We start from the raw sequence: 230686 nt of genomic DNA on the forward strand, positions 1-230686 counted from the left end.
GTTCGGTGAAGCCGGGCGTCGTCGCAGCGACCGGACGCTCGAGCCGGGAAGGCGAGAAACGAGGAGGGCGCAGGAATGTCGCTGACGTCAGACGTCGAAGACCGAGACGACAAGACGGCACAACAGCCGGAGAGCCTCGCGTACTGGTTTCCGCTCGCGCCGCATCCGGTCGCCATCGAGCAAGCGCATCAGCTGTCGGAGATCGCGCTCTCCGCCTGGAACATGCGGGAAAGGCTCGGCGAGGTGCAACGTATCGCCGCCGAACTCGTCAGGAACGCGCTGGAGGTCGGCGACGCCGTCGACCTGACCCTGTCGCGTCAGGATGGTGCCGTGCTGATCGAGGTGTGGGACACCAGCGAGACGCCACCGACCGTACCGGCGGACGGGCGGATCCCCCTTTTCAAGACGGGCTCGAACGACTGGGGCTGGAGGCTGCACGACGATGGCGGCAGGACGGTGTGGGCCATCGCCTCCGGCCCACCACCCTGTACTCTTAGTGTTCAATTAAACGCATAGAGTAAGTAAACTTCCATCGTCCAGGAGAGCGGATGAAGCGAGCGATCCAGTGCGTGGCCGTGGCCCTCACCGTCGTCCTCGGGTCGGCCGGCGCGGTGCCCGCCCTGGCGGCGACGGGCGCCGCCGACAGGAAGGACTGCGGCCATTCCGTTCCCGAGCAGCTGACCCAGAGGTGGCAGCAGCACCGCGCCGCGTTCGGCTGCCCGACCGGTGACGCGTCCATCTACGGCAACGGGATGTACCAGTGGTTCGAGAACGGAGCGATCGCCTGGTCGCCGAGCCAGGGCAACAACATGGTGGTCTCCGCTTACCGGACCTTGGGCAGCATCGTCCACTTCGACTGGGGCAGCAGCGATCCGTTCCATTACGTGGACTGGCTGGTCAACATCCGCCGGGACGGCCAGGACATCAACGGCGACCAGGAGTGCGGCGGTGCCGTGGGCACCCTGCAGATGTGCCCCGAGCAGAGCGGGTCGGTCTTCTGGACCGGCCTTCGCCCCGGCCAGTACCGCATCGTCGTCGAAGGCTGCGACCTGAATGCCGGATCGCACCAATGCCGCCAGGGCTGGACCCTCCCCGTCTACATCTCCCTGTAAGGGATCAGGGCGGGGCGGCGGCCACGGCGGCGCCCCGCCTTGGTGCTACTCGTCGATGACCAGGCCCTTCGCCTCGAGGACGGCGGCGAGGCCGCTGACCTCGATGACGCTCTTCCCGGCGCGATAGGCGGCGATGTATTCGGCCTCGGCGTCGACGCGTTCCTGGGATCTGCGAACGGCCTCGCCGAGGTCTTCGCGCCGCACCACCACGACGCCGTCGGCGTCACCGCGCACCACGTCGCCCGGCCGTACGATCTCGCCGCCGATCATCACGGGCTCCGCCATCGGGCCGACGGTCTCCTTGACCGTGCCCTTGATGGAGACGCTGAGGGAGAACACCGGGAACCCGAGTTCGCGCAGTTCCCTTGTGTCGCGGACGCCGGTGTCGGTGACCAGCCCGCCGAGGCCCTTGGCCACGCAGGCGTTGGCCAGCACGTCGCCGAAGGAACCGGCTTCGGCGTACTCGCCGGCGGACACCACGATGACGTCGCCCGGCTTGGCGTACGCGATGGCGACCTGGAGCATGATGTTGTCCCGGGGCGCGCAGCGCACGGTGAACGCGGGCCCGCACAGCGACATCGTGTCGTCGACCGGCTTGATCTTCGAGCTCAGTGCGCCGAGCCGGCCCTGTGCCTCATGGACGGTGGCGGACGAGTACGCGCTCAGCCGCTCGACCAGTGCCGGGTCGGGGCGGTCGAACTTCGTGTTGACGTGCAGCATCGGTTTGTCTCCGAAAGATCAGGAAAGGTCGGCGCAGGCGCGGGCGATGCGCTCGCAGCTCTCGGTCAGGACGGCGCTCGACGTCGCGAAAGAGATCCGGAAGTAGCCGGGTGCTCCGTAGGCCGCTCCGTGGATCACCGCCACCTGCTGCGACTCCAGCAGGTAGCGGGCGAAGTCCTCGTCGGTGCGGATCTCCTCGCCCGCCGGGGTGCGCCGGCCGAGCAGCCCGGAGCAGCCCACGAGCACGTAGAAGCCGCCGCTCGGCGTGGTGCACGTCAGGCCGGGGACGTCGGTCAGCATCTTCACTGTCTCGTCCCGCCGGGCCCGGTAGACGGCGACGGTGTCGCGGATGAAGCCCTGGTCGCCGGTGAGCGCGGCGGTGGCGGCCGCCTGGCTGATCGACGAGGGGCACGAGGAGATCTGCGACTGCAGTTTGTTGACCGCCCCGACCAGGTCCGCCGGGCCCGCGCCGTAGCCGATCCGCCAGCCGGTCATGGCGTACGTCTTGGACACCCCGTTCGTGAGGAAGACCCGGTCGGCCAGCCGCGGTTCGACCGCGACGATGGTGCGGGGGAGTTCCGGCCCGTACCAGATCTCGTCGTAGATCTCGTCGGTCAGCACCCGGACGTGGGGGTGGGCGAGCAGGACGTCGGCGAGGGCGCGGAGGTCGTCCGTGGTGTAGGCGGCGCCCGTGGGGTTGTTCGGGGCGTTGAGGATGACCCAGCGCGTCGCGTCGGTGATCGCGGATTCGAGCCGCTGGGCCGTCAGCTTGAATCCGTCGGCCTCCGAGCACGGCACGACGACGGGTATGCCGTCGTTGGCCAGCACCATGTCCGGATAGGAGACCCAGTACGGCGCGGGGACGATGACCGCGTCGCCCGGGTTCAGCGTGGCCGTCAGCGCGAGGAAGATGATCTGCTTCGCCCCGCCGCCCACGGTGATCTGCTCGGTGGGGTAGCGCAGGCCGTGCCGCCGGGCGAGCTTGTCGGCGATGGCCGCCCTGAGCTGCGGGGTTCCGTTGACGGGCGTGTACTTGGTCTCGCCCCGCCCGATCGCCTCGATCGCGGCGGCCTTGACGTGGTCGGGGGTGTCGAAGTCGGGCTCGCCCACCGTGAGGTCGAGGATCTGCTGACCCTGCGCCTTGAGCTCGCGTACGCGCTGAGCGGCGGCCGTGCTCGGCGACGGTTTGATGCGGTCGACCCGCTGTGCCAGTGCCATGTCAGTCGGTCCGCCTCTCGAAGTTGAGGCCACCCGGCACCTGGAAGGTCGGCATGATCTCCAGGTGCCCGATGTTCACGTGGCGTGGCGCGGCGATGGCGAAGTCGATCGCGTCGGCGATGTCCTCCGGCTTGAGCGATTCGTACCCGTCGTAGTACTGGCGCTGGGCCTCTTCCATGTCGCCGAGCAGCCGGCCGAAGATCTCCGTCTCCACCCGGCCGGGGCAGATCTCGGTGACGCGGATCCGGTGACCGTACCCGTCGACGCGAAGCTGCCGGGAGAGGGTGTGCACGGCCGCCTTGGTGGCGTGGTAGATGGTGTTGCCGCCGAAGTTGTAGACGGCGGCGATCGAGCTGACGTTGACGATGTGCCCGAGGTCGCGTTCCACCATTCCCGGCATGACCAGGCGTACGAGATGCAGCACCGCTTGGATGTTGACCGCGACCTGCTCGTCGACGGCGAACTCGTCGGCGGTGAGGATGTTCCCCGAGCGGGAGACTCCCGCGTTGTTGACGAGCACGTCGACCTCGATGCCCCGGACGACCTCCGCCAGCGCGGCGGTGTCGGTGATGTCGACGGCGTGCGGCGTGCATCCCGTACGCCGGGCCAGGTCGCCGAGCCGCTCGGCGTCGCGGGCCACGGCGTGGACCTCGAGCCCCTGCTTGGCCAGGCGCTCGACGACCACCGCTCCGATCCCGGTGGAGGCACCGGTCACCAGGGCGGTCTTGTAGTCGGAGAAGGACATGTGAATTGCTCCCAGAAGAAGACGGTGGACGGGTGAGACGGCCGGTCGTTACGCGTCGCGCAGCGGCTGGTGTGCCCTGTCCTTCACCCGGGATACGGCGATGAGCGTGCCGAGCGCGGTGAGGACCGCGTAGAAGGCGGGCACGTTGACGCTGCCGGTCTTGGCGATGAGGTACGTCATCAGGAGCGGCGCGGTGCCGCCGAAGAGAGCCGAGGAGATGTTGTATCCGAGCCCGTAGGCGGAGTAACGCAGCCGGGTCGGGAAGAGCTCGACGAGCAGGATGTGGATGACGCCCGTGTGGCCCGCGAAGATGACCGCCATGACGCACGCGCCGAGAATGGCGAGCGGGACGCTGCCGGTGCCGATGAGCAGGTAGCAGGGGATGCCGGCGATCGCCATGGCGATCGCCGCGCCCGCGATGACCTTCTTGCGCCCGACCCGGTCGGACAGCCGGCCCATGTAGGGGATGGCGATGGAGATGGCCACCAGGCTGGTCGCGGTGACGAGCAGGCCCTGCACCTTGCTGAAGTGGAGGTTGCCGCTCATGAAGGTCGGCATGAAGGTGAACAGCACGTAGTAGCCGGAGCCGTTCATCAGCGGGATGAACAGGGCGAGCAGCATCGCGCGGCGGTGCTCGGCGGAGGTGAAGGCCTCTTTCAGCGGGTTCCTCGCCACCCCGCCGCCCTCCCGCAGGCGCAGGAAGTTCGGTGTGTCGCTGATGCGCTTGCGGATGTAGATGCCGGTGATCCCCAGGGGGATGGCCAGCAGGAAGGGGATGCGCCAGCCGTACGACTCCATGTGCTTCGCACCGAGGCCCTGGGTGAGGGCGGCGGCGAGCAGCGTTCCGGTGAGCAGGGAGAGGAAGGAGGCGATCTGGGCGTAGCTGGTGTAGAGGCCACGTTTGCCCTCGGGGGCGTGTTCGGCGAGGAAGCTCATCGCCCCGGATGCCTCGCCGCCCACGGAGAAGCCCTGCAGCACGCGCAGGAGTATCAGCAGGGCGGGTGCGGCGATGCCGATGCTCGCGTACGTGGGCAGGATGCCGATCGCCGCGGTCGCGGCGCTGATCAGCAGGATGACGAAGACGAGCATGCGCTGCCGCCCGATGCGGTCACCGAGGTGACCGCAGATGACGGCGCCGAGCGGCCGGAAGAAGAAGGACACCGCGTAGCCCAGGAAGACGAGCTGGACGGCGTTCTTCGAATCGGAGGCGAAGAAGACGGTGCCCAGCGTCCCCGCCATGAAGCCGAAGATGCCGTTGTCGTAGAGCTCGGCGAAGATCCCGACACAGCCGGCGAGGGTGATCTTTCGCGCCGTTCTCGAATCGACCGTGTTGGGGATGGATTGTGCTGCCACGGTGGCCATGGGGGCTGCCTCCTTAGTGACTGACGGTAACGGGAATACGGAGTGCGTTGAACACCGTGCGTACGCGGATCCGCAGGGCGTCGATGTCGGCGCGCTGGGACCGGTACGCGGCCACGGCCTCGGCGATCGTTCGTCGCCGGAAGCGGACGGACTGGCCGGGGCGGGCCTGCCCCAGCGCGGACAGGCCGGTCGACGTGACGACCGCGAGGACGGGATAGCCGGCGGTGACGCCGCGGCCTCGGTGCAGGACGAGCAGCTCGTCGCCGGCGGGCACCTCGACCGCTCCGACGGGCACTCCCCGGGAGAGCACCTCGCCGGTCGCCGTCCGGCGCGGCACGTCGCCGCGCATCCGCAGGCCGATGTGGTCGCTCTGCGGCGTGACGGTGAACGCCGACCGGAACAGCCGGTCCGCCGAATCACCGAACTCCGCCACGTCGGGACCGTCGGTGGCGTCGATCGTCCACGCCTCGCCGAAGCGCGGTACGGACGCGCGCATCCGGAACAGCGGGACGCCGAAGACCGGATGGTCGACCGGTGGGAAGGGAGTACGTACGGCGAGCTCGTCGCCGTCGCGCAGCGTGCGCCCGAATCCGAGGATCGTGTCGGGAGCACAGCTGCCCAGCAGGAACGGCGACTCCACCGACCCGTGCACGGCGAGGTAGACGCGGACACCGAGCCTGATGCCCGTGATCCGGATCGTCTCGCCCGCCCGGGCCACGACGGGCTCCCACCGCGGGCGCGGGACGCCATCGACGGTGAGGTCGGCGGGGGCGCCGGTCACGGCGACGAGCACGTCGGCCGAGGGCGTGCAGGCGAAGTCGAACGCCGTGATCTCCAGCAGCGGAGCACCTTCGTCGTTGCCGGCCAGAACGTTGGCGACGCGGGCGGAGTACTGGTCGAGCGCGCCGTTGACCGGCAGGCCGTAGCGGGAGTGGCCCAGCCGCCCGAGGTCCTGCACGGCCGAGAGACCGGCGCGGTCGACGGTGAGGGTGTCAGCCACGGGCCACCGCCTCGGCCGTCAGCATCGCGCCGTCGTGGTCGTGCCATTCCTCGGCGGTGATCGGCACGAACCGGAAGGTGTCACCGGGCCGGTACGGGGCCGGCGGCTCGGCGTCGAGGTCGAGGACGCGCAGCGGGGTACGGCCCAGCAGCGGCCACCCGCCCGGAGAGCGCATCGGGCAGATGACGGCCTGCCCGGCCCGCCACCGCGACCGACCCGGGAGGGACGCTGGTACGCGGCGAGGCCAGCCTCGGGACCGGCTTCGGGAACGCGGGGCCGTCCATCATCGGGGCGCCCACCGGCGCGCCGAGACAGCGCACCGTCAGGTCCCGGGCGGTGTGAACCTCGACGACCTCCCGCTCGGTCAGCCCCAGTTGCCGGGCCACCACGGGCAGGTCGGGGCCGTACTCACCGCCGTAGACCACCGGGACCGTGAACCGTCTGGGGGAGGAGGCCGGTTTCGCGGCGAGCCGCCCGGCCGCGCCGCGCACGGCGCGCTGCACCGTGCCGTGGTCCGTGGCGGAGCAGTCGAACTCGACGAGCAGCGAGTCGTACGTGGGGACGATGCCGTACACGCCATCGGGCCGGGCCGCCTCGATCGCGTCGGCCAGGGCGTGCACGACCCGCCAGGCGTGGTCATCGTCGCCGGTGGCCTTGACCACGACGGCCGAGTCGCCGCAGTCCGCGATGAGGATGCCGTGGTCCATCTCAGCCGCCGTTTCCTGAAATGTGGGACTTGGCGTCGAGGACGTCGGCAGCGGCGTCGAGCGCGCCCACAACGCCGGACCCGGCGTCGAGCACGTCGGCCAGTGGGGCGATCGTCACGCCCGCCGCGAGCAGTTCCTTGCGGATGAGGTGGGCGAGCGCGAGGGCGCCGGGGGTGTCGCCGTGCAGCAGGACGGTGTCGCACTCGACGGGGATGTCGCGGCCGCTGGTGCTGCGGATCAGCCCTTCGGTCACCATCCGGACCGTCCGCTCACTGATCTCCCGCTCGTCGTGGATGACGGCGCCGGGTTCGCTCCTGGGCACGAGGGTCCCGTCGTCGCGGTAGGCCCGGTCGGCGATCCCGACGATGCCGACCCGCAGGCCACGGGCCCGGGCGGCGTCGGCGAGCTCCCCGTCCTGCGCCAGGACGATCAGCGACCGGTCGAGAGAGACGACCGCGTCGGCCACGGCGGCCGCGTAGTCCCGCCTCGTCGCGACCAGGTTGCCGAGGCGGCCGTGCGGCGCCACGTGCCGTACGCGGGTGCCGTGCGCGGCGGCGAACGCCTGCAGGGCTCCCACCTGGTAGAGGACGTCGGTGCGGACCTCGTCCGGCGACAGGTCCATCGCACGGCGGCCGAACCCGACGAGGTCGGGGAAGCTGGGGTGCGCGCCGACGGCGACACCGCGCTCGACGCAGTGGCGGACGGTGGCGTCCATGATCCGTGGATCGCCCGCGTGGAAGCCGCAGGCGATGTTGGCCGAGGTGAGGACGTCCAGCAGCGCTTCGTCGTCGCCCATGGTGTAGGCGCCGAACCCCTCGCCGAGGTCGGCCACGAGATCGATCACGTGTGTCATGTCATCCTCCGCTCGAAAAAAGGAGAGACGCGGCTTCTCGGAAAGCGGCCGGTAATATAATTTGCGCGGCCGTCATGATTCTTTCGGGAGTTCGCAGTGGGGCCGGAATTTGCGTTTCGATGACGGTAATGCCGTGCCATCGGCGCATCAAATACGCGTTGCGTGTGACGTGATAAGCCCTCGCTATGACAGCGCACCGCGCCGGGACGACACGGTCCGTGTCCGACCTCGTACGATGAGCCCTCCGACCAGGCAGGAGGTCGCCGATGGACACCAGGCGTCTGTACTCATTCGTCAAGATCGTCGACGCCGGGAGCATCACGCGCGCCGCCGACATCCTGCACATCGCGCAGCCGGCGCTGAGTCACCAGGTCTCCATGCTCGAGACCGAGTTCAAGCAGCAGCTGCTGATCCGGAGCAAGCGCGGGGTGGCGCCCACCGAGGCCGGGCGCGCCCTCTACCAGCACGCCCAGCTGATCCTGCGCCAGCTCGAACACGCCCAGGCGGCGGTCGACGTGTGCGGACGGGCCCCCGCCGGGAGCGTCTCGGTCGGTCTGGCCCCGTACAGCACGGGCGCGGCACTGGCACTGCCGCTGTTGCAGGCCGTGCGGGAGCGCTACCCCGACATCCTGCTGCACATCAACGAGAACTTCGGCGGCGTCATCAGCGAGGCGATCATGACCGGCCGCATGGACATGGCGTTCATCTACGACGCCGGCCCCATCCGCGGCGTCCAGTTCGAGCCGATGCGCACCGAGGACCTGTGCCTGGTCGCCGCGCCGGGCACCCGGCCGGCGTCCGAAGGAGACGACGTCTGCATCACGGAGCTGGCGGGCGTGGGTCTGCTGCTGCCGAGCCGCATCCACACCATCCGCCAGGTCGTGGACGCCGCCTTCCGCCGTGCCTCACTCGAGCCGAAGGTCGTCGGCGAGATCGAGTCGGTCCTGACTCTCGTGAGCGCCATCGGAGCTGGTCTCGGCGCCACCGTGCTGCCCTGGTCGGCGGCCCACGCCATCCTCGACGTGCGGAATCTGGTGGTGCGGCGGATCGTCGACCCCGCGATCGAGGTCAAGCTCTCGCTGTGCACGTCCGACCACCAGCCGCTGTCGGAGCCCGCCCTCGCCGTACACGATCTCTTTCACGAGCTGATCCTCGAATTCGACAGGAATAACGGCGCCCGATGACGTCACACGAATCAGATATTGGTCAGGCGGACTGAGCGCTGACTAACGTTTCCACCTCTCGGCAGCAAAAGGCATCATGGGAGCGGTGGATGAAAAGGCGTGTGCTCAGTACTCGTGACACTCTCCCTGGCGGCGGACTGGCCCGCCTGACGTCCCGGACGGACACGGACGTCGTCTCCTGGGCGGGCACGAGCAGGCCGGAGCCGGCCGAACTGGCCGGGCTCGCCGAGCGCACGGGCGGTGTCAGCGCCATCCTGGCCCTCGGCAACGACCGCATCGACGCCGGACTGCTGGACGCGGCCGGCCCGGAGCTGCGGGTGGTCAGCCTGGCCAGCATGGGGTTCGACGGCGTGGACCGGCGGGCAGCCGCCGAACGCGGGGTCGTGGTCACCCACACGCCCGGCGTGCTGGCCGAGACCACCGCCGACCTGACGTTCGCGCTGATCCTGGCCGCCCGCCGCCGGATCGGCGCCGCCCGCGACTCGCTGCACGCCGGAGCGTGGGACGTGTTCCGGATGGGGGACTACCTCGGCCTGGACGTCCACGGCGCGACCCTGGGCCTCGTCGGCTACGGGCAGATCGGCCGGGCGGTGGCCCGGCGCGCCACCGGATTCGGCATGCGGGTGCTGCACCACGATCCGTTCGGGCCGGCCGCCGATGGATCGTCCACCCCGGTCGGGCTGCCACAACTGCTCGCCGAGGCCGACATCGTCTCGCTCCACGTCCCGCTCACGGACGCCACCCGTCACCTGATCGGCCCGGCGGAGCTCCGCGCCATGAGACCGACCGCGACGCTGATCAACACCTCCCGGGGCGGGGTCGTGGACGAGGCCGCGCTGCTGCGCGCCCTCGACGACGGCACCATCCACTCGGCAGGGCTGGACGTGTACGAACACGAACCGCGCGGCGCGGACGTCGCCGACCTGATCGCCCGGCCCGGCCTGTTCGCCCTGCCGCACATCGGCTCGGCCACCGAGACCACCCGCGCCGCGATGGTCGACCTCGCCGTGGACAACGTGCTCGACGTCCTCGGCGGGCACCCCGCCCGTACGCCCCTGCCCGGCACGACGGCGGTGCCGGCATGACGGGCAGCCCGCTGTTCGACATCGAGGGGCGCGTCGCGCTGATCACCGGATCCAGCCGGGGCATCGGCCGTGCGCTGGCCCAAGGGCTGCTGGAAGCCGGGTGCACGGTGGTCCTCAACGGCCGTGACGAGGCGGTCCTCGCGCGGACGCACGCCGAGTTGGCCGGGCTCGCGGGTGGCAGGGTGTTCGCCCGGGCCTTCGACGTGACTGACTCGGCGGCCGTGGCCACGAACGTCGCCGCGATCGAGGACGAGGCGGGGCCGATCGACATCCTGGTCAACAACGCCGGGATGCAGCGCCGCGCGCCGCTGGTGGACTTCACCGACGACGACTGGCACCGGCTGATCGAAACCAACCTCACCAGCGCCTTCGTGATGGGCCGGGAGGTCGCCCGCCGGATGACGCCTCGTGGCCACGGAAAGATCATCAACATCTGCTCGGTGCAGAGCGAGACGGTACGGCCCGGCATCGCCCCCTACTCGGCCACCAAGGGCGGGCTGAAGCTGCTGACCAAGGGCATGTGCGCGGACCTCGGCCCATCGGGCATCCAGGTCAACGGCCTGGGACCGGGCTATTTCGCGACCGAGCTCACCGAGGCGCTCGTCGCGGACGAAGACTTCAGCGCGTGGGTGCGGGGACGCACGCCGGCCGGGCGATGGGGCAGGGTCTCCGACCTGATCGGCGCCCTGATCTTCCTGGCGTCACCGGCGTCCGACTTCGTCAACGGGCAGATCCTGTACGTCGACGGCGGCATGCTGTCCGTCCTCTGAAGGAGCATCACATGTTCGCGTGCGTCGTCCACAAGGCGGGCGATCTGCGGGTCGAGGAGCTGGACGCGGTCGCTCCGGCCCCCGGGGAGGTCCTCGTGGCCGTGACCCTCGGCGGCATCTGCGGCTCGGACCTGCACTACTACCACCGCGGGTCGGTGGGCGACTTCCAGGTCCGCGAGCCCCTGGTGCTCGGCCACGAGGTCGTCGGCCGGGTCGCCGCGCTCGGCGCCGGTACGGACGGCCCGGCGGTCGGCACACCGGTGGCGATCCACCCGGCCACCCCGTGCGGCGTGTGCCCGGAGTGCGAACGCGGTCGGCGGAACGTCTGCGGTCACGCACGCTACCTCGGCAGCGCCGCACGGATGCCGCACGTACAAGGCGGTTTCGCGCAGAGGGTGGCCGTACCCGCCGACCAGGTACGCGCGCTGCCGCCCGGTCTCGACCCGCACCGTGCCGTGCTCGCCGAGCCGCTGTCCGTCGCCCTGCACGCGGTACGCCGAGCCGGGGACGTGGCCGGGAAACGGGTGCTGGTCACCGGCGCCGGTCCCATCGGTGCCCTGGTGATCGCCGCACTGCGCCACGCCGGAGCCGCCGAGGTGACCGTGAGCGATCTGCTGGACGCCCCTCTGGGCGTCGCCAGGAGCGTCGGCGCCACGGCGACCGTCCGGGCGGACCGCCCCGACGACCCGGCGTGGCCGGAGGACGTCGACGTCGCCATTGAGGCGTCCGGCTCCGGCGCGGGCCTCGGCACCTGCGTACGGCGGGTACGCCGCGGCGGTACGGTCGTCCTCCTCGGACTGCTCCCGCCCGGCGAGACCGGGTTCCTCGGCAACGTGGTGGTCACGCGAGAGATCACCATGCTGGGCGCCTTCCGCTTCGACCACGAATTCGACGACGCGCTGTCGCTGCTGGCCGCGGGGCTGGACGTCGATGCGGTCGTCAGCCACACGTTCCCGCTGGCCCGTGCGGTCGAAGCGTTCGACCTGGCCGGCGATCGCGCCATGGCGTCGAAGGTCCTGCTGGACCTGGGCGGCGAATGACCGAAGCGCCGAGCGCGGCCGCGTCTCCGCGCCCGCGCTGAGCGTCGAGCGCCGCCGCGTCTCCGCGCCCGCGCTGAGCGCAGCCGCGCCGGCGGAGCCGGCTCGCCCGGGTCGCCGGTGGCCTCGGTATCTGGGGAAGCCGACCGTGCGCGGCCGAAGCTGGAGGTAGAGCCGGTCAGAGGCGGCGGCCGTGGGCGATGGCCTCCTCCTCCAGACGCCGCCGGGCGTCGTCGGTCAGCGGCTCGTACCGCAGTTCTCGGCCGGGCCGCCACCAGACCTCGCCGCCGCGCCAGCCCGCCCGGCGCAGCGGCCCCTTGTCGACCTTGTTGGTGGCGGTGAGCGGCATGGCGGGCACGATCCGTACGAACCTCGGCGCCCACTTGGTGCCCAGGTCCGCCCGGCCCGCCAGGAACTCCGCGAACGCGTCCGGCGCGAACGGGCCGTCCAGTTCCAGGGTGGCCATCACCTGGTCGCCCGTACGTGGGTCGGGCACCGGATACACCGCGCACATCACCACGGGCGGCCAGCGGGACAGGATGCGCTCGACTGGCGCGGCCGCGAAGTTCTCGCCGTCCACGCGGAGCCGGTCGCCGCCCCGGCCCGCGAAGTAGAAGAAGCCGTCGGGGTCGCGGTAGCCGAGGTCGCCGCTCCAGTACACGCCGTCGCGCAGCCGCTCGGCGTCGGCGGTGGGGTTCCGGTAGTAGCCCTCGAAGGTGACGCCACGGGCGACGATCTCCCCGATGGCCTCGTCCCCGTTGAGCAGTTCGCCGTCCGGGCCGAAGCGCGCCGGGGGGCACTCGTCGCCGGTCGCGGGGTCGGCGACGGCGACGTCGGTGCCGGGCAGGCCGAGCGCGTCCGGCGGGCTGTCCGGCGTCTTGCGGATGGAGATCGCGCCCTCGCTCGACCCGTACGACTCGATCAGCCGGCAGCCGAACCGCCCCGCGAAGTCCGCCATGTCCCGGGCGGACGCCTCCGTCCCGAACGCCACCTCGAGAGGGTTGTCGGCGTCGTCGTCGCGGCGAGGCGTGGCGAGGATGTACGCGAGCGCGCGGCCGACGTAGTTGAAGTAGGTGACGCCGTAGCGCCGGACGTCGGGCAGGAAACCGGACGCGGAGAATCTGCGGCGCAGGGCGACAGCCGCTCCGGCACCGGTCGCCATCGCGAGGTTCGCCATGACCGCGTTGCCGTGGAACAGCGGCATCGCGGCGTACGTGACCGAGTCCGCGGTGATGCCGAACGCCGGGGCCTGCCGGGCGATCGCGGCGAGGCGGCCCTGACCGCAGACGACCGCCTTGGGCGCGCCGGTCGATCCGGACGTGAACAGCAGAAGCAGGGGATCGCGGGGCTGCGGCTCGGCCGTCGGGTCGCGGGGCTGCGCCTCGGTCGTCGGGGCGCGGAGCTGCGGTTCGGTCGTCGGGTCGCGGGGCTGCGGCTCGGTCGTCGGGTCGCTGAAGTGCGCCTCGGCCGCCGGGACCGGCTCCGCCGAGGCGAGCAGGCCGGCGTGGCCGGGGTCGTCGACGCGCAGCACACGTCCGAGCGGGACGCCGGTGTCGAGCCCGTCGAGCAGCGCGGCGTGCGCGGTGTCGGTGACGATGACCTGGCAGTCGGTGTGCCGGATGTCGTGGGCCAGCTCCCGGCCCCGGCGCGTCGGGTTGATGCCCACGATCACCGAGCCGGACAGCGCCGCTCCGCCGATCCAGAACACGTAGTCGGGGACGTTGTCCAGCAGCACGCCGATGTGCGGAGGCCGCCCTGCGGTCAGGAGACGCCGGGCGAGCGCGGCGCGGCGCCGGGACTCCCGTACGACGTCCGCCCACGTGTGCCGCTCGTCCTCGAACAGCAGGCCGGTCCCGCCGTCGCCGGCGCGGTCCAGCAGCACACGCGCGAACGTCTCCATCGAGACGTGTCTACCAAGCGATTGCTTGGAGTGGCAAGAGTGACCTTCGTCGCGTCCGCAACCGGTCGTTCCCCGGAATATCGCAGGTCGGACCGGCATTGAACTGGTAGATCGTCAACTTGACGATATCCCACTGAAATGGGCAGGATTAAAGACATGGACAGCTACCTCGTGACGCGCAGGCACATCGACCTGCTCCGTGTCACGTCCATGAGCTGTCGGCCGTGCTCCGGCCGCCCCGTCATGCCCTGACGGGGCGCTTTTACGGGTCTGAACACATCTTGAGATGACCGTCGGCGTCCCACGACGCCGACGTCTTTTCGCCGCGCCATGCCGTCGCCATCGGCGCGGGCACTCACACGCTTAACCCTGGAGGAGAACTCCCATGCGTCCGTTGCGAGCCCTCGCGGCCACCGCCGTCACCGTCATCGCCGCCAGTGCCATGACGGCGTGCGGCGGAAGCGGCCCGAAGGCGTCCGCCGACAACCCGTACAAGCTGCTCCAGCCGGGTGTGCTCCGCACGGCCACCCTGACCGACGCGCCGCCGAACGTCTTCCTGAAGAACGGGAAGTTCACCGGCTTCGACAACGACCTGCTGACCGCGGTCGCGGCCAAGGTCGGCCTGAAGGTGCAGTTCGCGGGCACCGACTTCTCGGCGCTGCTGTCGCAGGTGGCGAACCACAAGTACGACACCGGCAGCTCGTCGATCACCATCACCGACGCCCGGAAGAAGACCGTGGCCTTCACCAACGGCTACGACTTCGGCTACTTCGGCCTCGACGTGCCGGCCGGTCGCAGATCAAGGGCTTCGACCAGCTCAAGGGCAAGCGCGTCGTCGTCGTCCAGGGAACGGTCCAAGACGACTACGCCACCAAGCAGGGCCTCAACCCCGTCCGCGTGCCCGACTACAACGGCGCGCTCAACCAGCTGAAGTCCAAGACCGCCGACGCCTGGGTCGCCCCCGCCGAGATCGGCGAGAAGACCGCCAAGGACAGCGGCGGCAAGGTCGTGGTCGCCGCGAAGCAGCTCAGCTCCGAGCCCACCGCGTTCGCCGTCGCCAAGGACAACCCCAAGCTGATCGAGGCGCTGAACAAGGGCCTCGACGAGGTCATCAAGGACGGCACCTGGACCAAGCTGCAGGAGCAGTACTACCCCGGCCGTCCGGTGCCGAAGGAGTTCAAGCCCGGCAGCGGCGCGGTGACCTTCCCGCCGGTCCAGGTCTCGGGAGCGCCGGCCGCGTCCCCGTCGGCCTGACCGGTCGATGAGGACGGACGCGCGCGGGCTGATGGGAGAAGGTAGATGGACCAGCTGACGACCTTGTGGGACACCTTCTTCAACTGGCAGTCGATGCGGCAGGCCCTGCCCGACATGCTCAAGACGGGCCTGCCGAACACCCTGATCCTGTCGATCATCTCCGCGTTGATCGGCACGGTGCTCGGGATGCTGCTGGCGATGGCCGGCATCTCCCGGCACCGCTGGCTGCGCTGGCCCGCGCGCGTCTACACCGACATCTTCCGCGGCCTGCCGGCCGTGGTCACGATCCTGCTGATCGGCGTCGGCCTGTCGCAGATCGGGATGAAGGTGTGGGGACCCAACCCGTACCCGCTCGGCATCCTCGCCCTGTCGCTCATCGCGACCGCCTACATCGGGGAGATCTTCCGGTCGGGCATCCAGAGCGTCGACCCGGGGCAGCTCGAGGGGTCCCGGGCGCTCGGGTTCTCCTACTCGGCCGCGATGCTGCTGGTGATCATCCCGCAGGGCGTACGGCGAGTGCTGCCCGCCTGGGTGAACCAGCTGATCGCCCTGATCAAGGACTCCAGCCTCGTGTACTTCCTCGGCCTGGCGGCCGGCCAGCGCGAGCTGTTCCGGATCGGCCAGGACGCCGCCGCGAACACCGGCAACGAGTCGGCGCTGCTGCTGGCCGGCCTTTCTACCTGATCCTCACCGTGCCGCTGACCCACTTCGTGAACTTCGTCGACCACCGGCTGCGCCAGGGCCGCCGTACGAGGACCGGGCCGCCGGACGAGACGGTGACGGTGGCCGGCGCGACGCCGCTTCCCGCGACCAATGAGGGCACGAAATGACCGAAGAGCAGCGTGAGACCGTGACGGACGAGACTTCCTCCGCCGTGGCGGGGGAGACCTTCTCCGGCGTGGAGGAGGAGACGTTCTCCTCGGTCAGCCTGGCCACCCGCGACATCCACCTGGCGTTCGGGCACAACCGGGTGCTGCGTGGCGTCGACCTCGACGTCGGCAAGGGTCAGACGGCGTGCGTCATCGGCCCGTCCGGCTCGGGCAAGTCGACGTTCCTGCGGACCATCAACCGGCTGATCGAACCCGACAAGGGCGACATCCTCCTAGACGGCGAGAGCGTCCTAGAAAGCGACCCCGACCGGCTGCGGCAGCAGGTCGGCATGGTGTTCCAGCAGTTCAACCTGTTCCCGCACATGAACGTCCTGCGCAACCTCATGCTGCCGCTGCGCCGGATCCGCAAGCTGTCCGCCGACGAGGCCGAGCAGGCCGCCCGCCACCACCTGGAACTCGTCGGGCTGGCCGACAAGGCCGGCTCCGGCCCGGCCACCTGTCCGGCGGCCAGCAGCAGCGCGTGGCCATCGCCCGCGCCCTCGCCATGCGGCCGCAGGTCATGCTGTTCGACGAGGCCACCTCCGCCCTCGACCCCGAACTCGTCAAGGGCGTCCTGAGCCTCATGGCCGACCTGTCCAAGCAGGGCATGACCATGGTCGTCGTCACACACGAGATGGGCTTCGCCCGCGAGGCCTCCGACACCGTGGTCTTCCTCGACCAGGGCGTCGCCGTCGAGTCCGGCCCACCCGAGAAGCTCTTCGACACCCCGGACAGCCCCCGCCTCCGCCAATTCCTCAGCGACGTCCTCTGACGGCCCGACGCCGTGCGGCCTTGGCGACCGAGCCCAGGACGTGCCGCCTCAGGTCGCTCAGGCGGGGATGCGGAGGGTTCGGCGGGAGAGGCGGGTCACGAGGGCGTGGTCGACGTCGTGGCCGAGTCCTGGCTGGGTGAGCGGTACGGCGACGACGCCGCCGTTGGCGCGGACGGGCGGGGATACGACGGCGGTCTGGGACGGGGTCTCGCTGACGTCGCTGGGCAGGTCGCAGCCGGGCAGTCCGGCCAGGGCGACGGCCGCCGCCTGGCCGATCCCGAAGCCCGCCGCGCCGCCGCACCAGCTGTCCCAGCTGGAGGCGAGGGCGCGGTCGTGTGCGCTGCGCGCGGCCGTGAGGCCGCCCAAGCGGGCGATCCGCAGGCCGAGCATCCGGCCCGCGCCCATCGCGATCGCCGTGTCGACCGTGTCGAGGTCGGCGGGGTCCAGGCACACGGCGGTCTCGATCGCGCGCTGCAGGCGGGCGTGGGCGTCCAGCTCGTCGCCCGCGAACGGCCGCTCGATCGCGATCAACCCGTACGCGTCGAGCGCCTCGAGGGCGGCCAGGTGCGCGGGCTCCTCCGTATAGGACTCGGCCCCGTCGGCCTGAAGGGCCAGTGCGGGGAACGCCTGGCGCACGGCGCGTACGGGCTCGACGTCCAAGCCGGGCCGTACGGCCAGTGTGATGCGGGCGTACCCGGCGCTGACGAGGCGGTTCACGCGGGTGAGGAGCACGTCCAGCATCGGCTCCGTGTCCAGCCGCGCGCCGGCCACGATCGAGGTGCGGGTGCCGCCGAGGGCGTGGGACAGGGGCGTGCCCTGCTTGCGGGACCACAGGTCCCAGCAGGCGATGTCGATGGCGGAGGCGGCCGCGTGGCCGCCGAGCCCGCCGACGCCGACGACCTCCTCCGGCAGCTCCCAGTCGAGGCCGAGCAGCGCCGGGCCGACGCGCTCCTCGATGTCGGCCCAGCAGGCGTCGGAGCCGGCGACCTCGCCCCAGCCGGTCGCGCCGTCCTGATCGCAGACGCGGACGAGGATGCTCTCCGGCCGCCGGCCGTGGGGCATCGTCATGCGGTAGGCCTCGAACCCCTCGATGCGGGGCATGTCACCGTCCTTGTCTCGACATCACCTCTATGATCCACCCATCCCGGGCGTACGCGGGCGCCGCGGTCGACGCTTCCGGTCGCCTCGGCCCCGCTGAAGCCGCGGGTCGTTCACGCCGCCCGCGGCTCCACGGAGCCATCGGCGGCCCGTCGACGCCACGAATCGCTCACGCCGCCCGCCGCCCGCCGAAGCCGTGGGTCACCAGCTGGCGTGCAGTGGCTTACCTTCCGCGTAGCCCGATGGGCTCTGTACCCCGACGACGGCGAACTCGTGCAGTTCCTCCAATGTTCGCGCGCCCGCGTACGTGCAGGCGCTGCGCAGGCCCGCGATGATCGAGTCGACCAGGTCCTCGACGCCGGGGGACTGGGGATCGATGTACATCCGCGACGCGGAGATGCCCTCCTCGAACAGCGCCTTGCGGGCGCGCTCGAAGGGGGAGTCGTCGGCGGTGCGGAGCCGGACCGCGCGGGCCGAGGCCATGCCGAAGCTCTCCTTGTACAGCCGGCCGTCGGCGGCGCGCTGGACGTCGCCCGGCGACTCGTACGTCCCGGCGAACCAGGAGCCGATCATGACGTTGGCGGCCCCGGCGGCGAGGGCCAGCGCGACGTCGCGGGGGTGGCGTACGCCGCCGTCGGCCCAGATGTGCCTGCCGAGCCGGCGGGCCTCGGCGGCGCACTCCAGCACCGCGGAGAACTGTGGGCGGCCCACGCCGGTCATCATCCGCGTCGTGCACATCGCGCCCGGGCCGACGCCGACCTTGACGATGTCGGCGCCCGCCTCGACGAGGTCGCGTACGCCCTCGGCGGTCACGACGTTGCCCGCCACCAGCGGCACGCCGGGGTTCAGGGCCCGCACCCGCTTGAGCGCGCCGAGCATCTTCTCCTGGTGCCCGTGCGCCGTGTCGAGGACGAGCAGGTCGGCGCCCGCGTCCAGCAGCGCCCTGGCCTTCTCCTCGACGTCGCCGTTGACGCCGATGGCGACGGCGATGCGCAGCCGGCCGTCCGCGTCGAGGGCGGGCTGGTAGAGCGTGGCGCGCAGCGCGCCCGTACGGGTCAGCACGCCGACGAGCCGGCCGTCCCCGTCGACGACCGGGGCGAGCCGGTGCCCGCGGGCGTGCAGCGTGTCGAACGCCTTCTGCGGGTCGACGTCGTCCGGGAGCGTGAGGACGTCGCGCGACATGACCTCCCGGAGCTGGGTGAACCGGTCGACGCCCATGCAGTCGGCCTCGGTGACGACACCGGTCGGGCGGTCGTCCTCGACGACGATCACCGCACCGTGCGCCCGCTTGTGCAGCAGGCCGAGAGCGGCGCCGATCGTGTCGGTCGGGCCGAGTTTGATCGCCGTGTCGACGATCAGGTGGCGTGTCTTCACCCAGCGGACGACGTCGGCGACGACGTCGACGGGGATGTCCTGGGGGATGACCGCGAGACCGCCGCGCCGCGCGATCGTCTCGGCCATGCGGCGGCCGGAGACGGCCGTCATGTTGGCGACGACGATGGGGATCGTGGTGCCGCTGCCGTCCGCGGTCGACAGGTCGACGTCGAGGCGGGACCCGACGTCGGAGCGGCGGGGCACCATGAAGACGTCGTTGTAGGTCAGGTCGTGAGCCGGTTGCTCACCGTTCAGCAGGCGCACGTTCGTCTACACCGTCCGGAGTCATGGGGTGATCGGCACGAGGAAGGCCGCCTTCCATTGTCGGGGATACCCGGATGTGCCCGGTTCAATGAGCTGAGCGGCGTTCGGACGGGTTTGATGGCGCGATCTCTTCAGGGGCGCGGTCGCCCGGATGCGGACCGACGATCGATCCGCCCGCCACGTCGGCCGGCGCCGTCGCCCTGAGTCGCGGCGGCCGGGCATCGTCGCCTCCACCCCTCGACGTTCGGCCGGTGGCCGGGACGAGCAGGACCACGAGAGATCCCGGTCTCATCCGCCGAGTCTGGCGTGTCGGTCCCGGTTCCACGACGATCCCGGCAGGAAAGTTTCCTGCCAGGGTCATTGACCTTCCGTGATTTCCCCATGGAACACTTGACGTCTGAGCTGTCCCACCGCACTTTGCGGATCCGGTGCCTCGCCGCACCGGTGGCCGGGTGCGCGGGTCCGCACCCCCTCGCTGAGAGGCATTCATGCAGTTCAGAGCCTTCCCCCCGATGATGCCGCCGGATGTCCACCGTTCCGCGGGCGTCTGCGCGCTCCGCGCGGCCGGGCGGAAAAGAACGGCCCCGCACGCTCCTCGCGGGACTGCATGTGACGAGCGTCGCCAAATACTCGCCGAACTGGTACGCGAGTACTGACGTGGAGATCTCGGACGTTGAGATGCCGATGGATAGTGTTCCGCGTCGATTTCGGCAGCGACGTCGCGCTTCACCGACACATTCGTGGTCGTTCAGCGAAGAAACACGAACAACGCTCCGTTTTCGCGGCGAACACACCACTAATGAAATGATCATGCAAACAAGTGCAGGACCATACATCCCGAGGAGGAACCCCGTGCTGGATGCGGTCGACGCCGTGCTCGTACGCGAGCTGCAGCGGGATGGGAGGGCCACCTTCCAGGCGCTCGCCGACCGTGTAGGGCTGTCCCGCACGGCCGTGCGCACGCGCGTACAGCACCTCCTCGATTCGGGGATCGTGCGTGTGGTGGGAATCGTGCACGCGTCGGTGGTGGGGACCGGAGCGATCGGTCACCTGGCGATCGACGTCGACGGGCCGGCGCGGCAGGTCGCCGACGCCGTCGCGCGCAGGGCCGCCGCCTGGTTCGCGGCGCTGTCGGCCGGTGCGCACCCCGTCGTCGCGGAGCTGCGCGTACGCGACGACGCGGCCCTTGTCGAAGAAGTGGACGCGGTCCGCTCGCTGCCCGGAGTGCGCGGCATCGAGGTGTTCCGCGTGACGACCGTCGTCAAGGACGCGCACTCGGTCGTCACCGAGCTGCCCGACGTGTCCCTGGACGAGATCGACTGGCGGCTGCTCCGCGAGCTCACCCGTGACGGCCGGACCCCGTACACGAGGCTGGCCGAGGTCGTGGGGCTCTCCCAGGCGGCGACGCGGGCGCGCGCCGTGCGCCTGATGCGCTCCGGGATCATTCACGTGACCGGCATCGTCGACTCGCAGGCCCTCGGCTCCGGCGAGCTCGCCGGGCTGGGAGTGCGGGTGTCCTCCGACATCGCCACGGCCGCGTCCCGGATCGCGGCGCTGCCCGGCGTCAACTATGTGGTGACCGGCTTCGGCCGTCACGACCTGCTCACCGGGATCGACGCGACGTCCCGTGACGTCCTCCTGAGCACTCTGGAGGCGGTACGGGCGGTTCCCGGGGTGTGGGTCGGGGAGAGCTGGCAGCATCTCGACGTCGTCAAGCGCGTCTACGGCGCGGAGCTGCCGTGACCGAGGTGAGAATGGCCGGCTGCGGCCCTTCCCGACCAACCCACCCCGGCCGACCTCCCGGTCTTTTAGTGATCATCTGACAGCCGGGAGAAAACATCGGCAACCCAGGATGTCCAGGCCAATTCCGGCTATGTCAACGACCAATCCAGTGGGTTGTCATACCGTCGTGGCATGAATCTGCGGCAGCTGCGCTATGTCGTCGCGACCGCCGACCACGGGACGATGACCGCGGCGGCGCAGGCACTCTTCGTCGCGCAGCCCGCGCTGTCGCGGGCGATCCGGGAGCTCGAGCGAGAGCTGGGCGTCGAGCTGTTCGCCCGCGCCGGCCGCGGCGTCGCGCTCACCGATATGGGTGAGGAGATCGTGCGGTACGCCCGCGACGCGCTGCGCGCGGTCGACGCCATCACGGCGGTCTCCGCCAAGCCGCCCGGCGGCCGGCCGGGCGGGAGGGCGGGGGAGCTGCGGGTCGCCTCCACGCTCACCCTGGAGCCGGAGCTGACCGCGCGCCTCCTGCCCGCGTTCGCCCGCGACCAGCAGGCCGTACGCGTCCGGGTGCTGCGCTGCGACGGCCGCGACGCCGTCGGCGCGGTCGTTCGCGACGGCCGGGCCGACCTCGCCCTGACCGACCTGCCGGTGCCCGGCGACCTCGCCGCGCATCCGCTCGAACAGCGGGAGATCGTGCTGATCTCCCCGCCCGCCCTGCACGTCCGGGAGCCGGTCCCGGTCTCCGCGCTCGACGGCATGCGCCTGATCATGCCGTCCCGCGGCGGGCCGCGCCGGGCCGAGCTCGACGCGATGCTGGCCCGCCTCGGCGTCCGCCCGGTCGCCGCGGTCGAGTCCGACGACCGCGCGTCGTGGCTCCCCTCGGTCCGCGCGGGCCGTGGCTCCCTCCTCTGGTACCGCAACCAGGTGGAGGCCGCCGAGGGCGTCGTCGTGCGGTCGCTCATGCCGCCGATCACCGCGACGATCGGTCTGGTCCACGCCCGCCGCCCGCTCACCCCCGTCGCTCGGGACTTCCTGGCCTTCGCCAAGTCCCGCTGAGATCGACGTATTCGCACAAAAACGCGCAGACCTTGACATAGGTCACACGGGACACGACACTCACGGCAGCCACGACAACGTTGTCATCGGTCTTTTCGCCCCAGACCACCTGCGGCCCTGGAGGGTTGCATGCCCCGCCCCTCACGCCTTCTCGGCGCGACACCCATGGCCATCGCCATGGGGACCATCCTCATCCTCGGCACCGGAAGCGCGGCCCATGCGGTCCGCGGTCCCGTCCGTGCCCCCGCCGCCTCTCCCACGACCTCTTCCCCCCAGTCCGCTCCCCGGTCGTACGGCCCCGCCGACGCCCTGCACGTCACGGTCGCCGGCGACGCGTCGAGCGGATACCGCGCCGAGATCCACGACGGCACCCGGCTCATCACGACCCGCGGGATGACCGGCAAGTACGACCTGACCGCCGTTCCCGGAACCAGCCTCAACCAGCCGACCGGCGACGACCTGCTCGGCCACCCGGCCGGCGACCTCGACTGGGGCGGCCCCGGCTCCAGCGGCGGCGCGGTCACGAAGGCCACCGCGCCGGAAGGCGAATCGGCCGTCCACTGGACGCTGCCGGGAGCGGAGAACAACACCTGGATCGAGGTCCCGATCGCCGACGCCAAGGTCGGCACCACCTACCGGGGGACGGTGACCCTGCAGGGCACCGGCACCGTGTACCTCAACGTCTACGACGGCGCCCGCGACGTCGGGGGGACGCCGGTGACGCTGACGTCGCAGCCGCAGACGCTCACCCTGGACGTGCCGATCCCCGAGCACTCGCGGACGCCGCAGTTCCAGATCCGCACCTCCGCCGCCGGCGACGTCGACCTGCTCGCCTGGAAGACCTCGGTGCGCGCGGTCGCCCGGCAGCCCGTCACCGACGCCAACCGCCTCGCCAACCGGTACACCTCGGTGGGCTACGACCCGGCGACGGCGACGCTGACCCTCTCCGGCGCCACGGACGCGATCGGCTCGACCACCGTGACCCGCTCGGAGACCTACCGGTTCGTCGCCCCCAACGTGATCGACGCGCAGGTCCACACCGCTGCGAGCGGCGGTCCGGCCGTCTACTGGTACACGCCGTACACCGACTTCAAGGTCGGCAAGCCGCTGTGGACCGGCGGGGAGACGACCTCGTACGAGAGCCCGAACCCGTCCAACGCCCTGCTGGACTCGCCGGTGCCCGCGCTGGGCGTGTCCGACGGGACGTACACCTACGGCGTCGCCGGCGCCGCGACATGGGACGAGCCGCTGCCCGGCTACTCCGCCCCGCACCTCGTCATCGACGGCTCCCGGCTGGCCGCCCCGCAGATCGGCACGGAGGCAGACCCGGTCGTGCTCGGCGACGGGCAGGCGCGGTCGTTCCACAGCGTGTTCTACCGGTCGGCCGCCGGGCCGTACGGGCTCGCGCTCGGCGCCCAGCTCGCGACCGCCGAGACGCTCGGGCTGAGCACCCCGGACCGGTCCATGCCCGCCTGGGGCAAGGCGGCCTCCACCGCGACGCTCCGCCGCGCCGCCGCCGACGAGTTCGCCTCCATCGCCAAGACCACCGCCTACTGGGCCCGGATGACGACCGCGAGCGGCGTCAAGGCCCTCGCCCCGAACCAGAAGTACGCCCACTTCGGGGCGACGACCTACATGCGCGACAGCTTCTGGACGACGCTCGGCCTCGACGGCACCCCGTACGCGAAGGACACCGAGAAGGAACTGCTCGCGCAGTTCACCCGGGCGATCCCGCGCTCGGGCGGCGAGGCCGGGCACGTGCCCGTGACCGGCGGCGGGCCGTTCTTCGGCGACGAGAGCGGCCTGTACTACCTGATCCGGATGTACCACGACGCCACGACGTGGGGTCTGCCGGTCAAGGACCCCGCCACGGCGAACCTCGTCCTGGCCTACATCCGCGCCCATCAGGTGAGCGGCGGGGCGTTCGTGACCGCCGGGCCGGTCGACAACGCCGGATTCCAGATCACCCCGGACTCCTGGCTGGACGGCTACCTGTTCCCGACGGGTGCGGTCAACGCGTACAACCAGGGGCTGTACGTCGTGGCGCTGCGTGCCGCCAAGAGCCTCGGCGCCGACGTCGGCGACGCGGAGATCGACGCGGCGACCGGCGTGTACCGCAGGCTCTACGACGACCACCTGGGATACGTGCGGTGGCTGTCGACCAAGGACTTCAAGTCCCCGGACGTCCTGGTCGGGGACGCACTGTCGCTCTACCTGTTCGGCAGGCCGCTGCTGACCGACACGATGGTGCGGCGGACGTTCGCGGCGCAGGCGCGCACGCCGTACGGCATGAAGGTCCTCGCGAGGCAGGACGGCTCGGCCGTGCCACCGAGCGAGTTCCTCACGCTGACCAACGACCCGAAGACCGGCCAGGTGATCGGGCTCGGCGAGCCGGCTGGTACCAGAACGGCGCGAGCTGGCTGCTGTGGGAGTACCTCGCGGAGTACTCGGCGGCGCGGCACGGCGTGTCGGCCGCGCGGGGCGCGATGCGCGACTCGATCGCGGCGGAGGTCGCCGTCACCCCGCTCTCCAAGGAGTTCAAGGTCACGCAGCAGAACGCCGACATCGCGGGCGCGGACCCCGCCTGGCCCTACCCCCTCGGCTCCAGCGGCCTCGACCGTCAGGGCTTCGGCTGGAACGCCGCCGTCGCGGCCTTCTCAAGGTGATGATCATGTTGAAACACCGGAGCGGTGTCCTCCTCGCCCTGCTGGCACTCCTCATCTCCGTCACCTCCGTCGTGGCGCCGGCCGCCTCGGCACGGGCCGCCGGCACGACCGTCACCGTCGACGGGACGAAAGGCGGCCGCACGTTCGACGGGATCGGCGCGATCAGCGGCGGTGGCGGCAACTCGCGGCTCCTGATGGACTACCCCGAACCGCAGCGCAGCCGGATCCTCGACTACCTGTTCAAGCCCGGCTACGGCGCCTCCCTGCAGATCCTGAAGGTCGAGATCGGCGGGGACATGAACTCCACCGACGGCGCCGAGCCCAGCCACATGCACTCGCCCGACGACCTGAACTGCGGCCGAGGCTATGAGTGGTGGCTGATGGAGCAGGCCAAGAAGCGCAACCCCGACATCAAGCTGGCCGCCCTGTCCTGGGGCGCGCCCGGCTGGATCGGCAAGGGCAGCTTCTGGACGCAGGACATGGTCGACTACCTGATGAAGTGGCTCGGCTGCGCGAAGACGCACCACCTGCCGATCGACTACCTCGGTGGCTGGAACGAGAACGGCTTCGACAAGGCCTGGTACGAGAACCTGCACGCCGCCCTGCGGGCGAACGGCTACCCGACGAAGGTCGTCGCCGCCGACTCCGGGTGGGACGTCGCCGACGCGATCAACGCCGACCCGAAGTTCGGCGCGGCCGTCGACATCGTCGGCGCGCACTACCCGTGCGAGGGCGGCGACGGCGGCAGCGCGAACACCTGCGACACCCCCGACGCCGCCAAGAACGTCGGCAAACCGATCTGGGCCAGTGAGAACGGCTCACAGGACTACGACAACGGCGCGCCGGCGATGGCGCGGGCGATCAACCTCGGCTACGTCGACGGCCGGATGACCTCGTTCATCAACTGGCCGCTCGTCGCCGCGCTGCCGCCCGGCCTGCCGTTCCAGACCACCGCGCTGGCCGTGGACGACCAGCCGTGGTCGGGCAGCTTCGCGATCGGCAAGCAGGCGTGGGTAACCGCCCACACCACGCAGTTCACCCGGCCCGGCTGGACGTACGTCGACAGCGCGAGCGGCCTGCTCGGCGGCGACCGCGCCAACGGGAGCTACGTGACGCTGAAGTCGCCGAAGGGCGGCGACTACAGCACCGTGATCGAGACGACCCGCGCCACCGCCGACCAGACCGTCACCTTCACCGTCACGGGCGGGCTGTCCACCGGCGCGGTGCACGTCTGGTCCACCGACCTGGCGTCGAAGAACCCGGCGGACGACTTCGCCCACGCCGCCGACGTCACCCCAGCGAGCGGGACGTACACGGTGACGCTGAAGCCCGGGCGCGTCTACACGCTGACCACCACGACCGGCCAGGGGAAGGGCACCGCGACGTCGGGGCCGTCGGCCGGGTTCGGGCTGCCGTACTCCGACACGTTCGACGGCTCGCGTACGGGCGCGATCCCCGACTACCTCGCTCCGCAGCACGGCTCGTTCGAGATCGTCCCCTGCGGCGCCGGGCGGTCCGGCAAGTGCGCCCGCCAGATGTCATCGGTCAAGCCGATCGTCTGGCACGACAACGCGGCGACGCCGTACAGCCTGATCGGCGACGGCACGTGGACGAACTACACGGTCAGCGCCGACGTCATGCTCGAGCAGACCGGCTCCGTGGAGCTGCTCGGCCGGTACGGCGGGCGCGACTACTGGGAGGTCGGCCACATCGACGCCTACTACCTGCGGGTCACCGACGCGGGTGACTGGTCGATCGTGCGCGGCGACACCGGCGGCGGGCTGACGACGCTCGTCTCCGGAAAGGTCGCGGCCCTCGGGCCCGTCGGCTGGCACCGCCTGGCGCTCACCTTCCAAGGCGACGCGATCACGGCCGCGATCGACGGGAAGCAGCTCGGCACCGCGCACGACTCCGCCTACGCGGCCGGACCGGCCGGCCTGGCGGTCGGCGTCGGCGACGGCGGGAACATCGGCGGCAACCTCATCACCGACCCGACCGGCGACCTGGACTGGAACGGCCCGTACTCCCTCGACGGCGACGTGAGCGGCACGGTCGAGAAGGCGACCACGCCGGACGGCAAGAGCGCCGTCCACTGGAAGATGGACGACGCCAAGCAGAACACCTGGATCCAGTACACGCCGAGCGGGCTCGCCCAGGGCACCTCCTACAAGGCGAGCGTCACCCTGCGCGGCAAGGGCAACGTCTACCTCAACTTCTACAACGGCCAGAGCGACGTGGGCGGCCAGGCCGTCCAGCTGAGCGACACGCCGCAGACGGTCGAGGTCAAGACGACGATCCCCGGCGGTGACATCCGGCCGCTGCAGTTCCAGGTGCGCACGGCCGGCGACGGTCCGGTCGACCTGCTGGCCTCCGACGCGGCGATCTACAAGCAGATCCCGGGCGCGGGCTGGCTGAACGCCCAGTTCGACGACCTCAAGGTCACCCCGGGTCAGAACGCCACCGCCGGCACCGCCTACAAGCTGGTGAACGCCGGCAGCGGCAAGGCCCTGTCCGTCGCCGCCGACGGTACGAAGATCGTGCAGGCGGCCGACACCGGGGCCGCCGCCCAGCAGTGGCGGCTGGAGGGCCACGGCACCGGATACCTGGAGGTCGTGGGAGCCGGCGGCAAGGTCCTCGCCGCGCCGTCCGGGGCGGCCGGCGCCCAGCTGGAACAGCGCGCCGACACGCGCGCGGACCGCGAGCAGTGGCGCTTCGTCCCGACCGGCGACGGCCACTACACGATCACGAACCGGGACAGCGGCAAGACCGCCGACGTCCGGTCCAAGGACGACGCGGTCGTGCAGAACCCCGGATCGGGGGCGGCGAGCCAGCGCTGGGAACTGGTGCCCGTGCCCACGGCGGGCGCGACGTACAAGCTGCAGAACGTCGGCAGCGGCCTGGTCATGGACGTCGCCGGGCAGTCGCGCGACGACGGCGGCAAGGTCGTGCAGTGGACCGACAACGGCGGTTCCAACCAGCAGTGGCGGCTCAAGCCGGCCGGATCCCGCTACGTCCTCGTCAACGTCAACAGCGGCAAGGTGCTCGACGCCCCCGGGGCGTCCACCGACCCGGCGACCGACCTGGACCAGTGGACCGACAACGGCGGCTCGAACCAGCAGTGGCAGCTCACCCCGGCCCCGGGCGGCGCCTACACGCTGACCAACGGCCACAGCGGGCTCGCCGTCGACATCTGGCAGCAGCGCAAGGATCCGGGCGCGGGCGTCCAGCAGAACACCCCGAGCGGCGGGCCCAGCCAGCAGTGGCGGCTGATCCCGGCGTCCTGAGGATGACGAGGGGGTCGTGCCTCACCGATGAGGCACGGCCCCCTCACCGGGCCCGGACATGAGAAGCCGGGTGCCGTCTTGTGAGAAAGCCCAAGACATCAGCCTGAGGCTCGTTGAGCGCGGGAGTAACGATCCGCTGCGGCCGGGCGTGTAATTCCGCCCAATCGACCGCAGGGAGCTCATCCATGAAGTACAGGCTGCTCGGATCGCTGGCGGCACTCCTGATGGCGGGCGGAGCGTTCACCGCCGTCCAGGGTGGGCGGGCCGCCGCGGCTCCGGCCGCGTGCGACGCCTCCGACGCCGCGATCTACACCCCGCCGACCTCCGTGTCCGCGGCTCCGGGAACCCTCCTCGCCTGCGAGGCGGTGACGCTGTCCCAGGTGCCGGGGAACGTCCCGATGAAGGCGTGGAAGGTGCAGTACGCCTCCACCGACGTCCACGGCACTCCGATCGCCGTCTCCGGCACGGTCGCGGTGCCGACCGCCGCCTGGACTCGTGGCGGCTCCCGGCCCGTGATCGCCTTCAACCCCGGCACGCTGGGCCTCGGCTCGCAGTGCGCCTTCTCCAAGCAGCTCGCGGGGGCCTATCAGGACGAGTACGAGGGCGACCAGATCGCGGCGGTCCTCAAGGCCGGATACGCGGTCGCCGCCACCGACGGCGTCGGCTACCTGACCGGCCGGACCCACACCTACGTCGTGGGGCAGAACGCCGGGCACGCCCTGCTCGACGCCGCGCGGACCGCCTTCCAGGTGCCCGGCGGCGCCCTCGGCGCGGACGCGAAGGTCGGTATCTGGGGCTACTCCGAGGGCGGACAGGCATCCCTGTGGGCGGCCCAGCTCGCCTCCTCGTACGCCCCGGACCTTCATGTCGTCGGCGACGCGGCGGGCGGCATCCCCGGCGATCTGAAGGTGACGGCGGCGAGCCTGAACGCGGGGCCCTTCGCCGGCTTCCTGCTCGACGCGGTGATCGGCCTGCACACCGCCTACCCCGACATGCCGTTCGACTCCCTGCTCAACACCGCGGGGCAGAGCGCGGTCCAGCAGGCCGAGACCAAGTGCCTGGTGGGCACGATCACCGGATGGCCGCTCGCGGACATCAAGAACTACACGAAGAACGCCCTGACCCTCGACCAGATCTACGCCCTGAGCGGCCCGGAGGGCACCTGGGGACAGATCATCGACACCCAGCGGCTCGGGACCGACGTCGGGCCCACGTGGTCCGGCGCGAAGTACCGGATCGGCTTCCCGGTCCTGCAGTACCGCGGTCTCGCCGACGAGGTCATCCCGGCGGCAACGGAGGACGGCACCCACCAGGCGTACTGCTCCGCCCATGTCACCACCCAGTGGAACACCTACGCCGGGGACCACATGACCGCCGACAACCAGGCGATCAATGACGTGATGAGCTTCTTCGCCGACCGGATCGCCGGATGGCCGACCCTCGGCAACTGCTGAAGGGCGCCCGGTGGATCTCCGCCCGCGAGATCCACCGGACACCCTTCTAGGCCGGTTCCCGGGCGGTTCCGGGGTCCAGCGTCGGGGCGCCGACGCCGCAGTTGAAAGGGCACTCCGGCTGGGCGGTGGCCTGTTCGGGGCGGAGGGCGTCGTCGCGGACGGTGAGGAACGTCAGCACCGCGCCGACGGCCAGCAGGGACCCCGCGAACAGCATGGCGGTGTGGAAGCCGTCGTTGAAGACGTGCGGGTTCGTGTAGGCGTCCCCGGTGAGGCCGACGGCGGGCGGGACGCCCGCGACCGCGAGGAGACTCGCGGCGCGGGCGACCGCGTTGTTGACGCCGCTCGCGACGCCGGCGTGCCGGACGTCGGCGGTGGCCAGCACGGTCGCGGTGAGCGGCGCGACGGTCGCCGACAGCCCCAGCCCGAAGACCACGGTGGCGGGCAGCACGTCCCGGACGTACGACGCGTGGGGGCCGATGCGGAGGGTCAGCAGCATCCCGGCGGTGGCGAGGACCAGTCCGACGGCCATGGGCAGGCGGGGGCCGACGCGCTGGGCCAGGGCGCCCGCGCGAGCGGACAGCAGCAGCATCAGCACGGTCGTCGGGAGGAGGCCCGTGCCCGCGAGGATCGGGGAGTAGCCCGCCACGACCTGCAGTTGGACGACGAGGAGGAAGAACTGCACGCCCATCCCGCCGTACACGAGGAACGTCACCACGTTCACGGCCGTGAACTGGCCGGACCGGAAGATCCCGACCGGCAGCATGGCGCTCGGGCCGTGCCCGTTGGACCTGCGCCGCTCGACCACGACGAACGCCACGCCCGCCGCGATGCCGAGCACGGCCGTGACGACGACGACCGCCGTCGACGTGCCCTTCTCGGGTGCCTCGGTGAGGGCGTACGTGATCCCGGCGAGCGCGAGGGCGGCGAGCACCGCGCCCAGCACGTCGAAGCCCCGGTGTTCGCCCTCGTCGCGGCTCTCTGGGACGTGTCGGGCGGCGACGAGGATGACGACGGCGGCGAGCGGGAGGTTCAGCAGGAACGCCCAGCGCCACCCGGCCGCCGCGATGACCCAGCCGCCGAGGAACGGCCCGATCGCGCCCGCGACGCCGCCGAGCCCGGACCAAGCGCCGACGGCACGCGGCCGGTCGTCCGGCGCGAACGACGCCTGGATGATGGCCAGCGACCCGGGTGTCAGCAGCGCGCCGCCCACGCCCTGCAGGGCCCGGGCGATCACCAGGATCCCGATGTTCGGGGCGAGCCCGCACAGGGCGGACGCGATCGCGAACCACGCGACGCCGATCGTGAACACCTTCCGGCGGCCGAACCGGTCGCCGAGCGAGCCGCCGAGCAGGATCAGCCCGGCCAGCGTGAGGGTGTAGGCGTTGATGGTCCACTGCAGGCCGGCGAGGGAGGCGCCGAATTCCTTGCCGATGCGCGGCAGCGCCACGTTGACGATCGTGGCGTCGAGCATCGCCAGGCTGGAGCCGAGGACGGTGCCGGCCAGCACCCAGCGCCCACGGGCCTCGGACAGTCGGAGGTTCAAACGATCACTTCATCGGCATAGCACCAGCGCCAGTCCTCACCGGGCTCGAAGGACCGCACGATCGGATGAGAGGTCTCGTGGTGGTGCGCCGTCGCGTGCTTGTTCGGCGAGGAGTCGCAACAGCCGATGTGACCGCAGGTCAGGCAAAGCCGCAGATGGACCCACCGGCCGCCCATGCGCAGGCAGTCCTCACACCCCTCCGGAGTGCGCGCCTCGGGCGTGGGCGCCGGCAGCGTCGAAACGTGCTCACAGGTGATTGTCGTCATACACGGCATAGTCGCATGCGGGGGTCTGCCGCGCTGTCACCAGTGGTCGAAACTCAGCGGTTCGTCCTCCGGCCGGTCCGAGCGCGACAGCAGCGCCAGGTCGGACTCCACCATCCCCGCGACCAGTTCCTCGAACGACACGGTGGGCTCCCAGCCGAGCTGGTCCCGGGCCTTCTTCGGGTCTCCGCACAGCAGGTCGACCTCGGCGGGGCGGGTGAGCTCCGGGTCGGCGATCACGTGGTCCCGCCAGTCCAGACCGGCGCTGCTGAAGGCGAGTTCGACGAGGTCGCGCACCGACTGGGTGCGGCCGGTGCCGATGACGTAGTCCTCCGGGGTCTCCTGCGCGAGCATCAGCCGCATCGCCCGGACGTAGTCGCCGGCGTGGCCCCAGTCGCGCCGAGCCTCCAGGTTCCCGAGCCGGAGCTCCGTGGCCAGGCCGAGCTTGATGCGCGCGACGCCAAGGGAGATCTTGCGGGTGACGAACTCCGCTCCCCGGCGCGGTGACTCGTGGTTGAACAGGATGCCGCTGACGGCGAACATCCCGTACGACTCCCGGTAGTTCTGGGTGATGAAGTGCCCGTAGGTCTTGGCGACGCCGTACGGGCTGCGCGGGTGGAAAGGCGTCCGCTCGTTCTGCGGCGTCTCACGCACCTGGCCGAACATCTCCGACGACGACGCCTGGTAGAAGCGGATCTGACCGCCACCGGGCGTGCGGGAGCCGCTGATCCCGCTGACCACCCGGATCGCCTCCAGCATTCGTAGCACGCCCATCCCGGTGACCTCGGCGGTGATCTCCGCCTGCTGCCAGGACATGGGCACGAAGGAGATGGCGCCGAGGTTGTACACCTCGTCGGGCCGCACCTTCTCCACGGCGGAGATGAGACTGCCCTGATCCAGGAGGTCGCCGTAGACCAGCCGCACGTCGCCGATGTGCTTGCGCAGCCTCGACACGTGCGGGTTCGCCTGGCCGCGGACCAGGCCCCACACCTCGTACCCCTGCTCGAGCAGATGCTCGGCGAGGTACGAGCCGTCCTGCCCGGTGATCCCGGTGATGAGCGCTCGCGTGGTCAGCGGAACCTCCATGCTTACGGGGCTTTGCCCGCTTCGTGTGATCCCAGAGGTTAGCCGTCCCCGCCGGGCGATGGCGATAGCGGCCCACTGTGACCCGAATCAGATTCGTGTCGAGGGCCGGCACTAAGATGTCGTGGTGCGTGACGGGGGAGCTGAGCCGGGCCTGGAGGCGGCCGATGATCGCGTCGGCGCGGGGCCGGGCCGAGGCTCCGCTCGGCTGCGGCTCGGCGGGCGGGCGATCGACGATTTCGCGGTCATGGCCGTGGTCAACCGGACTCCCGACTCCTTCTTCGACAAGGGCGCGACGTACGCCTTCGACGCGGCGCTCGCGGCCGTCGACGCGGCGGTGGAGGCCGGCGCCGACCTCGTCGACATCGGCGGCGTCAAGGCCGGGCCGGGCGAGGAGGTCGGGGTCGCCGAGGAGCTCCGGCGGGTCGTCGACCTGGTCTCGGCGGTGCGCGAACGCCATCCGGGCGTGATCGTCAGCGTCGACACCTGGCGTGCGGAGGTCGGCGAGGCGGTCGCGGAGGCCGGGGCCGACCTGCTCAACGACACGTGGGGCGGTCCGGACCCGCGGCTGGCCGAGGTCGCGGCGGCGTACGACATCGGCCTGGTCTGCTCGCACGCCGGCGGCCTGCGCCCGAGGACCCGGCCGCACCGGGTGGCCTACGACGACGTGGTGGCCGACGTCGTCCGGCACGTGACCGCCGAGGCCGAGCGCGCCGTGTCGCTGGGGGTGCGCCGGGACGCGATCCTCATCGATCCGGCGCACGACTTCGGCAAGAACACCCGTCACTCGCTGGAGATCACGCGTCGCCTCGACGAGCTGACCCGCACCGGGTGGCCCGTCCTCGTGGCCGTGTCGAACAAGGACTTCATCGGGGAGACCCTCGGCCGGCCGGTGGACAAGCGCGGAGTGGGGACGATGGCGGTGCTGGGGGTCTCGGCCTGGCTGGGCGCCCGGGTCTTCCGGGTGCACGACGTCGCGGGCGCCCGGCGGGCGCTGGACGCCGTCGCCGCCCTGCGGCGCGACCCCGCCGCGCCGACCGCCCCGGCCTGGCAAGCCGGTCAGCGCGTCGCCGACTCGCGCTGACGGGCGCGGTAGGCGGCGACGTGCATGCGGTTGCCGCACGTGCGGCTGTCGCAGTAGCGCCGGCACCGGTTGCGGGACAGGTCGACGAGCACCCGTGAGCAGTCGGGGGCCTCGCAGACGCGGAGCCGGTCCAGCTCGTCGGCGGCGATGACGTAGGCGAGGGCGATGCCGCCTTCGGCCGCGAGGTGCTCGGCCAGCCGCGAGCCCGGCGCGAAGAAGTGCACGTGCCAGTCGTACTCGTCGTGGTCGGTCAGGTGCGGCGAGGTGCGCGCCTCGGCGATGACCGCGTTGACCCGGCGTACGGCGGTCTCCTTGTCCTCGGCCGCGCGGAAGACCTCGTGGAGCCGGTCGCGCAGGCCGCGGGTGGAGGTGAGGTCGCCGGCGTCGAGGTCGTGCGCGTCGCTCAGCTGGTTGCGGTCGACGAACTCCTGCAGGGCGGCCAGGTCGGGGAGGTGCTCGGTCTCGGTGGCAGGTGGCCCGGTGTTGACCAGATCGACGATGATCTGGAGGGCGTGCTCGGTGTCATGGCTGAAAAGCACTTCGACTCCCGTCGGCCGACACATCGTAACGTAATCAGCGTATGCCCATACGCTACTTACGTCGAACTGCGGACCTCTCGGTTTACCTGAGTCTCCGAAGGGTGCCCCGTCCTTCAGGTCGGGGAGAAATTCGGACTCCGTCAGGAGCGGCCCGGCGTAGCCGAGACGGCCTCAGAACGAACTCTGCCGACATTCGGCCATTCGCCTTACACCTCAGCATGACGACTGTAAGGTTCTAGTCATGCGTACGGCGTACAAGTGCCGGGCCTACCCGGACCCCGAGCAAGCGGCGGTGTTCAGCCGCACGTTCGGGTGTGTGCGCGTGGTGTGGAACAAGACTCTCACCGAACGCCACGCGGCGTACCACCAGCGAGGTGCCAAGACCTCCTACCGGCAGACCGATGCGGCGTTGACCGGATGGAAGAAGACCGAGGACCTGGCGTTCCTGGCGGAGGTGTCGTCGGTTCCGCTGCAGCAGACGTTGCGGCATCAGCACGCGGCGTTCGCGAACTTCTTCGCCGGACGCGCGAAGTATCCGCGGTTCAAGAACCGCGGCTCCCGGCAGTCCGCGCACTACACCCGCTCGGCGTTCCGGATGAACAACGGCGAGTTGTCCATGGCCAAGACCCGGGCACCACTGCGATTCGTGTGGTCTTTTGAGGGTGTGGACCTGGCCGCGCTGAACCCGACCATGGTCGTCATCTCCCGCGATCCGGACGGCCGCTGGTACGTGACCTTCGCCATCGACACCGACGCGCCCGACCCCATGGAGGAGGCCGGGCACGCCATCGGTATCGATCTGGGGATCAAGGACTTCGCGGTCACCTCGGACGGGGAGCGCATCGCCAACCCTCGCCACCTTGAGCGCAAGGCCCGCAACCTCGCCCGCTACCAGCGGCGCATGGCCCGTCGCGAGCGCGGCAGCATGAACCGGCGTAAGGCCAAGGCGAAGGTCGCCCGCGCCCACCGCAAGGTCCGCAACGCGCGCGCCGACTTCCTGCACCGCACCAGCACTAACCTGATCCGCAGAGCCGACACCATCGTCATCGAAGACCTCGCGGTCACCAACATGGTGAAGAACCGCAGGCTTGCGAGGGCGATCAGCGATGCGGGATGGGGGGAGTTCCGGCGGCAGTTGGAGTACAAGGCCGAACGCGCCGGACGCACTCTCGTGGTCATCGATCGCTGGTATCCCTCTTCCAAGACCTGCTCGGTCTGCGGGCACTTGCTCGCGGAGTTGAGTCTTTCGACCCGGCGCTGGACGTGTCCGGGCTGCCGTACCCGGCATGACCGGGACATCAACGCGGCCAAGAACATCCTTGCGGCTGGTCGAGCCGTAGCCGGGGAGCCCCCTGGTGATGCCTGTGGAGCTGGTGTCAGACGGCAAGGGTCCTCCCTTCCGCAGTCGGCGCTGAAACAGGAAACCCGCACCGCGAGGCGCCCGGCCTAAAGGCCGGACCGGCCGCAAGGCCGACGGGACTCCTCCTTCTTCTTCTTCTTCTTCAGAAGGAGGAGGAGGAAGTCAAATTGTGACCTGCCCCACGACTCGACCCGCTGGTGCGAGGCGCGGGTGATTTGGGGAAGAGTGGGCGTCATGAGTCCGATGTCGCTTTTGGTGATCGGACTGGTCTTCGCCGTCGTGGTGTTGCTGTCCCGCACGATGGCCGACCGGTTCGGCGTCCCGGAGGCGACCCTGCTCGTCGTGCTGGCCGCGGCGATGGGCTTCATTCCCGGCATCCCCGAGGTACACCTTCCGCCCGACGCAGTCCTGATCGGCTTCCTGCCACCGCTGGTGTACCACGCGGCCTTCTTCACGGCGCCCCGGGAGGCCAAGGCCGACGCCGTCCCGATCATCGCGCTCGCGGTCGGGCTGACCCTTGTGACGACGTTCCTGGTGGCGTCCGCCGCCCACGCCGTCGTGACCGGTCTCGGCTGGGCGGCGGCGATCGCGTTCGGCGCGGCGGTCGCGCCCACCGACGCCGTGTCGGCGGCCTCGATCCTGCAGCGCCTCGGCGCGCCGCCGCGGATCGTGACGATCCTCGAGGGCGAGAGCCTCATCAACGACGGGGTGGCCCTCACCGCCTTCAGCCTGGCGGTCGAGGCGCTCTCGCACTCCTACACCTACGAGCACGGGCTGGCGCGGCTCGGCGAGGTGGTCGCGGGCGGTGTCGCCTACGGCCTCGTCGTCGGTTTCGTCATCGCGCGGCTGCGGCGCCGGATCCGAGATCCGAGCAGCCAGATCGTCGTCTCGCTGCTGGTCCCGTACCTCGCCTTCGTGCCCGCCGACGAGCTCGGATTCTCCGGGATCCTCGCCACCGTCACGACCGGCTTCTTCCTCGGCACGCGCGGCGAGGGGATGCTGCAGCCCGCCTCGCGCCTGGTCGGGCAGCTGTTCTGGCGGGTCCTCGTCTTCCTGCTGGAGTCGGCGCTGTTCGTGCTGCTGGGCCTGCAGATGCGGCCGGTGATGCGGGAGGTCATCGGTCATTCCTGGACACGGCTGCTCGTCGGCGCCCTCGTCGTGACGGTCATCCTGATCGCCGTGCGCATGGCGTGGTCGCTGTGGGTCTTCCCCCTCGGCCGCCACCTGCCGGGTCGGCACCTCGAGGTCGACCACCTGCACCGGGCGGAGCGGCTCGCGATCGGATGGAGCGGCATGCGCGGGGCCATCTCCCTGGCGATCGCGCTGTCCGTGCCGGTCGCGATCCAGGGCTCCCGGCTGCCGGGCCGGGGGGAGATCGTGTTCCTGGCCGCCATGGTCGTGTTCGTCACCCTCGTCGGCCAGGCGATGACGCTGCCGGTCCTGCTGCGGCGGCTCGGCCTGGCCGAGTCCGACCGGCAGCGGATCGAGCAGATGTACGCCCGCCGGGCGGTGCTGGAGGCCGCCCTGGCCCGGCTGGACGCGCTCGTCGAGAACGACGAGGTGGACGAGCGCATCGCGGGGAGCTACCGCCAGTTGTACGAGGACCGCCTCCAGCGGGTCCGCGCCGAACTCGACGACGAGACGGAGGAGCCGAGACCCGCGGACGCGGGCCGGCTCCGGCAGGAGCTGATCCAGGCGCAGCGGGAGAAGCTGGATCGGCTGTACCGCAAGGGGAAGATCGGCGCGGACGCGTTGCGGGCGGTGCGCCGGCGGCTCGACCTGGACGACCCGGAACTGCGTCGCGACGTCGGCTTATCGGGGAAGGCTCACCGGGCGTAGAACGGGTCGGCGACCACGGGATAGAGGGCGTCGGCCTCCCGGTGCCCGACGGTCATCACGAGGACCGAGCCGTCGAGGTCGTACGCCGCGGTGATCGGGCGGTAGAGCGCGTCGCACGCCCACGGCCGGTGGAACCGGCCCACGGTCGCGCCGTACCGGTCGTGGACGACGTCGTACCCTCCGGACGGCGCCGCGTCGAGGGAGAGGCCTTCGGCGAGTTCCAGGGCGAAGCGGAACTCCGCGGGCGCGTCCGGCCCGTGCAGCACCGTGATGAGGCGCACGCCCGTGGTGGTGGTCTGGGCGATCAGGTCGGTGTCGGTGTCGACGCCGGGGAAGACCCGGAGGGTCGGGCGGACGGCGGTGACCGCGCGGTCGTCGTCGGGGCCGGGCAGCCCGATCTGGAGGCGCTGCCCGTTCCGGGTCGGCACGGAGACGCCGTCGAGCGCCCGCGGGCCCCAGGTGACGTCCGGATTGGCCGCCTCGGGCGGCTCCGACCGGCCGCGGAGCAGGAGAACCTGGTTCGCGGTATCGGTCACCGTTACCGCGTCATCGCGCGCGTGTCTCATCCGAGTCCTCTTCTTTCGGGCTATTCGTGGTACGTCATAAGACGCCTATCTTCCCGGTCCGGTGGCCTTCTCTTTTGGCGAAGTTCGGATTCCATCGGGCGTGCAGGCCAACGTACTAGTCGATTTATGTGGTCATAGGGCGGTTTGAGATGAATGCCGATGGCGCAGATCGGACATCCTCCGCAGGAGAATATCCAGGTGGTGGCGTGGTGGGATGCATGGACCCCCGGTGCCGGCTTAATTGATCTTCTGGTATCCGGCTTTCTGGATGATTCGCTCTATTGCCCATAAAGTCGGCGGGCGGGGCGGCGATCACGGCGGACGCGAGACACTGTCCGTAAACTGCGATACGGCGGATCAGGTGCGAGCCGAAGGAGTCACATGTCCGAGCAAGCGGAGATGTCGCAGGATCGGGCCACGACGGATGACCCTCAGAAGATCGGCAGAGCCGACCCGGCCGAGCGTCCGATGACGAATGGACCGGCGCCGGGCCGCCCGCAGGGGCCGGGCGCCACCGTCCGCATCGTCGACCTGCCGGAGTCGGACCAGAAGTCATTGCGCAACGCCCTGCGTCACGACACGCCACTGCACGACCTGCTCGGCCTGGAGATGGTCGAGATGGGCGAGGATCACGCGGTGCTGTCCATGCCGATCCGGCCGCAGGCGTTCAACAGCACCGGCAACCTGCACGGCGGCGCCATCGCCACGCTCATCGATGTGGCGGCCGGCACGGCCGCGGCCCGGGGGAGCGGGTTCGAGCCGGGCCGGCAGAGCCTCGTCACCGCCGACCTGCACGTCCGCTACCTCGGCCGCCCGCACGGCGACGTGGTCTACGCGCGGGCCCAGGTGCTGAAGGCCGGCCGCCAGCTCATCGTCGTGGAGTGCCGGGTCACCGACGTGGAGGACCGCGTCATCGCCGCGGCCGACTTCAGCATGATGATCGTGCCGCTGCGCAAGCCGCTGCGGCCGGTCGCGTCCGCCAAGGACACCGACCCCGACCTGTGACCGCCGACGACCCGGCGCGCAGCATGGCGCGCCGGGCCGGGCCGTGCGTTCGGGTCAGCCCGGGTTGGCCGCCAGCGTGTTGAAGAACGCCGGCAGGTTCGGGCTGCCCAGACCCGTCGACAGGTCGAAGCCGGCCGTCGCCGGGTAGTACAGGTTGTTGCCCGCGACCACGTCGGTGTACGGCTTGTTGGCACCCCCGGCGCTCAGCGCGTGGTAGAAGGTGTCCGGGCCGTAGCAGAAGATGTGGGACTTCGCCAGCAGACCCTGGTTCACCAGCGCCATTCCGGCCGCCCAGATGGGCGCCGCCGCGCTCGTGCCGCCGGACGACACCCAGTTGCCTCGGAAGTAGATCGGCAGGTTGATCGCGGCTGCGGAGATGTCCGGCACCTGCCGGCCGCCATTGGCGGCGTACCGGTTGTCCGCGCCCGGCGCCTGCTGGTACGGCGGCCGCTGGAACACCTTGCTCACGCCGCCGCCGCTGCCCCACTGGTTCTCGCACTTGGACAGGTTCGCCCGGTCGGACCACACGACCTCCCCGGTACGAGCCCCGTTCGGCGCCAGGTCGAGCCGGGTGCCGCCAACCGAGACGGCGTTCGGCGAGCTCGCGGGGAAGGACACGTCGAGCGACCCGTACTGCCGGTCGGCGTACGCGCCGCAGTCACCGCTCGAGATGAACACCGTCATCTGCTCGGTGGCGGTGAGGATTCGGAGGCTCTGGTCGATCGCCTGCATGATGGGTTGCGACAGGTAGCCCTCCGGGCCGCCCATGCTGATGCTGACGATGCTGCCCGGCCGCTTCTTGTCGGCGTTGTCGTCGATGATCCGCTGCAGCGCGTTGTTGAGCGCGGCCCAGGAGTCGGAGCCGTTGCCGCTGTTCAGCAGTTCGGGGTCCTCCTGGTAGTCCACGATGCGCAGGTTCGGGGCCAGGCCCGCCAGCATCTGGATGTCGAGGGTGGCCTCCGCGCCGACCGCGGGCTCGGTCGCCCCGAGGTTCACGTTGCCGAGCTGGATGTGGGCGCCGGTGCACGCGACGTAGTTGGCGACGTCGTTCCGGTCGTACCCGTCCATCTCGACGAGGTTGACCGTCATGTTCTCCCCGCGCCAGCCCTGCCCCCACAGCTGGTTGAACCCGTACGCTGCGGCGACCCGCTGACTCGACGCGAACTTCTGGGGGAACCGCCGGATGCAGCGCCCCGCGCGGGTCGGGAGCGCGCGTCCGGGCGCCGCGGCCCCCAGCGCACGGGCCTTCGGAGCGAGGCTGTAGCTCTCCAGGCCCGTGACGGCCAGGATGTACGGCTTGATCTGCTCGGGGATCTGCGGCGGGTGGTTCGGGTCGGGCGTGAAGTAGGTGCGGCCGTTCAGCTTGTGCGTGACGAAGGAGGTGCGCAGCAGCTTGGCGGCCTGGCCGGCCTTGACGTCGAAGGTCACGCTGGTGCGCGTCTTGCTGGTCTTGGCCTGGATGTGGGCCTGGTTGAGGTAGGCCTGGACCTTCTGGAGCTGCTCGTCGGTGATGCCGAGGTCCTTGCCGACGTCCCCGGCTCGCTGGGCCGGGCTCTTGCCGTGCCCGAACTTCTTCCAGGCCTGGTCGCTGACCTTCAGCGTGACGCCGACGTGCAGCGTCTTGGTGTCCGGGACCTTGCCGGTGACCGGTGCCTTGAGCACCTTGTCCGGGATCCCGAGATCAAGGGTCGTGAACTTCCACGATACGGCGGCGGTCGGCGTGGCCGACGGCTTGCTGGAGTGCCCCGAACTCCCGCAGCCGCTCAGCACAGTCAGTGCGAGCAGCATGCTGAGACATGCGGTCCGGCGCTTGCGCACGGATCTACCCCGTTTCGTCGTCTATGAATTTCTCGATCACGCACGGGCGGACCGTGCGTGAGCGCTCAGACGAGCGCGACGAAGCGCCGGTTCCACTCGTTCGGTTGGGTTTCCGGCTTCCTGCTCGAATGAGGAGCGACTGGGACTGATGTGACATCAGTAGCCGGATGACCACTCTTGGTACGTGTGCTCGCATACGATGGCAGAACAGGGCAGCTCGGAGCAAGAGAACGGCCGCGCACCCACAGGGTGCGCGGCCGGTTCCGGACAGGCTTTAAATCAGGGGTGAAGCGCCGGGGGGTGCAGGGCGGCGTGCGCCTGCCGGATCTGCGGCCACGACTTCGGCTGAGCCGTCGCGGCGACCGGCTGCGGCGGCGTGGCCGGACGTCCCGGGGTGAACAGCCAGGTCTGGAACAGGTCCCCGAGCTGCTGACCGGACACCTGCTCGGCGTACGCGACGAACTCCGGGATCGTCGCGTTGCCGTACCGCTTCCGCGCCGCCCACGTGCGCAGGATCGTGAAGAAGGCCCGGTCGCCGACCTTCGCCCGCAGCGCCTGCAGGGCCATCCCGCCGCGGTCGTAGACGGCGTCGGCGAACTGGTTCTCACCCGGGCCCGGGTCGCCCGGCTTCACCTGCCAGAACGCGTCGTCCGCCGGGTAGGAGTCGTAGGTCTTCTTGGCGAGCTCGGCGGCCGTGCCCTCGCCATGCTGCTCCGACCACAGCCACTCGGCGTACGTCGCGAACCCCTCGTTCAGCCAGATGTCGCTCCACCGGGCGAGCGAGACGCTGTCACCGAACCACTGATGGGCGTTCTCGTGCACGACGAGATACGGCCTGGGCCCGTTGCGGAAGCCGTACGGGCTGTAGAACGGCCGGGTCTGGGTCTCCAGCGCGAAGTGGGAGGTCACGTTCGGCACGTACCCGCCGAGCGAGGTGAACGGGTAGGGGCCGAAGATCTTGCTCTCCCAGTCGACGACCTCGGCGGTCTTCTCGACGCTCGCCTTGGCCGCCGCCGCGCGGTCGGCGGGCAGGTCGGGGCTGTAGGCGGTGATGACCGGGAGGCCGCTCTTCGTCCGGGAGCGATGGACGTCGAACTTGCCGATCGCGAGCGTCGCGAGGTACGTCGCCTGTGGGCGGGTCTCGCGCCAGCCGTACCGCGTCCAGCCGCCCGCGGTGCGCGCGCCGGTCGGCTCGCCGTTGCTGATCGTCTGCAGGCCCTCCGGCACGGCGACCTGGATGTCGTACGTCGCCTTGTCGAGCGGATGGTCGTTGCTGGGGAACCACCACCAGGCACTCTCCGGCTCCTGCGCGGCGACCGCGCCGTCCGGGGTCCGGGCCCAGCCGACGTAGTCGTTGTACTTCTTCGTCGACGGGACGCCGGAGTAGCGGACGACGACGGTGAGCGGCCGGCCCCTGTGGAGGACGGCCGTCGGGGTGATCACCAGCTCGTGGGCGCCGGACGTCGTGAACCGTGCCGGCCGCCCGTTCACCGTCACCGAGGAGACGTCGAGCAGGAAGTCCAGGTCGAAGCGGGTGAGGTCCTGAGTGGCCCGGGCGGTGATGGTCGCCGTGCCGTCGAGACGGTCGTCGGACGGCCGGTACCTCAGGTCGAGGCCGTAGTGGCCGACGTCGTAACCGCCGTTGCCGTAGTCGGGATAGTACGGGTCGCCGATCCCCGGCGCGCCCGGCCCGGCGTCGGCGTGGGCGGCGGTGGCCGCCAGGAGGACTCCGGCGGCGGCCGCCACCGCGGCGGTCAGTCGTCTGCTGCGCATTTACTCTCCCGCTTTCTCAGATTGACCCGCTGGGATAATAGGGAGTTCGTGGTGCGTCAGGTCAATGGGTGACGGGCTCCAGCGTCGCGTTGAAATGACGGAGGATGGGAGGGACGGTGACGAGGCGGTAGCCGGGGACGCTCTCGGCCCGCTTGGCCACGGCGGCGACCACCTCGGCGACGTACTCCAGGTGGCTCTGCGTGTAGACCCGGCGCGGAAGGGCGAGGCGGAGCAGTTCGTACGGGGCCGGCGCCTGGAGCCGCCCGTCCGCGTCGACCTCGCCGAGGAAGAGCGAGCCCAGCTCCACCGAGCGGATGCCGCCCTCGAGGTACAGCGCGCACGCCAGTGCGTGGCCCGGGAATCGCTCCGGCGGAATGTGCGGCAGCAGGCGCCCGGCGTTCAGGTAGACCCCGTGGACTCCCGGCGGCCGTACCGTGCCGACGCCGGCCGTGTTGACGAGGTCGGCGAGGTGCGCGGTCGCGTCGGCCCGGGCGCGCAGGTAGTGCGGATCCGTGACCTCGACCAGCCCCTGGGCGAGCATCTCCAGATCCCGGCCGGCCAGGCCGCCGTACGTCCGGAATCCCTCCGTGGCGGTCAGGATGAGCTCGCAGCGCCCGGCCAGGTCGTCGTCGCGGAGCGCGAGCAGGCCCCCGATGTTGGCGATCCCGTCCTTCTTCAGGCTCGCCAGGCAGCCGTCGGCCAGCCGGAACGCCGCTTTCGCCACCTCGCGGGGAGAGGAGTTCTCATACCCGGGCTCGCGCTGGGTCACCAGCCACGCGTTCTCGGCGAACCGCCCGGCGTCCAGGAAGAACGGCACGGCGTGCCGGCGGCAGAGCCGCGACGCGGCCTCGAGGTTGGCCATGGAGACCGGCTGCCCGCCGCCTCCGTTGTTGGTGATCGTCATGATCACGATGCCGACGCGGTCGGCGTCCGGGCCGGTCAGAGCGGCTTCCAGCGCGGCCAGATCGATGTTCCCCTTGAACGGCTCGTCGCTGTCGAGGTCCTTCATCTCGGCGCAGGGCAGATCGCGCGCCTCACAACCGGCCAGCTCGGAGTTGGCGCGCGTGGTGTCGAAGTGCGTGTTGCTGATGGTGATCTGGCCCGGCCCGAGCAGCGCGGAGAACAGGATGCGTTCCGCGGCCCGCCCCTGGTGGACGGGGAAGATGTGCGGATAAGACGTCAGCTCGTCGACGACCTCACGGAAGCGATGGAACGACCGTGCGCCCGCGTAGCTCTCGTCGCCGACCGCGGCGGCCGCCTGCTGGGCGGCGGACAGAGCCCCGGTGCCGGAGTCGGTGAGCAGATCGATCGTGACCTCGTCCGCGCTCAGGTTGAACAGGTTGTGTCCCGCACGTTCCAGTGCCTTCTCGCGGACCGCACGGGTGGTCACCGGAATCGGTTCGACGACCTTGATGCGGTACGGCTCCATGAGGGGCATGCCTAAGCTCCTTGCCGACCCGACCTAATTTCGGGCAACCAGTAATGAGGGTTAGGAGCCTATCGGTCATCTAGCCCGTTTCTCGGACTTTTTCACTCGCACGTAACTGGATTGACCTCATTTCGTCAGTGCGCGTCCTCAGGTCAATGGGGAAGCGTGATGTGTTCGTGGGTCACCGCCTCGATGTCGGAGGCGGCGAGGTCGAGCAGCCGGTGCGCCAGGTCGGACAGCGCCCGCGACGCCGCGAGCTCCGCGCCGATCTCCGGAACGTCCCAGTCGGCCGGGTTGCACCGCGCCCTTCCACGGCCGCGCGCCTTCTCGGTGTCCCGGGCGAGGAGCCGCGCCTCGGCGTGCGTCTGACCCTCCTGCTCGTCGAGGTAGATCTCGACGGACCAGCGATCCTGCATTCTCATCTCCACCCTCCTTGAACGCCGGGCCTCCTACTACGAGGCTTCCGCCGGCGGGCAGGCGAAGGCAGGGGCGAAGGTCCCTCATCGCGGTGCGCCTGCGCGTACCGGACGAATGCCGCGAAGCGGCCTATGTAATGGCGATCTTCGCGTACCGTTGGCCGGGTCTTCCTGAAGTCCATCGATCGGGAGTCGCCCGGCACATGGAGTCCCCCCACCGGTTCGAGATTCCCCGCCTGACCGCTCTTCTCCTGCACGCGCTGCCCCGGGTCGTCGAAGGCATGATCGCCCCCGTGGTGGTGTTCTACGCGGGACTCATCCTGCTCGGGCTGAACGGCGCGCTGGTGACCGCCGTCGCCTGGGTCTACGGCGGGATCCTCGTCCGCGTCGTACGGCGCCGCCCCGTGCCCGGCACCCTCCTGCTCGCGGCGCTCGGCGTGACCGCCCGCGCCGCCCTCGCCGCGGTCACGGGAAGCGCCGTCGTCTACTTCCTCCAGCCCACCCTGGGCACGATGCTGGTCGCCCTGTCGTTCCTCGCCTCGGTGCCGCTCGGCCGCCCTCTCGCCGCCAAGGTCGCCACCGACCTGGTGCCGCTGCCGGAGGCGTTCCTCGCGCACCACCGCGTCCGCCGGTTCTTCCTGCGGATCTCGCTGCTGTGGTCCCTCACCTTCACGCTCAACACCGCCCTCAGCCTCTGGCTGCTGTTCCACCAGTCGATCGGCACGTACCTGTGGGTCCGGACCACGGCGGTCGGGCTCCTGGGAGCGGCCGCGGTGCTGATCTCAGTCTGGGGGTTCAAGCGCTGCGTGAACCGCGTCACGGCGGTCCCCGCGCTGCCCGGTCCGGCTCCGTCCGCGGAGGTCCCCGCGCTGCCCGGATCGGCCCGGTCCGCCGACCTGGCCCTGCGGTGACGGCGACCTGACCTGCCCATCGCGGCGAACCAACACGCCGTAGGTGACATCTCTCCTTATGAGGGCATCTGGCCCCAGACGCCTGATCGCCATCGCATGTCGAGGGAGAGAGATTCGCGTGAAGCGCCGAACGATGCTCACGGTTACCGGAGCGACGACGCTGCTGCTGTCCACGGGATGCGGTCTGGCCGGCTCGTCGTCCAAGCCGGCCACGGTCACCATCACTCCGGCGAACGGCGCGGCCGACAGCCGCCCGGACCAGCCGATCGTCATCAAAGCGGCCAAGGGAAAGCTGGGCGACGTCACCGTACGATCCGACGGCGGGCAGGTCGCCGGCACGTTCGACAAGGGCCACGCCCGGTGGACGTCGAGCGGGTTGCTCAAGCCCGCGACGAAGTACACGGTCACGGCGACGGCGAAGAACTCCGGCGGTAAGACCACCACGGCGAACAGTGCGTTCCAGACGCTCACTCCGAAACGGACGTTCGGCATCGCGGACATCACGCCGATGCCCGGAGAGACGGTCGGCGTCGGGATGCCGCTCATCGTCAAGTTCAGCGACCCGGTCTATAACAAGGAGAACGTCGAGCGGGCCCTGCGGGTCACGTCGTCCAAGCCGGCCGAGGGCGCCTGGCGGTGGTACGGGAACCAGGAGGCCGTCTACCGCACCAAGGACTACTGGCAGCCGCATCAGACCGTGACGCTCACCGCCCACCTGACCGGCGTCCGCGGTGCCCAGGACACCTACGGGACCAAGGACTACAGCCGGACCATCTCGATCGGCGCCTCCCACGTCAGCACCGTCGACGTGAAGGAGCATCAGATGACGGTCACGGTCGACGGCCAGACGGCCAAGACCGCCCCGATCAGCGCCGGCAAGGGCGGAGCGGAGAAGTACACCACCACGAACGGCGTCCACGCCGTCATGGGCAAGCAGAGCCCTGTCACGATGACGTCCGGCTGGATGGGCGTCACCGACCAGAGCGACCCGAACTACTACAGCCTCACCGTCTACCAGGCCGTGCAGATCTCCTCCAGCGGCGAGTACGTCCACTCCGCCCCCTGGTCCGTCGGCTCGCAGGGCAAGGAGAACGTCAGCCACGGCTGCGTCAACGCGTCCCCGTCCTTCGCCAAGTGGTTCTACGACCTGTCCAACCGCGGAGACATCGTCAAGGTCACCGGCACCGACCGTGAGCTCGAGCCGGACAACGGCTACGGCTACTGGCAGCTGTCGTGGTCCGACTGGAAGAAGGGCAGCGCCCTCCACTGACCTCGGGCCGGATCCCGGCGCGGGCCGACCGGCTGCTCACCCAGAACTGAGGGGTGACCTGCGGCTCCGGCCCGCGTCTGACGCGCGCGACGGACGCGGGCCTGGCAGGATGGCCCCGTGCTGGACGTCGTGGGATGGGTTCACGTGTCGGAGGGGCGGTTGCTGGCCGTACGCGCGCGGGCGCGTGACCGGCTCTACCTGCCCGGCGGCAAGCGCGAGCCGGGGGAGGACGACTGGACCGCGCTGGCCCGCGAGGTGCGCGAGGAGCTCGGGGTCCGGCTCGACCGGAGCACCTTCCGGGCGATCGGTGTCGTCGAGGCTCCGGCGCACGACCAGCCGCCGGGCACCCGGGTGCGGATGGCCTGCTACACCGCCGACTACGAGGGAGAGCTGTCGGCGACCGGTGAGGTCGACGAGTGGCTCTTCGTCGACCCCGCCGACCACCACCTGCTCGCCCCCGCGGTACGGGCCGCGCTGGAGCTGAGACGGTGAAGGTCAGCGTGGTCGTGCCGGTGTTCAACACCGGCGAGCACCTGACCAAGTGCGTCGAGTCCGTCCTCGGCCAGACCCTCGACGACTATGAGGTGATCTTCGCCGACGACGGCTCGGACGACGGCACCGAGAAGCTCCTCGACGCGCTGGCCGCCGAGCACGACCGCGTCCGGGTCGTCCACCTGCCGCCCAGCGGTGGCCCCGGCGGGCCGCGCAACACCGGGATCGACGAGGCCCACGGCGACTACGTCTACTTCCTCGACGACGACGACTGGCTCGGACCCGAGGCGCTCGAGCGCATGCACGCGATGGCGGTGCGCAACGACGCCGACATCGTGATCGGCAAGATGGTCGGGCACGGCCGTGCGGTGCCCCGCGCCATGTTCCGGAAGTCCCGCGACCGCGCCGACGTGCTGAAGGACGCGCTGTTCGGCATCCTCACGCCGCACAAGCTCTTCCGCCGGTCCTTCCTCGACGAGCACCGGATCCGGTTCCCCGAAGGGCCGGTGCGGCTGGAGGACCACCGCTTCGTCCTCAAGGCGTACTTCCGAGCCCGCACCATCTCGGTGCTCGCCGACTACCCGTGCTGCCACTGGGTGCGGCGCCCCGGCAGCTACTCCCGGAGCCGGCCGGACCCCGCGCACTACTACGGCGCGCTGCGGGAGGTCCTCGACATCGTCGACGAGCACGTCGCGCCCGGTCCCGACCGCGACCGCTACTACGCGCACTGGTACCGCGGGAAGATCCTCAAACGGCTGGGGGAGAAGAGCTTCCTGGAGGCCCCGCCGGAGTACCGCCGTGCCGTGTACGACGAGGCCCGCCGGGTGGTGGTCGAGCGGTTCGGCGAGAGCGTCGACCGGCGGCTGCCGTTCCGGATGCGCGTGCGTGCCGCTCTTCTGCGCGCCGACGCGTACGACGAGCTGTTCCGGCTCGTCGAGGCCGAAGGCGGCGTGGCGATCGAGACGGCGCTGGACGGGATGCGCTGGGACGACGCCCGGCTCGTGGTGCGGTTCACCGCGCGTCTCGTCGACGCGGACGGCTCGCCCTTCGTCGTCCGGGACGGCCGGTGGGAGCCGCCCGTGCCTCTCCCGATCCCCGACGGATTGCTCGACGCGACGGGTGAGCGCCGCCGGCTCGATCTGTACATCCGGCGCCGGGAGGACGCGGCCGACCATCTCCTGCCGGTGACGGTCATCTCGTCCGAGGTGTTCGTCATGTCCGGCGAGGCCGTGCTCGACCCGGTCGCCGATCCGGCGCTGACGCCCGGCGTCTGGGACTTCGTCGCCCGGCTGGACACCGGCGGCTGGATCTGCGAGCGCCGGCTGGAGGGCGGCGAGAGGATCGCGCGCCGGGGCCGCCTGATGCCGTACCGCACCGAGAACGGCAGGCTCAGCGTCCGCGTCCTCGCCTCCGAGGACGAGCGGGCCCGGGCGGAGGGACCGCTGCTGCGGCGGGCGCTCAAGAAGCTCCCCGGCGCCCGCCGTGCCGTACGCCGACTGCGCGCGTGATCTGCTGCGATTCCGACGCACGGCACGCCGCGCTGTTGTATCGTCTCCGGGCCGGAGGTGATCATGACGAGATCGGTGCGTTTGTTCGGAGCGGCCGGGGCGATGGCCGCCCTGCTGCTGAGCGGTGCCTGCAGTGGCGGCAAGTCCAAGGCCGCCGCGGCCGAATCGGGGAAGGTCGTCACGACGCAGGTCGTCGTGCTGAAGACGTACGACGCCGCGTCGGGCGCCCTGCAGTACCAGGGCACCAAGAAGGTCCAGGAGCCCGATGACGCCATCGAGCCGACCGGGCCCGTGCAGAACGCCACCGTCGCAAAGGACGCCACCGTGCTCAGCGCGGTGAACATCTGCTCCGGCGAGGACGCGACCGTCGACGAGAAGACCGGTGTCGGGACGAAGTCCTGCACGCTGCAGCAGCTCGAGGCCGCGGTCAAGGGCGGCGACCAGGTCGACGCCTACCTGACCATGAAGGGCCGCACCGTCACCAAGGTCGCCGAGGTCTACCACCCCTAGGGGCTGTCTCGAGGTCACCGCGCGGTAGGACAGCGGCGCTTCGCGACAGGCCCTAGGCGACGCCCGCCGCCGCTCGACCGGCAGCGGGCGTCGCCTCAGGACGTCGTCCGGTCAGACGGTGACGGGCTGCAGCTTCAGGCCGAGAGAGGCGAACTGCTCGGCCGGGCGGTGGTAGCCCCGCTCGATGTGGTGCACGCCGCGCAGCGTCGACGGCCCGTCCGCCACCGACGCGGCCAGGACCGCCGAGAACCCCGCCCGTACGTCGGGCATGGTGACGTCGGCGCCGGTCAGCTTCGAGACGCCGCGGACCACCGCCGAGTGCACCGAGTTGCTGTCGTGGAAGCGGCAGGCCGGACCGCCGAGGCACGCGCTGAACACTTCGATCTCGCAGCCCATCTTCTTCAGGGCCGGGACGTACACCAGGCGGTTCTCGAACACCGTCTCGTGCAGCACCGACATGCCCTCGGCCTGGGTGAACAGCACCATGAGCGGCTGCTGCCAGTCGGTCATGTAGCCCGGATGCGTGTCGGTGTGCACCGCGGCGGGACGCAGCCCGTCCGGCGCCGACGCGGTGATCCATTCGTCCGTGATCTCGAAGCGGGCGCCCATCCGGGCCAGCGTCGTGATCGCGGTGACGAGGCGGTCCTGCGTGCAGCCGTGCACGCGCACCTCGCCGCGGGTGATGAGCCCGGCGACGAGGTAGGAGAAGGCCTCGAGACGGTCCCCGGAGAGCTGCGTCGACGCGCCCTTCAGCCGGTCGACGCCCTCGATGACGATGCGGCGGTCGGGGCTGAGCTCGATGTGCGCGCCCATCCGCTGCAGGAACAGCGCGAGCTCGACCACCTCGGGCTCCATGGCGGCGCCGCGCAGCACCGTCTTGCCCTCGGCGAGCACCGCCGTCATCAGCACCGTCTCGGTGGCGCCGACGCTCGGGTAGGGCAGGTCGATGCGGGCGCCGTACAGACGGCTCGCCTTGGCGGAGATGCCGGTGTCGCCGACCTCCACCTCCGCGCCCATGGCGCGCAGCGCGTCGACGTGGAAGTCGACGGGGCGGCGGCCGATGGGGTCACCGCCCACGAGGGGGACGAACGCCTCCCCGGCGAGGTGGAGCAGCGGGCCGACCATGAGGATCGGAATGCGGTTCAGCCCGGTGAACGCCCTGGGGACGCGGGGCTCCGTCACCGCCCCCGGGGAGACCGTGATGTCGGGCCCGTTGCGTTCGACGGTGTGCCCGAGGGCCTCCAGCATCGCCCCGGTGATCTCCACGTCGCCCACCTCGGGGGCGTTGCGGATCGTGCTCTCACCCTGGCCGAGCATGGCCGCGACCATATGCTTCGTGACGCCGTTCTTCGACCCGCGTACGTGGATGTCACCACGGAGCGGACCGGACGGTTCTACCTTCCATACCTCTTCAGCCACGCGGACCACTGTACGGGTGGATCGCGCCACCATCGACGGCGCGCGCCGTGGCCCGGCGAGGTGACCTCTCCCACCGGGACCCAGGTCGGGGGCCCGATCCGGGCCACGACGTGTCACAGCCAGCCGCGGCGCACGGCCTGCGCGCCCGCCTGGAAGCGGTTGTCCGCGCCGAGCAGGTGGAGGAGGTTCTTCATCCGGCGGCGCATGGTCCGGGTGCTGAGCCCGAGCTGGCGGGCGATCGCGTCGTCCTTCATCCCGGCGAGGAGCAGGTCGAGGAGCCGGCGATCGTCCTCCGTCAGTGGCGACGTCCGCGTCGTCGCGGCGAGGGGCGCGGCCGCCGCCCAGATGAACTCGAACAACTGGACCAGGGCGTCCAGCAGCGCGGACGGGTGGACGAGCGCGGCCTCGGTGGTCGCCTGCTCCAGCTGCACGGACACCAGGGCGGCGTCGGCGTCGGCGATGGCCAGCTTGACCGGGATGCCGCTCGCCACCCGCGCCTGCTCGCCCTGCGCGACGAGTGCGTGGATCTCATCGAGCGCTCCGGGCTTTTCGAGCGCCTCTGGGGCGTACACGGCTCGCCAGCGCACGCCGCGCTGCAGCGCGCCCGGCTCGACGGGATTGGTCGCGGCGAGAGCGTACGGCGGCCGGTCGAGCATGCGCATGTCCCGCCGGACGGTGTGCTGCAACCGCAGGAAGCGGCGGGCCACCTCGTCCCGCCCGGTCACGAGCTCGACGGCTCCGGCCTGCCCGACGCGCTCGCGGCGGTACAGCACGGCCATCTCGGCCGCCGCGGTACGAAGCCGGGCCAGGTCCTGCTCGCGTTCGCGGATAAGGGCGTCGAGCGCGATGTCCGGCTCGGCCGCGGCGTAGCGGCGTGGATGGCCGGACAACCGGCTGACGAGGCCGCGGGCCCGTAGCCGGTCGAGCGCGCGGACCAGCCGGTCGGGCCCGCAGCCGAGGCGTTCGGCCAGTTCCCGGGCTGTCGCCTCGGAACCGGCGAGTAGCTCCCGGTAGACGGTCTCGTCGAAGGCGGCCACGTCGAGCGGCGCGAGGATCCGGCCGTCCTGAATCATGCGCGAATCGTGGCCAGGATGTGCCAACGTCCGCAATGAGCCAAGTGAAAACGTTGTCGACTCTTGTCCGGAAACGTCACATTGAGCCGGTGATCAAGATTCGAGGGTGGCGATCGGCCACGGCCGCGGCGATGCTGGCCGCGCTCCTTCCCGCACTCGGCGGGACCGCCCATGCCGCGAAGCGGTCCGACCAGCGGGTCATCGTCGAACTCACCGCCGCACCCGGCGCACGCGCCGACGGCTCGGACGTACGGGCGCGGGCCGCCGCCGCCGGGGTCACGCTGCGGACGTCGCGACGTTTCTCCCGGCTCGTCGACGCGGTGGCCGCGAGCGTTCCCGCCGACCAGGTCGGCCGCCTGCGCACTCTGCCCGGCGTACGGGCCGTGTACCCCGACCTGCCGGTGAAGGCCGCGACCGACGAGAACATCGCGCTCATCGGCGCTCCCGAGGTATGGCGGCGAAAGGACCGGCAGGGCCGCAAGATCACCGGCGCGGGCGTCACCGTGGCCGTCGTCGACAGCGGTGTCGACGCGGGCCACGCCGACCTGGCCGGCCGCGTCGTCGGCGGACACGACTTCGTCAACAACGACGACGACCCGGCGGACGACAACGCGCACGGCACGCACGTCGCCGGCATCATCGCCCGGACCGCCCCGGGCGCCTCCATCATGGCGTACAAGGTGCTGAACGCCGACGGCAACGGCTACGAGTCCGACGTCCTCGCGGGCCTGGAGGCCGCCGTCGACCCGGCCAACCCGCACCGCGCCGACGTCGTCAACCTGAGCCTCGGGGCCTCCGGCGACGGCACCGACCCGCTCGGCCAGGCCGCGACCCGCGCCGCCCGATCCGGCGTGGTCGTGGTCGCCGCGGCCGGCAACGCCGGGCCGGGCGCGATGACGGTCGGCACCCCGGCCGCCGCCGACGGCGTGATCGCGGTCGGCGCCTCCTTCAGCGGCGTCAAGACGCCCGTCGCCCGGCTCACCCGCACCGGCGAGGAACTGCAGGCGACCCGTGCCGTCTACTCGGCGAACCCGCCCGCGAAGCCGCTCACCGGCACGCTCGTCGACGTCGGTGAGGGGCAACCGGCCGACTTCGACAAGGCCGGCGACGTGCGCGGCAGGATCGTCGCCTACGACGGCTCCGCCGACCATCCCCTCTGGGCCGATGTCCAGCGGGCGCGGGAGGCCGAGAGACGAGGCGCGATCGGCGCCCTGCTGTACACGACCGGCTCGGGCGGTGTGTCGTTCACCGGCCGGGCCGGCGTCCAGCCGGCCCTCCCCTCGACTCTCGCCTCCGGTGATGACTTCCGCATGGACCGGATCGTCGTGCTGGGCGTCGACCAGACCCAGTGGGCGGCACTCGGCCAGGAGGCCGCTCGCGGCAAGGTACGGATCACCGTCACGGGCAAGGACGTCACCGACCAGATCGCCGGCTTCAGCTCACGCGGCCCGACCGCCCGGTACACCCTCAAGCCGGACATCGTGGCACCGGGCGTCGAGATCCGGTCGAGCGTGCCGAAGAGCCTCTGGGAGCCGGGTGAGTACCGCATGTCCGGCACGAGCATGGCGTCGCCGCACGTGGCCGGGGCGGCCGCGCTGCTGCGCCAACTCGGCACCGCGGACGTCGCCGGGACGCTCGTCGGCACGGCCCGGGGCCTGGCCGGCACCGGTCCGCTGACGCAGGGCGCGGGCCGGCTCGACGTGTCGGCGGCGGCGGACGCGACCGTCACCGCACAGCCGCCCACGGTCTCCTTCGGCCTGGCCGACCTGCGCGACCGGACCACGACGGCGACGACCACGGTCCGGCTGACCAACCACGGGCGCACCGCGTTCAGCGCGCGGCTCGGCGTCATCGCCGCGGCCGGCAGCCCCGGCGGGGTCCGGGTCAGCCCGAGCCGCATCACCGTGCGGGCCGGCCGCACGGCGACCGTCACCCTCACCGCGACGGCCGGCCGCCGCGCGCCGACGCCGACGTCAGCGGCTGGCTGACGGTCGGCGGCCGGCTGCGGGTGCCGTACCTGCTCGCCCTGCGCCCGCTGCTGGTGCACACGACCCCGGACCCGGGCGACGGGCACGCCCAGGTCTTCGTGTACGCCCCGGCCGCCACGTCCGGTCCGCCGGTCGTCACGGTGACCGCCCCCGGCGGTCGGCGCACCGACGTGACCACGACGCTCGACCACGATCGCTGGTACCGCGCGTCCGTGACCGGGAGCGCGGCCGGGGTCTACCAGGTGGAGGCACGCGCCGCCACGAGCGACGGGCGGGCGCTGTGGGGCGCCGGCACCTTCGAGGTCGTCCCGCCCGCGGCGGCCGGCGGGGGCTGGCAGGCGGCCGGGCCGAACGCCGAGGCAGGCCTGCTGGCGACGTCACCTGCCGCGCCGGACCAGATGGTGATGACCCAGGACGGCAAGGCGGGCATCTGGCTCACCACCGACCGCGGCCGACAGTGGCGTCAGCTCGGCCGGCTCCCCGTCGCGGGCGGCACAGGCACCGTCATCGTCGACTCACACGACGCCCGCCGGATGTGGTACGGCCTGAACGGCCGGCCCTACGCCTCCTCACCGGTCGCGTTCGACCCGACGTACGAAGGCAAGGTGCTGGCCAGCGACGACGCCGGGCTGACCTGGCGGACGCTGCCGTTCCCCGACGTCCACCTGAACGCGTTCGTCGGCGACGGCGACGCCCTGGTCGCGGTCACCGACGGCGGGATCGTGACCAGTGACGACGGCGGACGGCACTGGACGACTCATCCGGCGACCGTTCCCGCGGGCGTGAACGGCGCCGCCCTCGCCGGGGGCGACCTGTACCTGAGCGCCTACGACGGCATATGGGTGGTCCGCGACGTGACCGGCGACGACCTCGCTCCCGCCACGAGGGTGCTCCAGCCGGACGGCGGAGACGGCCCGGTCGGGGTCGCGGCAGACCCGAAGCTGCTGGTCACCGTTACCAGGAGGGGCGTCGTCCACGGGTCGGGCGACGGCGGACGCACCTGGCGGGAGCTCTACCGCATGCCGAGCGGCTACGGGGTCTCCGTGCGGATCGCCGACGGCACCGTGTACGTGGGCGGCACCGGGCAGGACTTCGCCGGTCGCGATCACGGCGCCGCGTGGACCGTGCTGCCCAAACCGGCCCGCGGGCCGGTCGACGTTGACTTCGGCAGGCTCGGGGACGCCACGGTGGTGTCGGCGCCCGGTGGCGGCCTGTACTCGACCAGGGACGCCGGCGCGCACTACGACCGGATCGGCGTGCAGGGCACCTCCGTGTACGCGCTGGGGGTGAGCCGGCGGGCCGACGGCAGCACCGCACTCGTCGCGGGCACGGACGCCGAGACGCGGCTGACCGCGCTGCCGACCGGAAACGACCCGGCGCCGGAGTGGGGCGCCAACGGCTCGGAGGGGGCCGTCGGGGCGGTGGTCGGCGGCCTCGCGGTCTCGCCGACGGACCCGCGGGTGGTCTGGAAGACGCGCGCCGACGCGTTCGGCGGGCTCCACCTGTCGCGCTCCGCCGACGGCGGCGTCACCTGGTCGGAGGTCGCGCACGAGTCGGAGACGCCCACCGCGCTGGTGGCCCACCCTGCCGATCGCCGGACCCTCGTCCTCGGGTTCACCTCGCTCGGCGGCAGCGGGCTGTACGTCACGCGAGACGAGGGCCGGACCTGGCGCCGGTACCCCGTGAGCGGGCGGGTCGACGCGCTGGCCGGCGACCCGCGTGACCCGGACCGCGTCTGGATCGGCACGCCGGATGGCCTCTACCGTTCCGACGACGGCGGGGCGCACCTCACCAAGGTCGCCGACGGCGCGGTGTCGGCGATCACGATCGACCCCCGCCGGCCCCGGAGGATCGTCATCGGCGGTGCGACGCTGCGCGTCAGCACCGACGGCGGCCGTACGTTCCGCCCGGGTGCCGCCGGACCGCTGGCCATGCGGGTCTCCGCCCTCGTGACGTCGCCGCGCGACCCCGACGTGCTCTACGCCGGAACGTCCGCGCACTGGGCCGACGGCCTGCGGCTCGGCGGCCGGGGCGTGCTCCGCTCGGCCGACGGCGGACGGACCTGGACCAGCATCTCGGCCGGCCTGCAGAACACCTCCGTGCTCAGCCTGGCCATCGGCCCGGACGGCGGGTGGCTTTTCGCCGGCACCGAACAGGGCGGGGTCCATCGCCTGCGACTGTGAGAGGGCGGCGGCCGGGTCTGCTTCGATGACCGTATGGACTTCAGCGTCGTCATTGGAAACTGGCCCGACCGCCCGCCGGAGGAGGCCCTGCACACCGCGGCGATCGCCGACCGGCTGCGCTTCCGGGAGTTGTGGATCGGCGAGACCGACACGTGGGACGCCTTCGCCCTGGCGTCGGCGATCGGCCTGGCCACCGACCAGATCGCGATGACGGTCGGCCCGCTGCCCGTCGCCGTCCGCGACCCGGTCATGATCGCGATGGGGGCCTCCTCGGTCGCCGCGCTCACCCGCAGGCGGATCGGGGTGGCGCTCGGTACGTCGAGCCCCCGCGTGGTCGAGCAGTGGCACGGCCGGTCGCGGGAGCGGTCCGCCACCGTCCTCGACGAGAGCGCCCGGGCGGTCCGCCGGCTGCTGGCGGGCGAGCGGGTCGACCTGGACGGCAAGGCCGTGCACACGAACGGCTTCCGGCTCAGGCTGGCGCCGCCCGAGGGGCCGCTCAGCGTGGCGGCCTTCGGCGACCGGGCCGTACGGACGGCCGCGGAGCACGCGGACCGGATGCTGATCGACATGGTCGCGCCGCCCGTCGCCGGCGACCTGCGGGCGAAACTGGACGCGGCGGCCGAGAGGGCCGGCCGCCCGGCGCCCCGGCTGGTGGCGTGGCTGCCCGCCGCCGTGGATCCGACGCCTGAGTCGTACGCGCAGCTGATGTGGAGCATCGTCCCCTATCTCCGGCTGCCCGGTTACGCCGAGGCGTTCGAGGCCGCCGGCCTCGGCGACGCGGTCGCCAAGGCACGAGGCGGGGCCGAGCCGAAGGAACTGCTGACCGCGCTGCCGTTCGACGTCGCGGGCCGGGTAGGCCTGGTCGGCGGTGCCGACGAGGTGCGGTCGCGGCTGCGGGAGTACGCCGACGCGGGCGTGGACGAGGTGGCGGTGGTGCCCGCGACGGGCGGCGACCCCGGGGGCGAGCGCACGCTCACGGCGATCCGGGATCTCGTCGGGTAACGGCCGAACCGTCGGCCGGACGACACGGGCCGCTCGGGATCGACGTGGATCGCGATGCCGGCGGCCTCGGACGGGGGGCCACCGCGATCGCCGGTGGCGCGGCCGTCGGCGTGGCCGACCTGGCATCGGGCGCCGCGGCCGGCGTCAGGGGCTCCGGCCGCCGATCGGGGTCAGGGGGCTCTGGCCGGCGTTAGGGGGCTCCGGCCGCCGATGCCCGGCGCCGGCCATTGTCGCGGGCCGCGTCCCGTGGGATATTCCGAAAAAAGCGTTGCCTACGGTGCGACGGTTGATTCATCCTATTCCCGATTTCGGGGAAGAAAGGAGGAGACGGTGCTAGACCCGATCGAGCCGGCGGGCGAGACGCCGAGCGACGCGCCGGCCGCGCTCACGCCGCCGGAGTGGCGCTCACGTGTGTCCACCCAGGTGCAGGCCTGCGGTGACCCGGTGGAGTACGGTCCGGCCGAACACCGGGGGCGCGATCGAATAGCGGACGGAGACCGCCGCCAGGGCGAATGACGCCCTGGTTAGCCTTCGGCCGCCTCCGGATTCCGGGAGCGGCCTTTTTGTTCGAAAGGGGATTTCGGTGAGCGTACTCGTTCTGAACGCGTCCTACGAGCCCCTCCAGAACGTCGACGTGCGGCACGCGGTCCGGATGCTCGTGCGCGGCGTCGCGGTGGTGGAGGAGGCCGTTGAAGGCCGGCGGATCGGGCACTTCCCGTTACCGCGGGTGCTGCGGTTGGTCCGTTACGTCGCCATGCGGTGGCGTCACGGGCACCTTCCGGCGTGGGGCAAACGGGGGCTCCGGCGCCGCGACCGCGGGCTGTGCGCCTACTGCGGTGGGCGGGGGAACACGGTCGACCACATCCTGCCGCAGTCCCGCGGCGGCGGGTCGACGTGGGAGAACACCGTCCTGGCGTGCGGTCCCTGCAACAACCGCAAACGGGACCGCACGCCCGACGAGGCGGGGATGCGGCTGCTGGTCGAGCCGCGTATCCCGCACTGGAACGAACTGGTGCCGTGACCTCAGACGCGTTCGAGGACGACCACGGGGATCTCCCGTGAGGTCTTCTTCTGATAGTCGTCATAGGCGGGCCAGGTGGCGGCCATCCGCCGCCACAGGTCCGGCTTCTCCTCCGGGGTGGCCGTGCGGGCGCGCGCGGTGAACTTGTCACCGTGCACCTGCACGCCCACCTCCGGATGGGCCTCGAGGTTGAGGAACCACAGCGGCGGCTCGTCCGCCCCACCCTTCGACGCGACGACGAGGTAGTCGTCGCCGTTCTTCTGGTAGATCAGCGGCGTGGTGTGCTGCTTGCCGGTCTTGCGGCCGGTGGTGGTCAGCAGCAGGGTCACGGTGCCCTGCCAGTCATGACCCTCCGCGCCGTCGGTCTCGACGTAGCGCCGGACGTGTTCTTCGCCGAAGAGCATCTTGAATCACACCTTCAGATCGTGTGCCTCTTCGAGCAGAACGACTCACCGGCGCGGATATTCCGGGCCGGGCGTACGGGGGCGTGCGGGCGGGCCGTCGATGAGACACATCCTGCCGCGCCGTCGGGAGGGACGGCGACGCAGTGCCTCGCCGTCCCTCCCCGGCGCGCCGCGGCCACGAAGCCGGATCGCAAGGGGATCACTGGAAGGACACCGGCCGTGCGACCGAGGGCAGAGTGAACGTAGCGCCCACGGAACCGGCCGGAAAGGGCGTTCGTCCTGACAGTAAATTGCAACCCGCGTCAGCGTCCTCCGGTGACCGATTGACCGCGGGCGCGTCGCTCGGATCGATCAATGGCCGTCCTCGGGGCTCAGCCGTTCTCGGTGTCGACGACGTCCAGCAGTTTTAGAACTAGCGGTCGCCGTCGAGGGCGACCACGGCGCTGATGGCGAGCAGCGCCGATCCGGCGAGGCCGTCGAGGAGGCGGCGGGCCCGGCCGCCGCGCAGCACCCGTGAGATCGGTCCGATCGCGAGCGAGAAGGTCCGCCACCACACCACCGCGACGCAGAGGAAGATGGCCGCGAGGACGACGGTCGTGCGCAGGCGCGGCTCGTCGTGCGCCACGAACTGCGGCAGCAGGGTGATGAACAGCAGCGCGATCTTCGGGTTGAGCAGGTTGGTGATCAGTCCCTGCCGGAACACCGCCGCGCCGGTGTGTGACACGACCCTCGTGTCGACCGTCGGCGCGGCCGGGCCCTCCCCGTCGCCGCGCGTCACGGCCGTGGCCACCGGAATCGACGGTGTCCCGGATCCGGCGTCGGCGTCCTCTTCGCCGTCGACGGACATGAGGGCCGAGATGAGCATGCGGATGCCCAGGTACGCGAGGTACGCCGCGCCGGCCAGCTTCACCACCGTGTACGCGGTCGCGGACGCCGCGAGGATCGCCGACAGGCCGAGCACCGCGGCCGTGGCGTGGATCGAGATGCCCAGGCAGCAGCCGAGGCCGGTCAGCCAGGCCGCGCGACTGCCGGCGCTCAGGCCGTTGCGGACGACCAGGAGCATGTCCGGGCCGGGAGTAACGGTGAGGAGCGCGACGACCCCCAGGAAGGGGAACAACAGTTCGGGCACTGGCTCATCGTAGGTGGCCGGGTCATGCTCAGTTCGGCACTTTCCCCATCTTCGTGGTGAAGGTGACGAACACCGCATGACCCGGCCACCGGGAAGCGTCAGCGCTTGGAGCGGTGCACGACCTGGATCTCGGTGAAGCCGGTGAGGCCCCAGGTGCCGTTCTCGACCCCGATGCCGCTCCACTTGAACCCGCCGAACGGCTGGTGCGGCGCGAGCGCGAGGTGGGTGTTCACCCACGCGGTGCCGCACTCCAGTCGCTCGGCGACCTCGGCGGCGCGGTCGGCGTCTGTCCCCCAGACGGAGCCGGACAGGCCGAAGTTCGTGGCGTTCGCGCGGGCGACCGCGTCGTCGACGTCGGTGTAGCGGAGCACGGGGAGCGCCGGTCCGAACTGCTCCTCGTCGACGATCCGGACGCCCTCGGCGACGTCCGTCAGGATCGTCGGCGCGAAGAAGTAGCCGGGGCCGTCGATCGGGCCGCCGCCGGCGGCGGCCTTCGCCCCCTGGGCGAGCGCGTCGGCGACCAGCGCGCGGACCCGCTCGTACTGCGGCCGGTTGTTGATCGGGCCGTACTGCACGCCCTCCTCGAGGCCGTTGCCGACCTTGACCGACCGCGCCTTGGCGGCGAGCGCCTCGACGACGTCGTCGTACAGCCGGTCCGGGACGTACACCCGCTTGATGGCCGAGCAGACCTGGCCGTTGTTGGCGAAGGCCTGGTCGAAGACCTTCTCGGCGACCGTCGCGGGGTCGGCGTCGTCCAGCACGATGGCCGGGTCGTTGCCGCCGAGTTCGAGGGTGGTCCGCTTGAGATCGGGGGCCGCCGCGGCGGCGACCTTCTTGCCCGTCTCGATCGACCCGGTGAAGCTGATCTTGCGCGGTACGGGGTGGGAGGTCATCCACGCGCCGAGGTCGTCGCCGCCGCTGACGACGTTCAGCACGCCCGGCGGCAGGACGTCGCGGAGCAGCTCGCCGACCTTGAGCGTGGCCAGCGGCGTGTACGGGGACGGCTTGAGGACGAGCGTGTTCCCGGCCAGGAGCGCCGGGGCGATCTTCCAGGCGGCGAGGACGAGCGGGAAGTTCCAGGGGGTGATCGCCGCGACGACGCCGAGCGGGCGGCGTACGACCTCCACCTTGGCCCGGTGGTCATCCTGGATGACCTCGCGCGGGATCTCCAGGTCGGCGAAGTACTGGAGCCAGACGGCGGCGCCCATGAGCTCGATCCGGGCGTCCTGGAGGGGCTTGCCCTGTTCGGCCGTCAGGGTCGCGGCGAGGTCGCCGCCGGACGCGGCCATCAGGACGTCGGCCGCGGCCTTCAGCGCCGTGCGCCGGGCGGCCTCATCGGACCGCCACGCCGGGTACGCCGACGCCGCCGCGTCGAACGCCGCGTCGAGCTGGGCCCGCGAGCAGTCCGGCGCGGCGGCGTGCGGCGATCCGGTCGCCGGATCGATCACGTCGAACGCGGCCGTGGTCTCCACGGCCGCGCCGCCGATGGTCATCGTGAAGTCGGGCACGGTACCTCCTGGGAACGCCAAACCGAACAGCGTTCAGTCTGGCCCCAGGAGGTCCGTCTTGGCCAGAACCTACCTGCGCCCGACGACCTCGACGCGGAACGACGTCGTCGGCCCCGGAATGGTCAGCGAGCCCGCCGTCGCCCGCGACCAGGCGGCCAGCCGCACGGGCCCCGGCCGGCCCTGCGCGACCAACGGCACGAGGATGGCGGCGCTCCGTCCCGGCGCCAGCGACCCGAGGTCGCACCCGATGTACTCGCTGTGACGCGCGCAGCCCCGTCCCTCGCGGACACCCCACCCGTCCGGTATCGAGGCGACCAGCATCACGTGGTCCAGCGGCCGGTTGCCGGTGTTGGTGAGGGTCCAGCGCACGGTCTCCAGCTGACCCGGCGAGACCTCCCAGTGCTCGGCCTGACCCGTCATGTGCATCGCGTACGACGGGCGTTCCGACGGCTGCGGCTGCGGCTGCGGGTCGCCCGGCCGGCCGTGGACGGGGTTCTGAGGACGGGCGGGCTGCGCGTGCACCGGCCGGACGTGGACGAGGTGCTGAGCGGCGGGCTGGCCGGCCTGCGGGTCCTCGGCCTGGACGTGGACGATGTTCCGCACGGCCGGTTTGCCGGTCTGCGAGTCCACCGCCCGCGAGTTGACGGCGTTCTGGGCGGTCGACCGGATCGGCTGCGCTTCGGCGGGCCGAGAGTTCACGGCGTTCTGGGCGGTCGACCGGATCGGCGGTTCGCCCGGCCGTACGTCGGCGACGTTCCGGGCCGGTTGCGGCTGCGGATCCCCCGGCCGGGCGTGAGACGCGGCCTGGGCCTGCGGCGCGAGGCAGAGCAGGCCGGTTCCGAAGAGTGCGGTGATCGCGAAAGATCGCATGACGTCCCCCCTGATGGTGATCGGCGTCAGACGCTAGCCGTACGCTCCGGGGCCCGCCCGTGGCCGCGCGCGACTTGGGCCAGTCATGGCGCGGTCACGATGGTCGGTTGACACGGGCGATGGCGACCGGCCGCGGCGGTCGGACGGCGGCGGACCGGCCGCGGTGCCCGTCCCATGAGAGGATCGCGATGGACCGGCCGCGGAGCGTGTCGGAGCGACTTCTCCCGACCAACCGGCCCCGACCGACCTCCCGGGTGGACCGCGGTGGAGACGTCTGGGACGGCGGCGCGGCGCACCCGGTGGCCACGAGAGGTCAGAGAAGCGTCAACCGGCGCGTGGAGGATGTTCCTCGGCGCTCCGGATCGTCAGAATCCGCTCATGCGATCACGACTACTCGCCACCGCGGTCGGCGCCGCCGCCGTGGCCGCCCTCGGCGGCCCGGCCGCCGCCGGCACGCCCCCGCCCTCCTCCGCCGCCGCACCTCCCGCCGGGGCGGCGACCGCCTCGGCCGTGGCCGCCCGGCCGAGGCTCACCGATCCGCACCCGTGCAAGGACCAGCCCGGATTCACGTGTTCCACCCTCCGGGTGCCGCTCGACCATCGCGGCAGGGTGCCCGGCACGCTCGACCTTCAGGTCGCCACCGCCGACAACGCCACGGCGCCCAAGGGCGTCCTCCTGTTCCTCACCGGCGGCCCCGGCCAGCCCGGCGTGCCGTTCATCACGCGGATCGCCACGCAACGCCTGCCCGAGCTCGCCAAGGACTACCGGTTCGTCATGCTGGACCAGCGGGGCACGGGGGAGTTCGGCGCGATCAACTGCCCGCAGCTCCAGGCCCAGGTCGGCAGCTCCGACATCGCGGCGCCCACGCCCGCCGCGATCAAGGAGTGCTCCGACATCCTCGGTGACCGGCGTGGCCTCTACAGCACCGAGCAGACCGTCGCGGACTATGAGGCGCTGCGGCGGGCGCTCGGTGTCGGCAAGATGGTCGTCGACGGAGTCTCGTACGGGTCGTTCACCGCCGCGCGCTACGCCGCAGTCCACCCGTCGCACGTCGGCAAGGTCGTCCTCGACTCGGTCCTGCCGCACGTCGACCCGCAGGCCGACGACGGTCTGTACTTAGTGGGTCTGCACGCGCAGGCGCGCGTGCTGCGCGACGCCTGCGCGACCGCGCCCGCCTGCCCGTCGGACCCGGCCGAGGACCTGGCGTGGGTGGTCCGGCACCGCACGGCCGCGGACGGCGTGAAGATCTTCGACGCCATCGTGTCGTACGAGTTCCTGGACCCGACCTACCGCGACCCGAACCCACCGGGCCTGCCCGCGGGCCACGGCGACCTGGTCGGCGCGCTGCGGGCGGCCCGGCAGGGCGACCCGGCCCGGCTCGACACGATCATCACCGACATGGCGCCCGGCGGGGACCCGGTGGCCTCGTACAGTTCGGGGCTGCACATCGACACGTTCTGCTCCGACAGTGTCTTCCCGTGGGGCCGGTCCGACGCGTCCCTGGCCACCCGGCAGACCGCGCTCGACCGGTTCCTGCGGCACACCGACCCGCGGAGCGTCTGGCCGTACACGCGGGCGACCTCGGCCGGGAGCGGCTTCACCCAGGAGTGCCTGCGCTGGCGGTCGCGCCCGGCCGCGGAGCCGCCGGCCCGGCTGCCCGACGTGCCGGTGCTGCTGGTGAACGGCGACCACGACCTGTCCACCCCGCTGGAGTGGGCGTACGAGGAGGCGACGCACGCGCCGAACGGCAGGGTCGTCGTCGTCAAGGGCGCCTCGCACTCGATCCAGAACCGTGAGCGCGGGCACGCCGGACGGGACGCGGTGATCGCGTTCCTCGGCGGCTGACCGTCCGCGACGCCGTAAGGGGCCGGATCGTTCGTTCGACCGGTCCCTTCGGCACCCCTCGGCGAGGATGGTGAACGTGGAACGCCGGACGCGGCCGAGAGAGGTCGTGACGCCTGAAAAAGGTTAGTGAAAGGTTTATGAAGCTTAGGGCAAGGTTGATGAAGCAGATCTTGTCGTGAACAGCGCCCGAAATCGGGATGAAGCAGGAGCCGATGCTCTGATGTGCGACTTAACCTCGGCCTGCTCAGTTGGACGGGTTCTTCGGGGGACTACATGGGACTAATGGGCTGGCCGCTTATCGTCGCGGCCGTCCTGCTCGCCATCGGGGGGCCGGTGGCCTGTCTGTACCTGTGGAACCGTGTGAAGGGACGCCTCGCCGTCGTCGCCCGGCTCTTCATGATCGTCATGTGCCAGACGTTCGCACTGCTCGTCGGCGGCGTCAGCGTCAACCATTACTTCGAGTTCTACGCCTCCTGGAGCGACCTGTTCGGCGGCGGCAAGGGCGGGGACACGCCGATCGAGGCGCTCGGCCCCGGCGCGATCGGCAGCGGCGCGGTGCGCTTCGAGCGCACTCCCAAGCTCGATCCGGACGTCTACATGGCGACGGTGACCGGCGAACGCTCCCATCTCCGCTCCCGCATCCTGGTCTGGGTGCCGCCGGGCTACAACTCGCCCGCGAACGCCCACCAGACCTACCCCGTGGTGGAGCTTCTGCCCGGTTATCCCGGCACCCCCTCGACCTGGTTCCACGCCGTCCACGGCGCGAGCGCCCTCAAGCAGGAGGTGGCGGCGGGACGCGCCCATCCGTTCATCCTCGTCGCGCCGGTGACGACGGTCATCCATGGCCGCGACACCGAGTGCGTCGACTTCCCCAAAGGGCCGCGCGTCGAGACCTGGCTCACCGACGACGTTCGCCAGGCGGTCACGAAGGCGTTCCGCGCCCAGCCGGACCGCGGCGCCTGGGGTCTCATGGGGTTCTCCACCGGCGGTTACTGCGCGGCGAAGATGGCGGTCCGCCTGCCCGACCTGTTCGGCGCGGCCGTCACCATGCAGGGGGACGCCGTTCCCCAGACGCCGGCGGTCCAGCACGACCACGCCCTGAACGCGCAGAACTCCGTGCTCGACCTGCTCCGCACACACCGCCCGCCGATCAGCCTCCTGCTGGCGGGCACCCGGCAGGACCGCCATTCCGACGAGGCGATCGACCAGATCATGCCGCTCATCCGCCCGCCGACGACGGCCTTCCTGTACGTCCTGCCCAAGGGCGGCCACAACGCCTCGGTCTGGAACTCGATGCTGCCGAAGGCGTACGCCTGGCTGAGCAGCCGCCTTTCCGCGCCGCGCCCGTCCTGATCGAGCGCGCGCCCGGGGCGCTCCGCGTCCTGGGGGGATGACGAGGCGGCGGGCATCAGAGACGCCCGCCGCCGTACGGTCCCGGTCTCAGAGTTTGACGAGACGCTGCAGGAGATCTCCGTAGGCCCGCAGCGCGACGCGCAGGCGTTCGGTGTCGGCGTCGTCGCCGTTCCATCGCCGTTCGAGGCTCCGGCGCTGCTCGTCGAGGGCGGCGGTCAGCGCGCGCACGGCCTCTTCGCACAGGGAGCTGGCCTGCCGTACCGAGTCGCGGGGATCGTCGACGAAGCCGGCCTTGACCTCGTGCCAGCGGCTGTCGAACCGGTCCGCGTCGCCTCGGCCGAGCAGCCGCTCGCCGGCCGCCCGGGCCTCGCCCGGACCGCCCATGCCTGGCCCGTCAGTGCGGGTCGCGTTCGGACCTTCCATGCCAGGCCCGGCCGTGCGGGCCTCGCCCGGACCGCCCGCGCCGGGCAGGTCCGTGCGGGTCACGCTCGCCCCGGACCGGCCGCCCGGAGATCCGCCTTCGTCGCGGTCAGGGGAGGCACCCGTGTCCGGAGCCATCGTCGGTGCGGACCGTCCCCCGTGAGCGTACGACCGGACGGTGGCCGTGGGACCGGCCGTACGCTCGCCCAGCGGATCGGCCGCACTGCCCGGCTCGATCATCCCGTCCGATCCCGTCCCGGCGGAGCGGTCCGTGTCCGCCGTGCCGGGCGCGTCCGGCCGTACGCCGCGTGAGCCCTCCGACCGGGTGCGCTCGTCGCGCTCGCGGTCGGTTCCGCCGGTGCGGCCGGGCAGCGGACCGCTGGTGTCCGTCACCGGGCCGGGCTGCCGTGGGACGGTGGCCCCCGCCGCCGATCCTGCCGTGGCGTCGTCGGGCCGGCCGGTCCGTTCTCCGGAGGAGCCGACGACGCGGCCCTCGACGGCGTCGTCGGAGGGCATCCCGGCCACGGGGCGGTCGCCGGGGAGAGCGTGGCGCCCCTCGGGGCGATCCTGGCGTTCGCTCATCGTGTCCGTCCCTCCGTGACCTCGGTGTCACGCCGGGACGCCGCGTGGCCGTCAGCCGGCGTCGACACACGCCGCTCCTCGGCCGCCGTACGGGCGGGGTCATCGCGGTCTTCGGGGTCCCCGCGGTCGTGCCGCGCGTCGCCGGACGCGGGCACCCGGCCGTCCTCGGCGGACGCTCGGCCGACATGGCTCTCGCCGTCGCCGAGCAGATCCGCGAACAGGGCGCGGTAGTGGACCATGGCCTGGCGCAGATCCTCGGTGGTCGCCTGACCGGCGTCGGCGCGGCCCCGGATCTCATGCGCCGTCCGGTACCGGCCGATCGTGCCGCCGTGCTCGACGGACAGGTCCGCGACCTGCTGCTCGTAGTCCTCGGTCGGGTAGCCGCGGTCCTTCATGACGCGGATGAGAAGGTTGTCGGCGTCGGCGACGGCACTCTGGGGGGAGTCCACGAAGCGCTCCTGCACCCGCTGCCAGTCGGTGTGGTACCGGTCGCGTACGGCCGGGTCGAGGGGGTGGATCTGGAGCTCGCGGTGACGCTGCTCGCGGGCGCGGAGCTCCTGCTCGGCCTCGCGGGTGCTGCTATGACGCTCGACGGCACGGTCGTATTCCGGCCCGAATCTCTCGCGCAGGCGGCGTCGCTGCTGCTGCCGCGAGGCGAGGAGACCCAGGGCCGCGATGACCAGAACCGCGACGATCACGATGACGGCCACTGCGGCGGTCGACATGATTGCCTCCGGTGGTGGGCTGCGATAGACGCCACGTGCCCGTATAAAGCAGGTCAAAACTCCTTGGGATTAACGGCGAAAGCCCGGACCCGGCCGCCGGGAGAGGCGGCCAGGGCCGGGCTTTCGTGGTGTTCGCTCCGGCACCACCGGGCGAAAGGTCGGCCAGGCGGTCAGACGGCCGGCGCGGGCTGCGACTCCGTGTCCCGGATCTCCGCGAGGGCGCGGGTGAAGTCCCGGGAGGACAGCCAGAGCTTGTACATGATCGCGAACTCGAAGACGAGCAGGAGGGCGGCCGCGCCGATGGTGACCGGGACGATCTGGTTCACCAGCGGCCCGACGATGAAGACCGCCATCTGGAACTCGATGCCGCTGATCAGGTGCGTACGGACGCGGTGGTCGCGCAGCCAGTCGCGGACGCGGATGTACCACGCGAAGCGGGAGCGGAACTCCTGCTGCAGGTCGATGACCTCGACGGTGCGCGCCTTGATCTCGTCCGGGTCGAGTTCGGGGTCCTCACGCAGGAGGTCCTCGGCGAAGACCGGCGCCGGGGAGGCGGTCTCCTCGATCGCCTTGGTGAGCTCGCTCCGCATCTGGCGGCGGACCTTCGCCACCTGGAGGGCGTCGACGTAGCGGAGCATGTCGAGGAAGACGACCGCGACGCCGAGGAGAAGGTAGAGCTCCTTGTCGGTCGCGCGGTACTGCCCCCACATCAAGGCGAGGGTGCAGGTCAGCACGCGGACGCGGTCGAAGACGTAGTCGAGCCAGCCGCCGAGGACGGTGCCGTTGCCCTTGAGCCGGGCGATCTTACCGTCCATGCAGTCCAGCACGAAGCTCAGGTGGTAGAGCAGGGCGCCCAGTACCAGCCACTTCCAGTCCGCCATCAGGAAGCAGCCCGCCGAGCCGAGGCCGAGGAAGAGCGCGCCCCAGGTGATCTGGTTCGGCGTGATCTTGGTCCTGTTCGCGGTTCCGACGACGAGGGGGCCGGCCAGGGGGTCCACGAGGAACACGGTCCACCAGGCATCCCGGGCCTTGAAAGTCCGGGACTTCACCTCTTCCAGCGTGAACTTCATGCGATTTGGTCCCCTTGGTCACAGTAAGGAACGGCCCGAAATCCCCGAGCCGTCGTGTTCTGATCGGTATTGGGTGAGACGCTCCCTGTGGTTGCGAGGTTTACGGCAGGTTTACGAAAACTTGGCCTTCCGGTCACCTTCGAACCCCGTAACGGGACGAGCCTCGCCGGGCCCACCTGCGAGAGGTCGCGTGCGCAGGGGCGGGTAACGTGCGCAGTGGGAGGCGATCAGCATGGAGAACAGGCTGTACATCGGCGGAGTGTGGGAGACCGCGAAGGCGACCTTCGACGTGACCGACCCGTCCACCGGCGAGGTCTTCGCGTCGGTGGCGGACGCCGACGCGGACGCCGCCGTACGCGCGCTCGACGCCGCGGCGGCCGCTCAGGCGTCCTGGGCCGCGACGGCTCCCCGGGAGCGGTCGGACATCCTCCGCCGGGCGTACGAGCTGATGCACGAGCGCGCCGACGAGCTCGCGCGGATCACGACGCTGGAGATGGGGCGGCCCCTCGCCGAGTCCAAGGGTGAGGTCGTCTACGCGGCGGAGTTCCTGCGGTGGTTCTCCGAGGAGGCGGTGCGCGTCGCCGGCGAGTACCGGATCGCCCCGGGCGGCGACTATCGCATCGTCACCACTCGGCAGCCGATCGGGCCGGCCTACCTCGTCACCCCGTGGAACTTCCCGCTGTCCATGGTCACCCGGAAGGTCGGCGCGGCCATCGCCGCGGGCTGCACGATGATCATCAAGCCGGCGGAGGCGACGCCCCTGTCCGCGCTGGCCCTCGGCCGGCTGCTGACCGACGCCGGCGTGCCCGACGGCGTCCTGAGCGTGCTGCCGACGAACCACGCCCCCGAGGTGACCGACGCGCTCATCTCGGACGGCCGGCTGCGCGTGCTCTCGTTCACCGGCTCGACGCCGGTCGGCCGGAAGCTGATGGAGCAGGCGGCGAGCAAGGTGATCAGGACGACGATGGAGCTGGGCGGCAACGCGCCCTTCCTCGTCTTCGACGACGCCGACCTGGACGCCGCGCTCGACGGCGCGGTGCTGGCCAAGATGCGCAACACCGGCGAGTCGTGCGTGGCCGCCAACCGGTTCATCGTCCATGAGGCGGTGGCCGAGGAGTTCGCGGCCGGGCTCGCCGAGCGGCTCAGCGCGCTACGGCTCGGCCCTGGGCTCGATCCCGACACCCAGGTCGGCCCGCTGGTCGACGAACGGGCGCGGGACCGCGTCGCCGGCCTCGTGTCCGACGCCCTCGAGCGCGGGGCGACCCTCCGTACGGGCGGGAAGGTGCCGGAGGGGGCGGGCTGGTTCTACCCGCCGACCGTGCTGAGCGACGTGCCGGCGGACGCCCGCGTGATGCGGGAGGAGATCTTCGCCCCGGTCGCGCCGATCGCCGCCTTCCCGGACGAAGAGTCCATGATCGCCGCGGCGAACGACACCGAGGCGGGCCTGGTCGCCTACGCCTACACGCGGGACCTGAAGCGGGCGCTGCGGGTCGGGGAGGCCCTGGAGAGCGGCATGGTCGGGATCAACCGTGGGCTCGTGTCCAACCCGGCGGCGCCGTTCGGCGGGGTGAAGGAGTCCGGCATCGGCCGCGAGGGCGGTTTCGAGGGCATCGACGACTACGTCGAGCTGAAGTACCTCGCCGTCGACCTGTGACGAAAAGCCGTACGGCCCCGGAACGCGGTTCCGGGGCCGTACGGGCGGTCGTCACTGCTTGGGCGCCTTGGACACGTACTCGGTCGTGTAGGTCTTGGACAGGTCGATGTCGTTCTTCTTGCCCTTGACGTTCGGCGAGAACTGCGCGAGGACGTTCAGCACGTTCTTCGCGCCGTCGGCGGCCATGACGCCGTCCGGGGTGAACATCCCGATGCTGTCGGTGATCGCCTTCTCGTACAGCTTCGGGTCGCCGCCGGCGTAGTCCGCCGGCATCTTCGCGGCGATCTCCGCCGGCTTGTGCGCCTTGATCCAGCCGAGCGTCTTGACGAACGCGTTGGCCAGCTTCTGCACGGTCGCCGCGTTGTTCTTGACGTAGTCGCAGTTCATGTAGAGGGAGCTGGACGGGTACAGGCCGCCGAGCGCCGCCTTGGTGCCCGCCTCGTTCCGCATGTCGACCAGGACCTTGCCCTGGCCGGTGCTGGTGAGCTTGGCGACGGTCGGGTCGGTCGTCATACCCGCGTCGATGCCGCCGTTCTTCAGCGTGGCGATGAAGGTCTGGCCCGCGCCCGCCTTCACGGTGGTGTACCCGGAGGTCGGCACGCCGTTCTTGGTGGCCAGGTACTGCGTGAGGAAGTCGGTCGAGGAGCCGGGGCTGGTGACGCCGAGCTTCTTGCCCTTGAAGTCCGCCGGGGACTTGATCTGCCCGGCCTTGTTCGCGGCGACGACCTCGACCTCGCCCGGCACGTCGGCGAGCTGGACGACGCTCTCGACGCACTTGCCCTTGGTCTGCAGGTCGATCGAGTGGTCGTAGAAGCCGACGACGCCCTGGACGTCGCCCGAGATCATGACGTTCTCCGCCTGGGCGCCCGCGGGCTCGGTCAGCAGCTGGACGTTCAGGCCCTGCTCCTTGAAGTAGCCGAGCTGCTCGGTGAGCTTGGCGGGCAGGTAGATCACCTTGTCGATGCCGCCGACCATGATCTTGACGGTGCCGTCCTGCTTGCCCCCGCCGCCTCCGGAGGAGGAGGTGCGCGAGTCGCGGCAGGCGGCCAGGGACAGGGCGGTCGTGGCGGCGAGCGCCGCCGCGGCGATACGGGTGGTGGTGCGCATGTGAGCTCTCCTAGGGGTACGTGAAGACGCCGATCCGGGGCGGGCCGGGAAGGCGGGGTGGTTCAGATCTGCGCGTCGTGGCCGGTGGACGGCGGGCGCCAGCGCAGCAGGCGGCGTTCGAGGAGGGTGAGGAGCCACTCGGCGAGCAGTGCGATCACCGTGATGATGATCATTCCGGCGTAGATGCCGGCCGAGTCGAACGTGCCCTGGGCGTGGTTGATGAGCAGGCCGAGGCCCTTGTCCGCGCCGCTGTACTCGCCGACGATCGCGCCGATGATGGCGAACCCGAACGCCGAGTGGAGCGAGGCGAGGATCCAGGAGGTGGCGCTGGGCACGACGATCGTCCGCAGGACGGCGGTACGGCTCGCGCCCAGGATCCGCGCGTTGTTCACCAGGTTGCGGTCGACCTCGCGGGCGCCCTGGAAGGCGTTGAAGAAGACCGCGAAGAACACCAGGATGAACGCGGTGGCGACCTTCGAGGACATGCCCAGGCCGAACCAGATGACGAACAGCGACGCCAGGATGATCCGGGGGATGGCGTTGGCGGCCTTGATGAACGGCGCGCACACGTCGGACAGGAACCGGCTGCGGCCCAGGATGATGCCGAGGATCACGCCGCCGACGCTGCCGAGCGCGAACCCGATCACGGCCTCTTCCAGGGTGTAGGCGATCTGCGTCCAGATCGAGCCCTGCGAGGTGCCGGTGGTGAACCAGTCGACGAGGCGGTTCCAGATCGCGCTCGGCTTCGAGTAGTAGAAGGGGTCGATCCAGTACGTCGCGGCCAGCTCCCACGAGCCGAGAACGGCGACGACGAGCAGGATCCGCACGGCGTTGACGGTGTAGGACCGGCGGCGGCCCGCGGCACGGGCCTGAGCGACGGCCGTCGCCTGGTCGTCCAGCTCAAGCAGCATTGCCGGTACCCCTCTCGCGGGTGATCTGGACCTCTTCGCGGAGCGACTCCCACACCTCGCGGTAGATCTCGAGGAACTCGGGGGTGAGCCGGATCTCCTCGGCGTCGCGCGGGCGCTTCAGCGGCACCTCGAAAGAGGCCTTGACGGTGGCGGGGCTCGCGGTCATGACGGCGACCCGGTCCGCGAGCACGATCGCCTCTTCCAGGTCGTGCGTGACGAACACGACGGCGGCGCCGCCGCCCTGCCCGGTGGCCTCGTCACCGGTCCACAGGCGCAGCAGCTCGTCCTGCATCAGGCCGCGGGTCTGCACGTCGAGCGCGGAGAACGGCTCGTCCATCAGCAGGATCGAGGGCTCGTTGACGAGCGTCTGGGCGAGGGCGACGCGCTTGCGCATGCCGCCGGACAGCTGGTGCGGGTAGTAGGACTCGAACCCGCCCAGGCCGACCCGGCGCACCCAGTCGCGGGCCTGCTCCCGGGCGCTCTGCTTGCCGGCGCCGCGGTACCGGGGGCCGGTGGCGACGTTGTCGAGCACGGTGCGCCAGGGCAGCACGGCGTCGTTCTGGAACATGTACCCGACCCCGTCGGGGATGCCGGCGACGGGGCTGCCGTGCACCAGGACCTCGCCCGCCGAGGGGGGCTCGAGACCGGAGACGAGGGACAGGGTGGTGGACTTGCCGCATCCGGTGGGGCCGACCACGGCGACGAACTCACCGGCGCGTACGGTCAGGTCGAGGTTGCGGACGGCGGTGTGCACGCCACCCGACGATGAGCGGAAACGCTTGGTCGCGTCGCGGAGCTCGATCGCGGGGCCGTCAGGCTCTGCTTGCGTTGGCATGCACGGAGGTTACGAGTGCGTTTCCGCGCCGTTAAGCCTTGCCCGCGATGTAATCGCAAGCCGTGTTTCCGGAGCTTATCGGCCTTAGCGGCGTTCTGCGCGTTCTGCTCACGCGGGAGCGAGGCACCGGAGCGGTTTCGGCTACCGTGCACGTCATGTCGCCCCGGATCCGGATCCGCTTCGCGCACCAGGTGCTGATTTTGCAGATCAGCGTGGTCGTGCTCGTCGCGCTGGTCGGGTACGGACTGGCCGCGTGGATGCAGCGGGACGAGCTGCGCAACCAGTACGCCTCGCGGGCGCTCACGCTCGCGCGGTCGGTGGCCGCCGATCCGGTGATCGGCGACACCGCCGCGACCGGAAGCGACCCGAACGGCGTCGTCGAGGATCGGGCCGAACGCGTGCGGCTCGCCACCGGCGCGCTGTTCGTCGTGGTGACCGACCGGAACGGCATCCGCCTCGCCCACCCCACCCGCTCGCAGATCGGCAAACGGGTCAGCACGGACCCCTCGGCCGCGCTGTCCGGCCGGGAGGTGAAGGTCATCGAGCGCGGCACTCTCGGGTTGTCCGCCCGCGGGAAGGTCCCGCTGCGCGACCACACCGGAGCCCTGGTCGGTGAGGTCAGCGTCGGGTTCGACGCGGACGAGATCGACCGGCGGGTGCACCGCACGATGGAGGTCGCCGCCCTGGTCGCCGCGGCCGCCGTCGCGCTCGGCGTGGTCGCGTCGGTCGCGATCGGGCGGCGGCTCAAACGCCAGACGCTCGGCCTCGAACCGTACGAGCTGGCCGAGATGGTCCAGGAGCGCGCGGCGGTGCTGCACGGCATCAACGAGGGCGTGCTCGCGGTCGACGCCGCGAACCGGGTGACGGCCTGCAACGCCGAGGCGGCCCGCCTGCTCGGCGTCACCCCCGACCGCGGCGAACCCGTCGCCGAACTGCCCGTACGCGGACGGCTCAGGTCGGTGCTCGACGGCGAGGAGGACGCCCGCAACCTCTTCGTCCTCGCCGGTGAGCGCGTCCTCGTCGTCAACCGGCGGGAGGTCCGGCACGACGGGCGCCTGCTCGGCACGGTGCTCACGCTGCGGGACCGTACGGACGTCGAGTCCCTGGCCCGGGAGCTCGACGCGGTGCGCGCCCTGTTCGACGCGCTGCGCGCGCAACGGCACGAGTACGCCAACCGCATGCACACCCTGTCCGGCCTGCTCCAACTCGGCCACTACGAGGAGGCGGCCGGCTGACATCCGGACGCTCGCCGAGGTTCCGGACACGCGGGAGGCGCCTCCGGACTCCGTCCCCGATCCGTACCTCCAGGCGTTCCTCGCCGCCAAGGCGGCCGTCGCGGCCGAGAAGGGCGTCTCCCTGGAGATCGCCGAGACGAGCTGGGTGCCGGGGCGGGTCGTCGACCCGCTCGACGTGACCACCGTCCTCGGCAATCTGGTCGAGAACGCCATCGAGGCGGCACGGCTCGGCGACCGCCCGGGGCGAGTGGAGGTCGAGCTGCTCGGCGACGGGCCCGACCTGCACGTCACCGTCACGGACTCGGGGGAGGGCGTGCCCAAGGAGCTCAGAGAGGCCGTCTTCCGCGACGGTGTGTCCACCCGCGAGCCCGAGCCCGGCCGGCCGCGCGGCATGGGCCTGGCCCTCGCCCGCCAGGCCGCGCGGGGGCGCGGGGGCGACGTCACCATCGCCGACCCCGGCCCCGACGGCGCCGGCGCCGTGTTCGTCGCGAGCCTCCCGGAGGTGCTGCAGTGATCGATGTGCTGGTGGTCGACGACGACTTCCGGGTGGCGCAGATCCACGCCGGATTCGTCGAGCTGGTCCCTGGGTTCCGCGTGGCCGGGCGGGCGCGCACCGCCGCCGAGGCCCGGGCCGGCGCGGCAGGGGTCGACCTGGTGCTGCTCGACGTCTACCTGCCGGACGAGTCCGGGCTCGCGCTGCTGCCCGAACTGGACGCCGACGTCATCATGGCCACCGCCGCGACCGACCCCGAGTCGGTCCGCACCGCGTTCTCCCGGGGAGCGCTGCACTACCTGATCAAGCCGTTCACCGCCCAGGAGCTGCGCCACCGGCTGCAGGCCTACGCCCGCTATCGCGAACACCTCACGACGACCGAGGAGCTCACCCAGACCGACGTGGACCGCGCGATCCGCGCCCTGCACGCCGTACCGCGCGCCGAGCCGCGGCCCGCCAAGGGACAGTCGTCGGTCACCGCCCGGCTGGTCGCCGACGCCCTGCAACGGGCCGGGGAGCCGAGGTCGGCCGCCGAGATCTCCGACGAGGTCGGCATCTCCCGGGCGACCGCCCAGCGGTACCTCGCCTCGCTCGCCCAGGCGGGACGGGTGCACGTCACCCTGCGGTACGGCACCACGGGCCGCCCCGAGCACCAGTACGACTGGCGCACCCGCTGACCGCGCGCCTAGCTCGATGGTACGAACACCACGTCGACCCAGTAGTTGGTGAGCTGGTAGGTCCCCGTGGGGAACGCGTTCGTGGCACCGTAGGCGTACACGCCGTTCCCGCCAGAATCGGCGCTGGCCGGCGCGGTCAAAGGACCGTTGGTGTACGCACTGGTGAAATACGGCCGCGTCACAGAATAAAAACCCGAGGATGTGAAATAAGAAGCGATATACGTAGTGTTCGCCGTCACCGCCACCGGTGCCGTGAAGTTCACTTGCTGCCAGCCCGATGCCGACTCGCCGGTGAAGGTCGCATTCGCCAGCAGCGTCCCGCTCGCACTCCACAAACTTCCCACGTGAGTGCCCGTGTTCAGCGAACCCTTGTAGAACCGGATACCCGTCACGGTCCCACTCGTCGACGCCGTGAACTTGACGCCCAGCGTGACCGCCAATGCGTCGTTGTGAGCCGCGACACTCGGAACATCGGTACTCGTCCACAAACTGGTGGACACGGTTTCGTTGAGGGTGGGTGAGGTGCTGGGGGCCCAGTGGATGGGTTGTTCTCCGTCGAAGGTGGTTCCGCCGAGGTAGACGGCGGTGAGGTTGTGTTGGCCGGCGGTCAGGGTGCTGGTGGTGAGGGTGGCGGGTTGGGTGGTGCTGCGGAAGAAGGCGGTGCCGATGACGGTGTTGCCGTCTTTGAAGGCGACGTTTCCTTGGGGGGTGAGGGTTCCGCTGTTTTGCTGGACGGTCGCGGTGAGGGTGACCGGTTCTCCGGTTCTGGCGGGGTTGTTGTTGGAGGTGAGTGTGGTGGTGGTGGGGCGGTCGTCGGGGAGTTGGATGAGGGTGGGGGGTTGGCTGGTGGCGCCAGTGATGGTGATGGCGTTGTTGAGGGTGAACAGGTGGCCGATGGGGTTGGCTCGGCTGTTGACGTTGATGGCGTTGTTGGCGATGAGGTTGCCGCGGAAGGTGGTGAAGGTGTTGAGGGTGGCGGAGTCGCTGATGGCCCAGTAGAGGTTGTTGGCCTGGGCGCCTCCGGTGAGGGTGATGGTGCTGGACATGGCGGTGGTGAGGGTGGTGGCTTTGAAGACGAAGATGGCGTCGGGGTTGGCTTGGGCGTCCAGGGTGAGGGTTCCGTTGATCTGGAAGTCGCCGGTGGTGGAGTCGTAGACGCCGGGGGTTCTGGTGGTGTTGCCCAGTTCTGCGGGCAAGGTGGCGTTCGGTGTCATCGCGGTGAGGTTGTTGTAGGCGGTGACGACGTCGGCTTTGGCGTTGGCCGCGGTGGAGTCGCCGGCGTGGATGGTTCCGTTGATGGTGCCGGGCGGGAAGCCGGTGACGCTGGAGCCGGGACTCGTCCCGAGGTCTCCGATGACCCGGGTGAGGTTGGTGTTGGTGACGTTTGATCCGGCCAGGACCGCGAACGGTGCTGCATTACCGATACTCACCGACTGTGCTTGAGCACTTCCTGGTGTCATGACGATGGCACCCATCAGAAGCAGGGCTGTCAGCGCGGCGGACAGCCAGGAACGAGCGATGCTTCGTGAGCTACGCGGGCGTTCTGCATCGTTCACGGCCGCGCGCTTCCTCCAGGGGCGTACGCTGCTGCGGTTCGCTGCCGGCTCCGGAGTTCCTGGACGCTGCTGAGCATTCACCCCGCGCTCCGGCGCGGTCGAACCGACCGCGTCATTGGATGCGTTGCGACGGAACATCGACATGTGACACAACTCCTCAAATCCTCGTGCCGGAACTCGCACAGCCACGATCAGGGCGTGAAATATCGCGCGAATGTCAGCACTTGCCTGTGAGCCGTCATGACATGCGACGATGTGTGCGCTTAGAGCGGTAGCAAATGTGCGTCTTATTCGATCAACGAAGACTCCGGTTGATGGGTTTTTAGTGCGGACCTTAGCTCGCCATGTCCATGCGTGTTACTTGCTTGGAGGCCTTAACTCGATATCTTGATCGGAGCGTGTCGGTGGCGGCTCTGCTCGGCGTGTCGAGCCGGAATAAGGGGAATGTCGTGGCATTTGCTGATTTTTGCGCACTGCTTGCATTGAAAGCGCGTGTCTCGTTGGCGGCGCCTCTGGCGGCCCTTCTCGTCACGAACGTGGCCGGCGGAACACAGAGCCACGTCTTCAAGGCGCGTATTGGTGCTGCGGCGCCGTTCGCGGTCCTGGCCGGATCAAGCGTCACCAACACCAACCTCACCCGGGTCATCGGAGACCTCGGGACGAGCCCGGGCTCTACGGTCACCGGCTTCCCGCCCGGCACCATCAACGGAACCATCCACGCCGGCGACTCCACCGCGGCCAACGCCAAAGCCGACGTCGTCACCGCCTACAACAACCTCACCGCGATGACACCGAACGCCACCTTGCCCGCAGAACTGGGCAACACCACCAGAACCCCCGGCGTCTACGACTCCACCACCGGCGACTTCCAGATCAACGGAACCCTCACCCTGGACGCCCAAGCCAACCCCGACGCCATCTTCGTCTTCAAAGCCACCACCCTCACCACCGCCATGTCCAGCACCATCACCCTCACCGGAGGCGCCCAGGCCAACAACCTCTACTGGGCCATCAGCGACTCCGCCACCCTCAACACCTTCACCACCTTCCGCGGCAACCTCATCGCCAACAACGCCATCAACGTCAACAGCCGAGCCAACCCCATCGGCCACCTGTTCACCCTCAACAACGCCATCACCATCACCGGCGCCACCAGCCAACCCCCCACCCTCATCCTCCTTCCCGACGATCGCCCGACGACCACCACGGTCACCTCGAACAACAACCCCGCCAGAACCGGAGAACCGGTCACCTTCACCGCGACCGTCCAGCAAAACAGCGGAACCTTCACCCCTCAAGGGAACGTCGCCTTCAAAGACGGCAACACCGTCATCGGCACCGCCTTCTTCTACAGCACCGCACAACCCGCCGCCTTCACCACCTCCGCCCTCTCCGCGGGCCAACATCGCATCACCGCGGTCTACCTCGGCGGAACCACCTTCGACGGGGAACAACCCATCCACTGGGCCCCAAGCACCTCACCCACAATCAATCAAACCGTATCTACTGGGACTGTCTGAAATGGGCTGAAGTCCGCCGCTACGTGGGCCTGGAATTCCTCGCCGAAGCGCGTCTCCGCGTGATCAGCGGCGACCCGCCGTACGAGAACACCACCCAACAAGCAATCACCGCTTAACCTGCAACAACGGATCACGCGGAGGTCGACGCATACACCACTCCGCTAACGTGACCAAGGACTAATGAATTGAGCAGACCGAAGGTGCGAGACGGTGCGAACAGGCAAGGGCTGTGGCGCGGGCGGCGCCTGAGGCCCTGGATCGCACGCGGGAACAGTCTGGTTGTCCTGATCTGTTTGCTCCAGGGCGTTTCGAGTCCTTCGCATGCGTCCGCACACAAGCCTGCTGAGCACGTCCCTCAGGTCGCGCGTGGTTCGCAGACACCACCGGCAGCGTCGTCGAAAGACGTACCCGCCCCTATATCGGCCGACATACGCTCAGCCCTTCCCGCATCGTCCTTGAGAAGCCGCCGAATTGCCAAGAGCGGGGTCCGCGCTCGTAGAGCCGGGTGCCCGCCGACGTCAATCATTTGCATCGAGAACAGCCTTCCTGGCAACCCGCCCAGCCAATGGGATATCACCGGAGCGGGTTCCCCCAATATCCAGGGATATGCCACTCAAATTAGTGTCGCCCACGGGGAGACCATACAATTCAAGGTGCTGACTCCCGCGACCGCCTATCACCTGGACATCTATCGCATGGGCTACTACAGCGGCCTGGGAGCGCGCCTGATCGCTACGGTTCAGCCGTCCGCCGCCCTGCCGCAGACGCAGCCGGCTTGTCTGACCGACAGCACGACCGGCCTGATCGACTGTGGCAACTGGGCGGTATCGGCCTCATGGGATGTGCCGGCGAGCGCGGTCTCCGGCGTCTACATCGCGAAACTGGTGCGTGATGACGTGGCCGGTGAGGCCAGCCAGATGATCTTCGTCGTCAGGGACGACACACGTCACTCGGATCTTCTGGTGCAGACATCTGACGCCACGTGGCAGGCGTACAACTCCTACGGCGGCAACAGCCTCTATACAGGTGCCCCGGCGGGGCGGGCGTTCAAGGTGAGCTACAACCGTCCGTTCAACACTCGGGAGAGCTCTGTTTACAGCTGGTTCTTCGATTCCGAATATCCAATGGTCAGATGGCTCGAGGCGAACGCATACGACGTGAGCTACACCACCGACGTGGACACCGCCATGCGGCCGGCGCAGATTCTCGGGCACAAGGTCTTCATGTCCTCCGGCCATGACGAATACTGGTCCAACGAGATGCGGACCAACGTGCAGAACGCTCGCGACAATGGCGTGAACCTCACCTTCTTCTCCGGAAACGAGATATTCTGGAAGACCAGGTGGGAGAACAGCATCGCGGACGGCACCTCGTTCAGGACGCTCGTCTGCTACAAGGAGACGCTTGCGAACGGCACGAGGCTCGATCCGACTTCGACGTGGACGGGGACGTGGCGAGATCCGCGTTACTCCCCGCCGGCGGACGGAGGGCGACCGGAGAACGCGCTGACAGGCACGCTGTACATGGTCAACCAGGTCGTCAACGATTCGATACGGGTCCCCGCTGCGTTCAGCGACATGCGGTTGTGGCGCAACACGTCGATCGCCAGTCTTTCTCCCGGCCAGACGGCGACCTTTCCCGCAGGAACGCTGGGGTATGAGTTCGACGAGGCGCCCGACGACGCAACCGCACCGCCCGGACTGGTCAGGTTCTCGAGCACGACCGTGACCACGGCCACCCAATACCTGCTCGACTACGGGAGCCAGTACGGCGCTGGGACCGCCACACACAGCCTGGTGCTCTACCGGGCTCCGAGCGGAGCGCTCGTCTTCGGAGCGGGGACCACCCAGTGGGCGTGGGGGCTCGACGCAGTTCACGATCGGGCCGGAACCCCCACGGACATCAATATGCAGCAGGCGACGGTCAATCTCTTCGCTGACATGGGCAGTCAGCCGGCCAGCCTCCAGCCCGGCCTGGTGCCGGCGACCCAGTCGACGGACACGTCTCCACCGACGTCAACGATCACCAATCCGTCGAGCGGTGCCGGTGTGGCCACGGGAAGGGTGGTCACGATTCAGGGAACGGCCAGCGATACCGGGGGCGGCGTCGTCGGGGGTGTGGAAGTTTCGTTCGACGGCACACGATGGTTCAAGGCGACCGGCCGAAGCGCCTGGCAGTACCAATGGACGCCCACCGGCAACGGACCCGTGACGATCAGCGTTCGCGCAGTCGATGATATCGGCAACATCCAGACGAATCCGACCACAGTGAATGTGACCGTAGGCGGGACATGTTGCACGCTTTGGTCGTCGACGACTGTCCCGGACGTGGACGCGAGCAGCGATACCCAGTCCGTAGAAGTAGGGGTGAAGTTCACGGCCACCACCTCTGGCCAAATCACCGGAATAAGGTTCTACAAGGGCGCGGCCAACACGGGGACGCACGTCGGCCATCTATGGAGTTCTACCGGGACGCTACTCGCGGAAGCAACGTTTACCAATGAAACAGCAAGCGGCTGGCAGCAGGTTAATTTCTCCACCCCGGTGACAATTAGTGTGAACACCACGTATGTCGCGTCTTATCATACGCCAGGCCACTATGCCGTGTCGCGGCCGTACTTCACAAATCCATATAATAACTATCCTTTGACCGCGCCGGCGAGCGCTGATTCCGGTGGGAACGGTGTGTACGCCTACGGAGCCACGAGCGCGTTCCCCACAGGGACCTACCAGTCCACCAACTACTGGGTCGACGTGGTGTTCGCGCCAAGGTTCAGCCTGTGGGACGACACGGCTGTTCCCGCCGTCCAGTCGAATCCCGATACTCAGCCGATCACCCTCGGGGTGAAGTTCACGGCGTCCGCGAACGGTTTCATCAGTGGTATCCGGTTCTACAAGGGCTCGTCGAACACGGGGACTCACGTGGGAAGTTTGTGGAGTTCGAGCGGGACGTTGCTGGCGAGTGCGACCTTCACCAACGAAACAGCAAGCGGCTGGCAGCAGGTGAACTTCTCCAGCCCGGTGGGGGTGACGGCGAATACTACGTATGTCGCATCTTATTTCACGCCGTCGGGTTTTTATTCTGTGACGCGGCCGTATTTCACCACTGCGTACACCAATGCTCCTTTGACCGCGCCGGCGAGCGCTGATTCCGGTGGGAACGGCGTGTACGCCTACGGCGCCACGAACACATTCCCCACAGGGACCTACCAGTCCACCAACTACTGGGTCGACGTGGTGTTCACGCCAACGTCCAGCTTGTGGGACGACACGGCTGTTCCCGCCGTCCAGTCGAATCCCGATACTCAGCCGGTTACCCTCGGGGTGAAGTTCACGGCGTCCGTGAACGGTTTCATCAGTGGTATCCGGTTCTACAAGGGCTCGTTGAACACGGGGACTCACGTGGGAAGTTTGTGGAGTTCGAGCGGGACGTTGCTGGCGAGTGCGACCTTCACCAACGAAACAGCAAGCGGCTGGCAGCAGGTGAACTTCTCCACCCCGGTGCCGGTGACGGCGAATACTACGTATATCGCGTCTTATTTCACGTCTTCGGGTTATTATTCTGTGACGCGGCCGTATTTCACCAGTGCGTACGTCAACGCTCCTTTGACCGCGCCGGCGAGCGCTGATTCCGGTGGGAACGGCGTGTACGCCTACGGCGCCACGAACACATTCCCCACAGGGACCTACCAGACCACCAACTACTGGGTCGACGTGCTGTTCGTAGCATCGAGCTAACGTTTAGTCAGTCCGGGATCAAGGTCTTGGGTTCCTGGCGATCCGTGATGAGCGAGGCGACGAGTTCGGCCATCGTCATCGCCCTCACCTTTGGCGCGACGAGCACGAGCACGGGAACCCGCGCCGGCGGCGCGGCGGGAGCGGCCGTCACGTAACCGTGGTACCGGAACGTGTGCAGCACGTCGGGCCGGGTGCGGCGCAACCGGCCGACGAAGCCGCACGAGCGCCGCCGCGTTGGCCGCAGGCATCAGCCGGCCTGCCGAGCGGGCCGGAAACCGAGGTGAACGACCGGCACGCCCGCGGCCCGGAGGGCATCCTCATGCGGACCGCCCTCGAACATCACCATTGCCGGCCGATGGGCCGCGTCGGCGATTTTATGAACACTTCTGCCCGCCATCGCGCGATGGTACGAGCTGGTTTCCAGCTGCGGGTTGGTGCCCGCCTGTTGCCTAGTCGCCTGTGTCGCCCCTCATAGGGCGTCGGTCGGCTCAAAAAGCTTTGTCAGGTACAATACATTAATTGACGCGAGCGCGCGTCGATCGCTCGGCATGGATTCATAGAATTGAGTATCAGAGGGATTTGTCGGAGAGCTCTGTCTTTTGTCTTAATTAAGGGATCTTTTGTCGATCGCGCGAATTCGGAGGCATCCATGAGTTGGCACGATGTTGCCTTGGCGCCAGGCGTGGTAGCTGCGCCGTCTCCGTGCGAATCGTCCCGGTTCGGCATCAAGGTCGACCGTGTCTCCGTCTCCGCGACCTCGGCGGCCACGCTTGACGACGTGCTGGACGCGCTCCATGCCTCAACGGCGGACGTCGTGATCCTGCGTTATCCGGCCGACCGAATGAGGTGGTTCGCGGCCCTGACCGAACTCGATCGGACCGCCATCATCGCCGACAATCTCGTCGGGTGGAGACTCGTCACGGGCAAGGGACGGCGCCCTCCGCCGCCGCGCGGCCTTGAGATCGTCGATACCGTGACCGCCGCGGCTATGGATGCCATGGTCGCCGACGCCTTCCGTGGTTACAGCAACCACTATCTCGCCAATCCACTCTTCGATTCCGAACTGGCGCTCGCGGGTTACCAGGAATGGGCTCGCAGGGAGATCAGGAGCGGTGTCGTCGCTCTCCGGAACACCGGTTACCACGAAGATGGGCCCACGATGCTCGGTTTCCTTACCTATGGGGATGCGAGCGGCGTCGCCGAGTTCGCGCTCGGCGGCATGGTCTCCGGCGCCCAGGGGGCCGGACTCTACGCCCACCTGCTCGGCGGAATGGAGGGTCGGGCGGAGGCGCGCGGGCTCGGAGGCGTGGTCTGCACGACCCAGAGCAGCAATGTCCGAGTGCAGCGTCGCTGGGCCGACTACGGCTTCGAGCCTGTGCTCAGTGTTTTCACCGTCCACCTTCTCCGTCGCGGATTGCTGGGAACGGGGAAAGAAGAGGACGAATGACTCTGTCCGAAAGCTCGGCTATGCCGACCAATCGCACCTATGTAGCGGCGCCCTGGAGATGAGTGCTCTCCTCTCAGGCCACCTTCCACTACCAGCCGTTGCACGGAACCCCCGCGGGACTCCGGTACGGACGCGTGGCGCCGGGCGGATGCGACGTCACCGGGGACGTCGCGGACCGGCTCGTCCGGCTACCGCTCTTCGCCGCGATGAACGAGGCGGAGTTGGACTGCGTCGTCGAGACCGTCGTCTCGTACTCTAGGTCGCGACGGAATCGCCGTCTGGTCGGTTGCAGTCGTGATCGCAGTGAACAACGCGGTCGCCGGCCCCCGCCACGCTCTCGCTCCTTGGCCGCAAATCGCCCAGGCTTTGCCTCGTGCATGTGCCCTTCGATCTGTTGTCGGGAACTGGACCGCGTCGTGGAGAGCACGCGTCTCGTACTACGGGCCGTGATGGCGCGATGGCGGGTGCTGGCTAGGAGAGGACGTCGGATCGCAGGTCTACCGTCTCCTCAGCGGCCGCCCGGTCGATCTCGCTGCGGATGACGTATGTGGGGCGGCCCATGCCACACGCGTGTACACGGCCCAGATACTCGCCGAGCACCCCGATTCCGAGTATCTGGGCGCTCGAGAAGAGTGCGATCATCGAGGCCACGCTGGTGAATCCCGCGACAGTGATCGCGCCGGTGAGGTAGCTCCACAACACGATGCCGACGAGGAGCAGCCCGAACGCCCCGACTACCAGGCCGAGGCCGCTGACGAATCGCAGTGGTGCCGTACTGTAACCGACGAGCAGGTTGACCGCATGACGCATCAGGCTTGACAGGGTGTAGCCGGACCGTCCGGACATGCGGTGGTCCATGCGCACGTCGACGCATCCGATACGGGTGGTGCCCCAGGACAGGGCCACATCGATCGACGCATGCGGGCCGGTAAGGCCGTCGAAGCCGTCGCGAAGGAACATGCGGAACGCCCGGAAGGCGCTGATGGACCTGGCGTCCGGGACCCCGAGCGGGCCGGACAGCGTCATTTTCACCAGCTGGGACGCGAGACTGCGGGCCAGCCCGTGCTCCTCCTCCCGTGGGCATGCGTAGACGAGATCGATGTCATCCGTGAGCGCGGCGAGCAGGCGCGGTACTTCCTCCGGCAGGTGCTGAAGATCGTCGTCCATCGTCACGATGATGTCGTGACGGGCGGCGCGCACGCCGGCGATCAGGGCGTTGTGCTGGCCGTAGTTGCGTGCCAGCTGAATCGCTCGAACCTCCCGGTGGCTGCGCGCCAGGTCGGCGGCGACGTCCCATGTGTCGTCTGGGCTGCCGTCGACGACCAGAACGATTTCGTGTTCGATGGCCGCGCCTGGAAGGACGGCGGCGAGCCGGGCGACGAGCTCTGGCAGCGTCTGTGCCGACCGGTAGCATGGGACGACGACGGAAACGAACATGAGCACCTCACGGAGCTGGTTAGAGCCGGCTCGATCTCAGTGCAGCATTTCCGGTTCTGGCCGGGATCTACTGTCGCCGGATGGGAATTGATCAATTAATTCCGCGTGCTGACCTCCTCCTTTACTTCCAAAGCTTAAATGGCGGATATCTGGCACTGGCTACACAAAGAGGTAAGGTGACCGGTTTGTTCGCAAGCCAGGTTTGAATATCCGGTCTACCGCACGGTCGTTCTTCCAGGCGACCGAATCGTGGCCGACGGGATTGATCCGGTTTTGTGTCGCCCGCTGGCAGCTCTCCTTATTTCGGTGGCATGCCTAATACTTCTGGTCGAAGTTCTCGCTGTCCCGGTGTTAGTGGCGCAGATAATCACCATTATCTGGACGCCGCCGCCCGCGCCTATGTAACACTGATCGATATCTGCGGCGACATGCTCCAGGTCGCCCGCGACCGGGAGCTTCGCTCATCGTGACCGGCCGGACGAACACTTCCGGGGACGTCCCATCAACCGCCTCCGAGATCGCACTCGAAAGCAGCCTGGCCCGCGTCCGGCTAAAGATCAATTACACGAACAACGATCTTGGACGCGGCACAACTAGGGCCACGCGGTGGTCAGAGGCGTTCGACGTTGTCCGAGATCGGCAGCACACCGCGGGTGTCCAACAGCAGGCGGGCCTTGGCCGTGATCAGGTCCAGGTCGAAGGCCCGGTGCGGCTGCAGGAGGATGGCGAGGTCGGTGCCCTCCAGCGCGGTGTCCAAGTCCGCGCAGCGCGTCACCTCCACCCCGTCGACCGACCACTCGTCCACGAGCGGGTCGACGTAACGGATTCTCGCTCCGGAGGCGTGCAGCCGGCGGGCCAGCGGGCGGGCCGCGACTCGCGGTCGTCGGCGATGTCCGGCTTGTAGGTCACGCCGAGCAGCGCGATGCCCGCTTCGCTGACACAGCGTCCGTGCCGGTGCAGCAGCCGCGCGGCGCGCTCGGCGACGTAACCGGGCATCCGGTCGTTGATCTGCTGGGCGAGCTCGGCGAACTGGAACTGGTAGCCGAGCCGCCGCACGCGATGCGACAGGTAGCTCGGGTCGATCGGGATACAGTGCCCCCCGACACCCGGACCGGGCCGGAACGCCTCGTAGCCGAACGGCTTGGTGGCCGCCGCCGCGATGGTCTCCCAGACGTCGATCCCGAGTTCGTCGCAGAACATCGCGATCTCGTTGACCAGGCCGATGTTGACCTGGCGATAGGTGTTCTCCAGTAGCTTGGCCATCTCGGCCTCGCGGGTGCTGCGGACCGGCACGATCTGCTCCACGAACTTGCCGTAGAAGGACACCGCCCGGTCCAGGCAGGCGGGCGTGAGCCCGCCGACGATCTTCGGTGTGTTGCGCAGGCCGAAGACGGGATTGCCCGGGTCGATGCGCTCCGGCGAGTAGGCCAGGTGGAAGTCGGTGCCCGCGGTGAGCCCGCCCTTCTCCAGCAGCGGCTGGACGACCTCCTCCGTCGTGCCCGGCCAGGTGGTCGATTCCAGGACGACGAGAGTGCCCGGCCGCAGTCGCCAGGCGATCATCTCTGCGGCTCCGACCACGGCGCTCAGGTCGGGACGCCGGTCGCGGTCGAGGGGCGTGGGAACGCAGATGAGCACGGTGCCGGCCCCGGCCAGCACCTCGTGATCGGTCGTCGCGTGGAACCCCTGGGCGACCAGCCCCGCGACCTCCTCATCGGAGAGGTCGTCGACATGGGAGACACCCGAGTTCAGGCGGCCGACCAGGCGCTCGTCGACGTCGACCCCGACGACGCGCATCCCGCTCCGCGACACCTCACGGACGATCGGCATCCCGACGTAGCCGAGCCCGATCACGGCGAGGTCCCATTCGACCGCTCGATCGTCCCGTGGCTGGTTCATCGCGCCTCACTGGAGCATTACTTACGGTCAGCGTCTGCATGCTAATCGTGATGGTCTGTGGGGTCGGTGATCGACACGCCTCTCACCCGACCAGCGGATCCGGGTGGCCGCTCCGGCCGTCATCCGGGCCGCGGTGATCTCGGCCGGGAGCATGATGGGACCATGTCAACGCGCGATCTCGTCGTTCTCGGTACCGCCAGCGCCGTGCCCACCCGGGCCCGCAACCACAACGGCTACCTGCTGCGCTGGGATGGTCACGGCATCATGTTCGATCCCGGCGAGGGCACGCAGCGGCAGATGCTGAACGCGGGCGTGAGCGCGCACGACATCCGGTGGATCTGCCTGACGCACTTCCACGGCGACCACTGTCTCGGCGTGCCCGGGGTGATCCAGCGGATCGCCCGCGACGGGGTCGAACATCCCGTACGCGCGGTGTTCCCGGCGAGCGGCGAGGTCTATTGGCGGCGGCTTCGGCACGCGGCGGTGTTCGCCGACACGGACGTCGTCGGCGAACAGCCGATCGCCGGTGACGAGGCGTGGATCGACACCGCGGACGCGCCGTTCGCCCTGACCGCGCGCCGGCTCTCGCACCCTGTCGAATCCTACGGTTACCGCCTCGTGGAGCCGGACGGCTTCACCATGCTGCCCGAGAAGCTCATCGAGTACGGGCTCGGTGGCCCACTGGTCGGGGAGCTGCAACGCGTTGGACGCGTGACCGCTCCGGACGGCCGTACGGTCACGCGGGCCGAATGCAGTGTGCCCCGCCCCGGGCAGAAGGCCGCCTTCGTCATGGACACCCGGCTCTGCGACGCCATCATGCGGCTCGCTGACGGCGTCGACCTTCTGATCATCGAATCCACCTTCCTGGGGGCGGATGCCCGGCTGGCGGCCGAATATGGGCATCTCACCGCCGCGCAGGCAGGCGAGATCGCCGCGGAATGCGGAGTGCGGCGCCTGGTCCTCACTCACTTCTCCGAGCGGTACCCCGCCGAGGATCAGCTGCGGTTCGCCGCCGAGGCGGCGGCCGCGTTCGGCGGCGACATCGTGCTCGCGCGCGACCTCGACCGGGTGCCCGTGCCGCCACGCCGCCGGCTCGAGCCGACATCCGGCCCCGAGACCACCTCGGTCTGACCGCCGAACGCTCTCCACACCACGGGGCCGCTGTGCCGCCACGGCAGGCACAGCGCCCGGCCACCGCGCTGCGCGGGTACGACGCCGGCGGTCAGGGCATCGCGGGGTCCCGTGGGGAGGCCGTCCGGTCGCGGAACCACGCGATCGTCCGCTCGAGCCCGGTATCCAGCGGGACCGCTCCGACGCGGGGAAAGAGACGGCGCAGCCGCGCGTCGGCGGCCTGTGAGTCGCGTACGTCTCCGGTGCGTGGCGGGACGTGCACCAGTTCCACCGGCCGGCCCAGCAGGGCGGACAGCCGCTCCGTGAGTTCGAGGATCGACACCCGGGTACCGAACGCGAGGTTCACCGGCCGTGCGCTGGTCACCCGGCGAAGCACCGCGTCGGCGAGCATCGCCACGACCGTGCCGACGTACGTGAAGTCGCGCGTCTGCAGGCCGTCCCCGTGGACGACCAGCGGTTCGCCCCGTAATGCGGCGTCGATGAACCTCGGTATCACGGCCGAGTAGGCATGCCCGGCCGACTGCAGAGGGCCGTAGACGTTGAAGAAACGCAGAGGCAGGACGGGCAGCCCGAAGCTGGCACCGTACGCCAGGACGTATGCCTCGGCGGCGAGCTTGCTCGCACCGTAGGGGTTGAGCGGACGCGTGGGCAGATCCTCGTGCTTCGGCAGATCCGGCGTCGCCCCGTAGACCGAGGACGAGGAGGCGGCGACCACGTGCACCGAGTTGCGGCGGCACGCCTCCAGGAGGAGCAGCGTGCCGGTGGCGTTGGCGTGGTGGCTCGCCACCGGCGCCGCCAGCGAACGCGGGATCGACGGGCGGGCGGCGAGGTGCACGACCGCGTCCGCGTCGGCCACGACATCGGCCAGCAGCCCTTGGTCCAGGATGCTGCCCTTGATGAGCTCCGCCCCGGAGCCCTCGAGGTTCTCGATCCGGCCGGTGCTGAGGTCGTCGAGGGCGATGACCTCGTCGACGCCCGGCCGCGCCGTGAGCTCCCGGCACAGATTGCCCCCGATGAAGCCGGCACCGCCGGTGACCACGACCCTCACCGGACCACCTCTTCCGCGTGGGCGGGCCACCAGCCCCGCGCCTCGGCGATCGACGCGTAGATCTCCCCGATGTCGGACACCAGCCTTTGCGGGCCGAATCGTCGCGTCGTCCACGCGCGCGCCTCGTCCCCCATCTTGCGGCGCAGCGGTTCGTCCCGGAGCAGCCGCACGATGTGACAGGTGAGCTCGTGTGTGTCGCAGCGCGCGAGCAGCCCGGTCTCCTCGTGCCGTACCACTTCGGCGACACTTCCCACGTGGGTCGCGACGCAGGGCAACCCCGCCAGCCCGGCCTCGATGAGCGAGACCGGCATGCCCTCGTTGTCGGACGTGAGGATCACCAGGTCGGCGGCGGCGTAGACCGTCTCGACATCGGCACGCCAGCCCAGCAGCGTGAACCTGCCCCGGGAGGTCTTGGCGGCGGCCTCGACCTCCGGCATGGCGTCACCGCCCCCGCAGACGATGAACCGGGCCTCGGGCTGTAGGCGGCGCACCTGGCGGGCCACGCCCACCAGCCGGTCCGGCCGCTTGATCCGCGTCAGTCGGCCCACGTACGCGACGACCGGGCCGTCGCCGCGGATTCCCAGCGCCATCCGGGCCGCGGCGCGGCTGGGAAGCGGGCCGAGTGCGGCGCCCGGCGGCACCACGACATACTGCTCCGGGCGGCCGACCCCGGCGGCGAGCAGCTCGTCGCGGACCCGAGCGCCGACGGCGACGAGCCGGTCCGTCATCGCGGCCGAGGCCCGCTCGGCGGACACCACCAGTCGTGTCTTGGCGGGGGAGAAGTAGCCGTGCAGCAGGTGCCCGTGGTGCGTGTGCACGCGCGCGGGCACGCGGGTCAGCACGGCGGCGGCCCGGCCCAGCAGACCGGCCTTGGCGGTATGGGTGTGGACGATGTGCGGCCGGAACCGGCGCATCTCGGTGACGAGCGCCGCGATGGCGCGGGCGTCGTCTCCCGGCCGGATCGAACGCCCGAGTGCGGGATTCCGGAACGGAGTGACGTCGGGGGCGCGAAGGTCCAGGTAGTCGGCCTCGCCCGGTTCGACCGCCCCCGTGTAGAGACGCTGATCGAAGAGCCCGGTGTCAAGACCCCGCATGAGCTCCACCGCCTGAAGCGCCGGACCACCGACGTTCATCCGGGTGATGACCCGCATCACTCTGATCCGATTGTCAGCCACCATGCGCCCCCCACACCGCGAATCGATCACGGAGAGTACCTAGCCGCAACTCACCGTGTGCACAATCTGGCGTTGCTAAAGAAAAGGAAATGGGAATCACGACCATCGGAGGACTGTCGATGCCGGGATCGCGGCCGGCGTTCCATCACGGTCATGGCGGTCCGGACAGGATGCGCCGGAGTGGCAGGTCGAGTGCCACCTGGATCGTCGTCGCGCAGGCACGGTAATCCTCGGCCGGGCCCTGATACGGATCGGCGATGTCCTCGTCCGGCGGACCCGGCGGAGACATGCCCCGCATGCGTGCCGCCTCCCGGACGAGCGACCGCGCGCGGGCCGCGATGTCCTCGCCGGCGAGCCGATCCGGGCTGATCCGGCGGATGAGCCGGGCGAACTCCAGGATCGTGAACATTCTGGCGTGCGCCGAGGGGTGGAGGGCCGCGACGGCCGCGCGGTGCCCGCGCTCCGCGGTGAGGACGAGATCGGCCGAGGACAGCAGCGGCACGGTGACGGTTCGCGCGGAGAAGCCGGCCGTCTCGCCGCCGAGGGAGCGGAGCACGGCGGCGGCGTCCGGATCCATGTCGGCTCCATCGTGCCCATGGGTCCCGGCGCTGCTCACGAGGATGTCCCCGGACCGCGCCGCGGCCCCGAGCCTGAGCCGAGCGAGCTCCGCGGCCATGGGAGACCGGCAGATGTTGGCCGTGCAGACGAACAGGACGTGGAATCGCTCGGGCCTCATGTGGCGTCCTCGGCGATCACGGCAGCCGGAGTTCCGCGAACACGGCGCGGTGGTCGCTGCCGGGCAGGCCGTACACCGTCACTCGCCGCACCCCGCACCGCGCGTCGGCGAGCACGTGATCGAGGGTGATCGGCGGCACCCACCACTGCCGGAAGGTCGGGATCAACCCTTTTCCGGTCTCGTTCGCGGCGTCGACGTACCCCTCGCCGATCAGCCGCCGCAGGGACGTGTGGTCGAGCGTGGCGTTGAAATCACCGGCCAGGATCCGTACGGGGCCCTGATGCTGTCCCGTGGGGAGGATGACGAAGGCGCGATTCCACTGCCCGAGTCCGGTCGGGTTCGTCGGGTGCGCGAGGTGCACTGCCATCACCTCCACGCGATGTCCTCCGGGAACGTCCAGCTCCGCATGGGGTATCGCGAGGCCGACGAGGTGTACCTGGAACATCGGGCGCGGGTGGAGCGGCCAGCGTGCGTACAGGGCCGATCCCAGCGCGCTCCCGAGCGGTGTGGTGATCTTGTAGGGCAGAAGGTGTCCCAGCCCCGCCCGGACGAAGGCGGCGCCGGCCTGCGGCGTGAACTCCTGCATGCTCAGTAGGTCTGCGTGCGTGCGGCGCACGAGACCGACGAGGGCGTGGGGGTTCGCCTGACCGAGACGGAGATTGGCCGTGAGAATCCGCAGCACCGGGCCTCCGGCCACGGGCGCGGCATTACCGACGGCGCGGGGAAGCACGGCGGCGGCGAACGCCGCCGACACCGCCAGGGCGACACCGAAGGCCTTCCAGCGACGGAACGCCAGAGTGAGGACGACGAGGACGACCGAGACGACGGCGGCATACGGCGTGAAGGTCAGGATCGGGACGAGCAGTCCGGCCAGAAGCGGCACCCTGTCGACGCCGACGAGACGGGCGACCGCCCAGCCCGCACAGATGACGAGGACCCATGTCATCGGCCGGTGGAGAATGTCGCGCGCACGCGAGCGCACCGTCGTATCGCGCGAGTCCGCAGTCATCGTGTTCATGGGAGACCCCGTCTCTCCTGGGTCGATCGGAAACGGTCGATGTGACGCTCCGCAATGATCCATTGCTCAGAGTAACATCGATCCCTTGCTTCGACTGAGTGGCCTCGGTGGGTCGCCATGAACATGAGCGGCCGGCGTCAGCCCGCGCGGCCGCTCACGCTTGCCTTTCGAAGGTAACCACGACCTGTGACCGGTCCAACGGCCACGAGATCGTCCGGGAATGCCCTCGCTAGCCGCGGAAGTCCATCACGTTCCAGTGCGTACCCGCGTTCTGGTTGCACATCTGAGCCACGTAGCGAGGTGTGAAGCCGTACTGGTTCGCGTACGCGTTGATGCCGTCAACGGACTGGCAGATGCTCGCGGCCTGAAGCCGGCCGCCGGTCTCGGCGGCCGCGTCGGTCGACGAGGTGAGCGTAGCGGTCGCCGTGAGCGCGAGTCCCACGGCTATGCCTTGTATCTTTGTGACATTCATGATGAAAGTCCCCCCGAAATGTACATGACCTAGATCATGCTAGCCAGAGAATGATCACAATTTGGATGGCTGACCGGTCAAAGAGTTTCCGCAACGGGCAAATATTGACCAGGCCCTCGACGTCAGGTCGAACGCTGGTTCGGCTTCCTGAGTTACCAGAAGATCCGCCGGGGTCCACAAGAGCGTGCAAGCTCTCGGGGTCGACATTCGCGACTGGATCGCCGACTGGAATACCAATCTCCGGCCGTTCGTGTGGACCAAGACGGCCGAGAAGATCCTCGAATCCCTAGCACGATTTTGCCGACGAATTTCAGGTGTTGGACACTGATAGTTGATCGGATATTCGGTGCCGGCCATGAGGCGTGATCGGCCGCGGCGCACCCGCACGTTGTACTCGGCCTGCGACAGCAGCCGCGAAGGGATGATCCGGTCAACCATCTATGGTCCGCTGACACGGACGTCGTCGCGCTGTTCGACCGGAGTGGACGGCTGGAAGAGAACCGCTGCGCAGGCGACCATGGCCGCGACGGCCAGGATTCCAGGGACCAGGAACCTCATCGGCATACGAGTGTACCGCAGCGGGTTCTCCACCAGGTGGTATGAGGCGGTCGCGATGATGGCCGTGGCGATCGCGGCCACGGTGAGGCGGCCGGAGGCGGGCCACCGGGTGACGGCGGCGGAGACGAAGACCCAGATCGGCCAGTGCCAGAGGTAGAGCGAATAGCTGACCTTGCCGATGGCGACCAGCGGCCGAGAGCCGACGATTCTCGCAGGAAGACCGTCCGCGGTGAGCACGAGCGAGCCGATGAGTGCGGCCGCCGCGATCCCCGCGAGGGCCAGCTGCCAGCTGTACAGGCCGCGGTCGTCCAGGTGTGCGTTGCACCAGAGCCAGGCGAGGCACGCTCCGGCGAGGACGGCCACCGGAGTGGTCGCGCGGGCGGGCAGGCCGCGGTCGACGACCGCCGGCGAGACGGTGAGGACGGCGAGCAGCGCGCCGAGCGCCAGCCCCCCGGCGCGGCAGTCGGTGCCCAGGTAGGCGCGGTCGGGCGCTCCGGGTACGAACAGCAGGTGCATCGCGGTGTAGGCGCACACCGCGCAGAGCAGGGCGGCACACGCCAGTATCCGGCGCGAGCCGACCATGCCCATCAGCACGACGAAGACCAGCGGCCAGACCAGGTAGTACTGCTCCTCGACCGCCAGCGACCACAGGTGGTTGAGCGGCGCCCGGTCGACGGGCATCCCCCAGTATCCGACCTCGGCGAAGATCGAATACCAGTTTGAGCCGTATACCAGCGCGGCGAGTGTCTGGGAGTTGACGGTGTTGCGCATCGTCGCCCCGGCACACAGGTGCATCCATGCCTGGACGGCGATCAGCACGGCCAGCACCGCCGGGAACAGGCGGCGGGCCCGGCGGGCCCAGAACGCCGCGAGCCGGGTCGTTCCGGTATGGGCCCGTTCCGCGAGCAGCAGACGGGTGATCACATAGCCCGAGATCACGAAGAACAGGTCGACGCCGAGGAACCCGCCGTGCAGCGGCAGGCCGAAGTGGTAGGCGATCACGGCGAGGACGGCCAGCGCGCGCAGCCCGTCCACCGCTGGGATGTGGGACACGCTCCGGCGCTGTCCCCGCCGACCGGCGGAGACGACCGGTGCCGTGGTCATATGGGGACCGCCCGCGCCGCGTGGAGGACCCGGTGGGTGAGCCGGTCGCGAATGGGGAAGGCCCGGTGCCGGGTCCGGCTGACGCGGGTCACTGTCGGGACGCATGGGCGTGGAGATCGGCGTAGATGGAGTTGAGGATCCATGCGGCCAGCCGGTCGCGTGCGACGGGGGTAGGGTGCGTTGTCTCGTCGTAGACGGGAATGCCGGAGATCACCGCTGGGCAGTCCTTGTCGTCGGTGCACATCTGGCCGTGCATGTCGAGCAGCCGAGCGGCCCGATTGCGCTCGGCGGCGGCATGCAGCGCGGCGTTCATCGCGACCGACCAGCTCCCGTTGACGAGGTTCCAGTAAGGCTTCGGAAGGTCGCTGAGGGTCGTCAGGAACACCCGGGCCCCGCCGGCGCCCAGCACGCGGATGGCCCGGTCGATCTGTGTGTCGAACTGTGCCCGGAACACTGGATCGGTGATAGTCGTCGCGTGGTCCTGACCGGGTAGCTGCTGCGGGTTGTGGGTGTCGAAGATTCCGGATTCCAGCAGCACCGCCTGCGGATGGAACCTGGCCACCAGGCCCCGCCAGTACTCCGGCCAGTCGTTGCAGCCCGGATTGGTGATGAACTGCCCCATGAACAGGATCAGAATCCTGGTGGGCTGCATGATGCCGCAGCCGGCCCGGGCCGCTTTGATCACGAGATTGTGCCGGGCCGCGGAGAGGTTGGCCATCTTTTCCATCCCGATGCCGAGGAGCGTGCCCCAGGAGTCCCCGACCACCAGAACGCTCAGGTCTCGGACCTCGGGTCGTACGGCCGCGTCGCCCAGCGGGGGGACCTGCGGGCTCGCCGTGAGCCTGGTGGACGGCCGTACGGAATCCGGTGGTCGGGTCGCCGCTCGGCCAGCGCCGGCCACCAACAGGTCCACCGCGCAGCAGCCGACCGCCATCGTGCGCGACATCGCCCGGCTCGTGACACCGAACACCGGCACTCTCCTCCTCGCAGAGATGAACATGGGTCATCCGGTCGCGCGGCCGACGGTCCCCCATACGGTGTTGAGGATCCAGTTGCCGAGCCGGTCGTGGGCCGGAGCGGTCGGGTGGGCGGTCTCGTCGTAGACGTCGATGCCGGCGATACGGGCGGGGCAGTCGTCGTGCACGCACAGCTGATGCCGTACGTCCAGCAGATGGACGTTGCGGCCGGTGTTGCGCCGGACCGCCGCCTCCACCTCGCGGTTCATGAGGTGAGCCGTACGACTCTGGTCGCTCTTACCGATCATCGCGGTGCCCACGAACACCGCGGCACCGTGCGCGCCCAGCAGCCCGATGGCCCGGTCCATGTTGGCCTGGTACCGCTGCCGGAATACCGGGTCGCCGAGGTCGCGCGGCAGGCCGCCGTCGATTACCTGTGGCGTCTGGTCCCAGTACGCGGTGTACAGCACCACCGCCTGTGGCCGGTACCGCTCGACCAGCCGGGGCCACTGCTCAGGCCAGCTCCTGCAGGCCGGCCGGGTCGGCACCACCCGGCCGCCTGTCGCGTCCTTGGTCGGCAGCATGATGCCGCAACCGCCCTGGGCCGCGTTCACCACGGTGTTCCCACCGGCCTTGCCCACGTTCGCCATGCCGACGCCGAGGTTGCGCGCCCAGGAGTCGCCCACCACCAGGACGGTCAGCCCCTTGACCTCCGGGGAGAGCTTCGCCGTGCCCAGCGGTGCCGCGTTCTTGAGGTCTGGGGCGCTCCGCGTAGCGTGGCCGCAGCCCGCGACCGCTCCGAGTACCGCAGCAAGCGCACCCACCTTCACCGACCTGATGATCCGCACCTTCGCCCCCCGCGCCGGCCGTCCATTCGCAAGATCAATTGGTCACGGTATCACTGACAGTGACCAACCATGATCTGTCGGTGGTTGACCTTCCGGCAAAGCTCAGACCTGTAAAGCGCAATGGGCGCGGTTGGAATCGAACCTGGAAGGGCTGGTGGACGAGCCGCGGCCGGGTGCCCCACGCAAGATCACCGATGAGCAGATCGAGCAGGTCATGGTGGCCACGCTGGAGCGCACTCCGGCCGGTGCCGCGCACTGGTCGCGGGCCTCGATGGCGGCCGAGAGCGGGCTGTCGGCGTCGACGGTGGGCCGGATCTGGAAGGCGTTCCGTCTCAAGCCGCACCAGGTCGACACCTTCAAGCTGTCCAATGACCCGCAGTTCATCGACAAGGTCCGTGACGTCGTCGGCCTGAGTCCGTGCCCTAGGTCGGCGTCGCCTCACTGCGGAATTCGCTCACGCAGCACCGAGTAGAGAACCTGATCGTGCCAATCGCCGTTCCGCCATTGGGAGCGTCGCAAGATTCCCTCGCGTTCGAACCCGATCTTCTCCACGGCGCGCTGCTCGCTCCGATTCGCGACGTCGGTAAAGCATTGGATGCGCTCCGCCCGGGTGTGGGCGAAAAGATAGTCCACGAGCTGGCGCTGGGCCTCGGTTCCAATGCCTTTGTAACGGAAGTCGGAAAAGACGCAGATGCCGATCGTCCAGCACCAGCATGTGGAATCCGGCCCCCAAGCCATCTTCGACCACATTACCCATCCGGCGGTGTCTCCATCGGCGTCGATGGCGAGGCGGCCGGAGTCAGCGCCAAGAAGACCGTTCTCGGCGAAGTCCTGACGCAGCCTTCGATATGAGTGGTGTCCGTACCACTGGAATTCGCCCCTGAGCTCCGGCGTAGCCCGTTCCGCCTCGAAGACGTCCAGATCGTCCTCGCGGAACGGCCTCAGTCTGATCTCCATGACCTTCCTTTCGTGCGGCGTGGGCCGCCACATGGTGAAGCGTGGACGGCATCTCTTCTACCTCAACCACCCGTCCGACGGGGCCTTTTTTACCGGTCCCATGCCGCCTCACGGTGATCACATTGATGGACGATCGCCTGGACGACGAGTATGAGACTCGAACATTAAGCGATTGGCGCCCGATTTCGGATCGATCAAAAAGGCGATCAGTCGGACTTCTGTCGTGGCCGATCGAATCGAGGTGAACGATGCGGATTGGCTTTCTCAAGATACTGCAAATTCGGCCGTGCGCTCTCGAGTACCGGACCTGCATTCGTCAGACTGACGCCGTGACCACCGTATCCGTCGTGATCCCTGCGTGGAGCGCCGGATGCCCCAGACGCAGCGCGGCGTTCGAGCAAGCCGAAAGGGTGCGGCGCATGAAACGGATCGCCATAGTCCAGTCGAACTATATTCCATGGAAAGGATATTTCGACCTGATCACTCACGTCGACGAGTTCATGCTGTTCGACGACGTGCAATATACCGATAGGGATTGGCGTAATCGCAACCGTATAAAGATGGCAACGGGCCTCAAATGGCTCTCCGTTCCAGTCAAGCGCGGCCCTCGGAGTCAGCTGATCAACGAAGTGGAAATAAGTGACCCGGAGTGGCACATCGCACACTGGCGAATACTTGCACAGGCATACAGGAAGGCCCCCTGCTTTGATGAAATGGCGCCAATCGTGGAGGAACTCTATCGGAAGTGTAAAAGCGATAAACTGTCCGCAGTGAACAGGCATTTCCTCAAAGGAATCTGTTTCATCCTCGGTATCCGGACAAATTTGACCAGGTCCGAGGACTATGGCGCGGAGGGATCCAAAACCGAGCGCCTGGTCGATCTATGCCAGAAGGCCGGCGCCGACCAATATGTGACAGGTCCGGCCGCGCGGTCCTACCTTGATGAAAGCCTCTTCCGGCAAGCGGGGATCGAGGTTCGATGGTTCGACTACTCCGGCTACTCCGAATATCCGCAACTCCACCCACCGTTCGACCACCAGGTGACCGTCCTCGATCTGATCCTCAACACGGGTCAGGCTGCCGCCGGATACCTCAAAGGTGTCGTCCGGGCGACGACAGCAGATCCGGAGTGACCGCGGCATGTTCGAACTGAAAAGCCGTAGCGCCCAGGGGGCCCCCGTCGCACGGCGAGCGTTGATCTCGACTCTCCTCGGAGAGCGCATCACATATCTGCTGGCAGGCGCCGTGACGGCTGGGATATATTACGCTCTTCTTGGTCTGGGATTACTGGCCGCCAAGAATGCCGTGCCCTATCTTTTCCTGGTGGTGGTCAGCCATTTCGCCACCGTGGTGATCGTCTATCCGGTGTACCGCATGGTCGTCTTCAAGGTCTCCGGTGAAGGCTGGGTGTCCGGCTACCTGCGCTTCTACGCCGTCGGCCTGAGCTTTCTGGGCGCGTCCGTCATTGGCCTGCCTCTTCTGGTGGAGTTCGCCGGAATTCCCCTTATGATGGCGCAGGCGCTGATAATCCTGCTGAGCCCGCCGCTGAGTTACGCGATACATCGGACCTGGACGTTCCGGAGACGGGACAACGCCTGACCATGGCAGCATGTGCGACGCCGTCCGGGCAAAACGGTGGGCGCTGTGTCCTCAATCAACGAGGCGCCCGGAATCCCCGACCGACCGGGGTCTCGCCTCGAACGGGTGACACGCGCAACTGGGCAACAAACGGTCACCGTCCCGCGGCGGGGAACTGCGGTGCCTACCATCACGATCATGATGTTTGGAAGAACTTCGTGCTGATCGCTGATGCGGCCCGTCGGCGTCTTCTTCCCCGGGCCCGAGGCCGCCCCACAAGTTAACTCGCCGCACCAGCGGACCGGATCTATTGTAACGCCGCTTCCCGTGCCACCACATCGGGCCTTGTCTGGCGGGTCCAGGTACAGGCCGACGACGTCACGGACCTTGTCGATGAACTGCGGGTCATTGGACAGCTTGAAGGTGTCGACCTGGTGCGGCTTGAGACGGAACGCCTTCCAGATCCGGCCCACCGTCGACGCCGACAGCCCGCTCTCGGCCGCCATCGAGGCCCGCGACCAGTGCGCGGCACCGGCCGGAGTGCGCTCCAGCGTGGCCGCCACGACCTGCTCGATCTGCTCATCGGTGATCTTGCGTGGGGCACCCGGCTGCGGCTCGTCCACCAGCCCTTCCAGCCGCCGCTCGACGAACCGGCGCCGCCACTTACCCACCGTCTGCGGCCAGATCCCCAACTCCGCCGCTACGTCCTGGTTCGTCCTACCATCCGCACACCCGTTCAACGAATTTCAGACGCGAGACACTAGCCGGGGATCAGGCCTTTGGGTTCTGGGCGGTCGACGACGAACGAGCGGACGAGCTCTGCCATCGTCTTGGGGTCCCACCCGACGATCTGGCCGATGCCGGGCTGCCAGGCGCCGACGGTTGGGATCGTCTTCGCGGTGACGGCGCCATCGCACAGTGCCAGCGCCAGGCGGACCAGGTCGTACAGGTGGTTGCCCTTGTCGACCGTGACGACGGCGAGGGCCGTCCTGACGAACGCGATGACCCGCGCCGGGTCGAGGGCCGCATCCGGACTCGTCGCCTTCTCGATCACTGCGGCGATGAGCCTTCGCCGGCGTTCGGCGGGACCCGGGCGGGCATGGGGGAGGGCGCCGCCGCGCAGATAGTCCAGCGCCCGGTCGCCGGAGACAGTGGAGCAGTCCGCGGATGCCCTCGGCGCGGCGACCCGGGGCGGCTCGTCCGCGCAGATTCGCACCCCGCCGACCGCGTCGGCCAGTGAGACCAGACCGCCGAGACCGATCTCGACGTAGTGGTCGATGCTGGCGTGGACGATGCTCTCGACCTCGCGGATCAGCAGTTGTGGCCCGCCTCGGTCGTAGGCCGTGCCGAGCGAGACGACGCCGTAACCGGCGATCGTGGCGGTGGTGCGCAACGGCAGGCTGACGAGCAGCGGTCTGCCGCCGTCGTGGCGGAGGTGAAGCTCCATCGCCGTGTCGATGCGGCGCCCGCCGGCGCCGGTCATCGGCCGTTCTCCCGGCGGCTGGGGTGGGTCGTCGTGGGTGACCAGGAGCCAATCCTCGCCGAGTCCCCACGTGGGTTTGAGGGGATAGGGCGCCGTCGCGTCGATCCGGCCGAGGTCCGCTTCGATGAACAGACATGACGCCAGCAGGCCTACCAGGAGGACGTCGAGCACGGCGAACGGCCAGCGCCGCCCGCCGTACCTGGGTAGCCATGCTCTCGGCCCCCGTGGCGGTGCGTCAGGGTTCATGGTGCGGCGTTCCTTCCGCTCGTCATCTCGTACTGGCCCGGTGGCAACGCGGTTTCGTACAGCGCCCGGTAGATCAGATGCTGCTACTGTCCGTAGTTATACCTGTGCGCAGTGTGTGAGGCAGGCCAGTGGAACATGATCTTCAGGAACGTCGGGGGGAGAGGGTGCACGGGCGGATGGGCCACGCTTCGGCCGCGGGCCTCCGGGACCTTTGCCGACCGGCGACGCTGGTCCTTCTTCTGGTTCCCCTGAGCATGCTCGGGGCGGGCACGTCCACCGACGGCCGGCTCGCCGTCGTCAGCGCGATCGCAGCGTCGGCGGCGATCGCCGCCGCATCGGTCCTTCTCGGCATCGTGCCGGTGCGGCACACCTACCTGTGGATGGTGCTCTTCGCCGGCCTGCTGGTCGTGAGCTTCGCGTTTCCCCTGGCGGCGGTGCCGGCGCCGCCAGGGCAGCGGTATCGAGCCGTCGACCTCCTCAGGTCGTTGAGCACGATGCCTCACGCGCAGCTCGCTCGGCTTTTCGACCTCGTGGGAATCCTGGCGGGTCTGGCGCTGCTGGGCGTCAGCGTCGTCACCTCGCCACACCCCCGGCAGGTCGCGCGTGTGATCACGCTGTCCGGTGCGGCCGCCGCGGCGTACGTCCTCGTCCGCGGCGGATTCGACAACGTGCGTCTCGAAGGGCTCGGCTGCAACCCGAACTACCTCGGCTTTCTCCTCGCCATCCCGTTCGTCACCGCCGTGGGGCTGGTGCGGTACGCCCGTAATCCGAGGTGGCTCGTGCCCGCGGCCGTCTGCGGCATCGCGCTCTCCGCGACGCACTCGCGGAGCGCGTCCCTGGCGGCCGCCGTCGGCGTCGCCACCGTCCTTCTCCAGGGCTGCTCCCGGCTCCTCCAGATCATCCTGATCTCCGGCGTCGCCACGGCCACGACAGCGGCGGCGGCCGGCGGGATGCTCCAGCCGATGGGACGGCATATCGAGAACCTGGGTGCGGGTGGCCGGACGATCACTGATCTGAGCCTCAGCAACGGTCTGCGCAAGAAAGTGGCAGAGCTCGCCGTACGCGTGATCATCGAGCATCCGCTGCGGGGGATCGGCCTTTCGACGTTCCCCGGCTACGCCCAACGCTCCCGGGACGTCGGCGTCTACCTCGCCACCCATGACGAATATCTGCGGCTCGCCGCCGAGGCGGGCGTCATCACGTTGATCGTGTTCATCGTCCTGCTCTGGCTCGCCCTGGGGCGGCGGCAGGTCGGCGACCTGGCGCTGCTGCGGGCCGTCGTGCTCATGTACGGGGTGATTCTCCTTCTATCCAATCCGTTGGCGAATCTGGTCGTCAGCGCGCCCTTGTGGGTCTCGATGGGGTGCCTCCTGGCCTCCCGGCCCAGCCGGGGGCTCACCACGAGGGCGCTGGTGGTCCCGCGCGGTTCGGGCGCTCCGGCGGAGACGAGAAACGCCCTCGATCATCGGACCACCACGAGAAGGGGCGGAGCCACGTGCCTGACGTCCGAGCCGATGCCCGGCGGGATGACCGGTTCCGATTCGGGGAGAACTGGCGTTCCTTCATTGAACTCGTCGATGACACGAGGATCGCCGCCGCCGTCCACGCCGTCCGCGATCCGCTGGGGGTCGCCGACCTGACGGACCGTACCTTTCTCGACGTTGGGTGCGGCAGCGGGCTCTTCTCGCTGGCCGCCCAGCGGCTCGGGGCGCGGGTTCGCGCTTTCGACTTCGATCCCGAGTCGGTGGCGGCGGCTGCCGAGCTACGCAGGCGGTTCGCGCCGGGCAGCGACTGGGGCGTCGAGCAGGGGTCCATCCTCGACGACCGGTTCGTCGAGCGGCTGGGCACCTTTGACGTCGTCTATGCCTGGGGCGTTCTGCACCATACGGGCGACCTGTGGGCTGCGATCGACGCCACGTCCCGCCTGGTCGTACCGGGCGGCCTCATCTACATCTCGGTGTACAACGACCAAGGGCCACGGAGCCGGATGTGGTGGCACGTGAAACGGCGCTACAACAGGTCCGGTTCGCTGGTACGGCGGCTTCTCCTCGCGGCGAGCGCCGCCTACCTCGTCCGGAACGCGCCGCTGCGCCGACTCATGCGTGTGGCCTCCGTCGGCGCCGGCGTGCCGGACCGGCGGGTACGGCCACGGGGCATGTCCGCGTGGCACGACCTCGTCGATTGGGTCGGTGGGTTTCCCTTCGAAGTGGCCAGGCCCGAGCAGGTGTTTCTGTTCCTGCGCTCCCGGGGCTTCGAGCTGCGCCACATGACGACCTGCGGAGGCGACCTCGGGTGCAACGAGTACGTCTTCGAACGTCCTCACGACGGTTGCCGGACCATGCCGAGCAGTTCGCGGTAGATGCGCACGTGCTCGTCGACCATGACGTCGTTGCTCAGGTGCGCCTCGCTCCACGCGCGTGCTCTCAGACCGAGTTCGGCGGCGAACGCCGAATTCCCGATCACCCGTGCGATCCCGTCCGCCAGCGCCTGGGGATCGGCCGGCGGCACCAGTACGCCGCGGCCGCGGAGCAGCTCGCCGGTGCCTCCGACCTCCGTCGCGACGACCGGGCGTCCCGCCGCCATGGCCTCCATGACGGCGTTGCTCATGCCTTCCTGAAGTGAGGCGAGAGTCACGACGTCGCACCGGGCCAGCAACCGTCCGATGTCGGTTCGCGTACCGAGGAAGCGGACGTCGACGCCGAGCCGCGTCGCCTGACGCTGCAGCGCCGCCCGCTCGGGCCCGTCGCCGGCCAGCGCGAGTGTGCAGGGGACCCCACGCGTCCGCAGTCGTGCCATGGCCTCGAGGAGGTACCGGTGGCCCTTGTACGAGATGAGGTTGGCCACGCAGAGCACGACCGGAAGCCGGGTGGCGAGGGGAGCGGGAGGCATCGGCTCGAAGGCGGAGCCGGGAAGACCGTTCCGTACGATCGTGAGCTTCTCCGCCGTGACCCCTCTGTCGCGCAACGCGTCGTCGGCGACGGCCCGCGCGTTCGCTATGAGATGGTCGGTCACGCGCGTCGCCGCAGCGTCCAAGGCCGACACCAGCGGGCGGCCCCGCTTGAAATCCCCGAGGCTTCGGCGGCCCGCCACGAGCACCGGGACGCCCGCCGGGCGTGCGGCCGCGGCGGCCGTCACGTGGCTGTGGAAGAGGAACGCGTGCAGCACGTCCGGCCGCGTCCGGCGCAGGCGCCCGACCAACCGGAGGAACGCCGCCGCGTTGTCCGACGGCATCCGCCAACCCGCGGAGCGGCGCTGGAACCCGAGGTGTATTACGGGGACACCGGCGGTGCGGAGGGTGTCTTCGTGCGGACCTCCCTCGAACATCACCAGCACGCTCGTGTCGACGCCCCGTGCGCGCAGGCCCTCGGCGAGCAGAGCGACCTGCTTCTCGGTACCGCCGAGGCCGAGTTGGCCGATCAGCAGGCACACGCGCTCGAGCGGGGCCGACGTTCCGCCGGAATCGGCCCGCGCCGAGACCGCGACCTCACCGCCTGGGGCCTGTCTCAAAGTTCCCGCCCTGTCATGGTCGTGATGGTAAGACGACGATTTCCCGCCGACGGCCGCCGTCCGCTTCTCGCCTATTGTCCGTGTCGCCCGCTCGGGGGGATATTTCGCTAGGCAGGGACGATGGTGTCGAATTTCCAAAGAATATTTTAGGAAAGCCGATGCTGATGGTCGACGTCGACTTGAATGCCGCGCATCCGGTCTGGATACCGTTGTAAGCCGAAGGTCGACCGATGGAATTCATAACGGTGATATGGCGGAGGCATCCCATGAGTTGGCACGATGTCGCCTTGGCGCCGGGCGTGGTCGCCGGGCCGTCTCCGTACGACTCGGACCGATTCGGTATCGCCGTCGATCGGATCTCCGTATCCGCGGCGTCGGCGGCGACGCTCGAGGACGTACTCAACGCGATCAATGCCTCCACGGCGGATGTCGTGGTCCTGCGTTATCCGGCCGATCGTATGAGCTGGTTCGCGGCCCTGACGGAACTCGACCGGACCGCCATCGTCGCCGACAACCTCGTCGGCTGGAAACTGGCCACGGGCCAGGGGCGACGTCCCCCTCCGCTGCCGCGCGGTCTCGAGATCGTCGACTCCGTGAGCGCGGCGGAGATGGACGCCATGATCGTCGATGCCTTCCGTGATTACGGCAACCACTACCGCGCCAATCCACTGTTCGATCCGGCGCTGGTGCTGGCGGGCTACCAGGAATGGGCCCGTCGGGAGGTCACGTGCGGCGTCGTCGCCATCCGAAAGACCGAGAGCCGCGATCGCGAATCCGGGATGCTCGGATTCGTCACTTACGGCGCTGCGAGCGGTTTCGCCGAGATCGCGCTCAGCGGTGTGGTCTCGGGGGCGCAGAACGCCGGGCTCTACCTTCACCTGCTCGCCGGAACGGAGAGCCGAGCGGCGTCGCGCGGAATCGAAAGCGTGGTCATCTCCACCCAGAGTCGGAACGTCCGGGTGCAGCGTCGCTGGGCGGACTATGGCTTCAAGCCTGTGCTCAGCATTTACACCGTCCACCTTATCCGGCGGGGCCTGCTGAGAAATCCGGCAGAGCCCGCTGAGAACCGGTCAAGACAAGGATGACGACTTTGCCGGATACTACCGTGATTCCGTTCAACCGCCCCTATGTCGCCGGAGCGGAGCAGGAATATCTGGTGCGGGCCATGGCCGGTGGTGCTCTGGAGGGGGACGGGCCTTTCACGAGACGAGCGAACGCGCTGATCGCCGAACTCATCGGGGCCTCCTCAGCCCTGCTGACGACCTCGTGCACGCACGCGCTGGAGATGAGTGCCCTGCTCCTCGGCATCGCCCCCGGTGACGAGGTCATCATGCCGTCGTTCACCTTCACCTCGACCGCCACCGCCTTCGCGCTGCGCGGCGCGGTCCCGGTCTTCGCCGACTGCCGTCCGGACACGCTCAACCTGGACGAGCGGCGGGTCGAGGCGGCGATCACGGAACGGACGCGCGCGATCGTGGTCATGCACTACGCCGGCGTGGCCTGTGAGATGGATGCCATCATGGCGATCGCCGAGCGGCACGGCCTGGCCGTGGTGGAGGACAACGCACACGGGCTCTGTGCCCGTTACCGCGGCCGAGCGCTGGGGTCGTTCGGCGCGATGGCCACCCAGAGCTTCCACGCCACGAAGAACGTGCAGTGCGGGGAGGGCGGTGCGCTCGTCCTGAACGACCCTGGGCTTGTCGAACGCGCTGAGATCATTCGGGAGAAGGGCACCAACCGCGCCCAGTTCTTCCGCGGAATGGTGGACAAGTACCGATGGATCGACATCGGTTCGAGCTACCTGCCCTCCGACCTGCTGGCCGCCTTCCTCGTCGCGCAACTCGAGGCGATAGACGACATCCAGGCGCGGCGGCACCGCGTCTGGGCGGCCTATGACGAGTCGGTGGCCGACTGGGCCAAGAAGCGTGAGGTGCGGCGGCCGACCGTACCCGTCGACCGCGACCATCCGGCTCACCTGTACTACCTGCTGCTGCCCGATCTGGCCCACCGCCAGGCGTTCCTGCGCCATCTCGGCGAGCGAGGGGTGCGGGCGGCGTTCCATTACCAGCCGTTGCACACCACGCCCGGGGGACTGCGCTACGGACGCGTGGCACCGGGTGGATGTCCGGTCACCGAGGACGTCGCCGACCGGCTCGTGCGGCTTCCACTGTTCGCCGCGATGAGCGATGACGAACTGCAACGCATTGTCAAAGCCGTTATCTCCTACTGAGAAAGGATTTTGGCGCAGATCGTCACCGCACTCTGGAGCCCGGTCGTGGCTTATCCGGTGCAGCATTTCTGGACATTCCGGGCGTCGTCGCGAGTATCAACCTCATATCCCGCCGGTAAACGTTCACAAAAAGAAGCCGTGTCCGGCGGGTCGCGGTCACACCCATGAGATCATTTGCATGACACGCGAACTCGGGGGGGCTCGTGGAAGCAGCAGAACGATGAAGGCGCTGGTGCTCGCCGGGGGACGCGGTACTCGCCTGCGTCCCCTCACTCATACGTCGGCGAAGCAACTCGTCCCGGTCGCCAACCGGCCAGTGCTGTTCTACGGTCTGGACGCGATCTGCGAGGCCGGTATCACCGACGTCGGGATCGTCATCGGTGATACCGGGAACGAGGTGCGCGCGGCAGTCGGTGATGGGTCGCTTTTTGGGCTGGACGTCACTTATATCCCGCAGCAGGAACCGCTCGGGCTCGCGCACTGTGTGCTCATCGCGAAGGACTTCCTGGGCGACGACGACTTCATCGTGTACCTCGGCGACAACTTCCTCGTCGGCGGCATCTCGAACCTCCTCCAGGAGTTCCAGGCCGGTGGTTACACGGCGCAGCTGCTGCTGAGCAAGGTCGCCGAGCCGCAGTTCTACGGCGTCGCCGAACTCGACGGGGACGGTCGCATCATCAGCCTGCAGGAGAAGCCCGAACTGCCGAGAAGCGATCTGGCGATCGTCGGCGTGTACGCGTTCACAGCGGCGATACACGAGGCGGTACGCGCGATCGAGCCCTCGGCGCGCGGTGAACTGGAGATCACGGACGCGATCCAGCGGTTGATCGACCAGGGACATCGTGTCCACTCGCACATCGTCACCGGTTACTGGAAGGACACCGGGCGCCTCCAGGACATCCTGGAATGCAACCGCATTCTGCTCGAGACGGTCGAGCCGGACCTGGCCGGCGTGGTAGCGGGCCGATCGGAGATCGACGGCCGAGTCGTGGTCCATCCGGACGCGGTGGTCGAGGATTCGGTACTCCGCGGACCGATCGTCATCGGGGCGGGAAGCAAGGTGCTCCGCTCCTACGTCGGTCCGTTCACGTCCATCGGGGATGACTGCGTCATCGAAGAGGCCGAGATCGAGTACTCCATCGTCCTCGGTGGCTCGACGATCCAGGGCGTGCCGCGGATCGAGTACTCCCTGATCGGCAGGGACGTCGAGGTGACACGTGCCGTTCACGCACCTAATGCCCACCGCCTGATGGTCGGTGATCACAGTAAGGTCCAACTGCGCATATGAGGTTCTTCGTCACCGGTGGCGCTGGATTCATCGGATCGCACTATGTTCGCGCATTGCTTCGTCGCGGCTACCCGGGATGGGAGGATGCGGATGTCACGGTGCTGGACAAGCTCACCTACGCCGGTAACCTCGCCAACCTCGCATCCGTGGCAGGCCATCCGCGGTTCACCTTCATCCGAGGTGACATCGGCGACGGCTCGCTTCTCAAGGAAGTCGTTCCCGGCCATGACGTGATTGTCAATTTCGCTGCGGAGTCGCATGTCGACCGGTCGATCGACGACGCCGGCGATTTCGTGGTGACGAACGTCCTGGGCACACAGCGGCTGCTTCAGGCGGCACTCGAATATGAGGTCCGGACGTTCGTGCAGGTCTCCACCGACGAAGTGTACGGATCGATCGATGATGGAGCCTGGCGGGAGACCGAGCCGTTGTTGCCCAACTCGCCCTACTCCGCTTCCAAAGCGGGCGCGGATCTGCTCTGTCGTGCCTTTTATCGCACCTATGGGCTGGATGTTCGAGTTACTCGCTGCTCGAATAACTACGGGCCGTGGCAGTATCCTGAAAAGGTCATTCCGCTGTCCATCGCGAACCTGCTCGATGGACGCAAGATCCCACTGTACGGCGACGGTCGAAATGTCCGTGAGTGGCTACACGTCGACGATCACTGCCGTGGCATCCAGCTGGTACTGGAGAAGGGATCGGCGGGCGAGACGTACAACATCGGCGGTGGCACCGAGCTCACCAACCTCGAACTTGTCGGCAGATTGCTCGAGGCGGTGGGGGAGGGCTGGGACATGGTCGAGTACGTCGCAGATCGTCCGGGGCACGATCGCCGGTACTCGATCGACACGACGAAGATCCGAGGCCTCGGTTATCGACCCGAGGTCGATTTCGACGAGGGGCTCGCGGCCGTCGCGCGCTGGTATGCGGACAATGAGGACTTCTGGCGGCCGCTCATTGAGTCGGCACGCCCGACGGTCCGTTAACCCATATTCGTGAGAGCGAACTTGGCGAAAGGATCGGTATGCATCCCCGTGTCATCTTCGTGGGCGGCGTCTCTCGAAGTGGAACCACGCTCCTGCATCGCCTCCTCGGACAGTTGCCCGATGTCGTCTCGCTCGGTGAGGTCTGCAACCTCTGGGGGACAGGACTCAGAAATGGAGATCTATGTACCTGCGGGGACCTGATCGCTTCCTGTGTTTTCTGGAAGGAGATAGGCGACCGGGCGTTTGGCGGCTGGGACGCCGTTGATCTGCAGGAAATGCGGCGACTACGTCGATCGATCGACCGGATTCGCTTTCTTCCGGCGTTGCTCCAAGGCAAGCGCTCCGGCGCGGTCCAGACGACGGCCGCCGCCTACGCCTCTTACTACACCAAGATCTACACGGCCGCACTCGAAGTCAGTGGGGCGCAGGTCGTCGTTGATTCGAGCAAGCGGGCGCCGTTGGCCTGCTGCCTTGGCATGTATGCCGACGTCGACCTGAAACTGGTTCATATAGTTCGCGACAGCCGTGGCGTTGCGTATTCTTGCACAAAAAACGTAGTGCGGGTGGATTCCGTTCGTGGCGCACCCCTGGGAACGGCATCGCCGGCGGATACGTCAATCAATTGGATCGTTCAGAACCTTGCTTTGGAGATTCTGAGCAGAAAGGGAGTGTCGACCCGCATGCTCACCTATGAACGCCTCATCGAAGATCCTGTCGGCGTCCTGCGTGAAGTCATATCTCTTGCGGGCCTGTCGGTCGATGAGTCGGCGATGAGATTCCTCTCCGATGATCATGCTGTGCTGGACGCCGGGCACAGTATCGGAGGGAATCCGATGCGTGCGCAGACCGGTCGCGTCTCCCTTCGCCTCGACGATGCCTGGCGCACTCACCTTCCCCGTACCGACCGTCTGCTGGTGTCCGCGCTCACGTACCCATTGCTCCGCCGCTACTCTCGCAGCTGAGAAAGAGTCCTAATCTTTCGGCCCGGGCAGGACGAGCCCCGTCAATCCTTCGATGCGGCCGATGGCCCGCTGGAGATACCAAATGGTCAGGGCCCAGCGTCCGCCGGCGATGCTCAGCGCCGCTGCCGCGAGAGGGCGGAAGACCACCCTGATCCGGAGGCCGAGGCCGTGGTGGGCCCGGTACACGCGTCCGGTGCCGCGCGCATAGCGCCTGGCCTTGATGTGGTAGGCGCGTTCACCTGGTGACGGCGCGTCGGGGTTGTACTCGACGATGATGATCTGGGGGTCGAACAGGATCGTCCAGCCGGCCTTCAGGCCACGAAGAAGCAGATCCGTTCCCTCGCCCGATTGCCAGGGTGATGCGGCGCCGACCCCGAGATCTTCGTCGAAACCGCCCACGGCGCGGAGGAAGTCGCGCCTGAGAAAGACCGTGTGCTCGATGGCGCTCGTCCACACCGTCCGATGGTTCAGCGGCATCTGCCGGTCGCCGAACGAGGTGAGCTGAGCCGGTCGACCCGGGGTGCCCACCGAGCGACCGGAGACCCCGCCGGCCGATGGAGAGCGCGTGAGGACCGCCGCGGCTTGCGCGAGCGTATCGGGCAGATAGCTGGTGTCGTCGTCCGGAAACGCGACGAAATCGTAGTCCCCTAGGGCCGCGACACCTACGTTACGTCCGATCGATGCGCCTCGTGCCGAGGTCAGACGACGCACCGGGAGCCGATCCGCCCATGAGGCGACCACGGCGCGTGTACCGTCGTCGCTGCTCTGGTCGACGACGACCACCTCGCTGGGCCGGAGCGTCTGCGCGTGGATGGATGCCAGCAGGTGGTCCAGCAGCTCGGGCCGCCCGATCGTAGTCACAACCACAGCGAATTTCGGTTTCGAGTTCATGTCACCGTTGTTCAATTCATCCGGGTCAATGGTAATTCCTGGAGAGACGCCTTCGCTCTTCCTGTGGACCCATTATATGGACCTGCTCTGAGGTAGCGGTTGCAGCATTACGGTCCATCGATATGGGGGTGTCGCGTCGGCTGTGGCGATCGCTCCGGATTGTCGCGGTGGTGGCGGCGTCCAAATATTACCGAGAATGATCTTCTCATTTCCTAATTTTTTGCGTGACCATCGTTCGGATCTTGTTACGTTGCTGGTCGCTACGCTTCTTATTTTACGGTGAACCAGCGAGGAGAGGGTCATGGCGCAGGCGCCGCCGGCAGATCAGATGACAATGCCGATCGGGACTGAGCGCCCGAAACTATGGTCGGCGAAAGCGCTCCGATCGGGCTGGGTCCCCACGGTGCTCGTGATCGCGGTGACTGTCGCGTTTTTGCGGCACTATGGCGTGCCCCTTCGCGAAACGGCGTTTTTCGGTGCCTTTATCACTCTAGGCTCCACGGTGCCGGGGGTGCTGCTATGGCGTGCCTTCCGAGGGGGATCGCAGTTCGTCGCCGAAGAGGTCGCGGCCGGGACGGTTCTCGGACAGGCGATCACCGTACTCATTTATGTGGGCGCACGGTGGGCCGGGCATCCTTTGTTCGTGCTCGCGTGGCCGGCCGTCACGATAACCGCTTTTTTCGCCGTACCGGCATTGCGGCGGCACTGGCGAAGAACGGGTCCCGTCAGGCACGTCCCGGCTGCTTATTCCTGGGCTCTCGCAGCCCTGGTCGGATTCGTCGTGCTGTCGAGCGGGTTGGCGTTCTACCGTCAGCACGGGCTGACGTGGCCGGGCTATGTCGCGCCCTACATCGACATGCCGTATCACCTTGGCCTCATCGGTGAACTCAAGCACCATATGCCACCACAAGCGCCGTCCCTGGCCGGTGAGCCGCTCTACTATCACTGGTTCGTCTACGCGGACATGGCGGCCACCAGTTGGGTCACCGGAATCGAGCCGCAGACGCTGCTGTACCGGCTGTTCATGCTGCCGACCCTGGCGACGTCGCTCGTACTGCTCTTCGCGGCCGCACGGCGCTTGACCGATCGGTGGTGGCCCGGGATGGTCGCGCTGGCGATCAACTGTCTGGTATGGGCGCCGAGCGTGTACTCCTGGTACCCCTCCTTGGGCGTCGACTTCCTGATACGCGCTGACGTGCCGTGGCGAAGCCCGACGCAAGGGTTCGGGGCGATGATGTTCGCGCCTGTCATTCTGCTGCTCATCGACCTTCTTCGCCGGCCGAGGTCGGGAGCGGGGCCGTGGATCCTGTTCGTCACCTTGCTCATGGGGGTGATGGGGGCGAAGGCCACCTATCTCCCGATGCTCATCGCGGGCCTTCTCGTCGTGCTGATCGGGACGATCATCGCGAGACGGCGTCTGCACCGACCGGCACTCGTGGCGCTCCTGGCCGCGGCCCCCTCCGTGCTGATCGCGAAATTGGTGCTGTTCCGCGGGAACTCTGACGGCGTGATTTTTCACCCCGGGTCGATGTTCGGTGCTGTGGCTGATGTGGCCGCCTCGACGTCCGATCCTCCGCAGGCGTTGCGGGCGGTCGCGGCGCTGGTGAGCATTGTCGGTCGGGTCTTTGTCTGGGGAGGCGCATTGTGCCTGGCCCTCCGGCGAAGGACGTTGTGTGACCCGGTGATCCTCCTGCTCCTTGGAATCAGCGCGACGGGGATCGCGGTCGCGTGCATTCTGCGTTTTGCCGGTAACTCCCAGTCGTACTTCCTCTGCGGCGTGATGCCATGTATGTCTCTCGTGTCCGTCTATGGGCTGATGGCTGTGCTTCCGGGGCGGCTCGACCGACGCTCGGGAGTCATGCTTCTCGGCGCCTCGGCCGGTGGGGTCGCTGCGGTCTTGGCGGTCCGCGGACTGGGGGGGAACACCAGGCCGACCGTGGGTGACGCGCTGCCGCGTATGCTCGGCCCGTTCTTCGCGCTCATAGTGATCAGCATCGGGTGCATGGTGCTTCTGGTGCTGGCCGGACGCCGGCGTCCATCCGTGCGGTCCCTGTCGCCGGCGGTGGCGCTCGCCTTCGTCGGCGGGCTCATCCTGCCCGGGAGTCTGCTCCACGTCCGGCAACTCTGGCATGGCATTCCCCGAGACCCTTTGGCAGCCGTGATCGGCGCGGGGACTCTCGAGGCGGGGCGTTGGCTGCGGGAACACTCGCGTCCCGATGACCTGGTCGCGACCAACGCCGTCTGCCTCTCCGGCATGGGCTGCGACGATCGGCGCTTCGCCGTGTCGGCGTACTCGGAGCGGCGCGTCCTGGTGGAGAGCTGGCGCTACACCTCGAGATCGCATATGGAGGGGGTGAGACGGCACATTCCCGACGAGTCAGTGCCCTTCTGGGACCTTCGTCGGCTGATGGACAACGAAGCCGTCTTCCATCGGCCCTCACTCGAGGCGGTTCGGCGACTACGCCACACGTACGGTGTGCGGTGGCTCTTCGTCGACAGGAGTTTTGACCGACCCGCTCCCGACCTCGACCGATTCGCGCGCCTGCGCTATGCGGCGGGTCAGTGCAGTGTCTACGAGATCACGGGCTGAGACGGACACGGAGACGTCCGTGGTGGACGCTGAAGTCCGATCCGCCCTAAGCGTGACTCGAGTGCGCGTCGAGCATCATATTCGCGATCGCCAGATGGTCATCGTTATTGGTCGCCAGAAGATTCGCCCCGAGACCCTCTTTCGTGCCGAGACGAAGGACATCCTGCTTGGTGCAGGCCCGCATCCTGATCTCATGGACGAGGAACACGTGGCGATAATTTGCGAAGATGACGTCGAGGAGTTCGTACGGCGAAAACCCGCAATTCTCCAGCCCGTGTGGGCTGTATTCGATAAGTAGTGTAGGGGAGAGGCTCAGTGTCTTATGTGCGCCTCGAAGTACGAACCCGTCGTACCCTTCTGCATCGATCTTGATGAGGTCTGGCGGACCGATTTCATGGTCCGCCAGATACGAATCGAGTGAGACTACGGGGACCGACGTCGAGCTGGACCATCCCAGCGCGTTGCCGGCGCCGATGGAATGATGGCCGATTCCCCTCGCCAGGTAGATCGTCACGGAACCGATCTTGTCGCCGACCGCCGCCGCTTCGACGGTGACCTTCTCCAAGAGGCCGTTTCGGGTGATGTTCTCCTGCAGGTAGGCGACGTTCTCCGGTACGGGTTCGAACGCGATCAGATGGCCGCCCTCTGGAAGATTGGCTGCGCCGATACAGGAGTACAGGCCGATGTTGGCCCCGATATCGATGATCATATTGCTGCGGCTCGCCAGGCGTTCGAAAAGGACGACCTCGACCTCTTCGTAATAACCGGCGAACAGCTGGTGAATGATTGAAAAATCGTATGCCGGGCCGGTTAGATTCAGTCCGCGGTAGAGCGTCGTGACGTCATCGCCATTCGCGGAACAGCCGAACTTGTACACCATCCTCTGGATGCGCTTAGTGATCGTTAGATCCTGAACGCGCGTTCGCCTGAACAGTTTCCGGGAAACCTTGAGAGTCTGGCGAGCGATTTGCCTGCGCACGATGCTGGTCAACTCCCTGATAGTCGACTGTGCTGAGTTGCTCGGCGGGCACTGCCGGCCGGTGTCGCCGACCGAGTGGTCGGACGGTCGTCTGGGGTCGATGTCTCGCGTACAGCACGGCCCCGTACAGGCAGGACAGTGTCATGGTGGCGGCGAGACCCGTCGCGGCTCCCTGAGCTCCGGCGAAAGCGGCGCCGATGGCGGCCGCGGCGACCAGGGCGGCCGCCGTGGCCAGCCTGAATATGAAGAGCGCGCGTATCGCCTGCAGGGCGCGTAGGGCCCCCGCCGGCCCCAGCACCGCGCCCTGCGCGATGCGAAAGACGGTCTGTGCCGGCAGCAGAGGAGCCATGAGCTGCCATGATCTGCCGAACACCAACGCGCCGACGCTCGCCGGCAATACCATCGCCAGCACCCCCGAGGCGGCGCCGACGGTTCCGAGTCCCATCGTGACCACGAGGGTTCCCTGGCCGAGCCGGTTCGGCCGGTCGGCGAGCAGCCGTGACAGTTCGGTGATGGCGATCACTCGGCCGGCGTTGATCACCACGGCGGCCGGGCCGAAGACCGTATCCGCGGCACGCAGGGAGCCGACGGCCGCCAGCCCTGCGATCCTGCCGACCACGATCAGCGTCCCGTAGGAGCAGATCGTCAGCACCACGCCCTCGACCAGGTACGGACGTGCGAGATCGCCGTACTCGCGGAGCCAGCCGGACGCGGAGGCGACGCGCGGCAGCACCCGGGCCTGGGCGATCGCGATCACGGTGGCGATCAGTCCGCTGAGTCCCCAGACCAGGAACACCCAGGTCATCTTCGTGGTCACCGACAGCACGACGAACATGGCGACGCACTGGCTCAGCCCCCAGGCGGCATCGCTCACGATGGCCTTGCGGGGCTGGCCGGCGGCGATGAAGCCCATTCGCAGGGTGCTCTGAATGAGGAGCACCGGGAGCAAAGCCGCCAAGATCAGGACCGGAGCGGTGATGCCGCCCAGGATCGGGCCGGACAACGGGAGCAGCGCGACGGCACCGATCAGCCCGAACACTGCCGCGGCTCCCGAGCTGTCGCGCAGTGCCCGGCGCGCGGAGTCGGGGTCCCGGGGGAAACGCACCATTAGTGGCTCGGCGAACGTTGTCTGGGTTAGCTGATGAAAGACTACGTAATAGCCATATAGCAGGGCGAATTCGCCGAATGCTGCGGCCGACATACGCCGTGCCGACAGAATGATCAACATAAAATTCGTCGCACTCGATATGATCTGATCGGCGAGGATCCATCCGCCTCGGCGGGTGGCATGAGTGAGCATGATCAGTCCTCCCTGGCGCGTGCGCGATGTAGCAGCATCCAAGTAATCAGCCCACCGGCGATCAGAGGAAAGGCGCGGCCAAGTCCCCAATAGAAGAGCATTCCCATTTCGAGGATGCCGACATAGATGACAGCGTAGAGGACGAGTCCACGCAGTTCTCCGGAACGCATGCTGTGGTAGCAGATTCCGATGAGCAGCCCTATGGCGCCCCACCAGACGACTGCGCCGAAAAGGCCATAGTCGATGATGCTCGGAAGGATTCCCCCGGGAGTATTGAATTCCAGATTTCCGTATCTCGTATACAGATATGATCTGTAGTCGGTGCCGTTGGTGGCACTGTTGTCGATGTGAACGAATGATCTCACGACTGGGAAGTTCCATAGGAACTGTCCGGTGTAGATGGGCATCGGAGAATTCGTTGAATCATGGGCTAGGATTATGGCTGAATTGTTGCTGGAGGTAGCGTAATATCCGCCAAGTCGCCGTAGCACGAACCCGATGAAACCGGTGTCACTATGGCGTGCGTAGAAATCGTTCCAGCTGCGGGTGTACTCAAGGGCGCCGAAGACGGTCGCCAAGACCAGTGGGCCAAGGAGCGGAAGCATCGCCCATAGGATTGAATGCTGCCGCCGTCGGCCTTTGGGCAATGCTGTCGCGGCGAGCACGACTACGGGGACGGCTAGTTCCATGAGGGCGATACGCTCGGTATTGAAGAAGCCTCGGGCCAGGCCGAAACTTGCGAGTGCGATCAGTCCGAGCGTGTGCCGTCGGCCGCTGATCCGGCGATCCAGCAGCAAGCAGATAAGAGCGAGCGGGCCGACTTGGGTAAGTGTCGTGATTCCCGGAACGGTGGTGAGGTATTCGCCTCTGGCGGATTGCAGTACGCCCCGCTGCAGGGCGATCGCGTCGTACAGCTGTTGTTTTCCGTAGCCACGTGATACGGCGGCCACGGCCCACGTCACGTACCCGATCAAGGCAAGTATCAGGAATACGCGTCCGGCCCACAGCAGGACTTTCTGTTGACCGACCGTGACGATTTCGTGCGGATTTCGGGAATCATGCCGACGGCGTTTGATGAGGTTTGGTACCAGCGTGCCGGCGACGAAAGCGCCGAGAAGCAGCGCAGTGAGAAGTGCCTCGGCCGTGCCGAAGTATTTCGGCGTGCGCCACCAGAGACGGAAGTCGTCCGCCGGGATGAGGCACGCGATGGCCAAACACGGTAGGACGCTCAGGATGCCGGTCCAGCCTGGATGCAACCACCAGGCACCTTGGCGCAGCTGGAGCGGACTCGCCGTGGACGAACGGCGCCCCGCCCCGGTCGGGCGATCGTGGAGCGCGGCATGAACGCGTTCTGGCACGGACGTCTCCAGCCTTATCGGCGACTGCGGTCTCATCGGATCGTTCAAGAACGGGATGCCGCCTCGGCCCGGTCAGCCGGCTGAGGCCGCACATCCCTGCTTCTCCATCGGCAGACTCCGGATACCGGCCGACTCTGAAGTCGCGTCTGCCGGCCGAAGTCATCCGACAGGGGTCCTGGTCGGCGCCGCACCGTTCGCCGGCGAAACCGGGTCCACGTCCTCGAGGCGCGGCTTGTTCTCATCGGGGCGGTAGCCGGAGGTGCCGCCGTAGTAGCGGTAGCGGTCGCGCTTCCCCTTCGTCGCCATGTTGACGATCACTCCCAGTGTGATTCCGCTGACCGCGTCCACGCTCTTGACGGCCTCGCGCAGCTCATCGCGTTTGGTTCGTCCCGCACGTACGACGAGAAGGACGCCGTCGCTGCCGGGGGCGATCACCGCCGCATCCGTGACCGGGAGCAGCGGGGGCGAGTCGATGATCACGTAGTCCGCGTCGGCCTGGAGTTCCTCGAGGAGCAACTGCATCTTCTGGGTTCCCAGCAGCTCGCTCGGGTTCGGCGGTACCGGCCCGCTGGCCAGCACGTCGATCGCACAGCTTCTCTCGGCGTGCTGCATGACGTCGGCCATGCTGGCCTGACCGGACAACACGCTGGTGAGCCCGATCTCCTCGACGAGACCGAGCGAGCTCGCGATGGTCGGGCGTCGCAAGTCGGCATCGACGATGACGACGCGGGCACCGTCCTCGGCGAGCGAGAACGCAAGGTTCAGGGCGACGCTGGACTTTCCGTCGCCTTCGAGCGGACTGGACACGACGATCGTCCGTGGGGGCCGGTCGACATTGATGAAGCGCAGGTTCGTTCGGAGCTTGCGGAATCCCTCGGCCCGGAGACCGAGCGGGTCGGTGTCGTGGACGAGGGTTCGTTTCCGCGCAGCGCGCTCGTAGACGATTTCGCCGAGTACGGGCAGACCACTCGCCAGGCCCGCGTCGGACGTGACGTCGATCCGGGTGTCCAGGGCCTCTTTGAGCATCCCTGCCAGCGCGCCGACGAGGGCACCGAGCACGATGCCGAGGAGGGTGTTCAACACCGGCCTCGGGCTACTGGGCGCGCTCGGCTGCGAACCCGGCCTGACCACCTGGATCCGTACGGTCGGTTGACGCCCCGGCAGCGGTGTCTCCACTTCCGCTACCGCGGTGATGAGGTGGTGGGTGACGCTGTTCACGATCCGCGCCGCCATCACCGGATCGGAGTCGCGTACGGCGATGTTCAGCAGCACAGTGTCGATCGGTACGTCGACCTTGAGCCGTTTCGCGAGATTGTCCGGCCGCATGCGCAGGCCCAGCTCACGGATCACGGGAATCGTGACCTTCGGCGTCGTCACGAGGCCGGCGTACGACCGGACCTGCTGCTGGCTGAAGAGCGTCCCTTGATAAACCTGTTCCAGCCTCTGTGCCTGCGGCGACACCGAGACGAAGACCGATGCCTTCGACTCGTACATGGTCGGTTGCAGCATCGTGATCAGTTGCGCGACGCCGATCACCAGCAGCATGACGCTCACCAGCAGCGCCAGGTGCCGCCGGATCGCGGTGATCAGTTCCCTTACACTCATGCAGTCCCCCGTGTCGGACCTTCGTGAAAATGTGAAGTTCTCGGCGTTCTCGTGGGCCGCGTCCTCACGAACGCGATAGCGCTGCCGGGGCCGTGCCCTCGTCGCCCGAGCGATTCGGGCGGCCTGTTCCCGACAGCAGGCGCGTGAAGACCTCCAAATGACGCCGGGCCGATTCGGCCCAGGTGAACCGCTGTGCGTTGGCCAGGCCATGAGTGCGCAACTCTGTGGCGAGGGCGTCATCGGTGAGGACGTCTCCTAGCGCCGCGGCGATCGACCCGGAATCGAGATCTCGTAGCAGAACGGCCGCCTGACCCGCGACTTCCGGCAGGGCGCCACGATCGGAGCAGATCACGGGTGTCCCGCACGCCATCGCCTCGATGACGGGCAGCCCGAACCCCTCGTGACTCGACGGGAGCGCGAAGACGGCGGCGGCGCGGAACAGCGGGGCGACCAGCTCCGCCGGGACCTGACCCAGGTATCGGACGTGCGGCGCGGTCGCCACGAGCCGCTCGACGGGCTCCGACCCGAGAAAGGGGCCGCCGGCGACGACCAGTTGGACCCCGAGCCTGGCGATCTCCGGCCGGCCGACCGCGTCGACGAGGGCTGGGATGTTCTTGCGGGGGTCGAGATTGCCGAGGTAGAGAACGAACCGTTCCGGCAGGCGGAGCTGGGCGAGGAGGTCGGCGTCCGCCGAACCGTCGGAATGGAAACGATCGGTGTCGACGCCGTGCGGGATGACGTGCAGGCGATGCTCAGGGACTCCGAACGCGCGCTCGATCTCGCCCGCAGAGCTGGCGGAGACGGTGACCACGGCATCAGCGGCGTGGGCCAGGCGGCTCACGCGTGCCCGCCAGGTGCGTTCCCAGAGCGTGCGCCGGATGCCCGGGACATGCTGGGGAACGCCGTGGATCGTCACCACGATCGGCAGCCGGCCCGCACTCAGCGCTCCGGTGTCCGCGGGGAAGTGCAGCAGATCGGCGTGCCGGTGGTCCACCGTACGCGGCCAGACGAACCCCTCGGCCGCCGCGTGGCAGAGCTGTCGAGCCGGCCCGCGGAGCGTGTCTCCGGGCGGCACGAGGAGCGTGTGCTCGACACCGAGCCGCTCCAGCCATCGGTAGAGGCTTTCCGCGTAGGTCGTGTTGCCGCCGACGTTGCGGCGCAGTACCTTCCCCGCCACCGCGACCCGAATCCGGTCGGTCACACTCTCTCCTTCACTGGTAGGGCCGGAGCTCCATAGGCCGCGGCCAGCCGCATCGCCTGGATCTCCGGCGTGTGCTCGCGCAACGCCGCGCGGCACCGGTTCGCGTGCTCGACCCGGTGCGCGGGATCGGTCATGCGGCGCACGGTCGCGGCGAGCGCCTCTGGGGTGCGGACGAGTCCGGGAAGCTCGAGCGCGGCCAGATCCGGTAGTGACCGCGCGACCAAGGGCAGTCCGGCTGCGGCCGCCTCCAGCATCGCCATGGTCGGCGCGACCTCCCAGAGCGCCGTGTGCACGTAGACGTGCGCCTGGCCGAGCCTGCGCAACACCTCATCCCGTGGCAACCATCCCGCGACGTGCACACCGGCGGACTCGAGCCGCACGCGGCGAGCGGGATCGCCGTCGCCGATCCACTCCCAGCGGATCGGCCAGCCGCGCCTGCGCGCCTCCCTGCTGGCCTCGGCGAGGAAATCCGGGTCCTTCTGCCGGCAGATCCGGCCTACGGCGACGGCGGCCACCTCATTCTCGGCCGGTCGCGCGGCCGGGATCACGGGCTGGGTCCGAACGGCATGCGGTACGCACACCACCTGCTGCCGTCCGCGCAGCATCCGGGCGAGCGCGGCCTCCCGGGGACTTGCCGCCGCCACCACGCCCGTTCGCCGCGCGAGGATGGACTCCGCGATACGGAACATCCCACGTACCCTCGGAAGCACATCGACACGTTCGAACGCATAACAGTGCGGCGAATAGACGATGCGTTCCGCCGGGATCGACGGGCAGCCACGAACGTAGATTCCGGCGTACGAGGAATGGGCGTGCACGATATCGGGCCGGATCAGGTTGTAGGCATGATGGATCGTGCGAATGCGCGCCGGGTGGCTCTCGGGCAGCCGCAGCCAGCCTCGCACCTGCCCGGCGAGTGTCACGCCGGTGTCCTCTCCATCGCGTGTCGCGGTGAGCAGCCAGTGGTCGAACGTGGGCGTCGCGCGGATATAGCCGGCGACGGCGCTGCTGACGCCACCGCCCCAGCATTCGACGACATGGATCACCGTGAACCGGCGCGTGAGTTCGGCCGACCGCGCGCCTTCCGGCTCACAATGCGCCGTTACCATTGACCACCGCACCAAGCGTCTTGAAGAGGATCCGTAGGTCCAAGCTCAGCGACCATTCCTCTACGTAGCGGAGATCCAGCTCCATCGCGTGCTGCCACGGCAGGGTCGAGCGGCCGCTGATCTGCCACAGGCCGGTCAGACCCGGTCGTACGGCGAGACGGCCGCGCTCTCGGCTCGTGTACAGCGCGACCTCGGCGTGGACCTGAGGACGGGGTCCGACCAGCGACATCTGGCCGAGTGCCACGTTCCAAAGCTGGGGGAGCTCGTCGAGGGACCATCGGCGCAGCCAGTGGCCGATCCGGGTCACGCGGGGGTCGTCGGGCACCTTGAAGAACGGTTCGTCGGCCCGTCCGTGGGTCCGCAAGAGGTCCGCGAGCTGGTCATCGGCGCCGACCCGCATCGAGCGGAACTTCCACATCCGGAACGGCCTGCCGTCGATTCCGATGCGCTCATGGACGAAAAGCACCGGTCCCGGACCGCTCAATCGCACCGCGACGGCGATGGCCACCAGAACGGGAGCGAGGACGAGCAGTGCGACAAGGGCGACCAGCCGGTCGATGGTGTGTTTCACGCGAAGTGCCGCTGGTCCACTCAGGGGACGTTTCTCGGGCTGCACTTCCGCCAAGCGCAGATGTGCCCCGACATCCTCAACGAGGCCGACATCATCGACGAGGTCGACGCTCTCGTCGACCGGCGCGTTCTGGCCTGACTGCGCGCTCGGTGTGGAAATGGACACTGTCGTCCTCCGGCATGGGTTGAATAATCGCGGCTCCCCGGCCCCAGATATATCGCCTACGTGCGAATGGACACTCCTTGCCCAAGATCAACACTTGGTCAGTTGACCGGAAATTATCTCTTGCGGTTCTTTCCTGGACTGTACGTATCCGGGGGCTGGTCGGTAAATACGGGACGCCATGGCTACAAACCATGCAACCGTGCCGCATGCCGTCCGCCGGCCCGAAAAACCAGGTAAGGCCGCATCGTGCACCAAATCGGATCAAGTCAGACCGAGAATCGTTTCCTGCGGACCCTCGTGCCGTGAGGCTCGTGCGGTCGTGGGTAGTGATCGAGTGGAAAATCGAAATCGAACGAATACCGGTGTGGGATTTGATGACGATCGGCCTGGCAAATAGCCTGGGTGCCCGGCGCGCGACGGCTTGGTTGGGGGTTGAGGACACCGATGTGCGGGATAGCGGGAATCGTGTCGATGGGTCATCCGGATTCCGGTCTTCTCCGCCGTATGTGCAAGGTGCTCGCGCACCGGGGGCCGGACGGTGCCGGCTTCCACGATGACGAACACGCCACACTCGGCATGCGGCGCCTCGCGATCATCGACGTGGCCGGTGGTGATCAGCCGGTTTACAGCGAGGACCGGACCGTGGTCGCGGTCTTCAACGGCGAGATCTACAATTACGCCGCATTGCGTCGTGAACTGCGGACCCATGGCCACCGTTTCGCCACGAACGGCGATACCGAGTGCCTTGTGCACCTGTATGAGGAATTCGGTGATGATCTGGTCCACCGGCTGCGTGGAATGTTCGCGTTCGCTATCTGGGACCGGACCAGGCGGCGGCTTCTCCTCGCCCGCGACCGGGTGGGCAAGAAGCCGCTGTTCTGGCGCTCCGACGGTGCCACGCTATGGTTCGGCTCGGAGCTCAAGGCACTCATGCAGGACGACGCGGCGCGTCACGAGGTCGACCTGGTGGCGCTGCACCACTACCTGACGTATCAGTACGTACCCGCCCCTTGGTCCATTCTCCGCGGGATTCACAAACTGCCGCCGGGCCACCTGCTCTCCTGGCAGGACGGCGTCGCCGTGACGAGTCGTTACTGGCGCCTCGACTGCACGCCGCGCGAGGTCACGTCCGAAGAGCACGCCGCCGAACAGCTTCGCGATCACCTGCTCGAAGCGACGCGCGTCCGCATGGTGAGCGAACGGCCGCTGGGAGCCTTCCTCTCCGGCGGGCTCGACTCCTCGGCGGTCGTCGCCGCGATGGCCAGGCAGAGCGGCGAGCGCGTCAAGACGTTCAGCATCGGTTTCGACGAGGAAGAGTTCGACGAACGACGCTACGCGCGCATGCTGGCCCGGCGTTACGCCACCGACCACCACGAGATGGTCGTCACCCCGTCCGCGCTCGACGTGCTGCCGACGCTGTCCTGGCACTATGACGAGCCGTTCGCGGACTCTTCGGCGATCCCCACCTTCTACGTCGCGCGGATGAGCAGCGAGCAGGTGACGGTGATCCTCAACGGGGACGGCGGCGACGAGCTGTTCGGCGGCTACCTGCGCTATCTGCTCATGTCGCACGCCGGCCGGATACCCGCGGTCCCGTTCCTGAGAGGCCGGCTCGACCGGGTCGGCTCCGCACTCTCGGCCCGCTGCGCCCCGCGCTCGGCGCTACAGCGGGCGGGCCGGGCGGTGGAGCTCCTGGGTCACCCGACGCCACGGCGCTACGCACGGCTCATGTCCTACTTCACTCCTGAGCAGAAGACGGCCCTCTACTCGGACGCGCTGCGTACGCGGCTGGCGGAGGTGGACAGCTACGACCTGTTCGACGAGGCGTTCGCCGCCTCCCGCGCCGCCTCCGACGTCTGTCGTGTCATGGACGTCGACGTCAACACCTACCTTCCCGGCGACCTCCTGGTGAAGGTGGACATCGCCACGATGGCCAACTCCCTGGAGGCGCGTTCCCCGTTCCTGGACCACCACCTGATGGAGTGGGCGGCCGGGCTGCCGGCCCGGCTGAAGGTCCGTTCGGGCACGACGAAGTACCTGCTGAAGAAGGCGGTCGCGGACTGGCTGCCGCCCGCGCTCGTGACGCGGCCCAAGATGGGGTTCGGCGTGCCGCTCGGGCGGTGGCTCCGCACCGAGCTGTCGGAGCTCTCGTGGGACGTGCTGACGGACGGCACGGCGAGGTCGCGGGGGCTGTTCCGGCCCGAGGCGGTGCGGGAGATGCTGAGGCGGCACGCGAACGGGCATGACCACGCCAACCGGATCTGGGCGCTCATCCAGTTCGAGCTGTGGTGCCGTGCCTTCCTCGATCCACCTGGAACGAGCGCTTCGCCTTCGGGGTCCCGGCCGTGAACCGACGCGCCGCCTTCATGGTCCCCGGGCCGGTGCGGTGAACCGAGAAGCTCGGCAGGCCGCCGAGACCCTTGGCGTCTACGCCGCCAGATTCCTTCTCGGCGCGCTCATGAGCGTGGTCGTGAACCGGTCGCTGGGGCCCGAGGGGCGCGGCACCTACGCGGTGCTGATGACCGTCGCGACGGTCGCCCTCCACCTCGGTCATCTGTCGGTCGAGGAGTCGCACGTCGCGCTGTGGCCGCGAGTCCGCGACAGCGCTCTCATCACCGCCAACTGCGTGCTCTTCGGCATGGCGCTCGGATGTGTCTGCGCGATCGCCGCCGGCATCGTGGTCGAGGGCCTGGGGCCCGGTGTCGTGCCGGTCGGGGACAGCGGCCTGCTGCTCCTTGCGCTGGCTTGGATCCCCTGCGCCATGACCGAGAAGCTGCTCGCTCGGCTGATGGTCCTGAGGGCGCGCATCGACGTCAACAACTGGAGCGGCCTGCTCAGCGTTGGCGTGCACTGCGCGGCGCTGATCGGCCTGGCCGCCATGGCGAAGCTGACACTCTGGTGGATCGTCGCGCTGTGGACGATGTCCGCCGCGCTGCCGCTGGCGGTCCTGCTGCCCGCCGCCCGCCCGAGGCTGCGGCACTGCGACGCCGGCGTGGCGCGCCGGGCGCTCCGTCTGGGGTTGCGCTACCACACCGGCCTCGTCTCGATGTTCCTCCTGCTGCGCGCCGACATCCTGATGCTGGGTGCGATGACGACGACCGTGGAGGTGGGGCTCTACGCGGCGGCGGTGATGCTCATGGAACTCGGCAGGGTGCCTCCTGACATCGTCGCGAACCTCGCCATGCCCCGGCAACTGGAGGACGACGAGCGGACGGCCGCCGCGTTCACCGTCGACTCCACGAGGGTCGCCGCGCTCGTGGCCACCGGCTCCGTCGCGCTGCTGTGCGCCACCGCGCCCTTCGTCGTTCCGGCGGTCTACGGGCCCGCGTTCACGGGGAGCATCGGCCCGCTTCTCGGGCTGGCGCCGGGCCTGTGGCTGATCGGGGCGACCAGACCGGTCGGCGCCTTCCTGCTCCGGCTGGACCGTCCCCTGTTGAGTTCGGTGACGACGGTCGTGGCCCTCACGGTCAACGTGGGCCTGAATCTCGCGCTGATCCCATCGTGCGGAGCCGTCGGCTCCGCCCTCGCCTCCAGCGTGGGTTACGGCGTACTCGCGGCCTTGCAGGTCCTGTGGTTCCTGCGGGTCACGCGAACCCCGCCGCGTCAGCTCATTCCCCGGCGGTCCGACCTCCGCTACGCGCTCACCGCGGGAGCGCGGTGATGTACGGCGACGCGGAGGCGGGACCCTCCGACATCTCGCGTGCCCCGTCTTCGATCGCGTCGGCGAGGATGTCGTCGAGTGAGTATCGCGGAGTCCAGCCGGTCAGGGCGTGGAGCTTCGCCGTGTCCGGAACCTTCCGGTGCATGTCCTCGTACCCGGGCCCGTACGCCTGGTCGTAGGGAAGCAGCCGGATCGGCGACGTGCTCCCGGAGCGCGCGATGATCATCTCGGCGAGATCACGAATGCTGATCTCCTGCGACGACCCGACGTTGAACGTCTGCCCGACCGCCGCCGGCTCGCTCATGAGCGGGAGGATCGCGTCCACGACGTCCCTGACATGGGCGAAACAGCGCGTCTGCCGTCCGTCCCCGAAGACCGTCAGGGGCTCGTTACGCAGGGCCTGCCGGACCAGGCGCGGGACGACCATGCCGTACATCGGGCTCTGCCTGGGGCCGACCGTGTTGAAGAGGCGGACCACGACCGTGGGGAGACCGCGTTCCCGGTGGTAGCAGGTCGCGAGGATCTCGCCGACGGCCTTGGCCGTGCTGTACGCCCAGCGCAGGACGGAAGGGCTGCCGAGAATCATGTCGGCGGTCTCCGTCAGGGGATGGAGTGAGTTCTTCCCGTAGATGTCCGAGGTGCTGGTGACGAGGATCTTGCGGCGGTAACGGTGCGCGGCCTTGATCACGATTTCCGCGCCGCGGATGTTCGTGGTCAGCGATCTCAGCGGCTGCTCGACCACGAGCTTCACTCCGACCGCGGCGGCCATGTGGATCACCACGTCGCACTCGTGTACGAGTTCGTCGACCAGGAGCTCATCGAGCACGGAGCCGTGCACGAGGCGGAAGGCGGGGTGCCGGATGACCGTGGCGAGGTTCGCCGATCGGCCCGTCGACAGGGTGTCCAGGACGACGACCGAGTCGCCGCGTGCGAGTAGGGCCTCGACGAGATGCGAGCCGATGAAGCCGGCTCCGCCCGTCACCAGGTATCTCGTCCCGTTGTCTTCCGGCATGCCGCGCCTCCCGGGATTCCGTCGTCGTCGCTGCGGATGCGGCCGATTTCCGCGTACGGCATGGGCGGCGGGAATTTCGCTCCCGCCACCCATACCGGCCCATTGCCGATTCCTGGTACCGCCACAGAAGACGGCAGAGCCTTCGGGTCAGGAGCAGCCGGGAATGCTGCCCACGGGCCTGCAGTTGTTGGGATTGTTGGCGATCACCAGGCTCCCGGCGAGCGTCACCGTCCCGGGCCCGGGACGGTCGAAGATCCCGCCGCCGTCGGAGGCACTGTTGCGCTTGACGAGCGTCCGCACGAGCAGTGCTCTTCCGCCGACGCCGTTCAACAACCCGCCGCCTTCGAACCTGGCGACGTTGTCGTCGAGTGTCGTCTGGACCAGCCTGGCGGTGCCGCCCTGCTCGTTGTAGATGCCGCCGCCGCTCGTGTTGGCGGTGTTGGCGGTGATGCGAGACTTATCCGTCTCGAGCCGGCCGTCGCTGTAGATGCCGGCGCCACCACCGCCGAAACCGTTGGGATGACGCGTCGTGTTCCTTTCGACCAGGGTCAAAATAAGGATGAGCGAGCCGCTGTCGTTGGCGATGCCGGCGCCGTTGTCCGCCGTGCTGTTCCGCACCGTGACCGATCTCAGGACAATGGTGCCGCGCGCGCTGAGGATGGCACCGCCGGGGAAGACCCCGGCGTCGCCGCCCTCGATGAAGATGCCCGCGACGTCCAAGCGCGCGCCGGCGGCCACCTCGATCAGGCGGAACGGCCCGCCTCCGGTGCGCCGAATGTGCGTGGACGGCCCCCCGAAGATGGTGATGTTCCCGGTGATGATGGGCAATGCGTCCCCGCCGCGCGTCCCGGTCTCCGCCGCGGTGGTGAAGTCGTAATTGCAGTTCGGGACCAGTCGGATCGTGCCGTGACCGGCCGCGTTGGCGTTGGTGACCGCTGTCACGAGCCCTGACGCCCCGCCTGAAGGTCCGCTGCACGGCACCGTCACGACCTGCTGGGCATTGGCCGAGGATGGCGATGCCGCCGCCCCCGCCCCGATCAGCGTGGCAGCCGCTACGCTGCCAGCTGTTCTAGCGAATGAACCCATGAGGCTCCCCCCGGAACAGAATGGACATTCCTCTTGTCGGTGATGAATTGTCCTAGCGGCACCGCCGACAGCAAGAAGAGAAACATTGCGGAGGCTATCACGCTGCCATAGACGCCGGTTCTTTGGAATTCTTGAACATTGTTGACTCATATTTTCACGTGTTCGCCGACGACTGCCACCGGTGAAGTGGCTTGGGCGGCTGTAGCATGACGGACGGCACAGGTGGACGGTGGTTCGGCCGAGCTATGGTCGCAAAAAGTAATTACCTGGCCCGGAGAAATGGGCCGCGACTTTCGGTACGGAAGGATTGTCCGCCTGGTCGTCGAGCGCGGTCAGAGACGCTCGGGTTCGCAGTCGAAATCGGCTGGGGCGCCGGTGCGGTAGAGGCGCGTGACGACGTCCTCGATATCGGGTTCGCGCAGGGCGATGTCCTCGACGTCGTAACGGGCGGCGACGGCGGCGACCACGGCCGCGGCGTTCTCGGCGGGCGGTATCGCCAGCCACTGCCGAGGGCCGTCCGTACGGACGAGACGGGCGCCGTCGACCTCGATCGGCGCCTGCGGGGCGGCGAGGTCGACGACGAGGATCCGGTCGGCGTCGGCGGTGGCCCGCAGGCGCTCCAGCGAGCCGTCGTACGCCAGCCGGCCATGGTCGATCACCATGACGCGGCGGCAGAGGCGTTCGATGTCGCCGAGGTCGTGGGTGGTGAGCAGGATCGTCGTTCCCCGCTCGGCGCCCAGCCGGGACAGGAAGGCGCGGACGGTGGCCTTGCTGATGACGTCGAGGCCGATGGTCGGCTCGTCGAGGACCAGGATCTCCGGGTCGTGCACCAGCGCCGCGGCGAGATCGCCGCGCATCCGCTGCCCCAGGCTGAGCTGCCGGACCGGCGTGTCGAGGAACGCGCCGAGCTCGAGCACCTCGGTCAGCTCGGCCAGCCGGGTCCGGTGCGTGGCACGGTCGACGCGGTAGAGGTGACGGATGAGGGTGAGGCTGTCGCGCAGCGGCAGGTCCCACCACAGGGTGGTGCGCTGGCCGAACACCACGCCGATCCGACGGGCCAGGGCCGTGCGCTGCCGCGCCGGGTCGAGACCGGCGACGCGCACCCGCCCGGAAGACGGTGTGAGGATGCCGGTAAGCATCTTGATGGTCGTCGACTTCCCGGCGCCGTTCGGCCCGAGGTAGCCGACGAACTCCCCGGCACCGACGGTGAACGAGATCCCGTCGACCGCGTCGACGTTCACCCGTGTGCGGCGGAGCCGTCCGGTGCGCCGCCGCACGGCGAACGTCTTGCGGACGTTCTCGACCTCCAGCATGTGGTCAGCTCCCCGTCGATCGGTAACGCCGCAGGCCCGTGCGCCAGGTCACGGCGGCCAGTACGGACAGCGCCGCCGCGACCAGCGGCGACGCGAAACGGAAGAACACCGGCAGGCCGAGCGGGTCGGGTCGGCCGAGGACGTACAGCGCCGGCTGCCAGTTGACGAACGCCAGCGGCACGACCCAGGTCAGCCCGCGCAGGACGTCGCGGCCGAAGATGCTGAGCGGGTACTGGGTGAGGTAGGCGCCGCCGTACGTGAGCGAGTTCATCGCCTGCTTGCCGTCGACGATCGCGAACTGCCACGTCGCGCTGAGCACCCACAGCGCGGCGTAGATCCAGTAGCCGCCGGCGAGCATCAGCGGGACCGTCGCGACGCGGCCCGGTGTCCAGGCCACGTCGAGCCGGGCGAGGGCGAGGAGGAGCACCGTCCCCGTCGGCACGAGCTTGCCGAGCCGGCGCGGGGAGAAGTCCTCGGTGGCGAGCTGCAGCAGCGGCCCGACCGGCCGGACCAGCAGCGTGTCCAGCGTGCCCTGGCGGATGTGCTCGCCGAGCCGGTCGGTCGAGCCGAACGTGAGGTCGGCGAACGCGAAGGAGACTCCCGCCGTGCCGTACAGGAACATCACCTCGGGCAGGGAGAACCCGCCGAGCCGGGACGTGTGCGCGAAGATGATCAGGATGGCGGCGAGGTCGAGCGACGTGACGACCGCCTGGGCGACGATCAGCATGACCATCGACGCCGGGTACTGCGCGGCCGCCCGCAGCCACGTGCCGGCGAGCAGAAGGTAGGTCCGTACCGCCTCAACCACCGTGGATCACCAGCCTGCGCTGTGCCGCCACGGTCAGCAGCCGCCCGGCGACGAGCAGCGCCACGGCCCACGCCGCCTGGAAGGCGTATGCGCCCAGCGGATCGGCCCGCTTGCCGAGGAACACGTCCGCGGGCACCTGGATCAGCGCCGCCCACGGCAGGACACGGGCGACCGCGGCGAGCGGGCCGGGGAAGATCACCAGCGGGATGATCATGCCGGAGAAGAACATCGTGGTCACCAGCGAGATCGCCGTGACCCCACGGTCGTCGTGGATCCAGAAGACGGCCAGGGAGTACAGGTAGCGCAGCCCGAAGCTCACCAGCATGGCCAGCAGGACCGCCACGGCGAAGGCCGCCCACCGGCCCGGAGACGGCGGCCAGCGCAGCGAGAACGCCAGTCCGCCGACGATCAGGGGGGGAGCGCCGCGCGACAGCACCGCGAACGCCGCGCGCCCCAGGTCGTCCGCGAGCCACCAGCCCTGCAGGTCCACCGGCCGGTGCAGGTCGATCGCGATGTCACCGGTACGGATCCGCTCGGTCAGGTCGAGGCTGCCACCGAACACCCGCACCGGCTCGATCAGCGCCTGCGTGAGGAAGCTGAACGTCACCGCGTCGGCGACGTCGTACCCGCCGAGCGCCGGCCGGGCCCGCCACACGGCGATCAGCACGAACGCCCGCAGGAAGCCGAAGACGGTGTTGGTGAACGTCGCGGAGACGGCCGCCACCCGGTAGGTGCTGTAGCGCCGGAACGCGTACGCCGCGACCCAGGCGTACCGGAGCGGCGCGTGAGGGGAGGGTGCCGCCCGTGCCAGCATGCCGGGACTCCGCAAGGCGACCTCCTCATCACCGACCGTGATTGCTGTGGGCGCGCGCGAACCGCCCGGGACGCCGGGCTCCCGCGGCCGGTTTCACACCGTACGGCGCGGGCGGCCGATCGGCCAGTGGATTACGGCCGCCCCGGCGCCCGCGCCGCGGGGTCGGGATCAGCCGGTTCCCAGGGCCTTGCGGAGGGTGCGGACGGCCTGCTCGATGGCGGCGGTCGACGCGTTGGTCGTACGGACCGGGTTGAGCATCATGAAGTCGTGGATGATGCCGTTGTAGCGCACGCTCGTGGTCGGGACCCCCGCCTGGACGAGCCGGCGCGCGTAGGCCTCGCCCTCGTCGCGCAGCACGTCGTTCTCATCGACGATCACCAGGGCCGGCGGCAGGCCGGCGAGGTCCTCGAGCTCCGCGCGGAGCGGTGAGGCGGTGATCTCCGCCCGCTGCGCGGGATCGGTGGTGTAGGCGTCCCAGAACCAGGCCATGGCGTTGGCGGTCAGGAAGGGCCCGTCCGCGAACTCCCGGTAGCTGCCGGTGTCCTGCGCGGCGTCGGTCACCGGGTAGTACAGCGACTGGTGCACGAAGGTCACGTCGCCCCGGCGCTTGGCGAGGATGGCCAGGGCGGTGGCCATGTTGCCGCCGACCGAGTCGCCGGCGACGGCCAGCCGAGAGGGGTCGAGGCCCTCGTCGGCGCCGTTCCGGGTGATCCACTGCGCGGTGGCGTACGCCTGCTCGAGCGCGACCGGGTACCCCGCCTCGGGCGACCGGTCGTACTCGACGAAGACGATGGCGGCGCCGGCGCCGACGGCGAGTTCGCGAACCAGGCGGTCGTGGGTGCCGGCGTTGCCGAGGATCCAGCCGCCGCCGTGGACGTAGAGGACGGCCGGCAGCGGACCGGCGGCCCCGGGCGGCTTGACGATCCGGACCCGCACGTCGCCGACCTCCGCCGGAACGGTGATCCACTTGTCGTCGACGCCGGGCTTGTCGATCGGTGCGGCCTGGATGTCGTCGAGGACCTTACGGGCGTCCTCCACGCCGAGTTCGTACAGGAAGGGCGGCTTGGACGTGGCGTCCGCGAGCTGCTGCGCCGCCGCCTCGAGAACCGGATCGCTCATGACATCGCTCCTTGGTAACGGTGAGTAGTCCGTCTCCTTGTGGAGCTACCCCTGTGGAGCGGGTCTTCGAACCATGCGCCATGAGCGGTGGCCGGGGACCCCGTCGGATCCCCGGCCAGAGGTAGGTCAGCCCTGCGGCAGGGCCGGCTTGCCGGGGGACCAGAGCCAGGTCGTGAAGAACCCGCTCAGGTCCTGCCCGGAGATCTTCTGGGCGAGCGCCGTGAACTGCTGGGTGGTGGCGTTGCCGTGCCGGTGCTCGGCCGCCCAGGTCTGCAGCGTCTTGAAGAAGGCCTCATCGCCGATCTTCTCCCGCAGGAACTGCAGCACCATGGCGCCGCCGCTGTAGACGCGGTCGTGGAACATGGTGTCGCGCTTCGGGTCGGCGATCACGACGTTCCACCAGCTGTCGTTCGCGGCGTGGCCGTTGTAGATCGCCCGAGCCTGGTCGTGCAGCGTCGTGCCGCCGTGCTTCTCGTTCCAGTAGTAGTGCGAGAAGGTGGCGAAGCTCTCGTTCAGCCAGATGTTCTGCCAGGTCTTCACCGAGACGCTGTCACCGAACCACTGGTGCGCCAGCTCGTGCGCGATCGTGGTCGTGTTGCGCACGTCCGAGTACAGCGGCCGGGTCTGGGTCTCCAGGGAGAAGCCGATCGCCTTGCCGTTGTACGTCGCCAGGTCGGCGATCGCGCCCGTCGAGTCGAACGGGAACTTCCCGTACTGCTTGACCCACAGGTCGGTGGCCTCGCCCGTGGTGTCCCAGAAGAACTTGATCGGGTCCGGGTGGTTCGGGTCACGGCCCTTGAGCTTCGGGTCCACGGCGATCGTCTCGGGGATGCCGCCGGGCGTCTTGCCGGTCTTGAACTCCCACTTGCCGATGTCGGCGGTGGCGAGGTAGGTCGCCATCGGCGCCTTCTCGTCCCAGACGAACGTGGTCTTGGACCCCTTCGTCTTGTGGGAGACCAGCCGGCCGTTCGCGATCACGCCGAGGTCCTTGGGCACCGTCACCTTGAAGGTGAAGGCGGCCTTGTCGGACGGGTGGTCGTTGCTCGGGAACCACGTGGACGCGGCGTTCGGCTCGTCGCCCATGAACGCCCCGTCATCGGTGTGGACGAAGCCGTACGGGGAGCCGAAGACGATGGGGGAGCCCACGATGGTCTGCGGGACGCCGCCGTACGTCACCGTGGCGGTTAAGCGCTTGTTCTTCCGGATGCCGCTCTTCGGCGTGATGACCAGTTCCTGGCCCTTGCGGGTGAACTTGGCCTTGTGCCCGTTGACGGCGACCTTCGTGACCGTCAGCTGCTGCAGGTCCAGGTCGAACCGGGACAGGTTCTGCGTGGCCCGCGCGGTCATCGTGACGACACCGTCGAGACGCTTGGTCGAGGGGTTGTACTTCAGGTCGAGCCCGTAGTGCAGGGCGTCGTATCCGCCGTTGCCCTCGAGGGGGAAGTACGGGTCGCCGATGCCCGGTGCGCCGGGGGAGAAGTGGGGCCGCGCCGCGGCGGACGCGGCGGGGGTGATGGCCGCCACGGAGGCGAGGGTCGCGCCGACCGCCACCAGACGGGATGTTCTGCGCATGTGGGGGGTTTCCTCGTGCAGAAGATCAAATTGGACCTTGCGACTCTGGCGTACGCGTGCGGGGATTGTCCAGAGTGTGGGCCAGAGGTGGCCTGCGGCGGCATTGGCCGGATTCAGCCGGAATAAACGCACGCGGTGGCCCCCGGAATCATCCGGGGGCCACCGCGTCGATCGCGATCGTCGAGTCGTTCAGGTGCCAGCAGTAAGACGTCGGAGGCGTGCTGTCGCAGAGGCGGAGATGCTGACGCGGTGGGGGTGCCGCTGTCGTAGCGCTCGATCTGGGGGCGCAGATCATCTTCGGCGTATTGCCAGGACCGGGAGACGCCGGCATGGCGGGCGACGGCGTCGAAGGTGAACCGCCGGCCGGTGGCGTCCATCCGGCGCAACGCGGCGACGGCGCGTTCGCGGGTCCGTTCGGCTCGGCGTGCGCTCGCGCCCGCCACGACCCCGGATAATCGACGGTGGTTCACGGCGACGATACAAAAACATGACACTGCTCAAAACCGGAGCTCCGGGTTGTCTCTTGGCCGGCTGTCTATCGTTCATGTCATGAGCGACCAAGCAGCGGCGGAGGAGTCGACTGATCTTGCTTCCGGAATTGCATCTTCGAACGTGGAGCAGCGGGTTGACATCCGGGATCCGCTGACAGATCACGGCCAACGCCGGCTTCTGGAAAGCCGGTGGGCGAATGCCGCATTATGGGCGATTATCGCCATTTCTCGGCGCTCGTCGTAGCATTTATCGTGCGACACTACTTCAGCGCAAGCCTGCTCGATTTTACCTCCGTAATGTCGGACGAGATCGACTGCTGGCATCAGGTTGCGACATTCCGGACGGTCGGCTTCGCAGGTGGCGTTTACGGTGTCGACGAGCCGCATGCTGAACTTCCCTTTATCCACTTCGGCACAAATGGGCCTGCATACCCGATGCTTCTGGCGGGCATCGGATCGATCGCCGGATGGCGCCCGTTCTCGGGCCCGGTGATCAATATGGCCGCGGTAAAGCTGTTCCTCTGGCATGGCGCGTCGGCATGGGAGAACACGATTCTGGTCGACCGCGCCAATTTTGGACCCGGACTTGTGAACGTACCCGCCGGCCTGGGCCTGACGCTTCACTTGCGAGAGAACGATCAAACGGTCCGGTCACGCTATCTACTCGTGACAGAGGCAACCGCGCTGAAGCTCAGGCCGGACCGACTCCGGTTGCTCACCACAACCGACCAGGGCAACCTATATATCCGCAAAGACTGATCCCACTATTCACTCTGGTTTTTCTTTTGCGGCAAACGTTGAAGGAATGATAATGACAGAGGCGCAGGCGGTTCGTCAAAGAGCGGTACCAGCGCGGTCGGATCGTCCGAGGCGACGGCCGATGAACCTGCTGCGATCGGGCTGGGTCCCTGCGGCGCTTGTCCTTGCGGTGACCGTTGCGGTTCTTCGTTATTACGATGTCTCTTTCCGAGATACGGCGGTGTTCGGCGCCTCTGTGATTCTGGGAAAAACGGTACCGGGAGTGCTGCTCTGGCGTGCTTGCCGCGGCGGATCGCGGTTTTTCGGCGAGGAGGTGGCGGCCGGCACGGTGCTCGGTCACGCGATCATTGTGCTCGGCTACGTGCCGGCACGGTGGGCCGGGTATCCGTTGTTGGTGCTCGTGTGGCCAGGCGTCACCGTCGCCGCGTTTCTGGTCGTACCGGCACTGCGGCGGTTCTGGCGAGGAGCGGGGAACACCGTTCGAGTCCCGGCGCCGTACGCTTGGGGTACCGCGGTTCTGATCGCGTTCACCGTACTCTCGAGTGGATCCGCGTTCTTCCGCCATCACGGGCTGGCCTGGCCGGGATATGCGAGGCCCTACGTCGACCTGCCTTTCCACCTCGGCCTCGTCGGCGAGCTGAAGTACCACATGCCCCCAGCCTATCCGTCCGTTGCCGGCGAGCCGCTCTATTACCATTGGTTCGCCTACGCCGATATGGCTGCTACCAGTTGGGTGACCGGGATCGAGCCGCAGACTCTCGTGTACCGGCTGTTCATGCTGCCGATCCTGGCGGCGTCGCTTGTTCTGTTCTTCGCCATCGGGCGGCGGTTGACCGTCCGGTGGTGGCCGGGACTGGCGGCACTCGGGATCGCCTTTCTCGCATGGGCGCCGACTCCCTACGTGTGGGCACCGTCTCTCGGGGCCCACGTCCTGTCGCCCGACGAAGTCGCGTGGTACAGCCCCACGCACGGGTTCGGTGTGATGTTGTTCGCCCCTGTTGTCCTGCTGCTCGTGGACATTCTCCGCCAGCCGAGATCGGGGGCCGGCCCTGGACGCTGTTCGTCACCTTGCTCATGGCGGTGATGGGGGGGAAGGCCGTCTTTCTTCCCATTCTCCTAACCGGGCTCTCCGCCGTGGTGATCGCGACGATGGTGGTGCAGCGGCGGCTTCACCGGCCTGCCGTCGTGGCGATTCTGGCCGCGATGCCATTCGTGCTTATCGCGCAGTTCGTGCTGTTCGGCGGCCAATCTGACGGCATGATCGTGCACCCCGGGTCGGCCTTCGCGATTGTGGCCGCGGAAACCGCATCTACTCCCGATCCCTCCGTGGCGTTAATAGCCCTTGTGGCGTTGCTCAGCGCCTTCGGCAGGGTCTGCATCTGGGCCGGCGTATTCGGTCTTGCCGTCCGGCGGAAGACTTTCTGCGACCCGCCGATTCTCCTAATCCTCGGGATGAGTGCGGCCGGAGTCGCCGTCGGCATGATTCTGCGTTTCCCCGGCAGTTCTCAGTTGTTCTTCTACAACGGTGTGATTCCGTACATTTCCCTGGCGGCCACCTGCGGGCTGGCCACCGTATTCCGCGAGCGGATCACCCCGGGTTTTCGAGTCGCGCTTCTCAGCACGGCAGGGGGTGGAGTCGTCACCTTTCTGGCAGTCCGCAAGCTGGATGGAAGCACCAGGCCCACGGCGGATGTGGCGGTGCTGCGGATTCTCGGTCCGTTCGTCGCGCTCGTGGCGATCACTGGAGTGTTCGTGGTGGTCCTGGCCGTGCTCGGACGCCGGCACCGTGTCCTGCGGCCGCTGTCGCCGGCGTTCGTTGTCGCCTTCTTTGCCGGGATGGCCCTTCCCGCGAGTCTGTTCCACGTCCGCCAGATGTGGCAGGGGCCGGCTTCCCCGCCTCTTCCGAGCACGACGATCAGCTCCGGAATCCTCGAGGCAGGGCGGTGGCTGCGGGACCACTCACGCCCTGGGGATCTGGTAGCCACCAACTCGGTCTGCATAAATGAGTGCCACAATCGAAACTTCTTTGCCGTATCGGCGTATACGGAGCGACGTATTCTGGTCGAAGATTGGGGATTTGAGTTAAGAACGCATGCGGAAGCGATGAAGCGGAACGTTCCCGACGAGGCGGTCCCGTTCTGGGATCGACGGCGGCTGGCGGACAACGATGCGGCATTCCACCGTCCCTCGTCCGAGACGGTGCGGCGGCTACGCGACGCGTACGGTGTCCGCTGGCTTTTCGTCGACAGGAGCTATGACCGGCCCGCTCCGGGCCTGGGTAGATTCGCCTGGTTGCGGCACGAGGCCGGCGCCTGCGCCGTCTATGAGATCCCGAACTGACGCCACCGCCGACGAGGCCTACGGCCAGGTCAACCGGAAACCCACGATAAATCCGCTTACGCGGGCGGCGGCCCCCGGAATCATCCGGGGGCCACCGCGTCGACCTGGAGTCAGTAGTTCTCAGTCGGCCGGGACGAACTGCTCCTCTTCGGTGGATCCCTTCAGCGCCACCGTGGAGGAGTCCGGCGAGATCGCCGTGCTGACCCGGTCGAAGTAACCGGTGCCGACCTCGCGCTGGTGCTTGGTGGCGGTGTAGCCGTCCCGCTCGGCGGCGAACTCCGCCTCCTGCAGCTCGACGTAGGAGGTCATGCCGTCCTCGGCGTAGCCCTTGGCGAGGTGGAACATCGAGTAGTTGAGCGAGTGGAAGCCGGCCAGCGTGATGAACTGGAACGTGTACCCCATGTGCCCGAGCTCGCGCTGGAACTTCGCGATCGTCGAGTCGTCCAGGTGCTTCTTCCAGTTGAACGACGGCGAGCAGTTGTAGGCCAGCATCTGGTCCGGGTACTCCGCCTTGATCGCCTCGGCGAAGCGCCGCGCCACGTCCAGGTCCGGCGTGCCGGTCTCCATCCAGAGCAGGTCGGAGTGCGGCGCGTACGCCAGACCCCGGGCGATGCACGCCTGGATGCCGTTGCGCACCCGGTAGAAGCCCTCGGCGGTGCGCTCACCTGTCACGAACCGCCGGTCGCGCTCGTCGACGTCGCTGGTCAGCAGCGTCGCGGCCTGGGCGTCGGTCCGCGCGATGATCAGTGACGGGACGCCGGCGACGTCGGCGGCCAGGCGGGCGCCGTTCAGCGTCTTGACGTGCTGGCCGGTCGGGATGAGCACCTTCCCGCCGAGGTGACCGCACTTCTTCTCCGACGCCAGCTGGTCCTCCCAGTGCACACCCGCGGCACCGGCGGCGATCATCGCCTTCATCAGCTCGTAGGCGTTCAGCACACCGCCGAAGCCCGCCTCGGCGTCGGCGACGATCGGCGCCAGCCAGTGCGGGGCGGACGCGTCGCCCTCGGCCCAGGTGATCTGGTCGGCCCGCAGCAGCGCGTTGTTGATGCGGCGCACGACGGCCGGGACCGAGTTGGCCGGGTAGAGGCTCTGGTCCGGGTACGTGTGCCCGCTGAGGTTCGCGTCGGCGGCGACCTGCCAGCCGGACAGGTAGATCGCCTTGAGGCCCGCCCGCACCTGCTGGACGGCCTGGTTGCCGGTCAGCGCGCCCAGCGCGTTGATGTACTCCTCTTCGTGCAGGAGCGTCCACAGGCGTTCCGCGCCGAGGCGGGCCAGCGTGTGCTCCTCCTGCACCGAGCCGCGCAGGCGGATGACGTCCTCGGCGGTGTAGGTCCGCTCGACGCCGGACCACCGCGGGTCGGTCTTCCACTGCCGCTGCAGCTCTTCGGCTGCTCCCTTGAGGCGACGATCGCTCATGGATACTGCCCTCCTCTGTCGTCCCCTGGGTGCTTGTGTCCTACTCTCTGGCCGCGGAGCCGCTAAGTGAACTACCGGGTAACAAGAAGAACAGCAGAATTTTCGCTACTATGAAGCCGTGACGGGCTTTCAAAAAGAAGAACCGCTGAACTTGACGAATGGTCTAGACCTCGTGACGTTCGGCCAGCGGCTGCGGCACCTTCGGCGCGCACGCGGCTACACCCTCTCTGAGCTGGGAGAACGCGTCGGCCGGGCGCCGTCCCAGCTCTCCCTGCTGGAGAACGGCCGGCGCGAGCCGAAGCTGTCCCTGCTCCAGGCGCTCGCCGCGGCCCTCGAGGTCCCGATCGAGGAACTTCTCCGCAAACAGCCGCCCAACCGTCGCGCCCAGCTGGAGATCGCCCTCGAGGAGGCCCAGCGCGACCCCGCCTACCGCGCGCTCGGCCTGCCCCACCTCAAGGTCGGCAAGCGCGTGCCCAACGACGTCCTCGAACACCTCCTCGCGATGTACGACGAGGTGAAGCGGAGCCGGACGAAGCCGACCGCCAGCCCGGAGGACGCCCGCAAGGCCAACGCCGAGCTGCGCCGCCAGATGCACGAGCGCGGCAACTACTTCGGCGAGATCGAGCAGGTCGCCGCCAAGTCCCTGGAGGCCGCCGGCTACCGGGGCGGCGCGCTCTCGCAGGGCATGCTGCTGTCGCTCGTCACCCACTTCGGCTTCACCCTGCGGTACGTCCAGGACCTGCCGCGCTCGGTCCGGTCCGTCACCGACCTGCGCAACCGCCGCATCTACCTCGAGCGCGAGCAACTCGGCATGCACACGCCGCGGACGATCCTGCTGCAGACGCTCGGCCACATCGCCCTCGAGCACGCGGTGCCCAAGGACTTCGCCGACTTCCTCCGGCAGCGCGTCGAGGCCAACTACTACGCCGCCGCCACCCTCCTGCCCGAGCGGACCGTCGTGCCATACCTCCAGGAGGCCAAGGCCGACCGCGAGCTGTCGATCGAGGACCTGTGCGACGTGTTCTCCGTCTCGTACGAGATGGCCGCGCACCGGTTCACCAACCTCGCGACGCACCACCTCGACCTGCCGGTGCACTTCACCAAGAACGACGAGAGCGGCACCATCTACAAGGCGTACGCCAACGACGGGCTGATCTTCCCCGCCGACGAGCACGGCGCCATCGAAGGCCAGCGGATGTGCCGCCAGTGGGCCGGGCGCCGGGTCTTCGGCGCCGACGACCGCTTCTCCGTCTACTACCAGTACACCGACACCCCCACCGGGACGTACTGGTGCCTGTCGCACATCGACCCGAGCCACGATCGCGACTTCGCCATCACCCTCGGCGTGCCGTACGAGCACTCCCGGTGGTTCCGCGGCCGCGAGACGAACCGTCGCGTCCGGTCGGCCTGCCCGGACGGCGACTGCTGCCAGCGGCCCCCGGCCGAGCTGGCCCGCCGGTGGCAGGGCCACGTCTGGCCGTCCGCGCGCGCCCACTCCCACGTCCTGGCGGTCCTGCCGCCCGGCGCGTTCCCCGGTGTGGACGAGGCCGACGTGTACTCCTTCCTGGAGCAGCACGCCGAGGCCTGATCGGGAGGGGGCCGCCGCTATGTTTCCCTTGGCCGTGATGCCGGCGAAACGAGGGTGAAACCCTGACGGGTGTCAATGGGCCGGAGTGCTGGACGCAGGAAAGGGGACGATCAGGTGCTGCCCCACGTACAGGCGTGGCTGCGCAACCGCATGAGTTCCACGGCGGACTGGCCGGTGGACCGGCTCCTGGCCGCCAAGGGCCGGACCACGGTGAGCGTCGTGCTGCCCGCCCGGAACGAGCGCGAGACGGTCGGTGAGATCGTCGCGGCGATACGGCGGGACCTCGTCGAGCGCGCCCCGCTCGTCGACGAGATCCTCGTCATCGACTCCCGGTCCGTCGACGACACCGCCCAGGTCGCGGCCTCCGCCGGTGCCCGCGTCGTCGCCCAGGACGCCGTGCTCCCCGAGCTGCCGCCGCTGACCGGAAAGGGCGAGGCGCTGTGGAAGTCGCTGCACGTCGCCCGCGGTGACGTCCTGGCGTTCGTGGACGCGGACCTGCGCAACTTCTCCGCCTCCTTCGTCACCGGGCTGCTCGGCCCGCTGCTCACCGACCCGTCCGTCGAATACGTCAAGGCCTGCTACGACCGCCCGCTGAACACCGGCGGCGTCTCCGTCGCCGGCGGCGGCGGCCGGGTCACCGAGCTGGTCGCCCGACCGCTGATCAACATGCACTGGCCGCTCCTGGCCGGATTCGTCCAGCCGCTCGGCGGCGAGTACGCCGGGCGGCGCACGCTCCTCGAACGCGTGCCGTTCGTCACCGGGTACGGCGTCGAGCTCGGCCTGCTCGTCGACGTGCTGGAGGTCGCGGGCCTGGACGCGATGGCCCAGGTCGACCTCGGCACCCGCGAGCACAGCCACCAGTCGTCCGAGGCGCTCGGTGTCATGGCCGGACAGATCATGCAGACCGCCTGGTCACGCCTTGACCGGCAGGGCCGCATCGTCCCGCTCGAGTCGCCGTCGACCGCGCTGACGCAGTTCCGTCGCGACGGCGACGGCCACCAGGTGCGGATCCGCGACGTCTCCGTCGGCGAACGCCCGCCGATGATCGACGTCCGCGCCTACAGCGACTCGGCCGCCTGAGACACGCTCGGGCAGGCGAGAGCCTGCCGGGCACGGGTGTCGCCGTGCCCGGCAGGCCACGAGGGTCACAGGCAGATGCTGCCCCTGCTGCTCATGGTGAGCACGTTGCAGGCCAGTTCCTCCTGGACCGCGGCCTCAGTTTGCAACCGCAGAACTTCTTCCACGCCGACCACTCCTTTCCATGGATGCGGGCGCTACGGCGTCCCTCGACTCGGCAGGGTGCCCGTCGAGGGAGTCAAGGGCGGACGGCGCGGAATCCGTCAGGCGGCGCAGGGCGAGCAGGATTCCGGCCGAGCCGGACCAGAGGTCGGCGGACAGCCGCTGTCCCGGCTCACCGAGCCAGCCGATCCCGTCCTCGCGGGGGATCGCATACCGGAACAGGCCACGGGCGCCGGCGAGCGCGGCGTCCAGGAGCTCGGACCGGCCCAGCCGCTCACCCGCGTCGGCCAGTGTCACGGCGAGACCGCCCAGGCCGGGGAACAGCCCTGGGAACACGGTGAAGCGCACCGAGCAGGCGCGCAGGCAGCGCTCCAGCGCGTCGGCCGCGCTGAGGCCGTCGCCGGCGGCCACGTCGAACTCCGCGTCCGGGCGGCACGCGAGGTAACGGGACAGCACCGCGGCGTATCCCGCGCTGCCGCCGAACAGGTAGGGATAGACGCGACGGTCGGCGTGCGAGAGCTTGAAACCCAGGCCGTCCACCGGCAGCGGCTCGGCGTAGGCCAGCTCCTCCTGGAGCAGCCGCATGCCTCGGGCGAAGAGCCGAGGATCCTCGGTACGCCGGTACAGGCCGTACAGCGCCAGCGCCACGCCGGTCCGCCCACCCACCAGCCCGGACCGGTTGGCCGCGCTCAACCGGGCGGTGAGCTCGGCGCCGTCCGGAACGTCGTCGAGCAGCCGCTGAGCCAGGTCCAGCCAACGCTGCTCGCCGGTGCGCCGGTGGTGGACCAGCAGGCCGAGCGCGGTACCGGCCGCGCCGCCGCCGAGGGTCGCGGACGTGGCGTTCAGCGGATGAGCCGCCGCGGCGGCGAGCAGGGTGTCGGCCGCCTCCGACTCGCCGAGCTCCGCCAGCACGCAGGCGATGCCGGCGCTGCCGTACAGCAGGCCGGGAGCGCTGGTGTCCGCCGCGGCCAGCGCGTCGTCCCGCAGCCGGCGGACGACGACCGGGTCGCAGTCGCGACCGGCACGGCGCAGCGCGTACAGCACACCGGCGGTGCCGGCGGCGACCGCGCGGGTGTCGGTCTGATACCCCAGTGGGCTGGTCGGATAGACCGACTCCGGGTGGTCCGGCCGGGCCATCGCCTCCAGCGCGTCCGCGGTTTGGTCGGCCAGCTCGCGCAGCGCGGCGACGGTGTCCGCGCGGACGGCCTGCGGGGTGGGCAGGCGGGAATCCTCACCGGGCGAGGGCGGAGTTCGGTCCTGGCAGCGGGTGGCCCACTGCCACAGCCTCGGGGCGACCGGTGCGAGCTCGGTGAGGTCGGCGTGCAGGTGGTCGAGGACCGGCGGATGCCGTTCGACCGCCTCGTGCACGGGGAACAGGAGCAGCAGCGCCAGGGCGGCCAGCCCGAAGCGGTCGAGTTCACGAGGGTCGCGCGCGACCGCGGAGCGCGGGTCCGGGTGCAGGTAGCCGGGAGTGCCCATGATCCGCCGTACGTCCTCGATGGGTTGCGTCGCCTCGAAGTCGACGAGGCGGACCCGGTCGTCGTCGTCGACGAGCACATTGGTCGGGCTGAGGTCGACGAAGACGTAGCCCAGCTCGTGCAGGCGGCGCAGATGCGCGTCGAGCTGGTCGAGCAGGGCCAGGCAACGGCGGTGATACCGGGCGAACTCCGCGGGGTCGGGGCCGATCCGTACCGCGGGGTTGTTCAGCACCATCCATCGGTACAGCGGCGCGCCGGGGATGAACTCGGTGACGAGATAGCTGTGTTCCCAGTGCTGGAACAGTTCCACCGGCCGCGGGCAGAGGCCCGGTTCGCGGCCGTGTAACGCCCGGAGGACCAGGTACTCGGCGGTCAACCGCGCCTTCGCGTCGGCGCCGTCAGGGGTGTAACCGTTGTGGGCCCTCGCCTCTTTCAGGAAGACCTGGTCGCCGTCCGCGGTACGGAAGCGGTACGCGCCACCCGCGTTGCCGTGCCGTACGACGGCCTCGAAGGTGTAGCCGTGCAGAGTGACCGGCCCGGTCGCGACGTCCGGAGCGGCCTGCCGGAACGGGTCGACGACGCCGGCCTGCAGGTGGAACGCGGGCCGGCGCTCGTCATCGACCTCCCGGCCGTCCGGTCCGAGCATGACGGGCACCGGCTCGCCCTCCGCGTCGATCCGCACGCGGCCGCGGAACGCTCCGTACCGGTACGAGACGCACTCGCTCGGACCATAACGGCGATCGGAGAGCACGAAGGGCCCGCTGATCCCGGACAGCTCCTCCGTCAGCCGCCGTAAGATCCGCAGCGCGCAGTCGTCCGTCGGCGGGTACAGGGTGCAGAACTTGCCGCTCTGCACCCTGTTGGCGTGCTTGCCGTGCGCGTGCAGGAACATCTCGCGCCCGGCCAGGTGCTTGAACGGGACACCCGACTCGGCGCACACCTTCGCCACCACCGCCAGCACGAATTGCGCATTGGGCAGGGAACTGGACACGTGCACCTTCCACCCCTGATCGGGGAGGACGAGACCGGGCGGGCCCCAGTGGGTCCACGCGCCCGAGTCCCGCCGCGTCCAACCGGCCGGCATGGGGCCCGCTGCGTAGCGCGGACCGGGATCGGCGGTGTCCCAGGGCGCGTAGTAGTCCGGGTCCGCGATCAGGAAGGACATGTCCAGTGCCACTCAACCACTCCTGACCGGTCGAGTCCGAGCTCACGCGGGAACAGGGCGACGGACATGGGTCTCTCGTCATGGCCGAGCCGACGAGAGATGATCTATGCGCGTCTGTCCGAGTATCGCCCACCGGTGGCCTGGATCGACGGATCTGTCCGACTTTGGCCGCGCGGCCGGAAAGAGGCCGAGGGGGCGAACGCGGCTCAGCCGGGGGACGGGGGCGCCAGGATCCCGCCGAAGGTCGGGTCCGGGTTGGCGCTCGTCTGAGTGGTCTTCTTGGTCGTGCCGCCCTTCCCGGCGGTACGCGCGGAGCCGCTGCCGTAGGCGTCCGGCGGCGGAGGCACCACGTCGAAGTGGGTCGTGGCCGCCGTCAGCCCCGACAGATCCAGGCCGATCTTGCTGAGCGGGGCGCCGAGCGCGTTGAGCGGCTTGAGCAGCGTCTCGCACTGCTTCGGCGGCGCGCCGAGGGAGTACGCCAGCGAGCAGAGCCACATCGCGATGTTCTGCGACTGCATCAGGTTGAGCCGGGAGTGCAGCGTGCCGTCCTGGTAGTCGTAGACCTGCATCGCGTTGGTGGCCGCCACCGGCGCCTTGTCCAGGAACTGCTGCAGGGCCTGCTTCTCCTTGACGAGGATGCCGGTCACCTGCGCGAGACCCTGGACGTTCGCGGCGATCTGCGTCTTGTTCTCCTTGACGAACGCCGAGACCTCCTGCAGCGCCACCGTGAGGCTCTTCAGCGCGGCCCGCAGCTCGGTCCGTTCCGCGTTGAGCGTGCCGGAGACGGTCGCGAGGTTCTCCGAGAACGCCCGGATCTGCCGGTCACTCGCGGCCATCGCCTGGGTGATCTTCGCGAGGTTGCGTACGGTCTGGCTGGCGTCGCCGCGGTTGTCGGCGAGGATCCGGCTGACCTCGGAGAGGTCCTGGAGGGTCTGCTTGAAATTCTCGCCCTGCCCGTTGAGGGTCTGCGCGCTCGACTTCAGCAGCCGCGACAGCGCGCCGTTGGCGTTGGCGCCCTGGGGTCCGAGGGCCTTGGCCAGATCGTTGACCGACTGGTTCGCGTCGTCGAGTTCGACCGGCACCGCCGTGCTCGACAGCGACAGCGTGGCGCCGTTCTTGAGGGCCGCCCCGCCTCGATAGACCGGCGTGAACTGGATGTACCGGTCGGCGACCAGCGACGGAACGATGATGACGGCCTGGGCGTTCGCGGGGATCTTGCGCTTGGCGTCGTACGCCATCCCGATCTCGACCATGTTGCCCTTGGGCGTCACGCTGGTGACCTTGCCGACCTTCACGCCGAGCACGCGGACCTCGGTGCCGCGGTAGACACCGGTGGCGCGCTCGAAGTAGGCGGTGACGTGCGTCTGCTCGCCACTGGGCCAGAAGACGGCGGCAAGCGCGGCGACCAGGACGACGGCCAGGACGGCCGCGCCGAAGGCGAGCACTCGGGTGGGGCGGGCGTCCCGACGGCGGGGGGAACCGGGCAGACCCACTCAGACTCCCGTTCTATCGGGCGACCAGGGCCACGGGGGCAGATTGCGAAATAAGTTACCTCTTACCTCGTACAGACGGTACCGCTTGTTACAGCCTCGTGACTCTCATGGCACGAAGTCAATCTCCTTCCGGGCGTAATGTGACACTTGCCACCCTGTTACCGCCGGTAGCACTCCGGCCGCTAGGGTGAGCTGGACAACGGGTCCAATAGCGTGCCCGCCGCCCGGGCCGGCCGTGAACGGAGGAAACATGTCGGACGACGGCGCCCCGGCCTTCTCACTCGAGCTGAACGAGGATGTACGGGCGGTCCAGGAGTGGGTCCACGAGTTCGCCAGAGACGTCATCCGCCCCGCCGGCCAGGAGTGGGACGAGCGCGAGGAGACGCCCTGGCCGATCCTCCAGGAGGCGGCCAAGATCGGGCTGTACTCCCTCGACTTCTTCGCCGAGCAGTGGATGGAGCCGTCCGGCCTCGGCATCCCGGTCGCGTTCGAGGAGCTGTTCTGGGGAGACGGCGGCATCGGCTTGTCCCTCGTCGGCTCCGGCCTGGCGGCCGTGTCCGTCGCCGCCACCGGCCTGCCCGAGCAGATCGGCGAGTGGATCCCGCAGATGTTCGGCACCGCCGACGACATCAAACTCGGCGCGTTCTGCGCCTCAGAACCCGACGCCGGCTCCGACGTCGGCTCGATCCGCACCCGGGCGGAGTACGACGAGGCCAAGGACGAGTGGGTGATCAACGGCACCAAGACGTGGGCCACGAACGGCGGCATCGCCAACGTTCACGTCGTCGTCGCCTCCGTCGACCCCGAGCTCGGCACCCGCGGCCAGGCCAACTTCATCGTGCCGCCCGGCAACCCCGGCCTGTCCCAGGGCCAGAAGTTCAAGAAGCACGGCATCCGCGCCTCCCACACCGCCGAAGTCATCCTCGACAACGTGCGCGTGCCGGGCTCCTGCCTCGTCGGCGGCAAGGACCGGCTCGACGAGCGACTCGCCCGCGTCCGCGAGGGCAAGCGCGCCGCCGGCCAGGCCGCCCTGCGCACCTTCGAGGCCTCCCGCCCCACCGTCGGCGCCATGGCCGTCGGCATCGCCCGCGCGGCGTACGAATACGCCGTCGACTACGCCCGCGAGCGCGAGCAGTTCGGCAAGAAGATCGGTGACTTCCAGGCCGTCGCCTTCAAACTCGCCGACATGAAGACCCAGATCGACGCCTCCCGCCTCCTCGTCTGGCGCGCCGCCTGGATGGCGCGCAACGGCAAGGAGTTCGCCAGCGCCGAAGGCTCGATGGCCAAACTCCACGCCGGCGAGACCGCCGTACGAGTCACCGAGGAGGCCATCCAGATCCTCGGCGGCAACGGCTACACCCGCGACTATCCCGTCGAGCGCTGGCACCGCGATAGCAAGATATTCACCATCTTCGAGGGCACGTCGGAGATCCAGCGCCTCGTCATCGGCCGCACGGTCACCGGATTGCCGGTCCGCTAGCGTTTCCGCAGGTCAGGCGCATTGCGAGTGGCTGTCTGTGCTGGGTTTGATCACGTTGCACGGTGATCAGCGATTGCTTGTCAGACCCCATCGTTTCCTGTCGGTTAGCAATCCGCGGACCGTACAACCGCAACGTCGTTACTTCATGACCCGGGGTTGCGGCGAGGAGGCCGTTTCGGGTTAGGGTCGGCACGACGAACGCGGGAGCCCGGCGCACCGGGCTGAGAGGGCGGCTGACGCGGCCACCGACCGCTAGAACCTGACCGGGTAATGCCGGCGTAGGGAGTTGTTCGATGGCCTCACATGCCCGTAAGACCTATCTCACCGGCTCGCAGCCGGACATCCGGGTGCCGATGCGCGAGGTGCACCTCACCAACGGCTCTGTGGTCGTGCTCTATGACACTTCAGGGCCGTACACCGATCCGGGATACGTCGCCGACCTGAACCGTGGCCTGCCGAAGTTGCGAACCGCGTGGCGTTCCCCCGGCACCGAGCGAGCCGGCGGCATCACCCAACGAGCACGCGCCCGGCGCGGCGAGATCACCCCGGAGATGGAGTTCGTCGCCGTGCGCGAGGGCGTCACTCCCGAGTTCGTGCAGGACGAACTGGCCCGTGGCCGGGCGGTCCTGCCCGCCAACGTGAACCACCCGGAGAGCGAGCCGATGATCATCGGCCGGAACTTCCTGGTGAAGATCAACGCCAACATCGGCAACTCGGCCGTCGGCTCCTCGATCGACGAAGAGGTCGAGAAGATGCGCTGGGCGACCCGCTGGGGCGCTGACACGATCATGGATCTGTCGACGGGCCGGCGGATCCACGAGACCCGCGAGTGGATCCTTCGTAACTCTCCGGTGCCGGTCGGCACTGTTCCGATTTACCAGGCGCTGGAAAAGGTCGGCGGCCGGCCGGAGGCACTGTCGTGGGAGGTCTTCCGTGACACGGTGATCGAACAGTGTGAACAAGGCGTGGACTACATGACCGTGCACGCCGGCGTCCGGCTGGCGCACGTGCCGCTGACGGCCCGCCGCAAGACGGGAATCGTCTCACGCGGCGGGTCGATCCTCGCTGCCTGGTGCCTCGCCCACCACGAGGAGAACTTCATCTACACCCACTTCGGTGAGTTGTGTGAGATCTTCGCTTCCTATGACGTGACCTTCTCTCTCGGCGACGGGCTGCGGCCCGGCTCCATCTATGACGCCAACGATGAAGCGCAGCTCGCGGAGTTGCGGACGCTGGGAGAATTGACGAACGTCGCGTGGGAGTACGACTGCCAGGTGATGATCGAAGGGCCCGGCCACGTTCCCATGCATAAGATCAAGGAGAACGTCGACCTGCAGATGGAACTGTGCTCCGAGGCGCCGTTCTACACGCTGGGACCACTGACCACCGACATCGCGCCCGGCTACGACCACATCACCTCGGCCATCGGCGCGGCGATGATCGGCTGGTATGGCACCGCGATGCTGTGCTACGTCACGCCGAAAGAACACCTGGGCCTTCCTGATCGCGACGACGTGAAGGCGGGTGTGATCGCCTACAAGATCGCAGCGCATGCCGCCGATCTGGCCAAGGGACATCCCGGAGCGCAGGCATGGGATGACGCGTTGTCCGACGCTCGCTTCGACTTCCGGTGGGAGGATCAGTTCAACCTCTCCCTCGACCCGGACACCGCGCGGTCATTCCATGATGAGACCCTCCCTGCCGCACCGGCGAAGACCGCGCATTTCTGCTCGATGTGCGGTCCGCACTTCTGCTCCATGAAGATCACCCGAGATGTGCGTGCCTACGCTGAAGAGCACGGCATGCCCGAAAGTGAAGCTCTGACCGCCGGAATGCGGGAGAAGGCCGAGGAGTTCGCCCAACGAGGCGGCCGCATCTACCTGCCCTTGACGGAGGGATAAGGCACACTTCTCGGAGCGAGACCGTCAGCAACCGGCCGCGACACCGAATGGCCCGACGTTGAACCAATGTGCGGGAGGGTCGGGCTTGAGCGGCATGGCATCTGCGCCCGGAGTCGCATTGCGTTCCAGCGGGAAGTCTCAGGGCGCGGCGGCCACCCTCCGCCGGCTCGGCGATCAGATGGCCTCCAGCCGGACGTCGTTGGTCTTGGGGCCGAGAAGGGCGACGCTGAGGCTCATCAGAGTGATCAGCGCCGCGCACAGAAGGTACAGCGCCGCAGCCCCTAGTGCGTACAGTGCGGTCAGGGATACGAACGGCAGGACCGCCGCCACGAGGCGGGAGAGTGCGTAGGAACGGCCGATGACGGTGCTGCGGACGGCTGTGGGGAACAGTTCCGCGCTGTAGGTTCGGGAAACCGTCGCCTGGATGACACTGAGCAGCGCGGTGAGCGTGCCGGCGACGACCACGAGCCACCCGCTGCTCGCCATGCCGAACACCGTGCCCACGACGGCGACGCCCATGGACGAGACGATCGTCAGGGTACGGCGCTGGACGCGGTCGGCGATCGGCATGAGCAGGAGCGACCCGATTGGGTAGCCGAGCGCGGTCAGTGCCGTGTAGCCGAGGGAGTGCGCGACATCGAAGCCCTTGTGCAGCAGCACGAGCGGCGCGATGGAGGCGAACCCGTAAAATCCGACCGGGCCGAGCGTCTGGATCAGGCAGGCCAGGACCGTCCGCCCGAGCATCGGCGGGCGCGACAGCCGGGGCCGCGCCGAAAGCGCCGGCCCGCCCGGCGCGTCGTCGGCCTTCTCCCGCCGCGGTTCGAGCGGCGCGTGGCGACGTTCCGGGCGCGGCAGAGCGAGATGGCCGAGCGGGCCCGCATGATCACCGGCGTGCTCGGCGACGTCCCGCTGATCGCCGACGCCGACACCGGGTACGGCGCGCCGCTCAACGTCGTGCGCACCGTCCGCCAGCTCGAACGCGCCGGAGTCGCTGCCCTGCACCTGGAGGACCAGGCGTTTCCCAAGCGCTGCGGCCACCTGCCAGACAAGGAGCTGATCGGGGCCGGGGGGTACCTCGCGAAACTCCGGGCCGCCCTCGACGCCCGCACGGATGACGACCTGGTGATCATCGCCCGTACGGACGCGCGCGGGCCACTCGGCCTCGACGCGGCGATCGAACGGGCGAACCACTATGCGGAGGCCGGCGCGGACATGATCTTCGTCGAGGCGCCGGAGAGCCTCGCCGAGATCGAACGAATCGCCCGCGAGGTCGACGCCCCGTTGCTGATCAACATGGTGCAGGGCGGGCTCACTTCCGACACTCCCGCCGAGCGGCTCGCCGCGCTCGGCTACCGGATCGCCATCCATCCCGGAGCGGCGCTCGGCGCCGGCACCGCCGCGATGCTGTCCTCGCTGGCCGCTTTGCGTGGCATCGACCCCGGGCCGCTCGTGCCCGCCGGTCCGGAGGGCTTCTTCGAACTCCTCGGCCTGCGCGACTGGTCCATCCTCGGCGAGCGTTACCGCGACCGGCACGAAGGAGAAGCCGCATGGGCATGACCATGATCGAGAAGATCCTCGCCAGGTCGGCCGGCCTGGACCGCGTCCGCACCGGGCAGACCGTCGTATGCGATGTGGACATGACCGTCCTCATCGACCTGCAGTTCGCCACGGCCTGGGTGCAGCCGCTGCGCATCGCCGACCCCGAGAAGGTCGCGGTCGTCATGGACCACGCCGTGCCTGCGCCGACCGTGCACGACGCCGCTGCCGGCCCGCGGGCGCGCCGGTTCGCCGAGGACTTCGACATCACCAGGTTCTTCGACATCGGACGGCACGGCATCTGCCACCAGGTGATCGCCGAGAACGGCCTGGCCCGGCCAGGCGAGGTCCTCGCCTGCACCGACTCGCACACCTGCGCCGCCGGCGCCTACAACGCCGTCGCCCAGGGCCTGGGCCCCGCCGAGGTCTACTCCATCCTCTGCACCGGCAAGACCTGGTTCTCCGTCGCGCCGACGATCCGGTACGAACTCGTCGGCGAGAAGCCCAGTGCCGTCAGCGGCAAGGACGTCTTCCTTCACATCGCCGGCGTCTACGGCGACGCCACGAACCACAACCTCGAGTACGGCGGCCCCGGCCTCGCCTCTCTTCCGATGAGCGACCGCCGTACGATCGCCACCCAGGGCGCGGAGATCTCCGCGGATTTCTCCACCTTCGGCGTCGACGACGTCTGCCGGACGTTCCTCGACGAGCACACCGACCGCCCGTACACCCCGGCCGCCCCCGACCCCGACGCCTCCTACGCCGACATCCGCGAGATCGACCTGTCGGCGCTCGAACCGTACGTCGCGCGGCCCGGGACGGTCAGCGGCAACGCCGTGCCCGTCTCGCGGGTGGAGCGGCGGAAGGTCGACCAATGCTTCATCGGCTCCTGCGCCAACGGCCAGCTCGACGACCTGCGCGTCGCCGCCGAGGTGCTGCGCGGGCGCCAGGTCGCGCCGGGCGTGCGGCTGCTGGTCACCCCGGCGTCCCAACAGGTGTACCGCGACGCGGTCCGGCTGGGCTACGTCCAGGCGCTCGCCGACGCCGGCGCGGTGGTCACCAACTCCACCTGCGGTGCCTGTTTCGGTTACCACATGGGAGTCATCGCCGAAGGCGAGGTCTGCCTGACCGCGAGCACCCGCAACTTCAAGGGCCGCATGGGCAGCCCGGACGCCGAGATCTACATGGCGTCCCCGGCGACCGTCGCCGCCTCCGCGCTCACCGGGCGCATCACCGACCCCAGAACGGAGATGTCCTGATGAAGGAAGAGTTCGAAGGCCGCGTATGGGTGGTCGGCGACTCCGTCACCACCGACGCCATGTATCCCGCCTTCGCAATGAAGCTCCCCGCCCCCGAGGCCGCCAGGCACGTGTTCTACGAGCTGCGCTCCGGCTGGACCGACGAGGTCCGGCCCGGCGACATCCTGGTCGCCGGGCGCAACTTCGGCCTCGGCTCCTCCCGCCCAGTCCCCACGCTGTTCAAGGAACTGGGCGTGCAGGCGCTGGTCGCCGAGGAGTTCAACTCGCTCTTCCTGCGCAACTGCGTCAACCTCGGGCTGCCCGCTCTCACCGTCCCGCGCGCCGTGGAGACGTTCCGCGACGGCGACGTCGCGCACCTGCACATCGCGGAGGGGTGGTGCGAGAACGCCACGACCGGCGTCCGCCTGGCTGCCGAGCCGCTGCCCGGCCTGGTGCTCGACATCCTTGCCGCCGGCGGCATCCTGCCCAGGCTGGTCCGCGAGGGCTATGTGCCCGCCGACGCGCTGTCGCAGGGCGTTCGCGCCGCCGCGGGAGGCCGCGCCTGAGCTCATGGGTCCAGACATGTCGACACGAACTGCTCGACCGGACGCTGATCTGGAACCAGCACCACCTGCTGCGCGCACTGGGTGAGTTCGAAGCCTTCTACAACACCCATCGACCCACCAAGGCATCACGAACGCCCGCCCGCTGCGTCCGCTACCACCGCCGATCACCGCCCCAGACCGAATCGCCCGCCTGAACATACGACGACGCCAACGCCTGGGTGGAATCCTCAACGAGTACGAGCATGCCGCTTGACCTGCATGGATGAGATTCTCGGCAAGCGCAGGGTGCTGGACACCGACGGGCACATCCCGCGCGATTGGTTCGCAAGCAGGTCTGGGATCCGGCCGTCCGGGCCGCCGGTATCGGTCGGCGCGTGCGAGTGCGAGATCTGCGGCACCGCCTGATCAGGAGTTCGCCATGACCTCCCTTTTGGAAGGCAAGCGCTCGTGACCGGCGGCTCGAGCGGGATCGGCGTCGCGACCGCCCGCGCACTGGCGGCCGACAGCGCGGGCGTGGCGATCGGCTACGTCGCCTCCGGGGAGAAGGCCGATGTCCTCCTGCGCCGCCTCGGCCGGATCGCCGTGCCGCACCGGCCGGGGCAAGCTAACCGCCCAGTACCACACCCCCGGCGGCCTGGCAGGCCCGCACGGCCGGCCTGCCCGCGTCCAGCGCCGATCCCCCCGCCGACCTTGCACTAGGACGAATCTAGGACGGCCGACGGACCCGTGTCCATAGCGTCACCGCAGCGGGGCTCACCGAAGAAGTGGGCACGCAATGTGCGGAGCGTTCCTTCGGATTCCGCGCTTTAGGGGACTAGGGGAGGTGGCCAGACCCAAGCAATGAGCATGCCAAGCGGGAGTGACCGCTGCGTTTGAAGACCAGTTCCAGCACCAGCTTCAGCGGCGACACCACGAAGCGGATCTCAGCCACACCCTCGGCATCCAACTCGACACGGATCACCGGCCCGTGCAACGCCCCTCCTATACCCGACGGCTACCAGGCATGAAACATCCAAGACGTCACAGGCCGACTTCGACGATTAAGACGCCGCGGCACACCAGCACACTCATTGAGAGGTGTGCAACCTTTCACCGGCGGCGACATGCGCCAGCCGGAACACGTCACGAATTTCTCAGAAACCCACCTCAGCCGAGATGAAGAACGCCGCACGCCGGATGGCGGCCCCGACATTGCGTCAATGTAGGGGCGGCGCCTGACATACGAGTGCCACCGGTCGCTGTGACCGTCGGCTGCTGCAGGTGTTTCGCTCACAGGAGCCATCGGAAAATGAGTAACGTCCCTGAGCCCTTGGGTCTCACGCGCCGGCGTTTCCTCGGTGCGGCCATGGCCGCAACCGGAGCGCTGGCCCTGACCACGATCGATTTTGGTGCGGCCCGGCCCGTCCGAGCCGCCACATATCCGAAAGGTCTGGACTCCAATCAGGACCCTGACCCCGGCCAGATCGCAGCGGCCGGATACACCTTTCTGTCCTATTACCTGACAGGCCCGGGCAGCATGACGGCGGCGAAAGTCGCCGCGTGTGCGGCCCATGGTGTCGCGGTCATCGCCAACTTCGAGCAGCTCGCCGACCCTACCGGCCGCGGACATTCCGGTGGCCAGTCGGACGCTCAGACAGCGCTCGCCGCCGCCAACGCCTGCGGCATCCCCGGCGACCGTCCCATCTACTTCAGCCTCGACTACGACGTACAGCCGTCCGGGTTCGCAGCCGTGGACGCCTATCTGGACGGGATCGCCTCCGTCCTGCCACCCAGCCGGATCGGCGTCTACTCCAGCACCTGGTGCATCGACCACCTGGCCGGAAACGGCAAGGCCTCCTGGTTCTGGCAGTCGATGTCGGGAGGCTTCTCGGGCGGCCAGAACGCCACCCTCAATCCGCATACGCACATCTGGCAGCGCGGCTACTACACCACTCCCGGCGGTGCGAGCTGTGAGTGGGATTACGCAATCACCACCGACTACGGCCAATGGGGCACCCATCGTCCCCAATCGGCAGCTCCGTTGTGGGATTCGAGTTGGTCGGTGTTCAATCCGGTCTCTGGTACGACCACGGTGTTCGGGCGTGGCTTGGACGGGTCGATCGGGTTCTCTCAGAATTCGGGTGGTGGTTGGTCGAAGTGGGTCGAGGTGAACCCGTATTGGAAGTTCGCGGGTGATCCGCGGGCGGTGTTCAACACGGCGACCAATACCACGATGGTGTTCGGCCGGGGCACCGACGGATCCATCGGCGTCTCCGAGAACTCTGGTGGCGGTTGGTCGAAGTGGGCCGAGGTGAACCCGTACTGGAAGTTTGCCGGTGACCCGACCGTGGTGACCAGTCCGACCTCCAACTACACGATCGTGTTCGCTCGGGGCAATGACGGGTCGATCGGGTTCTCTCAGAATTCGGGTGGTGGTTGGTCGAAGTGGGCGGAGGTGAACCCGTATTGGAAGTTCGCGGGTGATCCGCGGGCGGTGTTCAACACGGCGACCAATACCACGATGGTGTTCGGCCGGGGCACCGATGGGTCGATCGGTGTCTCCGAGAACTCTGGTGGCGGTTGGTCGAAGTGGGCCGAGGTGAACCCGTACTGGAAGTTTGCTGGTGATCCGACTGTGGTCACTAGCCCGACGTCTGACTACACCGTCGTGTTCGCTCGGGGCAATGACGGGTCGATCGGGTTCTCTCAGAATTCGGGTGGTGGTTGGTCGAAGTGGGCGGAGGTGAACCCGTATTGGAAGTTCGCGGGTGATCCGCGGGCGGTGTTCAACACGGCGACCAATACCACGATGGTGTTCGGCCGGGGCACCGATGGGTCGATCGGTGTCTCCATGAATTCGGGTGGCGGTTGGTCGAAGTGGGCCGAGGTGAACCCGTACTGGAAGTTTGCTGGTGATCCGACTGTGGTCACTAGCCCGACGTCTGACTACACCGTCGTGTTCGCTCGGGGCAATGACGGGTCGATCGGGTTCTCTCAGAATTCGGGTGGTGGTTGGTCGAAGTGGGTCGAGGTGAACCCGTACTGGAAATTCGCAGGACCCTGACCGCAACCACCAACAATGGCTGGCCACGACACGGGTCCTATCGAGGCTAGGACGTAGAGGCGGGCAGTGTCCAAGCCGCCGACTGCAGTCATCCCGACGCGGCCTGCCATGGGCGCCCGGCTCAAGTACGCATCCCCAACCGCCTTGTGAGTGACGCGTTTGGACCACACTGTGCGTCGTTTCGGAACAGCGGCCTTCACTGCGAAGTCAACGCCTCCGGCGTGCGTTCCACGAACCTCTCGCCCTCCGATTATTGCTCGGCCAACATCAGCGCAACGGGTGGCGGCTACGTCCGCGGAAGCGCCCAAAAACCACAAAGAACCACCACTCGCGGCAATCCCGATCGCCGGCTACGGGCAGCGGCCCGTCGCCGAACAGCAAAGGGGTCAAATGTGAAAGTCTGCATCAGATCAAGGTCGGCAGCGGCCGTGCTCGCTGCCTTCGCGAGCCTGCTCCGCGTTTGCGTTGCTGCCAGCCCGGCGGGCGGTGGCCGTGCGGTAGGCACGCACAACGGCCAGGGAAAGCAGCTCGCTAACCGTCCACGACGAAGGGTGAGGCACCCGCTCATCGGCGCCGCGCTGACGGTCGCGATCGTCGCCACTACCGGCACGGTACCCGCAGCGTCGGCGTCAGCCGCAGTGAGCCGGAACCAGATCGTGTCCATCGCTCACAGCCAACTGGGCAACGGCTGCTCGTCGACCTATGACGGCATCTCATGTGATCTCGAGTGGTGCGCCGCCTTCGCGACTTGGGTCTGGGGGCAGGCTGGCGTCGATGTGTCCACACTAGGGTGGACCGTCACCAAGTTCGTGAACTACGGCGACAGCAATGGCACCTGGCACGACCCGACCGGCTACACTCCCCAGCCCGGCGACGCGATGATCTTCGGTGGTCAGGGATACCCGACCAAGGCCAGCGGTGGGGCGCATGTCGGGTTCGTTGAATCCGTGCACGCGGACGGCACTCTCACCGAGATCGGCGGGAACCAAGGCGGCCACGTCACCGAGGTGACTGGTACGGCCCAGCAGATCGAAGCCCAGCTCGAAGGGTCTGACTACAGCTTCCTCGGCTACGTCTCCCCTGTCGGAGTCGTCAACACCGCAGTTCCGTCGTGGGATTCGAGTTGGTCGGTGTTCAATCCGGTCTCTGGTACGACCACGGTGTTCGGGCGTGGCTTGGACGGGTCGATCGGGTTCTCTCAGAATTCGGGTGGTGGTTGGTCGAAGTGGGTCGAGGTGAACCCGTATTGGAAGTTCGCGGGTGATCCGCGGGCGGTGTTCAACACGGCGACCAATACCACGATGGTGTTCGGCCGGGGCACCGATGGGTCGATCGGTGTCTCCGAGAACTCGGGCGGCGGTTGGTCGAAGTGGGCCGAGGTGAACCCGTACTGGAAGTTTGCCGGTGACCCGACCGTGGTGACCAGTCCGACCTCCAACTACACGATCGTGTTCGCTCGGGGCAATGACGGGTCGATCGGGTTCTCTCAGAATTCGGGTGGTGGTTGGTCGAAGTGGGTCGAGGTGAACCCGTATTGGAAGTTCGCGGGTGATCCGCGGGCGGTGTTCAACACGGCGACCAATACCACGATGGTGTTCGGCCGGGGCACCGATGGGTCGATCGGTGTCTCCGAGAACTCGGGCGGCGGTTGGTCGAAGTGGGCCGAGCTGAACCCGTACTGGAAGTTTGCCGGTGACCCGACCGTGGTGACCAGTCCGACCTCCAACTACACGATCGTGTTCGCTCGGGGCAATGACGGGTCGATCGGGTTCTCTCAGAATTCGGGTGGTGGTTGGTCGAAGTGGGCGGAGGTGAACCCGTATTGGAAGTTCGCGGGTGATCCGCGGGCGGTGTTCAACACGGCGACCAATACCACGATGGTGTTCGGCCGGGGCACCGATGGGTCGATCGGTGTCTCCATGAATTCGGGCGGCGGTTGGTCGAAGTGGGCCGAGCTGAACCCGTACTGGAAGTTTGCCGGTGACCCGACCGTGGTGACCAGTCCGACCTCCAACTACACGATCGTGTTCGCCCGCGGCAACGACGGCTCCATCGGGTTCTCCCAAAACTCCGGTGGGGGCTGGTCGAAATGGACCGAGGTCAATCCCTACTGGAAATTCGCAGGACCCTGACCCACCCTCGGGAATCGCGGAGGCTTTGCTGCCTCTCAGTTCCGTCGTAGCGCCAGGACCGTGCGAGGGCGGCAGGGGTAAACGAGCGTAGCCCCTCGCAACTGATATCGAGGGGCTGCTGCCCCCCGAGGTCTTCCCTCGACCGTACAGATCACCGCCCCCGCCATTGCCGCCGCGAACTACGGCGGCAATGGCGGCCGGATCGGCCTTGAACACCTCATCGAACAAAGCGGTGAACTTACTGTCCCGATCTCTGATCAAGAATCGGAAGTCGTGGGCTCGATCACCCAGGTTGAGCATCAGGTTGCGGGCTTGCTGAGCCACCCGGCCGGCGGTCGGGTTCGCCGTGACCCCCAGCACGTGGACACGGCGCGTGGAATGCTCGACCACCGCGAAGCAGTAGAGGCGGGCGAGTGTGATCGTCTCTACGCTGAAGAAGTCACATGCCAAGATTCCGGATGCCTGGGCTTTGAGGAACTGTGCCCAGGTCGGGTCACTGCGCCGGGGTGCAGGATCGAACCCGGCCTTCTTCAAGATCGTCCAGGCGGTGGCTGGGGCGACTTTCCGGCCCAGACCGGTGATCTCGCCAGCGATGCGGCGATATCCCCAGGTCGGGTTCTCTGTCGCCAACCGCAGTACCAGGGGCCGGATCGAGGGCCGGGTCGGTGGTCGTCCCGGCTTGCGTTTGGGGTAGGTCCAGCGTCGTTTCACCAGGTCGGCGTGCCAGCGCAGGTGTGTTCGTGATGTGATGAACAGATGCTGTCGACGGTGCCGGGGCAGTAGCCGCGCGAGCGCGGAGACGTCTTCACCAGCCGCCACGCAGCTCACGTCACCGCCGATGATCCCTGGGGGCACGCCAACTCCCTGGAATGGGCCACCACCTGCCCCCCACCACGCCACAACTTCACCGCCATTCCCCGCATCCGCTCCGAACGCCCCGCCTTCGACCTCCACCACCCCTACGCGGGAACCAGAGGCACACCGCAGACACCTGCGGCGCGCAACGAAGCAGGAAGGAGGGGCATACCATGAGCGACTCCCGTCAAGAGCGTGACTACCCCCGGCTGGCGTTTTCCACTCCAACCTGGTTCGTCGGCGGGCACCTCGATGCGCACGGCCGCCGGGTGGGTACGGCCCTCACCGCCTGGGCCGACAACAGCGGCGTGATTCGTCCGATCGGGTCGCGTGGGTCTGGATGACGCCGGTATGCATGGTCACCTGCTGTTGGCATCAGGCCAGCGATAGCACGCCGACGGCGAGCAGGGCGATGATCTTGATCACTTCGAGGGCGATGTAGCCGAGGTGCAGGAGAGACGGCGCGACCTGGCCCCCGGCCTGTGGGGTGATCGCCAGGGCCCGGGTTGGGGTGGCTGGAGGCGGCGGCGGACGACGGCCGCCCCATCCCTCTGCCGATTGCCGGAAGGTCTAGAGCCCGGTGCCCGGCCTCACAGCTGCTGGTGTTCCAGGTCGGGCAGGAGCACGGTGCTCTCTTGCTCGCGCGGGTCGGTGCGGGCCAGCACGACCTCGGCTGGCTCGCTGTCGCTGAGGTTCACTGGCATGTGCGGGGTGCTGGCCGGGATGTAGATGAACTCGCCCTGGCGTGCTTCGAGGTAGTGCTGCAGGTCCTCGCCGTACCAGGCACCCACCCAGAACCTATGGATTAAAAGTCCACAGTTCTGGAGAAATTCCCTACTCGGCGCGCTACCACGTCCTGTTTCACAGTACCACTACGTGCCATTTGATCCGCGTTCGCCATTTGCTTCTCGGTGCATCGGCCGCGGGCTGTACCGGGTGCTGCCGGGCCGTACCGCGACCTACGAGCACCCGCCGAGCACCCATCCCCCGTCCGAACGCGTGCGATACCTGCAGTGGTCACGTGACCGAAACCCTCGCGGACCGTCGCGGCTATCTCCGCGTGCTCGGGCGCATGCCTGCGTGCCGCCGGTCGACCGCGGTCAGGTGTGTGTGCCCTCCGGTGGGGTGACGCGGTGGAGGCCGAGGTTGGCACGGAATGTCGGTGCATGCCTATAGCGTCGAGGCCATCGCCTAGAGATGAAGGACGTTCCGATGCTCTACCGACTCCGACCTACAGCAACGCTGGAGTGGTCCGATCTTCCAGGCAGTGCTGCCTTGGAAGCTGCGGTTAAGCATGGTGCTGACCTCGATCGGCTCGATTGGCAGCCCACTGAGAGCCGCGTCTTTAGCAACGACCTGCTGCGTATCGCGCTGAGGCATGGCATCGCGACCAGGTTCGGCATTGCGCTCGACGCTATTCACGTAGCCGATCTGGGCCGCGCTGATGAGATCCGTATCAACCAGCAAGCGGTCGACGAGAGCGAGAGCCGGCTACGTGGCTCCCACCGTGAGCTCATGGAGCGCCTTATGCCGGGTTCGAATGCCATCGGTGAAGAGCTCGCCGACCGCGTCCGCGAGACGAGCGATCGAGCGGCTCGGGAAGCCGAGGAGGACCTCGCCGAGGTCCTTGCCGCTCCCGTCAAGAAGGAGCTTGTGCAGCACTGGGCGGACTTGGGCGGGCGCCTGCCTGACTGATCCGCCATGGTGAGCGGGTATTCCCCCAGGTTCAGACACCCCTGAGCGTCCTGGATCACGGGGGTCTGCGGTGAGAGTGGTCCTGCGCGGCAATCAAGGTCTTGCCCGAAGAGTTCAAGGCCGATGCGGGGACGTTTTATCCGTTGAATCCGACGCAGACATACCCGTCGGTGGATAAGGATCGGGAGCAACCGTGCGATGCCGTGACTTCAACCGCCGGACTCTCGCCTCAGAGCTTCGTTCTCGGCTTCAAGTTCGACGATACGCGCTTCAAGTTCTTTGCGTGTGCGACGCCGCGGACGGTCCTCGGTACGGGGCGTCGAGGTGGCCACGGGTGCTGTACCAGCTGTGCCCAGCGGCTTAGCCGCGATGATCATCGCTGGAGATAGGCTGCATTCGGGACATCGGGAGCTTCCGGTAAAGGCCTGGTGGATGGTCTTGTGGCTTCTGTGTGCGGTCTGTTCGACAACGTGGCCGCAGTACAGACGAAGCCGCCAGCGCATGAGCTCGGTTTCGGACTGCTGCGCAGTGGCTTGGAAGATCGCTCTTAACTTTGCGATCTGTTCTGGTTTGAACGGCGGCATCTTGGCCGCTGCCCGCTTCGCCGCCTCGGCTATCTCGACGAGGGACTGTTGCCGCCGTTGATCTCGGCGCTCCAATACATGCTCAGCGTCTGGATCGCCGAGGTGCTCGTAGTCGGTGAGGTCCTGCTCCATCTGGGGAAGGCTAGTGTGTTGCTTCTCTGGGTGGGGTGTTTATTCGCGATCTGGAACGACGTGCCGCCTCGGGGCGGGCGCGAAGTGATTGCATGCTCACGGACATCTCGCAAGTCGTGGCGATCGGAGTGTCCACACTTCCAGAGGATTGCCAACACCTCGCCGTAGCCCACATCGAAGTGCAGGATCATCGCCATCGCGAAATAGGCCATCACCCGGGCCGGGAGCGTATGAACCCGCCGCTCATGAGCATCCCACTTATCCGCCACGGCATCGACCACGTCCGGAGCGAACGCCGCAGTCAGCACACCGATCCCGATCCGCTCCGCCAGGCGCCCCTCGGCTCCCGCCTTGACCTGCTGCACTGCTCGTGCCACAAGCAGATCATAGAGGAGAGCCGGTCACAAAGTTAGCGGCATTGGACTATGTCCAACTCCGGTCCTTGATTGACGCAAATGCGGGCGATTGCCGCGTGGCAGCACGGCTCAGGCTCGTGAAATGTCGCGAAGGAATGGACGGCATTCCTGAGATGTCGTCGCGATCGGCGTGGCGTGTCGGCGCCCTCCAGATCGATACGCCAGACTTCCTCGTCACGGAAAGCTCTGTCGTGGTCACTTAATGAAGTGTGACGGGGGTTTAGTGATGTTGCCTGCAGACGAGCAGATGCTGCGCCGGAGGGCGCTGGTCAGTGCCGCCGTTCGGGCGGGTTATGCCTGGACGTGCCGTTTCGAGCAGCTGGCGGCATGGCGTGAGGTCGCGCGGATGACCGGGGTGGTGATGTCGATCTGCGGTCCGGGGCAGGGGCCAAATACTCCGGATACGCTGATCGCGGCACTGGCCCACCCCCTACGCGATCTTCACCCGCAGTTGTTCGCGGAAGATCCGGTCGGCGAGCTCTCAGTCCTGGAGAACGGTGAGTTGACCTCCGCGGTCTACACCTACGGCTGCGAGCACATCGTGGAGCTGCTGGGCAAAGCCGGCGGGCTTGATCCGGGGCGGAAATGGATTCCGTCCTGGGCGTGGATGCAGGCCGAGCTGGTGGAAAACGAGGCGTTCCAGCGGATCTACGACGGCGCCAGCGAAGCGGAGTACACGGCGCATCGCCGGTTCGTCGTCGAGCACCCCGCAGGCCAGCTGAAGAAGCTGACGGATGAGTTCAACGCGAAGGTGGGGTCTCGCCGGTCGGTCGACTACGAACCGTTCGAAGCGGACCAGGTGTTCGAGGGGCGGTACTGGTGGCCGTGCCCAGTGTGCCGGTGGCCGATGCACGTCAGCGGCCCAGAAGTGCAATGCCAGTTCATTCCGCACAACGCGGTTTACTACGTGCGCCGCGACGGCGATCAGCCGCGGCTGCAGCGCCGGGACGGCCATGTGCCCCGTCAGCCCCGGACACGCCGGTACCGCGCGGAAGGCGAGTTGCGCAGTATCCGTGTCCAGACCTCCGTGTGGCGGCACATCGTCATCCCGGGCCTCACCGAGATCGCCTTGTATGAGCACCTCAAGAAGAAGGAGCGGCAGGGGCTTGAGGCGAGCCTGTGGCCCGGTAAGGACACCGTCGACGTCGGCGTTCGCATCCTCGCCACGCGCTGGAGCAAAGACTTCGACGTCAAGGACTTCAGCTCGGCGGCCGTCCTGGCCGATGCGCTGCGGGCCAAGCCGCCTGCCGCACGCACGATCGTCATCCCCGATTACCGGGGCGAGGCACAACGTGACGAACTACGGGACCTGCTGCCGAATCTGGAGGTGCTGCTCGAGCGGCAGGCACGCGCCCAGGTGGCGGCTCAGCTGCGGCGGGCCAAGCGCGCATGAACAGCCGCATCCCAGACGAGGAGGCTGAGGGCAAGACGGAAGGCCGAGTCCTTCCGTTGGTCATTGCCTGCGCGTGCGCGCTCGCCGAACATTACTTCCCGGTACAGACGCCGTCGGGGGAGTCCGGGACCGCCATCGAGCGAGTCCATTACCTGCTCAGCGGGAACTACGATGCCTGGTCGCGGTATCCCCGGCTCTCCCTGGAGGAACAGCGGCGTATCGGACGGATGCTGCGGCATCGGATGAACAAGCTCGCGAACGCCGAGTCGCTGCGCACCGACCTCGCACACTTCACCGATGACGGGCGCCTTTGCCAGTACGTCTTCGTCGGTGAGGAGACGCTCGCGGCCCGGCACGGCATGAATCCCGGCCGCCTTGCTGATGCCCTCCTTGATGAACTCGATCACATCAGGCTCGAATCCGGTGGCGTGACCAGGCCGGCGGAGCCGGGCCGGTATGTGACGACGCTGCGGATCCCGGTCGGACAAGGCGAGAGCGAACCAGTCGAGGCGCACTACACCCTCGCTGAGCACCAGGCACCACTGGAAAAGCAGCCACCGCTGGTCCGTACCGCTGGGCTGGCCGAGGAAGTGACGCTGAAGCTCCGACCCTTCCTGGAGCTGAACGTCACTCTCGACCAGGACGCCGGCCAGACCTTCCGCACCGAGAATCTCACCAGGCTCATCGAGCATCTGCAGACCGCGTGTGCAGCACCGGACGGGGACGCGATGCAGCTGCGGGCAGGGAACCTTCAGGTGCTTCAGGCACCGACCGGGTTCGGCAAGACCGTGATGATGCGCGGGCTCGGTTCCTGGGCGGTCCAGCAAGACCATCCCATCGCCCTGCTGGTGCCCCAGAACATCAACGCCTTGGAACTGGCATACGGGATCGAGCAGGACCTGGAACGTCTCGGGTTCGCCGGCCCAGGTCTGGTGGTGCCGTTGATGTCGCCGAATTCGATGATCGATGAAGCCGACAAGGTCTTGACCCGTTCGACCGATCACCAGTTCGCCCAGTGGATCAATGCGCGGCTGTATTACGCCTGTGCACTACCTGCGACTGCGTCGGCTGATGCGCAGGTCGACCTGTGGGCGCCAGGGCACGAGCCGTGCACATCGCTTCTGCCCCTGCGCGAACCGCCGGGGCGTGCAGGGCATGGACGTCGTGCCGCTTCTATCCGGCCACGCGCGTGCCCGTTCCGTCCCGGCTGCGGTAAATACCGATTGGTCGAGCAGGCGTGCTCGGCGAAGGTCATCGTCACCACGCACGCCAACTTCTACCAAGGGCGCCTGCACATTCCCGTGCAGCTGGAATCCGGTCTGGTCACAGAGAACATATCGGTCGAAGAGCTCATCTTGCGGCGCTGCCAGATCATCGTTGCCGATGAGATCGACGCCTTCCAGTCCTACGTCCTGGGACGCGCCGGACGCGGCCTGAACCTCGTGCGCGGCAACCAGATCCGGCACCGGCCACTCCTTGAACTCGACGGTCAGCTCATCGAGGCCTTCGGCCGGGCCAAACCAGTCCTGGAAGAGAACATGCGCAACACGCTCATGCGCACGCGTCATCTCGCCGAAACCTACGCCGGGCACCTGGCCCACCGTTCCCTCGGCCCGTCACAGCGCCCCGACCAGCGCAGGACGAAGAAACGCCGGTCCGAGCTGAACAAAAGATGGATCCTGCCCCGCCGTTGGGACGGCTGGTGCGCATCCCAACTCCGCGCTCTGCTCGCCGGCGATCCAGCCATGGCCACCTCACAAGAGCGCCCGCAAGAACACGACCCTGCTCATCGCCGCATCTTCGAATCGATCTTCGATCGGAACACCAAAATCTGGACGTTGCCGGGTCATGTCCGGCCGGTGGCCGAGATCCTGCGTGATGTCATCGACATCGATCAGACCGGTGGCAGCTTCACACACCTTCGCAGACGACTCGACCAGGAACTGAACGACTGGGTTCCGAACCAACGGGTCCGTGCGGAAGTGGTCGATCGGATGCTGCGCCGCGCCTTCCTCGAGCCGCTGAGCCGTCTGCTGTACCGGTTCGTGCACAACGCCCAGCAGCTCAACCTGGTCGGCGTCAAAGCCGCCCGGGACATCGCCGATGTCCTTGGACCCTTCAGCGCCTGGCGGGCCATTCCACACGGTCCGCAAGGGCGTTTGATGTTCGCCTTCACCGAAGACGTCCATCCAGGCCAGCCACACCGTACGCGTCTGGACGTGGCCGCGTTCGGCGGGGACCCTCACACCTACGTCGTCACGCTGGGGCAGATCACCGCGCTGGCGCACAGCGGGCACCCCCGCATCGTCCTGGGGATGTCCGCTACGGCCTACGCCCCCGGCGCCCACCGCCACCACGTCCACACCGAGCCCACCTGGTGGGTCCGTGACGAGGTCGACCAGGCCGTACGGATCGAAGCCGAACCGATCCCCGACCTTGATGACGAGATGATCAAAATCTCCGGTCTGTCGGGCAAGGACCGCGTCGAGGCGACCCTGCGTCTCGGCAAACGCCTGTGGCCACGGCTTCGGAACGAACTCCAAACGCTGCAGGCCGCCAGCACCCACCGCGTCCAGGACTCGATCCTGCTCGCCACCACCTCATACGAAAGCTGCCGCTACCTCGCCCAGGGCCTGTACGAGGCCGGCGCTCCCTCGGGGCTCATCGCCACCGCCATCCGCCCCGGCCTCGGGGACGATCCAGCCGACGCACAACTCGATCCTGTAGATCTCGCCTGGCATGAGGTCCCCGGTGACCGGCTCGAATTCTTCTCTCACCTGCCCAAAGCCCGCATCCTCATCGCCCCGCTGGCCCGCGCCGAACGCGGCTTGAACATCCTCGCACCCCAGACGAACAAGTCCGCGATCGGGTCGATCTGGCTGGCGGTCAGACCGATCCCGATGGTCGACGAACCCGACGAACTCCTCGCTCACGTCGCCGCGCACGCCCTCGACGACGCCGCTCCCAGCGAATCGCCCTGGGAGGAGCTGGCCCGGCGCAAAAGCGTCGCGGGCCAGTACTTCGAGCAGATCGTCACGAGTGAGCGGTACTTCCGCTCACTCCCCTCACGGGCGAAAAAGGCCGTGGCCGCCGAAATGATCATCAGCATGATTCAACTCGTCGGTCGGGCCCGCCGGGGCGGCACCCCCGGGCGAATCAAGCTCGTCGACTACGCCTTCCTCGACCCGCAAGGAAGATCCGGCCTACCTCGCCTCATCCGCGACCTCAAAGCCGACTGGGACGAACGCGGAGTCCTTCCCCTGATGCAAAGCCTCTACGGAACGACCCTCGATGCCTTCTTCTCCTTCGCCGACAGGCACATTCCCCGGGAGTCCTCATGCTGACCACGCTGGCGTTCTTGTTCCCCCACACCGCTTTGGGCACCGTGACCATCTACCCGCTCGAGGAGGACTTTGGGCGCGCCTGGCGGAACCTGCCCGGCTACAGCGACGGCGGCACCAGCAGACCACGCCGCCCTGCCTACGCCGCCCTCGCCACCGCACTCAGCGCCGTCTCCGGCCAGCCGGTGATCCTCATGCCCGACAGCTACCAGCCGGTCGATGACGAGCTCGCCTGCCCCGCGGTCGCCATCACCACCCGCCCCTTCGACCCCGACGTGCTCAAGACAGCCGTACAAGCATGGGAACGCCGGATCACAGGCGACGACGCCGCCGACACCCTGTCCCCGATCCTCTCCCGGGCTCAGATCCAAGCCCGCCAGCTGGCCGACTATGTGCGCGGATCTCAGCAAGGCCGCCCACACGCCCCGCAATGGTTCTACCGCGTCGCCGCCTGGTCCTTCGCCGAACGCCTCGCCCGCGCACCCATGACCATTCCCAACGGCAACCAGCCACTCAACGTGCGCTGGCGAATGGACACCCGCGGAAGCCTGCTCAGCTGGGACCACCTGGCCGAACGCAGCATCAACCGGCAGAGGGACACCGGGTATTCCATCCACAAACTGGACTTCCGCGTCATCACATTGCCAGGCGAACCGCTATTCGCCGTCCACGTCCTGCCCACCTTCAGCCGCCTTGCCACCCACTGGGCCCGTACCCGAACGGCCTTCATCGCCCGCGGCAAAGACATCATCTTGCGCCTGCCCGTCGGCCATCGTCCAACCGGCGATGGAGCCTGGCAGGCATACGTGCGCAACTACGCCGCCGAGGTCGTCGAGGCATGCGGCATGGAAGTAATCGACTTGCCCACCAATGACGAACTCCAGGCCATGAACGGCCCCGTCCGGGTCCTCGTCCCCGGTCCCTGCCAGCACCCTCTCGGCAAAGGCGTCGGCACCCGGTTCAACAAGATCCTCGCCGAGCACATTACCCAAACCGTCCGACGACCGAAAATCCAGCAGGTCGCCTACGCCCGCACACCCATCAAGCTCGAGCGCCCCGTCAAAGGCCCTATCGCCCGAACCGACATCGACCAGGCCGTCCTAACCACCGGCCACAAGCGCGCCCGCATCATCGTCTTGTACAGCGACGGCACCACCCGCCGGCGCATCGCCACCACGCTCGCCCAATACGCCACCACCCCCGACACACCGATCGACTGCAGCGACCGCCAGGACCACCCCCTCACCGACAGGCTCGTGGTCCACTTCCGCCGCGTTCCTGCCATCGACTCTGCCAACCCGGTCGACTGGAACGCTGAACTCCAGTTCATCGACCACCTCGACAACGAGGACACGCTCAACGGAGCGTGGGTGGAAACCATCTGGAATCCGAAGCCCACCAAGAAGCAACGCGAACGCGACGGCGCCCGACACGACCACAAACGCGATCTCCGGCGCGCGCTCTACAACCGCGGCATCGTCTCCCAGTTCCTCGCCCGCCAAGCCACCACCGAGTCCACCGACGAACCCAACACCCCAGAAGGCGTCGGCGACGTTGCCTCTGAACCAACCGACCACAAAGCGCTGAGCGCCATGCGGGACCTACTCTTCCGGCTCGGCGTGGTCGACAACCGTCTCTCCCACGTCACCCAACTGGGAGGCCGCCCCATCCTGGTAGGGATCCACCTACGCCAACAACGCGTCAGCGACAAGAAACCCGGCGGCGCTGACCGCACCCAGATGGTTGAAGTGCTCACCGCCGTACATACCGCTTCCGCTCCCGGAGAACCCTGGCGGGTGACCACCTACGACCATCACTCCCATGACTGGCTTCCTCAAGCCCAGGCCGAACCCGCCTTCGGATGCGGCCCTATCGGCCGGAACGGACACGCACGCCACCAAGACGGCGCCCTGCTCGTCCGAGAGCACATCGAATCGGCTCTCCGGCTCCTGCCCGCCGACCGACCAATCATCATCTTCCTCGACGCCGAAGCCTGCCGAACAATCTGGCCCGGGCTCCAACACACCAAGCTCGGCGACGGCCCCTTGCCAGGCGACTCCCTACTCCCCGCCGACCGCTCAGTCTCCGTCGTAACGATCAACACCTCCTACGGCGAAGTCCCCACCCCCGTAGAAGACACCACCCGCAGACGCACCACACTCAAACGCCCCGCCAAACCCCAGGACTACCTCTACCACCGCACCACCAGCACGGGTGTCACCAGCTGGTACATCGCCCAGGCATCACGCGCCTACACCGGCTACGGCCAAGACGGCAGCATCGGCGGCCTCTACACCCGATTCACAATCCCAACAGAACAACACGCCCTCCTACGAAAGGACTGGCACAGCTTCACCGCCACCCACATCACCGTCCCCCGAGCGACCGGCTACGCCCCAGAAGACCTCGCTGCACTCGCAGCGCGACTCTGCCACCAGACCCTCGCCTGGGACGCCCGAACCCGCCACTCCGTCCCACTACACATCGCGGGCGCTGTAGACAGGTCCCACCCCGAATACCGCGGCCCGAGCATCGATAACCCGGAGCAAGAAGCTTTGAACGGGATCGACAGCGAAGGTTGAAGCGAACATGATCGTAGGCAGAGGTATCAGACCGCCTGCCCGAAACATTGTGGCTGAAGCCATCACCGCTGACTTGACGCCCATTCATCTCAGTCCCTCAGGCCCGACGGGTGAAGCCGAATAGGGAAATACTGCCCGCCTTGAATGCCGTCCTGATTTGTTACAGGCTGAGATACGTTCGGTGGATTCGCAACTCGACATACCGCGCTTTCACCAGCACCGCAAAGTCGCTAGGTTTGCTCAGGTTAGACAAGTCGGCGCATGTTAGCACTAGTATGCGTACGCCTTCAGCCAGCGCCATCTGCACAGCATTGTGGGCGCGGTCGATCCCCTCTCCTGACAGACCCTTGCGGACAACTAGGAGACCGTCGGAACCGCCGGATTGCCGGATCTTGGTAGAGAACTCTCGAATCTGAGCCGATGAAGCATTGTGGTTCTCGTTCTTGCACTCAACCGGCACGAGCGGATCCGTGAAAGGAAGATTGATACGCCTTTCATGGGTTAGCCAAAGATCCGTCTCAGCGCTTTGTGAAACGTCCAGACGGTTACGGTCGATGACCTGTATGCCGGGCGCCGAGTTGAGAACCAGCTCCACAACGTGCTGTAGGCGCATGCCCTTGCCGGTGTTGTGGTCTGCTTGATCTAGTTCACTGAGGGCTCGCTTCACACGCGAGGCGAACGGCGGCGTCATGATTGGCTGTGCACCAGCCTGTCACGCGCCTTTACCAGCAGCCTAGTGAACTGCCGTTTGTTGAGCTGAGCAAGCTTGTCTACACCTACAGTGACAATGACGTAGTCCTCAGCCACATCCCAATCCGGCTCCGCGTGGTCAATGATAAACAGAGCCAGTGGGAGCCTAAGATCATGCAGGCTATCGCGGAGATCGTCTTTCTGCTCGACCCGCGACGCATACATCACTAGGACGGGGTTGAAGGTGGGAGATCGTAGCGCGTCAACCCAAACCGCAGCATCCCAGCCCCGGCTTTCAAGTTTCGGCATGAGGCGAGCGCCAAGGCGTCGCTCCAAAAATGCGCCAATATCCTCTCTCGCCTGCACCAGAAGGTCGCTGTACCGCTCCTCGGCTACAGGTACAGGCAAGTGCCCGGTTTCAGACTGCGCTCGATAGGCAGGCTCATCATGACGATTCCGGCGCGCCATCTTAACTGCGTCCAAAGAAGCAACCATGGCATCCCGCTGAGGTACGAGCGTCGCCCTGAGATCGCCTGCAAGGACTCGAACTGTTGCGCGAAGGCGGGCGCTGACCGCCGACGGGTCACCGTCGGCGAAGACAACAGGCAGATCATGGAGAGCGGCAGGCCATCCCTCGACTACTTCACGAGTTGCGGCCAGCAGGAGAACAGGCCTGGAGATCTTCGATGCTGCAGCGATCAGGGCCGACACTTCAGGCGACAAGCGCCGGTCCTCGATAAAGATAATGATCAATCCGCAATCGCTAAGCGTCTCAGGCAACGAGGAAATTCCTGACCAGTGAGGGTCGGGGTGCGCCGCTACGAACGGGATACTCGCTTGGTTCAGCAGACGATGAGGAAGTCCTGAACTAGAAGCTGTCGCAGCCACCAGACACACGCTCGGTAGCACTTCGCGCTCGGGCTTCTCCATACGGTCATCCTCTCGCATGGGTCCTGCGGCCGTCATCTGTCATATCTTCGCCGATTCTTGGAGTCGCACCGCCAGGCCAATAGACTGCCATACTTTCTATTTCGCTAGCATCGTTTTCTGAGATTAGCAAGTTTTTGCTGCCCGTTCCGGGTCCTGCATAAGTCAGCCATCTGCAAGTCTCAGACGAGTTAGCATTTCCTGAACTTCCCGGCTGTCCTCGTGGTCTGGACCGTAGACCACACACAGGTCTTGGAAGAGTGGCTCTAGGACTTCTGCGGCGGCGTCTGTGTCCCCTTCCGAAAGCAGGAGCGCGCCGATGTTGCGGCGTAGTTCGAGGGCTGTCTCCGAGACATCGCTTTCTTGCGCTCGTACCTGGTCAAGCACTTCGCGGAACTGTTGTAGCGCTGCCGTTGCCTGGCCGAGTTCCGCTCGGCAATACGCGGCCTGTCGACGGCATACCAGCGCGTCCGGGCTGGCCGATCCCTCGGTGCGGATGTACGCGCTGGCCAGGGCATCGAACTCGGGCAGGGCATTGCGGAAAGCACCGCCGATGACGAGGATCGCAGCCCTGCGTAGCCGTAGCTTCAGCACGCGAGGGCTCTCGGCGCCGAGCGCATCAGCGGCCGGGACGATCACTTCCTGGAGCACGTCCGCGGCCTGGGCGAAGCGTTCGTTGCCCAGCAGCCCGTCGCTCGCCTCGACGGCGGCCTTGATGGCATCGCGTAGCCGGGTGCTGGGAACGGCAGTCGGATGAGCATTCTGCTCGACGACTGTCGGCGTGGGGACCGCTGGCGATGCCTGCGGACGTGGACGCGGCGCGTTCGGGCGCCGGTACATCACCGTCGGATCAGGCAGGTCGAGCGGTCGTTCCTCCCCGACAGGGAGCGGTGAGCTCGGCGTAGGCAGGAACGGCAGGAGCCGCTCGTACACTGCGTACGCATCGACCGGCCGCTGCTCCGGGTTCTTCCTCAACAGCTCCAGCACCAGGCGCTCCAGCTCGGCAGGAACGTCGGCGCGCAGTTCACGCAGCGGGCGCGGTGGCGCGGAGATGTGCTGCTGCCACAACTCGAAATCGGTTCTTCCGGTGAACACCGGTTGTCCGCACACCAACTCGTGCAGGATGCAGCCGAGGGCGTACAGGTCACTGCGCGGTGTGATCTGCGCGCCCCTGATCTGCTCGGGCGCCATGTACTGGCTGGTGCCGATCGCCTGGCCGGTCACGGTCAGCTTGGTCGCGTCGGTGCGCAGGATGGCTGCGATGCCGAAGTCGAGCACCTTCACCGTACCGTCGTCAGCGACGATGACGTTGTCCGGTTTCAGGTCACGGTGGACAACGGGAACGGCGTGAGCGTGGGACAGCACCGTGCCAATCTGCGCGGCCATGGCGGCGGCCCAGGCAACGGGCAGCGGCTCGGCCGGATCGACGAAGGCGCGCAGGGAGATGCCCTGGACCAGCTCCATCACCAGGTACAGGCGGTCGTAGGAGTGGTCGAGCACGGCGTCGTACACCTGCGGGACTCCGTGGTGCCGGATGCGGGCGGTGACCCGCGCCTCGCGGCGGAAGCGCTTGGCGAACTCCTCCGCTTGCTCCGTGGAGGCGACCGTGTCGCGGCGGATGAGCTTGACGGCCACCTCGCGGTCGAGAACGGAGTCATAGCCGCGCCAGACCGTTCCCATTCCGCCGGCGCTGATCTTCTCGGTGAGTTCGTAGCGTCCGGCGATCGGCTGCATTAACACCCGTTCCCCTGTCTCCACTCGTGTTCGCCCGGTTACGGAGCAAGTGTCGCGGTATGGAGATCATCCGTCCAGAGGCCCGAACGTCTGGAGTTCGGGGCCTCTGGACGGGCCCGTTCAAGCGACGTCGTCGATGACGCCTTCCTGCTGGCGGATGAGCCGCCAGGCGGCGTTGCGGGCGCTCTTGTTGAGCGAGCTCTTGAAGCTCTTGTCCGTACCGAAGTACTGGCGGCCGAGGTCGGCGATGGTGTCGATGTGGTCGGCCATCTTGTCTTCGAAGACGTCGTCGAACACGACTCCGAAGTTATCCGGGTCGTTGTTGGCGACGGCGGCCTGCCGCACCTTCGGGTCGGCGAGAGCCTCCTCGAACGGCTGTACGACGTCCTGCTCGGTGAAGTCCGTGCCGAACTTCTCGTTGAACCGCTCGATCAGCTCCGACAACAAGGACTTCTCCGGCTCTTTCCCGCCGCCGGAGCCGTCAGAGAAGCCGGGCAGCACCGCGGAGCCTTCCGGGACGAGGCTGATGTCGTGCTCACCGGTGAGCTCCACTCGCATGTGGCTCAGGTCGATCTCGCCGATGTCGACGCCGCCGTCCGCGCGACGCGGCAGCCGGTTGAGCAGGTGCCGGCCGTATAGGTAGAGCCGTTCCAATTCGAAGTCGCGGTACGGGACGATCTGGGCGAGAAAGCCGTACTTGCGGACGTAGTCGTTCAGGTCCGCGCGGAACTTCTCGGCGGTCTGCTTGTCGTCCTCCTCCTCGCTGTCGGCGAGGTCGGTGAAGCGTTCGACCGCTGGGGCGAGGTGTCGATACAACTCGGCGTGCAGCCTCGCCCACTTCGCCGACGAGCCGGCGGCCTTCTCTTCGGCTGTGAGATACGCCGCGGCGAAGTCCTGCATCTCCTGCTCGACGAGAATCGGTGCGGACATGACCCGGCTCTGCGCGGTGTACAGCAGATTCGGATCCGAAGGCAACGTCTCCGCCTCTTCGAAATACGGACGGAACTCCTTCTGAATGTCCTCTGCCTCGTTGACGAAGTCCAGGACGGCCAAGTCGCCTTGGGCCTTGCGCTCGGCGGTCCGGTTCAGGCGTGAGAGGGTCTGCACGGCCGAGACGCCCATTAGCTTCTTGTTGACGTACATCGTCGTCAGCAACGGCTGGTCGAAGCCGGTTTGGTACTTCTCGGCGACCACCAGGAGCCGGTACTCCGGCTGGCCCTTGCCGCCGGAGCGGGTCGCCTTGTCGTCGGCGCGGGTGTAGGCGAACGCCTTCGGCAGCGCGCTCTCCGGCAGACCGCCGTTCTCTTTCGACTCGGTGGTCTCCTCACCCTCGTACGTCAGTGGCCCGGAGAACGCAACCAGCACGCCGATGCCGTATCCCATGTCGTCGATGTGCTGCTTAATTGCCCGGGACATCTGCACGGCGCTCAGCCGGGACCTGGTCACCACCATCCCCTTGGCCCGGCCACCCAGCCGGCCCGCCGTGTGCTTGCGGAAGTGCTCCACGATGATCTTGGCCTGCTGGGCAACAGTCGAGGGATGGGTGACGGCGAAGCGCGCGAGCAGCGGCTTCGCCTTCGACGGGTCGACCTCACGCTCGTCTGGGTTCTCGTTGACCAGCTTCCAGTACGTGTTGTACGTGACGTAGTTACGCAGCGGGTCGAGGATGAACCCCTCCTCGATGGCCTGCCGCATCGAGTACGTATGGAACGGCACGTACGTCGGCTCCCCATCGACGGTCTCCAGCATGCCGAACAGCTCAAGCGTCTTGGCCTTCGGCGTGGCGGTGAACGCAAAATATGACAGGTTCTTCGCCTGGCTGCGTTGCTTGGCCCGCTTCTCCAGCTTCGCCTTGACGGTTGTGGCGCCAGCCTCCTCGGAGTCGGAGTCCAGGCCCAGGTTCCGCAGCGCCGCCCGTACGGCTTTCGCCGCGTCGCCGGACTGCGACGAGTGCGCTTCGTCGACGACGATCGCGAACTTGCTGCCGTGAATTTCGGTGGGGTTGCGTTTGATGTAGTCGATGAGCGCCGGGAACGTGTGCAACGTGACCGTGACGATCTTCCCGGTCTCGCGGGACAGCGCCCGCGCCAGCTGCTCGGACTTCGCTCCATGCTTTTCGTCGATCTTCACGACCAGGCCGGCCGTCTTCTCGAAGCTGCCGACCGTTTCGCGGAGCTGCGTGTCGAGGTTGCGACGGTCGGTAATGATGATGACCTTGTCGAAGACCGGCTCACCGGGCTTGAGCCCGCACTGTACAGCCTTGGGGTCCAGCTCCTTTTGATCGGTGTGGGTATGCAGGTCACTGAGCCGGTGCGCGAGCCAGCCGATGGTATTCGACTTTCCCGAGCCGGCCGACGCCATGACGAGGTAGTTATGGCCAGCGCCGTGCCGGGCGGCGTGCGCGGTGAGCTTCTTGACGACGTCCCACTGGTGATAGCGCGGAAAGATGATCTTCTTGGTCGTCTGTCCGCCGGGGGTCTTGATCTTTTGCAGATGGACGAAGCGTTCGAGGAGGTCCAGCCAGTTGTCTGGCTGCCAGATTTGCTCCCACAGGTACGAGGTGGCGTACGCGCCGAACGCGGTCGGAGAGGGATTGCCTGCGCCGCCGGGCCGGCCGGGACCGTTGGAACCAGTGTTGCACGGCAGAAATTCCGTCTTGGGGCCGCGCAGCTTCGTCGTGACGAATACCAAATCGGGATCGACCGCGAAGTGCGCGATGACGCGCTTGGCGAAGATCACTTCGGTCGGGTCGCGGTCGGAGCGATACTGCTCCTTTGCCTGTTCGACGCCCTGACCGGTGAGGGGGTTCTTCAGCTCCGCCGTTGCGATGGGGATGCCGTTTAGAAACAACGTGAGGTCGAGCCGGTGCCCCCAGTCGGCCTGCTTGGCTGCATACTCCAGCTCCCGGACGACGGTCAGGCGGTTCGCCCGATACTTGTCGAGCACAGAGTCGGAGAGGACGAGGTTTGGCTTGAAATACGCCACCCGGATCCGAACGCCACGGTCCTTCACGCCGTTGCGTAGCACGTCCAGCAATCCATCGGTCGCGATGGCCTGATCCAGTCGCTGGGCAAACCCTTTCTGTGCCGCGTCGGTGTCGTTTCCGTAGAGGGCGATAAGCTCTTCCCACGCGTCGCTCTGGGTGGCGCCGATGAAGGTGTACAGCTCACCGGTGTCGAGCCCGAGATCCGCCCGGTAATCTTGCGGCCGACCTTCTCTCCAGCCGCGCTCCGTCATGACCGCAACGATCGCATCGCCGAACGCTGACTCGGAATGGGCGGGGCTCATGATGTGATTCCCTCCATTATTCCTCGTCCACTTGCGGTGGATATGTCGATCTGTCCAGTTATGGCGGCGGTAATGAGCGCTTGGCGGCGCTCGTTGAGGAGGGTCTCTGCTCGCTTAATTTGTAGCCGAGCAGACGCTATTTGTGCCATTTCGTCATCCAGTTGCTTCACAACTCGACTCTGTAGCTCATGCGGCACTATCGGTACCAACTGGCGATGTAGGTCGTTCCTGTTTACTCCGGGGACCGCAGCTCGAGCCTGCTCCATTTCGTATGGCAACGAACGCAATATATGATAACAATATCGAGGGTTGTTGTCGTTGAAGCTCTTCACGTAAAGGGTCGTGTTATGGGGCCAATACGCAGTATCTATCCAGTGTACGTTTCCAACGGATCCGTATCGCCCAATGACAACACCTGGGCCTTGCGCGAGTGCCGTATTGTGCCAGCCAGCGATTCCTGCGGTGGTAATAACTGGTACTTCACCTGGGATGCGTTGATTTTCGGATAGGTCCGCGCCTCGTTGAAGCTGGAGCAATCTAATTAGGGGTATGAGCTTTGCGTCTGGGTGCATAAAAGGGAACCAGGGTACCTCTGTTGCGATCGTTCCTTCTCGTAGGCGCGATCCGGAGACAGTAAGTGGGAGTGCTACTTTCTCGCGTTCGATCAGCACGCTTTGTAGCCGCACAAATTTGTCTACAAGTTGTCCGATGCGGGCGGTCTCGATGTCGAGGAAGTCGGCGATGCGGCGCTGCTCCTGTAGTGGCGGAATGAAGACCCTGATCTCTCCTAGGTCTTCCGGGTTTATTCGAGGTGTGCGGACTGATCCGCTCTCGGTCCCGCCGATTCCGCGCAAGCGTGATGTCATCTCCCCGACGAACCATGCCGAGCGAAAAAAGTGATGAAGATAGCGCGGTTCGACATCACCCTGAGGCCGGAGAACCATGTAATCGGGACTTACGATTCCCCGCATAGGACTAATGCCAATTGCGCCCTGGAATGCTCTCATGCGGTTTAGGACGATGTCGCCGGCATCGCATAGCTTGTAGTTACTTAGATCCTCTGCTCGAGGAAGATCATCCGTAATGCTGGCGCGGGGCACAACGCCGCGATGTATTGACACCGCGAGCAGCGGCGATTGGTCGGTTCCTGCCCGATGATCGATCACTCGATACAGATATTTCAGACGTAGACTGGACTGGCTCATTCCGTCACCTCGCCAAGCAGCGTCTGGATCTCCGCCTCCAACGCCTTCAACTCGGTATCGATCTCTGTCAACGGGCGGGGTGGTTCGTAAACGTAGAAGTGGCGGGTGAAGGGGATCTCGTAGCCGACCTTGGGTTTGGTGTGGTCGATCCAGGCGTCAGGGACCTGTGTTAGGACCTCGCGTTTGAGGTAGTCCTCCACGTCCTCGTAGAGAGGGACGTTTTCGTAGTCGCGGAGTTCGGGGTCGGGTTCCGGGGTGCCCTTGATGAGCTGAACCTCGCCCTTCGGGTCGCGGATGCCGATGGCGTCGCGCAGGGCCTTGGCGAACGGGGTGCCGCCCGGCCACATTAGGCCGGCCTCGACCACGGCGGTGCGCAGGGCGTCGATCGCCTGCACCTTGGTCGGCCAGGTGGAACCGAGTAGCGGGCGCAGGGCGGCGATGAAACGATCGGCTTCGGCCATCTTCTGGACCGGCTTTGAGGCGGCCAGCGCGGCGAGGGTCTCCTCGGTCAGTTCGAACCGCAGCTTGAGCGGGCGCTCGACGGTGATCCGGCGGTAGCCGAAGTCCTCGTTGCGGAACACCTTGACCTTGCCGTGCAGCGGGTGCTCCGGGTCTGCGGCCACCTGCAGCGCCTCCGCGTACAGGCGGGTGATCTCGGTGATGTGGTCCGGCATGATGATCTTGCGCTTGTTGCCGAGCGACTTGCGCATCTTCTGCCAGTAATCGCGTGCATCGAGCAGGACGACCTTGCCCTGGTGGTCGGCGTCCTTGCGATTGGTGAGGATCCAGAAGTATGTCGAGATGCCGGTGTTGTAGAACAGTTGGTCGGGGAGGGCGACGATGGCCTCGAGCCAGTCGTTTTCCAGGATCCACTGGCGGATCCGTGACTCGCCCGATTCGGCGGCGCCGGTGAACAGCGGGGAGCCGTTGAAGACGACCGCTACGCGGCTGCCGCCCTGAGCCACCGGCTTCATTTTGTCCAGCATGTGCTGGAGGAACAGGAACGAGCCGTCGTTGATCCGGGCAGGCCGGCGCCGAAGCGGCCCGATTCACCGAGGGTCTTGTACTCGTCCTCGATGGCGTCCTTCACCTTCTTCCATTCCACGCCGAACGGCGGGTTGGCCAGCAGGTAGTCGAACGTCGCTCGCTTGTGGCCGTCGTCTGAGAAGGAGTTGCCGAAGGCGATGTTGTCCGGCTCTTGACCTTTGATCATCAGGTCGGACACGCAGATCGCCCACGACTCGGGGTTGAGCTCCTGTCCGTACACCTCGACAGTGGCGTCCGGGTTGAGGGCGGTGATGTGGTCGACGGTTGCGCTGAGCATGCCGCCCGTACCACAGGCGGGGTCTAGGACCCTGCGGGCGGTGCCGGGAACACTGAGTAGGTCCGCGTCGGGGGCCACGAGCAGGTTGACCATCAGCTCGATGACCTCGCGCGGCGTGAAGTGTTCACCGGCCGTTTCGTTGGACTGCTCGGCGAAGCGGCGGATGAGTTCTTCGAAGACGTAGCCCATGTTGTGGTTGGAGACAACCTCAGGATGCAGATCGAGGTCCGCGAACCTGCCGACGACCAGATAGAGCAGTTTCGCATCGTCGAGCCGCCGGATATGCCGGGTGAACTCGTACTTCTCCAGCACCTCGCGGGCGTTGTGGGAGAACGCCGCGACGTACTGCTCCAGATAGGTCGCCGCGTGCGTGTGGTCCTTCGCGATCTTCTTGAGCGTATAGCTGCTCGTGTTGTAGAACGCGTGGCCCGACGCCTTCCTCAGGAAGCGCTCCATGTCATAGCCCTGGTCCTTGAACCGGTCCACCGTTTCGAGGACCTTGTCCCGGGTCGGCTCCAGGACGCATTCGAGGCGCCGGAGCACGGTGAAGGGGAGGATCACCTTGCCGTAGTCGGACTGCTTGTAGTCGCCGCGCAATAGATCGGCGACGGACCAGGCATGGTTCGCCAACTCCGTGTGCTTGTTACTGTCCACCGGGGGTCCTTTCCGTTCCTGACGGGGCTCAGGCCAGGGGAGGGTTATAAGTGTGGTCCGTAGTCGGGCCACTGTCAGGGATCAGGGCGATTCGTGACCGGGCGGCAACAGGGTTCCGCCCGTGAGTCCCGCGCTAAGGACACGGGTCGCCTCATCCGCGGCCCGCGCGGTGCGGCGGGCCGTCGCGCGTATCGCATGCAGGTGACGGAACGCGTCGCCGTATCGGCGCTGTTCGGTGAGCGGGAGGAGAGGCACGCGCAGCCGTCGTGGATCCACACGGACGATCGACGTGCCGGTGGTTGCGGCGCTGACGTTCTCCTCCTCGGCGAGGAAGCCGGCCAGGAACCAGGGATCGAGGCGCTGCGGGTCAGGGCGGAACAGCCACAGGTGCGGGCCGAGGGCGCAGTCGGCGTCGTCGGCGTCCGCGACCCGCGCCAGGGTCGGGTTACCGGCGCGGAAGATCTCCGGAAGGAGCACGTCGCCCCGTCGTAGTAGATGTACGGCCGCCGCTGTCTCGATGTCCACGTAGGTGCCGGAGGCGGCCTGTCCTTTGACGACGTCCTCGGCGGTGAGGACCGTTCGCTCGCCGTGCCTGGGAGCGGGGGACGGCTCTGAGTGTTCTGAGCGGGTGCGGCGGATCGGCGTCGTGTGCAGAAGCTCCACGGCCCCACCGCGGAGCAGGTCGGCGACGGTCGCCGTACGCCAGGCGCGGGGCCGGTCGCCTGCCGGCCGCCATTCACCGCCGCTCTGGCACAGGTCACCCACCTCTGTCACCGAGCGGTGGAGCCGGTCGTGCACCTCCGCTGCCTGCCGGGCCGAGTCCAGCGGGTTCGTGGGGATGCGGGCTCCGCGGACGTGGCGTACCGGTGTCAGGTCGACGGTCTGGTCGAGCAGGTCGATCAGCGGGAGGACCCGGGCAGCCGAGATGTCCACGAGGTCCGTGCCGGCGCAGTGTGCGTGCCAGGCGTTCAGCACCGTCTTTTCGATGGTGGCCCAGTCGACGCCGTGCTTGCTGGACGCGGTTGAGGTGTCGACGAAGAGGACGGTCGCGGGAACCTCAGTGGTCGGCTCGGGCCGCTGCACGATCCAGATGTGCAGGCCGATGTGAAGAGGCGTGGCAGCACCCTGCGGAAGGGCGATGATGGCGAGAACGGCTCCGTCGCGGATGAGCTGCGTCCGGATGCTGCGGCCGGAGGCCCGTTCGGCGACCGCGGGCGGCATGACGAGCACGGCGCGGGATCCGGGGGCGAGGTGGGACAGGCAGTGCTGGACCCAGGCCAACTCGGGCTCGCCCTTCGGGGGCACGCCGTACGCCCAGCGCTGGTCGTAGGCCAACTCGTCGTGTCCCCACGCGCGGTCGCCGTACGGCGGGTTGCACAACACGCCGTCGACGGTCAGCTCCGGGAAGGCGTCGCAGCGCAGGCTGTCGCCCGCGCGTACGGTGACGGCGGCGTCGGGTGCGCTCAGGCGGAGGCGTACGGCGGCCTGGGCAGCCTGGGCGGCGACGACGTCCTGACCGTACAGGCTCGTCGCACCAGCGGCGGCCGCGGCGGCGAGGAAGGATCCGCTGCCGCAAGCAGGATCGAGCACGGTCTCGGGAAAGCCGCCGGACTCATCGACCAACAGCTCGGTCATGAGACGGATCAGGGAGACCGGCGTCAGGTAGGTGCCAGCCACGTTGCTGTCCTCGAGCAGACGCTCGGACAGCACGTCGGCCGCGGCCTGCCCGCCCTCCGCCAGCACCTGCCGGATGAGCGCCCTCAGCAGGCCCGCTTCCAGAGTGCCCGGCGGGTCCTCCCCAGCACCGGGGATCTCGTCGGTCAGTGTCTCCACTGCGGACCGTGCCCAAGACACCAGCGCATCGTCGGGCAGACGGGGCAGGCTTTCGAGCTCTTCACGGCCGATCGTCGCGGCGACGAGCACCACGGCGAATAGCCGAATGACGGTGCGCCCGGTCTCCGGCAGCGCCCGCAGCATGATCCGCAGCTCGTCGGCGGGCGAGTGCTCCGGGAGCTGGCCGCGAGCGGACAGCCAGGTGCGTACGGCGTCGAGGTCGTAAGCGGGGCTGGTGTCCGTGCCACCCACCGGAGCGGGGAAGTCGGCGTGCCGGCGTCGCCAGTTGCTCACCGTCGCGCGCGTGACACCGGCCAAACGGGAGATGTCGGCCGCGGTCACAAGGGCGGGGGCGCGCTCGCTCATGGACTCTCCCTGCTGACGGGGGGACTAGCGGACGCCCCACACTATATACAACTGTCGATCAATCGAAAACTGATTGACAGTGCTTTCACTTTCGGCTCTACTGGAGATGCTTTCACCGTCTGTCCGTGCCGCACCCAGGCTTCAGAGTCCGTCGCGTCTGATCCGGCCTACTTCCCCATGGAGCCGCCATGACCGTTCGCACCCTGTACCGTCTGACCGGCGTCACCCCCGACGCCGACGGTCTACTCGACGCCCTGCCCATCGAACAGCTGGATGAGCTGCAGTTCCTGATCTCATTCCCCGAGGACTACCTCGGCTGCCCCGCCATCCTTGTCAGCGGCCATTTCGACATCCCGGAGGCGAGCTGGTGCGGTGAGGTCGCCCAGCTCACCGGCGTAGAACTGGCGCTGCGGAAGCTGGAGACCGCCGCCCTCCTTCTCATCGCCGTTGACGGCGAGGTCTATGCGGTCGGCTTTGACCAGGGATACCGGCTCGTGCCGAGCCGCCTGAAGGATCCGACGTTCGGGTTGCGGGTCGCCATCCGCGCCATTGACCCCGAGCTGGTGCATGACATCGTGCGCCGCTCCTTCACCGGCAAGGGCCGACAGGATGCAACCCGCGCCCCGTCCGGACTCCCCATAGAAAGCGTCGGGATCAAGCAGCACGCCGAGCTCGTTCGCGAGCTCGGCGGCCAACTCCACGCAACCGACCTCGGACTTACCGGAAGCCGCCCGGTCCGCGTCGAAGGATCGGCCGGGCTCCGGCTCCCGATCCCCACCGAACCTGAAGCGTTTCTGACCTGCATCCGATCCATCGCCAAGATCTGCGCCGCCGAACCTCGCCCCGACCTGGCGTTCATCGAGGCCATCCGACCTGTCGCCGACGAGACGATCACCGCGGAACTGGACACGCTGCTGGACGATGCCCTCCTCGACGCCTCCGACTCCTCAATCAACCTCGCGGTACCAGTCGACCAATCCGCGTTTTTGCCCGCCACCGGCACGTACACGATCCGGATCGGCAGCACCGCCATCCGAGGGCGAGACCACCTCGATCTGGCCGACATCCGCCAGCGCGTGGGTGTACAGCACAACATGACACCTACGGCGGCGTTGCGCGCTGGCTCGATCGAAATCTGCGACACGAATGGAGGCACGCTGGACGAGGCTGCCGCACTGAACTGGATCGAGACCCGCCTGACCCGCGAATCCAGCCATTACTTCCTCATGGAGGGTCACTGGTACGAAAGCGGCGTCGACTACCTCGAATCAATCCGTCGGCAAATCGAGGCGCTGATCCCGGCAACACCGAGCATCACGCTGCCGGCCTGGCGCAAGGGTGAGCACGAGCGGGACTACAACATCCGAGCACAGGCAGAACTCGGACGAGACCGGTTCCTGTGCCTCGACCGGACCAGCGTGCGGACCGCGCTGCACCGCCACAACGGCATCGAGGTCTGCGACGGATACGGACCCGCCGGTGAACTCATCTGCATCAAGCCCGCGGACAAGGCAGCACCGCTTAGCCATCAGTTCAACCAGGCCCTTGTCGCTGTTCAGACCCTGCTGTACGACGCCACCGCCAGGGAAAGGTTCAACACGCTGGTCACCCAAACCAGTGGCGGAACTCGCAGCGTCCCACCCAGCACCCGACCTCAGAAGGTGATCTTCGGAATCCACCTCAAGAACGGACAGCCGCTCACGCCGAGCACGCTCTTCCCCTTCGCGCAGATCGCACTGATCAACATGGCGGTCACTCTCCGCCAGGACGTCGCAGTCGAGGTCATCGGTATCCCCGCCGAGAAGTGAATCAGGCGCTCGATGAGGACGTCTCAGGAGTCGTCGTCACACCCGGGCGTGGCGACGACTTCCACAGGTTCGGCAGACTGGTCCCGTAGATCACTGCAAGATTGTGCAGAACGCTCACTGACGGGCGGCGGGTGCTGCGGCCCCGATCGGGCACATTCTCTCGTACTCACTGATTCGGCTCCTGTCCGTCGGAGCCGGGGGTACCGAACCTGGCGTTATAGGCGTCTGTGGCGGCCGGGCCGGACACGCCAACGCCATACCGGTAGGCCACCATCGAAGGCACAGTTCGGCGACGAGCGCCGTGGCGATCTCGTTCTTGGCCAATCCTGCCCGGTGCACCAGGCCGCCCGCTCGGCCAGCCTCAAGTAGAGGTCGGCGGTGACCGGAGTCCAGTGCAGGGCAGTCTTCGCGGACGTACGCCTTATGCACCGAGTGGTACGGCTGCCCGTGTCTCCCACTCGTACATCTTGTTATCGCGCCCGAGGACGATCAGTTGCACTTCGCTGACCGTGGCCGCCACAGGAGGCAGTTCTGAACGGATCGCCGCGCTGATCGGCTCCATGGGCCCTTCTGAGCTGCTGTAAGCGACGCTGATGTGCGGTGTCCACTCCTCCGATTCCATCAACAGGTCCGTGCCGCGTACGGCGACAATGGCGTCCCGGAGCGCACGGCGGATCGGGATGAGGTCCTCGACGGGTTGTACCTTCAGCCGTACGACCTCGGGGTCAACGATCGCTGGTCCGATCGTGATCGACGGTGGCTGGATCTTGGCCAGCCGTTCACCAGCAGCCGCGATCACCGCGTCCACCTCGGGTTCGGGTACCTCGTCCACGAACCCGAGTCCCTGCGTGGTCAGGTGCAGCCATTGGTGCGGGATCGGGTCGAGACCGGGAATGCCGGCAAGTCGTTCGCCGTAGGCGTCGACCAGCTCGTATAGGTCGCGTTGGCCGTCGAAGGTGACATGCCAGGTGTACATGCGGCGGCCAAGCCGCCATCCCGGCCGCCACCACCAGTGGTCCCGCATGCGATCGTTGGAGTTCATTGCTCTCCTGGGGGAAGTGCTTTCGTGGTCATCGCGTTCGTGTGATAGTCCGCTATCTGATCGCGCAGTGCTCTCGCTTCCGGGCTGGAGGCGTGTCGACGCTGGCTGAGCATGCCGGCGACGTCACCGAGCCGAGATGACAGCGTCCCAAGGCGTTCTTCGGCCTGGGATCTAAAGAATCGGCGCCAGGGCCTCGGATGTCCCGTGGAGTCGGTGTGCTCGGGGCATTCGACCAGGGGGAGGATCGGCCACGGGTCGTTGCCGTCGTGTTCGCTCAACCTCTCCTGACTGCCCAACAGTAGGAGGCCAGGTCGTCAGGCGGTTCGAATCTCGGTGTCGAGCGCCGCCGAGATGGCCCGCTGGTGGACGAGGCCCGTGCGGACCAGCCTGGCCTCTGGGGTGAAGCAGTCAACGATGGTCATGTGGTTCGCTGCCGGGCACACTCCGCCGTCGACGATGACGCCGACTTTCATGCCGGAGATGGCCAGAAAAGCGTGGACCTGCTCGACGGTGATAGCTGGACCAGGGTCGTTCGGGCGCGTCACCGGAGATGTTCGCGGTGGTCGCCGCGAGAGGAGCCTTGACCTTCAATGCGAGGTCCCCGAGGATGCCGGGCGCGATCGTGACCAGGGCAGGTGATCCGACTGCCGCATGCCGGGCAGCGTCTTCCGTGTTCTTCCACGGCAGCAGCAGCGCGAGGTCGCCGGGCCAGAAGGCCGCTGCGAGTCGTCTAGCCTCCGGGCTGAGGGTGAAGAGATCCTCGCAGGAGGCTGGGGAGGAGGCGACGTAGGCGAGAGGCTTTCCGCTCGGGCGGCGCTTGCCCTTGATGATGCTGTCGCATGCCTGCGCGTTGCTCGCGTCAGCGCACACCATGTACCAGCGCTGGGTCGGAACGACGACGAGTTTTCCGCCCTCGATCGCCTGTGCGGCAGCGTCGAGGTTTTCGGGCCGGATGACACGCATGCGTTACTCCTTGTCGGCCGCGGGCTGAGCGATCGAGTTGAGTGGCGGGTAGTCAAGCCACGGGTCGCGCAGCGCTTCGAGGCGGCGGTGCGCGTGATCCCGGTGGGAGACGCGGAAGTAGGCCATCACCCGGGGGAACGGGGTGAGGTTCCGTCCCACGGAGTGCGGGACGAGGTGGTGCATGAGCAGGACGTCTCCGGGGGCGCCAAGTAGGGTCAGGCCCCGCTCGGCGTCGGTCTCGGGTGGGACCTGCTCGGTCATGCCGAGCGACCACTGGTTACGGAACCAGTCCGCCATGGTGTGGTGTCCGCCAGGTTGGTAGTGCAGCGCGCCGTCATGCGCGCTGCTGATGTCGGACAGGACGACACCGACGAGGAGCGAAAAGGTGCGCAGTTCCCGCGGATCAAGGTGAGGGCAGGAGACCCCGTCGACGTGCATCGCCTTCTCCGGCTGCACGCCGGGGAACTCCGACTCGGGTACGCGGATTTGGATCTGGGCTGTGGTGACAGGAGAGGCGTTCTCGAGGAGGTCGGTGGCGAGGTCGACGGCATCCGTCTGCCCGTACAGGGCGAGGATGTCGGGGTGTCTCCCGAGCTCAGGGGCGAACGTGCGCTGACTGTAGGCCGGGATGTCGCTGGGCTTCAGGTCGCGGTACCAGATCTCGACCAGCGAGGTGGCGCGGTGGACCAGCGCGGGGGCGACCAGTCCGCGGCGTATGACGGCGCCGTCCCGTTTGAACACGTCCTTCTCCTCAGGGCTGAGGGGCATGGTGCCTCCCTAATGTCACTGACGTCCCAGGGGACGAAGCTGTGTCGATGCGGCAGAGTGCGTGCGTGCTTGCGTCGAGCACCGGGGCGAGAAGTTTTTGACCGAGTTCTGCAGTGGCTTTGCGTGGGTCACCGCCGATGACGCCGCGGGCGGAGAGTGCGGGATCGTCGGAGGTCCAGGGCCAGGTCATGCCACGGTCCAGTACAAGGTGGTCGATCGCCCAGCGCTGGCCCGGGTCGGGGCGTGCCCCGTCCGGCAGGAGATCCAGTCGGACCCGGCCGGGGTCGAGGGCGAGCATGAGGGAGGTCTCCAAGATTCCGGCATGCACCTCGGGAAGCTCACCGTCGATTGGAACGCGGGCGACAGCGAGCGCGGCGGGGTGCAGGACGCAAGTGGTAAGGCCGTGAGTGTGGCGGAGCTGATGGACGAGCGTCTCCAAGACCCCGCGGTTGCCGCCATGACCATTGATGAGGACCACGGACCGGACAGGCGTGGAGCGGAGGTACTCCTCGACAAGCGTGGTGATCAGCGTGGCGTACAGGTGGAGGTCCAGGGTGACGGTCCCCGGCGTTCGGGCGTGTTCGGGCGAGATGCCATAGGGGACGGCCGGCCCGACCCAGAGGTCGTGCCGGTCCGCCACGTGTGCGGCCAGACGGTGCGCGAATCGCTCGGCGATGACGGTGTCGGTGTCCAAAGGCAGGTGCGGGCCGTGCTGTTCGACCGACCCGAGCGGCAGACAGAGGACGGACCGTTCGCTGAGCTGGGCTGCCGCACGTGGTGCGGTGAGCGCGGCGAACGCCCGTCTAGCGCTGTCGGTCGTCATCTCCTCCGCCGCCCGAAGCGGATCAAGAACTCGTTTTCTTCGGGGAAGGCGTCGTCCTCGCTGAAGTCGGCAAGCCGCTTCTTGACCGCGTTTTCGAATTCCTTCAGCCGGTCGCCGAAGAGGTCGGGTGCGGCGAAGGAGGTGGAGTAGAGGTAACCGAGGATGCTCTCGGTGGTCCAGGTCCGGTGGACGGGGAGGCGGGCCTCCTCCACCTGGTCGAAGGGCGATTCCTCCATGATCTCGCTGTAGGGGCGGTTGTGGTGTTGGAAGGTGCCGGAGCCCGCGCGGCGTTCCTCGCCGAGGAACGTCTTGATGACGTCCCGGACCGCTTTCTTCCAGGGGCTGGTGGCGGTCCAGAAGCTGCTGTCGCCGAAGATGGCGACGACGCCGTCGGGGGCGACCTGGTCGTCCAGTCGGGTCAGCACGGTGGCCTGGTCGAGCCAGTGGAAGGCGCGGCAGATCGTGACCAGGTCGGCTTTCCAGCCGGTGGGCGGCACGAAGTCCTCGGCGGTGCTCTCGACGAGCGACAGGCGGGAACTTCCGGGGAGTTTGGGGCGCAGCGCCGACTCGGCTGCGGCGAGCATGTCAGCGTCGTTGTCGATGGCGATGATGTCGTCGAACCGGTCGAGCAGCGCCTCGGCGACCAGCCCGGTGCCGGTGCCGACGTCCAGCAGCCTTCGCGGGCCGTCGGTCCGGGTTGGGGCGGCTTGGTCCAAGGCGGCGGCGACGTCTTCGGGGATGCCGGGACGGAACTGGCGGTAGTAGGCGGCGGTTCCGGTGAACAGGCTCATGTGGTGCTCCGTGCTGAGAGGTGCTGGATGTGACCGGCGGCTGCCGCCAGGTCGTCGGCGACGAGCACACCGTGGTCGACGAGCAGGGACTCGTCGGGGACCTTCCTTCCGCGCGAGATCCACACGGCCCTGGCCCCTGCTTCGACGGCTCCCACAATGTCGCATGCCCAGTCGTCACCGATGTGGATCAGACCACTCGGGTCCGTGTCGAAGTGGTCGGTCACGGTGTGGAACGCGCGAGGGTCGGGTTTGGTGTGTCCGATGCGGCAGGACGGGAAGAAGTCGCTCACCCAGCGGGAGAGGAGTCTACGCAGTCCGTCGGTGTCGGCATCGACGCACGTGACGTTGGACAGCGTGACGACGGTTGCTACGGCGCTGATCCGGCGCAGGGCCTGAATGGTGCCGGGGAAGAGGCTGAACGGCGCTGGGGCCACGTCTCGCGGGAACGTTTCCGTTGGCACCTGGATGGCTTCACAGACTTCGCTCACCAGTGAGTCGCTCAAGACCGGGCGGGTGTGGAGGCTGGACCGCAGGATCGCGCGGGCTCGCGCGGGCGGCAGCGGGGACGCCTCGATCAGCCGCATCGTCAGTCCGGGGCCGTCGGCCGTGCCCAGGGTTCCACCGACGTCCACGGAGACCAGGAGATCAGGTCGGGAGGTCACTGGCTCCTCCTGGTGGTCGGCAGTGCGGAGACGACGGCCCTTAGACGGGCCTGCCGGATGGCCGGGGTAGTGGCCTCGGATAGGAACGTGAGGACGTACCGCAGCTCCGCTTCGTCGAGCCCGTCGAGGGACCGGCCCTCCTGGTCGGCGGCGGCGCTGAGGTCCGGTGGGACGCTGCGCGGACGCAACCCGTGCGGCAGGTGAAGTCTGCCGTGCCAGCGCTCGCCGTCGGCCGGCGCAAGGAAGCTGTCTGTTGGGCGCAGGACGGTGACGTCATCGAGGGTCAGAATGCGCACGGGTATGGACCTCTCCGCGATGTCGAGGCTTCCGGTGAGGAAGGTGTCGTGACCGTCGAGTCGTTGCGACAGGCGCAGCAGGGGCCCTTCCGGGCTGTGGGTGACCGTGCCCTCAACGGGCACGTTCAGCGGGGCGCTGGGCATGTTGTGTTCCTTGGCGTCGTGCCGAGACCAGGGGCGTCCGGCAGGCGGATGTGGCCGTTTTCCGGGCGGAGCGGCATCTCGTAGACGCGTTGGCGTCCGGGCTCCCACCGGAGTCGGTACTCGACTGCCGGGGCCGCGGCGGGGTAGGCGGCGGCGAGGTGGAGTCCGGGCAGGAGCGAGCGACCGTGCGGGTAGACCGGAACGCCTTGGGCCTGGGCTACCGGGATGATCTGCGTGGCCCGGGTCAGCCCGCCGCATCCGACGACATCGATGGTCAGGGCGCTCGGCCGGATGTACTGGATCAGCTCAGCGGTGTCCTCATCGAAGTGCGCGCGCTCGCCCACTGCCAGCGGCACCGAGGTCGCCACGAGGATTTCGTATGTGTCCGCCTCGTGGTGTGGCAGCGGGTCCTCCAGCCACCGCAGCAAAGCGGGATCGACGGCCTGCGCGAAGGCCAGAGCCACCGCCGGCGTCCAGGTGCCGACCGCGTCTACGGCGAGTGGGGCGTCAAGAGCCTGGGAGCAGCGCTCGACCGCCTGAGCCATACGGGTTGCGGCTTCCCTGGATGGGTCGGCGGGGTCGTGGCGCAGCCCCCACTTGGTGAAACGCCAGACGCCTGCCGCGACGCTGCCCAGTACGTCCGGACTGTGGATACGACTGAGGTCCTGGGTCAGCCAGGAGGCATACGCCGGAATGGACGGCCGAGGGGCAGCGGTGGAGAGGAGTTCGGCCACGGTGCGCTCGGCGAGCCGGCCATGGACATCCCACACGGCGCAGTCGATTGTGCCGACCGCCCACGAGGCCACGTCGGACGGCGCCCCGCGAGCCACCGCCCGCAGTTGGTCCAGCAGGCGGGCGTGGTCGGTGACCACCGCGTCCTTCACCTCGGGGGCCAGCACATCGTTTACGTAACGCCCGACCCGTTCCCCGACCGGGCCGTACCAGCCGATCGCGTCCGCCGCCCGGACCGCGACGAAAAAGGTGTCGTCGCCGGGTGCAGCCGATTGCCTCGCCTGAACCACGTGCAGGTCCTCGATGGTCCACCCGGTCATCGGACCACCCCACGGAAGGCCAGGAGACGGTCGGCGGTCCGCTCGACGCCCGCCAGGTCCATGCCCATCGTGCGTGCGAGATCGCGCTGCGGCATGGGACCGGCGAGTTCCCGCCAGCCGATGACGTCGACGGGCCGACGGATCCGTCCGGCCAAGAGGCCGTAGACGGCGGCCGGGTGGCCGAGGGTGAGGACGAGGACGGCAGAGTGGGCGCCGAAATAGTGCTCGATCTGGTGGCCGGTCAGTCCCCGTGGCCACACGTGCGGGGCGCCGAGGACCGTGAGGTCCAGCAGGTTGACAACTCGCACCCGACATCGGTGGCGGTCGCGGATATGCCCAGCGGCTTGGGTAGCTACGGCGGCGGGGATATCCCCCGCCGTCACGATCGTCAGGTCAGGCTCGTCGTCGTCGCTTAGGTGCGGCCACACCGCGAGACCACGACTCTGCTCTTCGGCGAGCGTTGCCGCCGGATAGGCGGTGCGGCCGTGCTTGCCGGCGATGACCAGGTTGACGCGGTCAACGGAATCGAGCGCTTCATCCAGCGCCGCCGCTGTCCGTGCCGGATCGGCGGGCGTCAGCACTCGCACGCCGGGCGCTCCCAGGGCCAGTAGGGCGGTGGCGAGAGACGGGTCGCCGTGCGTGTGGACGTTGTGCCAGCCGTAGGAGGTCAGGAGCAGGTTGAGGCTCGGCAGGCCCTTCGCGCCGACGAGGCGTCGCTGTTTGATGTGTCCCACCAGGCCGCTGGTAAGCAAGGGGGCGAAGCCCTCGTAGGACACGAGCAGTCCACGACGCCCGCTGGCCGTCCAGCCCGCGAGCCACTCGAGCAATACCTCTTCCGCTAGGAGCTCGTGAGCCCATGGCTCACCGGCAAGCTCGGAAAGGTGATTAGAGGCCAGTTCATCTGGGCTGACCAGCAGGAAGCCACCTCGTGCGGCGTGCTGTCGTACGACCCCGCTGACCGCGCTCGTGAACGAGACGCCATGGCTCCTTCGCGTAACGGAGCAGGTGTCCTGCCGTATGGAACGGGGCGGAATAAGGGAGCACCAGCGGATCTGGGAGACGGCTTTGGCGAGGGGCCCTCGGCTGTGCCCGTTCTCGTCGAAGAGCTGGGAAGGCTGGTAGGAGGCGAGCCAGTGAGCGAGTTCCGACAGGTGCTCGGAGTCGGTGCGGGGCTTGGTGAGGGGTGTCTTGTGCAGTGCGGGCGTGCCGAGGAGCGTCTCGCTCGCGAGGGCAACGGGCCCCGTCCATCCCTTGACGCAACGCAGGACGAGGACAGTGGGCCGGTCTTCGAGGGTCGACTCCATCGCATCCCACAGGGCCGTGTGGAAGTCGGCGTGCTCGGTCTGTGAGCTTTCAGCGACGCGGACGATCCTGGCCTCCCAGCCGAGACCGGCGAAGTAGGCCCGGAGTTGGTCGTCGTCCAGCCTTCCGAGCAGAGACGGCCCGCCCATGCGGAAGCCGTTGACGTGCACCAAGGGGAGTACGGCAGCTCGGCCGAGGGCTCTGTGGGCGAACCAAGCGGCTGACGTCGTCGGGGTTTCGCACTCCCCGTCGCCGATCACCGGGACGACAACCCTTCCGGGGGCGTCCAGCGCGGCCCCTTGGGCGAACGGAAGACAGCCACCAAGGCGCCCGCCCAGGAAGGCACCAGCGGGGAGGGCCGGGGTGACCTCCACGCCCAAGCCCTCTACATCGGGGAATGACCGGCACAGCCGCCGCAGCCCCTCGGCGTCCGGCCCGAAGCGGGAGCGCAGCCTCCCGAGCTCACCCGTCACCCAGGTCGCGGAGAGTTGCACGACGCCGGCATGCCCGGCGCCGAGCAGCGGTACGAGGTCCACCTCCTTACCGAGGGCTCCGGCGGCGAGGGCAAGGTGGGACAAGGCCCAGGCGGTGCCCGGCACCGTTCCCCAATGACCTGAAGGCTGTTCCTTCACATGGTCCGCGGTTAGCGGGTGGTTGAGCAGGACGTTGTCGCGTAGGTGGAGTTGGCATACCGACGCGTAGCAGATGGCCCTCCATAGGGCATCGGCCACAAGGGCATTCCCCTCCATCACGAACCGACCAGGGTCTCGTCGGCGAAGGTGAAGTACCACAGCGGGCGATAGCACTCCCACGCCACCGGACGCAGCCCGGAAGGCTTCATGATCCTTTCTATCTCCGCGCGAGCGCGGAGATAGTACTCAAGGTCCTGAGCCCCGGAGGCACGCAGACCAGCCATAATGCGGTTGTGGGCCTGGTACACCTGAAAGTTGGGGAACTCGGTCACGTAGGGGACCAGGGCTTCAACGCCGGTACGCAAGGCGTCGAAGTCGTCCAAGCCCACGATGTACGTGAACGACGTGTCGTGGCCGGCGGCGACCGCTCGCCTCAGCACCTCCGGCATCCGGGTGGTCGCCAGAACCGCCTTGCTGGCCTTCAGCAAGAGGTCGCGCCGGGTAAAGCATTCCGCGGTGAGTCGAAGCACGAAGGGCCCGACGTCAGCGAGTTCCTCGAAAGCTTGCCTTGAGCGCAGCACCGACGTGAGGAAGCCGAGACGGGCTTCGACGCCGTATTCGGCGAGCACCGAGCGCAAAGCGCGCAGGTGGTCGGCAGCCGCCGGTTCCCGCTCGAAGCATCCGGTGGAGACTGTGACCTCGCGGACTTCCGTCAGATCCCGCCTCGGGTGCTGCTCCTGCAGCGCGGCGAGGAGTTCACGGAGATCCTGTTCCTCGGACAGCCGCGGGTCTGCTGCCGCCTCCAGGGTGTTGGGGCAGAAGGCACAGCCGATGCAGCGGCTTCGGGCGTTCGGATTGAGCGTCAGCGCGGTGCCGTTGTCGCGGAAGTAGCCGCCGACTGCCTCATCGGCATCGACACGCTCGACGACGCCAACAGGGGCCTTCCCCAGCAGCAACTGCCCGTCCTCCAGCAGGCGGAACGGCGATCCCACGGCGTTCAGCGGGACGATGAGCTGCCAAGGAACCGACCGCGCGCTGTCAAGCCGGACCTGTAGGCGCGCGCGGTGACGCGGGGCTTCCCCGTGGATTCCGCGCAGATTGATCGCAATGAGCAGGGCGTCTTCGACCGGCATCTGGTACCGCTCCGCGAGTCGCTCCACGTCCGCGAGTGTCGACGTCGCGCCCGCCTGTCCGTCGAGTAAAGCTGTCATGCGCGTGCTCCATCCATGAGGCCGGAGGGGATGGCAGCGTCGGCGGAGTGAGGACACGCCGCCGGCGGCACCCACGAGAGTGCCCTTGTACGGCAGGACGGCGAACCACGCGCCGGGACTTTTGGTGGACGTCTCGGGACGTTCTTTTAGACGGCTGTGCGAGCCAACGACCGTAGAGGTGGCGTATCAGGGCGGCACGTTCGTCAGGTCGGCGAGCACAAGGCTCACTCCGCCGTCGCGTAGTTCACTTTGGATGCCGGCGGCCATGGCGACAATGTGCGCGCCCGAGTCGAAGGCAACAGTTCCGGCCACTCCACAACCGTGTGCAGCACGGCCACCGCACTTGCGCGCCGTCCCCCCAGTCCGGTTGGCTTGACTGAGTGAATGAGCGACTGCGTTCAGCGCTTGTGCAACGCGGCCTGACAGTAGAGCAGATGGCCGAAGCCTGCTCCGTGGACCCAAAAACCGCCAGCCGGTGGATCAGCGGTCGAGTCCCCCACCGCAGGCACCGCTGGACGGTCGCAAACCTGCTACGCGTCGACGAGGCATACCTCTGGCCGGAAAACGGACAGGTGACCCAGCGGCTAGGCCCGGCCCGCTCGGAGCTCGTCCACACCTACCTCAACCGGGCGAGCGTCCCCCGCGACGTGTGGATCTCCCTGCTCCTGGGAGCCATGAAACAGGTTGACGTGCTCGTCTTCTCGGGGACCTTCTTAACGCAAACCAACCCGCACATCACGAGGATGCTCCAGGAACGGGCGCAGGCCGGGGTCCGCATCCGGCTGTGCTTCGGCGACCCTGACGGGGGCGCGGTCCGCATCAGGGGCCGGGAGGAGGGCATCGAAGACACGCTCGCCGCCAAGATCAGGGCATCCCTCACGTACTACCGCGACCTCGTCGGCTACCCGGGCTGTGAGGTGCGCCTCCATGACACGACGCTCTACAACTCGCTCTTCCGATACGACCACCACCTCATGGTCAACCCACACATCTGGGGCCAGCCGGCCAGCGCCAACCCGATTCTCCAGCTCCGCAAAACAGACGGAGGGGAGTGGTTCCAGCGGTATGGCGAGAGCTTCGAGGCCGTGTGGGCACGCGCGCGCCCCTGGACGCCCGACAGACAGGAGTAGCAACCACCGTGGGCAGGACCGAGTACTACCACGACCCCAAAGCCCCCAACGCCAACACACTCATCCCCGCCAGCAACCTGCTCGTGGTCAACGACGACGGCGCCATCCTTCTCCAACGACGCCGCGACACCGGCCAGTGGGCCCTGCCCGGCGGGGCCCAGGAAATCGGCGAGAGCCCGGCAGCGTGTGCCGTCCGCGAGTGCGAAGAGGAAACCGGCATCGTCGCGGAGGTCACCGGCTTCCTCGGCGTCTACTCCAATCCGGAACACATCGTCGAGTACACCGATGGCGAGATCCGGCAACAGTACGAGGCCGTGTACATCGGCCGCCCCGTCGGCGGCAAGCCCACCGTCAACGATGAGGCCGACGGCGTGTGCTGGGTCCGCCCGGAGGACCTGCACACGCTCGACATCCACCCGAGCATGCACGAGCAGATCGGCCACTACCTCGCCGGGACCTACCCCTACCTCGGATGACCGCTCACACTCACAACTCGACGCCGGCCTCGACCGCAGCCGCCCGCACCCGATCCACGCTCGCGTGGATGTGCGGCGCGGCCTGGCGGATGAAGCGCCCCACCACGCTGTCCTCTCCGTAGCGCGCCCCGATCTCCCTCAGCCGCTCCTGGGCCGTCGTGCGCCCGCCGTCCGGCGTCGTGGTCACATCGCAGTACACGAGCGCGTCCACGAGGAGAGGATCATCCAGGAGGGGGAACTCGTCCGCCAACTCCTCCCTGAGACCGCGCTCCTCGGCCTCCAACAGCGCGTAGGTATGGTTCGCCACCAGCCGGACGACCCGCTCGTCCGCCGCGTGCGCGTCGCGGAGGTGCCGCGCTCCGTCCAGCGGATGGAACCGAGTGTGGACGAGCGGGGGCGCGTAGCCGACGTCATGCAGCACCGCGGCAGACTCTAGAACCTCGGCGTTGGCACCAACGAGCGGCGCCAGCATCTGGGCACAAGCGGCAACGCCCTGCGTGTGTGCCCATCTGCGCGGAAGGCTCTCCCTCAACAGCTCGCCCGCCAGTCGATGCGCCCAGTCGCCATCGGTCGTTGCCACACGGAGAAGATACGGCAGCAACAAAGGGACGCCCGCCTGCTGTACGGGGTCGCCGTCACCCCCCGTCCCTCGCCGAGCCCGGTGGTCGGCGATGGTGAGCCGTCAGGACAGTTTGGCCAGCACCGCGCCCTGGCGGTATAGCTCTCACGGACGCCGACAGCCGTCCGCGTGCCCAGGCGGTGCCGCTCCAGCATGATGGCCCCACCGGTGAAGCCAAGTCAGGCACCGCACGGCGAGTATTGGCGAGCGCCACCCCTACCGTGTCACAGCGACTCCGTGACGGGGCCCGGGCGGCTGCTTCCCTCGTCAGGGCCGGCGGTGCTGGGGCAGGGGCAGGATCAACACATCCATCAGTGGGGCGTCGGGCCAGTCGGGGCGTAGTTTCGCGACGGGCCGCCATCCCCAGCGCTGGTATGCCTGGTATGCCGTGGTGTTGGTCGGGCGGACCAGGAGCGTCGCGCGTTGCTCGGTCCGACCGCTGAGAAGTTCGTCGTGGAGGGCGTGTGCGATGCCTCGCCCGGTGAACGCTTGGCGGACCATGATCTCGCTCAATGCGAAGGTGCGACGTCCGTCCTCGTTGGTGAAGCCGGGTTCGGGTGGCTCGATCAGGCCGCGCCACCAGGCGGTGTCGGCGGGCAGCGGCCATCCCCACGCTTGGCCGATTGCCTTGCCGACGTCGTCGACGGCTATGAGGAGGTCGAAACCGTCGCGGGCGGTGTAGGCGTCGAACCGGCGCATGAATGCCTCGTCGGAGGAGAACGCATCGCCAGTGACTTGTTCGCCGTAGGCGTCGCGGTGGAGGTCGGCGACCACGTCGCGGACGGTCTTGGCGCTGGCCGCGTCGTAGCGGCAGAACTTCACCCCATCGAACACGCTCGCTCCTTCTCCTAGGCGACCGACAGCGACCGGGCGGCCGCGTCGAAGCGGGTCACGAACTCGGCCGCGGCGGCCTGTTCGGCGGCTGCGCGTACCGGCCGTAGCTCGATCAGGGTCCGCGTCGAGGTCACCCGCTCGCCCAGTTCCGGCAGGACCACCAGCCCTTGGCGGATCGCCTCAGCGCGGTCGCCATCGTCCAGCAGCGCCCCGGCCAGCCTCGCCTGGTAGTAGGCCCGGTTCCGGCGGGGCAAGCCCCCATCTGCCAGGACATCGCCGTAAAGGGCGGCCGCGCGGGCGGGTGCACCGAGCCGGAGTCGGCCGTCCGCCTCGTACCCGGTGACCTCGGTGTGGTCGACGAAGCTGCACCAGGCAGGGTCAGCGGGGTGTGGGCCGCGGTCGAGCTCGCGCTGGGCCTGTCCGATTGCCGACCGGAACGCGATCTCGTCGCGTAGCTGGGCGTGCGCGGCGGCCTGCCGCATTGCGATGAGCGCGTGGAGCCGTGGCGACGGCTCGTGCCGGGCTGCCTCCGCCGCCCGCGTGGCGAACCGCAGACCCTCCCGTGCCATGCCGCGGGGGTTGCCCGCACCCGTCCGGGCCAGGTGCGTTGATTGCATCGCTAGGTTGAGGTACACGTGGGTGGTCAGCTGTCCGGCGCCGATGCTGCCGGTCAGTAGCTCGGCCTCGCTGTAGAGCCGCCGGGCCAGCTGTTGCTGACCGGCGTCGTAGGCGAGCCATCCGGTGAAGACCGCCAGTTCGGCCGCCACGGCCAGCAGCTGACGGCCGATCGTCTCGGTGTAGTCGCTTTCATCGAGCATGCGACGGGCTCGGGCGAACTGCCGGGCTGCCTGCCGCAGGATCGCGCCTCCGCCGACGTTGCGGTCACGGTTGCGTAGCCGCGCCAGCCCGGCCTGCAGATATCGCACGTGCGCGGCATCGGTTCGATCCGGGATCCGGAGCACCGGGGCGAGGGCTCCGGCGGCAAGGGCGGTCGTCATGGCGTTGAAGGACCGGCGATCCAGGTCGACCAACGTTTCTCCCGTAAGGTCGGCGTCGTCTGTTTCTTCCACGGTGGCACCTGGATCGCTGAAGACAAGCGGTAGCAGCGCTTGGCGGGGCATATCGACCGCATCAGCAACGCGCAACAATTCTCTGACGTCGTACAGCGTGTCCCGGCGTCCGTTCTCGATCAGGCTCACCGTCGACTGTGACCAGCCCTCGATCAAGTGCGCCAGGTCCATTTGCGACAGTCCGGCCGCGCCCCGCAGGATCGCCAGGAACGCCCCCAGGTCAGCTCGAGCGAGCGCACGTCGCATCGGCGGCGAGTCCCACATCCACGTCGGGACCAGCGCACCAGGATCCCGTACCGAGCGCAAGCACGCTGCGCACAGCGGCCCGGCGTTGTACCGGCTCAAGACGGTGACGCGGCAGCTGGGGCAGACGCGGGCGGTACTGGCCATCCGGGCGACCTTTCCTCGGGCCGTGCAGGAACAACGGGTGCCACTGCGCCCCGCGCGGACCTGCGAGGCTGCCCGGGGCCCGCCTCACCGTAACTCCGCCACCACCCGGCGGCTATGCCAATCCGTCATAACCCGCCGTGCCCGACCCACGACACATCGCCGTTGCCGGGTCGACCCGAGCCCGGAAGCGTTACGGACGCCACAACCCCATGGAGCCCACAAGAGGGAGGCCACGAGACATGTCCCCCGAAGCCCGGGTGCACAGCGCCACCGCCGGCGCTTGCAAGGATGCGCTCGGCCTCGCGGCGCGTAAGAGCCCGGCCGATGGCGACTGATCCGTACCGGCGGTACTGCTCCGAGCTGAGCGCGGCATGCGCAGCTCTCGGCCTAGCCACGTCGCCGCTTCCCACACAGGTGCGCATCTGGGATCCAGATTTCGACCAGTTCGCGGAACTCATCACCTGCAAACCAGGGCCGGGCGGAGTGCCGTCCTTCTTCTGGTCGTTCGGTGCTGCGGCGGGCCCGGCCAGCGAGGTGCGCACGGTCGCTGCGCTCGCAGTCAAGGTCGTCTCTCCTCGCCTGCAGGGGCTTCCTACTGGACGGTCACGGCGATGACCGCAGCCACCGTGGGGGATTCTGCAGCCGAAGCGCTGCGCGCCGGCGCGTGCGTGGCCTGGGAGCTTCCTGGTGACCTGATGGTCCGCCATGCCCGCCGGATCGTCAGTGATGTCCTGTCCGGTCTCGGAGCACCCGAAGACTTCCTCCATGCCGCAGTGGTGGCCGTGTCGGAGCTAGGGACGAACGCCCTGGTCCATGGCTGCGCGCACCCGGGGCTCGAGAACGGGCCGCCAGTGGCGGGCCTGCCTGAGCTGTGGCTGTACGTGCGAGGAACGACGCTCCCACGCGAGCTCCTCCTGACCGTCTTCGATCGGGGCCCGGGCTGGTCGGCGGCGTCGGTTCCCGCCGTCGGTACCCCCGATGCCGAAAGCGAAAGCGGTCGTGGCCTACAGATCCTCGGCGCGCTGGCCGAGGAATCGGATGGCCGGTGGGGAATGCATCCCAGCCGAGCCCGGCTGGGCGCGTACCGGCTGCCGGGGACGGCGGCCTGGCTGGCGCTGCCCTTGCCGCGAGAGATCCGTGCCGGGCCCGCGTTCCGCGACATCTCCCCGGCCGAGGCGATCGAGAACCTGGCCTCACACCTGCGCCACCGCGGCATCGACGGAAACGAGCTGCAGGCCCGGGTGAACGGGCGGGCCGCGCTGTTGTCGGTCCGTCACCTGACGGTGTGGGCCCTGAACGGCGCCTACCGGTGGTGCGGGGCGAGCGGCCCTCGCCGCCGTCCCCTCGCTGACGTCGTCGACGCCACTGAGCAAATCCTCGCCGAGACGGAGCTGGCGCGCCGCCGCAGCGAGACGGAGGGATCATGCTGACAGACCCTGAGCTGCTGCGCCGAACGGCGATCACAACGCTGGCCGCTCATGCGCCCGTCAACGGCCGGTGCCGCGTCTGCGGCATGACGGGCGTGTGCCCGTACGCCCGGGCCGCGGCGAACGCGCTGGACTTCCTCGGCGATCCGGAGGGCTGGCTCGTCACGCTGTCGCGGCAAGCCAGCGCACCAGGCCCGGCCGTGCTGGTTGAAGTCCTGGCCGGCCTGAAGGCCGTGCCGCCCTGATCTCGCGGCTGCGGATCGAACCGGCGGCGTTCTTCCCCCATAGCGCCGACGAGGGGCTCGCCCTGTCCCTTCGTGTCCGGGAACTCTCCGCAGCCGCGACCGATACAAAGCCGTGGCCAACCGAACGGAGGTGATGCCGTATCCGCCGCTCCCTGGCACTCCTGCGATAGCCGACAACTTCACCGCGGTGGCGGGTGGGAGCGATTACCAACCCGTCCCGCTTACCGAGAGGATGAGACGTGGATCCTGCCCACGTGGAGACGTTGCTCGCCGAACTGCGCGCTGAGCTGAGCCTCGGTGCCGTACGACGCGAGTCGATCCGGGTCTGGGAGATGTCCGGAGTCGAGCGCCTACGGCTCGACGACGGCCGCACGCTCATCTTCAAGTACTCGCGGGGCCCGCTCACCGATGAACACCTGGTGCTGCGCCATGCGGCCGCGCACGGCCTGCCTGTGCCGCGCCTGCTGGCCTCGGCCACCCTGTACGACCCGAGGCTCGGCGTGGGAGGAGACAGCCTGGGGATGGTCATGGAGGACCTCGGCCCGGCAGTGCTGACCCCGACGCTGGAGCACGCGGTCGCCGCAGCGCTCGCGGTTCACGCGGTGTCGGCGCTGCCCGGCCGTCCGGGCCTGGACTCGGCGGCCCTGGCCGCGCTCCCCGGCCGGGCGCTCAAGCGCCTCGCGACGCTCCAGAGTGCGGGCCGGTGGCAAGATCCGGTGCTCGCCCGGCACCTGCGGGCGCTGGCCGCGGTCGCCTACGACCGATGCCACGGTGCCGAGATCCCGCCGTGGGGGATGCTCCATTCGGAGTTTCACCCCACATCGCTGCACGTGGACGCCTCCGGCCGGTGGCGGCTGCTCGATATGGCGCGGGCCTGCACAGGACCAGGTGTGCTCGATCTGGTCTCCTGGCAAGGCACACAGACCGCACCGGAGACAGCGGCGCTGTATGAACTCTTGGTCGCCTACGTCGCCGCCGGCGGGCCCGCCACCGCGCTGTCGGATCGGGCGGGGCTACCCGTGACACGCTGGGCGATCGGCTGGCATCGCCTGTGGATCGTCGACTGGTACCTCGAACAGGCGGCCCGCTGGATGCCGGACCCGGCACTCGACGAGCACGCCGCCGCCGTGGTCGTCCGGCACCTGGCCGAGGCCATCGACGCACTGGGCGCATAAGCGCGGTAACGCTACGGCGCCGTCGCCGTCATTCGGCGAGAGCGGGAATGGCTCCTGCTGACAGCAGGCCGTCTGATGTCCAACCCTGAACGGAAGAGGACATTCTTTCGCTCCAGCACGCCACCATTCGGCGCGATCACTCTCGACCAATATCATAAAAGGCCACGGCTTAGATCCCGAACGATTCTTCCGATCAAAGCGAGCTCTCTTCGGCCTTCGGCTATTCCTTCTCTTGGCGGAGAATAATCCTCGATTCCGAGGAGTTCTTTAGACTGGCGTTTTCGCATATCCAGAGCGACGGTCTATATGCGTTGCCCGCGCATCGGGCGACGAAACGAAGTTCGAGGAAAGGGATCACGATGACCGTCGCTAAACCCGTTCCAGAGCCCGACCCGGCATCGAGCAGGCCGACAGGACAGCCGGCTGATGAGCCCGGCCCCGTCGGCCGGGCCGGTTCAAAACCAAGCGGTGCTGTCATAGCACGCGCCAAATGGATGGCGCTGAGCGGGCGGGTTCCAGCCAGGCGTCCAGGGGTGCTGTACTGGCGGCGCCGGTTCGCCGGGACACCCGAGCAGATCAGCGAGGCTCGCCGGTTCACCCGGTTTCTGCTGGCCGACTCCGCCGGAGCGATCGACGCTGCCTGGGTGGTCGGAGAGCTGGCTACCAACGCGGTCCGGCATTCACGCTCTGGTCTGAAGGGCGGGGTGTTCACGGTGGAGGTGATGCGGTGGCGGCGCTTCGTCCAAGTGCAGGTCACTGACGCCGGAGGCGGTCGCGAACCCGTCCTTCCGAAGCTCGACGCGGCGACGGTCATCGCGCGGGGCGGGCAGCCGCCCGAGGGTGGTCTCGGCCTGTGCGGGATCCGCGCATTGGCGTGCCGGTTCGGCACCCATCAGCATCTTGACGGCAGCCGGGCGGTGTGGGCCCGGCTGCTGGTCGAGCCTCCCGTGGTGATTGGAGCGGGGCGATGAGCGCCGCTCCTTCCGGCACCGGTGGCTCTGACGGATGCCCCAGCTGCGGGCAGAAGCCGCCGCATCATGGCCGTCGGCCGCCAGATTCAGAGTCGGAACTGGCGCGGCTGCGCCGAGAGATGCCTCAGTTCGGATTCTTCTTCGACGGGCGCTTTTGGTGGGCCGTGTACGGCCAGCTCGTCGTTATCTCCGCGAGCGATCCGGTGACGCTGCGGGAGCAACTGCCACATGCCGTACGACGGGTACGCCAATCAGCGGGCGAGAAGGACTCAGGGGACTGGTGACGTGCTGGCCGCTGCGGCGCTGTGGCTGCAGCGGCCCGAGACGTTCGTTGACCAGGTGCCCCCAGCGCGGTAGCGCTGGCAGTGGTCATGGCCGGTTCCGGGGCCGTAGTCGCCGGGCAGGACTCGTCGTGGTGTTCTGCGTCGGACTCGCCCTGCCTGGTCCCGGCGGTCGGGAGCTACCGGCGGCTGCTGCTCTCTCTTCTTCTCTCTCTTGTAGGTTCCGTGAGTCCGTGAGCAATCGCAAGGCGTCTACTTGCAACGTTGCTAAGACTGAGCAACAGATCGGCGTTGGACTTCCGGGTGATCATGAGCAATCGGCAGCAGCGCTGCTGCCCGCATGGGGTTGAGGACACAGTCGGCCGGTTCCGTCGCAGCCGCTTGGTCCCCGTTCCGTGCGTCGACTCGCTCGCGGAGCTGAATGCCTGAGCCGTCGTTGGTATGAGGGTTGGTTCAGAGGGCGACGAAGGTGAGGCCGCGTTGCTTCAGCGCGGGGATGACCGTCCGGAGCGCGCGGATGGTCTCGGACCGGTCGCCGCCGCCGTCGTGGCAGAGCAGGATGTCGCCCGCCTGCGCGCGCAGCAGCCGGTCCGTGATCGTCATCGTGCCGGGGCGGGCCCAGTCACGCGGGTCGACCTGCCAGTCGATGCAGATCATCGAGTGCTCGGCGGCGACGTCGATGATCTGCTGCGACCATGCGCCGCCCGGAGAGCGGAAGAACTTGGGCGCCACACCGGTGGTCTGCGCGATCCTGTCGTGCGCGCCGCCGATCTCCTCCCGGATCCGGGCCGCCGCGAGGTGAGGAAGGTTCAACGGGTGCGTCACCGTGTGGTCGGACACCTGGTGCCCGCTCGCGACGAGCCGCTGGACCAACCGCGGCTCTTCGGTGACCTGCTCCCCGATGAGCGAGAACGTCGCCGGAACGCCGAACTCGGCCAGCAGGTCCAGCATCTTCGGGGTCCACACCGGATGCGGGCCGTCGTCGATGGTCAGCGCCACCGCGTTCGGCGGCGCCGCCGGTTGGAGGTCGTGCAGGTTGTGGATCGGGCGGCGCAGCGCCTGCAGTGGCCGTCCGTGCGTGTAGCCGGGATCGGGCGGAAGGGTGGGGTGGGCCGCCGTACGTGTGTGGTGCCGTGTCCTGGTCGTACCAGCATCGCGGAGGAATTCCGGTGCCGCGCCGGCCGCGAGACCGGCACCGGCAGCGCCGATCGCCCATAGCGCCTGGCGCCGGTCCAGCTTTCTCATATCGATCCTCACTCACCGGTGCGACCGTTGATCCATCAGCTAGGACTCTCGGGCCCATCGAGAAGTTCGTCTTCAAAAGCGGGCGCGGAGGCGAGGGAGGACCTCGGCGCCGAGCCGGGCGATGTTCGCCCGGGTCCGGTGCGGGGATCCGGTGCCTTCCACCATGAGGATCAGGTGCCGGATGCTGGTGCGCTCGATCGTCGCGGTCATGGTCTTCAGGCAGTCCTCGGCGGTGCCGACCGGGTGGATGCGGCACAGCAGTTCGGCGTACGCGTCCGGGTCGCGCGGGGTGTGGGGCCGGTCGTCGACCGGCGTGTATCCGGCGAGCCCCGGTCGCAGCCAGCGTGGCAGCTCGGCGCGTAGCAGCCCTTGGGCCTCGGCCCGGGTATCCGCGACGTACGCCATGACGGCCGCCATATGCTCCTGGCGCGTGTGGCCGCCGGCGGCGGTGTACGCGTCGACCATCCGCCGCTTGCCCTCGTCGTCGATGTGCAGGCCGAGCAGCATGGGCAGGCCGCGTTCGGCGGCCAGTGCCGCGGTGCCAGCGGATGTGCAGGCGACCATGACCGGTGGGCGCGGGCGGGTTTGCGGGCGCGGCACCATCGGCACCTCGCGGAAGGCGAAGGCCGGCCCGCTCGCCGACACCCGGGGACGGGTGAGTCCGGCCAGCAGGAGGTCCAGGCTCTCGGCGAAGCCGGTCTCGTACCGGGCGAGCCCGGTGCCGAACACCTCCAGGTCGACCCATGGTCCGCCCCGCCCGACCCCGAGCCGGAACCGGCCGCCCGAGACCTGGTCGAGCAGCGCGGTCTGCTCGGCGAGTGCGACCGGGTGCGCGGTGGACAGCACGCTCACCGCCGTCCCCACCACGATCCGTTCCGTACGGCCCAGGACGTACGCCGCGAGCGTGGCCGCCGACGGGCAGATCCCGTACGACATGAAGTGATGCTCGGCGAACCACACGTCGTCGAACCCGGCCTGCTCGGCGGCGACGGCCGCTTCGACGGTCGCCGACAGCACCTCACCGTCGCTCTGCCCGGGGAACCGTGCCGCCAGCAGGAACACACCCACCCGCATGCCCCCACTCTGCCGGAGACCGGCGCGGCGTGGGCGTCACTCGGCGATCGTGTGGATGTGGTGGCGTGAGGTGTTCAGTGCTCGTCCCAATGGTCCTCATGGGCGGCGTGCCGGCATCCGTCGTGAACGTAGTCGACATGGTCACCATGCGGCACGCCGACATGACCGCAACCCGCGCCGTGCTGGTGCGGATGGTCGTCGTGTCGCGTGTGGCCGGTGACCTCACATTCGTCGACGTGCCCGTCGTGCGGCCGGTGCAGGTGCCCGTCGTGGGCGTAGTCGATGTGGTCGCCGTGCGGAACGGCCACATGGCCGCACCCCGGCCCGTGAGCATGATCGTGAACGGCATGCTGCCGGTGCTGTGTCATCGCTGTCATCGGTGAACCCCCTTCGGTCTCGTCCTGCCCAGAGAACGCGCCCATGAACAGTGGCAACTGTGGCAGCGACGCCGGCGCACGGTGGACCGCCGCGTTACTCGTAGGGGTCGGCGGGTTCGGCGATGCGCCGCTGATCGGTCGCGATCAGCTGGGGCAGGGCAACGCCGTTGATGTGCGCCCAGGCCGGTGACCAGATACCGGTGACCTGCACCCAAATGTCGGCACGCGGCGCAGACGCGTTCTTGATCACGATGCGCATCGGGACGGCGTCGGCCGCGCAGCAGGTCATGCGCAGGCGGACCAGCTGCCACCGATCGGGGCTGGCTGGGCGGGCGAAGCCGGTCAGGGTGACCTGGCGTCCGGTCAGGGTGTCGTGGCCGGCCTTGGCCTGGAACGCTCGGGCGGTGAATTCGGTCAATGAGATCCGGGCAGGGCCGTTGGTCGACAGTGCGGCCAGGTTGTGTCCGGCTGGTGGTGGGGCCTGGTTGATGGCGCGTGCCGCGGTAAAGGAGCCCAAGGCCGCGGGCGCGATCGCGGCGATCACAAGCGGCGGGATGAGCAGCAGCCACGCGGCCCGTGGCCCATGGTCGTGATCATGCCCGCGAGGGGATCCGGTGTCGGTGTGGCGCCAGGTGGTGGCGATGCCGATCAGGCCGAGCGCGCAAAGGACGGCTCCGGTGGCGATGAGCGGAATGCGGAAGCCGGGACGGACGTAGTTGAGGTACTCATGCCCGGTCGACGTGATCCATAGCAACGCCCCGCCGGCCGCCAGCAGAGCAGTGTTCTGGGCGGGCTTCCTCACAGCAGCACCCGGCCGAGGATGAGGCTGGCGACGATCGCGAGCGCGAATGTCAGGGGGACGAACCGGACCGCGAACCGCGGGCCGAAGGTGCCGGCCTGCAACGCGATCAGCTTCAGGTCCACCTTCGGGCCGACCACGAGGAACGCCAGCTTGGCCGTGGCGGAGAACTGGGTCAGGCTCGTGGCGACGAACGCGTCGGCTTCGGAGCAGATCGACATCACCACCGCCAGCGTCGCCAGGACGGCCACCGACAGCCAGGGGACACCCGCGACGGCCGCCGTCCAGGCCGGCGGCACGGTGACGTTCAAAGTGGCGGCGATCGCGGCCCCGGCCACGAGCAGGCCGCCGGTGTGCAGCAAGTCGTGGCGCATGGCCGCGGCGAATCCGGCCCATCGGGGGCCTTGGGCGGCGTGCGGGCGGGAGGGGATCCGCAGCCATTCGGTCCGGCCGAACCGCAGCCACAGCCACCCGGCCGCCACCGAGACCAGCAACGACGCTACGAAGCGGGCAACGACCATCTCCGGGTGGCCGCGAAAGGCCACTGCCGTGGCCGTCAGGACCACCGGGTTGATCGCCGGTGAGGACAGCAAGAAGGCCAGTGCGGCGGCGGGCGTGATGCCACGGGCCATCAGTCCGCTCGCGACCGGCACCGACGCGCATTCACATCCCAGCAGGACAGCGCCTGCGGCACCGGCGACCGGCACCGCCCAAACGCCGCGACGTGGTAGCGCCCGCCGCCAGAACGCCGCGGGCACCAAGGTCGAGATCGCGGCGGAGACGACCGCGCCGAACACCAGGAACGGCAGCGCCTGCACGCAGATCGCCACGAAGACGGTCGCCCAGCCCTGCAGCCGCGCCTCGCGAAGGTGCGGTGCGACCAGCAGCCTGCTCGCCACCAGCACGCCCGCGATCGCGGCGGCGCCGAGCAGCGCACGGCGACCCGCCGGCATCGGCGAGCGTCTACCCCATTCCGCGGGCGGGAGATCGGGCTGCTCGTCCCACGCCGCGTCGGCGGTATGCCACCTGGACGCGCCCGTCATCGTGCCAGAGCCCTCTGTCTTACGTCCCCGCCTTCATCGAGCAGTCGACCCGGCTGCCGTCGCAACGGCCTTGGGGGTGAGGGTGAAGTCGGGGTCGATCTGGGCGGCGAGGTCCTGGCCGGTCGCGGCGTTGGCCCAGGCGCGGGCGTTCTTGAGGTGGAACTCGACCGCCTGGCGGGTGAACTTGTTCCAGTCCTTGGGGCGGGCGTCGACGGTGGCCTGGAGCGTGGCGAGGGCGGCGCGGTCGGGCTCGGCCAGGTCGTCCAGGTCGAACGGGCGGCCCTGTTCCATGGCGCGGACGGCGCCGGATTGGCCGACGCAGCACAGCAGCGCGTCGCCGACGTGTTCGCGTAGGAAGGCGACGTCTTCGGGGCCGTGGACCTTGTTGCCGATGACCTTCAGGGCGACGTCGTAGTCGGCGGCGTACTCGGTCCACTGCCGGTAGACGGCCACGCCCTTGCGCGTGGGCTCGGCGACGAGGAAGGTCAGGTCGAAGCGGGTGAACATGCCGGAGGCGAAGGATTCGGCGCCCGCGGTGCAGTCGACGACGACGTACTCGCCGGGGCCGTCGAGGAGGTGGTTGAGGTACAGCTCGACCGCCCCGGTCTTGGAGTGGTAGCAGGAGACGCCCAGGTCCTCGTCGCTGAACGGCCCGGTCACCATGAGCCTGGCCCCGGCGGCCGGGACCGTCAGCCGGGAGTGGATCGGGTCGTCGCCGCCCAGGCGCAGCAGCCGGGATCCACGGCCCGGCGGCGTGGTCTTCACCATCGCCGCCGCCGAGGAGATCCGGGGATTGTCGCCCCGCAGGCACTCCTTGATCCCGGCCAGGTGCGCGCCCATGGCCGGGATCGCGGCGGCGGTCTGCTCCGGGAGGCCGAGGGCGACGCCGAGGTGCTGGTTGATGTCGGCGTCCACCGCCACGACCGGTGCGCCGACGGCCGCCAGATGACGAATGAACAGGGACGACAAGGTCGTCTTGCCGCTGCCGCCCTTTCCGACGAACGCGACCTTCATTCGATCTCTCTCCTCATCCCACGCCGACCAACGTGACGCAGCGTCAATCATTCAACCACGGATTGTTACACGGATCGGCCTGTGCGCGACCGTGACCAGAGGCAGGAGAGCTTACCGACTTTGAAAACGGTTTTCGTAACCTTTTGAATGGATTCCGCCCGAAGGAGCTGACACGCCCTTCTCATCGAGCACCAGCCGTCGCCGCAGCAAAGGCGGCACTATGAACGGAGCAATCAGCGGTCTTCGGCGGCGCAGTCAGGGCACAGGCCGAAGATCTCCAGGGTGTGGTCGACGTCGGTGAAACCCGCTTCGGTCGCGACGCGTTCGGCCCAGTGTTCGATCGCGGGCCCTTCCACCTCGACGCTGCGTCCGCACGAGCGGCAGGTCACGTGGTGATGGTGAGTGCTGGTCTCACAGCGGCGGTAGAGCGTCTCGCCGTTCTCGTCGCGGAGGGTGTCGACCGCGCCATCCTCGCTGAGGACCTGAAGCTGACGGTAGACAGTGGTCAATCCGATGCGCTCGCCGCGGTGACGCAGCTCGGCGTGGATGTCCTGGGCGCTACGGAATCCCGGCAGGCCGGCCAGCACCTGCCCCAGCGCCTCGGCCTGACGGGTGCCTCGCACGCGAGTGCCCCGGCCAGCTGAGCTCTGCCGCCCGGGACGTTCGGTCGAGTGTGAGGTCATAGGCGCGCTCCGGCCGATCTCGTCTGATCATTGAGCGCCTTCGACCGTATCAATCCGCCGGACCGTCACCGGTGGTTCGCAAGCATCGGCCGCACACGCCGTACACCTCGGCCAGGCGCAGGTCGGGCTCGAAGTCGACCTCGACCGCAATGCGGTCCAGCCAGATGCCGTCATCGGAAGCAGCGTGCTCGTGGACGTCGCCGCAGCGCCGGCACACCAGGTGATAGTGACGGCCGGGCGCGCACGGCCGGTATCGGGTCTCGCCGTCCCGTACGAAGACGTGCAGGAGCCCGGCGTCGGCGAGCGCGGACAGCGTCCGGTAGACCGTCGACATCCCGACGGAGTGCCCCTGCCCGGCGAGTTCGACGTACAGCTCGTGCGCCCCGACCGGACGCCGTTTGCCGTCGAGCGCTTCCAGCACCTGGCGCCTGCGCCGGGTCGGCGACAGCCCGGCCGCGCGCAGCCGTACGGCGATCTCATCACCGGTCCCGTCGCGTGGTCGGCGGCCGGCGGTTGCGGTGTGCGAGCCCATGGGCCGACCGTACGGACATCCACCGATATTGACAACCATTTCCGTTAGGACGAACATGGCATCCGTTTTCATTTGCATCCCGTCCCGGGCCGAACCCGAGGAGACACGTTGCGTATCCGAACCCCTCAGCTGGCCGCACCGGTCCTGGCGGGCCTGCTGGCCGCGGCCAGCGCCTGCGGCTCCAACTCCGCCAGTGACGCCGGCGGCTCAGCCGGCGGCGGCAAGCAGCTGAAGGTGGTCGCCACGACCACACAGGTCGCCGACTTCGCTCGCAACGTCGGCGGTGACAAGGTCAAGGTCACCCAGATCCTCAAACCCAACGTCGACCCCCACGACTATGAGCCCTCCCCCGCCGACGTCCAGGCCATCGCGGAAGCGGACGTGGTGGTGGAGAACGGCGTCGGCCTGGAGCGGTGGCTGGACCAGACGATCAAGTCGGCGGGGTTCCACGGCACGCTCGTCGACACCAGCAAGGGCGTGGCCGTCCGCAAGGGCAACGGATCCGATGAGGAAGCGGCCGGCGACCCCCACATCTGGCAGAACCCCAAGAACGCCGAGGCCATGAGCCGCAACATCGCTACCGCGTTCGAGTCCAAGGACCCGGCCGACAAGGCGAGTTACGAGGCGAACCTGACCTCCTACACCGCCAAGCTGGACCAGCTGGACTCCTGGATCGCCGGGCAGATCGGCATCCTGCCCGCCGACGGGCGCAAGCTGGTCACCAACCACGACGCGTTCGGCTACTACATCGACCGCTACCACCTGACGTTCGTCGGCTCGATCATCCCCAGCTTCGACACCTCCGCCGAACTGTCCGGCAAGCAGCTCAACACACTGATCTCAAAGATCAAGGCGACCGGCGTCAAAGCGATCTTCTCCGAGTCCTCTCTACCGCCCAAGACCGCCGAGGCCATCGGAAAGCAGGCCGGGGTCAAGGTCGAGGCCGGCGAGGACTCCCTGTACGGGGACACCCTCGGCCCGGCCGGCTCAGCCGGGGCCACCTACCTCGACATGGAACGGCACAACACCACCACCATCGTCACCGCGCTGAAGGGCTGACCATGGAACCCGACATCCCGCCCCCGGCGCTGGACCTGGACGAGGTCACCGTCGCCTACGGGCCCGCCCTCGCGCTGGAGAACATCGACGGCATGGTCGCCCCCGGCGAGGCCGTCGCCCTGATCGGCCCGAACGGCGCCGGCAAATCCACCCTCATCAAGGCGATCCTCGGCCTGGTCCCGCTCGCCACAGGACGGATCACCGTCCTCGGTACGGCGCCGGCGCAGGCCCGCCGCGACGTCGCCTACGTCCCCCAGGCCGACACCTTGGACCCGGAGTTCCCGATCTCCGTCGGGCAGGTCGTGCTCATGGGCCGCTACCGGCGCATCGGCTGGCTCCGCCGCCCCAAAACGGCCGACAAGGAAGCCGCCCGCCGAGCCCTGGAACAGGTCGGGCTCGCCGACCGCGCCCGGCACCGCTTCGGCACACTGTCCGGAGGGCAGCGCCAGCGCGTACTGCTGGCCCGCGCCATCGCCGCCGAACCCCGCCTGCTCCTGCTGGACGAGCCGTTCAACGGCGTCGACGCCGTCAGCGAACAGGCACTGCTCGACGCCATCGCCGCACTGAAACAGGACGGCGCCGCAGTCGTCGTCTCCACCCACGACCTGGCCCTGGCCCACCTGGCCTGTGAGGAGGTCTGCCTGCTCAACCGCCGCCAGTACGGCTTCGGCCCCACCAACGTGACCCTCACCCCCGACCGGCTGCGCGCCACCTACGGCGGGCACGCCCTCGAACTACGCGGCGACCGCGTCATCGTCGCCCACTCCTAAGGCCGGGCCATGGAGCAGATCCTCATCGAACCCTTCCGGTTCCCGTTCATGGCCCGCGCCCTGGCCGAACTGGTGATCCTCGGCGCGCTGGCCGGCACCGTCGGCGTGCTCATCCTGCTGCGCCGCCTGGCCTTCATGACCGACGCACTGACCCACACCGTCTTCCCCGGCGTCGTCATCGGCTACCTCCTCGCCGGCGAAGGCGGGATCTTCTGGGGCGCACTCGTGGCAGCCGCCGCGACCGCGGTCCTCCTCACCGTCTTGACCCGGCACCGGGCCGTCACCGAAGACGCCGCGCTCGCGGTACTGCTGACCACCTTCTTCGCCATCGGAGTCGTCCTGGTCTCCCGCGAGTCGGGATACACGGCCGACCTGACGGCGTTCCTGTTCGGCCGGATCCTCACCGTCACCCCCCAGCAACTCACCCAGACCCTCGCCGTCACCGCCCTGGTCATCGCCGCACTTGTCGTCCTGCGACGGCCCTTGCTCGCCCGCGCCTTCGACGCCGACGGCGCCCAGGCGGCCGGATACCGCATCGGTCTCCTCGACCTGGTCACCAACGCCATCGTCGCGCTCGTCGTGGTCGCCGCCGTACGCGCCGTCGGAACCGTCCTGGTCATCGCGCTGCTCATCGTGCCCGCCGCCGCGGCCCGCGCGGTCAGCGAACGGATCGCCGTGATCGTGCCGATCGCCGCCGTCCTGGGAGCCCTCGCCGGATGGGCGGGCCTGGCGATCAGCTACGACGCCTCGATCCACCACGGGCTGCGGCTCGCCTCCGGCGGCACCGTCGTCCTCGTACTCATCGCCTGCCACCTCGTCGCGCTCACGGCCGGAACAATCCGGCGGCGACCGCGCCCCGTTCGGAGGGCGGCATGACCACCGTCGACCGGGCGATCCTCGAGGCCGTGCTCCTCGGCACGGTCGGCGGCCTGATCAGCGTGCAGATCCTGCTGCGGCGGCTGCCGTTCTTTACCCTCGCGATGACGCACGCGACGTTCCCCGGCGTCGTGCTCGCCGCGATCGCCGGCCTGAACCTCTACGTGGGTGGCGGGCTGTTCGGCGTCCTGATCGTCCTAGGAATCCTGGCACTGTCCCGACGGCCGGAACACGGGACGGCCACGGCGATCGGGATCGTGCTGTCGGCCGGGTTCGCGCTCGGCGTCGTGCTGCTGTCGGCACGCGACGGGTTCTCCAAGGACCTGAGCGCCTACACTGTCGGGCAGATCCTCACCGTCGGCAACGGCGACCTGCTCGCCGTGACCGTGGTCGGCCTCCTCGTCGCCGCCCTTCTGTTCGGCGCGGGCCGGCAGCTGGCCTTCCGCGCGTTCGACCCCGGTGGTTATGCGGCCGCCGGATACCGGTCGGCCGCCATCGACGTGGCTCTGCTGCTGACCGTCGAGGCCGTCATCATCGTCGCCGTCCCCGCCGTCGGCGCGATCCTGGCCGTCACCGTGCTCGTCGCCCCGGCCGCCATCGCCCGGCTCTGGACCCACCACATCATCGTGATGACCGCTATCGCGGTGGCCGCGGGTGCCGGCAGCGGGCTGACCGGCGTGCTCATCTCCACCCACTACGACGTCGCCGCCGGAGGCACCATCACCGTCGTCACCGGAGCGCTGTTCGCGCTGTCGCTGGCCGTCACGGCGACCTGGCACACGATCATCGCGCGACGAGGCAGCCACCGCCCCGCACCCGAACCATCCACTCCGGTCAGTGCCGGGCCACCGCAGCTGAAGACCGCCGAGGAGGCCGGATGAGTGAGCTCACCGGGCGAGCATTGACCGAACTGGTCATCGTCGGCATGGTCTGCGGGGTCCTCGGCGTCCAGGTCGTACTGCGGCGTCTGGCGTTCTTCACCGAGACCCTCGGCCACCTCACCTTCTTCGGCATCATCACCGCCACCATCGCCGGCACCGACCTCAAGGTCGGCGCCGGACTGGCCGCGGCCGGCGCGGTCGCGGTGATGGGCCGAAGCGGCCTCGCCGCCCGGCGGCACCACCAGCACGCGGGCGTCATGGTCAGCGGCGCGCTCGCCCTCGGCGTCGTGCTCATCTCCGCCCGGCCAGGCTTCAGCAAGGACCTCACCGCCGCCCTCGTCGGCTCCCCGCTCACCGCCGGGACCGGCGACATCGCCGCAGCGGCCGGTGTGGCGGTCCTCGTCACCGTCACTTTCGTACTCGGACACAAGGAATTCACCCTCGCCGCCTTCGACTCGGTCGCGGCACAGGCGCTCGGATACCGCACCCGCCTCATCGACACCGGGCTGCTCGCCCTACTCGCCGCCACCGTGGTGACCGCCGTGCCCGCCGTCGGCGCGACACTGCCCCTGGCCTTGCTGGTCGGCCCCGCCGCCTCGGCACTGCTGTGGACCCGCCGCACCGCCCCCGCAACGCTTCTCGGCGGCCTGCTCGGCGCCGCAGCCGGGGCCGCAGGCCTGGCCATCTCCCTGCACTACCGCGTCGCGACCGCCGCCGGCACCGCCGTCATCTGCGGCGCCCTGTTCGCCTTGGCCGCCGCCATCAGCACCCTCACCACCCGCGCCGCTGCGACCCGGCAACGGGTCTGTGACGCCACCGCTACCTGACCGTCCCGCCCAACCGATCTACCGTCCCAGGCGACCCATCGATCCGACAGGAGAACCCATGTCGCTGACCGTGTCACCGCAACTCCTCCAGGACGCCCAGCACGGCGACGTCGACGACGCCGCGTTCATCGACTGCATCCGCACCTCCCTGCCCTACGGCTGGCAGCTCGTCACCGGCCTCGTCGAGGAGCTACGGGACAACGGCGGCGAGGTCGCCGACAACCAGACCCCGCCCCCCGACGAGACCGCCCGCGGCCAACTCCTGCGGATGATGGCCAGCGACGCCATGCGCGCAGCCCTCGAGCGGCATTTCGGCGTCCGGCTGGCCTTCCAAAACTGCCACCGCGTCGCCGTCTTCCGCCCCGGCGCCGACCAGGCATACCGACAGTTCACCACCGCCCGCGCCCAAATCCTCAACCAGAAACCCGAACTGGTCGACTGCTGACGCCCACACGGTGTGGGCCGCCCCGCCGCTCCGCGGACGGCCCACACCATCCCAGGTCACCGCACGGTGTACGCAAACTGTCATCGATGGTTGACCGGACACAGTGCTTCGCGTACGTAGCATCGAGGAAGAACACGGACCACCACGGCCTGCCCGTCGCGCTTGAATCGGGGGATTCAACGGGGGACGCGACGTGAGGGCCGAACCACGGGCTTGCAACCTCAGTCCAGGCCCATGAACGTCCGCGAGCAGAGCTTCCTTGGGGGAAGGGGCCGGCTCGCGGACGTTCACATATGCTGGACGGCTTCAACGCCCCCGGACGGGGCGCCGCCGGTTCCCAGATGGCGTCAGTGAGGGCTGCCGCCGGACGGCGCAGGCGACGGGTCGGCTGCCAAGCCAGCGATCGAGCAGGCCGACGTCCAGATCACCGTCGACAGCCGTCGCGGCATCGCCTCTCTACCGGCCACACTGGAGTTCCACCGCATCATGCCACCCGGAAGACGTGCGCATTTCCGATCGCACCGGCGTTCCCGACCGGTACCCGGCGCCGTGGGGACGGAACCTCTGGGCCACTACGCTCTGGCGATTCGAGCATCCGGTCCTCAGCGCCGGTGCTTGGCGGAGGCTGAAGGGGAGGTGGGTGTGCCCGGATCCATACTTCGGGCGGAACTCCAGGCTCCGGGCCCAGTCGCCACACGCCAGAGTCGCGGCGGGGTCAGGCGGATGCTCGCAGGATCGCTTGTGCTGCTCAGTCTGGCATGGCTTGCCTCCCCGATCGGGAAGACACCACCGCTGTATGACGGGGTCGGGTTTCCCGACGAGCCGTACCGGTACGTGGTGCCGCCGAGCGGAGCCACCACCGCGCGACCGCTTGCAGCCGTCGACACAGAACCGGCGCGGGGGCACGCCATCGACCCGCTGCCGGATCAGCGGAGAGTCCGGCCCCCAGGTGCAGCTGGACATCCCCGCCGGCTGCCTCATCATCCCCGCGCACGCGACCCAGGTGACCGGCCGCGCCGTCCCCGTCGCGCTGGCGGCTCCGCTGCCGCCGGACGGCACGGTCTGGGGAAACGTCTATCGGATCACCGTCACGAGCCCCCAAGGATCGGTGCAGCTGGCCGCGGGCGGCGCGCGCGGCGACATCGAGCTGCGGGCCCCCAACGCGAAGCAGCCGCCCCCAGTGATGGAAGTCCGCGTCTCAGGTGCCTGGCGTCGGGTGCCGACCAGACGCGCAGGCAACGACATCTACGAATCGGCGCTGTCCGGGATCTCGTGCGGTTGCGGCAACCGTACGAGCCGCGTCACCAGGTCGGCGTGGTCGGCCCGCAGGTACCCCGGGACGGACTCCGGCGCGTGCCCGCCGGCTGCGGCCTCGAGGAAGGGCGGCATCGTCCGGCTGCGCTCGGCCACCCTGATCACCGAGCCCGGCCGTACGCGGTAGGAGGGGATGTCGACGCGCCCATCGTTCACCAGGATGTGCCGGTGTGAGACGAACTGGCGGGCCTGGTAGATCGTGCGGGGGAACCCGGCCCGCAGCGCCAGGGCGTCCAGCCGGGTCTCAAGGTCGGCCAGCAAAGCGTCGCCGGTCCGGCCCTTGCCGCGCGCGGACCGTTCGAAGGCGCGGCGCAGCTGCTTCTCGCTCACGTTGTACTGCGCCCGCAGCCGCTGCTTCTCCAGCAGCCGCGTCTTGAGCAGTGCTCGATGATCACGTTAATGGCCGCATCAGGTGTGGTGTAAGGGGCAGCAGAAGGAACGCGTGCCGGACCCCGCAGCCCATCCCATCCCGATGCGCGGTTTGACGACGAAGGGTTATCGTCGGGATGTGGGTGATTTGAGGCTGAGATGCCATCACCTTCCCGGAGTCACCGTGATCACCGTCGGTGGCGAGCTTGATCTGATGACCGATGGTGAACTGGAGGAGTTCGTCCGCAGGGCCCGGCGGCGTGGGGATCAGGTGGTCGTGGATCTGGCGGGTACCGCCTTCATGGATTGCAGCGGGTTGAGTGCCTTGCTGCGCGTGCGGCGGGAGGTGGGTTGTGACGGCGGGGTGATCCGGTTGTGCGCCCCTGATCGGCGTCCGGCCCGCGTGCTGCGGCTTACCGGCGTAGACCGGCTGCTCCCGGTGGATGCCAGTCTCGAGCGGTCACTGGCCGCCGTGGTCGCTGCCGGTGAGGTGAGGAGGAGATCCTGTCGTCCGAAGACCGATGGCCTCAAGGCGGGCGAACCCAGCTCGGGCGAAGGGCGCTGAGGGCCTGGGAGTGAGGCTGTACGCCGCCGCTGACACCGCCGGAGTTCACCGGCAGTGAACCGGCGTGGCCGGTCGGGTCTTCTTCCAGTGCCGCAACGTGGCGCTCCACGCGCCGGGCGGGCTCGAGATTAACGTTGGCCTCGGCGAGCAGCCGGCTCCCGCCTGGTGATCAGGATCCCCGGATGGTGCTGGACCAGATCGCCGGTCAAGGCGACCTTGACCATGCCGGGACCGCGGCCGCCGAGGAAGAACGGCGATACGGCGGGGTGTCGGTGGCGTACGGCGTGTGGGAGTGATGGCGGGGTTGTGAAGTCAGGGTGTCTGTCTGCTGGCCGTGGTTGCAACGATTGCGGAGGCATGGGTGTTGTTTGCGCTGGTTGATGCCCGATAATCCCATTATGTACCGTTCGTATCCCGCAGACGCGCCACTCGTCGATCGTGTGTTCGAAGAGTTGCGGGGCTGGCGTGCGCTTCGGGAGTGCCGTGCCGACTGCGGCGGTGGGCGGGCGCTGGCCGTAGGGGCTTCTCAGGTCCTTCATCTGCATGGCGGGGAGGCCGTGCTGCGTCTGACCTGGCCGGTCATCCGGCGGATGGGTGTGGCGCTGCTGGAGTGCGCGGCGGTCAAGCCGGGGTATCGCGCGGACTGGGTCCGGATCCGGCTGGATGGCGACGGCGATGTGCGGTTGCTGGTCGCGCTGGTGAGTGTGGCGATCAAGGCCAACGCTTTCTCCGCGCACGAGCCCGGCGCTGCGCGGAGCGGTTCTTGCCTCCCGGTTGGGCTGAAGGCAGGATGGGAGCAGAGCCGATCAGGCCTGTGACCTGCAGTGATGGTAATCGTGGACTCAGCGGTAGAACGTCAGGCGATACAGAAAGTGATCGACCGCCTGACGTACGGCTTGGCTGGGTCGGTTTCTGGTGAGCAGGTGGCCGAGGCCGTGTGGAGGATCCACCGCAGCTTCGACGGTAAGCCGGTTCGTGATTTCGTCCCGGTGCTGGTGGAGCGGTTCGCTCGTGAGGAATTGAGGTCATCTGCGGGTGGGTCGGGCGGTAGCGCCTAACCACGACGCGGCTCGCCTCGGCGGCGGGCGTGCGCCGGATGAGGTCACTATGGAGGTGATCAGCTCATCAACGTGGACCGCGTACCGGGAGGGGTAGCGCCCTTGCGGCGCCGCGGCGCGTAAATGATCTTTCCGCAGGCATGGGCTACGGAGGCTCGTTGGTCCGGACATCGGCTTGTGCTCCGGTCGTGGCTCAGGCCTGTGGTCGAGGCTGTTGTGGTCGGTCTGCGGTGCGGACTCGCTGTGCGAGGACGGTGCCGATACCGATCGCGGCGGCGACCGGCCAGTCGATGACTCCAAATATCGCCGTTGCCCCGAGACCTCCGTAGAAGGCCAGCCGTTCGGGCGGTGGCAGGTGCCCGGCCATCGTCGGCATGGGGAGCTTGTAGACCTTCAGCTGAGGCGTGAGAACGGGAACCGGGACGGCAAGACCGCCCCGAGCCTTCGTCGTCGTGGCCTGCTCACCGCGCCGGCGCGTGGCGCCCTTTCCCCGGCGGGCCTTGCCCTCGGTTTCTGGTGCGGCTGCTTGTGCGGTGGTCATCGTTGAACGTCCCTGTCTTCCATCGGCCGAGCCAGCGGGTTTCATCCAGCCCTCACCCTTTGCGCTCTACCTCACCCGGGCTCATCTCAACCCTGCGGCGAGCAGATCCATAGGGGCCCTTTGCCCAGTTCAACGTGGTTGCCCTGGCGTGCCCGGCCATCGACAGCGGATGAGGGGGAACCAGCCGTCTTGGGCTCAGGTGACAGGGCGTTTGGTCAGGTGCCTGCTGGCAGCAGCCGGGGCGCGATGGTGGCTGCGGCGGTGCCGGCGGCTGAGGATGCGGCGACGGTTCCCCAGGCGATCGGGCCTAGTGGGGTGCAGCCGAAGAAGTGGCTGATGCCGGGTGTCTCCACGATGCCGACCAGCACGGCGGCCGAGGCGGTGCAGGCGATCAGGACGAGTGGGTTTCTTCCTCCGATGAGGAGGGTCTGGCCGAGCTGGGTGGTCACCAGCGCGGCCAGACCCATGGTGTCGGCTCGGCGAACGCGGCCGGTGATCCGGCCCGTGTACCAGGCGATGCTGGCGCCCAGGGCGGTCGCGCCTCCGCGGGTGGCCAGGGTGCGGGCCAGGTCGGCTCCGGACAGGGTGATGGGGCCGCCGGTGAGGATGTCGTCGCAGCCGTTGTGATGTGGATCGTTGCCGGATCGCAGTGCGACGGCAAGAGCGGGCACCATGTCGGTGAGCATGTTCACCAGGAGCAGTTGCCGGGTGTTCAACGGCGCCCTGCCGCCGATGGCGGTGCCGAGGAGGGTGAAGGCGACTTCGCCGGCGTTGCCGCCCACCAGGATCGATACCGCATCGCGTACCCGGTTCCATAGTGCGCGTCCTTCGGTGAGGGCGTCGATGAGGCGGAGCGGGTCCGGGGTGGTCAGCACCAGGTCGGCGGCGCCTCGCGCGGCCGTGGAGGACCTTCCGGTCATGCCGATTCCGACGTCGGCGAGGCGGATCGCCGCCGCGTCGTTGGCGCCGTCTCCGGTCATCGCCACGACGTGCCCGGCCTGCTGCAGTGCCTGCACGATACGGACCTTGTGTTCGGGTGAGACCCGGGCGAACACGCTGGTGCGTGGTACCTGGTCGAGTCGTTGCTGTTCCGGTAGCTGGTCGAGTTCGGCCCCGGTGAGTACCGTGTCGCTGTTGGGAATGCCCAGCTGGTGGGCGATGGCGGTGGCGGTGGCGGGGTGGTCGCCGGTGATCAAGGTGATCCGGACTCCGGCGTTGGTGAGCCGCTCGATCGTCGCGGGTGCGGTGGGGCGCGGCAGGTCGGCGATCGCGACGAACCCGAGCAGGGTCAGCTCGCAGGCGAGCGCGTCGAGGTCGCACGGCAGGGATTCGTCACATGGGTGGGTCTCGGCGACGGCGATGACCCGTAGTCCCTCGTGAGCGAGGTCTTCGATCCGGTCGGTGGCGGCCTGGCGCCGGTCCGATGTCAGTGGCCGGCCGTGCTGGTCTCGGGTGCAGCGGTCCAGGACCACCTCCGGTGCCCCTTTGACGGCCAGCACAGGGACGCAACCGTTGGTGCCCAGCGATGCGGCGTATCCCCGGGTCGTCTCGAACGGGATCTCCCACGACAGCTGCCAGTCCTCATCCGCGCCGAGCCGCTCGCCCACTCCTTCCACGATGGCCCGGTCGGTGGCGTGGACGAGTACATCTTCGGCTTTGGGGCAGGCACGCGCGGCGGTGCGCAGCAGATGACGTCCGTGCTGGTCGCCCTCACCCAGTTCTTGGTCGATGTCGGCGAGCCGGGCGAGGGCGAGTCGGCCTTCGGTGAGGGTGCCGGTCTTGTCGAAACAGAAGGTGTCGACGCGGCCGAGCGCCTCAAGCGTCCGCGGCGACCGCACCAAGATCCCGCGTTTGGACAGCCGCCGTGCCGCCGCCAGCTGGGACACGGTCGCGACCAGCGGGAGCCCCTCAGGGACGGCGGCGACCGCGACCGCGACCCCGGAAGCGATCGCTTCCCGGAACGGCACGTGATGCGCCAGCGACAAGCCCGTAACCGCAGCGCCGGCGAATCCCGCGGCCGGCACAGTGATGCGGGTCAGTTCCCCAAGGCGTGCCTGGACACCGACCGGCGGTGTGCCATCGCCGACGGCTGATGCGGCCCTGCCCGCCTCGGTGGCCGCGCCGGACGCGACCACCACCCCGCGTGCGCGGCCGGTGAGGATCGTCGTGCCCTCGTACAGCATGCAGGACCGGTCCGCCAGATCGGCGCCGGGCGTGGGGGCGGGGTCTTTGGGGATGGGCAGGGACTCACCGGTGAGGGTGGCCTCATCCACCTCCAGGCATTCGCACTCCAGCAACCGCACATCCGCGGGAACGACATCGGATCCGTGGAGACTGATGACGTCTCCGGGGCGGAGCCGATCGGCGGGCACCGGCCGCACGGACCCGTCTTTGGCGATGAGCCGCGCGGGCAGCCGTTCCCCGAGCAGCAGGGACTGCAAGGCGCGTTCGGCGCGGACCCGTTGCAGCCCGCCGATCACCGCGTTTCCCGCCATCACCCCGCCGACCAGAACAGCGTCGACGCCCGAGCCCACGATCGCCGAAGCCGCCGCCCCCAGCGCCAGCGCCGGCGTCAACGGGTCCCGCAACTCCCCGCTCACCGCATGAGCCAGCTGCGTCATCACCCCACCAGGCTGAGCGTCGCGGCGATCGCGTTCCCCATCCTCAACGCCGACGGTTTCGGCAAGCCGGTGAAGTACCTGCTCGGCGGTCATCTCGTGCCAGCGACCCCGCGGTACCGGTACCGGTACCGGCGACTGGGCCAGCCGCCGGGCGCTGAGCGCCCCGCTGAGAACGGCGACGCCTGCGGCGCTATGCGCGGGAGGAAGCCCGGCTCGGGTACGCCGTCGGCCCGATACCGCCAGCAACGCCCCCAAAACGCCACCGCCGACCGCGAGCCGGGCGGACCGTTCGCTGACCTGCCGTGCCGCCTGAAGGCCCCGGACGACCCGCCATGCATCCTCCAGGCCCGGTCCGCCGATGAGATCGGCGGACCAGCACACCCACGGCCCGCACAGCACGGCGACCCCGACATCCGCGGCAGCCAGCGCGGCATCATCACGGCCGCTGATGACCAGCACACAATGCCCTTCCGCCTGCAGCCGGTGGACCTGGCCGGCGAGTTCCACCCCGGCCGGCACGAGCTCATCAGCCCCTGAGGCGAACTCGGCGGCGACCGGGTGCTCGCTCAGCAGTACCCGGCGGCTGCCCGATCGCGCCGCCGCGATCAGCGCGTCGGCCAGCGGATCCGGTTCACCCTCACCTGCCAGCACCGCCGAGTCGATGACCACCATCGAGATACGGTCCAAGCACCGCAACGCAGAAGCGTTCATCACCATGATCCCGGCCTGGCTCAGTTCGTGGCCGAGCATCGCGGCGAACCCCTCACGACCGGACCGGGCGGCCTTCGGCACCGTCGCCAGCAGCAGGTCCGCGGCCTTACCGGCATCCCGGGTCCAGGCGAGCAACCCGCCTGCCGTGGCCAGCGCGGCGAGTGAGGACCGTTCGCTGGTCTTCTCGACGGGGCCGGGCGGCAACGGCACCGGACGGGCCGGCCGTGCGGCGATGGGCGCGGATTCATATGCGCGTAGTTCCAGTGCCCGGCGTTCCCAGACCAGCCGTTGTGACCGTGTCTCCATCAGGCACAGCACGCGCACGGCCACGTCCACCGCCAGCGGGAACGGATCGGCGGTGATGACGTAGGCGGCGGAACTGGCCAGCTGGAGCAGCAGGTCCGCGGGCGTTTTACCGACCGGCTCTCCAAGGCGGCGCGCAACTGTGGCTGGGATTCGGTCAACACGATCGGCAGGCGTATCGCTTGGGGAGGTAGCGCACGCAGGCTCAGCCGGCCCGCGGTGGCCAACGCCACTCCGGCCAGACCGGAGGCGACCGCCGCGGTCGACGCGTACTCCACCGCCCGGTCGCCGGGAATCTCCGGTTTCGTGCGGGAGAACGGCTGGCTCTGTGCACCGTGTCCGGCTTCGACCGCCTCGATGGCATCAACGAGCGCAGGCAGATCCACATGGTCTTCATCGAAGGAGACGAGAACCTGCTGGGTGACCTGGTTGATCTCGGCCCAATGCACGCCCTTCAGCCGTGACAGTGCCTCGGTGACCTCCTCGCCCAGCACGCCGGCATCCGCGCCCGCCAATCCGCGGACCTCCAGATGAGCCTCACCACCGCGGCACCACATCCGCCGCCGAAACCGGTGCCGCCCTATATCGCGCAGCTCTCCCGTCGCGGCGACGAACATCTCCCCGGCCCGCAGCCTGACCTCACGAACTGCTGCGGGCACCGGCGACGCCTCGCCCTCACCCGGCAGCATCTCCGACAACACCGAACCAACCTGCTCGGCCACCGCACGGCACCCGGCCCCCACCCCGCGGCCGGTCCAGCGGGCAGCACGACCAGCCACAGACCCGGTGGCCGCCACACCGCCACCGGCAAGTTTCAACGACCGCCCCGCAGCCGCCCTCGCCAAGCACCCGACAGAACCGATCACACCCACCCACCCGCCCACTCGCACCGACTCGATCAGCCGATACTTCCCCAGGCCAGGGCGGATATTCCCGTTGCGCGACCAAGATCGTGAACGCCATTCTTTGAACTCAGTAAGAACCTGAGACCCCGGGCGTGGCGCCGACGTCCGCTCCCAGCGTGCGGGCGAGGCCGGTCGGCGTTCCGGCTTGATGGGCAGTACTGCGTGTTGCCGCGGCGAGCCACGAACCTTCTGCCGGACTCAAGGCGCAGGCCTGGACCCCGATGCTGCCGGGCGCGACCAATGACCTGATCACCGCGCCAGTCCGCGGGCAAACATGACGCGGGCCGCGCGCGGCGGCGGGTGATTCGAACCAACGTCCCGCCCTGCCGGTTTCTGCCCGGGTGACGACCACCGGCCCTCGGAAAGCCTTCCCCGGACCGCCTAGCCCGGCCCGGTCCAGGTGTCTCTCCGGGCCTGCTGCTGGCGGGCGTTGCGTACGGCGGCCTTGGCCAGTGCCACCGTCAGGCGCTGACGGGCTCAGGCGGCCCCACGCTGCGCGGCGGCGGGCACCGCGCGGCCAGCACCTGGCGGACCGGAGGCGGCGGAGACCGTCCCGCACAGCCGGCGCCACAGCGCCCACCCCCCCACCACCGGAACCACTGGACTGGCGGTGGGGTGGGGCGTGGGCTGTCACGGTGATGGCCAACGCGGCGTGACAGTGCGGGTCGCGAGCATTCCACCGCAACCTGAGGTGACCCCCTGGACGTGGACGCAGGGGTTATGCCGCGAGTGGGAGTCTAGCGATCTGGTCTTGCTCTTCGTATTCCAAGGGTGAGCGGTAGGCCAGGGCGCTGTGACGCCTTCGAGTGTTGTAGTAGGCGAGCCACTGGAAGATCGCGAGCCGGGCCTGGCTCATGGTCTGGAAGACGCGATCGTGGAGGGCTTCGCGTTTCAGGCTCTGCCACAGGCTCTCGGCCATGGCATTGTCATAGCTTGATCCGACCCGGCCCATGCTGCGGCGGACGCCGTAGTGGTCGCATGCCTGGGCGAACGCGGCCGAGGTGTACTGCGAGCCCCTGTCCGCATGGAAGATCACTCCGGTGACGCTCCCGCCGCGGGTCGCCACGGCCGCAGCGAGCGCGTCGGTGACCAGCTCGGCGCGCATGTGGGAGGCCATCGAGTAGCCCAGCACCCGCCGAGACCGGATGTCCAGCACGCAGGCCAGGTAGAGCCAGCTGCCGCCGACCTGCACATACGTGATATCCCCGCACCACTTCTCATCCAGCCGGGCCGCGGTGAAGTCGCGCTGCACCAGGTCGGGCGCGGGCGGCGCAAGCCGGTCGGGAATCGTGGTGCGCCTACGGCGGCGCAGATGCCGGCCGACGATCTGGTGCTCGCCCATCAGGCGGGCCACCCGCTTGCGGTTCACGGGCCGACCGGACGCGCGCAGCTCGGCGTGGACCCTGCGGGCCCCGTAGGCGTGCTTGTGCTCATCATGGATACCGCGGATCTCGGCCACCAGGGCGGCCTCGGCAGCCTGGCGGGCGGCGCGGGCCGGGGCGCCGACGATCCACCGGTAATACCCGGACCTGGAAGCACCCAGGACCCGGCACAGCCGCTGGACGCCGAAGCGTTCGGCGTGAGCGGAGATGAAGTCCCAGCGGCGGGTCTTCACTTCACCTCCCGAGCAAAATAAGCGGCCGCCCGCCGCAGGATCTCCCGCTCCAGCTGCCACTCCTTCTCCGCCCTGGCCAGCCGCGCGTTCTCGGCCCGCAACCGAGCCAGCTCAACCTCCACCGACTCGCCGTCACCGGCAGGCGCCGGCTCCGCCCGTCCCGCACGGCCCTCCTCATCACGCACCCAACTACGCAACGTCTCGGGATTGACGTTCAGATCAGCAGCGACGTCCTTGAACGTCCGCCTGCCACCCGAAGCCCGCCACAACGCAACCGCGTCGCTACGGAACTCCGGAGAGTACTTCGAGGGCCTTGCCACGTGAACAACTACCTTCCAGGATCTCAAGATCCATTGTCGGGTATGTCCACGTCACGGGGGCCACCTCAGCCGGATCGTCCCTGCCGCTCACGAGCGTGACGATTTACCCGGACCACCGACAAATCAACCCACGACGGCCGGCACAGGCACGCCACCGGCCGGGTGCCTCGGGTCGCGGCCTGCATTGGCGGTGTTCCCCGGTCATTCAGAGCCGGCGGACGGCTAGCCGCGCAGGAACTGCGGTCATGTGAAGCGTTCTTTCGGCCGGTGCGCCGCGGCCCCCGGATCCTGACAATCATGGGGGCCACTCCTGGACGCGTGCGCGGTATGGACGCCGCGCACGTCGTGTCAGAGAGTGAAGTCCTGTGACCGATCTTCCTCAACAGCGCCCCGCGCATGTGATCGCCTTGACCGACCAGATTCATGCGGCGATCCGTGACAAGGATGCCGAACGCCTGGCCGACACCGTCCGCCCGCTGTACTTTCGCGACCCCGACGCCGCCAGGGCGATCCTGGTGGAAGGTCTTCAGAACACGATCGGCACCGATCCAGGACAGGATGAAGGGCCCGCCGGCCATGACGCCTGAAGATGGGACACGATCGGGCCGCTGGATGCACCGAGGCCGGTGGTTCCTCACAAACCGCCCGGCCTCATCACAGTCCTCGTTCACACGGTGTGGGAAAGAACGAGTCCGCAGAGGAAGTCTTACACACAGGACCGCTCGATCATCCGCCCGGGTGGGGCGTGTGGTCCTTAAGCCGCCGGTCTCATCCGTCCCGGGGGACGCCGCACCGGCCAGCACGTCCGGTCCGAGGCGCCCGCCCTGCCGGTTATCGTGCGGCAGGCGTCCGGTTAAGGCGCGCGGGCGGCTGGTTGGCCGCGGTGTCTGGCAGGCGGCCCAGACGCCGGTGCCGGGCTGGACGGAGAAGCTCTCATCCACCCAGCGCGGCTCGCTGTGGCGAGCCCCCGCCCGCCGGCGGTGCCCCGCCGTGGCGGGCGCTCGCCCGGTGGCTGGACCGCCTGGCGCGGGGACTGGCGGCACTCACCGCCGACCGGCCCGGCGCGGAGCCGAACCCGGAGCAGGCCACCGTGATGCGCAGCGGGGACAGGCGGATCTGCCAGCACGCCGGGACCGTGAAACGCCGACTGGGGATCGGCGGCGCCCCGGGCGAGGGATCCCGGTAGTGATCGCGGATCAGTCTCGCGGGTCGGCGAGTGAACCTGGAGCGATAGCCGGTCCGGCGGCGAGTCGTCTTCGAGGGTGGACCTTCGGCAGGTCCTGTCCTTTGATGCCCACGCATGGCCGTCCGGCTGGGGCCTGGCAGGTCGGGCACGAGATGGTCTGTGCCTTGGGCGCTTTGGGCTTGCCCGTACCGGTCTGATCTCGCGGTGGCCGGCCGGATGGCGGAACGGTCATGCCCTTGACCGTAGAGGCTTTCCGAGAAGGACGCTCCCGGGGCGGGGGTACGGTCCTCGGCTGTTCGGGTGGCGTCCGGCATCTCCCCCCGGCGACGGCGATCGTGATCGATCGGCATGCTCGACAGCGGACGGGAACAGATCGAATTCGCCCCTTCCCGCAGATCCCCCCGGGGGACGGCTCCGGGCTCCGGCACTCCCCCTGATACGCCGGGCCCGAGGCCGGGTCACATACGGGACCAGACCATGCCAAGCGGCCAGGCCGTACCCAACCGGACGTACCCTCCGTTTGATAAAAGCCCACTGCTCGCCGCGCATAGACATTGCTCTATGGACTTGATTGAATGCGGAGCGTAACTGATCGATCAAGGGTCAGATATAACCGACTTAAGAGAGCGATCAATGGCAAAACTCCGCAGCTCACTGTTCATCGCCACCATGACCGCCGGGCTGGCTCTGGCCGGCGGCGCGGCCGCTGGCACCGCCCAGGCGATGACCGCCAATTCCACCGACCGATCCGCCGCGCACACTCGGTCTGACACGATCATCCGGCCTGTGGCCACGCTGTACCGCAACCAGGCGTGGACCTCCGGGAACGGCCGGACCATCCTGCGATTGCAGCAAGACGGCAACCTCGTCCTCTACAAGGACGGCAAGCCGGCATGGCAGGCCCCCAACACCTGGAGCCACGCCGACTCCGCGGTCTTCCAGCAGGACGGAAACTTCGTGGCCTACGCCAGCGGCGGCCGTCCGGTCTGGGCGTCCGGCACCTGGCACAAGGGGGCCTACCTCGCGGTGCAAGACGATGGCAACCTCGTCATCTACAACAGCGACCGCCAGCCGGTCTGGGCAACCAACACCGGGGACTGACACGTTCCGTTCGCGCGACATCGGCCCTCCGGGCCATCGACCTGGAGGGCCGCATCCCCGACGCCGACATGCTCGCCCCGGCCGTCGGGCTCCGTCGCCCCCGATGGCGGGTTCTGGAGCCAGAGGTGTTTACGCTCGCTGGTTGAATGGTCACGGTCAGCGATGGGTTGACGGGCGGGTGGAGAGGCCGTGGGGGACGACGATGTGTGGGACGGGCAGGTCTGGCCGGTGCCGATACCGCTGATAACCACCGGGCAGCTTGTCGATTTGGTCGCCTATCTGCGTGTCCACGCGTCTGGTGATGAGGTGCTGATCCGGGCGGTGCAGACCGAGCTGACCTTCCGGCAGGCCGGGATCCGTCCAGAGCCCGGAAGTGGAGGGTGGGGGGCGCAGGGCGTGATGGCCGAAGTGGCCCGGCCGGAACCGTGCGGCGCCCCTGGTCCGCACGACGGGGCAGCCGGGCACGGACTGCGTTCATGGTCGCGCACCCGGTCCCGGGTGCTGTTCGGTCGGTGAGTGGCCGGTCTGCTCGCAGACCACCACGTGTACCCGGCCCACGCCTGGGCCTGCGGACGCCGTAGGTTCTGCGCTCCGATCAGTCCGGCCACCACCGCACAGACCGCTATCCGCCCCGCCAGCCACCCTCCCCGAGCTGCTACCGGCAGCGTAGGCCGTCACGGCGGCCCGCCGCGTCTGGTCACACGGGCCCGCGGAAAAAGCGGCCCCGTCGGGTCCTGCGCAGCAGCTCACCGCCCCGATCAAGAACGTGCTAGACCGGAAGCTTCCACCGGCTGACCCGCCGCCACCGCGCGGGACGGGGGCCGACGACGACCCTCCTCCCTTCTTCTGCTCTGCTCTTGTGCAGCAACGACGAGCGCCCGAGGCAGCGGCCATCTGCAGGCATTGCATTGCTCACGAAGACCGGATTTTGCTCATCCAGTGCTCATGATCACGAATAATTGCTCACTCATTCTCGGAACCTACATCTCTCGCGGAGTCGGTCGTGGGGCGGAGCAGTTCCAGTTGCAGGCGGTGGGTTGCCTCGTCTGGTTCGACGTCGAGGTCGGCGAGGCGGTTGGTCAGCAGTTGGTAGGTGCGCCGGACGGCGTCCAGGCGGCCGAGGTGTGCTTGCAGGCGCATGAGGTCTTGGTAGAGGGGTTCGGCGTAGGGGTCGTGGTCGATTGCGTGTTCCAGGGCGGTCAGGGCTTGGTCGGGTTGGTCGTCTTTGAGGAGGTGGGCGAGGTGGGCCAGGGCGTCGGTCGCGTGTCGTCGCAGCTGTTCGCGTTCGGCCTCCGCCCACTCGTACGTCAGGTCGTCGGCGAGTTCCCCTGGGTACAGGTCCGGGAGTTGCTGGAGAATCTTGATGCGGTCGGTGTCGTTGCCGGCGTGCTGGGCTTGGTGCAGGGCGGTCTGCAGGCGCCATAGGTCGACGTCGATGAGGGCGGGATCGAGGTGGTAGCGGCCGGCGGTGTGGTTGATGAACATTGGTTGGCGTAGGCCGGTGGCGGTGCGCAGGGTTTTGCGGACGTTGTTGATCGCGGTGTGGAGCATGGTGGTGCCGGTTTCGGGGTCGCGGTCGGGCATGAGGGCGTCGATGCCTTGGTCGCGGGTGATGCCGTCGGGGTGGAGGGCGAGGTAGGCGAGCAGGTCGCGGGCGATGCGCCGTAGCCCGGTGGCAACAGGCTCCCCGCCGGCTTCGATGCGAACAGCGCCGAGCAGGCGCAACTGAACCGGCCGGGCGGCCGTCTCACCAACCGCCGCAGTGTCTGGACGCGGTGGCACATGACCGGTCGGCTCGTCGCGGACGACCTGCGGTGTCCGAGCCGGACCGGAGACGCTGTCGTGTGTGCTTTGAGGCGGCGCGGTGGTGGCTGGGGCGGGGGTGTCGGATTCGGGGACGCCGGTGGCGGTCTGGATGACCTGCAGCATGGCTCCGGCGTCGGTGGCAGTGAGGTGGAACAGCCGGGCTCCCGTCCACGCGCGGGTCTGGGGGCCGTGGCTGTTGGTGATGGTGCCGTCGTCGGCCAGGGTGAGGGTGGTTCCGGCGGGCCAGTCTCCGAGCAGGAGGCCACCGATGCAGTACGGGCGGCCGAGTTGGAGGATGGCCTGCAGGGCTTCGCCGGGTTGGGGTGCGGTGGTGATGAGGACGATGGCGGGCAGGGGTTCTGCGGGGTCGGCGGCGCGTAGTGCGGGTACGTCGGGCTGGTCTGTTGCTTCCATCAGCCGGGCCCGGTGGATGACTTCGGCTTCCAGATGCGTGATGGCAGCAGTGAGCGAGGCGGTGATGACCAGACCGTCGATCGCGGTGGCCAGTTGGTGAGGGTCGATTCCGGTCCCGGCGAACAGGGCGTCGGCGTCGGGTGCGGGAATGATGATCTCAGCGCGGTAGCGGTGAGATTTGGCCAGCAGTTCGGTCATGATCGCCCGTCCCGCATCCAGGCCGGCGGGGCCGCTCAGGGCCAGGTTCAGTCCGGCCAGGGGGACGGTGAGGGGGCGGCCCTCCTGGATGCCGATGGTGAGCCGGCCCGGGGGCGGGGTGGTGAGGTCGCAGGCGACCAGGTCGGCGTCGGAGGGGACCGGCCGGCCGTGGGTGGTGAGGCTGTCCAGGTGTGCTTTGCGGGCCCGTCCGACCGGTGCGGGTGGTGGCGGGAGTGGGTCGGTCGAGTCGGGGTTGGGCCATTCCTCGACAGCAGGGCGGCGGCGTCGGCGGTGAAGGCGGGTCGCGGCCAGCGCGATGCTGATCGCCCCGGCCAGCCCGAGGCCGACGTACGCGCCTGATGGCAGCCGTACGGCAACCGGTGCACCATGTGACCCGTCCTCGGGACGTGACGGTCCGCTCGGTGCGGGTCCCGGTGCGTGTGGCGGCACGGTGGGGTTGGGTGGTGTGGCAGCGGGGCGTGTGGGCATCGCTGGCGCGTGGCCGGTGCTGGGCTGGGACGCCGGACCAGGGCGTCCCGCCGGGGGTGGTGTCGTTGCCGTCGGCGGTGCTGCGGACGCGGCTGGTGGGGACGCGGTGGCCCGCTGGGCGGGCGCGGGGCCCCGTGTTGCCGGCTGCGCTGGCGCAGTGGCGGCAGAGCGTCCGGGCGGCGGGGATGCTGGTGCGGATCGGGTGGTGGCGGGGTGCCGGGTGTGGCCGGGTGGTTGAGTTCGTCCGCGGCCGGAGAGGCCGGTGTGGCCGGTGTCGGGGATTTTGAGGTGCTGGCCGGGGCGGATCTGGGCCGGGTCGGTCAGGCGGGGCAGGCCGTGGGGTTGGTGGAGGTGCTTGCTGGCGTTGAAGATCCGTAGGTACTTGCTGCCGGAGCCGTATTCGTGCCGGGCGATCGCCCACAGGGTGTCGCCGCGTTTGATGATCCTGGTTTTCCACGGGCGCGTTCCCGGTGCGGAGGTTGCGTGGGTAGCGGGTCGTACGGACTCGTGTAGGCCGGTCGGCGAAGGGACGTGCGCGGCGACATGCGCGGTCGCGGGTGGTATCGCCGAGGTCGCTGCGGCGGCGGTTTGGTGGGTGAGGGCGGCGGTTGTTGGGCCGGTTACGGGTGCTCCGGTGGTGATCACGAGGGCGGCCATGGCGACCAGGTCCCGGGCCAGATGCTGCATTGGCCGGATCGGCGTGGGCAGTCGCCGGGCCGGACGCCCGCGTACATAGCCGGCGGCCTCAAGGAAGGTGGCGAGGGTGAACAGGCTCCAGGCGGCCCAGCCGATCACCTTCACGGCGGCCAGGAACAGCGTGTTGCTCGTGTCGGGCCGGGTCAATATGGCACTGATCTGCGCCCACGTCGGCATGCCGTGGGGGAGAGGCGAGCCACCGACGACGGCCAGGGCGGCCGGGAGCCCGGCCAGCAGGAGTATCAAGACGGCCAGGGCACCGAGCCCGCGGGCCACCTCCCCCGTCCGGGTCTGCCTCGGCAACTTCTTCATCGATCTTCCCCCCTGATACCGGTGGCCAGGTCGGCGTCGGCCACGGCCTGAACGTGCAACGTCGAAATCCCGATCACGGGCAGGAAAATTGCCGGCCGCGTCAGCGCCACCCGGACGCGGATCCGGCGAGCCCCCAGCGCGGTGACCGACCCGTGGTAGCCACCGGCGTGCAGGTAGTCCTGGGCAGCGCGGATTGCGGCCTGGCGATCGACGCGGAAGGTGCCGCCGTGGGAGTAGGCGCGGTCGCGGTCGACCTGGCCGGCTCCGGCGCGGGCGGCTTCTTCGGCAGCGATGTTCGCGTCGTGGCGGGCTTGGAGCTTCTGTCCGAAGTCCACGATCGCGCCGAAGAACACGATCACAACCATCGTGATGACGACGGTGAAGATACTCAGCGCACCCCGCTCGCGCTCACGGCGCTCACCTGGTCTGACCGGTGGCCGAAGCATCATGGCCGGTCACCTGGATCTTTTGCCCGGAACGGGTCCAGGACGGACCGATGGAGCTTGGTCACCGTTCGCGAGCCGGGCATTCCCGGGGCTGCGACGTCGGCGAGGGTGACGGTGCAGGACACCTGCGCGGTGATGGTCCCGGGCCGCCCAACAGGTAGAGAGAAGGCGGCCAGATCGAGGGTGATGCGCGGGGTGCAGTGCAGTCCCTTCTCACGCAAGGTCGCCAGCGCACTGGCGGTGGCGACGGTACGAGCTTGGGTGACGGTGCGGGCGATTGAGGCCTGGCGGGCGGCATCGGCGGCGGCCTGAGCTACGGCCGCACCGGCGCCTCGGATGCGCGCGCCGACCAGCAGGGCGGCCAGGAACACGATGAACACCGGGGCGAGGATCGCGGCTTCGATCACGGCGTTGCCCGCATCCCCGGCTGTGGAGCGCCGGTGGTGGAGGGACAGCCGTGGCGTGGTCATATCCGGCCTGTGGTGAAACGCTCGCGGGCACCGCAGGCTTGCGCCGTGACGGTCAGGTGAAGGCCGGGCAAGAGCGCGGGTGCGCCGCCGTGGACGGTTACCGCAATGGTCGTGGACCCCGAGACCGCGACAGCGGGTCCGAGCAGGACCGGTTCGTGGCCGGCGAACGCGATGGCAGCGCTTCGCCCGGCGGCCAGGCTGCCGTGGTGAGCACGGGCGACCCGCAGTCCTTCCTCGGCGGCGGCGAGGGCGACCTGGTGGGCGGCGGCGACCATGACGGCTTGGGCCAGGGCGAGGAACAGCAGCGCGATCGCGGGAAACACGATCGCGATGGAGATCGTCGCTGAGCCGGTATCGCCGGACCGGCGTGGTGAGGTCGTGTCCATGACGGTCGGGTTAGGGGATCTTGGCGATCCAGGCGTGGACTCGACCGCCGACGGCGGCGTAGATGGCGGCGGCCAGGATCGCGAACCCGGCCACGATGATGATCGTTTCGACCACGCCCGCGCCCCGGTCCCGGTCCTGCCCGGCTCGGCGGCCGATGGTTTCCCGTACTCGGTCGGCCAGGTCGAGGACCGCGATGCCCAGCCGGGCCGGTTGCCTGTGTTGATGGTGCACTACGCACTCTCCTTGCTTGTTGGGGATGTCGGTAGTCCCGGGAGTTCCTGTTGATCTTCGGTTCGGTGTTTGTGGCTGGTAGTGCGTAAACGGTGCCTCAGGCGTTCGGTGAGCAGATCTGACAGATCTTCAGAAATCCCGAACACTCTGTGATATTCATGGCGGATGGTCGGGTCATGTGAGCTGGAGAAGCGGTGACACTGGCTGCCGTGCGGGCCCTGGGGCCAACGCGTCGACTGACGTCTGCGCAAGATCTTGAGGACTTCGAACAAGAACTGGTCGACCAGTACGCGCTGGCGGGGGTGGGTGCCGGTGTTGGCGACTCCTATGTCGCCGCGGAGCGGTCGGTGGTGTTCGCGTTCATCCGTTTCCTGGGCCGTCCGCTGTGGACGGCCACGAGCAGGGACGCTGATGCCTTCCTTGCGCACCAGCGCAAGAAGCTGGGTTTGGCGCGTCAGACGGTGCGCGGCAAGGCGATGACGCTGTCGAGGTTCTATGACTTCCTGCTGGCGCGGTATCAGGGCGAGGTCTACGCGCTGACGGGTCATGTCCTCCAACAGCCGATCGATGAGTTCAACAAGCCGCCAGAGCCGACTACGGCGTGCTGGTTCGCGTCCCTCCTCGTGATGAGGAGGTGGAGGAGTTGTTCGGGCGGTGGGGTCAGGCGCTTCCGAGCGCCCGTAAGTACCTTCCGGCAGCACGGGACTATCTGGCTGCCTCGCTGTGGCGGCGGGCCGGACTGCGGATCGGCGAGACGGTCATGCTCGACATCCGCGATTGGCGCCCTGACCTCGGAGAACACGGAAAACTCCACGTCCGCTTCGGTAAGGGCAGCATGGGCCGGGGACCCAAGACCCGGCTGGTGCCGGCGATCAACTCCACCGACGCCCTGGTGACCTGGTGGCTGGCTGATGTGCGTCACCAGTTCGGCGCCGATTATGAGGACCCGGACGCACCGATGCTGCCCAGCGAGCGCCGCGACCGCAGCAGCAACCGCTGCCTGCGCGTCGGCAACGACGCGCTGCGATCCGGTCTGGCTGTCGCTGTCGAACGGTGGCTGCCGGACTGGCGCGGCCGATTGACCCCACACGTGCTCCGGCACTACTGCGCGTCCTCGCTGTATGCGCGCGGCATGGACCTCAAGGCGATCGCGGACCTGCTGGGACACGAATGGCTGTCCACCACGACGCGTTACATCCACGTCCACGACAACCACATCGAGCAAGCCTGGGCCGCGGCCAACGATCGCCTCGCCGCCCGCTTGGATGAAGGCACGGAGTGAGCCAATGCGCTGGAATCTGCGGCTGACAGCCGCCGAGCGAGGTATCTGGAAGTCCACCGAGATGCGCCGCCGTCTGGCGGACGCGGGATTGGTGATCAGCGCCGGGAAGATGTCGGCGTTGTGGACCGGGACCCCGACCACGATCCGTCTAGAGGACCTGGATGTGATCTGCGCTGTTCTGGAGTGCAACCCGGCCGACCTGCTGATCTGTGAACCGGACAAGGTCGCGACCCGCCGGCCGCCCCGCGAGCACGAAGGCCAGGCCGCCGTGGGCACCGTGTCCGTCCCGCCACGGCTGGGCCGCAACCGGTCCGTCCCACCGGCGTGACGCGGCCACGCCCGTGCGCCCGCTGCGGCCTCAACCCGATCGCCTACTACGGGCGGCAGTACTGCTACGAGTGCGTGCCGCGCGGGTGGAAGAGCGCACCACGATGCAAGATCTGCGGATCGGCGGCTGATTATTACACCGCCGGACGCTGTCGCGGTTGCCACCGATCGGCACCGGTGGTCGACAGCTGCACCGATTGCCTGGCCTGGGGTGTGACTCGCCGCAACAACCGGCGATGCGAGGGATGCCGGGGCTGGAGGCGGCACTTTGCCACCACCGCCCCATGCCCGTCGTGTGATCGGCAGGTGCTCCTGGGCGACCGTGGCTACTGCCGGCTGTGCTGTCGCCAGGCCCGTCTGGTCCGCGCGGCGCAGCGCGGCATCGACGTGCCGGAGGCCAACCGGGGCGGCCAGCAGCTGTTCCTGGCCGATCTGTTCCGCCAAAAACGGCCATCGCCAGCCCCCGTCCCACCGGCGGCCTGGCCTGACCGCTACCCGGTTGAGCACCGCCAGCTGGTCCTGTGCGAGGCCGAACGCGATCTGGCCGCCGGGTGGCGCAGCGGCAACCTCCGCCCGCCGATCGCGGCCTTGGCCGCTGCGTTCGACCAGGTCATCAGCGAGCACGCCGCGCGGCACGGCTGGGGTAGGTCGCTGACCAGCAGCACGCGTAGTGCCATCCGTGTTCTGCAGGCGATTCAAGACACCCCGGGCGCCTCCATCCAGGCCAGCCAGGCCGCCGACGTAAGCACCGCGCTCGACTTCCGCAACCTCAAGGCGCTCACCGAGATCCTCACCCTGTGCGGAATGCTCACCGAAGACCGCCAGCCCACCATCGACGCCTGGTTCACCCGGCGGACCGCCGGCCTGCCCGAACCAATGGCTGAGGAATTCCGGCACTGGTACCAAGCCCTCCGCGACGGCAGCACCACGCCACCCCGTTCTC

The 230686-nt window shown here is 68.5% G+C and carries 200 protein-coding genes, 5 pseudogenes and 1 riboswitch (1 of these 206 cut by a window edge); of the genes and pseudogenes, 94 read left to right on the forward strand and 111 right to left on the reverse strand.

What is annotated here, in order from left to right; translation table 11 throughout:
• The first annotated feature begins 75 nt into the window (after positions 1–75).
• Together ACYVF7_RS22060 and ACYVF7_RS22065 are read left to right on the forward strand one after the other, a co-directional pair.
• The gene (locus ACYVF7_RS22060; protein WP_460343673.1) at positions 76–516 is read left to right on the forward strand and encodes an ATP-binding protein; all 441 of its coding nucleotides are present in this window, start codon (positions 76–78) and stop codon (positions 514–516) included.
• Between the two features lie 32 nt (positions 517–548).
• On the forward strand, positions 549–1112 hold the full coding sequence (locus ACYVF7_RS22065; RefSeq protein ID WP_460343676.1) for an LGFP repeat-containing protein: 564 nt from the start codon (positions 549–551) through the stop codon (positions 1110–1112).
• Between the two features lie 45 nt (positions 1113–1157).
• Here ACYVF7_RS22065 and ACYVF7_RS22070 read toward each other — a convergent pair whose 3' ends face one another.
• From ACYVF7_RS22070 to ACYVF7_RS22105, 8 genes are read right to left on the reverse strand one after another with little or no spacing between them, the layout of a single operon-like run.
• Positions 1158–1832, reverse strand: a complete 675-nt coding sequence (locus ACYVF7_RS22070) for a 4-carboxy-4-hydroxy-2-oxoadipate aldolase/oxaloacetate decarboxylase (protein ID WP_460343679.1) — start codon at positions 1830–1832, stop codon at positions 1158–1160.
• An 18-nt stretch (positions 1833–1850) separates the two neighbouring features.
• On the reverse strand, positions 1851–3050 hold the full coding sequence (locus tag ACYVF7_RS22075; protein ID WP_460343682.1) for an aspartate transaminase: 1200 nt from the start codon (positions 3048–3050) through the stop codon (positions 1851–1853).
• Between the two features lies 1 nt (position 3051).
• A complete protein-coding gene (locus ACYVF7_RS22080; RefSeq protein WP_460343684.1) occupies positions 3052–3795 on the reverse strand; it encodes an SDR family oxidoreductase in 744 nt (247 codons plus the stop codon).
• 48 nt (positions 3796–3843) lie between these two features.
• Positions 3844–5157 (reverse strand): MFS transporter, encoded by a 1314-nt coding sequence (locus ACYVF7_RS22085; RefSeq protein WP_460343687.1) that lies wholly within the window; start codon positions 5155–5157, stop codon positions 3844–3846.
• Between the two features lie 13 nt (positions 5158–5170).
• Positions 5171–6157: a 5-oxoprolinase subunit C family protein gene (locus ACYVF7_RS22090; RefSeq protein ID WP_460343690.1), complete on the reverse strand. Its 987-nt coding sequence runs from the start codon at positions 6155–6157 to the stop codon at positions 5171–5173.
• Positions 6150–6308: a hypothetical protein gene (locus ACYVF7_RS22095; protein ID WP_460358044.1), complete on the reverse strand. Its 159-nt coding sequence runs from the start codon at positions 6306–6308 to the stop codon at positions 6150–6152. Before ACYVF7_RS22095 ends, ACYVF7_RS22090 begins: the two co-directional genes overlap by 8 nt.
• Positions 6238–6864, reverse strand: a complete 627-nt coding sequence (locus ACYVF7_RS22100; RefSeq protein ID WP_460343693.1) for a 5-oxoprolinase subunit B family protein — start codon at positions 6862–6864, stop codon at positions 6238–6240. The genes ACYVF7_RS22095 and ACYVF7_RS22100 overlap by 71 nt, the downstream gene beginning before the upstream one ends.
• A 1-nt stretch (position 6865) precedes the next feature.
• Positions 6866–7717, reverse strand: a complete 852-nt coding sequence (locus tag ACYVF7_RS22105; protein ID WP_460343695.1) for a LamB/YcsF family protein — start codon at positions 7715–7717, stop codon at positions 6866–6868.
• Positions 7718–7983: 266 nt separating this feature from the next.
• On the opposite strand from ACYVF7_RS22105, the gene nac reads away from it, so the two are divergent.
• The 4 genes from nac to ACYVF7_RS22125 all read left to right on the forward strand — a co-directional run bounded on the left by nac (position 7984) and on the right by ACYVF7_RS22125 (position 11796).
• The gene (gene nac, locus ACYVF7_RS22110) at positions 7984–8901 is read left to right on the forward strand and encodes a nitrogen assimilation transcriptional regulator NAC (protein ID WP_460343698.1); all 918 of its coding nucleotides are present in this window, start codon (positions 7984–7986) and stop codon (positions 8899–8901) included.
• 89 nt (positions 8902–8990) lie between these two features.
• Complete coding sequence (locus ACYVF7_RS22115; protein WP_460343701.1) at positions 8991–9986, forward strand: 2-hydroxyacid dehydrogenase; 996 nt, start codon at positions 8991–8993, stop codon at positions 9984–9986.
• Positions 9983–10756 carry an SDR family oxidoreductase gene (locus ACYVF7_RS22120; RefSeq protein WP_460343704.1) on the forward strand — a complete coding sequence of 258 codons (774 nt, stop codon included), beginning with the start codon at positions 9983–9985 and terminating at the stop codon, positions 10754–10756. The genes ACYVF7_RS22115 and ACYVF7_RS22120 overlap by 4 nt, the downstream gene beginning before the upstream one ends.
• Before the next feature lie 11 nt (positions 10757–10767).
• Positions 10768–11796, forward strand: coding sequence for an L-idonate 5-dehydrogenase (locus ACYVF7_RS22125; RefSeq protein ID WP_460343707.1), 1029 nt, complete (start codon positions 10768–10770; stop codon positions 11794–11796).
• A 175-nt stretch (positions 11797–11971) separates the two neighbouring features.
• Here ACYVF7_RS22125 and ACYVF7_RS22130 read toward each other — a convergent pair whose 3' ends face one another.
• The gene (locus tag ACYVF7_RS22130; RefSeq protein WP_460343710.1) at positions 11972–13693 is read right to left on the reverse strand and encodes an AMP-binding protein; all 1722 of its coding nucleotides are present in this window, start codon (positions 13691–13693) and stop codon (positions 11972–11974) included.
• A gap of 385 nt (positions 13694–14078) precedes the next feature.
• Here ACYVF7_RS22130 and ACYVF7_RS22135 point away from each other — a divergent pair, with 385 nt between their 5' ends.
• The 5 genes and pseudogenes from ACYVF7_RS22135 (at position 14079) to ACYVF7_RS22155 (ending at position 16588) form a co-directional block, all read left to right on the forward strand.
• Complete coding sequence (locus ACYVF7_RS22135) at positions 14079–14624, forward strand: transporter substrate-binding domain-containing protein (RefSeq protein ID WP_460343713.1); 546 nt, start codon at positions 14079–14081, stop codon at positions 14622–14624.
• On the forward strand, positions 14591–14947 hold the full coding sequence (locus ACYVF7_RS22140; RefSeq protein WP_460343716.1) for a transporter substrate-binding domain-containing protein: 357 nt from the start codon (positions 14591–14593) through the stop codon (positions 14945–14947). The genes ACYVF7_RS22135 and ACYVF7_RS22140 overlap by 34 nt, the downstream gene beginning before the upstream one ends.
• A gap of 45 nt (positions 14948–14992) precedes the next feature.
• Complete coding sequence (locus ACYVF7_RS22145; protein ID WP_460343719.1) at positions 14993–15631, forward strand: amino acid ABC transporter permease; 639 nt, start codon at positions 14993–14995, stop codon at positions 15629–15631.
• Positions 15632–15639: 8 nt separating this feature from the next.
• The gene (locus tag ACYVF7_RS22150) at positions 15640–15777 is read left to right on the forward strand and encodes a hypothetical protein (protein WP_460343722.1); all 138 of its coding nucleotides are present in this window, start codon (positions 15640–15642) and stop codon (positions 15775–15777) included.
• 20 nt (positions 15778–15797) lie between these two features.
• Positions 15798–16588 (forward strand): annotated as a pseudogene (locus ACYVF7_RS22155) (amino acid ABC transporter ATP-binding protein).
• Positions 16589–16645: 57 nt separating this feature from the next.
• Here ACYVF7_RS22155 and ACYVF7_RS22160 read toward each other — a convergent pair.
• Together ACYVF7_RS22160 and ACYVF7_RS22165 are read right to left on the reverse strand one after the other, a co-directional pair.
• Positions 16646–17689 (reverse strand): enolase C-terminal domain-like protein, encoded by a 1044-nt coding sequence (locus tag ACYVF7_RS22160; protein WP_460343724.1) that lies wholly within the window; start codon positions 17687–17689, stop codon positions 16646–16648.
• Between the two features lie 198 nt (positions 17690–17887).
• Entirely contained in the window at positions 17888–19324 is a 1437-nt protein-coding gene (locus ACYVF7_RS22165; RefSeq protein ID WP_460343727.1) for a GuaB1 family IMP dehydrogenase-related protein, read from the reverse strand.
• Positions 19325–20176: 852 nt separating this feature from the next.
• Between ACYVF7_RS22165 and ACYVF7_RS22170 the strand changes: the two genes are divergently transcribed.
• The 4 genes from ACYVF7_RS22170 (at position 20177) to ACYVF7_RS22185 (ending at position 29512) form a co-directional block, all read left to right on the forward strand.
• Positions 20177–21067, forward strand: coding sequence for an Lrp/AsnC family transcriptional regulator (locus ACYVF7_RS22170; protein WP_460343730.1), 891 nt, complete (start codon positions 20177–20179; stop codon positions 21065–21067).
• A gap of 171 nt (positions 21068–21238) precedes the next feature.
• Positions 21239–22108 (forward strand): LysR family transcriptional regulator, encoded by an 870-nt coding sequence (locus ACYVF7_RS22175; protein ID WP_460343733.1) that lies wholly within the window; start codon positions 21239–21241, stop codon positions 22106–22108.
• 2671 nt (positions 22109–24779) lie between these two features.
• The gene (locus ACYVF7_RS22180) at positions 24780–28058 is read left to right on the forward strand and encodes an RICIN domain-containing protein (RefSeq protein ID WP_460343736.1); all 3279 of its coding nucleotides are present in this window, start codon (positions 24780–24782) and stop codon (positions 28056–28058) included.
• A gap of 185 nt (positions 28059–28243) precedes the next feature.
• Positions 28244–29512, forward strand: coding sequence for a lipase family protein (locus ACYVF7_RS22185; RefSeq protein WP_460343739.1), 1269 nt, complete (start codon positions 28244–28246; stop codon positions 29510–29512).
• A gap of 46 nt (positions 29513–29558) precedes the next feature.
• Here the strand turns inward: ACYVF7_RS22185 and ACYVF7_RS22190 are convergent, their stop codons facing one another.
• Genes ACYVF7_RS22190 through gmd form a run of 3 tightly spaced genes read right to left on the reverse strand, consistent with a single transcriptional unit; the run spans position 29559 to position 32392 of the window.
• Positions 29559–31055, reverse strand: a complete 1497-nt coding sequence (locus tag ACYVF7_RS22190) for an MFS transporter (protein ID WP_460343742.1) — start codon at positions 31053–31055, stop codon at positions 29559–29561.
• Positions 31052–31321 (reverse strand): ubiquitin carboxyl-terminal hydrolase 14, encoded by a 270-nt coding sequence (locus ACYVF7_RS22195; protein WP_460343745.1) that lies wholly within the window; start codon positions 31319–31321, stop codon positions 31052–31054. Before ACYVF7_RS22195 ends, ACYVF7_RS22190 begins: the two co-directional genes overlap by 4 nt.
• 36 nt (positions 31322–31357) lie before the next feature.
• The gene (gene gmd, locus ACYVF7_RS22200; RefSeq protein ID WP_460358047.1) at positions 31358–32392 is read right to left on the reverse strand and encodes a GDP-mannose 4,6-dehydratase; all 1035 of its coding nucleotides are present in this window, start codon (positions 32390–32392) and stop codon (positions 31358–31360) included.
• A gap of 256 nt (positions 32393–32648) precedes the next feature.
• On the opposite strand from gmd, the gene folP reads away from it, so the two are divergent.
• Positions 32649–33485 (forward strand): dihydropteroate synthase, encoded by an 837-nt coding sequence (gene folP, locus ACYVF7_RS22205; RefSeq protein WP_460358049.1) that lies wholly within the window; start codon positions 32649–32651, stop codon positions 33483–33485.
• On the opposite strand, the gene ACYVF7_RS22210 is transcribed toward folP, so the two are convergent.
• Entirely contained in the window at positions 33461–34024 is a 564-nt protein-coding gene (locus ACYVF7_RS22210; protein ID WP_460343749.1) for a CGNR zinc finger domain-containing protein, read from the reverse strand. The two genes, folP and ACYVF7_RS22210, sit on opposite strands and share 25 nt — an antisense overlap.
• A 241-nt stretch (positions 34025–34265) precedes the next feature.
• Here ACYVF7_RS22210 and ACYVF7_RS22215 point away from each other — a divergent pair, with 241 nt between their 5' ends.
• Together ACYVF7_RS22215 and ACYVF7_RS22220 are read left to right on the forward strand one after the other, a co-directional pair.
• Positions 34266–35474: an RNA-guided endonuclease InsQ/TnpB family protein gene (locus ACYVF7_RS22215; RefSeq protein WP_460343752.1), complete on the forward strand. Its 1209-nt coding sequence runs from the start codon at positions 34266–34268 to the stop codon at positions 35472–35474.
• Between the two features lie 144 nt (positions 35475–35618).
• Complete coding sequence (locus ACYVF7_RS22220) at positions 35619–37223, forward strand: Na+/H+ antiporter (protein WP_460343756.1); 1605 nt, start codon at positions 35619–35621, stop codon at positions 37221–37223.
• Here ACYVF7_RS22220 and ACYVF7_RS22225 read toward each other — a convergent pair.
• Positions 37211–37759 carry a hypothetical protein gene (locus ACYVF7_RS22225; RefSeq protein WP_460343759.1) on the reverse strand — a complete coding sequence of 183 codons (549 nt, stop codon included), beginning with the start codon at positions 37757–37759 and terminating at the stop codon, positions 37211–37213. The two genes, ACYVF7_RS22220 and ACYVF7_RS22225, sit on opposite strands and share 13 nt — an antisense overlap.
• 411 nt (positions 37760–38170) lie before the next feature.
• On the opposite strand from ACYVF7_RS22225, the gene ACYVF7_RS22230 reads away from it, so the two are divergent.
• Complete coding sequence (locus ACYVF7_RS22230; protein WP_460343761.1) at positions 38171–38794, forward strand: PaaI family thioesterase; 624 nt, start codon at positions 38171–38173, stop codon at positions 38792–38794.
• Positions 38795–38848: 54 nt separating this feature from the next.
• On the opposite strand, the gene ACYVF7_RS22235 is transcribed toward ACYVF7_RS22230, so the two are convergent.
• The 4 genes from ACYVF7_RS22235 to ACYVF7_RS22250 all read right to left on the reverse strand — a co-directional run bounded on the left by ACYVF7_RS22235 (position 38849) and on the right by ACYVF7_RS22250 (position 44236).
• Positions 38849–40582 (reverse strand): S53 family peptidase, encoded by a 1734-nt coding sequence (locus ACYVF7_RS22235; RefSeq protein WP_460343764.1) that lies wholly within the window; start codon positions 40580–40582, stop codon positions 38849–38851.
• A gap of 309 nt (positions 40583–40891) precedes the next feature.
• Complete coding sequence (locus ACYVF7_RS22240; RefSeq protein ID WP_460343767.1) at positions 40892–42385, reverse strand: M1 family metallopeptidase; 1494 nt, start codon at positions 42383–42385, stop codon at positions 40892–40894.
• 61 nt (positions 42386–42446) lie between these two features.
• On the reverse strand, positions 42447–43823 hold the full coding sequence (locus tag ACYVF7_RS22245; RefSeq protein WP_460343770.1) for a tryptophanase: 1377 nt from the start codon (positions 43821–43823) through the stop codon (positions 42447–42449).
• 143 nt (positions 43824–43966) lie between these two features.
• Positions 43967–44236, reverse strand: coding sequence for a DUF1876 domain-containing protein (locus ACYVF7_RS22250; RefSeq protein ID WP_460343773.1), 270 nt, complete (start codon positions 44234–44236; stop codon positions 43967–43969).
• 197 nt (positions 44237–44433) lie between these two features.
• On the opposite strand from ACYVF7_RS22250, the gene ACYVF7_RS22255 reads away from it, so the two are divergent.
• From ACYVF7_RS22255 to ACYVF7_RS22275, 5 genes are all read left to right on the forward strand, one after another.
• Complete coding sequence (locus tag ACYVF7_RS22255; protein ID WP_460343776.1) at positions 44434–45141, forward strand: VC0807 family protein; 708 nt, start codon at positions 44434–44436, stop codon at positions 45139–45141.
• A gap of 118 nt (positions 45142–45259) precedes the next feature.
• Entirely contained in the window at positions 45260–46411 is a 1152-nt protein-coding gene (locus ACYVF7_RS22260; protein ID WP_460343779.1) for a L,D-transpeptidase, read from the forward strand.
• A 117-nt stretch (positions 46412–46528) separates the two neighbouring features.
• Positions 46529–46903 (forward strand): NUDIX hydrolase, encoded by a 375-nt coding sequence (locus ACYVF7_RS22265; protein WP_460343782.1) that lies wholly within the window; start codon positions 46529–46531, stop codon positions 46901–46903.
• Entirely contained in the window at positions 46900–48411 is a 1512-nt protein-coding gene (locus ACYVF7_RS22270) for a glycosyltransferase family 2 protein (protein ID WP_460343785.1), read from the forward strand. The genes ACYVF7_RS22265 and ACYVF7_RS22270 overlap by 4 nt, the downstream gene beginning before the upstream one ends.
• A gap of 63 nt (positions 48412–48474) precedes the next feature.
• Positions 48475–48921 (forward strand): hypothetical protein, encoded by a 447-nt coding sequence (locus ACYVF7_RS22275; RefSeq protein ID WP_460343788.1) that lies wholly within the window; start codon positions 48475–48477, stop codon positions 48919–48921.
• A 111-nt stretch (positions 48922–49032) separates the two neighbouring features.
• Here the strand turns inward: ACYVF7_RS22275 and murA are convergent, their stop codons facing one another.
• Positions 49033–50340: a UDP-N-acetylglucosamine 1-carboxyvinyltransferase gene (murA, locus tag ACYVF7_RS22280; protein ID WP_460343790.1), complete on the reverse strand. Its 1308-nt coding sequence runs from the start codon at positions 50338–50340 to the stop codon at positions 49033–49035.
• Positions 50341–50453: 113 nt separating this feature from the next.
• Entirely contained in the window at positions 50454–51413 is a 960-nt protein-coding gene (locus ACYVF7_RS22285; RefSeq protein WP_460343793.1) for a helix-turn-helix domain-containing protein, read from the reverse strand.
• Positions 51414–51502: 89 nt separating this feature from the next.
• On the opposite strand from ACYVF7_RS22285, the gene ACYVF7_RS22290 reads away from it, so the two are divergent.
• The 5 genes from ACYVF7_RS22290 to ACYVF7_RS22310 all read left to right on the forward strand — a co-directional run bounded on the left by ACYVF7_RS22290 (position 51503) and on the right by ACYVF7_RS22310 (position 57607).
• Positions 51503–53401 carry a S8 family peptidase gene (locus ACYVF7_RS22290; RefSeq protein WP_460343796.1) on the forward strand — a complete coding sequence of 633 codons (1899 nt, stop codon included), beginning with the start codon at positions 51503–51505 and terminating at the stop codon, positions 53399–53401.
• Between the two features lie 20 nt (positions 53402–53421).
• Positions 53422–55584: a WD40/YVTN/BNR-like repeat-containing protein gene (locus tag ACYVF7_RS22295; RefSeq protein WP_460343800.1), complete on the forward strand. Its 2163-nt coding sequence runs from the start codon at positions 53422–53424 to the stop codon at positions 55582–55584.
• Positions 55585–55617: 33 nt separating this feature from the next.
• Positions 55618–56586: an LLM class F420-dependent oxidoreductase gene (locus tag ACYVF7_RS22300; protein ID WP_460343802.1), complete on the forward strand. Its 969-nt coding sequence runs from the start codon at positions 55618–55620 to the stop codon at positions 56584–56586.
• 330 nt (positions 56587–56916) lie between these two features.
• Positions 56917–57102 carry a hypothetical protein gene (locus ACYVF7_RS22305; protein WP_460343805.1) on the forward strand — a complete coding sequence of 62 codons (186 nt, stop codon included), beginning with the start codon at positions 56917–56919 and terminating at the stop codon, positions 57100–57102.
• Between the two features lie 67 nt (positions 57103–57169).
• The gene (locus ACYVF7_RS22310) at positions 57170–57607 is read left to right on the forward strand and encodes an HNH endonuclease (RefSeq protein ID WP_460343808.1); all 438 of its coding nucleotides are present in this window, start codon (positions 57170–57172) and stop codon (positions 57605–57607) included.
• Positions 57608–57609: 2 nt separating this feature from the next.
• Here ACYVF7_RS22310 and ACYVF7_RS22315 read toward each other — a convergent pair whose 3' ends face one another.
• The 4 genes from ACYVF7_RS22315 to ACYVF7_RS22330 form a co-directional block, all read right to left on the reverse strand.
• Positions 57610–58011 carry a nitroreductase family deazaflavin-dependent oxidoreductase gene (locus tag ACYVF7_RS22315; protein ID WP_460343811.1) on the reverse strand — a complete coding sequence of 134 codons (402 nt, stop codon included), beginning with the start codon at positions 58009–58011 and terminating at the stop codon, positions 57610–57612.
• Positions 58012–58423: 412 nt separating this feature from the next.
• On the reverse strand, positions 58424–59140 hold the full coding sequence (locus tag ACYVF7_RS22320; protein ID WP_460343814.1) for a LysE family translocator: 717 nt from the start codon (positions 59138–59140) through the stop codon (positions 58424–58426).
• A gap of 98 nt (positions 59141–59238) precedes the next feature.
• On the reverse strand, positions 59239–60648 hold the full coding sequence (locus ACYVF7_RS22325) for an aldehyde dehydrogenase family protein (protein ID WP_460343817.1): 1410 nt from the start codon (positions 60646–60648) through the stop codon (positions 59239–59241).
• 69 nt (positions 60649–60717) lie between these two features.
• A complete protein-coding gene (locus tag ACYVF7_RS22330; RefSeq protein ID WP_460343820.1) occupies positions 60718–61518 on the reverse strand; it encodes a hypothetical protein in 801 nt (266 codons plus the stop codon).
• A 378-nt stretch (positions 61519–61896) separates the two neighbouring features.
• Between ACYVF7_RS22330 and ACYVF7_RS22335 the strand changes: the two genes are divergently transcribed.
• Positions 61897–63363: an alpha/beta hydrolase gene (locus ACYVF7_RS22335; RefSeq protein ID WP_460343824.1), complete on the forward strand. Its 1467-nt coding sequence runs from the start codon at positions 61897–61899 to the stop codon at positions 63361–63363.
• Positions 63364–63645: 282 nt separating this feature from the next.
• Positions 63646–64716 carry an alpha/beta hydrolase gene (locus ACYVF7_RS22340; RefSeq protein WP_460343827.1) on the forward strand — a complete coding sequence of 357 codons (1071 nt, stop codon included), beginning with the start codon at positions 63646–63648 and terminating at the stop codon, positions 64714–64716.
• Between the two features lie 87 nt (positions 64717–64803).
• On the opposite strand, the gene ACYVF7_RS22345 is transcribed toward ACYVF7_RS22340, so the two are convergent.
• The 3 genes from ACYVF7_RS22345 to ACYVF7_RS22355 form a co-directional block, all read right to left on the reverse strand.
• Positions 64804–65718: a hypothetical protein gene (locus ACYVF7_RS22345; RefSeq protein ID WP_460343830.1), complete on the reverse strand. Its 915-nt coding sequence runs from the start codon at positions 65716–65718 to the stop codon at positions 64804–64806.
• Positions 65715–66443, reverse strand: a complete 729-nt coding sequence (locus ACYVF7_RS22350) for a hypothetical protein (RefSeq protein ID WP_460343833.1) — start codon at positions 66441–66443, stop codon at positions 65715–65717. Before ACYVF7_RS22350 ends, ACYVF7_RS22345 begins: the two co-directional genes overlap by 4 nt.
• 170 nt (positions 66444–66613) lie before the next feature.
• Entirely contained in the window at positions 66614–67513 is a 900-nt protein-coding gene (locus ACYVF7_RS22355) for a CDP-alcohol phosphatidyltransferase family protein (protein ID WP_460343836.1), read from the reverse strand.
• A gap of 232 nt (positions 67514–67745) precedes the next feature.
• Here ACYVF7_RS22355 and ACYVF7_RS22360 point away from each other — a divergent pair, with 232 nt between their 5' ends.
• Positions 67746–69167 (forward strand): NAD-dependent succinate-semialdehyde dehydrogenase, encoded by a 1422-nt coding sequence (locus tag ACYVF7_RS22360; RefSeq protein WP_460343839.1) that lies wholly within the window; start codon positions 67746–67748, stop codon positions 69165–69167.
• Positions 69168–69218: 51 nt separating this feature from the next.
• Here ACYVF7_RS22360 and ACYVF7_RS22365 read toward each other — a convergent pair whose 3' ends face one another.
• The 3 genes from ACYVF7_RS22365 to ACYVF7_RS22375 all read right to left on the reverse strand — a co-directional run bounded on the left by ACYVF7_RS22365 (position 69219) and on the right by ACYVF7_RS22375 (position 72020).
• Positions 69219–70274 (reverse strand): ABC transporter substrate-binding protein, encoded by a 1056-nt coding sequence (locus tag ACYVF7_RS22365; protein WP_460343842.1) that lies wholly within the window; start codon positions 70272–70274, stop codon positions 69219–69221.
• Positions 70275–70336: 62 nt separating this feature from the next.
• Positions 70337–71185 (reverse strand): ABC transporter permease, encoded by an 849-nt coding sequence (locus ACYVF7_RS22370; RefSeq protein WP_460343845.1) that lies wholly within the window; start codon positions 71183–71185, stop codon positions 70337–70339.
• Entirely contained in the window at positions 71175–72020 is an 846-nt protein-coding gene (locus ACYVF7_RS22375; RefSeq protein WP_460343848.1) for an ABC transporter ATP-binding protein, read from the reverse strand. The genes ACYVF7_RS22370 and ACYVF7_RS22375 overlap by 11 nt, the downstream gene beginning before the upstream one ends.
• 155 nt (positions 72021–72175) lie before the next feature.
• On the opposite strand from ACYVF7_RS22375, the gene ACYVF7_RS22380 reads away from it, so the two are divergent.
• The 3 genes from ACYVF7_RS22380 to ACYVF7_RS22390 are packed head-to-tail and all read left to right on the forward strand — an operon-like array spanning position 72176 to position 74425.
• Positions 72176–73255: a Spo0B domain-containing protein gene (locus tag ACYVF7_RS22380; protein WP_460343851.1), complete on the forward strand. Its 1080-nt coding sequence runs from the start codon at positions 72176–72178 to the stop codon at positions 73253–73255.
• A gap of 1 nt (position 73256) precedes the next feature.
• Complete coding sequence (locus tag ACYVF7_RS22385; RefSeq protein WP_460358052.1) at positions 73257–73769, forward strand: sensor histidine kinase; 513 nt, start codon at positions 73257–73259, stop codon at positions 73767–73769.
• Complete coding sequence (locus ACYVF7_RS22390) at positions 73766–74425, forward strand: response regulator (RefSeq protein ID WP_460343854.1); 660 nt, start codon at positions 73766–73768, stop codon at positions 74423–74425. The genes ACYVF7_RS22385 and ACYVF7_RS22390 overlap by 4 nt, the downstream gene beginning before the upstream one ends.
• 8 nt (positions 74426–74433) lie before the next feature.
• Here the strand turns inward: ACYVF7_RS22390 and ACYVF7_RS22395 are convergent, their stop codons facing one another.
• Complete coding sequence (locus ACYVF7_RS22395) at positions 74434–76125, reverse strand: DUF4082 domain-containing protein (protein WP_460343857.1); 1692 nt, start codon at positions 76123–76125, stop codon at positions 74434–74436.
• A gap of 260 nt (positions 76126–76385) precedes the next feature.
• Here ACYVF7_RS22395 and ACYVF7_RS22400 point away from each other — a divergent pair, with 260 nt between their 5' ends.
• Both ACYVF7_RS22400 and ACYVF7_RS22405 read left to right on the forward strand, forming a co-directional pair.
• Positions 76386–77501 carry an ice-binding family protein gene (locus ACYVF7_RS22400; protein ID WP_460343860.1) on the forward strand — a complete coding sequence of 372 codons (1116 nt, stop codon included), beginning with the start codon at positions 76386–76388 and terminating at the stop codon, positions 77499–77501.
• 653 nt (positions 77502–78154) lie between these two features.
• Positions 78155–81238 (forward strand): DUF4082 domain-containing protein, encoded by a 3084-nt coding sequence (locus tag ACYVF7_RS22405; RefSeq protein ID WP_460343863.1) that lies wholly within the window; start codon positions 78155–78157, stop codon positions 81236–81238.
• 7 nt (positions 81239–81245) lie between these two features.
• Here ACYVF7_RS22405 and ACYVF7_RS22410 read toward each other — a convergent pair whose 3' ends face one another.
• Positions 81246–81440: a hypothetical protein gene (locus ACYVF7_RS22410; RefSeq protein ID WP_460343866.1), complete on the reverse strand. Its 195-nt coding sequence runs from the start codon at positions 81438–81440 to the stop codon at positions 81246–81248.
• 447 nt (positions 81441–81887) lie between these two features.
• Here ACYVF7_RS22410 and ACYVF7_RS22415 point away from each other — a divergent pair, with 447 nt between their 5' ends.
• Complete coding sequence (locus ACYVF7_RS22415) at positions 81888–82685, forward strand: hypothetical protein (RefSeq protein WP_460343869.1); 798 nt, start codon at positions 81888–81890, stop codon at positions 82683–82685.
• A 471-nt stretch (positions 82686–83156) separates the two neighbouring features.
• Here the strand turns inward: ACYVF7_RS22415 and ACYVF7_RS22420 are convergent, their stop codons facing one another.
• Together ACYVF7_RS22420 and ACYVF7_RS22425 are read right to left on the reverse strand one after the other, a co-directional pair.
• Entirely contained in the window at positions 83157–84122 is a 966-nt protein-coding gene (locus ACYVF7_RS22420; protein WP_360903947.1) for a glycosyltransferase family 2 protein, read from the reverse strand.
• A 610-nt stretch (positions 84123–84732) separates the two neighbouring features.
• A pseudogene (locus tag ACYVF7_RS22425) lies at positions 84733–86018 on the reverse strand (nucleotide sugar dehydrogenase).
• A 162-nt stretch (positions 86019–86180) separates the two neighbouring features.
• Between ACYVF7_RS22425 and ACYVF7_RS22430 the strand changes: the two are divergent.
• Positions 86181–87149 (forward strand): ribonuclease Z, encoded by a 969-nt coding sequence (locus tag ACYVF7_RS22430; protein ID WP_460343873.1) that lies wholly within the window; start codon positions 86181–86183, stop codon positions 87147–87149.
• Between the two features lie 91 nt (positions 87150–87240).
• Here the strand turns inward: ACYVF7_RS22430 and ACYVF7_RS22435 are convergent, their stop codons facing one another.
• The 8 genes from ACYVF7_RS22435 to ACYVF7_RS22470 form a co-directional block, all read right to left on the reverse strand.
• Entirely contained in the window at positions 87241–88197 is a 957-nt protein-coding gene (locus ACYVF7_RS22435; protein WP_460343876.1) for an NAD-dependent epimerase/dehydratase family protein, read from the reverse strand.
• The gene (locus ACYVF7_RS22440) at positions 88194–89348 is read right to left on the reverse strand and encodes a glycosyltransferase (protein ID WP_460343879.1); all 1155 of its coding nucleotides are present in this window, start codon (positions 89346–89348) and stop codon (positions 88194–88196) included. The genes ACYVF7_RS22435 and ACYVF7_RS22440 overlap by 4 nt, the downstream gene beginning before the upstream one ends.
• Before the next feature lie 175 nt (positions 89349–89523).
• Positions 89524–90108: an arsenate reductase/protein-tyrosine-phosphatase family protein gene (locus ACYVF7_RS22445; RefSeq protein WP_460343882.1), complete on the reverse strand. Its 585-nt coding sequence runs from the start codon at positions 90106–90108 to the stop codon at positions 89524–89526.
• A gap of 16 nt (positions 90109–90124) precedes the next feature.
• Positions 90125–91054 (reverse strand): endonuclease/exonuclease/phosphatase family protein, encoded by a 930-nt coding sequence (locus ACYVF7_RS22450; RefSeq protein WP_460343885.1) that lies wholly within the window; start codon positions 91052–91054, stop codon positions 90125–90127.
• Positions 91055–91355: 301 nt separating this feature from the next.
• Complete coding sequence (locus ACYVF7_RS22455; protein ID WP_360903926.1) at positions 91356–91568, reverse strand: hypothetical protein; 213 nt, start codon at positions 91566–91568, stop codon at positions 91356–91358.
• A 468-nt stretch (positions 91569–92036) separates the two neighbouring features.
• A complete protein-coding gene (locus ACYVF7_RS22460; protein WP_460343888.1) occupies positions 92037–93209 on the reverse strand; it encodes an acyltransferase family protein in 1173 nt (390 codons plus the stop codon).
• 139 nt (positions 93210–93348) lie between these two features.
• Positions 93349–94230, reverse strand: a complete 882-nt coding sequence (locus tag ACYVF7_RS22465) for an SGNH hydrolase domain-containing protein (protein WP_460343891.1) — start codon at positions 94228–94230, stop codon at positions 93349–93351.
• Positions 94231–94263: 33 nt separating this feature from the next.
• Positions 94264–95046: a DUF459 domain-containing protein gene (locus ACYVF7_RS22470; RefSeq protein ID WP_460343894.1), complete on the reverse strand. Its 783-nt coding sequence runs from the start codon at positions 95044–95046 to the stop codon at positions 94264–94266.
• Positions 95047–95197: 151 nt separating this feature from the next.
• On the opposite strand from ACYVF7_RS22470, the pseudogene ACYVF7_RS22475 reads away from it, so the two are divergent.
• Positions 95198–95476: pseudogene (locus tag ACYVF7_RS22475) on the forward strand (helix-turn-helix domain-containing protein); the annotation flags it as partial.
• 26 nt (positions 95477–95502) lie between these two features.
• Here ACYVF7_RS22475 and ACYVF7_RS22480 read toward each other — a convergent pair.
• Positions 95503–96021, reverse strand: a complete 519-nt coding sequence (locus ACYVF7_RS22480; protein ID WP_360905000.1) for a GNAT family N-acetyltransferase — start codon at positions 96019–96021, stop codon at positions 95503–95505.
• 329 nt (positions 96022–96350) lie between these two features.
• Here ACYVF7_RS22480 and ACYVF7_RS22485 point away from each other — a divergent pair, with 329 nt between their 5' ends.
• Together ACYVF7_RS22485 and ACYVF7_RS22490 are read left to right on the forward strand one after the other, a co-directional pair.
• Positions 96351–97154 carry a WbqC family protein gene (locus ACYVF7_RS22485; protein ID WP_460343897.1) on the forward strand — a complete coding sequence of 268 codons (804 nt, stop codon included), beginning with the start codon at positions 96351–96353 and terminating at the stop codon, positions 97152–97154.
• Between the two features lie 7 nt (positions 97155–97161).
• On the forward strand, positions 97162–97620 hold the full coding sequence (locus ACYVF7_RS22490; protein WP_360904994.1) for a GtrA family protein: 459 nt from the start codon (positions 97162–97164) through the stop codon (positions 97618–97620).
• A gap of 320 nt (positions 97621–97940) precedes the next feature.
• On the opposite strand, the pseudogene ACYVF7_RS22495 reads toward ACYVF7_RS22490, so the two are convergent.
• Together ACYVF7_RS22495 and ACYVF7_RS22500 are read right to left on the reverse strand one after the other, a co-directional pair.
• A pseudogene (locus ACYVF7_RS22495) lies at positions 97941–98330 on the reverse strand (IS630 family transposase); the annotation flags it as partial.
• A gap of 29 nt (positions 98331–98359) precedes the next feature.
• Positions 98360–99328: an LCP family protein gene (locus ACYVF7_RS22500; protein ID WP_460343901.1), complete on the reverse strand. Its 969-nt coding sequence runs from the start codon at positions 99326–99328 to the stop codon at positions 98360–98362.
• A gap of 176 nt (positions 99329–99504) precedes the next feature.
• Between ACYVF7_RS22500 and ACYVF7_RS22505 the strand changes: the two genes are divergently transcribed.
• A complete protein-coding gene (locus tag ACYVF7_RS22505) occupies positions 99505–100968 on the forward strand; it encodes an O-antigen ligase family protein (protein ID WP_460343904.1) in 1464 nt (487 codons plus the stop codon).
• Positions 100965–101687, forward strand: a complete 723-nt coding sequence (locus tag ACYVF7_RS22510) for a class I SAM-dependent methyltransferase (protein ID WP_460358055.1) — start codon at positions 100965–100967, stop codon at positions 101685–101687. The genes ACYVF7_RS22505 and ACYVF7_RS22510 overlap by 4 nt, the downstream gene beginning before the upstream one ends.
• Here ACYVF7_RS22510 and ACYVF7_RS22515 read toward each other — a convergent pair.
• Positions 101648–102835 carry a glycosyltransferase gene (locus tag ACYVF7_RS22515; protein WP_460343907.1) on the reverse strand — a complete coding sequence of 396 codons (1188 nt, stop codon included), beginning with the start codon at positions 102833–102835 and terminating at the stop codon, positions 101648–101650. The genes ACYVF7_RS22510 and ACYVF7_RS22515 overlap by 40 nt on opposite strands.
• Before the next feature lie 287 nt (positions 102836–103122).
• Here ACYVF7_RS22515 and ACYVF7_RS22520 point away from each other — a divergent pair, with 287 nt between their 5' ends.
• The 5 genes from ACYVF7_RS22520 to ACYVF7_RS22540 all read left to right on the forward strand — a co-directional run bounded on the left by ACYVF7_RS22520 (position 103123) and on the right by ACYVF7_RS22540 (position 108301).
• Positions 103123–103920, forward strand: coding sequence for a hypothetical protein (locus tag ACYVF7_RS22520; RefSeq protein ID WP_460343910.1), 798 nt, complete (start codon positions 103123–103125; stop codon positions 103918–103920).
• On the forward strand, positions 103917–105065 hold the full coding sequence (gene rffA, locus ACYVF7_RS22525; protein WP_460343913.1) for a dTDP-4-amino-4,6-dideoxygalactose transaminase: 1149 nt from the start codon (positions 103917–103919) through the stop codon (positions 105063–105065). The genes ACYVF7_RS22520 and rffA overlap by 4 nt, the downstream gene beginning before the upstream one ends.
• Before the next feature lie 220 nt (positions 105066–105285).
• On the forward strand, positions 105286–106353 hold the full coding sequence (locus ACYVF7_RS22530) for a glucose-1-phosphate thymidylyltransferase (protein ID WP_460343916.1): 1068 nt from the start codon (positions 105286–105288) through the stop codon (positions 106351–106353).
• Complete coding sequence (rfbB, locus tag ACYVF7_RS22535; RefSeq protein WP_460343919.1) at positions 106350–107339, forward strand: dTDP-glucose 4,6-dehydratase; 990 nt, start codon at positions 106350–106352, stop codon at positions 107337–107339. The genes ACYVF7_RS22530 and rfbB overlap by 4 nt, the downstream gene beginning before the upstream one ends.
• Before the next feature lie 38 nt (positions 107340–107377).
• Positions 107378–108301, forward strand: a complete 924-nt coding sequence (locus tag ACYVF7_RS22540; protein WP_460343925.1) for a sulfotransferase — start codon at positions 107378–107380, stop codon at positions 108299–108301.
• Between the two features lie 9 nt (positions 108302–108310).
• On the opposite strand, the gene ACYVF7_RS22545 is transcribed toward ACYVF7_RS22540, so the two are convergent.
• Positions 108311–109207, reverse strand: coding sequence for a glycosyltransferase family 2 protein (locus ACYVF7_RS22545; protein WP_460343928.1), 897 nt, complete (start codon positions 109205–109207; stop codon positions 108311–108313).
• A gap of 286 nt (positions 109208–109493) precedes the next feature.
• Here ACYVF7_RS22545 and ACYVF7_RS22550 point away from each other — a divergent pair, with 286 nt between their 5' ends.
• Complete coding sequence (locus ACYVF7_RS22550; protein WP_460343931.1) at positions 109494–111782, forward strand: hypothetical protein; 2289 nt, start codon at positions 109494–109496, stop codon at positions 111780–111782.
• A 46-nt stretch (positions 111783–111828) separates the two neighbouring features.
• Here ACYVF7_RS22550 and ACYVF7_RS22555 read toward each other — a convergent pair whose 3' ends face one another.
• The 7 genes from ACYVF7_RS22555 to ACYVF7_RS22585 form a co-directional block, all read right to left on the reverse strand.
• On the reverse strand, positions 111829–112662 hold the full coding sequence (locus tag ACYVF7_RS22555) for an FkbM family methyltransferase (protein ID WP_460343934.1): 834 nt from the start codon (positions 112660–112662) through the stop codon (positions 111829–111831).
• A 13-nt stretch (positions 112663–112675) separates the two neighbouring features.
• Positions 112676–114061, reverse strand: coding sequence for an MATE family efflux transporter (locus ACYVF7_RS22560; protein ID WP_460343935.1), 1386 nt, complete (start codon positions 114059–114061; stop codon positions 112676–112678).
• Between the two features lie 2 nt (positions 114062–114063).
• Complete coding sequence (locus ACYVF7_RS22565) at positions 114064–115419, reverse strand: O-antigen polymerase (RefSeq protein ID WP_460343938.1); 1356 nt, start codon at positions 115417–115419, stop codon at positions 114064–114066.
• Between the two features lie 159 nt (positions 115420–115578).
• The gene (locus ACYVF7_RS22570) at positions 115579–117024 is read right to left on the reverse strand and encodes a tyrosine-protein kinase domain-containing protein (RefSeq protein ID WP_460343941.1); all 1446 of its coding nucleotides are present in this window, start codon (positions 117022–117024) and stop codon (positions 115579–115581) included.
• A 64-nt stretch (positions 117025–117088) separates the two neighbouring features.
• Positions 117089–118225, reverse strand: a complete 1137-nt coding sequence (locus ACYVF7_RS22575; RefSeq protein ID WP_460343944.1) for a glycosyltransferase family 4 protein — start codon at positions 118223–118225, stop codon at positions 117089–117091.
• Complete coding sequence (locus tag ACYVF7_RS22580; protein WP_460343947.1) at positions 118222–119334, reverse strand: glycosyltransferase family 4 protein; 1113 nt, start codon at positions 119332–119334, stop codon at positions 118222–118224. The genes ACYVF7_RS22575 and ACYVF7_RS22580 overlap by 4 nt, the downstream gene beginning before the upstream one ends.
• Entirely contained in the window at positions 119315–119905 is a 591-nt protein-coding gene (locus tag ACYVF7_RS22585) for a sugar transferase (RefSeq protein WP_460343949.1), read from the reverse strand. The genes ACYVF7_RS22580 and ACYVF7_RS22585 overlap by 20 nt, the downstream gene beginning before the upstream one ends.
• On the opposite strand from ACYVF7_RS22585, the gene ACYVF7_RS22590 reads away from it, so the two are divergent.
• The 3 genes from ACYVF7_RS22590 to ACYVF7_RS22600 all read left to right on the forward strand — a co-directional run bounded on the left by ACYVF7_RS22590 (position 119897) and on the right by ACYVF7_RS22600 (position 123731).
• Positions 119897–120043 (forward strand): hypothetical protein, encoded by a 147-nt coding sequence (locus ACYVF7_RS22590; protein WP_460343952.1) that lies wholly within the window; start codon positions 119897–119899, stop codon positions 120041–120043. The genes ACYVF7_RS22585 and ACYVF7_RS22590 overlap by 9 nt on opposite strands.
• Positions 120044–120514: 471 nt before the next feature.
• A complete protein-coding gene (gene asnB, locus ACYVF7_RS22595; RefSeq protein ID WP_460343955.1) occupies positions 120515–122419 on the forward strand; it encodes an asparagine synthase (glutamine-hydrolyzing) in 1905 nt (634 codons plus the stop codon).
• 37 nt (positions 122420–122456) lie between these two features.
• Complete coding sequence (locus tag ACYVF7_RS22600) at positions 122457–123731, forward strand: lipopolysaccharide biosynthesis protein (RefSeq protein WP_460343958.1); 1275 nt, start codon at positions 122457–122459, stop codon at positions 123729–123731.
• Here the strand turns inward: ACYVF7_RS22600 and ACYVF7_RS22605 are convergent.
• From ACYVF7_RS22605 to ACYVF7_RS22640, 8 genes are all read right to left on the reverse strand, one after another.
• Positions 123712–124743, reverse strand: a complete 1032-nt coding sequence (locus tag ACYVF7_RS22605) for an NAD-dependent epimerase/dehydratase family protein (RefSeq protein ID WP_460343961.1) — start codon at positions 124741–124743, stop codon at positions 123712–123714. The genes ACYVF7_RS22600 and ACYVF7_RS22605 overlap by 20 nt on opposite strands.
• Before the next feature lie 147 nt (positions 124744–124890).
• Positions 124891–125685, reverse strand: a complete 795-nt coding sequence (locus tag ACYVF7_RS22610) for a hypothetical protein (RefSeq protein ID WP_460343964.1) — start codon at positions 125683–125685, stop codon at positions 124891–124893.
• 476 nt (positions 125686–126161) lie between these two features.
• Complete coding sequence (locus tag ACYVF7_RS22615; protein WP_460343967.1) at positions 126162–127142, reverse strand: ABC transporter ATP-binding protein; 981 nt, start codon at positions 127140–127142, stop codon at positions 126162–126164.
• A gap of 4 nt (positions 127143–127146) precedes the next feature.
• Positions 127147–127950, reverse strand: a complete 804-nt coding sequence (locus ACYVF7_RS22620) for an ABC transporter permease (protein WP_460343970.1) — start codon at positions 127948–127950, stop codon at positions 127147–127149.
• Positions 127943–128779 (reverse strand): ABC transporter permease, encoded by an 837-nt coding sequence (locus ACYVF7_RS22625; RefSeq protein ID WP_460343973.1) that lies wholly within the window; start codon positions 128777–128779, stop codon positions 127943–127945. Before ACYVF7_RS22625 ends, ACYVF7_RS22620 begins: the two co-directional genes overlap by 8 nt.
• Positions 128780–128932: 153 nt before the next feature.
• Complete coding sequence (locus ACYVF7_RS22630) at positions 128933–129883, reverse strand: alpha/beta hydrolase (RefSeq protein ID WP_460343977.1); 951 nt, start codon at positions 129881–129883, stop codon at positions 128933–128935.
• Between the two features lie 126 nt (positions 129884–130009).
• Complete coding sequence (locus ACYVF7_RS22635) at positions 130010–131455, reverse strand: M1 family metallopeptidase (RefSeq protein ID WP_460343980.1); 1446 nt, start codon at positions 131453–131455, stop codon at positions 130010–130012.
• A 113-nt stretch (positions 131456–131568) separates the two neighbouring features.
• Positions 131569–131898, reverse strand: coding sequence for a hypothetical protein (locus ACYVF7_RS22640; RefSeq protein WP_460343982.1), 330 nt, complete (start codon positions 131896–131898; stop codon positions 131569–131571).
• 237 nt (positions 131899–132135) lie between these two features.
• Here ACYVF7_RS22640 and ACYVF7_RS22645 point away from each other — a divergent pair, with 237 nt between their 5' ends.
• The 3 genes from ACYVF7_RS22645 to ACYVF7_RS22655 all read left to right on the forward strand — a co-directional run bounded on the left by ACYVF7_RS22645 (position 132136) and on the right by ACYVF7_RS22655 (position 135045).
• The gene (locus ACYVF7_RS22645; RefSeq protein ID WP_460343985.1) at positions 132136–132705 is read left to right on the forward strand and encodes a hypothetical protein; all 570 of its coding nucleotides are present in this window, start codon (positions 132136–132138) and stop codon (positions 132703–132705) included.
• A 121-nt stretch (positions 132706–132826) separates the two neighbouring features.
• Positions 132827–133789, forward strand: a complete 963-nt coding sequence (locus ACYVF7_RS22650) for a hypothetical protein (protein WP_460343988.1) — start codon at positions 132827–132829, stop codon at positions 133787–133789.
• Positions 133780–135045 (forward strand): hypothetical protein, encoded by a 1266-nt coding sequence (locus tag ACYVF7_RS22655; protein ID WP_460343991.1) that lies wholly within the window; start codon positions 133780–133782, stop codon positions 135043–135045. Before ACYVF7_RS22650 ends, ACYVF7_RS22655 begins: the two co-directional genes overlap by 10 nt.
• 120 nt (positions 135046–135165) lie before the next feature.
• Here the strand turns inward: ACYVF7_RS22655 and aceA are convergent, their stop codons facing one another.
• Entirely contained in the window at positions 135166–136461 is a 1296-nt protein-coding gene (gene aceA / locus ACYVF7_RS22660; protein WP_460343994.1) for an isocitrate lyase, read from the reverse strand.
• A gap of 151 nt (positions 136462–136612) precedes the next feature.
• Between aceA and ACYVF7_RS22665 the strand changes: the two genes are divergently transcribed.
• Positions 136613–138049: a helix-turn-helix domain-containing protein gene (locus ACYVF7_RS22665; protein ID WP_460343997.1), complete on the forward strand. Its 1437-nt coding sequence runs from the start codon at positions 136613–136615 to the stop codon at positions 138047–138049.
• Between the two features lie 114 nt (positions 138050–138163).
• A complete protein-coding gene (locus ACYVF7_RS22670; RefSeq protein ID WP_460344000.1) occupies positions 138164–139129 on the forward strand; it encodes a glucosyl-3-phosphoglycerate synthase in 966 nt (321 codons plus the stop codon).
• A gap of 135 nt (positions 139130–139264) precedes the next feature.
• On the opposite strand, the gene lanKC is transcribed toward ACYVF7_RS22670, so the two are convergent.
• Positions 139265–141931: a class III lanthionine synthetase LanKC gene (gene lanKC, locus ACYVF7_RS22675; RefSeq protein ID WP_460358058.1), complete on the reverse strand. Its 2667-nt coding sequence runs from the start codon at positions 141929–141931 to the stop codon at positions 139265–139267.
• A 206-nt stretch (positions 141932–142137) separates the two neighbouring features.
• Positions 142138–143424, reverse strand: a complete 1287-nt coding sequence (locus ACYVF7_RS22680; RefSeq protein WP_460344002.1) for an MCE family protein — start codon at positions 143422–143424, stop codon at positions 142138–142140.
• Between the two features lie 250 nt (positions 143425–143674).
• Here ACYVF7_RS22680 and ACYVF7_RS22685 point away from each other — a divergent pair, with 250 nt between their 5' ends.
• Together ACYVF7_RS22685 and thiC are read left to right on the forward strand one after the other, a co-directional pair.
• Entirely contained in the window at positions 143675–144904 is a 1230-nt protein-coding gene (locus tag ACYVF7_RS22685) for an acyl-CoA dehydrogenase family protein (protein ID WP_460344005.1), read from the forward strand.
• 190 nt (positions 144905–145094) lie between these two features.
• A riboswitch (TPP riboswitch) is annotated at positions 145095–145209 on the forward strand.
• Positions 145198–146805, forward strand: a complete 1608-nt coding sequence (gene thiC, locus ACYVF7_RS22690; RefSeq protein WP_460344008.1) for a phosphomethylpyrimidine synthase ThiC — start codon at positions 145198–145200, stop codon at positions 146803–146805. Its footprint overlaps the riboswitch before it by 12 nt.
• A gap of 174 nt (positions 146806–146979) precedes the next feature.
• On the opposite strand, the gene ACYVF7_RS22695 is transcribed toward thiC, so the two are convergent.
• A complete protein-coding gene (locus tag ACYVF7_RS22695) occupies positions 146980–147549 on the reverse strand; it encodes an MFS transporter (protein WP_460344011.1) in 570 nt (189 codons plus the stop codon).
• 87 nt (positions 147550–147636) lie between these two features.
• On the opposite strand from ACYVF7_RS22695, the gene ACYVF7_RS22700 reads away from it, so the two are divergent.
• From ACYVF7_RS22700 to ACYVF7_RS22730, 7 genes and pseudogenes are all read left to right on the forward strand, one after another.
• Entirely contained in the window at positions 147637–148362 is a 726-nt protein-coding gene (locus ACYVF7_RS22700) for an isocitrate lyase/PEP mutase family protein (RefSeq protein WP_460344014.1), read from the forward strand.
• Positions 148353–149600, forward strand: coding sequence for a 3-isopropylmalate dehydratase large subunit (locus ACYVF7_RS22705; RefSeq protein ID WP_460344017.1), 1248 nt, complete (start codon positions 148353–148355; stop codon positions 149598–149600). The genes ACYVF7_RS22700 and ACYVF7_RS22705 overlap by 10 nt, the downstream gene beginning before the upstream one ends.
• Complete coding sequence (locus tag ACYVF7_RS22710) at positions 149600–150145, forward strand: LeuD/DmdB family oxidoreductase small subunit (RefSeq protein WP_460344020.1); 546 nt, start codon at positions 149600–149602, stop codon at positions 150143–150145. Before ACYVF7_RS22705 ends, ACYVF7_RS22710 begins: the two co-directional genes overlap by 1 nt.
• Positions 150146–150403: 258 nt before the next feature.
• On the forward strand, positions 150404–150550 hold the full coding sequence (locus ACYVF7_RS22715; RefSeq protein ID WP_460344023.1) for a hypothetical protein: 147 nt from the start codon (positions 150404–150406) through the stop codon (positions 150548–150550).
• An 883-nt stretch (positions 150551–151433) separates the two neighbouring features.
• Complete coding sequence (locus ACYVF7_RS22720) at positions 151434–153188, forward strand: glycoside hydrolase domain-containing protein (RefSeq protein ID WP_460344025.1); 1755 nt, start codon at positions 151434–151436, stop codon at positions 153186–153188.
• A gap of 428 nt (positions 153189–153616) precedes the next feature.
• The gene (locus ACYVF7_RS22725; RefSeq protein ID WP_460344028.1) at positions 153617–155320 is read left to right on the forward strand and encodes a CHAP domain-containing protein; all 1704 of its coding nucleotides are present in this window, start codon (positions 153617–153619) and stop codon (positions 155318–155320) included.
• Between the two features lie 807 nt (positions 155321–156127).
• A pseudogene (locus tag ACYVF7_RS22730) lies at positions 156128–156352 on the forward strand (cytochrome ubiquinol oxidase subunit I); the annotation flags it as partial.
• Positions 156353–156765: 413 nt separating this feature from the next.
• On the opposite strand, the gene ACYVF7_RS22735 reads toward ACYVF7_RS22730, so the two are convergent.
• A complete protein-coding gene (locus ACYVF7_RS22735) occupies positions 156766–156966 on the reverse strand; it encodes a cupin domain-containing protein (protein ID WP_460344031.1) in 201 nt (66 codons plus the stop codon).
• A 406-nt stretch (positions 156967–157372) separates the two neighbouring features.
• Between ACYVF7_RS22735 and ACYVF7_RS22740 the strand changes: the two genes are divergently transcribed.
• Entirely contained in the window at positions 157373–157870 is a 498-nt protein-coding gene (locus ACYVF7_RS22740) for a hypothetical protein (RefSeq protein WP_460344033.1), read from the forward strand.
• A 209-nt stretch (positions 157871–158079) separates the two neighbouring features.
• Here ACYVF7_RS22740 and ACYVF7_RS22745 read toward each other — a convergent pair whose 3' ends face one another.
• Both ACYVF7_RS22745 and ACYVF7_RS22750 read right to left on the reverse strand, forming a co-directional pair.
• On the reverse strand, positions 158080–158586 hold the full coding sequence (locus tag ACYVF7_RS22745; RefSeq protein WP_460344036.1) for a hypothetical protein: 507 nt from the start codon (positions 158584–158586) through the stop codon (positions 158080–158082).
• The gene (locus ACYVF7_RS22750; RefSeq protein WP_460344039.1) at positions 158484–158963 is read right to left on the reverse strand and encodes a transposase domain-containing protein; all 480 of its coding nucleotides are present in this window, start codon (positions 158961–158963) and stop codon (positions 158484–158486) included. Before ACYVF7_RS22750 ends, ACYVF7_RS22745 begins: the two co-directional genes overlap by 103 nt.
• Positions 158964–159228: 265 nt before the next feature.
• Here ACYVF7_RS22750 and ACYVF7_RS22755 point away from each other — a divergent pair, with 265 nt between their 5' ends.
• The 3 genes from ACYVF7_RS22755 to ACYVF7_RS22765 are packed head-to-tail and all read left to right on the forward strand — an operon-like array spanning position 159229 to position 166318.
• Positions 159229–160395: a restriction endonuclease-related protein gene (locus ACYVF7_RS22755; protein ID WP_460344042.1), complete on the forward strand. Its 1167-nt coding sequence runs from the start codon at positions 159229–159231 to the stop codon at positions 160393–160395.
• Positions 160392–163739: a hypothetical protein gene (locus ACYVF7_RS22760; protein WP_460344044.1), complete on the forward strand. Its 3348-nt coding sequence runs from the start codon at positions 160392–160394 to the stop codon at positions 163737–163739. Before ACYVF7_RS22755 ends, ACYVF7_RS22760 begins: the two co-directional genes overlap by 4 nt.
• Complete coding sequence (locus ACYVF7_RS22765; RefSeq protein WP_460344047.1) at positions 163733–166318, forward strand: RNaseH domain-containing protein; 2586 nt, start codon at positions 163733–163735, stop codon at positions 166316–166318. The genes ACYVF7_RS22760 and ACYVF7_RS22765 overlap by 7 nt, the downstream gene beginning before the upstream one ends.
• Before the next feature lie 160 nt (positions 166319–166478).
• Here ACYVF7_RS22765 and ACYVF7_RS22770 read toward each other — a convergent pair whose 3' ends face one another.
• The 8 genes from ACYVF7_RS22770 to ACYVF7_RS22805 form a co-directional block, all read right to left on the reverse strand.
• Complete coding sequence (locus ACYVF7_RS22770) at positions 166479–167009, reverse strand: hypothetical protein (RefSeq protein ID WP_460344050.1); 531 nt, start codon at positions 167007–167009, stop codon at positions 166479–166481.
• Positions 167006–167938, reverse strand: coding sequence for a hypothetical protein (locus ACYVF7_RS22775; RefSeq protein ID WP_460344053.1), 933 nt, complete (start codon positions 167936–167938; stop codon positions 167006–167008). The genes ACYVF7_RS22770 and ACYVF7_RS22775 overlap by 4 nt, the downstream gene beginning before the upstream one ends.
• Before the next feature lie 162 nt (positions 167939–168100).
• Positions 168101–169669, reverse strand: a complete 1569-nt coding sequence (locus tag ACYVF7_RS22780; RefSeq protein WP_460344056.1) for a serine/threonine-protein kinase — start codon at positions 169667–169669, stop codon at positions 168101–168103.
• 120 nt (positions 169670–169789) lie between these two features.
• Positions 169790–172957, reverse strand: a complete 3168-nt coding sequence (locus ACYVF7_RS22785; protein WP_460344059.1) for a type I restriction endonuclease subunit R — start codon at positions 172955–172957, stop codon at positions 169790–169792.
• Complete coding sequence (locus tag ACYVF7_RS22790; protein ID WP_460344062.1) at positions 172954–174162, reverse strand: restriction endonuclease subunit S; 1209 nt, start codon at positions 174160–174162, stop codon at positions 172954–172956. The genes ACYVF7_RS22785 and ACYVF7_RS22790 overlap by 4 nt, the downstream gene beginning before the upstream one ends.
• Positions 174159–175136, reverse strand: coding sequence for an HsdM family class I SAM-dependent methyltransferase (locus tag ACYVF7_RS22795; protein ID WP_460344065.1), 978 nt, complete (start codon positions 175134–175136; stop codon positions 174159–174161). Before ACYVF7_RS22795 ends, ACYVF7_RS22790 begins: the two co-directional genes overlap by 4 nt.
• Positions 175133–176140: a type I restriction-modification system subunit M gene (locus tag ACYVF7_RS22800; protein ID WP_460344068.1), complete on the reverse strand. Its 1008-nt coding sequence runs from the start codon at positions 176138–176140 to the stop codon at positions 175133–175135. Before ACYVF7_RS22800 ends, ACYVF7_RS22795 begins: the two co-directional genes overlap by 4 nt.
• 81 nt (positions 176141–176221) lie before the next feature.
• Entirely contained in the window at positions 176222–178339 is a 2118-nt protein-coding gene (locus ACYVF7_RS22805; RefSeq protein WP_460344071.1) for an N-6 DNA methylase, read from the reverse strand.
• Between the two features lie 188 nt (positions 178340–178527).
• On the opposite strand from ACYVF7_RS22805, the gene ACYVF7_RS22810 reads away from it, so the two are divergent.
• On the forward strand, positions 178528–180147 hold the full coding sequence (locus ACYVF7_RS22810; RefSeq protein ID WP_460344074.1) for a DUF6119 family protein: 1620 nt from the start codon (positions 178528–178530) through the stop codon (positions 180145–180147).
• A 421-nt stretch (positions 180148–180568) separates the two neighbouring features.
• Here ACYVF7_RS22810 and ACYVF7_RS22815 read toward each other — a convergent pair whose 3' ends face one another.
• The 11 genes from ACYVF7_RS22815 to ACYVF7_RS22865 form a co-directional block, all read right to left on the reverse strand.
• A complete protein-coding gene (locus tag ACYVF7_RS22815; protein ID WP_460344077.1) occupies positions 180569–181189 on the reverse strand; it encodes a 2'-5' RNA ligase family protein in 621 nt (206 codons plus the stop codon).
• Between the two features lie 408 nt (positions 181190–181597).
• Positions 181598–182152 carry an L-threonylcarbamoyladenylate synthase gene (locus tag ACYVF7_RS22820; protein ID WP_460344080.1) on the reverse strand — a complete coding sequence of 185 codons (555 nt, stop codon included), beginning with the start codon at positions 182150–182152 and terminating at the stop codon, positions 181598–181600.
• Between the two features lie 3 nt (positions 182153–182155).
• Positions 182156–182920, reverse strand: a complete 765-nt coding sequence (locus tag ACYVF7_RS22825) for a phytanoyl-CoA dioxygenase family protein (protein ID WP_460344082.1) — start codon at positions 182918–182920, stop codon at positions 182156–182158.
• Complete coding sequence (locus ACYVF7_RS22830) at positions 182904–183743, reverse strand: creatininase family protein (RefSeq protein ID WP_460344084.1); 840 nt, start codon at positions 183741–183743, stop codon at positions 182904–182906. Before ACYVF7_RS22830 ends, ACYVF7_RS22825 begins: the two co-directional genes overlap by 17 nt.
• Positions 183740–184534, reverse strand: coding sequence for a class I SAM-dependent methyltransferase (locus ACYVF7_RS22835; RefSeq protein WP_460344087.1), 795 nt, complete (start codon positions 184532–184534; stop codon positions 183740–183742). Before ACYVF7_RS22835 ends, ACYVF7_RS22830 begins: the two co-directional genes overlap by 4 nt.
• Positions 184531–185196, reverse strand: a complete 666-nt coding sequence (locus ACYVF7_RS22840) for an HAD family hydrolase (protein WP_460344090.1) — start codon at positions 185194–185196, stop codon at positions 184531–184533. The genes ACYVF7_RS22835 and ACYVF7_RS22840 overlap by 4 nt, the downstream gene beginning before the upstream one ends.
• Positions 185193–185636, reverse strand: a complete 444-nt coding sequence (locus ACYVF7_RS22845) for a hypothetical protein (RefSeq protein WP_460344093.1) — start codon at positions 185634–185636, stop codon at positions 185193–185195. The genes ACYVF7_RS22840 and ACYVF7_RS22845 overlap by 4 nt, the downstream gene beginning before the upstream one ends.
• Positions 185618–186688 carry an enolase C-terminal domain-like protein gene (locus ACYVF7_RS22850; protein ID WP_460344096.1) on the reverse strand — a complete coding sequence of 357 codons (1071 nt, stop codon included), beginning with the start codon at positions 186686–186688 and terminating at the stop codon, positions 185618–185620. The genes ACYVF7_RS22845 and ACYVF7_RS22850 overlap by 19 nt, the downstream gene beginning before the upstream one ends.
• Positions 186685–188739: a phosphoketolase family protein gene (locus ACYVF7_RS22855; RefSeq protein WP_460358060.1), complete on the reverse strand. Its 2055-nt coding sequence runs from the start codon at positions 188737–188739 to the stop codon at positions 186685–186687. The genes ACYVF7_RS22850 and ACYVF7_RS22855 overlap by 4 nt, the downstream gene beginning before the upstream one ends.
• Positions 188739–189833: a radical SAM protein gene (locus ACYVF7_RS22860; protein ID WP_460344098.1), complete on the reverse strand. Its 1095-nt coding sequence runs from the start codon at positions 189831–189833 to the stop codon at positions 188739–188741. The genes ACYVF7_RS22855 and ACYVF7_RS22860 overlap by 1 nt, the downstream gene beginning before the upstream one ends.
• Before the next feature lie 186 nt (positions 189834–190019).
• A complete protein-coding gene (locus ACYVF7_RS22865; protein ID WP_460344101.1) occupies positions 190020–190145 on the reverse strand; it encodes a hypothetical protein in 126 nt (41 codons plus the stop codon).
• 68 nt (positions 190146–190213) lie between these two features.
• Between ACYVF7_RS22865 and ACYVF7_RS22870 the strand changes: the two genes are divergently transcribed.
• Positions 190214–190963 (forward strand): helix-turn-helix domain-containing protein, encoded by a 750-nt coding sequence (locus ACYVF7_RS22870; protein ID WP_460344104.1) that lies wholly within the window; start codon positions 190214–190216, stop codon positions 190961–190963.
• Between the two features lie 8 nt (positions 190964–190971).
• Complete coding sequence (locus tag ACYVF7_RS22875; RefSeq protein WP_460344108.1) at positions 190972–191439, forward strand: NUDIX hydrolase; 468 nt, start codon at positions 190972–190974, stop codon at positions 191437–191439.
• A gap of 10 nt (positions 191440–191449) precedes the next feature.
• Here the strand turns inward: ACYVF7_RS22875 and ACYVF7_RS22880 are convergent, their stop codons facing one another.
• The 3 genes from ACYVF7_RS22880 to ACYVF7_RS22890 all read right to left on the reverse strand — a co-directional run bounded on the left by ACYVF7_RS22880 (position 191450) and on the right by ACYVF7_RS22890 (position 194352).
• Positions 191450–192019, reverse strand: a complete 570-nt coding sequence (locus ACYVF7_RS22880; protein ID WP_460344111.1) for an HD domain-containing protein — start codon at positions 192017–192019, stop codon at positions 191450–191452.
• Between the two features lie 306 nt (positions 192020–192325).
• A complete protein-coding gene (locus tag ACYVF7_RS22885; RefSeq protein ID WP_460344113.1) occupies positions 192326–192892 on the reverse strand; it encodes a GNAT family N-acetyltransferase in 567 nt (188 codons plus the stop codon).
• Positions 192893–192906: 14 nt separating this feature from the next.
• The gene (locus ACYVF7_RS22890) at positions 192907–194352 is read right to left on the reverse strand and encodes a helix-turn-helix domain-containing protein (protein WP_460344116.1); all 1446 of its coding nucleotides are present in this window, start codon (positions 194350–194352) and stop codon (positions 192907–192909) included.
• Positions 194353–194963: 611 nt separating this feature from the next.
• Between ACYVF7_RS22890 and ACYVF7_RS22895 the strand changes: the two genes are divergently transcribed.
• The 4 genes from ACYVF7_RS22895 to ACYVF7_RS22910 all read left to right on the forward strand — a co-directional run bounded on the left by ACYVF7_RS22895 (position 194964) and on the right by ACYVF7_RS22910 (position 198170).
• Positions 194964–195782, forward strand: a complete 819-nt coding sequence (locus ACYVF7_RS22895; RefSeq protein ID WP_460344119.1) for an ATP-binding protein — start codon at positions 194964–194966, stop codon at positions 195780–195782.
• Positions 195776–196024 (forward strand): hypothetical protein, encoded by a 249-nt coding sequence (locus ACYVF7_RS22900; RefSeq protein ID WP_460344122.1) that lies wholly within the window; start codon positions 195776–195778, stop codon positions 196022–196024. Before ACYVF7_RS22895 ends, ACYVF7_RS22900 begins: the two co-directional genes overlap by 7 nt.
• Before the next feature lie 239 nt (positions 196025–196263).
• On the forward strand, positions 196264–197199 hold the full coding sequence (locus tag ACYVF7_RS22905; RefSeq protein ID WP_460344125.1) for an aminoglycoside phosphotransferase/kinase family protein: 936 nt from the start codon (positions 196264–196266) through the stop codon (positions 197197–197199).
• 533 nt (positions 197200–197732) lie between these two features.
• Positions 197733–198170: an ATP-binding protein gene (locus tag ACYVF7_RS22910; protein ID WP_460344128.1), complete on the forward strand. Its 438-nt coding sequence runs from the start codon at positions 197733–197735 to the stop codon at positions 198168–198170.
• 734 nt (positions 198171–198904) lie between these two features.
• Here the strand turns inward: ACYVF7_RS22910 and ACYVF7_RS22915 are convergent.
• Together ACYVF7_RS22915 and ACYVF7_RS22920 are read right to left on the reverse strand one after the other, a co-directional pair.
• A complete protein-coding gene (locus tag ACYVF7_RS22915; RefSeq protein ID WP_460344131.1) occupies positions 198905–199696 on the reverse strand; it encodes a polysaccharide deacetylase family protein in 792 nt (263 codons plus the stop codon).
• A 72-nt stretch (positions 199697–199768) separates the two neighbouring features.
• Complete coding sequence (locus ACYVF7_RS22920) at positions 199769–200770, reverse strand: LLM class flavin-dependent oxidoreductase (RefSeq protein ID WP_460344134.1); 1002 nt, start codon at positions 200768–200770, stop codon at positions 199769–199771.
• 98 nt (positions 200771–200868) lie between these two features.
• On the opposite strand from ACYVF7_RS22920, the gene ACYVF7_RS22925 reads away from it, so the two are divergent.
• On the forward strand, positions 200869–201153 hold the full coding sequence (locus ACYVF7_RS22925; protein WP_460344137.1) for a hypothetical protein: 285 nt from the start codon (positions 200869–200871) through the stop codon (positions 201151–201153).
• A gap of 88 nt (positions 201154–201241) precedes the next feature.
• Here ACYVF7_RS22925 and ACYVF7_RS22930 read toward each other — a convergent pair whose 3' ends face one another.
• The 5 genes from ACYVF7_RS22930 to ACYVF7_RS22950 form a co-directional block, all read right to left on the reverse strand.
• The gene (locus ACYVF7_RS22930; RefSeq protein ID WP_460344140.1) at positions 201242–201949 is read right to left on the reverse strand and encodes a TIGR03943 family putative permease subunit; all 708 of its coding nucleotides are present in this window, start codon (positions 201947–201949) and stop codon (positions 201242–201244) included.
• Positions 201946–202899 (reverse strand): permease, encoded by a 954-nt coding sequence (locus tag ACYVF7_RS22935; protein WP_460344143.1) that lies wholly within the window; start codon positions 202897–202899, stop codon positions 201946–201948. The genes ACYVF7_RS22930 and ACYVF7_RS22935 overlap by 4 nt, the downstream gene beginning before the upstream one ends.
• A 123-nt stretch (positions 202900–203022) precedes the next feature.
• A complete protein-coding gene (locus ACYVF7_RS22940) occupies positions 203023–204003 on the reverse strand; it encodes an ATP-binding protein (RefSeq protein ID WP_460344146.1) in 981 nt (326 codons plus the stop codon).
• Between the two features lie 233 nt (positions 204004–204236).
• Complete coding sequence (locus ACYVF7_RS22945; protein WP_460344149.1) at positions 204237–204626, reverse strand: Fur family transcriptional regulator; 390 nt, start codon at positions 204624–204626, stop codon at positions 204237–204239.
• A 109-nt stretch (positions 204627–204735) separates the two neighbouring features.
• Entirely contained in the window at positions 204736–205218 is a 483-nt protein-coding gene (locus tag ACYVF7_RS22950; RefSeq protein ID WP_460344152.1) for a Fur family transcriptional regulator, read from the reverse strand.
• Positions 205219–205326: 108 nt separating this feature from the next.
• On the opposite strand from ACYVF7_RS22950, the gene ACYVF7_RS22955 reads away from it, so the two are divergent.
• From ACYVF7_RS22955 to ACYVF7_RS22980, 6 genes are read left to right on the forward strand one after another with little or no spacing between them, the layout of a single operon-like run.
• Positions 205327–206277, forward strand: coding sequence for a metal ABC transporter substrate-binding protein (locus ACYVF7_RS22955; RefSeq protein ID WP_460344154.1), 951 nt, complete (start codon positions 205327–205329; stop codon positions 206275–206277).
• 2 nt (positions 206278–206279) lie between these two features.
• Positions 206280–207047, forward strand: a complete 768-nt coding sequence (locus tag ACYVF7_RS22960) for a metal ABC transporter ATP-binding protein (protein WP_460344157.1) — start codon at positions 206280–206282, stop codon at positions 207045–207047.
• Between the two features lie 9 nt (positions 207048–207056).
• On the forward strand, positions 207057–207923 hold the full coding sequence (locus tag ACYVF7_RS22965; RefSeq protein WP_460344160.1) for a metal ABC transporter permease: 867 nt from the start codon (positions 207057–207059) through the stop codon (positions 207921–207923).
• Positions 207920–208804 carry a metal ABC transporter permease gene (locus tag ACYVF7_RS22970; RefSeq protein ID WP_460344163.1) on the forward strand — a complete coding sequence of 295 codons (885 nt, stop codon included), beginning with the start codon at positions 207920–207922 and terminating at the stop codon, positions 208802–208804. Before ACYVF7_RS22965 ends, ACYVF7_RS22970 begins: the two co-directional genes overlap by 4 nt.
• Positions 208801–209631, forward strand: coding sequence for a metal ABC transporter permease (locus ACYVF7_RS22975; RefSeq protein ID WP_460344166.1), 831 nt, complete (start codon positions 208801–208803; stop codon positions 209629–209631). Before ACYVF7_RS22970 ends, ACYVF7_RS22975 begins: the two co-directional genes overlap by 4 nt.
• A gap of 58 nt (positions 209632–209689) precedes the next feature.
• On the forward strand, positions 209690–210076 hold the full coding sequence (locus ACYVF7_RS22980; protein WP_460344169.1) for an SCO5389 family protein: 387 nt from the start codon (positions 209690–209692) through the stop codon (positions 210074–210076).
• A 1245-nt stretch (positions 210077–211321) separates the two neighbouring features.
• On the opposite strand, the gene rpsD is transcribed toward ACYVF7_RS22980, so the two are convergent.
• Positions 211322–211771, reverse strand: coding sequence for a 30S ribosomal protein S4 (gene rpsD / locus ACYVF7_RS22985; RefSeq protein WP_460358063.1), 450 nt, complete (start codon positions 211769–211771; stop codon positions 211322–211324).
• A 91-nt stretch (positions 211772–211862) separates the two neighbouring features.
• Between rpsD and ACYVF7_RS22990 the strand changes: the two genes are divergently transcribed.
• From ACYVF7_RS22990 to ACYVF7_RS23000, 3 genes are all read left to right on the forward strand, one after another.
• Positions 211863–212324, forward strand: coding sequence for an STAS domain-containing protein (locus ACYVF7_RS22990; RefSeq protein ID WP_460358066.1), 462 nt, complete (start codon positions 211863–211865; stop codon positions 212322–212324).
• A 398-nt stretch (positions 212325–212722) separates the two neighbouring features.
• Complete coding sequence (locus ACYVF7_RS22995) at positions 212723–213142, forward strand: hypothetical protein (protein WP_460344172.1); 420 nt, start codon at positions 212723–212725, stop codon at positions 213140–213142.
• A 9-nt stretch (positions 213143–213151) separates the two neighbouring features.
• A complete protein-coding gene (locus ACYVF7_RS23000; RefSeq protein ID WP_460344175.1) occupies positions 213152–213382 on the forward strand; it encodes a three-helix bundle dimerization domain-containing protein in 231 nt (76 codons plus the stop codon).
• Between the two features lie 193 nt (positions 213383–213575).
• On the opposite strand, the gene ACYVF7_RS23005 is transcribed toward ACYVF7_RS23000, so the two are convergent.
• The 4 genes from ACYVF7_RS23005 to ACYVF7_RS23020 form a co-directional block, all read right to left on the reverse strand.
• Positions 213576–213923, reverse strand: coding sequence for a hypothetical protein (locus tag ACYVF7_RS23005; RefSeq protein WP_460344178.1), 348 nt, complete (start codon positions 213921–213923; stop codon positions 213576–213578).
• A 215-nt stretch (positions 213924–214138) separates the two neighbouring features.
• The gene (locus tag ACYVF7_RS23010) at positions 214139–217585 is read right to left on the reverse strand and encodes an HAD-IC family P-type ATPase (protein ID WP_460344180.1); all 3447 of its coding nucleotides are present in this window, start codon (positions 217583–217585) and stop codon (positions 214139–214141) included.
• Positions 217561–218280: a heavy-metal-associated domain-containing protein gene (locus ACYVF7_RS23015; RefSeq protein ID WP_460344183.1), complete on the reverse strand. Its 720-nt coding sequence runs from the start codon at positions 218278–218280 to the stop codon at positions 217561–217563. Before ACYVF7_RS23015 ends, ACYVF7_RS23010 begins: the two co-directional genes overlap by 25 nt.
• 901 nt (positions 218281–219181) lie before the next feature.
• A protein-coding gene (locus tag ACYVF7_RS23020; protein ID WP_460344186.1) for an IS3 family transposase occupies positions 219182–220398 on the reverse strand; the annotation gives its coding sequence in 2 pieces (ribosomal slippage) (positions 219182–220143 and positions 220143–220398; 1218 coding nt in all).
• A 365-nt stretch (positions 220399–220763) separates the two neighbouring features.
• Between ACYVF7_RS23020 and ACYVF7_RS23025 the strand changes: the two genes are divergently transcribed.
• Positions 220764–220985 carry a hypothetical protein gene (locus ACYVF7_RS23025; RefSeq protein WP_460344189.1) on the forward strand — a complete coding sequence of 74 codons (222 nt, stop codon included), beginning with the start codon at positions 220764–220766 and terminating at the stop codon, positions 220983–220985.
• 609 nt (positions 220986–221594) lie between these two features.
• Here the strand turns inward: ACYVF7_RS23025 and ACYVF7_RS23030 are convergent.
• Positions 221595–221816, reverse strand: coding sequence for a zinc finger domain-containing protein (locus ACYVF7_RS23030; protein ID WP_460344192.1), 222 nt, complete (start codon positions 221814–221816; stop codon positions 221595–221597).
• A 401-nt stretch (positions 221817–222217) separates the two neighbouring features.
• Here ACYVF7_RS23030 and ACYVF7_RS23035 point away from each other — a divergent pair, with 401 nt between their 5' ends.
• Both ACYVF7_RS23035 and ACYVF7_RS23040 read left to right on the forward strand, forming a co-directional pair.
• Complete coding sequence (locus ACYVF7_RS23035; RefSeq protein ID WP_460344195.1) at positions 222218–222685, forward strand: hypothetical protein; 468 nt, start codon at positions 222218–222220, stop codon at positions 222683–222685.
• A 189-nt stretch (positions 222686–222874) separates the two neighbouring features.
• Positions 222875–223201: a hypothetical protein gene (locus ACYVF7_RS23040; protein WP_460344198.1), complete on the forward strand. Its 327-nt coding sequence runs from the start codon at positions 222875–222877 to the stop codon at positions 223199–223201.
• Positions 223202–223648: 447 nt separating this feature from the next.
• Here the strand turns inward: ACYVF7_RS23040 and ACYVF7_RS23045 are convergent, their stop codons facing one another.
• Genes ACYVF7_RS23045 through ACYVF7_RS23065 form a run of 5 tightly spaced genes read right to left on the reverse strand, consistent with a single transcriptional unit; the run spans position 223649 to position 228134 of the window.
• Positions 223649–226600: a BTAD domain-containing putative transcriptional regulator gene (locus ACYVF7_RS23045; protein ID WP_460344201.1), complete on the reverse strand. Its 2952-nt coding sequence runs from the start codon at positions 226598–226600 to the stop codon at positions 223649–223651.
• Complete coding sequence (locus ACYVF7_RS23050) at positions 226597–227049, reverse strand: pilus assembly protein TadG-related protein (protein ID WP_460344203.1); 453 nt, start codon at positions 227047–227049, stop codon at positions 226597–226599. Before ACYVF7_RS23050 ends, ACYVF7_RS23045 begins: the two co-directional genes overlap by 4 nt.
• The gene (locus ACYVF7_RS23055) at positions 227046–227516 is read right to left on the reverse strand and encodes a hypothetical protein (protein WP_460344206.1); all 471 of its coding nucleotides are present in this window, start codon (positions 227514–227516) and stop codon (positions 227046–227048) included. The genes ACYVF7_RS23050 and ACYVF7_RS23055 overlap by 4 nt, the downstream gene beginning before the upstream one ends.
• A complete protein-coding gene (locus ACYVF7_RS23060; RefSeq protein WP_460344209.1) occupies positions 227513–227902 on the reverse strand; it encodes a hypothetical protein in 390 nt (129 codons plus the stop codon). Before ACYVF7_RS23060 ends, ACYVF7_RS23055 begins: the two co-directional genes overlap by 4 nt.
• A gap of 10 nt (positions 227903–227912) precedes the next feature.
• Positions 227913–228134, reverse strand: a complete 222-nt coding sequence (locus ACYVF7_RS23065; protein ID WP_460344212.1) for a hypothetical protein — start codon at positions 228132–228134, stop codon at positions 227913–227915.
• Between the two features lie 634 nt (positions 228135–228768).
• Between ACYVF7_RS23065 and ACYVF7_RS23070 the strand changes: the two genes are divergently transcribed.
• The 3 genes from ACYVF7_RS23070 to ACYVF7_RS23080 form a co-directional block, all read left to right on the forward strand.
• Entirely contained in the window at positions 228769–229416 is a 648-nt protein-coding gene (locus tag ACYVF7_RS23070) for a tyrosine-type recombinase/integrase (protein WP_460344215.1), read from the forward strand.
• A gap of 4 nt (positions 229417–229420) precedes the next feature.
• The gene (locus tag ACYVF7_RS23075) at positions 229421–229744 is read left to right on the forward strand and encodes a helix-turn-helix domain-containing protein (RefSeq protein ID WP_460344218.1); all 324 of its coding nucleotides are present in this window, start codon (positions 229421–229423) and stop codon (positions 229742–229744) included.
• Between the two features lie 305 nt (positions 229745–230049).
• Positions 230050–230686, forward strand: the start of a protein-coding gene (locus tag ACYVF7_RS23080; RefSeq protein WP_460344221.1) for a hypothetical protein. The gene runs 764 nt beyond the window's last position; the window shows 637 of its 1401 coding nt (coding positions 1–637); it begins with the start codon at positions 230050–230052; its stop codon lies beyond the right edge, outside the window.

The sequence above is a fragment of the Actinoallomurus acanthiterrae genome, from assembly GCF_054775715.1.

What these genes read in the sequence shown, in the direction of transcription:
- ACYVF7_RS22820 (WP_460344080.1), bottom strand. Translation starts at nt 182,152, where the DNA reads ATGCGTGTCATCCGGCCCGAAAACCTCGACGCTGCCGCACAGGCGATC.
- ACYVF7_RS22240 (WP_460343767.1), bottom strand. Translation starts at nt 42,385, where the DNA reads ATGCGCAGCAGACGACTGACCGCCGCGGTGGCGGCCGCCGCCGGAGTC.
- ACYVF7_RS22560 (WP_460343935.1), bottom strand. Translation starts at nt 114,061, where the DNA reads ATGCTCACTCATGCCACCCGCCGAGGCGGATGGATCCTCGCCGATCAG.
- ACYVF7_RS22775 (WP_460344053.1), bottom strand. Translation starts at nt 167,938, where the DNA reads ATGGAGAAGCCCGAGCGCGAAGTGCTACCGAGCGTGTGTCTGGTGGCT.
- ACYVF7_RS22445 (WP_460343882.1), bottom strand. Translation starts at nt 90,108, where the DNA reads ATGAGGCCCGAGCGATTCCACGTCCTGTTCGTCTGCACGGCCAACATC.
- ACYVF7_RS22245 (WP_460343770.1), bottom strand. Translation starts at nt 43,823, where the DNA reads ATGCCCCTCATGGAGCCGTACCGCATCAAGGTCGTCGAACCGATTCCG.
- ACYVF7_RS22115 (WP_460343701.1), top strand. Translation starts at nt 8,991, where the DNA reads ATGAAAAGGCGTGTGCTCAGTACTCGTGACACTCTCCCTGGCGGCGGA.
- ACYVF7_RS22180 (WP_460343736.1), top strand. Translation starts at nt 24,780, where the DNA reads ATGTTGAAACACCGGAGCGGTGTCCTCCTCGCCCTGCTGGCACTCCTC.
- ACYVF7_RS22415 (WP_460343869.1), top strand. Translation starts at nt 81,888, where the DNA reads ATGAGTTGGCACGATGTTGCCTTGGCGCCAGGCGTGGTAGCTGCGCCG.
- ACYVF7_RS22570 (WP_460343941.1), bottom strand. Translation starts at nt 117,024, where the DNA reads ATGAGTGTAAGGGAACTGATCACCGCGATCCGGCGGCACCTGGCGCTG.
- ACYVF7_RS22060 (WP_460343673.1), top strand. Translation starts at nt 76, where the DNA reads ATGTCGCTGACGTCAGACGTCGAAGACCGAGACGACAAGACGGCACAA.
- ACYVF7_RS22720 (WP_460344025.1), top strand. Translation starts at nt 151,434, where the DNA reads ATGAGTAACGTCCCTGAGCCCTTGGGTCTCACGCGCCGGCGTTTCCTC.
- ACYVF7_RS22070 (WP_460343679.1), bottom strand. Translation starts at nt 1,832, where the DNA reads ATGCTGCACGTCAACACGAAGTTCGACCGCCCCGACCCGGCACTGGTC.
- ACYVF7_RS22655 (WP_460343991.1), top strand. Translation starts at nt 133,780, where the DNA reads ATGGCGGTGATGGGGGGGAAGGCCGTCTTTCTTCCCATTCTCCTAACC.
- ACYVF7_RS22185 (WP_460343739.1), top strand. Translation starts at nt 28,244, where the DNA reads ATGAAGTACAGGCTGCTCGGATCGCTGGCGGCACTCCTGATGGCGGGC.
- ACYVF7_RS22335 (WP_460343824.1), top strand. Translation starts at nt 61,897, where the DNA reads ATGCGATCACGACTACTCGCCACCGCGGTCGGCGCCGCCGCCGTGGCC.
- ACYVF7_RS22540 (WP_460343925.1), top strand. Translation starts at nt 107,378, where the DNA reads ATGCATCCCCGTGTCATCTTCGTGGGCGGCGTCTCTCGAAGTGGAACC.
- ACYVF7_RS22160 (WP_460343724.1), bottom strand. Translation starts at nt 17,689, where the DNA reads ATGCCCCGCATCGAGGGGTTCGAGGCCTACCGCATGACGATGCCCCAC.
- ACYVF7_RS22975 (WP_460344166.1), top strand. Translation starts at nt 208,801, where the DNA reads ATGAGTGAGCTCACCGGGCGAGCATTGACCGAACTGGTCATCGTCGGC.
- ACYVF7_RS22250 (WP_460343773.1), bottom strand. Translation starts at nt 44,236, where the DNA reads ATGAGAATGCAGGATCGCTGGTCCGTCGAGATCTACCTCGACGAGCAG.
- ACYVF7_RS22065 (WP_460343676.1), top strand. Translation starts at nt 549, where the DNA reads ATGAAGCGAGCGATCCAGTGCGTGGCCGTGGCCCTCACCGTCGTCCTC.
- ACYVF7_RS22360 (WP_460343839.1), top strand. Translation starts at nt 67,746, where the DNA reads ATGGAGAACAGGCTGTACATCGGCGGAGTGTGGGAGACCGCGAAGGCG.
- ACYVF7_RS22500 (WP_460343901.1), bottom strand. Translation starts at nt 99,328, where the DNA reads ATGAACCCTGACGCACCGCCACGGGGGCCGAGAGCATGGCTACCCAGG.
- ACYVF7_RS22555 (WP_460343934.1), bottom strand. Translation starts at nt 112,662, where the DNA reads ATGGTGTACAAGTTCGGCTGTTCCGCGAATGGCGATGACGTCACGACG.
- ACYVF7_RS23005 (WP_460344178.1), bottom strand. Translation starts at nt 213,923, where the DNA reads ATGACCACCGCACAAGCAGCCGCACCAGAAACCGAGGGCAAGGCCCGC.
- ACYVF7_RS22530 (WP_460343916.1), top strand. Translation starts at nt 105,286, where the DNA reads ATGAAGGCGCTGGTGCTCGCCGGGGGACGCGGTACTCGCCTGCGTCCC.
- ACYVF7_RS22135 (WP_460343713.1), top strand. Translation starts at nt 14,079, where the DNA reads ATGCGTCCGTTGCGAGCCCTCGCGGCCACCGCCGTCACCGTCATCGCC.
- ACYVF7_RS22370 (WP_460343845.1), bottom strand. Translation starts at nt 71,185, where the DNA reads ATGCTGCTTGAGCTGGACGACCAGGCGACGGCCGTCGCTCAGGCCCGT.
- ACYVF7_RS22580 (WP_460343947.1), bottom strand. Translation starts at nt 119,334, where the DNA reads ATGGTAACGGCGCATTGTGAGCCGGAAGGCGCGCGGTCGGCCGAACTC.
- ACYVF7_RS22275 (WP_460343788.1), top strand. Translation starts at nt 48,475, where the DNA reads ATGACGAGATCGGTGCGTTTGTTCGGAGCGGCCGGGGCGATGGCCGCC.
- ACYVF7_RS23045 (WP_460344201.1), bottom strand. Translation starts at nt 226,600, where the DNA reads ATGAAGAAGTTGCCGAGGCAGACCCGGACGGGGGAGGTGGCCCGCGGG.
- ACYVF7_RS22900 (WP_460344122.1), top strand. Translation starts at nt 195,776, where the DNA reads ATGCTGACAGACCCTGAGCTGCTGCGCCGAACGGCGATCACAACGCTG.
- ACYVF7_RS22130 (WP_460343710.1), bottom strand. Translation starts at nt 13,693, where the DNA reads ATGGAGACGTTCGCGCGTGTGCTGCTGGACCGCGCCGGCGACGGCGGG.
- ACYVF7_RS22300 (WP_460343802.1), top strand. Translation starts at nt 55,618, where the DNA reads ATGGACTTCAGCGTCGTCATTGGAAACTGGCCCGACCGCCCGCCGGAG.
- ACYVF7_RS22125 (WP_460343707.1), top strand. Translation starts at nt 10,768, where the DNA reads ATGTTCGCGTGCGTCGTCCACAAGGCGGGCGATCTGCGGGTCGAGGAG.
- ACYVF7_RS22790 (WP_460344062.1), bottom strand. Translation starts at nt 174,162, where the DNA reads ATGAGCCAGTCCAGTCTACGTCTGAAATATCTGTATCGAGTGATCGAT.
- ACYVF7_RS22715 (WP_460344023.1), top strand. Translation starts at nt 150,404, where the DNA reads ATGGATGAGATTCTCGGCAAGCGCAGGGTGCTGGACACCGACGGGCAC.
- ACYVF7_RS22075 (WP_460343682.1), bottom strand. Translation starts at nt 3,050, where the DNA reads ATGGCACTGGCACAGCGGGTCGACCGCATCAAACCGTCGCCGAGCACG.
- ACYVF7_RS22795 (WP_460344065.1), bottom strand. Translation starts at nt 175,136, where the DNA reads ATGAAGCCGGTGGCTCAGGGCGGCAGCCGCGTAGCGGTCGTCTTCAAC.
- ACYVF7_RS22960 (WP_460344157.1), top strand. Translation starts at nt 206,280, where the DNA reads ATGGAACCCGACATCCCGCCCCCGGCGCTGGACCTGGACGAGGTCACC.
- ACYVF7_RS22440 (WP_460343879.1), bottom strand. Translation starts at nt 89,348, where the DNA reads ATGCGGGTCATCACCCGGATGAACGTCGGTGGTCCGGCGCTTCAGGCG.
- ACYVF7_RS22740 (WP_460344033.1), top strand. Translation starts at nt 157,373, where the DNA reads ATGAAGGACGTTCCGATGCTCTACCGACTCCGACCTACAGCAACGCTG.
- ACYVF7_RS22995 (WP_460344172.1), top strand. Translation starts at nt 212,723, where the DNA reads ATGTACCGTTCGTATCCCGCAGACGCGCCACTCGTCGATCGTGTGTTC.
- ACYVF7_RS22345 (WP_460343830.1), bottom strand. Translation starts at nt 65,718, where the DNA reads ATGAGCGAACGCCAGGATCGCCCCGAGGGGCGCCACGCTCTCCCCGGC.
- ACYVF7_RS22355 (WP_460343836.1), bottom strand. Translation starts at nt 67,513, where the DNA reads ATGAAGTTCACGCTGGAAGAGGTGAAGTCCCGGACTTTCAAGGCCCGG.
- lanKC (WP_460358058.1), bottom strand. Translation starts at nt 141,931, where the DNA reads ATGTCCTTCCTGATCGCGGACCCGGACTACTACGCGCCCTGGGACACC.
- ACYVF7_RS23075 (WP_460344218.1), top strand. Translation starts at nt 229,421, where the DNA reads ATGCGCTGGAATCTGCGGCTGACAGCCGCCGAGCGAGGTATCTGGAAG.
- ACYVF7_RS22650 (WP_460343988.1), top strand. Translation starts at nt 132,827, where the DNA reads ATGAACCTGCTGCGATCGGGCTGGGTCCCTGCGGCGCTTGTCCTTGCG.
- ACYVF7_RS22970 (WP_460344163.1), top strand. Translation starts at nt 207,920, where the DNA reads ATGACCACCGTCGACCGGGCGATCCTCGAGGCCGTGCTCCTCGGCACG.
- ACYVF7_RS22805 (WP_460344071.1), bottom strand. Translation starts at nt 178,339, where the DNA reads ATGAGCGAGCGCGCCCCCGCCCTTGTGACCGCGGCCGACATCTCCCGT.
- ACYVF7_RS22550 (WP_460343931.1), top strand. Translation starts at nt 109,494, where the DNA reads ATGGCGCAGGCGCCGCCGGCAGATCAGATGACAATGCCGATCGGGACT.
- thiC (WP_460344008.1), top strand. Translation starts at nt 145,198, where the DNA reads ATGGCCTCACATGCCCGTAAGACCTATCTCACCGGCTCGCAGCCGGAC.
- ACYVF7_RS22285 (WP_460343793.1), bottom strand. Translation starts at nt 51,413, where the DNA reads ATGATTCAGGACGGCCGGATCCTCGCGCCGCTCGACGTGGCCGCCTTC.
- ACYVF7_RS22235 (WP_460343764.1), bottom strand. Translation starts at nt 40,582, where the DNA reads ATGCTGCTCGCACTGACTGTGCTGAGCGGCTGCGGGAGTTCGGGGCAC.
- ACYVF7_RS22860 (WP_460344098.1), bottom strand. Translation starts at nt 189,833, where the DNA reads ATGACAGCTTTACTCGACGGACAGGCGGGCGCGACGTCGACACTCGCG.
- asnB (WP_460343955.1), top strand. Translation starts at nt 120,515, where the DNA reads ATGTGCGGGATAGCGGGAATCGTGTCGATGGGTCATCCGGATTCCGGT.
- ACYVF7_RS22215 (WP_460343752.1), top strand. Translation starts at nt 34,266, where the DNA reads ATGCGTACGGCGTACAAGTGCCGGGCCTACCCGGACCCCGAGCAAGCG.
- ACYVF7_RS22505 (WP_460343904.1), top strand. Translation starts at nt 99,505, where the DNA reads ATGGGCCACGCTTCGGCCGCGGGCCTCCGGGACCTTTGCCGACCGGCG.
- ACYVF7_RS22755 (WP_460344042.1), top strand. Translation starts at nt 159,229, where the DNA reads ATGTTGCCTGCAGACGAGCAGATGCTGCGCCGGAGGGCGCTGGTCAGT.
- ACYVF7_RS22965 (WP_460344160.1), top strand. Translation starts at nt 207,057, where the DNA reads ATGGAGCAGATCCTCATCGAACCCTTCCGGTTCCCGTTCATGGCCCGC.
- ACYVF7_RS22710 (WP_460344020.1), top strand. Translation starts at nt 149,600, where the DNA reads ATGAAGGAAGAGTTCGAAGGCCGCGTATGGGTGGTCGGCGACTCCGTC.
- ACYVF7_RS22950 (WP_460344152.1), bottom strand. Translation starts at nt 205,218, where the DNA reads ATGGGCTCGCACACCGCAACCGCCGGCCGCCGACCACGCGACGGGACC.
- ACYVF7_RS22430 (WP_460343873.1), top strand. Translation starts at nt 86,181, where the DNA reads ATGTCAACGCGCGATCTCGTCGTTCTCGGTACCGCCAGCGCCGTGCCC.
- ACYVF7_RS22635 (WP_460343980.1), bottom strand. Translation starts at nt 131,455, where the DNA reads ATGCGCAGAACATCCCGTCTGGTGGCGGTCGGCGCGACCCTCGCCTCC.
- ACYVF7_RS22835 (WP_460344087.1), bottom strand. Translation starts at nt 184,534, where the DNA reads ATGAGCCTGTTCACCGGAACCGCCGCCTACTACCGCCAGTTCCGTCCC.
- ACYVF7_RS22780 (WP_460344056.1), bottom strand. Translation starts at nt 169,669, where the DNA reads ATGCAGCCGATCGCCGGACGCTACGAACTCACCGAGAAGATCAGCGCC.
- ACYVF7_RS22890 (WP_460344116.1), bottom strand. Translation starts at nt 194,352, where the DNA reads ATGGCCAGTACCGCCCGCGTCTGCCCCAGCTGCCGCGTCACCGTCTTG.
- ACYVF7_RS22105 (WP_460343695.1), bottom strand. Translation starts at nt 7,717, where the DNA reads ATGACACACGTGATCGATCTCGTGGCCGACCTCGGCGAGGGGTTCGGC.
- ACYVF7_RS23050 (WP_460344203.1), bottom strand. Translation starts at nt 227,049, where the DNA reads ATGATGCTTCGGCCACCGGTCAGACCAGGTGAGCGCCGTGAGCGCGAG.
- ACYVF7_RS22825 (WP_460344082.1), bottom strand. Translation starts at nt 182,920, where the DNA reads ATGCCCCTCAGCCCTGAGGAGAAGGACGTGTTCAAACGGGACGGCGCC.
- ACYVF7_RS22935 (WP_460344143.1), bottom strand. Translation starts at nt 202,899, where the DNA reads ATGCCGGCGGGTCGCCGTGCGCTGCTCGGCGCCGCCGCGATCGCGGGC.
- ACYVF7_RS22920 (WP_460344134.1), bottom strand. Translation starts at nt 200,770, where the DNA reads ATGCGGGTGGGTGTGTTCCTGCTGGCGGCACGGTTCCCCGGGCAGAGC.
- ACYVF7_RS22230 (WP_460343761.1), top strand. Translation starts at nt 38,171, where the DNA reads ATGTCCGAGCAAGCGGAGATGTCGCAGGATCGGGCCACGACGGATGAC.
- aceA (WP_460343994.1), bottom strand. Translation starts at nt 136,461, where the DNA reads ATGAGCGATCGTCGCCTCAAGGGAGCAGCCGAAGAGCTGCAGCGGCAG.
- ACYVF7_RS22615 (WP_460343967.1), bottom strand. Translation starts at nt 127,142, where the DNA reads ATGCTGGAGGTCGAGAACGTCCGCAAGACGTTCGCCGTGCGGCGGCGC.
- ACYVF7_RS22255 (WP_460343776.1), top strand. Translation starts at nt 44,434, where the DNA reads ATGGAGTCCCCCCACCGGTTCGAGATTCCCCGCCTGACCGCTCTTCTC.
- ACYVF7_RS22450 (WP_460343885.1), bottom strand. Translation starts at nt 91,054, where the DNA reads ATGACATGGGTCCTCGTCATCTGTGCGGGCTGGGCGGTCGCCCGTCTC.
- ACYVF7_RS22315 (WP_460343811.1), bottom strand. Translation starts at nt 58,011, where the DNA reads ATGCTCTTCGGCGAAGAACACGTCCGGCGCTACGTCGAGACCGACGGC.
- ACYVF7_RS22195 (WP_460343745.1), bottom strand. Translation starts at nt 31,321, where the DNA reads ATGACGACAATCACCTGTGAGCACGTTTCGACGCTGCCGGCGCCCACG.
- ACYVF7_RS22630 (WP_460343977.1), bottom strand. Translation starts at nt 129,883, where the DNA reads ATGAGCGATCCGGTTCTCGAGGCGGCGGCGCAGCAGCTCGCGGACGCC.
- ACYVF7_RS22220 (WP_460343756.1), top strand. Translation starts at nt 35,619, where the DNA reads ATGAGTCCGATGTCGCTTTTGGTGATCGGACTGGTCTTCGCCGTCGTG.
- rffA (WP_460343913.1), top strand. Translation starts at nt 103,917, where the DNA reads ATGACGACTTTGCCGGATACTACCGTGATTCCGTTCAACCGCCCCTAT.
- ACYVF7_RS22760 (WP_460344044.1), top strand. Translation starts at nt 160,392, where the DNA reads ATGAACAGCCGCATCCCAGACGAGGAGGCTGAGGGCAAGACGGAAGGC.
- rfbB (WP_460343919.1), top strand. Translation starts at nt 106,350, where the DNA reads ATGAGGTTCTTCGTCACCGGTGGCGCTGGATTCATCGGATCGCACTAT.
- ACYVF7_RS22745 (WP_460344036.1), bottom strand. Translation starts at nt 158,586, where the DNA reads ATGGAGCAGGACCTCACCGACTACGAGCACCTCGGCGATCCAGACGCT.
- ACYVF7_RS23000 (WP_460344175.1), top strand. Translation starts at nt 213,152, where the DNA reads ATGGTAATCGTGGACTCAGCGGTAGAACGTCAGGCGATACAGAAAGTG.
- ACYVF7_RS22605 (WP_460343961.1), bottom strand. Translation starts at nt 124,743, where the DNA reads ATGCCGGAAGACAACGGGACGAGATACCTGGTGACGGGCGGAGCCGGC.
- ACYVF7_RS22850 (WP_460344096.1), bottom strand. Translation starts at nt 186,688, where the DNA reads ATGACCGGGTGGACCATCGAGGACCTGCACGTGGTTCAGGCGAGGCAA.
- ACYVF7_RS22085 (WP_460343687.1), bottom strand. Translation starts at nt 5,157, where the DNA reads ATGGCCACCGTGGCAGCACAATCCATCCCCAACACGGTCGATTCGAGA.
- ACYVF7_RS22770 (WP_460344050.1), bottom strand. Translation starts at nt 167,009, where the DNA reads ATGACGCCGCCGTTCGCCTCGCGTGTGAAGCGAGCCCTCAGTGAACTA.
- ACYVF7_RS22420 (WP_360903947.1), bottom strand. Translation starts at nt 84,122, where the DNA reads ATGTTCGTTTCCGTCGTCGTCCCATGCTACCGGTCGGCACAGACGCTG.
- ACYVF7_RS22990 (WP_460358066.1), top strand. Translation starts at nt 211,863, where the DNA reads ATGCGCGGTTTGACGACGAAGGGTTATCGTCGGGATGTGGGTGATTTG.
- ACYVF7_RS23030 (WP_460344192.1), bottom strand. Translation starts at nt 221,816, where the DNA reads ATGACCGTTCCGCCATCCGGCCGGCCACCGCGAGATCAGACCGGTACG.
- ACYVF7_RS22845 (WP_460344093.1), bottom strand. Translation starts at nt 185,636, where the DNA reads ATGCCCAGCGCCCCGCTGAACGTGCCCGTTGAGGGCACGGTCACCCAC.
- ACYVF7_RS22380 (WP_460343851.1), top strand. Translation starts at nt 72,176, where the DNA reads ATGTCGCCCCGGATCCGGATCCGCTTCGCGCACCAGGTGCTGATTTTG.
- ACYVF7_RS22765 (WP_460344047.1), top strand. Translation starts at nt 163,733, where the DNA reads ATGCTGACCACGCTGGCGTTCTTGTTCCCCCACACCGCTTTGGGCACC.
- ACYVF7_RS22940 (WP_460344146.1), bottom strand. Translation starts at nt 204,003, where the DNA reads ATGAAGGTCGCGTTCGTCGGAAAGGGCGGCAGCGGCAAGACGACCTTG.
- ACYVF7_RS22120 (WP_460343704.1), top strand. Translation starts at nt 9,983, where the DNA reads ATGACGGGCAGCCCGCTGTTCGACATCGAGGGGCGCGTCGCGCTGATC.
- ACYVF7_RS22395 (WP_460343857.1), bottom strand. Translation starts at nt 76,125, where the DNA reads ATGTCGATGTTCCGTCGCAACGCATCCAATGACGCGGTCGGTTCGACC.
- ACYVF7_RS23055 (WP_460344206.1), bottom strand. Translation starts at nt 227,516, where the DNA reads ATGACCACGCCACGGCTGTCCCTCCACCACCGGCGCTCCACAGCCGGG.
- ACYVF7_RS22695 (WP_460344011.1), bottom strand. Translation starts at nt 147,549, where the DNA reads ATGCTCGGGCGGACGGTCCTGGCCTGCCTGATCCAGACGCTCGGCCCG.
- ACYVF7_RS22080 (WP_460343684.1), bottom strand. Translation starts at nt 3,795, where the DNA reads ATGTCCTTCTCCGACTACAAGACCGCCCTGGTGACCGGTGCCTCCACC.
- ACYVF7_RS22815 (WP_460344077.1), bottom strand. Translation starts at nt 181,189, where the DNA reads ATGAACTCCAACGATCGCATGCGGGACCACTGGTGGTGGCGGCCGGGA.
- ACYVF7_RS22490 (WP_360904994.1), top strand. Translation starts at nt 97,162, where the DNA reads ATGTTCGAACTGAAAAGCCGTAGCGCCCAGGGGGCCCCCGTCGCACGG.
- ACYVF7_RS22810 (WP_460344074.1), top strand. Translation starts at nt 178,528, where the DNA reads ATGACCGTTCGCACCCTGTACCGTCTGACCGGCGTCACCCCCGACGCC.
- ACYVF7_RS22705 (WP_460344017.1), top strand. Translation starts at nt 148,353, where the DNA reads ATGGGCATGACCATGATCGAGAAGATCCTCGCCAGGTCGGCCGGCCTG.
- ACYVF7_RS22785 (WP_460344059.1), bottom strand. Translation starts at nt 172,957, where the DNA reads ATGAGCCCCGCCCATTCCGAGTCAGCGTTCGGCGATGCGATCGTTGCG.
- ACYVF7_RS22480 (WP_360905000.1), bottom strand. Translation starts at nt 96,021, where the DNA reads ATGGAGATCAGACTGAGGCCGTTCCGCGAGGACGATCTGGACGTCTTC.
- ACYVF7_RS22100 (WP_460343693.1), bottom strand. Translation starts at nt 6,864, where the DNA reads ATGGACCACGGCATCCTCATCGCGGACTGCGGCGACTCGGCCGTCGTG.
- ACYVF7_RS22175 (WP_460343733.1), top strand. Translation starts at nt 21,239, where the DNA reads ATGAATCTGCGGCAGCTGCGCTATGTCGTCGCGACCGCCGACCACGGG.
- ACYVF7_RS22685 (WP_460344005.1), top strand. Translation starts at nt 143,675, where the DNA reads ATGTCGGACGACGGCGCCCCGGCCTTCTCACTCGAGCTGAACGAGGAT.
- nac (WP_460343698.1), top strand. Translation starts at nt 7,984, where the DNA reads ATGGACACCAGGCGTCTGTACTCATTCGTCAAGATCGTCGACGCCGGG.
- ACYVF7_RS22980 (WP_460344169.1), top strand. Translation starts at nt 209,690, where the DNA reads ATGTCGCTGACCGTGTCACCGCAACTCCTCCAGGACGCCCAGCACGGC.
- ACYVF7_RS22830 (WP_460344084.1), bottom strand. Translation starts at nt 183,743, where the DNA reads ATGACGACCGACAGCGCTAGACGGGCGTTCGCCGCGCTCACCGCACCA.
- ACYVF7_RS22350 (WP_460343833.1), bottom strand. Translation starts at nt 66,443, where the DNA reads ATGTCGACCGCCGCAGTGGCCGTCATCGTGATCGTCGCGGTTCTGGTC.
- ACYVF7_RS22855 (WP_460358060.1), bottom strand. Translation starts at nt 188,739, where the DNA reads ATGGAGGGGAATGCCCTTGTGGCCGATGCCCTATGGAGGGCCATCTGC.
- ACYVF7_RS22330 (WP_460343820.1), bottom strand. Translation starts at nt 61,518, where the DNA reads ATGCGATCTTTCGCGATCACCGCACTCTTCGGAACCGGCCTGCTCTGC.
- ACYVF7_RS23060 (WP_460344209.1), bottom strand. Translation starts at nt 227,902, where the DNA reads ATGGACACGACCTCACCACGCCGGTCCGGCGATACCGGCTCAGCGACG.
- ACYVF7_RS22925 (WP_460344137.1), top strand. Translation starts at nt 200,869, where the DNA reads ATGGGCGGCGTGCCGGCATCCGTCGTGAACGTAGTCGACATGGTCACC.
- ACYVF7_RS22375 (WP_460343848.1), bottom strand. Translation starts at nt 72,020, where the DNA reads ATGCCAACGCAAGCAGAGCCTGACGGCCCCGCGATCGAGCTCCGCGAC.
- ACYVF7_RS22915 (WP_460344131.1), bottom strand. Translation starts at nt 199,696, where the DNA reads ATGAGAAAGCTGGACCGGCGCCAGGCGCTATGGGCGATCGGCGCTGCC.
- folP (WP_460358049.1), top strand. Translation starts at nt 32,649, where the DNA reads ATGGCCGTGGTCAACCGGACTCCCGACTCCTTCTTCGACAAGGGCGCG.
- ACYVF7_RS22340 (WP_460343827.1), top strand. Translation starts at nt 63,646, where the DNA reads ATGGGCTGGCCGCTTATCGTCGCGGCCGTCCTGCTCGCCATCGGGGGG.
- ACYVF7_RS23035 (WP_460344195.1), top strand. Translation starts at nt 222,218, where the DNA reads ATGGCAAAACTCCGCAGCTCACTGTTCATCGCCACCATGACCGCCGGG.
- ACYVF7_RS22145 (WP_460343719.1), top strand. Translation starts at nt 14,993, where the DNA reads ATGGACCAGCTGACGACCTTGTGGGACACCTTCTTCAACTGGCAGTCG.
- ACYVF7_RS22365 (WP_460343842.1), bottom strand. Translation starts at nt 70,274, where the DNA reads ATGCGCACCACCACCCGTATCGCCGCGGCGGCGCTCGCCGCCACGACC.
- ACYVF7_RS22895 (WP_460344119.1), top strand. Translation starts at nt 194,964, where the DNA reads ATGACCGCAGCCACCGTGGGGGATTCTGCAGCCGAAGCGCTGCGCGCC.